At 31.9% G+C, this 230,686-nt stretch carries 196 protein-coding genes and 2 other RNA genes (1 of these 198 only partly in view); 106 read left to right on the top strand and 92 right to left on the bottom strand.

Annotated features, from left to right (window positions below; translation table 11 throughout):
* Nucleotides 1–163 precede the first annotated feature (163 nt).
* Both MUN68_RS06480 and MUN68_RS06475 read right to left on the bottom strand, forming a co-directional pair.
* Nucleotides 164–355: a cold-shock protein gene (locus tag MUN68_RS06480; protein ID WP_249994123.1), complete on the bottom strand. Its 192-nt coding sequence runs from the start codon at nt 353–355 to the stop codon at nt 164–166.
* 189 nt (nt 356–544) lie between these two features.
* A complete protein-coding gene (locus MUN68_RS06475; protein ID WP_249994122.1) occupies nt 545–2,575 on the bottom strand; it encodes a M13 family metallopeptidase in 2,031 nt (676 codons plus the stop codon).
* A gap of 166 nt (nt 2,576–2,741) precedes the next feature.
* On the opposite strand from MUN68_RS06475, the gene MUN68_RS06470 reads away from it, so the two are divergent.
* Complete coding sequence (locus tag MUN68_RS06470; protein WP_249994121.1) at nt 2,742–3,650, top strand: peptidoglycan DD-metalloendopeptidase family protein; 909 nt, start codon at nt 2,742–2,744, stop codon at nt 3,648–3,650.
* Between the two features lie 2 nt (nt 3,651–3,652).
* Here the strand turns inward: MUN68_RS06470 and MUN68_RS06465 are convergent, their stop codons facing one another.
* Nucleotides 3,653–4,270, bottom strand: coding sequence for a peptidase associated/transthyretin-like domain-containing protein (locus MUN68_RS06465; RefSeq protein WP_249994119.1), 618 nt, complete (start codon nt 4,268–4,270; stop codon nt 3,653–3,655).
* 437 nt (nt 4,271–4,707) lie between these two features.
* Here MUN68_RS06465 and MUN68_RS06460 point away from each other — a divergent pair, with 437 nt between their 5' ends.
* From MUN68_RS06460 to MUN68_RS06425, 8 genes are all read left to right on the top strand, one after another.
* Nucleotides 4,708–5,178 (top strand): hypothetical protein, encoded by a 471-nt coding sequence (locus MUN68_RS06460; protein WP_249994117.1) that lies wholly within the window; start codon nt 4,708–4,710, stop codon nt 5,176–5,178.
* A gap of 275 nt (nt 5,179–5,453) precedes the next feature.
* Nucleotides 5,454–6,758: a hypothetical protein gene (locus MUN68_RS06455; RefSeq protein ID WP_249994115.1), complete on the top strand. Its 1,305-nt coding sequence runs from the start codon at nt 5,454–5,456 to the stop codon at nt 6,756–6,758.
* A 51-nt stretch (nt 6,759–6,809) separates the two neighbouring features.
* Complete coding sequence (locus MUN68_RS06450; RefSeq protein ID WP_249994112.1) at nt 6,810–8,273, top strand: T9SS type B sorting domain-containing protein; 1,464 nt, start codon at nt 6,810–6,812, stop codon at nt 8,271–8,273.
* Between the two features lies 1 nt (nt 8,274).
* Nucleotides 8,275–10,896 (top strand): PorP/SprF family type IX secretion system membrane protein, encoded by a 2,622-nt coding sequence (locus tag MUN68_RS06445; RefSeq protein WP_249994110.1) that lies wholly within the window; start codon nt 8,275–8,277, stop codon nt 10,894–10,896.
* A gap of 74 nt (nt 10,897–10,970) precedes the next feature.
* The gene (locus MUN68_RS06440; RefSeq protein WP_249994108.1) at nt 10,971–19,190 is read left to right on the top strand and encodes a T9SS type B sorting domain-containing protein; all 8,220 of its coding nucleotides are present in this window, start codon (nt 10,971–10,973) and stop codon (nt 19,188–19,190) included.
* Nucleotides 19,191–19,221: 31 nt separating this feature from the next.
* Nucleotides 19,222–20,223: a PorP/SprF family type IX secretion system membrane protein gene (locus tag MUN68_RS06435; protein WP_249994105.1), complete on the top strand. Its 1,002-nt coding sequence runs from the start codon at nt 19,222–19,224 to the stop codon at nt 20,221–20,223.
* Nucleotides 20,224–20,346: 123 nt separating this feature from the next.
* Nucleotides 20,347–20,910, top strand: a complete 564-nt coding sequence (locus MUN68_RS06430; protein WP_249994103.1) for a YceI family protein — start codon at nt 20,347–20,349, stop codon at nt 20,908–20,910.
* Between the two features lie 8 nt (nt 20,911–20,918).
* The gene (locus MUN68_RS06425; protein WP_249994101.1) at nt 20,919–21,509 is read left to right on the top strand and encodes a hypothetical protein; all 591 of its coding nucleotides are present in this window, start codon (nt 20,919–20,921) and stop codon (nt 21,507–21,509) included.
* Between the two features lie 94 nt (nt 21,510–21,603).
* On the opposite strand, the gene MUN68_RS06420 is transcribed toward MUN68_RS06425, so the two are convergent.
* From MUN68_RS06420 to MUN68_RS06375, 10 genes are all read right to left on the bottom strand, one after another.
* A complete protein-coding gene (locus MUN68_RS06420) occupies nt 21,604–24,876 on the bottom strand; it encodes a WD40/YVTN/BNR-like repeat-containing protein (protein WP_249994099.1) in 3,273 nt (1,090 codons plus the stop codon).
* A 133-nt stretch (nt 24,877–25,009) separates the two neighbouring features.
* Nucleotides 25,010–27,982: a M16 family metallopeptidase gene (locus MUN68_RS06415; protein WP_249994097.1), complete on the bottom strand. Its 2,973-nt coding sequence runs from the start codon at nt 27,980–27,982 to the stop codon at nt 25,010–25,012.
* A gap of 104 nt (nt 27,983–28,086) precedes the next feature.
* Complete coding sequence (gene sucD / locus MUN68_RS06410) at nt 28,087–28,959, bottom strand: succinate--CoA ligase subunit alpha (protein ID WP_249994095.1); 873 nt, start codon at nt 28,957–28,959, stop codon at nt 28,087–28,089.
* Between the two features lie 82 nt (nt 28,960–29,041).
* Nucleotides 29,042–29,446 (bottom strand): nuclear transport factor 2 family protein, encoded by a 405-nt coding sequence (locus MUN68_RS06405; protein WP_249994094.1) that lies wholly within the window; start codon nt 29,444–29,446, stop codon nt 29,042–29,044.
* Nucleotides 29,443–30,381: a UDP-3-O-(3-hydroxymyristoyl)glucosamine N-acyltransferase gene (locus MUN68_RS06400; RefSeq protein ID WP_249994092.1), complete on the bottom strand. Its 939-nt coding sequence runs from the start codon at nt 30,379–30,381 to the stop codon at nt 29,443–29,445. Before MUN68_RS06400 ends, MUN68_RS06405 begins: the two co-directional genes overlap by 4 nt.
* Entirely contained in the window at nt 30,381–30,947 is a 567-nt protein-coding gene (efp, locus tag MUN68_RS06395) for an elongation factor P (RefSeq protein WP_249994090.1), read from the bottom strand. Before efp ends, MUN68_RS06400 begins: the two co-directional genes overlap by 1 nt.
* A gap of 150 nt (nt 30,948–31,097) precedes the next feature.
* The gene (gene lpxA, locus MUN68_RS06390; protein ID WP_249994088.1) at nt 31,098–31,883 is read right to left on the bottom strand and encodes an acyl-ACP--UDP-N-acetylglucosamine O-acyltransferase; all 786 of its coding nucleotides are present in this window, start codon (nt 31,881–31,883) and stop codon (nt 31,098–31,100) included.
* Between the two features lie 90 nt (nt 31,884–31,973).
* Nucleotides 31,974–33,380 carry a bifunctional UDP-3-O-[3-hydroxymyristoyl] N-acetylglucosamine deacetylase/3-hydroxyacyl-ACP dehydratase gene (locus MUN68_RS06385; protein ID WP_249994086.1) on the bottom strand — a complete coding sequence of 469 codons (1,407 nt, stop codon included), beginning with the start codon at nt 33,378–33,380 and terminating at the stop codon, nt 31,974–31,976.
* Entirely contained in the window at nt 33,367–34,395 is a 1,029-nt protein-coding gene (lpxD, locus tag MUN68_RS06380) for a UDP-3-O-(3-hydroxymyristoyl)glucosamine N-acyltransferase (protein ID WP_249994084.1), read from the bottom strand. Before lpxD ends, MUN68_RS06385 begins: the two co-directional genes overlap by 14 nt.
* Nucleotides 34,396–34,556: 161 nt before the next feature.
* Nucleotides 34,557–35,780, bottom strand: coding sequence for an HD domain-containing protein (locus MUN68_RS06375; RefSeq protein WP_249994082.1), 1,224 nt, complete (start codon nt 35,778–35,780; stop codon nt 34,557–34,559).
* A gap of 35 nt (nt 35,781–35,815) precedes the next feature.
* On the opposite strand from MUN68_RS06375, the gene porX reads away from it, so the two are divergent.
* The 5 genes from porX (at nt 35,816) to MUN68_RS06350 (ending at nt 39,298) form a co-directional block, all read left to right on the top strand.
* Nucleotides 35,816–37,369, top strand: coding sequence for a T9SS response regulator signal transducer PorX (gene porX, locus MUN68_RS06370; RefSeq protein WP_249994080.1), 1,554 nt, complete (start codon nt 35,816–35,818; stop codon nt 37,367–37,369).
* A gap of 131 nt (nt 37,370–37,500) precedes the next feature.
* Nucleotides 37,501–37,950: a tRNA (adenosine(37)-N6)-threonylcarbamoyltransferase complex ATPase subunit type 1 TsaE gene (gene tsaE / locus MUN68_RS06365; protein ID WP_249994078.1), complete on the top strand. Its 450-nt coding sequence runs from the start codon at nt 37,501–37,503 to the stop codon at nt 37,948–37,950.
* A gap of 163 nt (nt 37,951–38,113) precedes the next feature.
* Nucleotides 38,114–38,257 (top strand): hypothetical protein, encoded by a 144-nt coding sequence (locus tag MUN68_RS06360; RefSeq protein WP_249994074.1) that lies wholly within the window; start codon nt 38,114–38,116, stop codon nt 38,255–38,257.
* A gap of 115 nt (nt 38,258–38,372) precedes the next feature.
* Nucleotides 38,373–38,750, top strand: a complete 378-nt coding sequence (locus MUN68_RS06355) for a hypothetical protein (RefSeq protein WP_249994073.1) — start codon at nt 38,373–38,375, stop codon at nt 38,748–38,750.
* Nucleotides 38,751–38,941: 191 nt separating this feature from the next.
* A complete protein-coding gene (locus tag MUN68_RS06350) occupies nt 38,942–39,298 on the top strand; it encodes a hypothetical protein (protein WP_249994072.1) in 357 nt (118 codons plus the stop codon).
* A gap of 2 nt (nt 39,299–39,300) precedes the next feature.
* On the opposite strand, the gene MUN68_RS06345 is transcribed toward MUN68_RS06350, so the two are convergent.
* Entirely contained in the window at nt 39,301–39,609 is a 309-nt protein-coding gene (locus tag MUN68_RS06345; protein WP_249994071.1) for a hypothetical protein, read from the bottom strand.
* Between the two features lie 315 nt (nt 39,610–39,924).
* Nucleotides 39,925–40,524: a hypothetical protein gene (locus MUN68_RS06340; RefSeq protein ID WP_249994070.1), complete on the bottom strand. Its 600-nt coding sequence runs from the start codon at nt 40,522–40,524 to the stop codon at nt 39,925–39,927.
* A 100-nt stretch (nt 40,525–40,624) separates the two neighbouring features.
* Between MUN68_RS06340 and MUN68_RS06335 the strand changes: the two genes are divergently transcribed.
* Nucleotides 40,625–41,824 carry an alanine dehydrogenase gene (locus MUN68_RS06335; protein ID WP_249994068.1) on the top strand — a complete coding sequence of 400 codons (1,200 nt, stop codon included), beginning with the start codon at nt 40,625–40,627 and terminating at the stop codon, nt 41,822–41,824.
* A 27-nt stretch (nt 41,825–41,851) separates the two neighbouring features.
* A complete protein-coding gene (locus tag MUN68_RS06330; protein WP_249994067.1) occupies nt 41,852–42,232 on the top strand; it encodes a hypothetical protein in 381 nt (126 codons plus the stop codon).
* Between the two features lie 78 nt (nt 42,233–42,310).
* On the opposite strand, the gene MUN68_RS06325 is transcribed toward MUN68_RS06330, so the two are convergent.
* Nucleotides 42,311–48,946, bottom strand: a complete 6,636-nt coding sequence (locus MUN68_RS06325; RefSeq protein WP_272792414.1) for a T9SS type A sorting domain-containing protein — start codon at nt 48,944–48,946, stop codon at nt 42,311–42,313.
* A gap of 502 nt (nt 48,947–49,448) precedes the next feature.
* Between MUN68_RS06325 and MUN68_RS06320 the strand changes: the two genes are divergently transcribed.
* From MUN68_RS06320 to MUN68_RS06260, 13 genes are all read left to right on the top strand, one after another.
* Complete coding sequence (locus MUN68_RS06320; protein ID WP_249994062.1) at nt 49,449–49,988, top strand: serine O-acetyltransferase; 540 nt, start codon at nt 49,449–49,451, stop codon at nt 49,986–49,988.
* 34 nt (nt 49,989–50,022) lie between these two features.
* Nucleotides 50,023–51,375, top strand: a complete 1,353-nt coding sequence (gene murJ, locus MUN68_RS06315) for a murein biosynthesis integral membrane protein MurJ (protein WP_249994060.1) — start codon at nt 50,023–50,025, stop codon at nt 51,373–51,375.
* Nucleotides 51,376–51,390: 15 nt separating this feature from the next.
* A complete protein-coding gene (locus tag MUN68_RS06310) occupies nt 51,391–52,521 on the top strand; it encodes an O-antigen ligase family protein (RefSeq protein ID WP_249994058.1) in 1,131 nt (376 codons plus the stop codon).
* A 137-nt stretch (nt 52,522–52,658) separates the two neighbouring features.
* Nucleotides 52,659–53,381, top strand: a complete 723-nt coding sequence (locus MUN68_RS06305) for a hypothetical protein (RefSeq protein WP_249994057.1) — start codon at nt 52,659–52,661, stop codon at nt 53,379–53,381.
* 144 nt (nt 53,382–53,525) lie between these two features.
* Nucleotides 53,526–55,193: a glucosamine inositolphosphorylceramide transferase family protein gene (locus MUN68_RS06300; RefSeq protein WP_249994054.1), complete on the top strand. Its 1,668-nt coding sequence runs from the start codon at nt 53,526–53,528 to the stop codon at nt 55,191–55,193.
* A gap of 17 nt (nt 55,194–55,210) precedes the next feature.
* Nucleotides 55,211–56,278: a glycosyltransferase gene (locus MUN68_RS06295; protein WP_249994052.1), complete on the top strand. Its 1,068-nt coding sequence runs from the start codon at nt 55,211–55,213 to the stop codon at nt 56,276–56,278.
* A 6-nt stretch (nt 56,279–56,284) separates the two neighbouring features.
* On the top strand, nt 56,285–58,135 hold the full coding sequence (asnB, locus tag MUN68_RS06290) for an asparagine synthase (glutamine-hydrolyzing) (protein WP_249994050.1): 1,851 nt from the start codon (nt 56,285–56,287) through the stop codon (nt 58,133–58,135).
* A gap of 18 nt (nt 58,136–58,153) precedes the next feature.
* Nucleotides 58,154–60,052 carry an asparagine synthase (glutamine-hydrolyzing) gene (asnB, locus tag MUN68_RS06285; RefSeq protein ID WP_249994048.1) on the top strand — a complete coding sequence of 633 codons (1,899 nt, stop codon included), beginning with the start codon at nt 58,154–58,156 and terminating at the stop codon, nt 60,050–60,052.
* Between the two features lie 118 nt (nt 60,053–60,170).
* Entirely contained in the window at nt 60,171–61,253 is a 1,083-nt protein-coding gene (locus MUN68_RS06280; protein WP_249994046.1) for a glycosyltransferase, read from the top strand.
* Nucleotides 61,254–61,259: 6 nt separating this feature from the next.
* Nucleotides 61,260–62,312: a glycosyltransferase family 4 protein gene (locus MUN68_RS06275; RefSeq protein ID WP_249994044.1), complete on the top strand. Its 1,053-nt coding sequence runs from the start codon at nt 61,260–61,262 to the stop codon at nt 62,310–62,312.
* Nucleotides 62,312–63,457, top strand: coding sequence for a glycosyltransferase family 4 protein (locus MUN68_RS06270; protein WP_249994042.1), 1,146 nt, complete (start codon nt 62,312–62,314; stop codon nt 63,455–63,457). The genes MUN68_RS06275 and MUN68_RS06270 overlap by 1 nt, the downstream gene beginning before the upstream one ends.
* The gene (locus MUN68_RS06265) at nt 63,457–64,083 is read left to right on the top strand and encodes a sugar transferase (RefSeq protein WP_249994040.1); all 627 of its coding nucleotides are present in this window, start codon (nt 63,457–63,459) and stop codon (nt 64,081–64,083) included. The genes MUN68_RS06270 and MUN68_RS06265 overlap by 1 nt, the downstream gene beginning before the upstream one ends.
* Nucleotides 64,083–65,105 carry an ATP-grasp domain-containing protein gene (locus MUN68_RS06260; RefSeq protein WP_249994038.1) on the top strand — a complete coding sequence of 341 codons (1,023 nt, stop codon included), beginning with the start codon at nt 64,083–64,085 and terminating at the stop codon, nt 65,103–65,105. Before MUN68_RS06265 ends, MUN68_RS06260 begins: the two co-directional genes overlap by 1 nt.
* Here MUN68_RS06260 and MUN68_RS06255 read toward each other — a convergent pair.
* The gene (locus MUN68_RS06255) at nt 65,092–66,420 is read right to left on the bottom strand and encodes a GNAT family N-acetyltransferase (RefSeq protein ID WP_249994036.1); all 1,329 of its coding nucleotides are present in this window, start codon (nt 66,418–66,420) and stop codon (nt 65,092–65,094) included. The genes MUN68_RS06260 and MUN68_RS06255 overlap by 14 nt on opposite strands.
* Before the next feature lie 184 nt (nt 66,421–66,604).
* On the opposite strand from MUN68_RS06255, the gene MUN68_RS06250 reads away from it, so the two are divergent.
* The 6 genes from MUN68_RS06250 (at nt 66,605) to MUN68_RS06225 (ending at nt 75,346) form a co-directional block, all read left to right on the top strand.
* Nucleotides 66,605–68,044: an MBOAT family O-acyltransferase gene (locus MUN68_RS06250; protein WP_249994034.1), complete on the top strand. Its 1,440-nt coding sequence runs from the start codon at nt 66,605–66,607 to the stop codon at nt 68,042–68,044.
* A gap of 4 nt (nt 68,045–68,048) precedes the next feature.
* Nucleotides 68,049–68,972, top strand: coding sequence for a hypothetical protein (locus MUN68_RS06245; protein WP_249994033.1), 924 nt, complete (start codon nt 68,049–68,051; stop codon nt 68,970–68,972).
* Between the two features lie 172 nt (nt 68,973–69,144).
* Entirely contained in the window at nt 69,145–70,269 is a 1,125-nt protein-coding gene (locus MUN68_RS06240) for an aminotransferase class I/II-fold pyridoxal phosphate-dependent enzyme (RefSeq protein ID WP_249994032.1), read from the top strand.
* Nucleotides 70,266–72,158 carry a polysaccharide biosynthesis protein gene (locus MUN68_RS06235; protein ID WP_249994028.1) on the top strand — a complete coding sequence of 631 codons (1,893 nt, stop codon included), beginning with the start codon at nt 70,266–70,268 and terminating at the stop codon, nt 72,156–72,158. The genes MUN68_RS06240 and MUN68_RS06235 overlap by 4 nt, the downstream gene beginning before the upstream one ends.
* Before the next feature lie 23 nt (nt 72,159–72,181).
* Entirely contained in the window at nt 72,182–72,988 is an 807-nt protein-coding gene (locus tag MUN68_RS06230) for a polysaccharide biosynthesis/export family protein (protein ID WP_249994026.1), read from the top strand.
* 9 nt (nt 72,989–72,997) lie between these two features.
* Complete coding sequence (locus MUN68_RS06225; protein WP_249994024.1) at nt 72,998–75,346, top strand: GumC family protein; 2,349 nt, start codon at nt 72,998–73,000, stop codon at nt 75,344–75,346.
* Between the two features lie 38 nt (nt 75,347–75,384).
* Here MUN68_RS06225 and MUN68_RS06220 read toward each other — a convergent pair whose 3' ends face one another.
* Complete coding sequence (locus MUN68_RS06220; RefSeq protein ID WP_249994022.1) at nt 75,385–76,557, bottom strand: proline dehydrogenase family protein; 1,173 nt, start codon at nt 76,555–76,557, stop codon at nt 75,385–75,387.
* Nucleotides 76,558–76,651: 94 nt separating this feature from the next.
* On the opposite strand from MUN68_RS06220, the gene aroB reads away from it, so the two are divergent.
* Both aroB and MUN68_RS06210 read left to right on the top strand, forming a co-directional pair.
* A complete protein-coding gene (aroB, locus tag MUN68_RS06215; protein ID WP_249994020.1) occupies nt 76,652–77,728 on the top strand; it encodes a 3-dehydroquinate synthase in 1,077 nt (358 codons plus the stop codon).
* Nucleotides 77,729–77,763: 35 nt separating this feature from the next.
* A complete protein-coding gene (locus MUN68_RS06210) occupies nt 77,764–78,231 on the top strand; it encodes a nuclear transport factor 2 family protein (RefSeq protein ID WP_249994019.1) in 468 nt (155 codons plus the stop codon).
* 200 nt (nt 78,232–78,431) lie between these two features.
* Here MUN68_RS06210 and MUN68_RS06205 read toward each other — a convergent pair whose 3' ends face one another.
* Genes MUN68_RS06205 through MUN68_RS06175 form a run of 7 tightly spaced genes read right to left on the bottom strand, consistent with a single transcriptional unit; the run spans nt 78,432 to nt 84,207 of the window.
* The gene (locus tag MUN68_RS06205) at nt 78,432–78,980 is read right to left on the bottom strand and encodes a 1-acyl-sn-glycerol-3-phosphate acyltransferase (protein WP_249994017.1); all 549 of its coding nucleotides are present in this window, start codon (nt 78,978–78,980) and stop codon (nt 78,432–78,434) included.
* A gap of 1 nt (nt 78,981) precedes the next feature.
* Nucleotides 78,982–80,064, bottom strand: coding sequence for an iron-containing alcohol dehydrogenase family protein (locus tag MUN68_RS06200; protein ID WP_249994015.1), 1,083 nt, complete (start codon nt 80,062–80,064; stop codon nt 78,982–78,984).
* 47 nt (nt 80,065–80,111) lie between these two features.
* The gene (locus MUN68_RS06195) at nt 80,112–80,732 is read right to left on the bottom strand and encodes a CatA-like O-acetyltransferase (RefSeq protein WP_249994013.1); all 621 of its coding nucleotides are present in this window, start codon (nt 80,730–80,732) and stop codon (nt 80,112–80,114) included.
* A complete protein-coding gene (locus tag MUN68_RS06190; protein ID WP_249994011.1) occupies nt 80,732–81,436 on the bottom strand; it encodes an HAD family hydrolase in 705 nt (234 codons plus the stop codon). The genes MUN68_RS06195 and MUN68_RS06190 overlap by 1 nt, the downstream gene beginning before the upstream one ends.
* Nucleotides 81,433–82,164 (bottom strand): 3-deoxy-manno-octulosonate cytidylyltransferase, encoded by a 732-nt coding sequence (gene kdsB / locus MUN68_RS06185; protein WP_249994009.1) that lies wholly within the window; start codon nt 82,162–82,164, stop codon nt 81,433–81,435. Before kdsB ends, MUN68_RS06190 begins: the two co-directional genes overlap by 4 nt.
* 46 nt (nt 82,165–82,210) lie before the next feature.
* Nucleotides 82,211–82,777, bottom strand: a complete 567-nt coding sequence (locus MUN68_RS06180) for a DUF4126 domain-containing protein (protein WP_249994007.1) — start codon at nt 82,775–82,777, stop codon at nt 82,211–82,213.
* Between the two features lie 2 nt (nt 82,778–82,779).
* Nucleotides 82,780–84,207, bottom strand: coding sequence for an ATP-dependent DNA helicase (locus MUN68_RS06175; RefSeq protein ID WP_249994006.1), 1,428 nt, complete (start codon nt 84,205–84,207; stop codon nt 82,780–82,782).
* Nucleotides 84,208–84,414: 207 nt separating this feature from the next.
* Here MUN68_RS06175 and MUN68_RS06170 point away from each other — a divergent pair, with 207 nt between their 5' ends.
* The 3 genes from MUN68_RS06170 to MUN68_RS06160 are packed head-to-tail and all read left to right on the top strand — an operon-like array spanning nt 84,415 to nt 86,504.
* Nucleotides 84,415–85,152, top strand: coding sequence for a hypothetical protein (locus MUN68_RS06170; protein WP_249994004.1), 738 nt, complete (start codon nt 84,415–84,417; stop codon nt 85,150–85,152).
* A 6-nt stretch (nt 85,153–85,158) separates the two neighbouring features.
* A complete protein-coding gene (locus MUN68_RS06165; protein ID WP_249994002.1) occupies nt 85,159–85,968 on the top strand; it encodes a DUF3822 family protein in 810 nt (269 codons plus the stop codon).
* A complete protein-coding gene (locus MUN68_RS06160; RefSeq protein ID WP_249994001.1) occupies nt 85,968–86,504 on the top strand; it encodes an RsmD family RNA methyltransferase in 537 nt (178 codons plus the stop codon). The genes MUN68_RS06165 and MUN68_RS06160 overlap by 1 nt, the downstream gene beginning before the upstream one ends.
* Before the next feature lie 55 nt (nt 86,505–86,559).
* Here the strand turns inward: MUN68_RS06160 and rnpB are convergent.
* Nucleotides 86,560–86,866: RNase P RNA component class A (rnpB, locus tag MUN68_RS06155), an RNA gene on the bottom strand.
* 80 nt (nt 86,867–86,946) lie between these two features.
* Here rnpB and MUN68_RS06150 point away from each other — a divergent pair.
* The 5 genes from MUN68_RS06150 to MUN68_RS06130 are packed head-to-tail and all read left to right on the top strand — an operon-like array spanning nt 86,947 to nt 91,925.
* Nucleotides 86,947–87,879 carry a hypothetical protein gene (locus MUN68_RS06150; RefSeq protein ID WP_249993999.1) on the top strand — a complete coding sequence of 311 codons (933 nt, stop codon included), beginning with the start codon at nt 86,947–86,949 and terminating at the stop codon, nt 87,877–87,879.
* 17 nt (nt 87,880–87,896) lie between these two features.
* Entirely contained in the window at nt 87,897–89,618 is a 1,722-nt protein-coding gene (gene dnaX, locus MUN68_RS06145) for a DNA polymerase III subunit gamma/tau (RefSeq protein WP_249993997.1), read from the top strand.
* A gap of 20 nt (nt 89,619–89,638) precedes the next feature.
* The gene (locus MUN68_RS06140; RefSeq protein WP_249993995.1) at nt 89,639–90,199 is read left to right on the top strand and encodes a hypothetical protein; all 561 of its coding nucleotides are present in this window, start codon (nt 89,639–89,641) and stop codon (nt 90,197–90,199) included.
* A gap of 1 nt (nt 90,200) precedes the next feature.
* Nucleotides 90,201–90,782, top strand: coding sequence for a tRNA-(ms[2]io[6]A)-hydroxylase (gene miaE, locus MUN68_RS06135; RefSeq protein ID WP_249993993.1), 582 nt, complete (start codon nt 90,201–90,203; stop codon nt 90,780–90,782).
* A gap of 39 nt (nt 90,783–90,821) precedes the next feature.
* Entirely contained in the window at nt 90,822–91,925 is a 1,104-nt protein-coding gene (locus tag MUN68_RS06130) for a T9SS type A sorting domain-containing protein (protein WP_249993991.1), read from the top strand.
* A 50-nt stretch (nt 91,926–91,975) separates the two neighbouring features.
* Here the strand turns inward: MUN68_RS06130 and MUN68_RS06125 are convergent, their stop codons facing one another.
* From MUN68_RS06125 to MUN68_RS06110, 4 genes are all read right to left on the bottom strand, one after another.
* Entirely contained in the window at nt 91,976–92,506 is a 531-nt protein-coding gene (locus MUN68_RS06125; RefSeq protein WP_249993990.1) for a porin family protein, read from the bottom strand.
* A 167-nt stretch (nt 92,507–92,673) separates the two neighbouring features.
* Nucleotides 92,674–93,579, bottom strand: a complete 906-nt coding sequence (locus tag MUN68_RS06120; RefSeq protein ID WP_249993988.1) for a Ppx/GppA phosphatase family protein — start codon at nt 93,577–93,579, stop codon at nt 92,674–92,676.
* A gap of 1 nt (nt 93,580) precedes the next feature.
* Complete coding sequence (ppk1, locus tag MUN68_RS06115) at nt 93,581–95,635, bottom strand: polyphosphate kinase 1 (protein WP_249993986.1); 2,055 nt, start codon at nt 95,633–95,635, stop codon at nt 93,581–93,583.
* On the bottom strand, nt 95,635–96,120 hold the full coding sequence (locus MUN68_RS06110) for a SixA phosphatase family protein (protein WP_249993984.1): 486 nt from the start codon (nt 96,118–96,120) through the stop codon (nt 95,635–95,637). The genes ppk1 and MUN68_RS06110 overlap by 1 nt, the downstream gene beginning before the upstream one ends.
* 324 nt (nt 96,121–96,444) lie before the next feature.
* Between MUN68_RS06110 and MUN68_RS06105 the strand changes: the two genes are divergently transcribed.
* From MUN68_RS06105 to MUN68_RS06090, 4 genes are read left to right on the top strand one after another with little or no spacing between them, the layout of a single operon-like run.
* Nucleotides 96,445–96,948 carry a hypothetical protein gene (locus MUN68_RS06105; RefSeq protein WP_249993982.1) on the top strand — a complete coding sequence of 168 codons (504 nt, stop codon included), beginning with the start codon at nt 96,445–96,447 and terminating at the stop codon, nt 96,946–96,948.
* Nucleotides 96,949–96,992: 44 nt separating this feature from the next.
* Entirely contained in the window at nt 96,993–111,029 is a 14,037-nt protein-coding gene (locus MUN68_RS06100; protein ID WP_272792411.1) for an HYR-like domain-containing protein, read from the top strand.
* A 13-nt stretch (nt 111,030–111,042) separates the two neighbouring features.
* On the top strand, nt 111,043–111,960 hold the full coding sequence (locus MUN68_RS06095; RefSeq protein WP_249995776.1) for a PorP/SprF family type IX secretion system membrane protein: 918 nt from the start codon (nt 111,043–111,045) through the stop codon (nt 111,958–111,960).
* Between the two features lie 10 nt (nt 111,961–111,970).
* Nucleotides 111,971–113,899: an OmpA family protein gene (locus MUN68_RS06090; RefSeq protein ID WP_249995775.1), complete on the top strand. Its 1,929-nt coding sequence runs from the start codon at nt 111,971–111,973 to the stop codon at nt 113,897–113,899.
* Between the two features lie 642 nt (nt 113,900–114,541).
* Here MUN68_RS06090 and MUN68_RS06085 read toward each other — a convergent pair.
* Both MUN68_RS06085 and pdxH read right to left on the bottom strand, forming a co-directional pair.
* Complete coding sequence (locus MUN68_RS06085) at nt 114,542–115,036, bottom strand: CAP domain-containing protein (RefSeq protein ID WP_249995774.1); 495 nt, start codon at nt 115,034–115,036, stop codon at nt 114,542–114,544.
* Between the two features lie 233 nt (nt 115,037–115,269).
* Nucleotides 115,270–115,917 carry a pyridoxamine 5'-phosphate oxidase gene (pdxH, locus tag MUN68_RS06080; RefSeq protein WP_249995773.1) on the bottom strand — a complete coding sequence of 216 codons (648 nt, stop codon included), beginning with the start codon at nt 115,915–115,917 and terminating at the stop codon, nt 115,270–115,272.
* A gap of 81 nt (nt 115,918–115,998) precedes the next feature.
* Here pdxH and MUN68_RS06075 point away from each other — a divergent pair, with 81 nt between their 5' ends.
* A complete protein-coding gene (locus MUN68_RS06075; RefSeq protein ID WP_249995772.1) occupies nt 115,999–116,430 on the top strand; it encodes a hypothetical protein in 432 nt (143 codons plus the stop codon).
* Nucleotides 116,431–116,449: 19 nt separating this feature from the next.
* Here MUN68_RS06075 and MUN68_RS06070 read toward each other — a convergent pair whose 3' ends face one another.
* From MUN68_RS06070 to rpsA, 5 genes are all read right to left on the bottom strand, one after another.
* Complete coding sequence (locus MUN68_RS06070; RefSeq protein WP_249995771.1) at nt 116,450–117,355, bottom strand: ribonuclease Z; 906 nt, start codon at nt 117,353–117,355, stop codon at nt 116,450–116,452.
* 73 nt (nt 117,356–117,428) lie between these two features.
* The gene (locus tag MUN68_RS06065) at nt 117,429–117,761 is read right to left on the bottom strand and encodes a ribonuclease Z (protein ID WP_249995770.1); all 333 of its coding nucleotides are present in this window, start codon (nt 117,759–117,761) and stop codon (nt 117,429–117,431) included.
* Nucleotides 117,762–117,765: 4 nt separating this feature from the next.
* Complete coding sequence (locus MUN68_RS06060) at nt 117,766–118,695, bottom strand: aspartate carbamoyltransferase catalytic subunit (protein WP_249995769.1); 930 nt, start codon at nt 118,693–118,695, stop codon at nt 117,766–117,768.
* A gap of 68 nt (nt 118,696–118,763) precedes the next feature.
* Nucleotides 118,764–119,303: a bifunctional pyr operon transcriptional regulator/uracil phosphoribosyltransferase PyrR gene (gene pyrR / locus MUN68_RS06055; RefSeq protein ID WP_249995768.1), complete on the bottom strand. Its 540-nt coding sequence runs from the start codon at nt 119,301–119,303 to the stop codon at nt 118,764–118,766.
* A gap of 123 nt (nt 119,304–119,426) precedes the next feature.
* On the bottom strand, nt 119,427–121,292 hold the full coding sequence (gene rpsA / locus MUN68_RS06050; protein ID WP_249995767.1) for a 30S ribosomal protein S1: 1,866 nt from the start codon (nt 121,290–121,292) through the stop codon (nt 119,427–119,429).
* A gap of 288 nt (nt 121,293–121,580) precedes the next feature.
* On the opposite strand from rpsA, the gene MUN68_RS06045 reads away from it, so the two are divergent.
* Nucleotides 121,581–121,961 (top strand): LysM peptidoglycan-binding domain-containing protein, encoded by a 381-nt coding sequence (locus MUN68_RS06045; RefSeq protein WP_249995766.1) that lies wholly within the window; start codon nt 121,581–121,583, stop codon nt 121,959–121,961.
* A 72-nt stretch (nt 121,962–122,033) separates the two neighbouring features.
* On the opposite strand, the gene cmk is transcribed toward MUN68_RS06045, so the two are convergent.
* Genes cmk through lon form a run of 4 tightly spaced genes read right to left on the bottom strand, consistent with a single transcriptional unit; the run spans nt 122,034 to nt 127,054 of the window.
* Nucleotides 122,034–122,729, bottom strand: coding sequence for a (d)CMP kinase (cmk, locus tag MUN68_RS06040; RefSeq protein ID WP_249995765.1), 696 nt, complete (start codon nt 122,727–122,729; stop codon nt 122,034–122,036).
* Nucleotides 122,729–123,748, bottom strand: coding sequence for a type IX secretion system protein PorQ (gene porQ / locus MUN68_RS06035; protein ID WP_249995764.1), 1,020 nt, complete (start codon nt 123,746–123,748; stop codon nt 122,729–122,731). Before porQ ends, cmk begins: the two co-directional genes overlap by 1 nt.
* A gap of 50 nt (nt 123,749–123,798) precedes the next feature.
* A complete protein-coding gene (locus MUN68_RS06030) occupies nt 123,799–124,617 on the bottom strand; it encodes a LysM peptidoglycan-binding domain-containing protein (RefSeq protein WP_249995763.1) in 819 nt (272 codons plus the stop codon).
* Complete coding sequence (gene lon / locus MUN68_RS06025) at nt 124,601–127,054, bottom strand: endopeptidase La (protein ID WP_249995762.1); 2,454 nt, start codon at nt 127,052–127,054, stop codon at nt 124,601–124,603. The genes MUN68_RS06030 and lon overlap by 17 nt, the downstream gene beginning before the upstream one ends.
* A 230-nt stretch (nt 127,055–127,284) precedes the next feature.
* Here lon and MUN68_RS06020 point away from each other — a divergent pair, with 230 nt between their 5' ends.
* From MUN68_RS06020 to MUN68_RS06005, 4 genes are all read left to right on the top strand, one after another.
* A complete protein-coding gene (locus MUN68_RS06020; RefSeq protein WP_249995761.1) occupies nt 127,285–127,842 on the top strand; it encodes an RNA polymerase sigma factor in 558 nt (185 codons plus the stop codon).
* A 10-nt stretch (nt 127,843–127,852) separates the two neighbouring features.
* A complete protein-coding gene (locus MUN68_RS06015; RefSeq protein ID WP_249995760.1) occupies nt 127,853–128,413 on the top strand; it encodes a hypothetical protein in 561 nt (186 codons plus the stop codon).
* A 68-nt stretch (nt 128,414–128,481) separates the two neighbouring features.
* Entirely contained in the window at nt 128,482–129,576 is a 1,095-nt protein-coding gene (locus MUN68_RS06010; RefSeq protein ID WP_249995759.1) for a hypothetical protein, read from the top strand.
* 23 nt (nt 129,577–129,599) lie between these two features.
* Nucleotides 129,600–130,316, top strand: a complete 717-nt coding sequence (locus MUN68_RS06005; RefSeq protein WP_249995758.1) for a head GIN domain-containing protein — start codon at nt 129,600–129,602, stop codon at nt 130,314–130,316.
* A gap of 71 nt (nt 130,317–130,387) precedes the next feature.
* On the opposite strand, the gene MUN68_RS06000 is transcribed toward MUN68_RS06005, so the two are convergent.
* The 8 genes from MUN68_RS06000 to MUN68_RS05965 all read right to left on the bottom strand — a co-directional run bounded on the left by MUN68_RS06000 (nt 130,388) and on the right by MUN68_RS05965 (nt 141,837).
* A complete protein-coding gene (locus tag MUN68_RS06000; RefSeq protein ID WP_249995757.1) occupies nt 130,388–131,230 on the bottom strand; it encodes a hypothetical protein in 843 nt (280 codons plus the stop codon).
* A 109-nt stretch (nt 131,231–131,339) separates the two neighbouring features.
* Nucleotides 131,340–132,260 carry a lipocalin family protein gene (locus MUN68_RS05995; RefSeq protein ID WP_249995756.1) on the bottom strand — a complete coding sequence of 307 codons (921 nt, stop codon included), beginning with the start codon at nt 132,258–132,260 and terminating at the stop codon, nt 131,340–131,342.
* A gap of 46 nt (nt 132,261–132,306) precedes the next feature.
* On the bottom strand, nt 132,307–133,656 hold the full coding sequence (locus MUN68_RS05990) for an MFS transporter (protein ID WP_249995755.1): 1,350 nt from the start codon (nt 133,654–133,656) through the stop codon (nt 132,307–132,309).
* Nucleotides 133,657–133,716: 60 nt separating this feature from the next.
* Nucleotides 133,717–134,547, bottom strand: coding sequence for a M48 family metallopeptidase (locus MUN68_RS05985; protein ID WP_249995754.1), 831 nt, complete (start codon nt 134,545–134,547; stop codon nt 133,717–133,719).
* 95 nt (nt 134,548–134,642) lie between these two features.
* Nucleotides 134,643–137,048, bottom strand: a complete 2,406-nt coding sequence (locus MUN68_RS05980; RefSeq protein ID WP_249995753.1) for a glycoside hydrolase family 31 protein — start codon at nt 137,046–137,048, stop codon at nt 134,643–134,645.
* Between the two features lie 173 nt (nt 137,049–137,221).
* Nucleotides 137,222–139,132 (bottom strand): 1,4-alpha-glucan branching protein GlgB, encoded by a 1,911-nt coding sequence (gene glgB / locus MUN68_RS05975; RefSeq protein ID WP_249995752.1) that lies wholly within the window; start codon nt 139,130–139,132, stop codon nt 137,222–137,224.
* A 30-nt stretch (nt 139,133–139,162) separates the two neighbouring features.
* On the bottom strand, nt 139,163–140,428 hold the full coding sequence (locus MUN68_RS05970; RefSeq protein WP_249995751.1) for a glucose-1-phosphate adenylyltransferase: 1,266 nt from the start codon (nt 140,426–140,428) through the stop codon (nt 139,163–139,165).
* Between the two features lie 5 nt (nt 140,429–140,433).
* Nucleotides 140,434–141,837: a glycogen synthase gene (locus MUN68_RS05965; protein ID WP_249995750.1), complete on the bottom strand. Its 1,404-nt coding sequence runs from the start codon at nt 141,835–141,837 to the stop codon at nt 140,434–140,436.
* 153 nt (nt 141,838–141,990) lie between these two features.
* On the opposite strand from MUN68_RS05965, the gene msrB reads away from it, so the two are divergent.
* From msrB to lpdA, 3 genes are all read left to right on the top strand, one after another.
* Nucleotides 141,991–142,467, top strand: a complete 477-nt coding sequence (gene msrB / locus MUN68_RS05960; protein WP_249995749.1) for a peptide-methionine (R)-S-oxide reductase MsrB — start codon at nt 141,991–141,993, stop codon at nt 142,465–142,467.
* A gap of 104 nt (nt 142,468–142,571) precedes the next feature.
* Complete coding sequence (locus tag MUN68_RS05955) at nt 142,572–143,126, top strand: DUF1572 family protein (protein WP_249995783.1); 555 nt, start codon at nt 142,572–142,574, stop codon at nt 143,124–143,126.
* Between the two features lie 142 nt (nt 143,127–143,268).
* Entirely contained in the window at nt 143,269–144,645 is a 1,377-nt protein-coding gene (lpdA, locus tag MUN68_RS05950) for a dihydrolipoyl dehydrogenase (protein ID WP_249995748.1), read from the top strand.
* A 74-nt stretch (nt 144,646–144,719) separates the two neighbouring features.
* On the opposite strand, the gene aroQ is transcribed toward lpdA, so the two are convergent.
* The 4 genes from aroQ to MUN68_RS05930 all read right to left on the bottom strand — a co-directional run bounded on the left by aroQ (nt 144,720) and on the right by MUN68_RS05930 (nt 147,238).
* Entirely contained in the window at nt 144,720–145,136 is a 417-nt protein-coding gene (gene aroQ, locus MUN68_RS05945) for a type II 3-dehydroquinate dehydratase (RefSeq protein WP_249995747.1), read from the bottom strand.
* 74 nt (nt 145,137–145,210) lie between these two features.
* Nucleotides 145,211–145,798, bottom strand: a complete 588-nt coding sequence (locus MUN68_RS05940) for a porin family protein (protein ID WP_249995746.1) — start codon at nt 145,796–145,798, stop codon at nt 145,211–145,213.
* Between the two features lie 129 nt (nt 145,799–145,927).
* Nucleotides 145,928–146,464 (bottom strand): hypothetical protein, encoded by a 537-nt coding sequence (locus MUN68_RS05935; protein WP_249995745.1) that lies wholly within the window; start codon nt 146,462–146,464, stop codon nt 145,928–145,930.
* Nucleotides 146,465–146,692: 228 nt separating this feature from the next.
* Nucleotides 146,693–147,238: a porin family protein gene (locus tag MUN68_RS05930; RefSeq protein ID WP_249995744.1), complete on the bottom strand. Its 546-nt coding sequence runs from the start codon at nt 147,236–147,238 to the stop codon at nt 146,693–146,695.
* A 240-nt stretch (nt 147,239–147,478) separates the two neighbouring features.
* Here MUN68_RS05930 and MUN68_RS05925 point away from each other — a divergent pair, with 240 nt between their 5' ends.
* Both MUN68_RS05925 and MUN68_RS05920 read left to right on the top strand, forming a co-directional pair.
* Nucleotides 147,479–148,387 carry a site-specific tyrosine recombinase gene (locus MUN68_RS05925; protein ID WP_249995743.1) on the top strand — a complete coding sequence of 303 codons (909 nt, stop codon included), beginning with the start codon at nt 147,479–147,481 and terminating at the stop codon, nt 148,385–148,387.
* A 60-nt stretch (nt 148,388–148,447) separates the two neighbouring features.
* Nucleotides 148,448–149,617, top strand: coding sequence for a sensor histidine kinase (locus MUN68_RS05920; protein ID WP_249995742.1), 1,170 nt, complete (start codon nt 148,448–148,450; stop codon nt 149,615–149,617).
* A gap of 99 nt (nt 149,618–149,716) precedes the next feature.
* On the opposite strand, the gene rny is transcribed toward MUN68_RS05920, so the two are convergent.
* From rny to MUN68_RS05900, 4 genes are all read right to left on the bottom strand, one after another.
* Nucleotides 149,717–151,294: a ribonuclease Y gene (rny, locus tag MUN68_RS05915; RefSeq protein ID WP_249995741.1), complete on the bottom strand. Its 1,578-nt coding sequence runs from the start codon at nt 151,292–151,294 to the stop codon at nt 149,717–149,719.
* 91 nt (nt 151,295–151,385) lie between these two features.
* A non-coding RNA gene (gene ssrS, locus MUN68_RS05910) (6S RNA) lies at nt 151,386–151,515 on the bottom strand.
* Between the two features lie 58 nt (nt 151,516–151,573).
* Nucleotides 151,574–151,867, bottom strand: coding sequence for a cell division protein ZapA (locus MUN68_RS05905; RefSeq protein WP_249995740.1), 294 nt, complete (start codon nt 151,865–151,867; stop codon nt 151,574–151,576).
* 14 nt (nt 151,868–151,881) lie between these two features.
* A complete protein-coding gene (locus tag MUN68_RS05900) occupies nt 151,882–152,172 on the bottom strand; it encodes a hypothetical protein (protein WP_249995739.1) in 291 nt (96 codons plus the stop codon).
* A gap of 278 nt (nt 152,173–152,450) precedes the next feature.
* Between MUN68_RS05900 and MUN68_RS05895 the strand changes: the two genes are divergently transcribed.
* Entirely contained in the window at nt 152,451–154,136 is a 1,686-nt protein-coding gene (locus MUN68_RS05895; RefSeq protein ID WP_249995738.1) for a M23 family metallopeptidase, read from the top strand.
* 12 nt (nt 154,137–154,148) lie between these two features.
* Nucleotides 154,149–156,626: a TonB-dependent receptor gene (locus tag MUN68_RS05890; RefSeq protein ID WP_394357633.1), complete on the top strand. Its 2,478-nt coding sequence runs from the start codon at nt 154,149–154,151 to the stop codon at nt 156,624–156,626.
* Here the strand turns inward: MUN68_RS05890 and MUN68_RS05885 are convergent.
* The gene (locus MUN68_RS05885; RefSeq protein ID WP_249995737.1) at nt 156,623–157,786 is read right to left on the bottom strand and encodes a cysteine desulfurase family protein; all 1,164 of its coding nucleotides are present in this window, start codon (nt 157,784–157,786) and stop codon (nt 156,623–156,625) included. The genes MUN68_RS05890 and MUN68_RS05885 overlap by 4 nt on opposite strands.
* 136 nt (nt 157,787–157,922) lie before the next feature.
* Here MUN68_RS05885 and MUN68_RS05880 point away from each other — a divergent pair, with 136 nt between their 5' ends.
* Nucleotides 157,923–158,873: a hypothetical protein gene (locus tag MUN68_RS05880; RefSeq protein ID WP_249995736.1), complete on the top strand. Its 951-nt coding sequence runs from the start codon at nt 157,923–157,925 to the stop codon at nt 158,871–158,873.
* On the opposite strand, the gene MUN68_RS05875 is transcribed toward MUN68_RS05880, so the two are convergent.
* Both MUN68_RS05875 and MUN68_RS05870 read right to left on the bottom strand, forming a co-directional pair.
* Nucleotides 158,870–159,421, bottom strand: a complete 552-nt coding sequence (locus tag MUN68_RS05875; protein WP_249995735.1) for a Smr/MutS family protein — start codon at nt 159,419–159,421, stop codon at nt 158,870–158,872. The genes MUN68_RS05880 and MUN68_RS05875 overlap by 4 nt on opposite strands.
* Nucleotides 159,418–159,630, bottom strand: coding sequence for a hypothetical protein (locus tag MUN68_RS05870; protein WP_249995734.1), 213 nt, complete (start codon nt 159,628–159,630; stop codon nt 159,418–159,420). Before MUN68_RS05870 ends, MUN68_RS05875 begins: the two co-directional genes overlap by 4 nt.
* Nucleotides 159,631–159,770: 140 nt before the next feature.
* Here MUN68_RS05870 and MUN68_RS05865 point away from each other — a divergent pair, with 140 nt between their 5' ends.
* Genes MUN68_RS05865 through MUN68_RS05855 form a run of 3 tightly spaced genes read left to right on the top strand, consistent with a single transcriptional unit; the run spans nt 159,771 to nt 162,338 of the window.
* Nucleotides 159,771–161,645, top strand: a complete 1,875-nt coding sequence (locus MUN68_RS05865; protein WP_249995733.1) for a T9SS type A sorting domain-containing protein — start codon at nt 159,771–159,773, stop codon at nt 161,643–161,645.
* Nucleotides 161,646–161,695: 50 nt separating this feature from the next.
* The gene (locus tag MUN68_RS05860; RefSeq protein WP_249995732.1) at nt 161,696–161,983 is read left to right on the top strand and encodes a DUF2752 domain-containing protein; all 288 of its coding nucleotides are present in this window, start codon (nt 161,696–161,698) and stop codon (nt 161,981–161,983) included.
* A gap of 10 nt (nt 161,984–161,993) precedes the next feature.
* Entirely contained in the window at nt 161,994–162,338 is a 345-nt protein-coding gene (locus MUN68_RS05855; RefSeq protein ID WP_249995731.1) for a CCC motif membrane protein, read from the top strand.
* Between the two features lie 74 nt (nt 162,339–162,412).
* Here MUN68_RS05855 and rocD read toward each other — a convergent pair whose 3' ends face one another.
* The 4 genes from rocD to MUN68_RS05835 all read right to left on the bottom strand — a co-directional run bounded on the left by rocD (nt 162,413) and on the right by MUN68_RS05835 (nt 165,219).
* The gene (gene rocD, locus MUN68_RS05850) at nt 162,413–163,657 is read right to left on the bottom strand and encodes an ornithine--oxo-acid transaminase (RefSeq protein ID WP_249995730.1); all 1,245 of its coding nucleotides are present in this window, start codon (nt 163,655–163,657) and stop codon (nt 162,413–162,415) included.
* Nucleotides 163,658–163,784: 127 nt separating this feature from the next.
* A complete protein-coding gene (locus MUN68_RS05845; RefSeq protein ID WP_249995729.1) occupies nt 163,785–164,171 on the bottom strand; it encodes a DUF6768 family protein in 387 nt (128 codons plus the stop codon).
* Nucleotides 164,161–164,712, bottom strand: a complete 552-nt coding sequence (locus MUN68_RS05840) for an RNA polymerase sigma factor (protein WP_249995728.1) — start codon at nt 164,710–164,712, stop codon at nt 164,161–164,163. The genes MUN68_RS05845 and MUN68_RS05840 overlap by 11 nt, the downstream gene beginning before the upstream one ends.
* A complete protein-coding gene (locus MUN68_RS05835) occupies nt 164,713–165,219 on the bottom strand; it encodes a hypothetical protein (RefSeq protein WP_249995727.1) in 507 nt (168 codons plus the stop codon).
* A 107-nt stretch (nt 165,220–165,326) separates the two neighbouring features.
* Between MUN68_RS05835 and rlmD the strand changes: the two genes are divergently transcribed.
* The 4 genes from rlmD (at nt 165,327) to MUN68_RS05815 (ending at nt 168,636) form a co-directional block, all read left to right on the top strand.
* The gene (rlmD, locus tag MUN68_RS05830) at nt 165,327–166,739 is read left to right on the top strand and encodes a 23S rRNA (uracil(1939)-C(5))-methyltransferase RlmD (protein WP_249995726.1); all 1,413 of its coding nucleotides are present in this window, start codon (nt 165,327–165,329) and stop codon (nt 166,737–166,739) included.
* Nucleotides 166,740–166,757: 18 nt separating this feature from the next.
* Nucleotides 166,758–167,312: a DUF6452 family protein gene (locus MUN68_RS05825; RefSeq protein ID WP_249995725.1), complete on the top strand. Its 555-nt coding sequence runs from the start codon at nt 166,758–166,760 to the stop codon at nt 167,310–167,312.
* Entirely contained in the window at nt 167,278–168,027 is a 750-nt protein-coding gene (locus MUN68_RS05820) for a DUF6048 family protein (protein ID WP_249995724.1), read from the top strand. Before MUN68_RS05825 ends, MUN68_RS05820 begins: the two co-directional genes overlap by 35 nt.
* An 84-nt stretch (nt 168,028–168,111) precedes the next feature.
* The gene (locus MUN68_RS05815) at nt 168,112–168,636 is read left to right on the top strand and encodes a DinB family protein (protein WP_249995723.1); all 525 of its coding nucleotides are present in this window, start codon (nt 168,112–168,114) and stop codon (nt 168,634–168,636) included.
* Here MUN68_RS05815 and MUN68_RS05810 read toward each other — a convergent pair whose 3' ends face one another.
* The 3 genes from MUN68_RS05810 to MUN68_RS05800 form a co-directional block, all read right to left on the bottom strand.
* Entirely contained in the window at nt 168,637–169,386 is a 750-nt protein-coding gene (locus MUN68_RS05810) for a PI-PLC domain-containing protein (RefSeq protein WP_249995722.1), read from the bottom strand.
* A complete protein-coding gene (locus MUN68_RS05805; protein ID WP_249995721.1) occupies nt 169,373–170,443 on the bottom strand; it encodes a sulfatase-like hydrolase/transferase in 1,071 nt (356 codons plus the stop codon). Before MUN68_RS05805 ends, MUN68_RS05810 begins: the two co-directional genes overlap by 14 nt.
* Nucleotides 170,444–171,062: 619 nt before the next feature.
* A complete protein-coding gene (locus MUN68_RS05800; protein ID WP_249995720.1) occupies nt 171,063–172,220 on the bottom strand; it encodes a THUMP domain-containing class I SAM-dependent RNA methyltransferase in 1,158 nt (385 codons plus the stop codon).
* Between the two features lie 88 nt (nt 172,221–172,308).
* Between MUN68_RS05800 and MUN68_RS05795 the strand changes: the two genes are divergently transcribed.
* The 9 genes from MUN68_RS05795 to MUN68_RS05755 all read left to right on the top strand — a co-directional run bounded on the left by MUN68_RS05795 (nt 172,309) and on the right by MUN68_RS05755 (nt 180,600).
* Nucleotides 172,309–173,040: a class I SAM-dependent methyltransferase gene (locus MUN68_RS05795; RefSeq protein WP_249995719.1), complete on the top strand. Its 732-nt coding sequence runs from the start codon at nt 172,309–172,311 to the stop codon at nt 173,038–173,040.
* Nucleotides 173,041–173,070: 30 nt separating this feature from the next.
* Entirely contained in the window at nt 173,071–173,745 is a 675-nt protein-coding gene (locus MUN68_RS05790) for a ZIP family metal transporter (protein WP_249995718.1), read from the top strand.
* 2 nt (nt 173,746–173,747) lie between these two features.
* Nucleotides 173,748–174,176, top strand: a complete 429-nt coding sequence (locus tag MUN68_RS05785; RefSeq protein WP_249995717.1) for a DUF4268 domain-containing protein — start codon at nt 173,748–173,750, stop codon at nt 174,174–174,176.
* A gap of 142 nt (nt 174,177–174,318) precedes the next feature.
* On the top strand, nt 174,319–175,389 hold the full coding sequence (gene gcvT / locus MUN68_RS05780) for a glycine cleavage system aminomethyltransferase GcvT (RefSeq protein WP_249995716.1): 1,071 nt from the start codon (nt 174,319–174,321) through the stop codon (nt 175,387–175,389).
* Nucleotides 175,390–175,413: 24 nt separating this feature from the next.
* Nucleotides 175,414–176,247: a sugar nucleotide-binding protein gene (locus tag MUN68_RS05775; RefSeq protein WP_249995715.1), complete on the top strand. Its 834-nt coding sequence runs from the start codon at nt 175,414–175,416 to the stop codon at nt 176,245–176,247.
* A gap of 116 nt (nt 176,248–176,363) precedes the next feature.
* Nucleotides 176,364–176,654, top strand: a complete 291-nt coding sequence (locus MUN68_RS05770) for a 4a-hydroxytetrahydrobiopterin dehydratase (protein ID WP_249995714.1) — start codon at nt 176,364–176,366, stop codon at nt 176,652–176,654.
* Between the two features lie 35 nt (nt 176,655–176,689).
* Complete coding sequence (locus MUN68_RS05765) at nt 176,690–178,747, top strand: S41 family peptidase (protein WP_249995713.1); 2,058 nt, start codon at nt 176,690–176,692, stop codon at nt 178,745–178,747.
* A gap of 1 nt (nt 178,748) precedes the next feature.
* On the top strand, nt 178,749–179,783 hold the full coding sequence (locus MUN68_RS05760) for an LIC11966 family surface protein (protein ID WP_249995712.1): 1,035 nt from the start codon (nt 178,749–178,751) through the stop codon (nt 179,781–179,783).
* A gap of 70 nt (nt 179,784–179,853) precedes the next feature.
* A complete protein-coding gene (locus MUN68_RS05755) occupies nt 179,854–180,600 on the top strand; it encodes a YebC/PmpR family DNA-binding transcriptional regulator (protein ID WP_249995711.1) in 747 nt (248 codons plus the stop codon).
* 254 nt (nt 180,601–180,854) lie between these two features.
* Here the strand turns inward: MUN68_RS05755 and mazG are convergent, their stop codons facing one another.
* The 4 genes from mazG to ruvX all read right to left on the bottom strand — a co-directional run bounded on the left by mazG (nt 180,855) and on the right by ruvX (nt 183,162).
* Entirely contained in the window at nt 180,855–181,628 is a 774-nt protein-coding gene (gene mazG, locus MUN68_RS05750) for a nucleoside triphosphate pyrophosphohydrolase (protein WP_249995710.1), read from the bottom strand.
* A 9-nt stretch (nt 181,629–181,637) separates the two neighbouring features.
* Nucleotides 181,638–182,066, bottom strand: coding sequence for a DUF5606 family protein (locus MUN68_RS05745; protein WP_249995709.1), 429 nt, complete (start codon nt 182,064–182,066; stop codon nt 181,638–181,640).
* A gap of 26 nt (nt 182,067–182,092) precedes the next feature.
* On the bottom strand, nt 182,093–182,683 hold the full coding sequence (gene def / locus MUN68_RS05740) for a peptide deformylase (RefSeq protein WP_249995708.1): 591 nt from the start codon (nt 182,681–182,683) through the stop codon (nt 182,093–182,095).
* A 65-nt stretch (nt 182,684–182,748) separates the two neighbouring features.
* Nucleotides 182,749–183,162, bottom strand: coding sequence for a Holliday junction resolvase RuvX (gene ruvX, locus MUN68_RS05735; RefSeq protein ID WP_249995707.1), 414 nt, complete (start codon nt 183,160–183,162; stop codon nt 182,749–182,751).
* A gap of 401 nt (nt 183,163–183,563) precedes the next feature.
* Here ruvX and MUN68_RS05730 point away from each other — a divergent pair, with 401 nt between their 5' ends.
* Together MUN68_RS05730 and MUN68_RS05725 are read left to right on the top strand one after the other, a co-directional pair.
* Nucleotides 183,564–184,379 carry a 2,3,4,5-tetrahydropyridine-2,6-dicarboxylate N-succinyltransferase gene (locus tag MUN68_RS05730; protein ID WP_249995706.1) on the top strand — a complete coding sequence of 272 codons (816 nt, stop codon included), beginning with the start codon at nt 183,564–183,566 and terminating at the stop codon, nt 184,377–184,379.
* A gap of 84 nt (nt 184,380–184,463) precedes the next feature.
* Nucleotides 184,464–185,525, top strand: coding sequence for a glycosyltransferase family 9 protein (locus MUN68_RS05725; RefSeq protein ID WP_249995705.1), 1,062 nt, complete (start codon nt 184,464–184,466; stop codon nt 185,523–185,525).
* 8 nt (nt 185,526–185,533) lie between these two features.
* On the opposite strand, the gene MUN68_RS05720 is transcribed toward MUN68_RS05725, so the two are convergent.
* On the bottom strand, nt 185,534–186,361 hold the full coding sequence (locus MUN68_RS05720; RefSeq protein WP_249995781.1) for a glycosyltransferase family 2 protein: 828 nt from the start codon (nt 186,359–186,361) through the stop codon (nt 185,534–185,536).
* 44 nt (nt 186,362–186,405) lie between these two features.
* Here MUN68_RS05720 and MUN68_RS05715 point away from each other — a divergent pair, with 44 nt between their 5' ends.
* Complete coding sequence (locus MUN68_RS05715; RefSeq protein WP_249995704.1) at nt 186,406–187,161, top strand: glycosyltransferase family 2 protein; 756 nt, start codon at nt 186,406–186,408, stop codon at nt 187,159–187,161.
* Here MUN68_RS05715 and MUN68_RS05710 read toward each other — a convergent pair.
* Genes MUN68_RS05710 through MUN68_RS05700 form a run of 3 tightly spaced genes read right to left on the bottom strand, consistent with a single transcriptional unit; the run spans nt 187,158 to nt 189,593 of the window.
* On the bottom strand, nt 187,158–187,931 hold the full coding sequence (locus MUN68_RS05710) for a lipopolysaccharide kinase InaA family protein (protein ID WP_249995703.1): 774 nt from the start codon (nt 187,929–187,931) through the stop codon (nt 187,158–187,160). The two genes, MUN68_RS05715 and MUN68_RS05710, sit on opposite strands and share 4 nt — an antisense overlap.
* On the bottom strand, nt 187,918–188,715 hold the full coding sequence (locus MUN68_RS05705; RefSeq protein ID WP_249995702.1) for a glycosyltransferase family 2 protein: 798 nt from the start codon (nt 188,713–188,715) through the stop codon (nt 187,918–187,920). Before MUN68_RS05705 ends, MUN68_RS05710 begins: the two co-directional genes overlap by 14 nt.
* A 14-nt stretch (nt 188,716–188,729) precedes the next feature.
* Entirely contained in the window at nt 188,730–189,593 is an 864-nt protein-coding gene (locus tag MUN68_RS05700) for a hypothetical protein (RefSeq protein ID WP_249995701.1), read from the bottom strand.
* 71 nt (nt 189,594–189,664) lie between these two features.
* Between MUN68_RS05700 and MUN68_RS05695 the strand changes: the two genes are divergently transcribed.
* The gene (locus tag MUN68_RS05695) at nt 189,665–190,657 is read left to right on the top strand and encodes a glycosyltransferase family 2 protein (protein ID WP_249995700.1); all 993 of its coding nucleotides are present in this window, start codon (nt 189,665–189,667) and stop codon (nt 190,655–190,657) included.
* The gene (locus MUN68_RS05690; protein ID WP_249995699.1) at nt 190,657–191,745 is read left to right on the top strand and encodes a glycosyltransferase family 2 protein; all 1,089 of its coding nucleotides are present in this window, start codon (nt 190,657–190,659) and stop codon (nt 191,743–191,745) included. The genes MUN68_RS05695 and MUN68_RS05690 overlap by 1 nt, the downstream gene beginning before the upstream one ends.
* A gap of 10 nt (nt 191,746–191,755) precedes the next feature.
* On the opposite strand, the gene MUN68_RS05685 is transcribed toward MUN68_RS05690, so the two are convergent.
* Together MUN68_RS05685 and MUN68_RS05680 are read right to left on the bottom strand one after the other, a co-directional pair.
* Nucleotides 191,756–192,466, bottom strand: coding sequence for a sulfotransferase family 2 domain-containing protein (locus MUN68_RS05685; protein ID WP_249995698.1), 711 nt, complete (start codon nt 192,464–192,466; stop codon nt 191,756–191,758).
* Nucleotides 192,467–192,525: 59 nt separating this feature from the next.
* Nucleotides 192,526–193,197 (bottom strand): hypothetical protein, encoded by a 672-nt coding sequence (locus MUN68_RS05680; RefSeq protein ID WP_249995697.1) that lies wholly within the window; start codon nt 193,195–193,197, stop codon nt 192,526–192,528.
* Nucleotides 193,198–193,345: 148 nt separating this feature from the next.
* On the opposite strand from MUN68_RS05680, the gene MUN68_RS05675 reads away from it, so the two are divergent.
* Complete coding sequence (locus MUN68_RS05675) at nt 193,346–194,761, top strand: CCA tRNA nucleotidyltransferase (protein WP_249995696.1); 1,416 nt, start codon at nt 193,346–193,348, stop codon at nt 194,759–194,761.
* A 15-nt stretch (nt 194,762–194,776) separates the two neighbouring features.
* Here MUN68_RS05675 and MUN68_RS05670 read toward each other — a convergent pair whose 3' ends face one another.
* Both MUN68_RS05670 and nadC read right to left on the bottom strand, forming a co-directional pair.
* On the bottom strand, nt 194,777–195,166 hold the full coding sequence (locus MUN68_RS05670) for a VOC family protein (protein ID WP_249995695.1): 390 nt from the start codon (nt 195,164–195,166) through the stop codon (nt 194,777–194,779).
* Between the two features lie 196 nt (nt 195,167–195,362).
* A complete protein-coding gene (gene nadC, locus MUN68_RS05665; protein ID WP_249995694.1) occupies nt 195,363–196,223 on the bottom strand; it encodes a carboxylating nicotinate-nucleotide diphosphorylase in 861 nt (286 codons plus the stop codon).
* 239 nt (nt 196,224–196,462) lie between these two features.
* On the opposite strand from nadC, the gene rlmH reads away from it, so the two are divergent.
* A complete protein-coding gene (rlmH, locus tag MUN68_RS05660; protein ID WP_249995693.1) occupies nt 196,463–196,936 on the top strand; it encodes a 23S rRNA (pseudouridine(1915)-N(3))-methyltransferase RlmH in 474 nt (157 codons plus the stop codon).
* Between the two features lie 2 nt (nt 196,937–196,938).
* On the opposite strand, the gene MUN68_RS05655 is transcribed toward rlmH, so the two are convergent.
* The 3 genes from MUN68_RS05655 to MUN68_RS05645 all read right to left on the bottom strand — a co-directional run bounded on the left by MUN68_RS05655 (nt 196,939) and on the right by MUN68_RS05645 (nt 199,820).
* Nucleotides 196,939–197,538, bottom strand: coding sequence for a hypothetical protein (locus MUN68_RS05655; RefSeq protein ID WP_249995692.1), 600 nt, complete (start codon nt 197,536–197,538; stop codon nt 196,939–196,941).
* A gap of 192 nt (nt 197,539–197,730) precedes the next feature.
* On the bottom strand, nt 197,731–198,030 hold the full coding sequence (gene hpf / locus MUN68_RS05650; RefSeq protein ID WP_249995691.1) for a ribosome hibernation-promoting factor, HPF/YfiA family: 300 nt from the start codon (nt 198,028–198,030) through the stop codon (nt 197,731–197,733).
* A 92-nt stretch (nt 198,031–198,122) separates the two neighbouring features.
* A complete protein-coding gene (locus MUN68_RS05645; RefSeq protein ID WP_249995690.1) occupies nt 198,123–199,820 on the bottom strand; it encodes an AMP-binding protein in 1,698 nt (565 codons plus the stop codon).
* A 168-nt stretch (nt 199,821–199,988) separates the two neighbouring features.
* Between MUN68_RS05645 and MUN68_RS05640 the strand changes: the two genes are divergently transcribed.
* A complete protein-coding gene (locus tag MUN68_RS05640; protein WP_249995689.1) occupies nt 199,989–200,567 on the top strand; it encodes a non-canonical purine NTP diphosphatase in 579 nt (192 codons plus the stop codon).
* Between the two features lie 86 nt (nt 200,568–200,653).
* On the opposite strand, the gene MUN68_RS05635 is transcribed toward MUN68_RS05640, so the two are convergent.
* Nucleotides 200,654–202,078, bottom strand: a complete 1,425-nt coding sequence (locus tag MUN68_RS05635; protein ID WP_249995688.1) for an AAA family ATPase — start codon at nt 202,076–202,078, stop codon at nt 200,654–200,656.
* Between the two features lie 303 nt (nt 202,079–202,381).
* On the opposite strand from MUN68_RS05635, the gene MUN68_RS05630 reads away from it, so the two are divergent.
* Nucleotides 202,382–204,325, top strand: coding sequence for a DEAD/DEAH box helicase (locus tag MUN68_RS05630; RefSeq protein WP_249995687.1), 1,944 nt, complete (start codon nt 202,382–202,384; stop codon nt 204,323–204,325).
* Nucleotides 204,326–204,454: 129 nt separating this feature from the next.
* Nucleotides 204,455–205,237 carry a carboxypeptidase-like regulatory domain-containing protein gene (locus tag MUN68_RS05625; protein WP_249995686.1) on the top strand — a complete coding sequence of 261 codons (783 nt, stop codon included), beginning with the start codon at nt 204,455–204,457 and terminating at the stop codon, nt 205,235–205,237.
* Here MUN68_RS05625 and MUN68_RS05620 read toward each other — a convergent pair.
* Both MUN68_RS05620 and MUN68_RS05615 read right to left on the bottom strand, forming a co-directional pair.
* Nucleotides 205,223–205,858 carry a hypothetical protein gene (locus MUN68_RS05620; RefSeq protein WP_249995685.1) on the bottom strand — a complete coding sequence of 212 codons (636 nt, stop codon included), beginning with the start codon at nt 205,856–205,858 and terminating at the stop codon, nt 205,223–205,225. The two genes, MUN68_RS05625 and MUN68_RS05620, sit on opposite strands and share 15 nt — an antisense overlap.
* Before the next feature lie 106 nt (nt 205,859–205,964).
* A complete protein-coding gene (locus tag MUN68_RS05615; protein ID WP_249995684.1) occupies nt 205,965–206,618 on the bottom strand; it encodes a TrmH family RNA methyltransferase in 654 nt (217 codons plus the stop codon).
* 224 nt (nt 206,619–206,842) lie between these two features.
* On the opposite strand from MUN68_RS05615, the gene MUN68_RS05610 reads away from it, so the two are divergent.
* Entirely contained in the window at nt 206,843–207,532 is a 690-nt protein-coding gene (locus MUN68_RS05610; protein ID WP_249995683.1) for an SIR2 family NAD-dependent protein deacylase, read from the top strand.
* On the opposite strand, the gene MUN68_RS05605 is transcribed toward MUN68_RS05610, so the two are convergent.
* The 7 genes from MUN68_RS05605 to MUN68_RS05575 form a co-directional block, all read right to left on the bottom strand.
* Nucleotides 207,529–208,602: a serine hydrolase domain-containing protein gene (locus tag MUN68_RS05605; protein ID WP_249995682.1), complete on the bottom strand. Its 1,074-nt coding sequence runs from the start codon at nt 208,600–208,602 to the stop codon at nt 207,529–207,531. The genes MUN68_RS05610 and MUN68_RS05605 overlap by 4 nt on opposite strands.
* A 63-nt stretch (nt 208,603–208,665) precedes the next feature.
* Nucleotides 208,666–209,475, bottom strand: coding sequence for a helix-turn-helix domain-containing protein (locus tag MUN68_RS05600; RefSeq protein WP_249995681.1), 810 nt, complete (start codon nt 209,473–209,475; stop codon nt 208,666–208,668).
* Nucleotides 209,476–209,592: 117 nt separating this feature from the next.
* Nucleotides 209,593–209,793, bottom strand: coding sequence for a helix-turn-helix transcriptional regulator (locus MUN68_RS05595; protein ID WP_249995680.1), 201 nt, complete (start codon nt 209,791–209,793; stop codon nt 209,593–209,595).
* A complete protein-coding gene (locus MUN68_RS05590) occupies nt 209,793–210,242 on the bottom strand; it encodes a hypothetical protein (RefSeq protein WP_249995679.1) in 450 nt (149 codons plus the stop codon). The genes MUN68_RS05595 and MUN68_RS05590 overlap by 1 nt, the downstream gene beginning before the upstream one ends.
* A gap of 136 nt (nt 210,243–210,378) precedes the next feature.
* A complete protein-coding gene (locus tag MUN68_RS05585; protein WP_249995678.1) occupies nt 210,379–210,906 on the bottom strand; it encodes a hypothetical protein in 528 nt (175 codons plus the stop codon).
* Between the two features lie 56 nt (nt 210,907–210,962).
* Entirely contained in the window at nt 210,963–211,775 is an 813-nt protein-coding gene (locus MUN68_RS05580) for a peptidylprolyl isomerase (protein ID WP_249995677.1), read from the bottom strand.
* 9 nt (nt 211,776–211,784) lie between these two features.
* Nucleotides 211,785–211,970 carry a pyridoxamine 5'-phosphate oxidase family protein gene (locus tag MUN68_RS05575; RefSeq protein WP_249995676.1) on the bottom strand — a complete coding sequence of 62 codons (186 nt, stop codon included), beginning with the start codon at nt 211,968–211,970 and terminating at the stop codon, nt 211,785–211,787.
* A gap of 153 nt (nt 211,971–212,123) precedes the next feature.
* Between MUN68_RS05575 and MUN68_RS05570 the strand changes: the two genes are divergently transcribed.
* From MUN68_RS05570 to MUN68_RS05495, 16 genes are all read left to right on the top strand, one after another.
* On the top strand, nt 212,124–212,471 hold the full coding sequence (locus tag MUN68_RS05570) for a hypothetical protein (RefSeq protein WP_249995675.1): 348 nt from the start codon (nt 212,124–212,126) through the stop codon (nt 212,469–212,471).
* A 160-nt stretch (nt 212,472–212,631) separates the two neighbouring features.
* Nucleotides 212,632–215,463: an excinuclease ABC subunit UvrA gene (gene uvrA / locus MUN68_RS05565; RefSeq protein WP_249995674.1), complete on the top strand. Its 2,832-nt coding sequence runs from the start codon at nt 212,632–212,634 to the stop codon at nt 215,461–215,463.
* Nucleotides 215,464–215,493: 30 nt separating this feature from the next.
* A complete protein-coding gene (locus tag MUN68_RS05560; RefSeq protein ID WP_249995673.1) occupies nt 215,494–216,180 on the top strand; it encodes an LOG family protein in 687 nt (228 codons plus the stop codon).
* Between the two features lie 27 nt (nt 216,181–216,207).
* Nucleotides 216,208–217,476 (top strand): endonuclease/exonuclease/phosphatase family protein, encoded by a 1,269-nt coding sequence (locus MUN68_RS05555; protein WP_249995672.1) that lies wholly within the window; start codon nt 216,208–216,210, stop codon nt 217,474–217,476.
* Nucleotides 217,473–220,325: a gluzincin family metallopeptidase gene (locus tag MUN68_RS05550; protein ID WP_249995671.1), complete on the top strand. Its 2,853-nt coding sequence runs from the start codon at nt 217,473–217,475 to the stop codon at nt 220,323–220,325. Before MUN68_RS05555 ends, MUN68_RS05550 begins: the two co-directional genes overlap by 4 nt.
* 152 nt (nt 220,326–220,477) lie before the next feature.
* Nucleotides 220,478–222,889: an alpha-ketoacid dehydrogenase subunit alpha/beta gene (locus MUN68_RS05545; RefSeq protein ID WP_249995670.1), complete on the top strand. Its 2,412-nt coding sequence runs from the start codon at nt 220,478–220,480 to the stop codon at nt 222,887–222,889.
* 137 nt (nt 222,890–223,026) lie between these two features.
* Complete coding sequence (ppk2, locus tag MUN68_RS05540) at nt 223,027–223,881, top strand: polyphosphate kinase 2 (RefSeq protein ID WP_249995669.1); 855 nt, start codon at nt 223,027–223,029, stop codon at nt 223,879–223,881.
* A gap of 5 nt (nt 223,882–223,886) precedes the next feature.
* Entirely contained in the window at nt 223,887–224,702 is an 816-nt protein-coding gene (gene ppk2 / locus MUN68_RS05535) for a polyphosphate kinase 2 (protein WP_394357643.1), read from the top strand.
* Nucleotides 224,703–224,791: 89 nt separating this feature from the next.
* Nucleotides 224,792–226,396, top strand: coding sequence for a class I SAM-dependent methyltransferase (locus MUN68_RS05530; protein ID WP_249995667.1), 1,605 nt, complete (start codon nt 224,792–224,794; stop codon nt 226,394–226,396).
* A 4-nt stretch (nt 226,397–226,400) separates the two neighbouring features.
* Entirely contained in the window at nt 226,401–226,664 is a 264-nt protein-coding gene (locus MUN68_RS05525; protein ID WP_249995666.1) for a DUF202 domain-containing protein, read from the top strand.
* Nucleotides 226,661–227,140 (top strand): hypothetical protein, encoded by a 480-nt coding sequence (locus tag MUN68_RS05520; RefSeq protein ID WP_249995665.1) that lies wholly within the window; start codon nt 226,661–226,663, stop codon nt 227,138–227,140. Before MUN68_RS05525 ends, MUN68_RS05520 begins: the two co-directional genes overlap by 4 nt.
* Nucleotides 227,141–227,173: 33 nt before the next feature.
* On the top strand, nt 227,174–227,914 hold the full coding sequence (locus MUN68_RS05515; protein ID WP_317134791.1) for a type ISP restriction/modification enzyme: 741 nt from the start codon (nt 227,174–227,176) through the stop codon (nt 227,912–227,914).
* 6 nt (nt 227,915–227,920) lie between these two features.
* Entirely contained in the window at nt 227,921–228,289 is a 369-nt protein-coding gene (locus MUN68_RS05510) for a DUF2200 domain-containing protein (protein WP_249995664.1), read from the top strand.
* A gap of 44 nt (nt 228,290–228,333) precedes the next feature.
* On the top strand, nt 228,334–229,770 hold the full coding sequence (locus MUN68_RS05505; protein WP_249995663.1) for an MBOAT family O-acyltransferase: 1,437 nt from the start codon (nt 228,334–228,336) through the stop codon (nt 229,768–229,770).
* A 3-nt stretch (nt 229,771–229,773) separates the two neighbouring features.
* Nucleotides 229,774–230,640: a hypothetical protein gene (locus MUN68_RS05500; protein WP_249995662.1), complete on the top strand. Its 867-nt coding sequence runs from the start codon at nt 229,774–229,776 to the stop codon at nt 230,638–230,640.
* 2 nt (nt 230,641–230,642) lie between these two features.
* Nucleotides 230,643–230,686 carry the 5' portion of a VOC family protein gene (locus tag MUN68_RS05495; RefSeq protein WP_249995661.1) on the top strand. The gene runs 307 nt beyond the window's last position, so 44 of the gene's 351 nt are visible here — the first part of the coding sequence; its start codon is at nt 230,643–230,645; its stop codon lies beyond the right edge, outside the window.

Genomic DNA, 230,686 nt, shown 5'->3' with positions numbered 1-230,686 from the left:
AAGTTAAACCAAATATAAAATAAATAATGCTTGCCTAAGACCTAAAAATCTAACTTATCAAATAAAAGATATCATTACAAACCAAGATTAACCTGGATATGTTTATACAAAAAAAGCCCATCAAAATAATTTGATGGGCTTTATAAAACTTGTAGTATATGTATTAGATAACTTTTACGTTTACTGCGTTTAATCCTTTGTTTCCTTCTTGAAGATCGAATTCAACTTGGTCGCCTTCGCGAATTTCGTCAATCAATCCAGAGATGTGTACAAAGTGATCTTTTTCTTGTCCTTCTTCAGTGATGAAACCAAATCCTTTGGCATCGTTGAAAAATTTTACTGTTCCTTTACTCATTGTAATGTAATTTAATTTATAATACTTATTGAATTACAAATATGGTGCCATTTTTTTGATTTACAACATATTAATCCATTTATTATTATAATAATATAAAATAGCATCTCTACAATCAACTGTACAGTAACATATTAATCATGCTGACACTTTTAATGATTAAAGTTTAACTCTTAATGTTCTTAAGAACTACCAAATCTTGATTCGATCTTCTTCTGTTCTATAATTTGCTTCGCCTTCTTTTACATTAAAGGCTTCATAAAATGGAGTAAAATTCATTAATGGTCCATTAACTCTCCATATTGGTGGTGAATGCGGATCAGTAGCCACATAATTACGTAGATATTCATCACGAACTTTTACGCGCCAAATATTTGCGACTGATAGAAAGAAACGTTGGTTGGGCGAATATCCTTCAATTTTAGTAGAGTCTTGTCCTTGCTTAGTCATTTTAAATGCGTCATAAGCAATTGCAATTCCACCATTATCAGCTGTATTTTCTCCTACAGTAAGTGCGCCTTTCAAATGCACACTATCTAATACTGTAAAAGTATTATACTGCTCAACGATTTGCTCAGTCTTAGCTTTAAACTTTGTATAATCTTCTTCTGTCCACCAATTAGTGACATTTCCGTTTTTATCATACTGCGCTCCTTGATCGTCAAAAGCGTGAGTAAACTCATGTCCAATTACCATTCCGATACCACCATAATTTAAAGCATCATCTGCATACAAATCAAAATATGGTGCTTGTAAAATACCTGCAGGAAACACAATTTCATTCAATGACGGATTATAATAAGCGGTCACTGTAGATGGTGTTGTGTGCCATTCGTCTAAATTTGGAGCTTTATTTAATTGTTTAAGTTCATATTTATAAGCATCTTTACGTAAGGCTACTACGTTTTCAAAAAACTGGCCTCTATCAATAATTACATCATAAGTTCGCCATACATCTGGATAGCCTATTTTTTTGTTGATAGCATATAGTTTGTCTTTAGCTTTAACTTTAGTACTATCACTCATCCAGTCCAAATTATCTATGCGTTTTTCTAATACTTTCTGAAAATTATTGACCAAATCTAAAGCACGTTTTTTAGCATCTTCATTAAAATAACGTTTCACATATAATTGTCCTAAGGCAAACCCAATTTGCCCATCAACACGATGCACAATTTGCTTTGCACGAGGCTGTTGTTCAGATTGACCAGATAGAACTTTTGAATATTCAAAAGAAGCATCTTGAAATGGTTTACTCAAAATATTATCATGAGAACCTATTGAATTTGCTTTTAAAAACAATTTCCAATCCTCTAATGACACTGTGGTTAACATCGAGTTTAATGTATTATAATAGTCAGGTTGCGCTACATCAACAGAATCTACTTTCACATCTAGTGTATTTAGCATTGACATCCAATCAATATTAGAGTGATTTTCTTGCAATTGTGAAACTGCCATTTTATGATAATTCTCTTTTATTATTCTACGTTGTACTCGTGTTTTGTGTGATTTAGCCAGCTGTTTTTCAATATTATATACAATCTCAGCTTGCGCTTTCGAATTCTCATCTCCTACCAATTCAAAAATGCTAGCCAAATAGGTTTTATAAGCTTTTTGAATTTGTTGTACTGAAGGATCTTCCACAAAATAATAATCGCGATCTGGCAAGCCTAAGCCAGTTTGAGAAAAGTGTAAAATATTTATAGAACTGTCTTCCTGATCAGGAGAAATGTATGGACTAATTATTGAGTAATCTCCAGATTTAAGTTGTGTTGCAACAAATTCAGTCATTGAAGCTATGTCACCAATTGCATCAATTCTATCTAAAATAGGCTGAATTGGAGTCATTCCGCGTTTATTGATGCTAATAGTATCCATTCCTGAGGCGTAAAAATCGCCAACCTTTTGTTCTATACTACCTTTAGAATGTTCTACTTTTGAAACGTCATCTAAAATATTTTTCAATAATTCCTGCTGAGGAATATTTAAAAAACGATAGGCTCCAACTCCAACTTGGTCATCTGCTATAACTGCTTTATCAAACCAAGATTTGTTAACATGATTAAAAAAATCATCACCAGGTTTTATTGACGGGTCAATACCATCTATTACAATAGGTTTTATGCCTTGAGTTGTTTCAATATTTTCAGTAGTTTTATCGCTTTTACATGAGACTAATACAAGTAATAAGAATGTGAAATAGAGAAGATTTTTCATGATATTTAATATTTTATTTATCAAAGATATGGTTTTATAATCCATAGGTATAATTTTCATTTCATGCTTCATTTATAATCACAATTCATAATGCATTAACAAAAAGTTTCGTTTTAATTTTTTATATTCGGCATTCGAAAAAATTAGCGTTTTTTATTTTTAGTTTATGAAATCACTTTTTAAGTATCTTCTAACTGCAATAGTTTTAAGTGTTTACAGCCAAAAAAATCCTGATCTAAATATTGTAGATCGCTTAGATTTTGAGGTTATAAAAAAAGCAGACTCTACAGATATAACTATTAAATCTGACACCATTACACCAATCGATATTAAGGCTGAGTATTGGAATCACACTGTATACAATCCATTTAAAAATGAATTAGTAATGTTTCCATTACAATTGGAGTTTAAGGATTCTACTTACGCTTCACCAATAGGTAAGAACAAAGTAATCACTTCTCGCTATGGTTGGCGAAGAGGTCGAGCTCATAAGGGCATCGATATCGATTTAATTACAGGTGATAGCTTGTTTGCTATGTTTGATGGTATAGTACGAATGTCTAGATACTCTAGAGGTCATGGAAAAACTGTAGTTATTAGACATTATAATGGTTTAGAAACTGTGTACGCACATTTATCTAAGTATGGTGCTAAAGAAAATGATTCTATAAAAAAAGGACAATATATTGGTAAAGGTGGCGTGTCTGGAAATGCAAGAGGAAGTCATCTGCATCTTGTTATAAACTATAAGGGTATTTCTATAAATCCTGAATATTTATTTGAATTTAATGAAACAAATTCTATAAGAGCAAATGAAATTTGGATTACTCAACAATGGACACGTCCTTATGTACACAACTCAAAACGACAGAGTAAAATAACTCCATTATTGTCTGAAGAGGAAGCCATCACTAGCTTAAAAAAGCAAAAGAAAATTTATGTCGTGAAACGTGGTGATACTCTATCACGCATCTCTAAAAGAAACAACGTTACCATAGCAGCAATTTGTAAAACAAATGCAATTAGCAAAAATTCTGTGATTAAACCTGGTCAGAAATTGGTAATTGAAAAATAGTGTTATTTTGTATTATCTAAATCTGAACTAAGGACAATATTCTTCTGAACAACCTTTATTCCATCTACATTTTTAAGCTTCAAAATTCTTGAAGGATCTCCTTTTTTAGCCATTCTTTTACGACACATTTTTGTTAAAAACGGATCGTCATCAAATAGAAATGACGCAATCTCATACGCATCTTTAGAAGGTTCTTTTACTATTGGGAATAGTTGTTGCATTTGATTGTAACGTCTATCATTACCAGGAATATACGTGTAAAAAGTATAAGTTCCATCAATATCAGTCTTTATCCAACCTCTATTGTGCACATAACGTTTCTCATTTGTATATCTTAAATCGAAATCACCATTTTCATCAGCTTGATCTATATATAGAATAACATCTTTCGCTGGAGTAATACCATCACTTTTATATATAGTTCCTGTGATTTTAAGCTTATTTAATTTTGAATCAAAACCAGGAATCGTATCTGTATTATTCAATTGAAGTTCTGAATAATCATATATAGGACTTCTATTTAAAAAATCTTGAGAATTATCAATAGAGTTTTGAGCACTAATTGAATAGATAGTACTACTAAAAAAAGCAATGCAAAAAAAAGAGAATAGGTATTTCATTGTGAATAAGCATTTTGGGTTACATCAAATTTCAATGATTTATATCCAAATACTTAATAAAATCGAATTAGCGTATAAATAGTACGACAAAACGAAGCGTTATGTAAATTCTAACGATTAAATACATGTGGTTTCATGATTTACATACATCATTTAAAGACCTAAAAAGTGTAAATCACAATCTTATTTTTATTAAAAAATTCGTGCAAAACATCTAAGCAATTTGAAAAAAAGTCAAAAAACTTCTATTTAAAAGATGTAAAACGCCCAAAAGTATTTCATCGTAAAAAAATGCTTTTAATCTAGTAAAAACGCACTTTATCTAAGAAATATGCATTTCATATGTTGAAAAATATTCAAAAAATATTAGAATTAAGTTGTTTTTTTTAATAAAATGTATAAATTTGCTTCACCCAGATTAACTAAAAACTCAAAAAATGAGAACAAAATCTACTTTATTAATCCTAACTTTTTTCCTGATTACAGGTATTGGTTTCGCTCAAAAAAAAGCGGCATCTAAGAAAAAGAATACATCAATGAATATCATTACTGGCAAGGTTAACATTTCAAAATACCATAACCATGATGAATTAGACCGAATGTCAAAAGGAGAACTACTTGGCTTATATACTGAACGTATAAAAGTTATTGTAAATATACTACCAAATATTGCTTTTGCTACCAAGCCTGGTATTACGATGTCAGATTTAGGCATTCCTGACACTAAGGAAAATAAAAAAGCATTGGAGAACAATGTTGACGCTTCAGTTAGTTACTTTGATAGTACTATTGAATTTCAGAAAACAATTTTACCGTATTCTGATACGAGAGATCTTATTGCAGCAATTCTTTTTTATGAAGAAACTCTAAAATCATTACATACTTATAATGATTATAAAACTGACTAAGTATACTAGTATTAAATTAGTTTAAAATTTAACCTCAACGAATATGTTGAGGTTTTTTTATGCAATCTATTTCCTATTTGTAAACTACAAAATTTAAGATCGCTTACAAATAATGAATTACAAACTCACAAATAATATAATATTGTAAGAAAATTCCTTTTAAAATATCAAAATACTGCATTTCGTCGATATTATTTGCATTTCATAAGTATTAATCATATGTTTGGACATATATTTAAGTGCCCACTTATCTAAACTAAATGAATTTAACCACTATGAAAAAAATTACTCAAATTACACTTTTGTTCTTATTAGTGTATAGCAATGTTTTTGCTCAGCAAGAAAAAGGAATAATTGGCTATGATAATTGGCTAAACCCTTGGACTGAGTTTAAACCAAACAAAGTTGATCATGGTACACCTACTCAAATCCTTAGTGGAAATATTACCAGAGACACAAAATTATATAAAGCAGATACCTATTTGCTTTTAGGTGATGTGTTTGTAACTGATAGCACAACATTAACTATAGAACCTGGTACAGTCATTATTGGTGATTTTGAGACTAAAGGCTCTCTTACAATAAGCAATGGATCTAAAATAATTGCTAATGGCACACCTACAGACCCAATTGTATTTACATCTGGAAGAAGTCTTAAAAAACCTGGTGATTGGGGCGGACTTTTTATACTTGGCGACGCACCAACTAATAAATTTGGAAATGAAGATACTTTAAATTTCGGGTTACAATCTGCTTCAGCAAAACATATAAGCTATGGTGGTAATAACACAGATAGTTATTCAGGAATCTTAAAGTATGTAAGAATTGAATTCGCTGGAAAAAGAACAAAACAATATGGTTATTTTAATGGTTTAACCTTAGCTGGTGTTGGGCAACAAACAATTATAGAAAACATCATGATAAGTTATTGTGAAGGGAATTCATTTAATATTTTGGGAGGAGATGTTAACTTAGAGAAGTTAGTATCATACAAATCTAATATCAATGATTACGAATTCAATTATGGTGCACAATGTAATATTTCAAACTCTTTAGCAATTAGATCTCCTTATGCTTCTGGTTCAGAAGTGTCAAGATGCATCAATACAATAGCATATGATAAAAAAGAAGATATTGATTTTTCTAAAAACCAAACTAGTGTTCAAGCTGAAAACTTAACATTGGTAAATATTAGTGATGATCTTGATTACGATATAAAAATTGGCTTAGTTAACGAAGCCATCTACATTGGAGAAGATACATCATTTACAATTGATAACAGTGTGATTTCAGGTTTCAATCCTGCAGTAATCTTAGATAACAAGATTAAAATAAACAGTGAAAGCTTAGAAAAAATCGGATTTACAAGAACTTATTTCAATAATTGTAAAGGTAACATCTATATTAAATATAAAACGAATAATGAGGATTTAGAAAACTGGTATGGAAATAGAGCGTTTAATAATGTATACTCTAAAGGTCCAGATTCTGAAACATTTATTGATTTAAAAAATTCAAAACGTCCAGATTTCAGATTAAGAATTAATAGAATCTTTGCCGCGAATGATGATAATGACTAATAATCATATAATTCACAAAAAGCTTATTGAATAGAAAATTACAGCCCTAAAATGTACACTACTAAAATTGCATATAAACTATATATTGCATTATGCTTTTTTGTCCTTTTTACCCAAGAACAATTAAATGCGCAAATAGTTATAGGAACGCCTAACTTAGGCTTTAGTCAAGCATGTGCAAGTGAATCATTTAATTCATATAGTACAACTTTTGTGTTTTCTCCGACAAGCTCATTAAACGCATCTAATCAGTTTACGATAGAAATGTCTGATGCTGATGGTGATTTTTCAAACCCAACTCTACTTTATACATCAAATCCTGGAAGTGTTACAACTTCGCCTGCAACATTAAATTTCTCTTTACCAGAAACAACATCTGGTGAAAATTTTAAAATAAGAATTAAAAGTAGTGCTCCAGCAGCTACAAGTTCAAACTCAATGGCTTTTGCTGCCTATTATAAAATTCAAGATGCACCATTTACTATAAATAATCTAGTAGAAACTGCAGCGTATTGTTCTGGTGGAAATTATCTTTTAACTATAGATAATCCTGGTTCAGGCTCAAATGATTCTCCTCTTAATTATCCGTCGCTAACATATAATTGGTACAAAGAAACTGGTCCAACAACATCTATTTTTGTTACTGAAGGTACTACATTATCAGTCAATGAAGAAGGCACTTATTTTGTTGAAACAAATTATGGAACTTGTACGTCTAATTCTTTTTCAAATCGCGTTACAGTTACTGAAGTATCTTCAGGCAATGCTAATGCAGAAATTGTATCTAGCTTAGGAAACCCATTCTGTCCTGGTTCTGGTTATACCACTTTAACAACCTTAACAGGAAATAGTTACCAATGGTTTAAAAATGGAGCCGTAATTCCTGAAGCAACAAACCAAATGTATGAAACTAATGAATCTGGAACCTATGCTGTTCAAGTGGATTTAGGAAATTGTTCTGCTACTGGCGCAATTGAACTAGTAAGCGAATTATTTGATGCTACAATTAATGTCACAGAAGACAACATTATTGAAGAAGATGAAAGCCTTTCAGTATACTTAATAACAACAGCTAATTCTCCAGAATTTAAATGGTATTTAAATGACACTATAATTTCTGATGCGACTGTAGATAATTTTGAAGTAACTGAATTTGGTAGCTATAAAGTAATTGTAAGTGAAACTTCGGGTTGTATTGCTTCTAAAGAATTCACATTCGAAGTTAACGAAGCTTTTGACCCTTTTCCAGATGTAGAAAAGATACCAAATGTTGTAAGTCCTAATGGAGATGGATCTAATGACACTTGGATTATTCCAACAAAATATGTCAACGGAACTGACACTAACGTATTAATAATGACCAATAGAGGGAAAATCGTTTTGCAAACCGATAACTATCTCAATAACTGGCCAGAAAATGAATTAAATCTGACTAACATAAACCAAGTGTTTTACTATGTGATCACCACATCAGGCAATGAAACTAAAAAAGGCTCAATAACAGTAGTAAGATAATATGAAAACACATCTTTTGGTTTTAGTATTATGTATCTGTTCTATACAGATGTTCTATTCTCAAGAAGATGATGGAGTGGTCTCACTTAGCCTACCAGTAAGAAATTCTTTAACTTTTAATCGCTTTGTAATCAATCCTACGTTTAGCTTCGTAAGAGAACAACACAAATACATTAGTCTTTATAATAAGAAAGAATGGGTTCAATTTGATGATGCTCCTAACACGTATTTAGCGAGTTATTCAGGACGATTTGGTGAAAATATTGGTGCTGGACTTGGACTTTTTCAACAAAACTATGGCATTCTAACAACTTTTGGTGGCACTGCTAACTTTGCTTATAATGTAAGATTAGCAAGAGAAAGCAATCTTACTTTCGGACTAAATATTGGTGCTTATAAAAGTGGTGTCAATTCAGGAAATATAGTCACAAATGTTGATGACCCTTCACTACAAAATATTCCAGAAAACTTTTTGCTTACTATTAATCCAGGAATAAATTATGGCTTGGCTTTTATAGATATCGGACTTTCAATTAACAATTTAGCTGTTTATAATTTTAATTCATCAGAATTATTACAAGACAATCCAGAACAAGGGATTCAAGCTCATGTAATGTATACAGGCTATGTAAACAGTAGAGGTTTCTTTGATGAAGCTAAATTTTCTGGTCTTTTAAAATCTGAATTAAAAACAGATGAAACTATAATTTCTGCTCAAGCAATGCTTACCGTTCCAAAAGGAATATGGGCTCAAGTTGGTTATAATACTGTCTTTGGAGTTTCTGGTGGAGCTGGTATAAACATCACTCCTCAAATTGCTATTGAATACAATTTTGAAAAAGCTATTGGAGATTTAACTGACTTTGGTCCTTCTCATGACATTACACTTGCCTATAGATTTAAAAATAGAGATAACTACGACTATAGTAGTGGTGATGAAGTTGCTGGATTAATTTCGAAGAAAAAAAGAAAACCAGTAGTTTCAAAAAAAACGAAAGAAAAAGCACAGGCAAACCGAAAATTAGCTGCTGAGAAAAAAGTGCAGCAAGAAGCTGATGCGCAAGCGAAATTACTTGCAGAACAAAAAGCACAACAAGAAGCTGATGCGCAAGCGAAATTACTTGCAGAACAAAAAGCGCAACAAGAAGCTGATGCTCAAGCGAAATTACTAGCAGAACAAAAAGCGCAACAAGAAGCTGATGCTCAAGCGAAATTACTAGCAGAACAAAAAGCACAACAAGAAGCTGATGCGCAAGCGAAATTACTTGCAGAACAAAAAGCACAACAAGAAGCTGATGCGCAAGCGAAATTACTTGCAGAACAAAAAGCGCAACAAGAAGCTGATGCGCAAGCGAAATTACTAGCTGAACAAAAAGCGCAACAAGAAGCTGATGCTCAAGCGAAATTACTTGCAGAACAAAAAGCACAACAAGAAGCTGATGCTCAAGCGAAATTACTAGCAGAACAAAAAGCACAACAGGAAGCTAATGCTCAAGCGAAATTACTTGCAGAACAAAAAGCGCAACAGGAAGCTGATGCTCAAGCGAAATTACTAGCAGAACAAAAAGCGCAACAAGAAGCTGATGCTCAAGCGAAATTACTTGCAGAACAAAAAGCGCAACAAGAAGCTGATGCTCAAGCGAAATTACTTGCAGAACAAAAAGCGCAACAAGAAGCTGATGCTCAAGCGAAATTACTAGCAGAACAAAAAGCGCAACAGGAAGCTAAGGACGCATTAATTACAAATCCAAAAGATGAACTTGGTAAATCGTTGTTATCGATAACACAGCAAACTGAAGATGCAAAAAAATCCCAAAATGACTTATTAAAGCAATTTGATGACATTGTTGGAATTAAAGACAAAGATCTTAAAGATTTAAAAGAAGAAAATGATTTAGGTGAGCAAGGTATTGCTGTTCAACCTAAGCCGTTTAAGAGTATTACTGCAGAAAATAATGCATTAAACACAATCAAATCTAATTTAGATAAAATCATTGAAACTAGAAATAAACAGATTGATGATTTACAAGAATTATATGATGACAACTTTGAAACTGATACCCTATACAACGATGAAGTGTATTTACACTACAGAAAAACTTTAAAACGACTAAAAACAGAACAAACTGAAACAATAGCAATTAAGTCACAATTAGAAGTAAGACTTGAAAACATTAAGGTCGCTACAGAATTTGAGAGAAGACGAAGAATTAAACGTGCAGCATTTGATAATGAAGATGAGCGTTATATACAAGATAGATCAGCATTACAAAACATTAAACAAACAACAGTTTTAAGTAGTACAATACTAAAAGAAGAAGATTTTGATTTTGGAGAAGAACAGAGTAGTAATATTCAAATTCTTAAGAATGTAAAAAATGTTGAAAATGGCTACTACTTAATAATAGCAGTTCACACAGATAAAAAGAAAAGAGATGACTTTGTAACGAAAGTAGTTGCATCTGGAAGAACAAATGTTGACTTCTTCTATGATGTTAACACAAGTGAATATTACATCTATTATGACAAATTTAATAGTATTGAAGAAGCTAATAGAGCAATGAACACTAAAGGAAACAGACCATATAATACAAAAATGTCCCTCGTGAAAATTGAAAATTAAAAAGAATTATTAAGGCCCAATTCTCTTTTTAACACTGCCCTTGTTAGAAATAGGATTAAAAAAAATTAAGTATCATGAAAAGACCTACATTTTCTAGAATCGCCATAATCGTTATGCTATTATGTTTTGGCCTTCAATTACATGCACAGAATTATGAACCTTTTACACCTAGATTCAATCAGGATTTAAAAGGTGATATTGTTCTCATTGGCAACAATATTCTTGGACCAGATAATAATGCGTTCAATAACAACTCAGTATATAATCATCAAGTCGATATGAGATATATTGATATTGATGGAGATGCTTCAACATTTAGTTCTTCTAGTGCTGATTTAGAAATTCCAAATCCGAATTGTTACCGAATAATATATGCTGGTTTATATTGGGGCGCAGTAAACCCAGGAACTGCACCAATTACTGATATAAAATTTCAAGGACCAAGTGGTGGTTATAACGACATTCAAGGAACAATTATTTATGATGCTAACGGAACATCTGTAGATGGTGGAGATAGTTTTTCTTATGCTTGTTTCGCAGATGTAACCAATATAGTTACAAGTTTTGGCTCAGGTGCCGATTTAGGAACATATACAGTTGCAAATGTTTCGTCTGAAGAAGGTGAAACATCTAATTTTAATCCATATAATGGTACTGGTCAATCTGCTGGATGGTCACTTTTTGTAGTATATGAAGATCCGACATTGCCTGGAAAATCAATTACAAGTTTTGATGGCTTTAGTGCTATTAGCGTTGCTGGTGGCAATCCAAATTTAGATATACCTGTGGATGGTTTTAGAACTGTTCCTGCTCCTGCTCCAGTAAGAGCAAATTTTGCTTTCGCAACTTTAGAAGGAGATAGTCCAATATTAGGAGATCGATTACGCCTAAATGGTATTAGTTTATCGACTGCAGATCGACCAGCTTCAAACTTTTTTAATAGTTCGGTGACACAATTGAGTGCACTTCCAGTAAATAACAGAGTTCCAAATAGTACAAACACCTTAGGATTTGATACTGGTGTTATCGCAATTCCAAATCCTGGAAACTCAGTAATTGCTAATGATGCTACCTCAGGAACCATTCGACTAGAAACTAGTGGTGATACATATTTTCCATATTTCTTTGCTTTTGCTGTTGAAATTATAGAACCTAATATTGTCCTTACCAAAATTGTAGAAGATGATGCAGGAAATGATATTGGTGGACAAACTGTAACTCTTGGATCGTCATTAAATTATGTTATAGGTTTTCATAACACAGGAAATGACAATGCTACCAACTTTCAAATAAGAGATATTCTTCCTATAAATATTATTTTTGATTATCCTAGTGACTTGATACTTCCACCTGGAGTAACTGTAGCTAGTTATAATCCTACATCTAGGGAAATTATTTTCGATATCGACAATTCATTAGTTGAAGAAAACGATCCTGTTTATGAAATTCGAATTGAAGCACAAGTTGTGGATAACTGTAATCAACTTGCTGATGCTTGTTCGAATATTATTAATAATCAAGCATTTGCTACATACAATGGATTTTACAATCCTACTTTTCAAATTACTGATGATCCAAGTTTAAGTAGTAATACAGGTTGCTTATTATCACCTCAAGCCACTAATTTTTTGACTGATTTAGACTGTGAATTTATTGAAGACATCGTGTTATGTGGAGATAGTGTTGATTTAACTGCAGCTAATGGTTACGATTCATATTCTTGGTCGACTAGTCCTACTGGCACTCCAGTTATAGGAACAACGCAAACAATTACAGTTACAAGCACAGGCAACTATTATTCATTTAATACAGCTATTGCTCCTTGTCAATCAATTGAACAAGTATTTGAAGTACAGCTTTTTGGTTCAACGACAGAAAACCCTGTTATACCTTATGCAGATGAAGTAGTAACTTGCCCTAATGACGGGAAATTATTGCCTAATATCTTTTTATGTGGCGCAAACGATTCTAGATCTATTGAAACAAACATTTCTGGTGTAGAATCTATAATTTGGGAGCAATTAGATGAAACTAGTTGTGGTGCTGTTTCAAATCCAGATTGTGCCAATGAAAATAACTCTTGTACTTGGGATGAAGTTGGAACTGGTCCAGATTTTTTAGCTAATTCTGCAGGTCAATTCAGATTAACTATCAACTATGAAGGTGGTTGTTTTGTACAATTTTACTTTAATGTATATCAAAATTTACTTGAACCTTCAGTAATAGCAACTGATATTATTTGCACTACTCCTGGAAGCATTACAGTTTATGATGTTCCTTCAGGATATGAGTACAGTTTAGATAATACTAACTTTCAAGCAAGTAATGTGTTTTCAGTTAATACCGCTGGAAACTATACTGTTTATGTAAGACAAATTGGTGTTCCAACCAATCCATGTGTATTTACTGTACTAGATGTACTAATTAGAGATCGCGATTTCACAGTCTCAACAACAATATTGCAACCATTATGCAATGGTGATTTAGGAAGTATCCAATTGGCAGCTAATGATGTGGATCCACAATATTCTTATGCATTGTACCAAGGTGCAACCTTAGTTAATAGTGTTGGTCCAATTTTAGAAAACACATACATTTTTGAAAATTTAAATCCAGGAACCTATACAGCAACAATAGAAACTGAAAATGGTTGCACTTACTCTGAAGATATTACAATTATTGAGCCTCAATTATTAACGGTTACTGCTGCAATTACAATTCCATTAACATGTTCAGAAGGTGAAATCACAATATATCCTGAAGGCGGAACAGCTCCATATTTCTATTTTATAAATGGTGCAACAGATTTTCAAACGGTTCCTCAAATAACAGTTACTACACCTGGAATATATGATATTGTCGTTATAGATGCTAATAACTGTAGTGCTAACACATCAATCACAGTTGATGCTATTCCTGAACCTGTTTTCAGTATTACACCAACAGACATTGCTTGTGCTTCAGCTGTTAATTCAGGTGTCATAACAATCAATGTTACAACAACAAATGGATTTAATATAGAATATAGTATTGATGCAGGAGTGACTTTCTTTAATTCAAATACATTTACTGGACTTGAAGAAGGTGATTATGATGTTGTAATTCAATATTCAACTGGTTCAACAACCTGTGATACAATTCCTCAAACGGTTACAATTGCAGCTGCCGATGCCATTTCTGGAACAGCAGAACTTACAGTAGATTATACTTGTAATTCAAACGGAACTATTACTGTTACTGATATTATTGGTGGTGATGCACCTTATACTTACAGTATTGATGGTGTGAACTTTCAAGCAAGTAATACTTTTACAAATTTAACAGTTGGCACTTATACTATAACGATACAAGATGCCAATTCTTGTACTTCTGTAACTAATGATATTACAATAGACACATTAAATCCTCCTACAGATTTAGATTTTGACAATTCTCCTATAACTTGTCCTACAAATACAACGACAGTTACCATTACGAGTACAACAGGAGGTACAGGAGTTTTAGAATATCAAATCATTGCTCCAACGGCTTACGCAACTCCATATCAAACCTCTAATGTGTTTTCAGGCTTAGAAGCTGGAACTTTCACATTCCAAGTTAACGATGAAAACGATTGTACTTATAGTGAATCGTATACAATAGATCCATTACCTACTTCAACAGTAAATGCGATATTAACTGAAGATTTAAATTGTACTACTTCACCAGATGCTATAATTACAGGAACAATTTCTGGACCTTCGCCATATACGTATGCGGTTTCAATTAATAGTAGTACATATACTTCATTAGGAGCTACTAATGTAACATTTAATTATGCTACTGCTACAGCTGGAACTTATCAATTTGAAATTACAGACGCAAATGGATGTACAGCAGAATCAACACTAATTACGGTAGAACCTATTTCACCTCCAGCAATAAGTTTAGTTGTACAAACACAAGACATATTATGTAATGGAGATACAAATGGCGCAATTGATATTACTATTGATACTTCAGTTGGAACACCTCCTTTTGTCATCAATATTAACAATGATACTACAAGTACGGATTATGGTACACAAACTTCAGGATTACCTGCTGGTGATTATACCATAACCATAACAGATGCAAAATCTTGTACTGCAACCGAAACAATTACAATTAATGAACCTGATGCTATTATATTAGATTATACTACGATTGACATCTCATGTGCTGCTGGAGGCATTTCTCAAGGATCTGTAATTATAAATTCTGTAACTGGAGGAACATCTCCTTATAACTATTTTGTTACAGGTACAAATGGATATTCTAATTCTGAGCTAAACAATACAGGATCTGCATCAGTGAGTTTTGATGTTGTAGATTTTGGGTTATATGAAATTAACATTGTTGATGCTAATGGTTGTTCAATACTAGTTCAAGATGTATTAGTCGCTTCTCCTCCTACTGATTTAGACATTGTTATTACTGCAGCTGTTGATTGCCTTTCTGGTGGTGAAGCTGTAGTAAGTATTGGTTCTTCTTTAAGTAGTTCTGGACCATTTTATTTTGATATTTATCAAGGATTTATTCCACCTCCACCTCCAGCAGGAACATGGATCCCTGAAGATGCCCTTAATAGTGAAACAGCTACATTTACTGGTCTAACTCCTGGTGTTACATATACGTTTATCGTTTATGATGCATCAACAAATTGTACCTATTATGAACCAGCAACAACACCAATACCAACAAATTCAACCTTAACGTTAAATGCTGTAAGCTCCAATAACATTACCTGTACAGGTAGTGATGATGGCAATGTATCTTTTACAATTAACAGTGTTTATGGAATTCCTGTTAATGTTGATTACGAAATATTTGATTCATTAACGCTTGTCACAACAGGTGTCACAGGATCTGGAAGTGTTCCTTCTGGCGGATCATTTACTGAAACCGCTTTAGGACCTCTACCTTTTGGAAATTATTTTGTATCTATTACAGAAACTTCTGGTCCAAACTCTGGATGTGGTGTGGTCACGATTCCATTCAATATTACAGAATCTGCTATACTTTTAGAATTAGCAACCTCTATAGATCAAAATGCAAATTGTAATGCTAATTCTGGTGTGATAAGTGCCGTTGCTCAAAATGGTACAGCGCCTTATTTATACCAAATAACAACGACAACTACTGCTCCACTTGATACAGATCCAGCTTGGGCTTCAGCTAGTGTATTTAATCTGGATTCAGGAAATTATTATGTGCATGTTTTAGATGCATATGGTTGTATTCAAAGCAGTCCTGTTATTGTTTTACCTATGGATTCAACTCCAGTAATTTCTGCAGTTGTTAATAATCTTTGTACTGTAACTGAAGGTGACTTTGAAATAGATGTAACCTTAGACGCAGTAGGTGTTAGTCCATATAGTTTCAGTATAAATGGTGGTGCTTTTCAAACACAAACTGCGCCTTTTACAATTTCAAATTTATTTTCAGGAACACATACTATTGAAATTCAAGATGTAAATGGTTGTGGGAATTTAGTTTCCATAGATATTCCTGCGCCTATCGTAATATCTGCAGAAATCACTTCAATAACTACGTGTAGTAACGATGATGGTGAAATAACTGTAACTGGCTCTAATGGCTCTGGTTCTTATACATACAGTATAAGTCCGAATCCAACTTCAATAAGCTTAACTGGAAACATATTTTCTGGTGTACCTCCTGGACTATTTACAATAACGTTAACTGACGCTATAACATTATGTACAGAAGAAATTACAATATCTTTAGCTGAAGCTATTGCTCCAGTTGTTACTTTAACTCCAACTTCTGTAACATGTTTTGGAGATAATTCTGGTGCTTTTGAAATGAATATCAATGGATATTCGGGAACATATGACTATGAAATTTTTGATAGCTCTGGCACCTCTGTAACTGGAATTACAAATGCAAATACTTCAACAAATCCAATAACCGTTACTGGTATGACAGCTGGAAGTTTCACAGTAGAAATTACTGAAACTGAAAGTCCGTTTTGTATTGTAAGTTCTACTGTAATCATATCATCTCCTACTGAAATATTAACACTAGTAGCTACAGAAACTTCAAATGTAACTTGTGACAATAGTCAAGGAACCATTACTGCAGTTGCAACTGGTGGTTGGGGAACTTATGAATATGAATTAACTGGAGATGCAACAGTTGCCTATTCATCTAATGGAACATTTACAGATTTATCAGCTGGTAATTACATAGTAAACGTTAGAGATACTGGAGGCTGTATTGATTCTGTAAATGTGATTTTAATTGAACCATCTCCGATTGATGCAACATTTACTCCAAGTACAAATACAGTATTGTGTTTTGGAGATCAAAATGCATCTATAACAATAACCAATATTACAGGTGGACAAGGTACTGAATACCTTTATACGCTTAACACCATTTTACCAACAGTTAGTACTTCTGGACCACAAACAACTAACATCTTTAATGATTTAGGTGCTGGAACATATTCTATTTCAATTACAGATAGTCTTGGTTGTGTATTGACATCATCAGATATAGTAATTACTGAACCTACTCCAATTCAAGCAAATTTAGTCACAGCAACAACACAAACCTGTTTAACTGAATCAACATTAACATTAAGTGCTTCAGGAGGAACTGGAATTTATGAATATAGTACTGATAGCTCATTCTCAAGTATAATAGGAACATTTAATTCATCAACAACATTTACTGTTCCTGATGGAACATACCAATATTATGTGAGAGATGTAAATGGTTGTATTACCAATGTCTCTAACGAAATAACAATTGAACCGCTTCTTGACTTAATAATCAATTTAGAATCTACAAATCCTACAATTAACTGTAATGGTGATAATACAGGAAGTGTTTTAGCTACAGCTCAAGGCGGATTAGGAAATTACATCTATACTTTAGAAGATGCAGTAGGAAACGTTATTCCTGCAACACAAGATAGTCCAGGAGTCTTTACAGAATTAATTGCTGGAACTTACATTGTAACTGTAGAAAGTGGTGATTGTGAAACACTATCGTCACCAATTACAATAACAGAGCCTACAGCTCCTTTAGAAGTTGATTTTACAGTAAACAACATTACTTGTAGTGGAAATAATGATGGCGTTTTAGTGATAAATGCAACAGGTGGAACAGGTACAATTCAATATGCTATTTCTCCACAATTGAATCAATTTTTTGAAACTAGTATTTTTGAAAACCTATCTGCTGGCACTTATGATGTTATAGTTCAAGATGCATTAGGTTGTTATATTACTTTCGATTTTACAATTACAAATCCAGAACAAGTAATTCTAAGTATTGTTCCAGATTCATTATTTCAGGAAACCTGTGAAGGCGAAAATAATGGTGAATTTAGTATCGATATTTCTGGAGGAACTCTGCCATACAGTGTAAGTTTAGATGACTATAATGGCACATATACAACAGGAGCTTTAAATCAAACGACATTCGATTTTAATGGATTAGGTGGTGGAGATCATATTGTTTTTGTTCGTGATGCTGAAGGTTGTGAAACGGAATGGAATATTACATTCCCTAATTCTGTAATAATTAATCCAATCGTGGAGATTGAATATTTATGTGAAAACAACACACTTACAAATACAGTTACAGTTTTAATTGATGAAAATGAAACTGACCTTTCTCAATTAGATTATTCGTTAAATGGAGGTTCTTTTCAATTAAGTAATGTCTTTACAAATGTTGCGTCTGGAATTGATCAATATATAGATGTGAGACACACCAATGGTTGCATTGTTACCACAGAGTTGTTCAATATAGAATCTTATCAACCTTTATCGCTTGTGTTAAATGCAGGTGAAGAACCTGGTGAAATTATTGCAAATGCAACTGGTGGAACTGGTATTTACCAATTCTACCTTAATGGACAAGATCAAGGAGATGTTAATGTTTATATCGTGACAGAAGAAGGCAGCTATACTGTAAGAGTTGTAGATAGTGCTGGCTGTGAAGCTATAGCTAATATTAATATTACGGTTTTAGGTCCTTGCATCCCAAATTATTTCACTCCAAATGGAGATGGAACTTCTGATACTTGGTCTCCAGGATGTGTGGAAAATTTTCCAAATCTTACATTCGATATTTTTGATAGATATGGTCGTAAAGTTGCAACTTACAATGTAGGTGAGTATTGGGATGGAAGATATAATGGAACAGAATTACCAACAGGTGATTACTGGTATGTGGTTAACCCAAACAGTCCAATTTTAGATAAACAGTATGTTGGACACTTTACACTTTACAGGTAATGTTACCTAAAGAATTATAAAAATTATAGAAATGAAAAAACTTACACTATATATTCTTTTTTTGGTCGTTACTTCAAGTTATGGGCAAGAATTAAATTTACCTGTTTGGACACAATACTTGGCTGATAACAGTTTTGTTATTTCGCCTACATATGCAGGAATTGGAGATAATTTAAAAATTAGAGCAAACGGATTAACACAATGGGTAGGCATAAAAAATGCACCAGATAATCAATCGGTTTATGCAGATTTTAGAATTGCCAGCCGTTCTGGTGTTGGAATTTCAGCTTACAATGATAGAAACGGAAACACACGCCAAAAGGGAGTGAAATTCTCTTATGCGCATCACCTTATTTTAGATTATACATCAAAACAATTTTTGTCTTTCGGAATCTCATATAACATCAATAGTTTTAGAATTGAAATTGAAGATTTCGACAATGGTGATGGAACACCAATTGTAGATCCAAGTATTACAGATGACAGATCTATTTCTAACAATAATTTTGATGTTGGATTTTTATATCGATATAAAGATTTCTATTTCAGTTTTAATGCGAATAACTTCCTAAACAAAGATCTTGATGACTTTATTGGCCTTGAACCAAGCAAATTATTAAACTATCAAGCGTATACAGGTTATATCTTTTCTCCAAAAAAGAATAATAGTGTAGAATTTGAACCTTCCATTTTTTACCAAATGTTTGATAGTGATAACCGTTCTAGTACTGACGTCAATTTTAAATATAGAAAGTTTAATAGAGATGGAGATTATTATTGGGTTGGTGGTTCTTATCGTTTTCTTAACGATCAATTTATGAAACCTTTAAATGTTGGTCCAATGGCTGGAATTATGAAAAACGGGTTTTATTTTGCTTATGCATATCAAGTGACGATGAATGACCTTTCAGGATTTAATTCAGGTACGCACATGATTACAATAGGTATTGATTTACTTCAAGGTATTAGTGAATGTGCATGTACAAGAGGTACCAGTTATAGAAAGCATAGATATAATGGAACTAATAGATAACTGCTAGTTTTTAATACACAATTTTCAGTTTTTTCACATTCATTGACATTTCTTTTACACTCTTTTGACACTTACCAAAGGGTTCACTTATAGTTTTACTGTTCAATCATAAAAAATGAACATATGAAAACTATTTTTACCACAATTGCACTTTTACTTAGTACTTTTTCAATTCTTAATTCTCAAGAAAAATTAAACATCGATTCTTCAAAAAGCCAACTCAAATGGTTTGGAGAATACACATTTTATTTTGGTGGTCATGAAGGTTATATGAACTTTGAAGAAGGTTATTTTATTAAAACTGATGACGCAATTACTGGAGGAGAATTTATTATAAATATGAACTCTATACTATGTTTAGACATCGAAGATGAAGAAGCTAATGAAGGATTAGTTAATCATTTGAAAGATCCAGATTTTTTTGATGTAGCCAAATTCCCAAAGGCAAGTATGGTAATTACAAATGTTGATTATCATAATTCTAATCACATGAAAATCTATGCTGACCTAACAATCAAAGGCATTACGAAACCGATTTCATTTCAAGCTGAAGTTGATTTTGCTAAGAAACAAATGACTACTAAATTTAAAATTGATAGAATGAAATGGGGAATTAGCTATAATAGCGATATAAAAGATAGTGCCATTTCTGATGCTATTGGTTTTGATGTTAAATTAAGTTTATAACTTTAGTCATGAAAAAAAGTATATTTATTGTCATATTCCTAATTAGTTCGACACTAATTTTCGGACAAGAAGAAAAGGCATTAGGCGTTTTTGAATCTGATACAACCTGGCTAAAAGAGATTATTGAATTTCCAATTGGTTTCGCTCCAGACATCAAATATGAAGGCTATGAAGATCTTCGATTTGCAAAAAAATGGAGAGATAAATCTCATGATGAGTTTTGGTGCTATACGTTTGCTTGGCATATTAAAAATCCTATTAAACAAAATGTAGAAATCTTAGAAACTAACATCAAATTATACTATGATGGCTTGATGGAAGCTGTCAATAAAAAGAAGGGTTATAAAGTTCCTGAAACGACTGTACTATTTATCAAAACTGATAAAAATGATCAAGACATCGATTATATAGGAAAAATACATGTTTACGATTCTTTCAACATTGAAGACATGATTACTTTAAATGTTAAAGTAAAAGTGAATCATTGTGAGAATAAGAAATCCTCAACTGTTGTCTTTCAATTATCACCACAAAATTTTAATCATGATATTTGGAAACGTTTTTATGAGGTTAAACTTAAAGCAAATTTTTGTGATTAATATAATCAGATAGTCTATTAGTAAATACATTTTGAAAAAAAAACAGCCACTAAATATTAGTAGCTGTTTATAAAATCAATTTTAATAATTCTATTTAATCCTTATATCCTCGTCCTGGAGTATAACCTGCTCCAGAAGCAATTAGTTTGGCTTCTAATTGTTTAATGTCAACATTATAAATTGTTTCAACACGTGTCTTAATTGCTCCTATTTCTCTTTTAGCTATTGCAAAACTATTCTTGTGTGTTTCTGTAGGTGCAGATGTTGAGTACTTTTGCTCATAACTAATTGTACCAATTCTATTTGCTGGTGTTTGTGGTTGACTCACATCTAAGCTTCTTTTTACAGGATCACCATATAGAGCAACATTAATAGCTTGAAGCTTATCTTCTATCGCTATTACTGAAGCTGTTAACGTTTCATATGGCTGCTCTGAACGTTTAATGGCCGTTTTTATATAACGTAACTTATTATATGTTTCACTCATAATTGTTTGCGTTGCTGCATAATCAGCTTCTAGTTGAGCGACATTTTTTTGAAAAGCGACTTTAGCTGTTCTGTCTTCTGCAGGCATAATCGTGTTTTTAAGTGCCTTAACATAAAATGTCTTTGGTGCTACTAAAGATAACATCGTACCATTTTCAAACAAATCCATTTGAACAGTATATTTTCCTGGTTCAACAAGTGTTCCTTCATCTACTGCTTCCCAAGGGTTGTAGAATGAAGATGTGCTTAAATCTATTGGGTTTGGGAGCGTGTATCTCAAATTCCAATGAAAACGTTGCACACCTTCTTTTGGTGTTTTAAATTCTTTTTTTACAACAGTTCCAGCATCATTTTTAATTGTAAATAGAAGCTGCGACTCTTCTTGATCACGTTCCGCTTTTAATTGGCTATAATTAGGATAAGGTGTGTCTTTTTTATCTTTAATAAGATTCTTTTCTTTTTCTGAACGTTTGTCTTTTAATGATTTAAAAGTGTCATTATAGTAGTAAGTAAACATCGCTTCAGGCCCTAAGTTTTCAGACGTATAAAAATTATCTCCTTGGAAAGCTTTTCCTGGTAATCCTAGCGGAGAACTTCGCTCCCAACTTAATGCTTCACGAACAGGATATAAAATTGCAGTTTCTGAAGGTTTATTGTTTTTGATAGAACGCAATGCTGAATAATCATCAAGCACATAAAACCCTCTACCAAATGTTCCTAAAACCAAATCGTTTTCACGCTCTTGAATTGCTATATCTCTTACAGCGATTGTTGGCAATCCAGCAGATAATTCTTTCCAACGTTGACCTTGATTTGGTGAGAAAAATGCACCATATTCTGTTCCGCAGAAAATTAAATTTTTATCTATATGATCTTCTTCAATCGAATACACACTTCCTTTTGGCAAATTAGAACTTATGTCTTTCCATGTTACTCCTTTATCTGAAGACTTAAAGATATAAGGTTTAAAGTCTCCATATTTATGATGGTTAAAAGCAACATACATCACATTTATATTATGCTTAGATAAATACACAGAATTTACATACGATTGATTTGGTGCTCCAGGAATATTTGAAATTTTTCGCCAAGAATTTCCGCCATTTTCAGAAATATGGACTAAACCATCATCAGTTCCAACTGCTAATAAATTTTCATCAATTGGAGATTCAGATAACGCTACAACACTTCCATATAAAGACGTTGAACCATTTTTAGCAACAGCATCAATACTAAGCACACGATCATAAACTTTTAGTGTATTTCTATCAATTTGTTGTGATAAGTCATCGCTAATAACTGTCCAACTATTTCCATAATCATCAGAACGGAATACTTTATTCGCTGCAAAATATAAGCGACCAGATTTATGCTTGCTAACAGCCAAAGGCGAATCCCAATTGAAACGATACGCATCCTCTCCTTCACGTTCTGCAGGTTGAATTCCAACAATTTCTCCACTTAATTTATCATAACGCACTAAGTAGCCATATTGCGATTGTGCATAAACAATATTTGGATTTTCAGGATCTATTTGTGATTCGAAACCATCTCCTCCATTGGTGATAAACCAATCAAAATTTGTAATTCCGTGATTAGTTAACACTCTTGAAGGTCCACCAATACTAAAATTATCTTGTGTTCCTCCATAAACATTATAAAACGGATAATCATTATCTACAGCCACTTTATAGAACTGTGTTACAGGGATGTTTTCTTTAAAATCCCAAGTTTTTGCGGCATCAAAGGTTTCGTACATACCACCATCACAACCTACTAACCAGTGCTGATTATTATTAGGATCAATCCACATACAATGATTATCGACGTGTTTAAATACTTCTCCAACACCATTAAATGTTCGTCCACCATCATGACTAACAGACATCCAAGTATCCATAGAGTAAATCGTATTTGGATCTACAGGATCTGCAATTATTTCCTGATAATAATTACCACTAGTGACGTGAGAGCTTCTTTTTTCCCAACTTGCCCCTCGATTTGTAGATGCATAAAATCCACTTTTACCATCGGCAGCTTCTACAATAGCATAAATGATTTCCGGATCAGCAGGAGAAATAGATAATCCTATTCGTCCTAATTCAACAGTTGGTAAACCTGCTTGACTTTTAGTCCACGTTTTTCCTCCATCTGTACTTTTATGTAGTCCAGAACCTGGTCCTCCACCAACATAAGTAAACACATGACGTCTACGTTGTAGCGTTGAAGCATACAACACTTCAGGATTATTTAAATCCATTACGACATCATTAACTCCAGTATGTTCATCTACAGTTAAAACGGCTTTCCAAGTTTCACCTCCATCAGTTGTTTTATACAAACCACGATCTCCACCTTTACTCCATAATGGACCAATAGCTGCAACAAAAACGATATTAGAATCGTCTGGATGCACAATAATTTTTCCAACGTGTTCAGACATTTTTAAACCCATATGCTTCCAAGTTGAACCACCATCTAAAGATTTATAAACACCATCACCAAAAGACACAGAACGCTGATTGTTATTTTCACCCGTTCCTACCCAAATGACGTTGGAATTATTAGGATCTATAGTGATGCATCCAATTGAATAAGAACCTTCGTTATCGAAGATTGGTTCAAAGGTTACACCTGAATTAACTGTTTTCCAGACACCACCAGCAGAAGCTGCTACATAATATTCAAATGGATTATTTGGATTAACAGCAACGTCAGATATACGTCCAGAGGTTAGTGATGGACCAATACTACGCCATTTTAATCCGTCAATTTTAATATCATCTAAAGGTTGTTTGTCTTCTTTTTTTGATTTTTGAGCAACTACAATTTGCAAACAAAATAAGCTACAAAGAAGGAAAATAAAGGTTGATTTTTTCATTTTAAAAATTAGTTATTAATAAGAACCTAAAGATATAAAAGTAATTTGGTTTTAAAGAAAAATGCTTCTGTTAACAAACAAAAAAGGCAACTTCATTTAGAAGTTGCCTTTTATAAAATTAATTTGTATTATATTACATTTTAACCTCTTCAGGTTGATCGTAATTAAATAGATAATCAATATCCATTTCTTGAACTTTACCTAATTTTTTCAAAGCTTCAAAGTCGATATCTTCTTTATTCCCAATGACCATTACGTTATAATTTTCTCCACTAATATTAGCGTTAAAGAAATCGCGTAAATCATCCATAGTCATATCTTTTATCTTAGCATACATCTCTTCTCTGTTGTCATTATCAATACCTAATTTCTTAAGACGTTCATAATTCCAAAACACACTAGATTTAGTGATACGCTGTGCAGCTAACTTTTTAAGCGCAGCTTCTTTTGCAGCCTTAAATTGCTCTTCGGCCTCAGGCATGTTTGTCATAAGCTCCATCATTGCTTCAACAGCTTGAGGCATTTTATTTGCCTGTGTTCCCATATAAGCCATCACATAATTATTATCTTCCTTTTTACTAGCAGTACTATAACTAGAAAAAGCAGAGTATGCTAATGATTTTGATTCTCTAATTTCCTGGAAAACAATTGATGACAATCCACTACCAAAGTAGGTATTAAATAATGTAGAAGCAGCCATATTTTCAGCTTTGAAAGGATCACCTTTTGCTAAGAATAACATTTCAGATTGCACCATATCAAAATCAACAAAATAGACATTTCCTCCAGTTTCTTTTTCAAGATAAGCCATTGCTTCAGGATATGATTTCAAATCTTCAGCCACTTTATGATTAGTATTTAATGCTGCAACAGCTGCATCGATATCTTTTCCGTAGTAAAAAACACGCTGCTCAAAGTTTTTCATTCCTTTTACAATGTCTACTAACTCCTCAGGATTCATAGCATTAAGTTCTTTTGTTTGGAAGATATTTCTCAAACGCGAGGTTTCACCATACTTCCCATAGTTCATTAGACCATTCCAAAGAATATTTCCTTTTTGCGATTTACCATCTACTCTACCTTTAGTGATTGATTCAACATATTTATCATAAGCCTCTTGGTCAGGAACTGCGTTATTCCATAAATGCTCTAACAACTCCAACCCTTTTGGAAGGTTTTCTTTTAAACCATTTAATCCAACATAAGTTGTTTCTGCTCCTGCACTCACATAATATTTAACACCTAATTTGTAGAATTCTTTTTTAAGTTCTTCGGCAGAATATTTATCTGTTCCTAAGTACTCCATATATCCAGCAGCAAGTCCTAACTTTTTATCATTATCACTTCCCATATCAAAAATGATATTCATATCGAATAAATCGTTCAATTCATTATCGATATAAGATACCTTAATACCATTATCCATTTTAGCTTCTTTGATTGCTTTCTTATAATCGACAAATTTTGGTTGTAAAGGTTCAGATTCCAGTTTATTAAAATCTTTCATGTACTGAGAACTTTTATCTCTATTCACGTTAACTGGAGTAATTCCAGGATTAGCTACTTTTACAATTGACGCATCTTCACCTTGACGTTTATAGGTCACCACATAATTATCTTTATAGAATCTGTTTGCGAAATCCATAACCTCTTGCTTGGTCACTTTTTTCAAATCGTCTAAAAATTTAACTTTATTAGTCCAATCTTCGTGATGAATAAATGCGTTATAATACATCGATGCTAATGCAGTACTATTTTCATATTGTTGCGTTTGATTTAATTTTAAATCGTTGACAACAGCATCAATCATCCAATCTTCAAACTCACCTTTCTTTAGCTTTTCTATTTGCTCTAATAATAAATCTTTAACTTCATCAAGTGACTGTCCTTCTTTTGGAGAACCGCTAAATGAATGGTATCCATAATCATTTAAAAACGTAGGAGAACAACCAGCATATTGTACAGCTTGTTTTTGATTCAAATTTAAATCTATTAAACCAGCATTTCCGTTAGCCAAAATCATATCAGCAACAGTCATTAATTTTTCTTCTTCTGTATTAACACCTTTAGATCTAAATGCAATAGATACACTCTCAGCAGTTGGACCAAATACTTCATTTACCACTGGAGATGTAATTGGTTCTTCTTTAGGAAGTGTAGGATGTACAACCTCTTTCTTTTCTAGTTTTCCAAAAGTATCATTCACTTTTTTAATTGTTGTATCAAAATCTAAATCACCAACTAGAACCATTGCCATATTATTTGGCACATAATACTTATTGAAATAGTTATTGATGTCTACCAAAGAAGGATTTTTTAAATGCTCAGCAACACCAATTGTAGATTGTTGTCCGTAAGGATGATTAGGAAAAAGTCCTTTTAACATTGCAGCATAACGCTTTCTACCATCACTATCTTGACCTCTATTGAACTCTTCAAAAACAGCTTCTAATTCTGTATGGAATAAACGCAATACTAATTCTCCAAAACGCTCACTCTCTAAAGCTAACCATTTATCGAGTTCGTTTGCAGGTATTTTATTTTTATAAATTGTCTCTTCAAACCAAGTATGTGCATTCGTACCTGTAGCTCCAAGAGAACTTGTCATTTTATCGTATTCGTTAGCAACGCTGTAATTGGAAGCTTCAAGAGAAACCTCATCAATTTTTTTATAAATCTCTAACTTTTTAGCAGGATCAGCTTCTGCTCTATGCTCTTCATATAAATCTGAAATTTGATCAAGATATTCTTTTTCCTTTTCCCAGTCTATCGTTCCAACTTTACTTGTTCCTTTAAACACCATATGTTCTAGATAGTGTGCTAAACCTGTAGACTCTTTTGGATCATAATTTGAACCAGCTCTTACAGCTATATACGTTTGTATTTTTGGTTCATCACTATTCTTGCTTAAATAGACTTTAAGACCATTGTCTAATGTATATAAACGTAAACCTGTTGGATCGTTCGCTACAGTTTCATAAGAAAAACCACTAGCATCTTTTTGAGATTCGACAGCATAAGCCAAATCTTTGTTACTGTTCTCTGTTTTACAACTGTAAGCAAATGCTACAAATGCAATCAAAGTAACTAATTTGATGTACTTCATTTGATTGTGATAATGTTAGATTAGTTTAAATAAAAAATTCCGTTAGCTAAGTTAAAGCTAACGGAATGATAACGTGATGTTTTTATATATATTTTAACAGTAGGTTAACTAATAACTTCTGCTACTTTTTTTCCAATTTCTGCAGGTGAATCAACAACGTGGATTCCACATTCTCTCATAATTGCTTTTTTAGCTTGAGCTGTATCATCACTACCTCCAACAATTGCTCCAGCATGACCCATTGTACGACCAGCAGGTGCAGTTTCACCAGCAATAAATCCAACTATTGGTTTTTTACTTCCACTATTTTGATACCATTTAGCAGCATCAGCTTCTAATTGACCACCAATCTCACCAATCATGACAACACATTCGGTTTCTGGATCATTAATTAATAATTCAACAGCTTCTTTAGTCGTAGTTCCAATGATAGGGTCACCACCAATACCTATAGCTGTTGTAATTCCTAAACCTTGTTTAACAACTTGATCAGCAGCTTCATAAGTTAAAGTTCCTGACTTAGACACAACACCAACTTTTCCTTTTTTAAAGACGAAGCCTGGCATGATACCTACTTTTGCTTCTCCTGGTGTGATAACACCTGGACAATTAGGACCAATTAAGCGACAATCTCTACCTTTTATGTAGTCTGAAGCCTTAATCATGTCTGCAACTGGAATACCTTCAGTAATAGTAATGATTACTTTAATTCCTGCTTCAGCAGCCTCCATAATTGCATCAGCTGCGAATGCTGGTGGAACAAAAATAATAGTAGTATCAGCTCCTACTTTATCAACAGCTTCTTGTACTGTATTAAAAACAGGTTTATTTAGATGTGTTTGACCTCCTTTTCCTGGAGTAACACCACCAACAACATTGGTTCCATAATCAATCATTTGACCAGCATGAAAAGTACCTTCACTTCCAGTAAAACCTTGAACTATTATTTTTGAATCTTTATTAACTAAAACGCTCATTTGTGTTTGATTTTTTAATTGAATTTTAAATTACTAATTCGTTTAGCAAAAGTAAGTTTTTGATACTGATTTTTAAATTTTTTTAAACTTTTATTTCAGCATAAGAATTTAAACTCTCAGGACTGACATCTGCTAGTTGACTTATTTCAAAACCTGTATGCATTTTACCATCTTTAACTTCCCAAATTGTAATAAAATGTGCTAAAGCATCTTCTTTTTCAGGACGTTCAATAACTGTTGCATATATTGTATATCTGGTCGTTATGATATTTTCATCTTCTAAAAGGTGACTCACTCTAAATTTAAAAGAATGATATGATTTTCTTACGCCTTCTAGCATCTCTTTGATTCCTTGATAATCAAGTTGTGTATAACCTTTACTACTATTCCATTTTAATTCACAATCTTCATGGAAGAAATCCATGATATTGTTATCTTTTGCTAAATCTAACTGATAAAAATTTTTAATTAGGTCTTTTGGACTCATTTTAATTTTTTTAATTCTTCTAAAATTCTTGGAATTTGCTTAATTGAAGCTAATCGTTTTAATTCTTGTCTTGCTTCCAGTATTGGAGTTCCCCAATATGCTTTACCTCCTTCAATAGACTTAGTAACACCAGCTTGCGCTTGAACCACAGCTTTAGCTCCAATGGTAATTCCACTAGCTGTACCAACTTGTCCCCAAATTGTAACTTCATCCTCAATAACGACACAACCAGCTATTCCGGTTTGCGATGCTATCAAACATTTTTTTCCAATAATCGTATCATGACCAACTTGAATTTGGTTATCTAACTTAGAACCATCACCAATTGTTGTATCTCCAGTAACTCCTTTATCAATTGTACAACACGCTCCAATATCTACATGGTCTCCAATAACCACACGTCCACCTGACAATAATTGATCATATCCATCTGGGCGTTTTTTATAGTAAAATCCATTAGCGCCTAGAACAGTTCCTGAATGAATAGTTACATTATTACCAATAATTGTATCGTCATAAATACTAACATTAGCATGTATGATGCAATTATCACCAATTTCCACATTATTACCAACAAACGCATTTGGTTGAATAACAGTATTCACTCCGATTTTTGCTAATGGAGAAATAGTTGCTGTAGTAGGCTGAAATGGTTTAAAGTATTGAGTAAGTTTATTAAAATCTCTAAAAGGATCATCACTAATAAGCAATGCTTTTCCTTCAGGACATTTAACTTGTTTGTTAATTAAGACAATTGTAGCTGCAGATTCTAAAGCCTTGTCGTAGTATTTAGGATGATCTACAAAAACGATATCTCCAGATTCTACGACGTGAATTTCATTCATTCCATTAACAGGAAAATCATCTGCTCCTACATAGTCTGTAGAAATAATAGCTGCAATATCTTTGAGTGAATATGGTTTAGGAAACTTCATTACTCCTTGATACGTTCTTTATACGTTCCTTTCTCAGTTTCTACTTTAATCTTGTCACCTTCGTTAATAAATAAAGGCACATTAACTTCAGCACCTGTTTCTACTGTTGCAGGTTTCGTTGCATTAGTAGCAGTATTTCCTTTAACACCAGGTTCGGTTGCTGTAACTTCTAAAATTACCGTTGCAGGCATATCAACCGAAAGTGGCATATTATCCTCTGTATTAATAAGTATCGTTACTATTTCTCCTTCCTTCATTAAATCTGATCGATCTAATGCAGCTTCTAACAATCGAATTTGAGTATAATCAACTTCATTCATAAAATGATAGAATTCACCATCATTATATAAGTATTGAAATTTATGAGTTTCAACACGAACATCTTCAATTTTATGTCCTGCTGAAAATGTATTATCCAACACTTTTCCAGTAGTAACACTTTTCATTTTTGTTCTTACAAAAGCTGGTCCTTTACCTGGTTTAACGTGAAGAAATTCAATGATTTTATAGATATCATTGTTATATTTTATACACAATCCGTTTCTTATATCTGAAGTACTTGCCATTCTTTTATTGTTTTGTTGTTGATTTGTTAATTATTGAGATGTTTGTTCAAATTTCAAATGATAGTCACAACTCAAAACCAAACTTATCTATTATTTTTTTTATATCTACTTACACATAAGCATTTTACTGCTTTTATATAAAGTTTTAAATTAATTTGATTTAAAATACCCTTTCATGATTCCACGATGAGAATTCTTGATAAATTGAAGAATTTCATCACGTTCAGTTGTGGCTTCCATTTCTGCTTCAATTAAATCTGAAGCTTGGGTATTATTATAATTTTTTTGATAGAGCATTCTATAAATATCTTGAATCTCTCTAATTTTTTCAGTAGAAAAACCACGACGACGCAATCCAACAGAATTAATTCCTACATATGATAATGGTTCACGACCAGCTTTAACAAAAGGAGGAACATCTTTTCTTACCAAAGAACCTCCAGTTACAAATGCGTGATTACCGATAGAACAAAACTGATGAACAGCTGTCATACCTGCTAAGACAACAAAGTCTCCAACATTTATATGACCAGCTAGTGTACTATTATTAGAAAAGATACAATTGTTACCAACGATACAATCATGTGCAACATGGCAATATGCCATAATTAAACAATTATCTCCAATAACAGTTTTCATTCTATCAGTAGTTCCTCTGTTAATGGTTACACATTCTCTAATGGTCACATTGTTACCTATAATCGTTAATGTGTCTTCATCATTATATTTTAAATCCTGAGGAACTGCCGAAATAACCGAACCAGGAAATATATTACAATTTTTCCCAATGCGTGCACCTTCCATAATGGTAACATTACTTCCAATCCATGTACCTTCACCGATAGTAACATTACTATATATAGTTGTAAAAGGCTCGATGACTACATTCTTAGCTATTTTTGCTCCAGGATGTACGTATGCTAAAGGTTGGTTCATTTTTATAATATTATTTTAAATAAAGCTAAAAAAAGGGGTTGCTTTGAGTATTAATTTTTCTTTTTATGATTTAATTACGTTCAGTTTATTTTATTTAACTTTTGAAATTTGTGCCATTAATTCTGCTTCAGCACATAGTTTCCCATTGGCATAAGCGTATCCTTGCATATGACAAATACCTCTTCTTATAGGTGTTATTAAATCACATTTAAATATAAGTGTATCACCAGGAACAACTTTTTGTTTGAATTTAACTTTATCAATTTTCATAAAGAACGTTAGATAATTCTCTGGATCTGGAACTGTACTTAGTACCAAAATACCTCCTGTTTGAGCCATCGCTTCAACAATAAGAACTCCAGGCATTACAGGAGCTCCCGGAAAATGGCCTTTAAAGAATTCTTCGTTCATGGTCACATTCTTCATTCCAATCACGTGAGAATCTGAAAGCTCAAAAACTTTATCAAGCAGCAAAAATGGTTGTCTATGTGGCAACATGTCCATGATTTGAATAATATCCATTAATGGCTCTTGATTCAAATCAATTTGAGGAACATTATTACGACGTTCGTTCTTAATTATTTTAGAAATTTTCTTAGCAAACTGTGTATTTATAAAATGTCCTGGTTTGTTTGCAATAACTTTTCCTTTAATTCTTGTACCAACTAAAGCGAGATCTCCAACGACATCTAATAACTTGTGTCTTGCTGCTTCGTTTGGATGGTGAAGTGTCAGATTATCTAAAATCCCATTAGGTTTAATAGCAATCGAATCTTTTTTGAATGCTATTTTCAGTTTTTCCATAGTTTCAGTAGACAATTCCTTATCTACATAAACAATTGCATTATTAAGATCACCTCCTTTAATTAACCCGTTTTCTAATAAGGTTTCCAGCTCATGTAAGAAACTAAATGTTCTAGAATCTGAAATATTTTTCTTAAAATCTGAAATATGATTTAGAGTTGCATTTTGGGTTCCTAAAACTTTAGTTCCAAAATCGACCATTGCAGTAATTTGGTATTCTTTAGCAGGCATGACAATAATTTCGCTACCTGATTCTTCATCAGAATATGATATAACATCTGATACGACGTATTCTTCTCTAAAGTCATCTTGTTCAGTAATACCAGCTTTTTCAATGGCTTCAACAAAAAACTTTGAAGAACCATCCATAATTGGAGGCTCTGATGCATTAAGCTCAATAATTGCATTATCAATATCTAAACCGACTAATGCTGCTAATACATGTTCTGAAGTTTGAATAGTTACACCATTTTTTTCTAAGCATGTTCCACGTTGCGTATTGGTTACATAATTGGCATCAGCTTCAATAACTGGAGATCCTTCGAGATCAATTCTCTTAAAAGAAAATCCATTATTTGCTGGTGCAGGACAAAACGTAAGCATTACATCTTTACCAGTATGTAATCCAACTCCACTGAGAGAGATTTCTTTTTCTATTGTCCTTTGTTTGACGTCTGTTTTAATTATTGGCATCTACTTTCTTTTCTAAATCATTTATTGTTTTAACAATCTTAGGTAAGTTTTTAAAATACACATAAGATTTATTCCAATCTCCATAATTGAATGATGGTGAACCTTGAAGAACTTCATTGTCCTTTACATGACGTCCAATACCAGATTGAGCTTGAACTTTAACATTATTTCCAATAGTAATATGACCAGCAATTCCTACTTGACCTCCTATTTGGCAATTCTCACCAATTTTTGAAGAACCTGCAATACCAGTTTGTGCAGCAATAACCGTGTTTTTACCTATTTCAACATTATGTGCTATTTGAATTTGGTTATCTAGTTTAACACCTTTTCTTATAATTGTCGAGCCTAATGTTGCTCTATCTATTGTAGTTGCTGCTCCAATATCTACATAATCTTCTATAATCACATTCCCAATTTGAGGAACTTTGCTATACTCTCCATTTTCATCTGGCACAAAACCAAAACCATCTGCTCCAATAATTGCTCCAGAATTAATAACACAATTATTTCCAATAATTGATTCAGAATATATTTTTGCTCCTGAAAAAACAATAGTATCATTACCAATTGTCACATTATCACCTATATAAGTATTCGGGAAAATTTTTACATTATTCCCTATTCGAACGTTATCGCCTAAATACGTAAAGGCTCCAACATAAACATCAGTTCCCAAAGTAGCAGATTCTGATATAAACGATGGTTGTTCTATACCTTGCTTATTAAGTTTAACTTGATTATAGTATTCTAAAAGTTTAGAAAATGATTTATAAGCATCTTCAACTTTTATTAATGTAGTACTAATATCATGTTCAGGCTTAAATGTTTTATTAACAATTGTAATAGAAGCTTTAGTAGAATAAATGTATGATGTGTACTTAGGATTGGCAAGAAAGGTTAAAGAGCCTTTAATACCTTCTTCTATCTTAGAAAGCTTAGAAACTTCAATATCAGGATTACCTTCAATGTCGCCTTCTAAGATTCCAGCTATTTGTTGTGCTGTAAACTTCATTCTCGCAAAAATAGAAAAAATGTATCACATATTTATATTAGAATTTGAGTTGTTTATTATATCGATAGAAAAAGGAATCCTAAAATTGTTATTAACATTAATTTCTGTAGCTATTACAATTCATAAAAAAAGGCTGTTTTAGAATGTTCTAATCAGAAAAATTAAGCCTTTGGATAACAGATATAGTACTTAGTGACAGGCTTCGACAGTGCTTTTATATTAAACTGATCAGAAGCTTTGGCAATATCTACGACCTTTCCAGATTTTTGAAGAATCTTAATGGTTTGTAGTTTAGATTGATACGCCTGATTTGAAATGCTATCGATAAACACAAAATATTGTGCTTCTTCTTCAGTAATATTATACTTTTCAATTAATTCTTGAAGATGATTCTCTAAAAGTTTTGGCTTTATTGGCTTATTTTTTAGTTTGATTTTTAAGAGGTTTCTATTAATTATCATTTCACATAAATGACTGAGTACAAAATCATCATGATATTGCCAATCTTTCATTGCTGCAATAATATCTGTATCATCAAGCTTTGAAAAGGTTTCTAAAGTTTCATCATCAAAGTTTTCTAAAGACACTTCATTGTTTAAAAAATAATGCAATGCGTTACTTGAAGGAAGCACAATTCCTAAATTAGATAGTTCTTTTGCACGTTTTAAAACCCGTGTTAATAATTGCTCAGCAACTAAACCTGTTTTATGAAGATACACTTGCCAATACATAAAACGTCTAGCCACTAGAAATTTTTCAACACTGTAAATTCCTTTTTCTTCAACCACTAACCTATCGTTTTCTACATTAAGCATAGTAATTAAACGTTCACTATTTACATTACCTTCAGCAACTCCAGTATAAAAACTATCGCGTTTTAAATAATCTGCACGATCCATATCTAACTGACTAGAAATTAACTCACATAAAAATGGTCGTTCATAATCACCTTTAAAAATTTTAATCGCAAGCGTTAAACTTCCGTTAAATTCTTTATTGAGTTTTTCCATAAATAACAATGAAATCTCTTCATGAGAAACACCATTTACGATACTATGTTCCATGGCATGAGAAAAAGGCCCATGACCAATGTCGTGTAATAAAATGGCAGAATACAAAGCTTGTTCCTCTTCATTAGAAACCGTAACTCCCTTAAAACGAAGCACATTAATAGCTTTTTGCATTAAATGCATACAACCTATAGCGTGATGAAAACGTGTATGATTAGCACCAGGATACACTAAATATGACAAACCCATTTGAGTAATTCGACGTAGCCTCTGAAAGTATTTATGCTCAATTAAATCGAAAATTTGAGAACTGGGAATTGTAATAAATCCGTAAATTGGGTCGTTAAAGATTTTAAGTTTGTTACTTGCCATCAAACATTAAAGTTTACATTAATATTAAACAAATATACATGAACACTATAAATATTCTTTGGGTTGACGATGAAATCGATCTTTTAAAACCTCATATTCTTTTCCTAGAACAAAAACAATATAACGTCACGACTTGTCAGAGTGGCACTGAAGCTCTTGAAATTATAGATGACACCAATTTTGATATTGTGTTTTTAGATGAAAACATGCCAGGTTTAACAGGGTTAGAAACCCTAAATGAAATTAAAGAAAAGCGTGCAAATCTTCCTGTTGTTATGATTACAAAAAGTGAGGAAGAATATATTATGGAAGAAGCTATTGGTAATAAAATTGCCGATTACCTTATAAAACCTGTAAATCCGAACCAAATTTTATTGAGTTTAAAAAAGAATTTAGATCACTCAAGACTCGTTTCAGAAAAGACAACTTCTAATTATCAGCAAGAGTTTAGAAAAATTGCTATGGATTTGTCTATGGTGAATTCATATGAAGAATGGAGTGATTTATACCAGAAACTGGTGTACTGGGAATTAAGATTAGAAGACATTGAGGATGTTGGTATGACTGAAATTCTAGAATCTCAGAAAAATGAAGCCAATCATCAATTCGGAAAGTTCATCGAAAAGAACTATAAAGATTGGTTTGATCACAAAAATGATGCTCCAACTTTATCTCACACCTTATTTAAAGATAAAGTTGTACCAGAATTAAGTGATAACCAACCAACACTTCTAGTTGTGATTGATAATTTGCGATATGACCAATGGAAAGCTTTCGAGCCAATAGTGAACAATTATTATAAGAAAACTTCTGAAGCTCCTTTTTACAGCATTTTACCAACTGCAACTCAATACGCAAGAAATGCCATTTTCTCAGGATTAATGCCAAGTGATATGGAACGTCTACACCCAAAACTTTGGAAAAATGATACAGATGAAGGAGGGAAAAACCTTTATGAAAATGATTTTTTACAAGGGCAATTAAAACGTTTAGGGCTTCAGAATTTAAAAACTTCTTATCATAAAATCACAAATCTTAAAGCTGGAAAAAAACTAGTAGAAAACTTTAAAAGCCTAAAAGACAATGATCTTTCTGTAATTGTTTACAATTTTGTAGATATGTTATCACACTCTAAAACTGAAATGGACGTTGTTAAAGAATTAGCATCTAATGACAAAGCATATCGTTCATTAACAGTGAGTTGGTTTAAAAACTCCCCATTACTTGAAATGATTCAGCAAGCACAACAACTCGGATTCAAATTAATCTTAACAACAGATCATGGCACGATTAACGTAAAGAACCCTTCAAAAGTTATTGGTGATCGTGATACAAGTTTAAATTTACGTTACAAAACAGGACGAAGTTTAACTTATGAAGATAAGGAAGTTTTAGCAGAACAAGATCCTAAAAGCATTGGTTTACCTAGCATTACGATGAGTAGTTCTTTCATTTTTGCAAAAAGCGATCACTTTTTGGCTTATCCAAATAACTACAATCATTATGTAAGTTATTATAGAAATACCTACCAACATGGAGGTGTTTCTTTAGAAGAAATGATCATCCCTTTTGTGGTGATGAATCCAAAGTAAAAAAATCCACGTAATGCAAATAAATCCGTTGAAATACACTTTTTTCTAGTTTTTTTCAATATTTATACGTATTATTGCCAATATAAATTTACTTAAACCATACTTTGAGTAAAATATTTAGCATATAAACTGTGGAAATAGATTATAACATAACTGAGTTAGAGTCAGTAACGACTAAGCTTTTAGAGCAAATCAATTCTAGAATTGTATTGTTTCATGGCGAAATGGGTGTTGGAAAAACAACACTCATCAAAGCTATGGTTAAATCATTAGGAAGTACTGATGATGTGACGAGTCCAACATTTTCAATAGTTAACGAATATGAGTCTAAAAACGGAAGCATTTTTCATTTTGATATGTATCGCATAGAAGATGAGATGGAAGCCTTAAATTTTGGTTTTGAAGACTATTTCAATAATGACAACAATTGGTTATTTATAGAATGGCCAGAAAAGGTATCAAACTTACTTCCAGAAGATGTATGTGAGATAACCATAAAAGATAATAATAAGATCTCAAGAACCCTCAAATTGAGCCAAAACGAATTATTAACAAAAAAACCTGCTTATGAGCTCTGCTAAATGCAGAAATAAATAACCCACTTTACACCGCATATTTACTGGCAAGTACGGAAAAACCGTAACCATAAGGCGATTAATCGAACTGTTTTTAACACTCGTTTAACTGTTCAAAACTGCTATCTTGAAGTATCTTTGAACTATTAATTAATTAATCCCTTATATTATGAAAACAAAAAAGTATGTATTAGCCATTGCGATTATTGGTGGATTTGCGTTCACAGCACAAGCAACTGATTTAATCAATTTAGATGGACAAGTTAAAACTGAAATTGCAAAAAAAGCTAAAACGATTCCAAGTAACGGGTAAGACCGATACTAAATCTATTTTAGTAGGGAGTATAATCGCCACTTTTATTGGTATTACTCCGTATTTATTTTACTTATATGAAAGTGTCCCTCAAACTCAAGTTTGGGACACTTTCTTGTTTACATACGATAGTAAAAGTTGGGGAGATGCTAATTTTGCAATATGGGTTTTAGTAAATAAACTAATCCCTTTATCTCTTCTTTTCATATGGTTCTTTACTAATCGGCATTGGTGGTACCATGCGCTTTTAGTTCCGATTGCTATGTATGTATTTCAAATTATTGGTATGTTCAATGATAATATTGGATTTATAGATAAATTTGAATTGATTTATTTAGTACCAGTAATGGCAATTGTTATACCATCAATTTATTTGTTAAGAGCAAGAATGTTTAATCAAATTAATGATGCGGATAAAACCATGCAAGAACTCGAAGAAGAGTTTATGATTAAGCCTACCTCTTTTATGGGAAAAATAAAACAGTATTTCTAAAAAAAATAAATTATATAAAAAAAACACAGCTCTAATTTAGCTGTGTTTTTTATTATAATCAATTCAGTTCATTTGATAATAAATATCATAACGTAGAAAAAAAACTACACAAATATAATATATCAGATAAAAAAATTACATTTGTAAAAATTATAGTTTATAATTTACTCTATATTAATCCCTATATAACAATGAGTAAAACAGTACATCGTATTATTGATCTAATTTCAGAATTGAAATTAAGTGCTCGACAATTTGATATTTCTATTGGTACAGCCAATGGTTATATTTTACGAATGCAAAAAAACAACGCTTCTGTAGGAAGTGATGTGATAGAACGTATCGTCAAAGAATATCCTCAAGTCAATCTTGTTTGGCTTATTACAGGTAAAGGCGACATGTTTATTAGTGAACAACAAAAGCCTAAAGTAAGAACCAATCGAGAAATTGAAGCTTATATCGATAATAAATTGAAATCTAAATGGTCTGACGAAAAGAAAGCACTTTTAGATGAGATATTAAAAGAGATTGAAGATTTAAAGAAATAGAATTATATAGTGATTTTATCTCTTAAGGCTATTAATTTTTTTAAATATTCCTTTTTCTGCATACTATTTTTATTATTAAGCAAAACTATTAATTCTTTTTTCACTGATTTATAATTTTTAGAATCAAACTTTGCTATTTTGAGAAGTTGAATGTTTATTTCATTATTTACTGTTTTAGTAAATGGTCTTGAATGTTTATAATAGCCTATTGTTTTTGATATCAATAATATAAAAATTAAATAAGGAATTGAAAATAGTAAAGTAACTGAAAATTCAGGTATATAATCAACGTTAAATTCTAATATTTTCATTAAAGAATATAATTTATAAATTTCAGCTGTCATTGGAATAAACAAAATGTATCTCCAAATATTTTTACAAGTAAAAAACCAAATAGAAAGCATAGATAAAGTGAATATTTTCAAAGAAATAAACCAAACAAAATATTTGGCGCTATTATAATAATCTCCAAAATCTATTGTAAACAGACTATTACTCCAAACCTGAGTTTGAGGAGCTATCTTATGTGCAAAAAAAACAAATGGCAAAAGAATTATAACAAATAATATAATTAAATCTTTTTTAAGGTTTTTGATAATAAAAAAATTATTTAATGTTCGCATATCTCATAATTTATAAAACTGATTTCTAATATCTATAAGCTTTTTCACATATGTTTCTTTATCACTATTAAAATAAGCCTTTTTAGCATTTATAGTTTCTATCTTTAACTTTTCTAGTTCATTATAATTTTCTTTATTTAGATTATAAAAGACATCATCTATCTCTTCATCTAGATTATTGCGAACCTCACTATAAAGTCTATACTTATTAATTTTCAAAGAAAACAAAAGCAGTATTATAATAAGAGGTATTGTAAAAGGTAGACTTATTATAAACTCAATTTCATCGAACATGGTATTATTTGAATTAAATATACTTGCAAGTTTGAATAACTCGATTATGATTATGATTAAAATAACAGGTCTCCACCAGTGTCTACATGTCAAATACCAAGTAATTGAGAAAACCAAAATTAATACTTTCATCTTTGAAAAAAAGATTAAATCTGAAATATCTAAAAACCCAAAACTATCAATCTCAAATCCTAAAAACATAAAAGTTTTCACACCTTCCAAATCTAAATACTTATCTCCAAAATAAAGCAATGTCACCGAAACAATCAAAATCGAAATCAGCACATCCTTTAACTTAAAATCTTTCATATACCTATAAATATAGAAAATTATCTACATCTAATATATAAATTTTTATGTTAACTATTACAATTATTATTTGTAATTTGAATTTTCAATTCAAAGCTAAATGAGTAAATCAAGATCTCCTTTTACCAAAGCACAATTACTTCCACAGGAAGAAACCCTAGAAATCTTAAAACAAAAAGGCAGTTTATTTATTGGTATCCCTAAAGAAACTTACTTTCAAGAAAAACGTGTTTGCCTCACTCCTGATGCAGTTTCTGCATTAGTTGCCAACGGAAATCGCGTTATGATTGAATCTGGAGCTGGAAAAGGCGCTAATTTTAAAGATAAAACCTATAGCGAAGCTGGAGCTGAAGTCACTAAAGATACAGCTAAGGTATTTTCATGCCCTATAATCCTAAAGGTAGAACCTCCTTCTTTAGACGAAATAAAACTCATTAATCCGCAGACCATACTTATTTCTGCATTGCAACTTAAAACACAGCATAAAAAATATTTCGAAGCTTTAGCATCAAAACGCATTACAGCTTTGGCTTTCGAATTTATAAAAGATGAAGATGGAGCCTATCCTGCAGTGCGCTCATTAAGTGAAATTGCTGGTACAGCTTCTATTTTAATTGCTTCAGAACTACTTTCAAACGTTAATGGTGGTAATGGTTTAATGTTTGGCAACATAAGTGGTGTTCCACCTGTTGAAGTCGTTATAATTGGTGCAGGTACAGTTGGTGAATTTGCCGCACGTTCTGCAATTGGCTTAGGCGCAAATGTAAAAGTATTTGACAATTCAATTACAAAATTACGCTGCCTCCAATCTAGTTTAGGACGCACCATTTACACCTCTACATTACAACCTAAGAATTTAATTAAAGCCTTAAAACGTTGTGATGTAGCTATTGGAGCAGTTAGAGGAAAAAATAGATCTCCTGTAATCGTTACTGAGCCTATGGTAGATACCATGAAAAATGGAGCAGTAATTATCGATGTGAGTATTGATATGGGTGGATGTTTTGAAACTAGCGAAGTTACCAACCACGATAAACCAACTTTTGAATATAATGGCGTGACACATTATTGTGTTCCAAATATTCCTGCACGTTATTCAAGATCAGCTTCTGTGTCTATTAGTAATATTTTTACACCTTATTTACTTAAAATTGCTGAAGATGGAGGAATTGAAAATGCCATCCGATTTGATCGTGGTTTAAAAAATGGGTTGTACTTTTACCACGGAATTTTAACTAACAAATCTGTTGCAGATTGGTTTGATCTAGACTGTAGCGATGTTAACTTGTTAATCTTCTAATAAATACAGAACATTTAAGCTTCATTTATGAAATTAATACACCGAATTGGCTACTACTTAGGTGGCTTCTCAATTGGACTTGTTGTACTTGCTTTTTTTTTAAGCGGAAAAAAAACGTCATGCGATTATGGTCCTGATGCAAGAACCATAAAAAATATAATGATAAAAAAGAGAACCTATACTGATGTTGCAAAAGTAGCTATGACTAATTATAGCATAGATACATTGATGATCTCTAATCTTATCAAAACTGGTGACGTTAACTTTTCAAAAAGTGAAACTAAAGCCGAAGGTTGTAAAACTTATCTTATCGAAAACTCTTTTGAAGATAAAGACGTAGAATTACGCATTAAGAATTGTGATTCTACAGCGACTGTTTTAACTCTTAAATTTGTAGAGAGCTATTAATTAATGATAGTTTAAATTAAAAATACCAATAGATACTAAAAAGATCTATTGGTATTTTTGACTAACACAAAATAAAAATTATCTTATCGGGATTTTTTTCACTAGTTCTGTATCATCATAAAGAAGTCGAACAATATAAATACCTCTAGATAATTGAGAGCTATTAATTTCTTTTTCTAAATAATGTATATTCTCTTTAACTCTTATTTGTTCTCTATAAACAATTTTACCTGTAATATCATATATTTCGATTTGATCAACATCTACTCTATCCATTCCTGAAATGTGAAACTTAAGTACATCTGCATTAACATCTTGGTAAATTAAGAAATTAAATTCTTGTTCGGTTTGCGGAATTTCTACAGGACTACAATCATTAACATAAACTGTAACTGTTGCTTCATCTGAAGATAATGCATTATACACTAAAACTGAATATTCTGTATCAATTCCAGGAGTTACATTTATACTTTGAGTTGTTTCTCCTGTACTCCATAAATACTCTTCACCTCCATTGGCAGTAAGTGTTACCGTTTCATTAACACAAGTAAATTGATCTTCTCCTGCATAAGCTATAACCTGTTCTACCACATTTACTGTAATTGATTTATCATCAGAACAATTGTTAATATACCCTCTTACAGAGAACGTTGTTGATAATGTTGGACTAACAGCAATGTTTGGTTGGGTTGCACCATTGTTCCATTCGTAAGTATTTGCTCCACTTGCAGAAAGCGTTATAAACTCGCCTTCAAGAATTGTTACTTCTCCTCCATTCATAATTACAACATCTGGATTAAGATTCACAAAAACTGTTACATCATCTTGAGCTTGATCATCACCTTCAAATACAGTAACAGTAAAGGTTTCTGATGCCCAAGGACTAACAACAATACTTTGAGTTGTTTCTCCTGTATTCCATAAATAAGCATCTCCTTGAGAAGCTGTAAGTGTTGTAGATGTATCTTCACAAATAAACTGATCTAAACCAGCATCAGCAGTAAACACAAATGGCTCTACAGTTACTAAAACCTCATCTGTGGCTTCACAAGCATTTAAAAACCCTGTGACAGAATAAGCTGTTGTTACTAACGGATTAACTTCTATGGTTTGCGTCGTTTCTCCAGTGTTCCATAAATATGTATCTGCACCTGTAGCTGTTAACATTGTACTTTCTCCTTCATCAATAGTAAGATCTATTCCTGCATCAATATTTGGCAAAGGGTTTACTATTACAATAACGTCATCATTACTAGAACAATTATTTTGTATGACTTCTACAGAATAAGAAGTTGTAACATTTGGCGACACATTTATACTTTGTGTAGTTTCACCAGTATTCCATAAATAACTAGTTCCTCCTGAAGCTGTTAATATTACTGTTGAACTTTGACAAATCTCAATATCATTACCTGCATTTGCAACAGGAATAGCATTTACCTCAACAGTTACATCGTCTGAATCTGAATTGGTTCCTAAGGTATTAAAAACCGTTACAGAATAGGTTGATGTTGAATTAGGGCTAACCTCAATACTAGAAGTTGTTGCTCCTGTATTCCATAAATAGGTTGCTCCTCCTGAAGCTGTAAGGGTTGTTGTTTCTCCTATACAAATACTTACATCTGTTCCTGCATTGGCAGTTACACCTTCTGTTTCTATAAATACTGTAACATCATCTGTCGCTTCACAACCAGCATTTGAATATCCTGTTACTGTATATGTCGTTTCTGAAACTGGTGACACTTCAATACTTGCGGTATCGTCTCCTGTGCTCCATAAATACGTTGCAGCACCAGAAGCTGTGAGTGTTATTGTATCTCCTTGATTAATCGATACATTTGATCCTGCATCTATATTTGGTAATCCTAAAACACTTACTGTTACATCATCTGTATCTGAAGCGTTTCCTAAGGTATTAAAAACTGTAACACTATATGTTGACGTATTATTTGGATTTACATCAATACTAGAAGTTGTTGCTCCTGTATTCCATAAATAGGTTGCTCCTCCTGAAGCTGTAAGGGTTGTTGTTTCTCCTATACAAATACTTACATCTGTTCCTGCATTGGCAGTTACACCTTCTGTTTCTATAAATACTGTAAGATCATCTGTCGCTTCACAACCAGCATTTGAATATCCTGTTACTGTATATGTCGTTTCTGAAACTGGTGACACTTCAATACTTGCGGTATCGTCTCCTGTGCTCCATAAATACGTTGCAGCACCAGAAGCTGTGAGTGTTATTGTATCTCCTTGATTAATCGATACATTTGATCCTGCATCTATATTTGGTAATCCTAAAACACTTACTGTCACATCATCTGTATCTGAAGCGTTTCCTAAGGTATTAAAAACTGTAACATTATATGTTGACGTATTATTTGGATTTACATCAATACTAGAAGTTGTTTCACCTGTATTCCATAAATAGGTTGCTCCTCCTGAAGCTGTAAGGGTTGTTGTTTCTCCTATACAAATACTTACATCTGTTCCTGCATTGGCAGTTACACCTTCTGTTTCTATAAATACTGTAACATCATCTGTCGCTTCACAACCAGCATTTGAATATCCTGTTACTGTATATGTCGTTTCTGAAACTGGTGACACTTCAATACTTGCGGTATCGTCTCCTGTGCTCCATAAATACGTTGCAGCACCAGAAGCTGTGAGTGTTATTGTATCTCCTTGATTAATCGATACATTTGATCCTGCATCTATATTTGGTAATCCTAAAACACTTACTGTCACATCATCTGTATCTGAAGCGTTTCCTAAGGTATTAAAAACTGTAACATTATATGTTGACGTATTATTTGGATTTACATCAATACTAGAAGTTGTTTCACCTGTATTCCATAAATAGGTTGCTCCTCCTGAAGCTGTAAGGGTTGTTGTTTCTCCTATACAAATACTTACATCTGTTCCTGCATTGGCAGTTACACCTTCTGTTTCTATAAATACTGTAACATCATCTGTCGCTTCACAACCAGCATTTGAATATCCTGTTACTGTATATGTCGTTTCTGAAACTGGTGACACTTCAATACTTGCGGTATCGTCTCCTGTGCTCCATAAATACGTTGCAGCACCAGAAGCTGTGAGTGTTATTGTATCTCCTTGATTAATCGATACATTTGATCCTGCATCTATATTTGGTAATCCTAAAACACTTACTGTCACATCATCTGTATCTGAAGCGTTTCCTAAGGTATTAAAAACTGTAACATTATATGTTGACGTATTATTTGGATTTACATCAATACTAGAAGTTGTTTCACCTGTATTCCATAAATAGGTTGCTCCTCCTGAAGCTGTAAGGGTTGTTGACTCTCCTTGACAAATACTTACATCAACTCCTGCATTAGCGTTTACGGCTTCTGTTTCTACAATTACAATAACGTCATCAGTGGCTTCACAACCATTTGAGAATCCAGTTACTGAATACGTAATAGTACTTGATGGACTTACGATAATACTTTGTGTTGTTTCTCCAGTGTTCCATACAAACGTATCAGCACCAGTTGCTGTTAATGTTGTACTTTCTCCTTCAGAAATAATGACATCTAAACCTGCATTAATATTTGGCAAAGGATTTACTGTTACGATAACGTCATCATTACTTGAACAATTATTATGTGTCACTTCTACTGAATACGTAGTTGTAGTATTAAGAGTCACATTTATACTTTGAGTCGTTTCACCTGTATTCCATAAATAACTAGTACCTCCTGAAGCTGTTAAAACTACCGAAGTGCCTTGACAGGTTTCAACATCATTTCCTGCATCAGCAATTGGTAATTCGTTTACAGTTACAGTAACATCATCTGTATCTGAAACCGTTCCTGTACTATCAAAAGCAGTAACAGTATATATTGTAGTATTAGATGGACTAACATCAATACTCGCAGTCGTCTCTCCAGTGTTCCAAACATAAGCAGCTCCTCCTGTAGCGATTAATGTAGTTTCTGATCCATTGCAAATCGTTTGATTTTCTCCTGCATTGGCAACTACTTCGCTGCCTATTAGAAAAACCGTTACGGAATCTGTATTTTGGCAGGTATTAGTTGTGCCTGTGACAGTATATGTGGTTTCAATTGTTGGATTTACTATAATGCTTTGAGTTGTTTCGCCTGTATTCCATAAATATGTGTCTGCACCATTTGCAGTTAATGTCGTTGATTCTCCATAATTAATTGTCAAATCAAAACCTGCATCAACTGAAGGTAATGGATTTACCGTTACAATGACTTCATCTATTTCACTTGTACATCCATTTTGGGACACTTCTACTGTATACGTAGTTGTAGTATTAAGAGTCACATTTATACTTTGAGTCGTTTCACCTGTATTCCATAAATAACTAGTACCTCCTGAAGCTGTTAAAACTACCGAAGTGCCTTGACAGGTTTCAACATCATTTCCTGCATCAGCAATTGGTAATTCGTTTACAGTTACAGTAACATCATCTGTATCTGAAACAGTTCCTGTACTATCAAAAGCAGTAACAGTATATATTGTAGTGTTAGATGGACTAACATCAATACTCGCAGTCGTCTCTCCAGTGTTCCAAACATAAGCAGCTCCTCCTGTAGCGATTAATGTAGTTTCTGATCCATTGCAAATCGTTTGATTTTCTCCTGCATTGGCAACTACTTCGCTGCCTATTAGAAAAACCGTTACGGAATCTGTATTTTGGCAGGTATTAGTTGTGCCTGTGACAGTATATGTGGTTTCAATTGTTGGATTTACTATAATGCTTTGAGTTGTTTCGCCTGTATTCCATAAATATGTGTCTGCACCATTTGCAGTTAATGTCGTTGATTCTCCATAATTAATTGTCAAATCAAAACCTGCATCAACTGAAGGTAATGGATTTACCGTTACAATGACTTCATCTATTTCACTTGTACATCCATTTTGGGACACTTCTACTGAATACGTAGTTGTAGTATTTGGGTTTACAGTTATGTTTTGTGTAGTAGCACCAGTATTCCATAAATAACCTGAACCACCATTTGCTGTTAACGTTATAGGAACACCTTGACACGTTTCAACATCATTTCCTGCGTTAGCAACTGGAATAGGATTCACTGTCACTTCCACATCATCTGTATCTGAATTTGATCCTGTAACATCAAAAGCTGTCACAGTATACGTTGTAGTAAAATTTGGATTTACATCAATACTTTCTGTTGTTGCACCAGTACTCCATTGATAACTATCTCCACCACTTGCTGTAAGTGTTGTTGATGCTCCTTCGCAGATGGATACATCATTCCCAGCATCAGCTGTAATTCCGGTTGTACCTTGAACAGCATCAGTTCCATTTAAAAATTCTTCTATATTCGTATAACCATCATTATCAGCATCTTCACTAGATGTACTAGATAAATCACCAAAAGTGTTTGTCTCCCAAAGATCTGCCATTCCATCATTATCAGTATCATAATCAGTAGGTCTTGTGTTATTTGGTAAAGTTGGCAGTGTCCAATTTTTATTATAAGGATTACTACTGATATTATTTTGAACGTTAGATATTTTTAAAGTGTCATAACTATCCAGGTAAGTACCAAAACTACCATCAGCATTTAGAAATTTATTTGCTCCAACATCTGCTAAAACGGCATTATACGCGTCAGCAGCAGATAACACATTAGTATTTGGAAGTAAAGGATGCATCGTAGTTGTAAACATATTTGATGGAACAGCACCTGTATTAACAAATAGTTGCCATAAATCCCGATCATCTAATTGTGGTGTTGTATAATATGTACTATGATAATTATTAGCTGTATAAATTGAAGGAACTGTACCTGTATTTACTTGCACCTGATTAGTCGATCCAGTATGCGTATGCTCTCCTTCTCTTAAATAATTACCGATATAATTAATATCAGGACTATTTATATTCACTGTGCATAATCTTGAATTCCAATTAAACATTACATTATTAATAACATCATATTGTAGATTACCACTAATATTTGGAGTTCTATGAGTTTGGTCGATAAAAAGGTTGTTAGCAAAAGTCATATTACCTTGATCGTAAGGCTCACTATGTCCAGCGATAATTCCTGTAGCATTTTCAGAAAACATACAATTCTGAACTGTGACATTTAATAGATCACCATAATGCCCAGACATCCCAATTGCTTGATCATCATTAAAACTAAACGAACAATGGTCTAATACAAGACCTACAGCACCAGGACTTAGAAAACCGTTATGTTGTGGATTATCAGAAGAACCATCATATCTAGCATTTCTAAATCGAATGTGTCTAAATATTCCATTATTACATGGTTCAGAAGGTCTTCCCCATCCTCCTCCCATTCGAAAGATGTCATTGGTTAAAGTAATTCCTCCTTCAGGAGCTGATTGCCCAGCAACAGTAAAGTTTGAATTCTCTAAAATAAGTTCTATTCTACTATTTAAAACAATGTTTCCACTTACTTCAAAAACAATAATTCTTGGAACAGTCATCATAAGAGCTTCTCTTAAACTACCAGGTCCACTATCATTAAGCGTTGTAACTTTTACCACTATACCTCCTCTTCCGCCTGTGGTGTAAGAACCACCACCTTCAACTGAAGGAAAAGCTAGAGTTTGAGAAAAAGAATTAATACTAAAAAATAAAAATAAGATCGTACATATATACTTTATGCAATACTTCTTACTGCCAATAATTTGGCATAGGGATTTTGGGGTTTTCATTTGCTATTAATATTTGGGGCACTAAATTATTTGGTCAATCTATAAAAAAATTGTTTTATTTAACGTTTAAAGTACTAATTATTCGATAAAATGCAATATTTAGTAAATTTATTCTTACACAATATGAAAATTGATACAAATACTAAGTACAAACTGGGGAAATATATTAGAACAATATAATTACGATGAATGGCGTAAAAAAGACGTTTAAATACCAAACTTTAACACTTGTAGGAATTTTAGGTAAAAACAAAACACATAACATGTTGATAAACAAATAGATACATAAAAATAAAAATAAAAGGAATATTATGATACTCTGAATTTGATGCACATAAATAAAATTATAGAAACAAAAAAAATCATAAAACGTATTTCATACCTTTTAAAAACCATTTCATCAAATCCATTAGTTAAGAGTTGAGTGTGTTTGAAAAATTAATTACATTCGTGTCTTATATATATTTACAACCAGCAATTAAAAGTACAAGAGACAAAATATATGATGAGAAATATAAAAGCTGATTTGTATAGATATGGAAAACAAACCTCAATCCTCTTAGGGTTTAAGGAGCCTGGTTTTAGGTATATGTATTTCCTACGAAAAGCTGCTGTACATAAGAAAAGATCATTTCTAGGACTTTTCTTTCATTTTATTGTTAGAAGACTGAGTCATAAGTATGGTTTTCAAATCCCTGTGTCTACTTCTATTGGAGAAGGTTTCTATATAGGCCATTTTGGCACCATCGTAATCAATGAAAAAGCGACAATAGGTAAGAATTGCAATATCGCACATAATATTACAATTGGACAAGCCAACAGAGGTAAGTTAAAAGGCGTCCCAACTATTGGAGATATGGTTTGGATTGGAACAGGAGCAGTAATCGTTGGCAACATAACGATTGCCAACAATGTTTTAATAGCACCAAATGCTTATGTTAATTTTGATGTTCCTGAAGGTTCTATTGTCTTAGGTAATCCTGCTAAAATAATTAATAGAGATAATCCTACTTTAGGTTATATAAACAATATTTTATCTTAATATCTATTTTGAAACTAACTAATCATATTGACTCTTGAATCCTAAATTCAATCTTAAACAACTTATTAAAAAAGGCCTTAATAATGCCACAATAACAAATGTTATTATAGTTGGAGTTATTACGTTACTAGCAAAAGGCTTAGGTTTCTTCAAAGAGATTGTCATTGCAGATAGTTTTGGTCTATCTGAACTTTTAGATACTTTTTATATAGCCATACTGATACCAGGATTTATGAGTAATGTCTTTTTAGATGGTTTTAAAAGTGTATTTGTTCCTAATTATATTATTGAATTGCGAAGCAATAAAGATATAGGTGCTTTTCAAAGTACTTGTTTTTTAGTAACCCTTGGTGTTGCATTATTATTTGGTCTAATTGCAACATTATTTACTGATGTTTATCTCGAGACTTTTTTTAGTGGTCATACACCAGCATACTACGCTTTAATTAAAACACAGTTTTATTATCTAATTCCGTGTTTGTTATTTTGGGGACTTTCTTCAATGATTAATGGTCTTCTCACCATAGATGATGAATTTACTTTTTCTTCGATGAGTATTATTTTCACTCCAATCGCCATCATTACTTGTGTGTACTTTTTTAAAGAGGAATTAGGGAGCTTAGTCTTGGCTATAGGAACTCTAATTGGAAGTTTTTTAAATTTCTTATTTCTTCTGATAGTCGCATTAAGAAGAAAAATAATTCATCTAAAAAAACCAGATTTTCTATCAAAAAACATAAAAGAAGTCTTTAAACAGTTACCAGCTAAATTATCGGCTAATATCCTAACAGGAGCTAATTCTATAGTAGATCAGTATTTTGGAGCACAACTAATTATTGGTTCGATTGCAGCACTTAATTATGGTGTTAAAATTCCTATGTTTGCTATTGGTATAATCACTCTAGCATTAGGAAACGTGTTACTTCCGTATTTTTCAAAAAAAGTAGCAGAAAACCGAGAACGAGCATTTATTGAACTACAGCGTATTTTAAAGTTTCTGGTTATTGGTAGTGGAAGTATTGCTCTAATACTTGTACTTCTTTCGACACCATTAATAACGCTCATTTTTGAAAGAAATGCTTTTACATCAGACGATACTATTATAGTATCAAAAATTCAACAGTTATATTTATTGCAAATACCAGCTTATATCGTGACAATCATTATGGTAAGGTTTCTTGAATCAATCAATAAAAACAGCTACATGGCTTTTGCTGCTGTTTTTTGTTTAATATTGAACATTGTTTTAAACTTTATATTTAGCAAGACAATGGGTGTTTACGGCCTTGCTTTAGCGACTTCTATTGTTGCAGTAATAAATAGTTTTATATTATATTTTTATATTAGACATTTGAACAAAAATCAAACCAAATTTTTTAATACTTAAAAAGTAAGTAGCAATATGAAATTATTTAAATACGTTATCTTAATACTATTAGTATGTAACATTCCAAGTGTTGTACTATTTAGTTATGGTGCGTCAATGGGTAGTTTATTAAGTTATATTACTACTGCCTTGTTACTCTTCTTTTATCTAATAAATAAGAAACATCAATTTGCGTGGCCTTTTGTAATATTTGCGGTTTCTTATTTTTTAATCTCAGGTGTCGTTGAAGTTCCTGATGAAAAATATTTCTATATTGACTTCATTAAATATGTTATTTTAATTATTTGTGGTGGTGAATTAGCACGCAAAACAAGCATTGTTGAACTATACATTATTCTTCTAATTGCTGCTTTGAGTATTCTTGTTAATGCTGTAGCTTTCCCACTAGACTATGGTCGCTATAGTGGTTTCTTCCTGGATCCAAACTCGGCAGGTTTTGCTTGTCTATTAGGAATAGCTCTATCATTTGCTATTAAAAACAATACCTTAAAATATATTGGTTTGTCGATTTGCACATTTTGTGGTGCGCTTACATTTTCTAGAACGTTCTTCTTATTATGGCTAATCATGCTTCTAATTTCTGTTTTTCAGAATAAGAATAACATTAAGATTTTTGTTGGCGGATTTGCGGCAATACTCCTACTATTAAGTGTAGCCACTAGTTTAAAGCTAAACCCAGAACGACTTTCAATATTAGATAGCTTAGTTGATGACGGACAAGTCAGTCAGTCTATAGACGAAGATTCAAGAACTGAAACTTGGGCTTTATATTATGATAAAATTTACGAATCTCCTTTTGTAGGTAACGGTTATAAATCTTTTATGAGCGACTATATATACGATGTTGGAGTTCATAATAATTACTTAAGAGTTTTTGGTGATGCTGGTTTTTTTCCGTTTTTAGTTTTTCTTGGAACTTATCTTTTTATGTTCTTTAAAAGTCTTCAAAACTTTAAAACCAAACCGTATCAGCTATTATTAGCATTATCCCTATTAACTTTAGGACTTACAAATCATAATTTTGACACACTCTATCATGTTACAATTGTCTCTTTATGGCTGTATTTTAAAATTACCATTACTGATGACCCTGACTCAATTGACAATAATGAAGAAGAGTTAGAACTAAATAGCACTTCAATTTAGGATGGTTTATTTGAACGAAGATTTTTTAATTAATTTTTGTGTTAAGGAAAAAAATTAACACTTAATCGAATTTATTCCTGAAACAACACAATTACTGTTAATTAGCTTACATTTATCGTATTACCAACTTAGAACTTATGAATTTCAAATTTTTTAAACAACATTTCAATATTAAAAGAACCAATAAGATTCTAGCCATATTATTAAGTCTAGATCTTTTTTTAGTGCTATTACACGCTCTTTTAATTTTTCTCGTTTTTATCAGAATAGATTTTGATTGGTCTATCTTACCTTTTATGGTTAATAATGACGATGGTTATCCTGAAATATTTCAGTATCTTAAATTTATTTTCATTATTGGAACACTAGTTTACCTTATTATTAAACGCAAGAGAACTGGATATTTATCATGGCTTTTACTGTTTATTTTAATGCTATTGGATGACGCATTAACATTCCATGAGCGATTTGGAACTTGGGCTTCAGAAAAATTTAATATCTCTCCTATGTTAGGATTAAAGTCTCAAGATATCGGCGAACTAGCTTATGTTGCAATCTTTGGAGGATTATTATTAATACTATTAGTTGTTGGGTATTATAAAGGAGATGAAAAATATAGAAAAACGAATATAAGTCTTGGTGTCATATTTGCCTTATTCCTGTTTTTTGGCGTTGGAGTCGATATGCTACATTCATTTTTTGGAAACAATAGATACTCAGATCTGTTCTTAACACTTCTTGAGGATGGTGGAGAAATGATGGTCCTTAGCTTATTTGTTTGGCATTTCATATTTATAATTATTAGACCAGAAACTCAAGACACCTATCTATATGAGTATTTTTTAAAACGAAAAAACTAAATTAAATTAGTGTTCTCATTTGTAGTTTTAAATATTAATTTATTTTTATCATTCAAACCTAAACAAACTCTGTAATTTCCTGCTTTACATCAATAGTAAATGTTGTTAAAGCCTATATAGCTGTTAGTATTACTAAATGCAATTATGACCAATCAAAAATTAAGAATAGGGTTACTTATAGATGCTTATAGAATACCATTTTGGGTATTTAAAATGATTGAAATTATTCAAGGCTCAAATCATTCTGAAATCATTCTTCTAGTTAAAAAAGAAGACATTTCAACTAAAAAAGAGTCCTTTACTTCTAAGCTTTGGAAAAAGAAAAACGAATTGTTTTATAGATTATATACAAAATTTGAAAAAAAGGCATTTACACCTAATCCAAATGCTTTAGACCTTAAAAATTTAAAAGATATCATCGGTTGCACAGAAATAGTCGTACAAACTGAAACAAATTCAGGTAACGATTCCATATCAGAAAAAGATATTGACGCAATTAAAACACATGATGTTGATGTTTTTATTAAACTTGGCTTCAATAATTTAGAAGGAAACATTTTAAAATCTTCCAAATTTGGTGTTTGGCTTTATCAATATGGAGATTCTAAAACCAAAAAAAACGCACCTCCAGGAGTAATGGAAATGCTCAAAAAACAAAAAGAGACAGCAGTTACATTATTGCAATTATCTCATGAATCAAAATCGTGTATTAAATTATACGAATCGTTTTACGAAACTGACAATTTATACCTTTCTAGAAATAGTGACAACTTGTTTTGGAAATCTAGATTTATGGTTCCCAAAAAATTGGAAGAATTACATCGCTTAGGAGAAGCGAAGTTTTATCAAAAATTAAAACGAATCAATGCAATTTCAATAACATATAATTACAAGAAATATCAAATCCCTTCTAATTGGGACACCCTTAAAGGTATTAGTAATCTTTACTGGTCAGCGTTTAAAGGAGTTATAAAAAGACGTACTTATTTTGAGCAATGGGTTTTACTTTTCAAACTAGAAAACACTGAAACCAGCTCTAAATCTTTCAATACCTTTGAAAGGCTATTACCTCCAAAAGATAGGTTTTGGGCAGATCCTTTTATTATCAAAAAAAATGACACCTATTTTATTTTTATTGAAGAGTTATTATATTCAGAAAATAAAGGTAAAATATCAGTTTTAGAAATGGATAAAAAGGGAAACTACACACAACCAAAAGTCGTCTTAGAAACGCCTTATCACCTCTCCTATCCTTTTTTAATAGAAGACAAAGGTGAATTGTATATGTTGCCAGAAACAAACGAAAACAATACCATTGAGCTTTATAAATGTATAACGTTTCCAGATCAATGGGAACTTGAAAAAGTACTCATCAATAACATAAAAGCTGTTGACAGTACCATTTACAAAAAAGATGGAAAGTTTTGGATGTTTACTAATGTGGAAGAACATTTAGGTATGGGTTCAACACATGAATTACATATATTTTATTCAGACAGCCTTTTAAATGACATATGGATTCCTCATCCTGAAAACCCTGTTGAGCTCAATCATAATAATGCACGTCCAGCAGGAAACATTTTTAATTTTAACGGCAAAATTTTCAGACCTGCTCAAGATTGCTCAGTTCATTATGGCTACGGAATGAAAATCAATGAAATTACAATCCTCAATGAAAACACTTACAAAGAAGAAATTGTTCAATCCATCCATCCAGATTGGAGCAAGGATGTATTATCAACACATACGCTAAACCATTGTGGTAATCTTACATTTATAGATGCCATAATAAGTAGAAAAAAAATAAATTAAAACTGAAAACAAATCAAATGGTTATAATTCACTTATCAAGTACTTTAGGAGGTGGTGGTGCAGAACAAATGGTTCTTCAGTTAGCCAAACAAAGTAATGCCAATATAAAAACAATTGTAATCTCCTTATCTGATACTAATATTGGACTAGAAAGCAGATTCCAAGATCATAATATTGAATACCATTTATTAGGCGTGAATTCTTTTAGAAATTCAACGTTAATCTCTGGTCTCAAAAAACTAAAAAAAATTATAGATGCTGAAGATGAAGTCGTTTTGCACAGTCATATGTACCATGGTTTTTTGTTAGGCTTAATTTATAAATTATGTTACAAAAACATACCTATTGTTTTTACATTACATTCTAGTGCTATAGAGAATTTTGGAAGAAAACTAATGTTACACCTTACAAAACCTTTTAGGAAACAAGATATTGTATTTAGTAATAATGCAAAAATGTGGTATCTAAAAAAGAATAGCGAAGTCATTCCTAATGGTGTTAATTTTGATGAACTTGCACCAGCAAAAAAACGAGTATTTAATTCTAATGACGTCTTTATATTCTTATATTTAGGGCGATTAAACACAGAGAAGAATCCGTTACAGATGGTTTCTGCCGCTCAACAATTATTAAAGCATAACATCAATAATTTTGTTATAAATTTTGTTGGAGGTGGTATCATGCATGACGAATTAGTAGACAGTATAGAAAGCAATAATTTAAGTAAACATTTTAATATTCTGGGATTTCAAAACGACATAAAGCCATTTTTAGCTGAAGCACATTGTTTGGTGCTTCCGTCTTTATGGGAAGGAATGCCTGTAGTACTCATCGAAGCTGCTGCAGCCAAATTACCCATTGTAAGCACACCTGTTGGAAGTATTCCCGATTTTTTAAATGACAGCAATGCTTATGTAACTGAATTAGACACCTTCCATAAATCTATGATAGACGTCTACGAAGATTATGATCTTGCTCTACAAAAATCAGCTAAACTATATACTGAAATTGAATCACAATTTAAGATAGAAAACGTATTCGCTAAACATTTAAGTGTCTATCAAAAAAGCTTAAAAACAAATTAAAAATTTATGTGCGGAATATACGGAACAACTATAAAATACGAAGAACACCAAGTCCAAGACAAACTCAAAAGAACTGCTTTTAGAGGTCCTGACAAAATGGGATGGCAGTTTTATAAAAAAGAGGAAAAGACCATTACATTTGGACACAATAGATTATCTATTATAGATTTAGATCCAAGGTCAGATCAGCCATTTACCTATTATGATCACATTCATATTGTATTTAATGGTGAGATTTATAATTTCAGAATATTAAAAAAAGAGTTGACTGAAAAAGGCTATTCTTTTAATACAACTAGTGATACAGAAGTCTTATGTGCTGCCTATTTAGAATATGGCGAAAAGTGTGTAGATCACCTCAATGGCATGTTTGCATTTGTTATTTATGACGAAAAGAAACAAGAGTTATTTGGTGCAAGAGATCGTTTAGGTCAGAAACCATTTTACTATTATCATAACGGACTCGATTTTGAATTTTCTAGTCAGTTATCGTCTATTCAAATGTTCAATGACAATCTTTCAGTTTCACAAAAATCAATTGGTTATTATCTTGCTTGGGGAAATGTACCTGAGCCTTATTCTATCTTTAACGAAATAAAAAAATTACCAGCTGGTCATCGTTTTACCTATAACATAAAGACTGGAGATTTCAATAATTCTTGTTATTGGGATATTGATTACCAAGGAAAAACAAAGTTTACTGGCACTTATAACGATGCTAAAAATGAATTAAGTGACATTCTTGATGATGCCGTTTCTTCTCGTCTTTTTGCAGATGTTCCAGTTGGTGTATTCTTATCTGGAGGTGTAGACTCTTCATTAGTAGCTGCTGTTGCTTCAAAAAGCTCAAATGCTAAAGTGAAAACATTTTCAGTAAAATTTAATGAAGCAGAATTTGACGAAAGTGCTTACGCACAACAGGTTGCAGATCACCTAAAAACAGACCATAATGTTATAGAATGCAACTATAATGAAGGCATGAGCCTCATTGAAAATTTCAGTCATTTTTATGATGAACCGTTTGCAGATTCTTCGGCAATTCCATCAATGCTACTAGCAAAACATACAAGAGAACAAGTTACAGTTGCGCTTTCAGGAGATGGTGGTGACGAGAGTTTTATTGGCTATCAACGTTACAAATGGGCTACAACTAAAAGCAAGTTGTATGATGTGCCTTACAGCCTAAGAAAGCTGTCTTCATCTGTATTAAAACATGTTCCAAATTACAAATTAAAAGTAGTCGCTGAAGCTCTAAAAACAAAAAATAGAAATACGGCATATTTAAGTGTTATGACAGGCATTAACCTCAATTACATTCAATCTGATGAAGATTTTAGAGATGTTGCTGAGATTAAATACTTAGATCATAATAACAAAAACTTATTGGAACGCGTTTCAGATTTCGACCTAAAAACGTATTTAAATTGGGATATCAATACCAAAGTAGATAGAGCAACAATGGCGTATTCTTTAGAAGCAAGAGCGCCTTTGTTAGATCATAGAATTGTAGATTTCGCTAGAGCACTTCCAACAGATTTTAAGATTCTGAAGGACAATCAAAAACGAATTTTAAAGGATGTATTATATCAATATGTTCCTGAACACATTTTTGATAGACCGAAAGCTGGATTTGCAATCCCTTTTGCAACTTGGTTTAGAGAGGATTTAAAAGATTATGTATTGAGTGAACTGGATGATGAAAGTCTAAAAAACATTCCAAATATTAATATCGAGAATGTAAAATTCATGATTAAACAACATATGGATGGCTCTTGGAACAGATATCCACTAATTTGGAAATTAATTGTATTAAAACAATGGCTAAACAAAGAAGCTAAAGGAATTTCTATAAAATAATTACCATAAAACTAATTTATGTGCGGAATTAACGGCATACTATACAAATCATCAACAGATGAACAAACCATAAGACAGTCGCTCACCAAAATGAATGACCTTATTATTCATAGAGGTCCAGATGAAGATGGAACATATAGTTTCACAGGAGATAATTTTGGTTTGGGAATGGCAATGAGACGTTTATCGATTATAGATTTAAGCTCTGGTCAACAACCTATGTATTCAAATGACAAGTCTATCGTTATAGTATTTAATGGTGAAATATACAATTACAAAACGCTTAGAGCACAATTAATTACTGATGGCATTCAATTACACACCAATAGTGACACTGAAGTTATATTAAAACTCTACGAACAAAAAGGAGTCGAAGCATTTAAATTGTTAGATGGCATGTTCGCGTTTAGTATTTATGATGCCACTATTAATAAAGTATTTATTGCACGTGATTTCTTCGGCGAAAAACCATTGTATTACACTGAAAACAACAATAAAATATGTTGGGCTTCAGAATTAAAATCTTTAGTAAATCAACTAGATTACAAACCCGAAATATCTAAAAAAGGCATCAACCTTTATTTTAAACTCACTTATATTCCTGCACCTTTTACCATTTATGAAGGCGTGAATAAGCTTGAAGCAAACAAGTATATCGTTTATGATACCAATACCTTCGAACATCAAATAGAAACGATTCACAAAGAAAACTCTCAAACAAAATCTAATTTATCATTTAATGATGCTAAAAAAGAAGTGAAACAACGTGTTTTTGACAGTGTAGAATCTCGATCAATTTCTGATGTTCCATTAGGTACTTTTTTATCTGGAGGTGTCGATTCTTCAGTGGTTTCTTTATGTTTATCTGAAATGAAAGATTCTAAGATTGAAACATTTTCAATAGGTTTTGAAAAAGCGTCTTATGATGAATCTGATAAATCAAGAGTTGTCGCTGAGCGCATTGGAAGTAATCATCATGAATTTATAATCAATGAAAATGATTTAAAACATAATGTCAATGACATTTTATTAAACTTTGATGAACCTTTTGCAGATTCGTCTTCACTCCCAACCTTCTTGGTTTCAAATAAGACGAAATCTAATGTTACTGTCGCTTTAACTGGTGATGGTGGAGATGAAGTGTTTGGTGGTTATAACAAATATTACGTTGGCAAACTAAATCAAAAATACACCAATGTTGTTCCTAAAGTGCTTCATAATCAAATTGATAAATTTTCAAATTCATTTTTAAGACGCAAAGATGATAATCGTGGATTTAAATACAAACTCAATAAATTAATCAAAACCATTAGTTATGACGATGATTATTATTGGGGAATTATTTCATTAGGATTTCAAAATGATGAAATTAATCAATTCTTAAATCCAGAGTTTCAAAGTCCAGGAGTTTTTGAGTATTACAAAGCTGCAACACAAATTAGTTCTCCTAAATCACTTAATGATTTTAGAACGATCGATAGACACATGAGTTTAGAAGGTGATATGCTCGTAAAAGTTGACAGAACAAGCATGATGAATTCATTAGAATGTAGAGCTCCTTTTTTAAATAGAGAGCTTTTTGAATTTACGATGACTTTACCAGAAGATTACTTAATCAAAAAATGGAGTAAAAAACACATTTTAAAAGAAGCTTTTAAAGACGATTTTCCTGAAGGATTTTTAGAAAAGTCTAAACAAGGATTTGGAGTCCCTGTTGGAGACTGGCTTCGTGATGGTTTAAGAAAAGAATTAGAAAGCTATATTGATCTTAATTTTCTTAAACAACAAAGTATTTTTAATACGAGTGCAATGATAACCTTAGTGAGTAACCATTTATCTGGAAAACAAGATAATACATTTAAAGTATGGACATATTTTTGTTTTCAAAAGTGGTACACACATACCTATAATAATTAAGGAGTTATGCGTACTAACCATAATTTTGTCCTTTTAGCGACATTGTTTCTTATACTAAAAAATTCTATTTAATATGCATGCTTTAACCCAAATCAACATAAAGAAAACCAACTACTAAATGGAAACTACTAAAACAAAAGTATGTTTTGTTCTTCCTGCTTTAAATGCAGGTGGAGCACAAAGAATCATGTCGTATTTATCTCAAAACATGGATAAAAACAAATTTGATTGCACACTTTTAGTAATAGCTAAAGCTGAATCTACAGATTTTGATGTCTCACATGCCAAAGTTCATTATTTTGATAAAGATCGTTTACTTCTTGTCGCAAGACCTTTATTCCTATATCTTTTAAAACATAAGCCAGATATTGTTATGGGATCTATTGGTCATGTGAATAAACTTCATGCTGCCTATTCATTCTTTTTAAGGAAAACAAAATTCATAGGTAGAGAGGCGAGTATCAATAGCATCATGTCTCAATACAACAGAAGTACTCATATTACTGGTTTTGTTTGGCTATTCAAAAACTATAGAAAAGTTTTAAAACGAATTGTTTGTCAATCTGAACAAATGGCAACATATATGCATGAAGATCATGGCATTCCTAAAAAAAGAATACATCTTATCAATAATCCTTTAACTGTAGAAGCTAAAGTTAAAACACCTTTAAATAATAAGATAAAACAATTAATAACGGTTGGCAGACTTAGTCCAGAAAAAGGTCATGAACGTGTGTTAAATATCTTATCAAAATTAGATACAGATTGGCATTACACCATAATTGGTGAAGGTAATCAGTACGAAAAACTAATGGAGCAAATAAAAGCACTCCATTTTGAAGATAAGATTACTTATATAAAATATACAAGTCACGTCGCACAATATTTAAGTGAAAGTGATATATTTATTCAAGGTTCTTATGTCGAAGGGTTTCCAAACGCTGTCATGGAAAGTTGTGCAGTTGGAACTCCTGTAGTCGCTTTTGAAGCTCCTGGAGGCACTAAAGATATTATTCAAAATGGTATCAATGGATTCATCGCAAAAGATGAAGAAGAATACCTTAATTATCTTAATCAAGCATTATATTCAAAAAAATGGGATCCTAATTCGGTTAGTAAATCTATTACAGATAAATTTGAGAAAAAGATAATCTTAAAGAAATATGAAGACATGTTTTCTGATATTGCTCAATCTAAATAATTTAAGATGACTATCGTACACGTAAATGTTGGTTTAGGAGGTGGTGGTGCAGAACACATGATTCTTGAAATGGCTAAAAAAAGTCAACAAGATCAAATTGAAACCGTTGTTCTTGCCATAACAGACAATGACCAAATTGAATACAAGTTCAAAGAAAGCCAACTAAACTACCATTATTTAGGAATTACATCTCCTAAAGGATTTTTCAATGGTATAAAAAAAATGAAACACATATTATCTAATTATGATGATGTCGTGCTGCATTGCCATATGTTTCATGCGCTTGTTATTGGAATCTACTTTAGATTGTTTGTAAAAAAAGTGCCTATTGTATTTACACTACACAATATTTTAGTTGAAGAAATTTACAGACGATGGTTTCTCTTTTTTACAAAAGCATTTAGAAAAATAGATATCAATTTTAGTGAAGACGCTTCTAAATGGTATTTAAAAAAAATACAAGTGATTGCAAATGGTGTCGACTTTGAAAAATTTAAACTGAATAAAGAGCGAACATTTAATAAAAATGAGACGTTTAAATTTCTCTATTTAGGTCGTATCGAAGAACAAAAAAACCCATTAGTGCTTCCGGATTTAGCAAAAAAACTTTTAGATAAAGGCTTTTCAAATTTTGAAATTCGTGTTGCTGGAAATGGAGACATGAAAGATGAATTAGAAACTCTAATTAATAAGAATAATTTAGAACAACATATCAAAATATTAGGCTTTCAAAAGGATGTAAAACAACAATTATTTGATGCACATTGTATGATTATGCCTTCACTGTGGGAAGGACTTCCAATCTCCTTGATTGAAGCTTCTGCAACCAAACTTCCTATAATAACAACACCAGTGGGCAGCATTCCAAAATTCTTTAAACCATCCAATTGCTTTACGCCTCAAATAGAAACGTTTCATGAAGCAATGATTTCGGCAATTGAAAACTACGATAATGCTAAAACTAAGGCGAATCAATTATTCGAAGACAATAAAAACATGTTCGATATTAACTCAGTTTATAAAAAACATTTAAGTTTATACCAATCTGTAACTAACTAATGCAAAAGCTAATCCGCATAACCACAGTTCCTTCCTCATTAAGAACACTCTTAAGAGGACAGTCACGATTTATGAGCAATCATTTCGAGGTTATCGGAGTTTCTGGTGATGGAGATGCCTTAACTGAAGTCAAACAAAATGAAGGCATTAGAACTCATGTCGTAGAAATGACACGTACTATTACACCTTTTAAAGATTTGAAAGCAGTATTTCAATTGTATAAATTTTTTAAAGCTGAAAAGCCTTTTATCGTACATACACATACACCGAAAGCAGGAACTGTAGGTATGCTAGCTGCTAAATTAGCTGGTGTTCCGCATCGTTTACATACCATTGCAGGTTTGCCTTTACTTGAAGCCACCGGAAACAAACGTAAATTATTAAATGCTGTTGAAAAATTCACTTATCGTTGTGCAACAGGTATTCTTCCGAATTCATTTGGATTAGAACAAATCATATTAGATCATAAGTTTACTAAACCTAGCAAACTTAAGGTCATTGGCAACGGGAGTTCTAACGGAATAAATACCGAACACTATGATGCTGCTTTAGTTTCTGAAAACGTAAAAGCAAATCTAAGAACCGAATTAAACATCTCTAAAGAGGATGTTGTATTTATCTTTATTGGTCGAATTGTTAGAGATAAAGGTATTAATGAATTAGTAGCTGCTTTTAATACGTTATCTATAAAAAACAAAAATTGCAAACTCATATTAGTTGGTCCCAGAGAAAATCATTTAGACCCTTTATTACCTGAAACTGAAGCTTTAATTGAAAGTAATCAACAGATTTTAGGTGTCGGACTTCAAAAAGACATTAGACCTTATGTCGCCATATCAAATGTACTTACGTTTCCTAGTTATCGAGAAGGTTTCCCTAATGTTGTTTTACAAGGCAGTTGTATGGAATTACCTTGCATTGTTGGAAATATAAATGGATGCAATGAAATAATAGAACATAATATCAATGGTTTAATTATTCCAGTAAAGAATGCTAATGCAATTGAAGAAGCCATGCAATTTATGATTAACTTTCCCGAAAAACGTCAAGCCATGATAGCTCATACACGTTCAAGAATCGTTAAACGTTACAAGCAAGAATTTGTTTGGTCTGAAATACTAAAAACCTATCAATCTTTAAGCTAATGAAACCATATAAAAACGTCATAAAACGTCTATTAGATTTTATTGCAGCTAGCATTGGGTTCATCTTATTATTTCCTGTTTTTGCAATAACTTGGTTAGTTTTAATGATTAAAAATAATGGTAGTGCCTTCTTTTTTCAAGAACGTCCAGGAAAAAATGAGCGTATTTTTAAGATTATCAAATTCAAAACAATGAATGATAAAAAAGATGCCAATGGTGAACTACTTCCTCCTGGAGAACGCCTTACTAAAACTGGTATTTTTGTTAGAAAATATTCTTTAGATGAAATTCCACAATTATTAAATGTCATTAAAGGAGACATGAGTTTAATAGGTCCAAGACCACTACTAATTAAATATTTACCGAGATATAACGAGTTTCAAAAACGAAGACATCATATCAAACCTGGAATTACAGGTTGGGCTCAAGTAAATGGAAGAAATGCAATAAGTTGGGAACAAAAGTTTGAATACGATGTTTGGTATGTCGATAATCTTACTTTTACATTAGACATAAAAATTCTATTTTTAACCCTCTATAAAGTCTTTAAAAAAGACGGAATTTACAGTGTAGATAACGACATTGTTCCAGATTTTATGGGTACAGAATCAAACCAAAATAAATAATGAGTTTAAATTTACTATTCACTTGTGCAGGACGACGTAATTATTTGATTAATTACTTTAAAGAAGCCATCAAAGGCCAAGGCAAAATATTTACTGCTGATATGAGCTCCTCTGCTCCTGCTATGGTTGATGCAGATGTAGCTATTGTTGTTCCAAGTATCTATGATGATAATTACATTACAGCACTAAAAAATATTGTAAAAGAGCATGATATCAATGCTATAATTTCTTTAAACGATTTAGAATTGCCAATACTATCGAAACATAAAGATAATTTAGAAACTACAGGTGTTAAAGTTCTTATTTCAAGTGAAAGCGTTATTGACATTGCCTTTGATAAGGTAAAAACGTTCAATTTCCTGTCTGATATTGGCTTAAAAACACCTAAAACCTATACATCTTTACATAAGGTTAAAGACAATATATTTAATGGAATTCTAAAATTTCCTCTCGTTGTGAAGCCTCGTTGGGGAAGTGCATCTATTGGAATTGATTTTCCAGAATCTGAAGAAGAATTAGATTTAGCTTTCAAACTACAGCATATAAAATTGAAAAAATCGATTTTAAATACTGCCAGTGAACAAGATCTTGAAAATGCTATTCTCATTCAAGAAAAAATGAATGGTAAGGAATTTGGTATGGATATCGTAAACGATTTTGAAGGTAATTATTACGGAACTTTCGTGAGAGAGAAAGTTAATATGCGTTCGGGTGAAACTGACAAAGCCGTTTCCATTATTGATAACCGTTTTGATGAGATTGGAGAAAAAATTTCAAAAAACCTAAAGCATATTGGCAGTTTAGATTGCGATGTCTTTATTGCAAACAACGAACTTTATGTCTTGGAGCTAAACCCTAGATTTGGAGGAGGTTACCCGTTTTCACATGAAGCAGGAATTGACACAACAGCAATTTATATTGAATGGCTAAAAGGTAATACAAATGTATCTGAATTCAACAATTATAAAGCTGGGAAATTATTTTCAAAATGTGATAGGATGCTTGAAATTAAAACGAGTTAAACACAACCTGCTGTACCTTTTTTGAACCAGAAATAAGATATGTTTCTGTTGAATTTTCTTTTGACCTAAAGACTTTTACGTTTTGAATTGGTTCTGAAGTTGCAAACGCATAAGAATATATAAAAACGAGAAAGAATTTATAGTCATCACTATAAAAATCTATTAAATCGTAATCGTTTTCATCAAACTCATTAATATTAGACATTTTAAAGTTTGAATGCCGCGTATTCTCTTTACTTTTATTTCCAGAAAACAAAAATTTATATTTTCTATAGATTTCATTGACCTTCTTCTTTCTCAAATAAAGCTTTAAATTATAGAATAACTCTATATATTTTGAAGTCAGTATCGATTTAATTGATTTAGAGTCATATAAAATATGATAATTAAAATCATAAGCTAGATTTCCCCATTTATGCTTATATTCAAAATCTCCTTTTGAAAAATCTGATATGGTAAAACCATTTTCAAAGCACCACTCCAATAGCTTAATTATCGAAGTTTTCCCAATACTAAATTTATAGTAATCAGGATCAAACACAGTAATAGTCTCAAAAAGAACAGTATCTGCATGAAAATTTAAAGTAATTCCTATAGGTTCCTCTTCATTATAAATAACTAAAAGTGATGCTTTTTTTTCTTTCAGCATTTCAAAAACCAACTCCGTATAATAGGCCCATTTATTATGACTTAAATGATGGTAATTAACTTGTTTATCTTCAAAACGCTCATTTAATAAGGTATGAAATTGCTTAAAAAGCTTATCAAATTTATCTCTAGAGACTGCTTCGTTTATAAACTCATAAGTGATATTAAAACAGGTTTCTAATCGTCTTTGGTTAGACCTAAACTCTCTTCTGTTTTTAGAACTGAATTGTGCGTTTATGTATTCATCCTTATCTTTAAATTCTGAAACATCCATCAAGAAACCTTGATACTGAAACATTTTTTTAAGTTTCAATCCTGAAGATTTTGGTGGATTAAATTCTTCAATCCCAAAATACGTTGGCACATCGTAAATTAAGAACGTTTTTCCTTTATAATCTGTTTCATTATAATCTAAACTATAATCGATTCCTTTGGTTAAATTTCTACCTGCATTAACATAAGTTCCAAATTTTGAGTGCTTTATAAATTTCACTCCATTTATAAATTTAAAAGATAATAATGCATTATTGTCATTAAAGTGCTTTGACCAAATGCTTTCGAAAGTTGAAGATGTAAAAGGGTTTTGATTCATAAAAACGAAAAAATACTCGTGCTTATTTTCGGTAAATGTAATATTTTGAATGGTTTTTTTTGTTTTTTTTTTCAAAAAACATTCAAGACATTTTTAGAGCCCTAAATAAGATTTGAATATTAACGTAAAAAATTGTTATTCAGCGTATTTATTAGTTTCATATCATCATATTAAGTAATATTCAAAAATTCATTTGTAAATAAATTTGAATACATTTGAAACGATATTAAATTACTAATGCAACCAAATCAACCAATTCATGTTCTTTAATTCATTAGATTTTGCGATTTTTCTACCAATAGTGTTTACGCTCTATTGGCTTATTAATTCAAAATCTATAAAACTTCAAAATTTTTTAATAGTTGCAGCCAGCTATTTTTTTTATGGGTGTTGGGACTATCGTTTTCTATCACTAATACTTTTTAGTACTATAGTAGATTATACCGTTGGAAGGCTTTTAGCACAAACCAATGATTCTAAAAAAAGAAATTTACTGCTATGGATTAGCATACTAGTTAATCTTGGTTTTTTAGGATTTTTCAAATATTATAATTTTTTCATAGACAATTTTGTTGGTGCCTTCTCATTCTTCGGAAAAGAGATGTCAATAAACTCATTAAATATTGTTTTACCAGTTGGTATTAGCTTTTATACATTTCAAACTCTAAGTTATACTATTGACGTTTACAAAAAGAAATTAGAGCCTACAAAAGATTTTATTGCATTTACAGCTTTTGTTAGCTTTTTCCCGCAACTTGTTGCAGGACCTATTGAAAGAGCTACGCATTTGCTACCTCAATTTTATAAAAAAAGAAAATTTGATTATGCAAATGCTATAAATGGTATGCGCCAAATACTTTGGGGTTTATTTAAAAAAGTAGTCATCGCTGATAACTGCGCAGAATTTGCCAATGTTATATTTAATTCTTACGAAGATCAATCTGGAAGCACATTGGTTTTAGGTGCTTTGTTTTTCACTTTTCAAATTTATGGAGACTTCTCAGGCTATTCAGATATTGCAATAGGTACAGCTCGTTTATTTGGTTTTGACCTAATGAAAAACTTTGCATTCCCGTATTTTTCAAGAGATATAGCTGAATTCTGGAGACGATGGCATATTTCACTATCCACTTGGTTTAGAGACTATTTATATATTCCATTGGGTGGAAGTCGAGGAACTTTAAAATTTAAAATTAGAAATGTATTCATCATATTTTTAGTTAGTGGTTTTTGGCATGGCGCAAACTGGACCTTTATTGTTTGGGGTGGATTAAATGCTCTATATTTTCTTCCTATAATGCTAACAAATAAAAACAGAAGCAATTTAGATATTGTTGCAAAAGGCAAATGGTTTCCAAAACTTAAAGATTTATTAAGCATCTTAATTACATTTACATTAACTGTTTTTGCTTGGATATTTTTTAGATCCAACTCCGTTACAGACGCTTTAGGCTATATATCTAATATATTTGACACGACTCTTTTTAGTATTCCAACATTAAGTCAAGGAGCTCATCATACCTTAATTTTGATCGTCATTTTTACTGCTATTGAATGGATTGGTAGAGAAGGTGAATTTGCTATTTCAAAAATTTATAAATTACCTGTTTACCTTAGATGGTCTTTTTATTTCGCAATACTATTATTAATGTTTGTATTTACAGGTAAAGAACAAGCTTTCATATATTTTCAATTTTAGACTTATGAAAAAATTCATTATAAGATTCATAGTATTCCTAATTGTTGGCTATGCCGTTGGTGAGATTATTGTAAGATCAAATAAGTTGACCTCAGATATTCCACAACGCTATGTAGATGATTATGGAGTTCAAAAATACATTCCAGGACAAACAGGTTATTACAAAGGTGCAAAAGTACCTTGGACAGTTAACAAATTTGGATGGATTGGCGTAAGCCATCTAAATAACAGACCAAAAAGAATGTCAGTTATTGGTGATTCATATATTGAAAACCTTATGAATTCTATTACCTGTAATCAAGGTTATTTATTACAAAATTCAAATAAAAACATAGATTTTTTTGAAGCTGGACGCTCTGGAATTACATTTATTGAAGCTATGGAAATCACTAAGCGTATAGATAGCTTAAATTTTGACAAACACCTAATCTATGTTAGTAATGGTGATTTTGAAGAAAGCTTCTCTGACACGTTTCGCTATGAAGACCGAATGCAATTTGATACTGAAAAAAACACACTTTTACCTGGAAATCTTAAATCTCCAGGTTTAAAAAAAATCCTTTATAACACAAAGTTTTTGTATTATTTATATTCTAGATTCCCACTTTTTGTGAGCAAGCAAAATAAAGGAGAAGTTCAAGAAAAAGCGACTGTCAAAAAAGAAATTTTTAATGCTGAACGTTTTAATAAACTATTTATATATTGTCAAGACAACTATGATTTAGATACTATTGTATTAGTGTTTCATCCTAATACTTCAGATAAAATCATTAATTTCTTTAGCTCAAAAGGAATGAATACCATCATTTTACAAGAAAAAGCTAATAAAACATGGGATTTAAGTGCTGGTGATGGACATTGGTCATGTTATGGTCATGAAGAAGCTTCAAAACAAATAACTCTAGCTTTAAAAGCATTTAACTTCTAATTTTTACTTGTATATCGTAAAAACTTGCTATTTATCGTAATAATTTGGTTAGTAAAACCGTAAAATTGCATCTTTATATCGAATGTTCTTGGTTAAGCTGGAACTTTCAATCCCAAATCCCTCACTTAACTAAAATATTGAATAGTAATTAACTTACTTAACAATTTTGATTATGGAATCTAAAATATGGTTGTCATCACCTCATATGGGTGGTAACGAGCAATCTTATGTAAACAATGCTTTTGACACTAACTGGATAGCTCCTCTTGGGCCTCATGTTGATGGTTTTGAAAACGAAATACAAAATTACCTTAAAGAAGATAGTCTAGTAGCTGCATTAAGTTCTGGTACTGCTGCGCTTCATCTTGCACTTATACTTTTAAATGTTAAACAAGGAGATGAAGTTATTTGTCAGAGTAAAACTTTTTCAGCTTCAGCAAATCCTATTGTATACCAAGGTGCAACTCCTGTTTTTATAGATAGTGAAGAAGACACATGGAATATGTCTCCTGAAGTTTTAGAAACAGCAATTCAAGACCGAATTAAAAAAGGAAAAAAGCCAAAAGCTATTATTGCTGTGCATTTATACGGAATGCCATATAAAGCAACTGAAATTCATTCTATAGCGAACTCATATCATATTCCTGTAATTGAAGATAGTGCAGAAGCATTAGGAAGCACCTATAAAAACATAAAGTGTGGTACGTTTGGAGATATTGCTATTCTTTCATTTAACGGAAACAAAATAATTACGACTTCAGGTGGTGGTGCTTTAGTAACTAAAAATAAAGCTATTAGAGAAAAAGCAATTTTTCTTGCAACACAAGCAAGAGATAATGCCGTTGAGTATTTACACTCTTCAATTGGCTATAATTACAGATTATCAAATGTTTTAGCTGGAATTGGTAGAGGTCAGATGGAAGTTTTAGAAGATCGTGTTTATGCTAGAAGACAAAATTATGACACGTATAAAGCAACTCTTAGTGCTATTGAGGAAATTACATTTTTAGATGAACCTAAAGACTTCTATTCTAATCGATGGTTAAGTTGTATTTTAACACCTTCAGAAACCATAAGAGAAGGCCTTAGATTAAAACTGTTAGAAAACAATATAGAGTCAAGACCACTTTGGAAACCAATGCATCAGCAACCCGTTTTCAAATCTTGTCCAAGCTATTTAAATGGTGTTTCAGATGACTTATTTAAAAAAGGCTTATGTTTGCCTAGTGGGTCAAATTTAACTGAAAGTGAATTAGATAGAGTGATTACTGCAATAAAAACGTATTTTAGAGCATGATAAAACGTCAACTTCATAACATATCTCAAAAATATGCCTCAAGATGGTTGGTAATGCTATTCGACCTTATTGTGGTAGCGTTAACGTTTGTTATTGCCTATATCATTCGTTTTAATTTCAAAATAGATTTTGATGTTCTTGTCATGTTTAAACAAATACCTTTTGTTTTTCTTGCGGCATTTATAAGTTTCTTACTTGTTGGCTCATACAAAGGCGTTGTTCGATTTACTGGATTTAAAGATGTCGTGAATATTATCATTGGAGTAAATATTTTAGCAACCATACTTATTATTACTACCTTTTTTAGTAGAAAATTGCACTACCAAAGTCTTTTTAATATTTCTGGATCTGTAATTTATATTCACTTAATGTTAAATATCCTATTCTTAATAGGGTTCAAACTCTTTATAAAATCTATGTATAATCATTTAATGCAAGATTTTAAAAACAAAAAAAGAGTAATGATTTATGGAGCTGGAAATTCTGGCATGCTTACCTATGATGCCATAACTAATGATCCAAAAAACAGTCATCAAATCGTTGCGTTTATAGATGACAATGATAGTAAAGTTGGTAAAAAAATAAACACATTGTATGTTTATAATTTAGATAGAATTACTACAGACCTTATAGAAAAATTAGGTGTTGAAGAAGTTGTTATTTCTATACAAAATATAGAACCTTCAAGGCTTTTAGAAATATCAAGCATCCTTTTTGAATTGGGTTTAAAAGTTAAAATTGTTCCACCAGTCCAAACTTGGATTGATGGTGATTTAAGTGTTGGTCAAATAAAAGATGTGAATATTGAAGATCTTTTAGGAAGAGAACCCATCACAATTATTAATCCTGCTCTAGTTCATGAATATGAAAATCAAATTATTTTTATTACAGGAGCAGCAGGTTCTATTGGAAGTGAAATTGCTAGAAAGGCAACTAATTATGCATACAAAAAATTAATACTTATCGATACTGCAGAATCAGCATTATATGAACTTCAACAAGAATTCATAAGAGATGGTATTAAAAATTTTATTGCAATTGTTGCTGATGTTCGTGACAAAAAACGAATGGAAAGCCTCTTTCATATTTATCGTCCAAAAATTGTATTTCATGCTGCAGCTTATAAGCATGTTCCTCTTATGGAGAACAATCCATATGAAGCCGTTAGCGTGAATATTGGTGGCACAAGAAATATGGCTAATTTAGCTGTTAAACATGGTGTTAATAAATTTGTACTCATTTCGACTGATAAAGCCGTAAACCCAACCAATGTCATGGGAGCAACAAAGCGTATTGCTGAGCTTTATGCGACTTGCTTACAAGGCAAAGGGCAAACCAAGTTTATCACTACGCGTTTTGGTAACGTTTTAGGTTCCAACGGATCTGTCATACCATTGTTTAAAAAACAAATTGATGCTGGTGGTCCTTTGACTGTGACACATGAAGATATTACAAGGTATTTTATGACCATCTCTGAAGCTTGTCAATTAGTTCTAGAAGCAGCAACAATGGGTAATGGTGGTGAGATTTTTGTTTTTGACATGGGAGAATCTGTTAAGATTCATGACCTTGCAAAAAATATGATTATCTTATCTGGTCTTCGCTATCCTGAAGATATTGACATTAAAATAACGGGATTACGTCCAGGTGAAAAAATATATGAAGAACTTTTAGCAGATGGTGAAAAGACTAGACCAACGTATCATGAAAAAATTATGATTGCTAAAACAATTGCAATTGATGCCGATGATGTTTCAGAGAAAATAGCAAATTTATGCATGGTGAATGCAAAGGTTCAAAATCTAGAGGTTGTATCACTAATAAAGCATATCTTGCCAGAATACATTTCTAATAATTCAAAATTTGAAGTTTTAGATTCGAAAAAATAATGAATGCTCCTAAACAAAAAACAATGAATAAAAAGCTCAACCTAAATCATTCAATTAAACTTTTATCAATCTTTGTTCTCATCATCGCATCATCTTGTGCTTCGAGAAAAGATATTGTTTATTTTCAAGATGAACCATTAAATGAAGATAGTCAATTAGAGAATATGTCTGAATTATCATATAAAACTAATGATATACTTACAATTGATGTATCTTCTATTGAGCCAGCAGCAGTCATGCCATTTAACTTATCACCTGTATCTTATGCAAATACTAATAATAGTAGCAGCTTAAATGCAAATGGTAATCTTTTAAGGCAAACCTATTTGGTAGATCCTAATGGTAATATCGAATTCCCTGTTCTTGGAACTTTAAGTGTTGGTGGACTTACAAGAACTCAGGCTACCGAAATGCTTAAAGAAAAATTGAGAGAATATGTTAAAGACGCCATTGTAAATATTAGACTAATTAACTTTACTGTTACTGTTTTAGGTGAAGTAAATAGACCAGGAACGTATACCATACAAGATGAACGAATTTCATTATCGGAAGCTTTAGGATTGGCTGGAGATTTAACCATTTACGGAAAAAGAGATAATGTGTTTTTAATTCGTGAAGTAGATGGCAAAAAGAAATATGCAAAACTTGATTTAACGTCGATTAACGTTGTGAATTCTCCTGTATATTATTTAACTCAAAATGATGTGATATATGTAGAACCAAATAAAGCACAAGTTCGTCAATCGACATACAACCAAAATACTTCCGTTATTATTTCTGCAGTAGCAACTTTAGCAACTATAACTGCAATACTTATCAATTCTAATTAAGCAAACTTTATGAATACCAATAAAACAAACAGTTTACAAAATGAACTGAAAGATAAAGTAGATTTATTTGTTTCAAAATGGAAGTTGTTACTATTTTGTTTACTCCTTGCATTAGGAATTGCTTACACCTATTTAAGATATGCTAATTATAAATATCAAGCTACTGCAACCATAAAAATAAATGATGAAAACCAGAAGAAGCAACTTCCTGAACTTTCAGCTTTGCAAGATTATGGTATGTTTTCAAATGACTTTACAAATATTAATGATGAAGTTTCTATCATAGAATCTAGATATTTAATTAATCAGGTTGTTGAAGACCTTAAATTAAACATTCAATACTATGTTAAAGGTAAGATTAAAGAACAAGAGATTTACAAAAATCCTCCTGTAATACTAAGCTTTTTTGAAAGCGATTCTTTAATTAACACTATAGATACTACGCTATATCTTAAAGTGAAATCACCAACAAAATTTATGCTTTCTAATGAGGAAGGCAATGATTTTTTTGATATGGAAAGCGCAAATGCTAAAGAATATTCTTTTGGTGATCGTATTAATTCTGGTTTTGGAGACTTTGTTATTACACCAAATGTTGGTAAAAATGAAGTTGAGCCTGGAACGAGTATGAAAATTGCAATGCACAACACCAATCTTATAGTTGAAAAATATAAAGGCAAACTAAAAGTAACATCTACCAAAGGATCTAATATTATTTCTTTAAGTCTTAAGGAAGGCATTAAAGATAAAGCAGCGCTTATATTAGACAAACTAGTAGAAAAATATAATGATGATGTCATTGAGGATAAAAACAAGATTGTTAAGGCAACTTCAGATTTTATAAGCAATAGACTTAATATTGTTTCTAATGAACTTGAACAAGTAGATTTTACTGCTGAAACCTTACAGAAAAATAATAGGTTAACAGCATTGGCTTCTCAAGCAGATATATTTTTGCAAAGTGAAACGGCAAATGATGCAAGAATAATTAGTACAACAAATCAAATTCAATTAATTGATTATATGAAAGATCAATTAACAAATGGTAGCTCTGAAACTGATCTATTACCTGCCGATGTTGGTATTACTGATAATTCTTCAATGCAGATTATTAAAAATCATAACGAATTAGTACTGCAACGTGATCGTATTTTAAAAAGTTCTACAGAAAAAAATCCAACAGTTGTTAATCTTAACAATCAGATCAATTCTTTAAAACAAAATTTAAGTCAAAGTTTAGATAACGTAAAATCTACCAACTCAATTACTTTAAAAAGTTTAAACAAAGAAGATGCTAGAATAAGTGCCCAAATATATTCTGCTCCTGGAAAAGCAAGACAGTTTAGAGATGTTAAACGTCAACAAGACATTAAAGAATCTCTATACCTATATTTATTACAAAAAAGAGAGGAAACTGCAATTTCTCAAGGCATGTCTTCACCTAATGCAAAAATAGTTGACAAGGCTTATGTGACCATTTTACCTGTTACTCCTAAAAAGTCTATTGTGTATTTGGCAGCTGTCTTAATTGGACTCATTTTACCTGCAACTTTTATTTATGCTAGAGATTTTATAGACACTACAATTAATGACAAAGATGAATTAGCAAAAGTTTTAAGTATTCCATTTTTAGGAGATATTCCAAAATCTGAAAAGAAAAAACTTATGGTTCAAAAAGTTGATTATTCCCCTAAAGCTGAAGCATTCAGAATTATTAGGTCGAATATTAATTTTATGCTTCAGAGAAATGAAGCTTGTAAAACGCTATTTATTACATCTACAAAAGCTCAAGAAGGTAAATCGCACACAACCACTAATTTAGCAAAATCCTTTTCTTTTTCTGAAAAGAAAGTATTATTAATAGAGACAGATATTAGAGTGCCAAGAGTCAATGATTATCTAAGCATTAAAGCTGATAAAGGTCTAACTGATTTTATTTCAGATAAATCTTTAAACATAACAGATGTTACAGTAAAGATTGAAGGCAATGCGTTTTTAGATGTTATACCATCTGGAACTATTCCACCAAATCCTGCAGAACTGCTTATGAGTGATCGTGTCAACGAACTTTTTAATATTGCCAAACAAAACTATGATTACATACTTGTAGATACAGCTGCAGTTGGCTTGGTTACAGATACCTTACTAATTAGTGATCATGCAGACATGTTTATATATGTCGTAAGTGCCAATAATATTGATAAACGTGAATTACAGCATGTGGCTCAAACGCTTTATGACGATAAACGTTTACCAAATATGGCTTTACTTTTAAATGGAACTGTTAAGAAGAAAGGTTATGGTTATGGCTACGGAAATAATCCACAACGAAAAAAGAAGAAATTCGGAATTATATAATAAAAAAAGCCACAATGTTTAATTTGTGGCTTTTTTTATTATAATTTCCTGCGTGCCTTTTCTAATTTTAATAAATTGAGCTCTCTGCTTGTTTGCCCAGCAACAGATGTATTTTCTTCAGCACGTCTAATCAAATAAGGCATCACATCTTTTACTGGTCCAAAAGGAACATATTTAGCGACATTATAGCCTTGTTCAGCCAAATTAAAACTAAGATGATCACTCATACCATAAAGCTGTCCAAACCAAACGTTATTGTCTTTTTTGTCAATCCCAAGTTGAGACATTAAATCCATTGCCAAATAACAACTTTGCTCATTATGCGTCCCAATAAATAATGAAATTGAATTAAGGTTATTCAAAATATATGTCATGCACGAATTGAAATTATCGTCTGTAGCTTTTTTAGTCTCACAAATTGGTGATGGATACCCTTTATCTTCAGCTCGATCTCTTTCTTTTTCCATATAAGCTCCTCTTACGATTTTAAAACCAACTGTAAAGTTTTGTGTTTTGGCGCGTTCATGAATGCCTTTTAAATAATCAAATCGATCCCAACGATAGGTCTGTAATGTATTATAAACAATAGGCTTGTTTTGATTATATTTTCGCATCATGGTTTCACAAAGATCATCTGCTGCATCTTGCATCCAACTTTCTTCTCCATCAATTAAAACCTCTACATCTTTTTCTTTTGCTAAACGACAAACAGCATCAAAACGAGCTACAATCCTACTCCATTCTTTTTGTTCTACTGTTGTAAATTCTTTGCCTTCTCCTTTCTTCTGATACAAATAAAAGCGACCAAAACCTGTAGGTTTAAATACAACAATTGGCATCGCTTCTTTCTCATCGGCAAACTTGATAATTTTTAAAATCTTATCTCTAGCTTCATCAAACGTAGCCTCTTCTTCTTTTCCTTCAACAGAATAATCTAAAACAGAACTCACGCCTTTTGTAAACATCTTGTCAATAACAGGCAAACAATCTTCTTCACTTACACCACCACAAAAATGATCAAACACAGTTGAACGTATCAAACCTTCTACAGGCAAATTTGCTTTTAAAGCAAAATTAGTTGCTGCAGTTCCAATTCTAACTAATGGTTGATGAGAAATCATCTTAAACAAAAAATAAGCGCGTTCTAATTGCGCATCATTTTTGAGAGCAAAAGCAACTTCTGTATTATCAAAAAGCGTATTTGTATTCATCTAAAAAAAATATATCTCAAAAATAATTATTTGGTAGCTATAAATTTACTAAAAACCGCTAATTTTCCACTTTCTTATTAAGACATTAATGGCTATGAAATCCATAGAAACAAAAACGTATAAAGTTCATTTTAACTCCACAGGTTACGAGGCTCTTAATCGTTATATAGACGACCATAACTTTTCAAAGGTTTTTATTCTCGTAGATTCTAATACGCATGAACATTGCTTACAAGCATTCATGTCGCAACTGCAATCAAGCACAACTATTGAAATTATTGAAATAGATGCTGGAGAGCAATTCAAAACAATCGACACTTGTGTAGGTGTATGGAACGCTCTTTCTGAACTAAACGCAGATAGAAAAAGTATACTTTTAAATCTTGGAGGTGGTGTTGTTACAGATCTGGGTGGATTTGTTGCAAGTACATTTAAAAGAGGAATTAAGTACGTCAACATTCCAACCTCTTTACTTGCAATGGTAGATGCTTCTGTTGGTGGAAAAACTGGTGTCGATCTTGGTGTTGTAAAAAATCAAATTGGAGTTATTAATTCTGGAGACATGGTTTTAATTGACACTTCATATTTAGATACGCTTCCACAAAATCAACTAAAATCTGGGTTGGCAGAAATGCTTAAACACGGACTTATAAAAGACAATCGTTATTTTGAAACCTTAACAGATTTATCGAAATTAACACTTAATGATCTAGATGAGTTGATTTATGAATCTGTTGAAATTAAGAAAAATATCGTCACAGAAGATCCAAATGAAGAAGGCATTAGAAAACATCTAAATTTTGGACACACACTTGGTCATGCCATAGAATCTTACTTTTTAGAATCTGTAAATAAGGTTCAATTATTACATGGTGAAGCCATTATAATAGGTATGATTTTAGAATGTTATTTATCTGCTGAATTATTAAATTTTCCATCAGATGATTTAGATCGTATTACTAAAGCATTCAACACGATTTATAAGCCTGTTAATTTTAATGACGAAGATTATGCTCCCATTATAGAGCTTTTAAAATACGATAAGAAAAATGAAAATGGCAATATTAATTTTGTTTTATTAGAAGCTATCGGACAGCCAAAAATTGATTGTTTGGTATCAAATGAACTTATAAAAGAAGCTTTTCAATTCTATAATAATTCAATATCATAATTAATTATGAATCTAATCACTTAACTTTAAATATTATGAAAGATGTCATTGAAACATTTTACAAAGCATTCAACAATCTTGATGCAGAAACTATGGTATCTTGCTATCATGACGACATCATATTTGAAGATCCAGCATTTGGAGTTTTAAAAGGAAAGCGTGCAAAAAATATGTGGAGAATGCTGTGTAAATCACAAAAAAACAAAGATTTCGTAGTTAAGTTTTCTAACATAAAAGCGACTAATCATGAAGGTTCAGCATCTTGGGAAGCTTTTTATACTTTCAGCAAAACAGGAAGAAAAGTCCATAATATCATTGAAGCAAGTTTTGAATTTAAAGATGGAAAAATCATTAAACATACAGACACATTCAATTTGCATAAATGGTCTAAACAAGCACTTGGTTTAAAAGGGTTTATTTTAGGAAAAACGATGTATTTCAGTAATAAGTTAAAAGCTCAGACTAATAGACTTTTAGACACATTTGAAAAGAAACAAAGCTAACTCAAACTAATGAGCTAGCTTATGTTTTTATCCATTACTGTTTCTTTTTAGGGACGATTACGTTTACTTTATGTTTCAGTAAGATTGTCTGTTTAGTATTTCAAACTCTATGCCATTCTACGATAAGTCATTGATTTTTAGACAAACTAACAATATATTTATTAGGAAGACTGAAGATGAATATATCTCAATTGTATAAACTAAGAGTACTCTAGTTTTTTTCCTATTACACCTTTAAAAAAGGCTTTCATAAATTTAAAATCGGCTTCAAAATCATTTGTAGGATAAAAAGGCTCAGAAATCGTATTTGTTTTATTTTTAAAATCTAACGTAAACATAATGATTGGCACATTTGCTTCTTTTGCAATATAATAGAATCCCGTTTTCCATTCCTTTACTTTTTTCCTGGTTCCTTCTGGAGCTAATGTAAGTCTAAACTCGTCTTTATCTTCAAATAATTTAGCAATCGCTTGTACTTTATTTTGACCAGAAGTTCGATCTAAAGGCGCTCCTCCAACCCATCTAAAATAATATCCAAAAGGCCATTTAAACAATTCTTTTTTTCCAACAAAATTAGTTTTAACACCAGTAATTTTTCTCAGTAATAAACCTATGTAGAAATCATGCCAACTGGTATGTGGCACAGCAATAATGACTACTTTCTTAAGAACATTACTTGAAAAGTTTGTGTTTCCAGTGATTTTCCAACCGAGAAGTTTAAAATAGATAAATTTAGCAAGCCAGCGCATATTACATCTTTTGATATAATCCTTTGAGCTTATCTCTTGTAATAATTTGCTTCCAGTTTTTTCCTACAGCATTTATCCAAAGTGGTTCTAAACTTAAAGCAACATCAATCATAATATCAAATTCTTCATCACTCAAATTATCACATAAACCTTGAGGTAATTTAATGTTATGCTTTTGTTTCATTTGCTTAAACAGCTTTACACCATCTGGATAAAACTCCTCTAAATGATCAAAAACAATACAATTTCCAATACCATGCTTTGTACCTAATAAATAAGATAATCCGTAACTCATAGCATGAGCAACACCAACTTGAGAATAGGCTATACTCATTCCGCCATGCCAAGATGCCATCATGAGTTTATCTTGGGACTCTTCTTCTGTTAAATTGTCTTCAACAAAAATTTCGAGACATAATTGATAAGCTTTCTCTCCATAACTCTGACTAAATGCATTGAGATATGTTCCGTTTAAAGATTCAATACAATGGATATAGCAATCCATTCCTGTATAAAACCATTGATTTTTTGGTACATCTTTAGCTAATTCTGGATCTAATATCACTTGATCAAAAGGCGTATAGTCTGAATTAATACCCAATTTTTTATCTGGACCTGTAAGCACTGTTGTTCTAGAAACTTCTGCTCCTGTTCCAGAAATGGTAGGAACTCCAACATGATAAATTGCAGGCATTTTCACTAAATCCCATCCTTGATAATTTTTTGCTTCACCTTCATTAGTTAAAAGAATAGCGACTGCTTTGGCAAGGTCTAAAATTGTACCACCTCCAATTCCGATGATACCAGATGGACGATCTTTATGGCTTAATATAATTTGTTCTACTAACTCATCAACCTGAGATGTTTTAGGTTCTTCTTCAGCAGATATATAAAGTAATTGGTCATTGTATGCAATCGGAATTCGAGACGTAAGCCAAGAATTGCCTTTAAACACATCATCAACCAAAAAAATAAATGGTGCCTTTATGTTTTTCCTTTTAGGTGAAATTATATCGCCTAATTGGTTAAAACTGCCTCGTCCAAATACTACTCTGGACACCATTGGATAATTTTTATAATTCATTTATTCGTCTTCGTATAACAAAAATAAAAACATAGTTGGATTTATCTTTACTTATTTAAATAATGTTGGAATTTTTCAGAAAATAACCCAACATGATATCCATCAATTAACGCATGGTTTACATTAACAGACACATTTAACGTAATACGTTCATCCTGTTGATGTTCAATCTTGCTAAATGCTAGTTTAGGTACTGATTCTAACACTCCAGAAACTGGCTCTTTATGTCCTGTAAAATTTAACCATGGTAATGCCGAACAATGAATGCATGCTTGGTCATTTCTCAATGGATATAAATCATTAGAGTTTTCAATTCTGGATTTTTCTACATTAATATTTTTTAAAAATTGATTTAAATTATTATCAAACTCTATATATGTAAAACCAAATGTCTTATTGGCTCTCATTAACGTTGCTGAAGCATTAATCGTATCATATTGAATCACTTCAGTATCTACAATTCTCAATTTAAACTCGTCAATTGCATTAATAGCTTTCATACAGTCATGCAAATACTTTCCGAAGAAAGAAATATTATTAGTCTTAGCCATATGATAAGCTTTTGTCACATCAAATGGAATTGTTACTGCAAAATACGGATCTTTAAGAGCTTTAAAATGCTCATAATGCTGTTTACGATTCCATGTATTTATATTTATAATGTGCATTAATTCAAAAGTGTTTTTAAATCTAATAGACTATGCACTGTTTTATAGGCTTTATTTTTCTTTTCATCGTCATTTACCTGTTCATGTAACCATGTGGTATGAAAAGGAATATGAATTGCTTTTGATTTTAAACTTACTAAAGGCAAAATATCTGACTTTAATGAATTGCCAATCATTAAAAATTCAGAAGGTTTAATATCCAAATGATTTAACAGTTTTGAATAATTAACCTCCTGCTTATCACTTAGCACTTCTATATGATGAAAATAATCTGTTAAACCCGATTTTTCTAATTTTCGTTCTTGATCTAGCAAATCGCCTTTTGTCACTAAAATCAGCCTAAATTTATAAGACAGAGTCTTTAATGTTTCTTCAACTCCATCAAGTAATTCAACAGGTTTATTCAACATATCTTTTCCAATATTCAAAATAGCATTAATTGTTGAATTGGAAACATCATTATTTGATAATTCTAATGCCATTTCTACCATTGACAATACAAAACCTTTGACGCCATAACCATAAAGCGGAAGATTTTTCATTTCCATTTTAAATAGCTCTTGGTCTATTTTATTTGCAGTTTCATATTTTGCCATAAGTTTTGCGAATGCTAATTCTGCATCTCTAAAATACGTTTCATTAACCCAAAGCGTATCATCTGCATCAAACCCTATTACTTTTATGTCTTTATAGTCGTTATTCAATTATTCCAAAGTTTTTTTGCACGTTCTAAATCTTCAGGAGTATCTATTTCAACACCTTCAATAGTGGTTTCAACCATTTTAATTCGCTTCCCATATTCTAAATATCGAATACATTCAATCTTTTCTGTTGCTTCAATAAAACGCATTGGTAATTTATAAAAATCAAGCAATGCTTGTTTTCTAAAAGCATAAATTCCTTTATGTTTAAAATAACGTGCTCCAGCGTCTTTATCTCTAGGATAAGGAATTGGATTTCTAGAAAAATAGAGCGCAAAATTATTTTGGTCTACGATCACTTTAACAGTATTAGGATTATTAATTTCATCCCAATCATGAATTTCAACCATTAAAGAGGCTAAATCAATCTCTTTTTTATGATCATTTTTAAACGCATTAAGCACTTTCTCAAGACTTTCACGCTCAGTAAAAGGCTCATCACCTTGTACATTAACAACAATATCGACATCAAGATTTGCAACAGCTTCAGCAATTCTATCACTACCAGATTGATGCTCTTTTTTGCTCATTATCGCCTTTCCTCCATTTGAAATAATTTCATTAAGAATGATTTCACTGTCGGTAACGACATAAACATCATCAAATAATTGTGTCGCAACTGTAGCTTCATAAGTTCTAACAATAACACTTTTTCCTGCCAAATTCTGCATGAGTTTGCCTGGGAATCGTGATGCACTATAACGTGCAGGAATCATTGAAATTATTTTCATGGAATGTTAAAAAGATTTCACTCAAAAATAAAACTTTTAAAGTAATTTAAGGCTGACTTGGTCTAATCTTTTTATAAAGCCTAAAAATGACATATAAAATGATAATTACAAAGATAAAAGCAATAACTGGAATGAAAATTGAAAAGGCAGACATCACAACAGAAGTCCCAGTTTCAATAGTAGAAACCAGAGGATTTGCAATTCCACCAGTTGTGCTTGTAGAAGCTAATCTAATAGTACCTGAGCTTCCTGCTACTGCAGCAGCTGTTCCGCCTCCTGCAATAATAGCCAAAGCCCAAGTTATAACAGGACTTAAGTCGGCAACTGTAGATACCATAACCGCTGTTCCTGCAATTGCTGCTAAAGGAATGGCTATAGCATCTAATACGTTATCAATGTATGGAATATAATACGCAAATATTTCAACCAAAGTTGCAACACCAAGTGTAACTACTGCTGTTAAACTACCTATCCACATCCAAGATTCATTGAGTTCCCAAACATTAAAATAAGAAGCCAAACTCAAAGCAAACAATGGTACAAAAACTCTAAAACCAACAGAAGCTGAAAGTCCAATACCCAAAAATATACTAATTATTGTTTCAGTTGTCATATCTATATCTCTTCAAAAAAATCATCTTTAAAATTAATAAGATACAATTTTTCTTTTGCTCTTGTTACGGCTGTATACAACCACCTTAAATAATCTTTATCAATTCCATTTGGTAAATAAGGTTGCTCAACAAAAATGGTATCCCATTGACCACCTTGAGATTTATGACACGTAATGGCATAAGAGAATTTTACTTGCAGTGCATTAAAATGTTTATTCCCTTTTATTTTAAGGAATTTCTTATATTTTGAGGTTTCATCTTCATAATCTTTTTGAACTTCTTGATACAATCTATTGCTTTCTTCGTAAGGTAATGAAGGGGTTTCTGCTTCAATGGTGTCTAATAATAAAACCGTTTCAAAAGGTCGCATTTTTGGATAATCTACCATTTGCACTTTGACTTCCGCAAAACGAAATCCGTATAAATCAGTAATTGAAAAAATTTCCAAGACCTGAATAATATCTCCATTAGCAATAAAACCAGCTTCGGTTGTAGGTTTGATCCAGAAGTAATTGTTTTTAACCACCATTAAAAAATCACCTACAGTTAATTCATTTTCGTTAAAAAGAATTCTGTTTCGAATTTGTTGATTGTATTGATTGGCACGTTTATTACTTCTAACAATAATTGCCGTTTCTTCATGACCCTTTTGACTATAAGCATCATTTATAGCATCCATAATTTCATGACCATCTATTAAACGAATAATATCTTTAAATCCGTTGACATTAAATGTAAAGGATTCATAAAATTCATTATCAAGAACTTCTCGAAGTCGAGTTGCATTTTCTAAAATTCCGGAATTTTGTTCTTGTCTTACCACTTCATCCAATTCAATGCTTGTGACATTTTTGTTGTAATTCATGCTGAGTATGTGAGAATTTAGTGCAGGACTTAACTCTGATTTTACAGGAGGCAACTGGGCCTTATCACCAATCAACAAGAGTTTGCATTTATGACCAGAATACACATATTGCATTAAATCATCAAGCAAAGAGCCATTTTCAAAAAGTTTTGAATCTGCAGGTATATCAGGAATCATTGATGCTTCATCTACAATAAAAATTGTGTTTCTATGTTTATTAGGTTGCAAAATAAATTTAACACCTCCTCCTTTATCTTTCTTCGGGAAATATATTTTTTTATGAATTGTAAAGGCTTCTTTTTTTGAGTAATTAGAAATCACTTTTGCTGCACGACCCGTTGGAGCCATTAAAACGGCACATCGTTTAGTTTCCCATAAATTAGAAACTAATGTTCCTATGATACTTGTTTTACCTGTTCCTGCAAACCCTTTAAGAAGGTATAAACTATTAGGTACATCACTATATACAAATTGAGATAATTGCTCTAAAACAATTAATTGTTTCGTAGTTGGCTCAAAAGGGAACTTTTGTTTTAGTAGTTTATAAAAATCAGATGTTGTCATGCAAATTATAGTAGATCTCGTTTTGTATGCAAGATAAAACTAAAAATGAGCTGACCTAAAATGGTTTTTAAATTTTAATTTATATTGAACATTTTTTATATCTTACGCTTTTAATTCTTTTTTGTTTTTAAGGTTTTTACGAACAAAAAAAAATTGTAGATTTGCGTAATACCTCATGCTAAAAAATAACTAATAAATTAAATAACTATGTTAACAGCAATTCTTACAGTTGTAGGTTTAATAATTCTTACGGTTGGTATCGTATGGTTAATCGATAAATTTGTACCAAAAAAATTAAAACCAATTCTTAACATATTACTTTGGTTACTCATTGTGTTTTTGGGTTATTTAACTTTTGATTCTGTTTATGGCGAAATTAAATTCAACAAACTAAAAAAGGAGCGTTATGTGGTAGTTATTGAAAGTTTAAAAGATATTAGAGATGCTCAATTAGCACATAGAACTGTTACTGGAAAGTTTACTGATAATTTTGATGGACTTGTAAAATTTATAGATACTGCAAAATTTACAATAACGCAACGAAGAGATTCTACTGTTCTTGATATTGAAAAAACGAAACGTTTTGGTGGTGTTGAAACTTTTTCTGATATCGTAATAATTGATACTTTAGGTTTTGTACCTGTTAAAGATTCTTTATTTGGCGTAGATACCAGATACAAAACAATGATGAATGTTCCTGGAGCAAAAGATGGTGCAAAATTTAAACTTCAAGCTGGAGTATTAGCAGAAGAAAACATTGGTGTTTTTGAAGCTTCTGTAGATAAAGAAGTTATTCTTTTTGATCAAGATAAAAACCTAATAGCAAAAGAAAAACAAGTTGTAGCTGTAGATGGAGTTAATGGAGAAACCTTAAAAGTTGGTTCTATGGACGAAGTTTATACGAAAGGTAATTGGCCAAAAAGTTATAACACCAAAAAAGAATAATTAGGTTTGAAACCAAATACAATTAAAGACTTGTCCATTCAAATTCGTTTGAGTGGACTTTCTTTTTGCATTCTAAATCGTACAACAAATACAATTGAGAGGCTTCAACATATTCAACTTGAGAAAAAGGCAACACCTTTTGAATTACTAAATCAGTTAAAAACGATTATTGAATCTAATGCCGATTTTAATCAGGTCTTTGATTCTGTATTATGTATTTATCAAAATGAGCTTTCTACTCTCGTTCCAAATTCATTATTTAATGACAATCATTTAGCAGATTATTTAAAATTTAATGCTAAGATTTTAAAGACTGATTTTATTGATTATGATACGATTTCTTTAAACAATAGTGTTAATGTTTATGTCCCATTAGTTAATGTAAACAATTACCTTTTTGATACATTTGGCAGTTTTATTTATAAGCATGCTTCAACAATTTTAATTAGTTCAGTCTTACAACATGCTTCAAAGCACAAAGATATTGAGCTTTATGTGAATGTTGGAAATCTTCATTTTGAAATGTTAGCAGCGAAAGACAATGATCTCAAGTTCTATAACACTTTTGATTACATCACTAAAGAAGATTTCATATACTATATTCTTTTTTCAATAGAACAACTTCAACTCAATCCAGAAACTGTGAAAATTCACTTATCTGGTCAAATAGATAAAGACGATGATCTATTCAAAATAGTTTATAAATATGTTCGTTTTGTAGATTTTTTAGAGCCAATACACAGTTATCAATTTAGTACTAAAAAACAGCCGAAAGGAAAACATACTAATTTTATTCTCTTAAATAGTTTTAATTAATGCGAATTATCTCAGGCCAATATAAAGGGAGACGAATAACAGCTCCAAAAAAGCTACCTGTACGACCGACTACAGATATGGCAAAGGAATCATTATTTAATATTTTAAATAATCAGTTTTACTTTGATGATATTTCAGTTTTAGATTTGTTTGCTGGTACTGGAAATATTAGTTATGAATTTGCTTCTCGTGGAACAGAACAAATAACTGCTGTAGATGAGAATTATGGATGTATCAAGTTTATCAATTCTACTTCCGAAGATTTTGAAATGCCAATCACAACTATTAAAAGTGATGTATATAAATATCTAGAAAGAGCTAATCAAAAATTTACAATCATTTTTGCAGATCCACCTTATGACTTTCCTGTTGAAGAATTTTCTAAAATTCCGCAGTTAGTATTTCAAAATGAATTATTAGAAGATGAAGGTTTATTAATTGTTGAACACTCTAAACATACCAATTTATCACATTTAGAGCACTATTCGCACTCAAAGAGTTATGGCGGAAACATGTTTAGTTTCTTTAATAAATAATACGTCTAAAAATTAAAGCAATAAAAAAAACCTTCTTAAAATTAAGAAGGTTTTGTATTTAAGTAAATCTATAAGCCGAATCTTGTACTCTATAAAGAGCCCTTATCATTTATCTGCGTTTACTGTTACCAGCAAACTTTAGCTGCCTACCCTCTAGCATCGCGCGTGTACGCTCAAGCACTAGTTTACATGGCATTGCACCTCATAGAGTTTACCTGGTTTCACTACAGCATGACCTGTACATACTTTCTGTTGCACTTTTCCTCACCTCGCGATGGATGGCTGTTAGCCACTATGATTGCACTATGGTGTTCGGACTTTCCTCCATTCGTAAAACGAACAGCGATAAGGCGATTTACTAGTCAGCAAAGTTAGCAATTAATTAGCTTGTGAAACGTATATAAAAACTGTATTTTTGTTTGCCAAATTTTTTATAAAAAACATGAGAAAAATAACTTTAGTACTTGCTTTCATATTTTTATTTTCTTCTTCAATTTTCGCTCAAATGGGAATGAAAAAAATGATAGAAGACGTAAAAAAATTACAAGAAAGAACGCTACTTGTTGTTCTTGAAGATGTCGAAGATAATAAAGAGGCATTCAATTCTAACTTTGAAACAGTAATTGATCGCGAATGGAGTTTTAATACTAATATTCAATATGTAACTAAATCTGAATTTAAAGAGTTAAAAAAAGATAAGAAAAATAGAAATAATTTTGGATATATCTCATATGCTGCAAAAGGAAAAGACGGCATTTATCCTCCACAATCTTTACTAGTAGGATTGCTTGAAAATACAAGCGTAATATTATTTCAGTACATTGATCATGACGGCAAATTAAGTTTAGGTGATTTAATCTTCAGTACAGCCAAAGCAAATTTATATATGACTGGACTAGTTGATTATAAGAAAATGAGTATGAAGGAAATGAAAAAGAAAATGAAAGAGAGCTCAGGTTTGACTGAAGTATTGAAATCAAAAACTCTTTTAATTGATGAAAAAGACCTAACAAAAGATGCAAGAAAGGATCTTGAATCAAATTATAAACTTGCTTATAAAATTGTTAATCGTTCTGAAATAGATAAAGCAATAGTAGATAAGGACAAGGAAGTCGTTTATTTAAGATTTCAATATATCATCAATCCAACATCTAAGAAAAAGACTGGCAATGTTACTGGAAGTAGTGGTTTAACGGCAAGTGTTTCTTTTAAAAGCTTAAATATAATATCAATAAGCAAAGGAATTTATGATGCAAAAGATGGCATGATGATAGTTGATTTGAATCCACCAAAAGGAGGTATTCAAATAAAAGTTAAATCTGAACGTCAAAAAATAACAAAAAAAGATATTAAAAACTTACTTAAAATTAAGTAATATTCAACTTTATTTCAATGGAACATTTCATCGTATCGGCTCGAAAGTATAGACCACAAACGTTTAAGGACGTTGTTGGTCAGCAAGCGATTACCAATACGTTATTGAATGCCATTGAAAACAATCACTTAGCTCAAGCATTATTATTTACAGGTCCTCGTGGTGTTGGTAAAACAACATGCGCTCGTATTCTTGCTAAAATGATTAACAGCGATGGCACAGAAACTGAAGATGAAGATTTTGCCTTTAATATTTTCGAACTCGATGCAGCTTCTAATAATTCTGTAGACGACATAAGAAGCTTAACAGATCAAGTTCGTATTCCTCCTCAAGTTGGTAAATACAAAGTGTATATTATTGATGAGGTTCACATGTTATCTCAAGCCGCTTTTAATGCCTTTTTAAAAACATTAGAAGAACCTCCAAAGCATTGTATTTTTATTCTTGCCACTACTGAAAAACATAAAATTATACCAACCATATTATCGCGTTGTCAAATTTTTGATTTTAAACGTATTACAGTAACCGATGCCAAAGAGTATTTAAAATATATCGCCAACGAACAAGGTATAACTGCTGAAGATGATGCGCTTCATATTATTGCGCAAAAAGCTGATGGAGCCATGCGTGATGCACTTTCTATTTTTGATCGTGTGGTAAGTTTTTCAGGTAAAAACTTGACAAGACAAGCCGTTACAGAGAACTTAAATGTTCTCGATTATGAAACCTATTTTAAAAGTACCGACTTAATTCTGGAAAATAAAATTCCAGAGTTACTGATTCAGTTTAATGAAACATTGTCGAAAGGTTTTGATGGTCATCATTATATTTCAGGCTTAGCCTCTCACTTTAGAGATTTATTAGTCTGTCAAAATGAACAAACCTTAGAACTTTTAGAAGTTGGAGACGACACCAAACTCAAATACCAAGAGCAATCAAGAAAATCTAGTCATGCATTTCTTATAAAAGGTATAGAACTCGCTAATGATTGTGATCTCAAATATAAAAGTAGCCGAAATCAACGCTTACTCGTTGAACTCTGTATCATGCAATTAGCCTCTATCACTTTTGATGGAGAAAAAAAAAATAGCAAACATTACATAATACCAGCATCTTACTTTAAAGCTAAAGGCATTACTCCTATTCCTGTAGTTATTCCTAAAGAACATAAGTCAATTGAAAATTCTACTGACAGTGATCTCAAAGTAGAAAAATCTCAAGACGCAGATTCTTCCTACTCCAATACACCTTTACCGAAAATTGAATTAAAGAAAGATACAAGAACTTCAGGTCTATCGTTAAAAAGTATAAAAGCAAAAAAGGAACATCTCATCAGACAAATGGAAGTTGTAATTGATGAAGATGATTTACCAAAAGAAGACGTTACAGAAGCTGCATTTTTAAAAACATGGAATTCTTACATTAAAATTCTACATAAAAAAGGAGAAAAAATCATGGCTTCAATTCTGGAGATGGATTCTCCAAAACTCGTCAACACCAACATTGAAATCACGTTTCCTAACGAAACACTAAAAGTAGAATTAGAAAGAGCTCAGTACCCTTTAATGGAATATTTACGTAAGACACTAAGAAATTACGACTTAAAACTAGATATTCATGTTAATGAAGAAGCTTCGAAAAAATATGTCTTCACTGATCAAGATAAATATGAAAAGTTAAAAGAAAAGAATCCAAATATTGAATTACTCAGAAATACGTTTGGTTTAGATATTCACTAATTTTTAGTTAATTTTAGATTATGAAAAAATCAGCATTAATAATATTACTTATAGCTATTGGTTTCTTTAGCTGTGACAGACGAGGCAGTGCTAGAGAACATCTTCAGAATTCAATTTCAGAGTTTAATAAAAAACATACCGATTTAGATCTCATAACGTATTATCCTGAATCTTATACAGAAGTTCAAACAGATTCTATTATTTCAAATACATTTAGAGTTAGCATAAAGAATTATTCTAGAATGGATGCACAAATACTTATGAGTTCTGAAACAACTGATAAAAAAACAAAAATTAAATACCATCGAATTTTTGAATCTGAAATCAATATCGCTTTAGTGTCTAAAAATATACTGAGTACAACTATTAATGCTGAAGACTTTAAAAACACATTGCAATCTGAATTTTGGAATAATGCAACCCTTGAACATGTTTGGGTAAATCAAGAAACTTCAAATACTAATGAAGTTAATTTGGGAATTTCATTTCTAAATCCAAAAAATAAAGCCTACAAATTGTATGAGCTTGTTGTAACTGCTGATGGCAAACAAGATTTAAATTTAATAGAAGAACACAGTTAATATGCTAGGTTTAAAACTACCAACTGATCCTCGTTGGGTAAATATTGTTGAGAAAAATATTGAAGATATTTTAACAGATCATGCCTATTGCGAACAAAAAGCGACAAGCACTGCAATTTCTTTAATTGTTAGTTTTCCTGAATATACCGAATTGGTACAGGAAATGGTTGCGCTTGTAAAGGAAGAAATCAGCCATTTTAAAATGGTTCATGATCGGATTTTAGCTAAGGGTTGGACTTTAGGCAGAGACCGAAAAGACGAGTATGTACTTCAGTTATTGAAATTTTTCCCAAAAGGCGGAAGCAGAACCACACAATTAGTTCATCGTTTATTATATGCCGCTTTAATTGAAGCTCGAAGTTGTGAACGTTTCAGATTGCTGTCTGAAGCATTAGAAGATAAAGACCTTGCAGAATTCTACAGAAAATTAATGGTCAGTGAAGCTAATCATTACACCATGTTTTTAGGATTTGCTAGACAATATGGAGACCGAAAAGAGGTTGACAAAAAATGGGAACAACTTCTTGAATATGAGGCAGATATTATGAAAAATTTAGGCAAACAGCAAACCATTCATGGATAATTTTCACTATATTTATATATAGAAAATTATCTACTCACTATGAAACACATCTACTTAATTGCTTTATTGTTTACTACTTCAATCTCATTTGCACAAAATGATTTACTAGGCGTATGGTTTTTAAACCAAATTGAAGTCGATGATGTGATTCACCCAAATTACTATAATAATACAAGTCAATTTGAATTAGAATTTGTTGAGTCTTCAGAAAACGAAGGTGAATTCGATTTTTTTGGATCAGGACCTTGTGATTCATTTGGAGGTATCTCAACAGCAAGTCAAAGTACTATAACCTTTAGCGGACTTAATTTCACATTATTAGGACCTTGTTCTAATGCTCCAGAAATGCTTTTTGAAACTATTTATTTTTCAATATTTGAAAATCAAAGTGTTCCGTTTGATTTTCAATATGTAATTACTGGTGAAAATGATGATCAAATTTTAACAATTACAAATCCTGTAACTGGAGATGAAGCTGTCTATGGTAGAATTCCAAATTTAGAAGAACTCACTCAAACATGGTATCTGTCTAGGATAGAAATTCCTGGAAATCCAACAATTGAAATTCCAGTAACTGAAAGTCCATCATTAACAATTACTAACGATATAAATCCACTTACTTTTAAAACAATGGCTTTTGGTGATGGAGATTGCAATGCTTTTATGAGCGATTATGAAGTTACTTTAAATAATGGTAATGCTATTCAATTGCTTGACTTCTCACCTACACTAGCTTTTTGTACTTCAGATTATGAAGACGAATATTTTAGTATCGTTGGTGAGATTTCAAATAATTTCTCTGAATTCGAAATTACAAATAACGGAATGACTTTAACTATGACAGACTTATTAGGTGCTAGATTAGTATTTGGTGATGAGCCACTTTCTATTTTAGAAAATGAAAAAAGTGCATTGCATATATCTTTAATAAAGAACCCTGTTGCTTCCGAAATTAACTTATCGATTAGTCAGTCTGTTAACAAATTAAATTATCAAATTTATTCCATAGAAGGAAAACTTATAAAGGAAGCGCATCTTAATTCAGATTCCATAAATGTAGAAACATTGAATTCTGGATTATATTTTATTCGATTTTCAAATAATGAACAACAGGTTCAGACCATAAAATTTATTAAACAATAAAAAAAGCCTCAATAAATACTGAGGCTTTTCATTTATATAAATAATCTGTTTTAAATTTTTATACCAAACCCGAATTGAAACGTTGTGTTTTGTGCTTCAACATCTGTTAGGTCTTTATCTAAGATGTTACTAAGTCCGTAATGTACACGAGCATCAATAAATAATTCATCGGTAATCATGTATTCTAAACCACCAACTCCAGAGAATGTTAATGTTGAAAATCCGTCTTGATCAGCCCAAGTCTTTAAACTAAGCATTGGTCCTGCACCAAAAGTAAATTTATTCCCAATAGCGAAACGAGCCATAATTGGAAGTTGAATATAATCAGCTTTTAACGTTTCATGTTTACCACCTTCAGCAGAATACTGTAATTCGGCTAAAATTGAAAAATTATCGCTAATACCATAATCAACAAAACCTCCAAAAGCAAAACCATTTCTGTGTTGATTATCAAAAGTTGCATCAGGATCAAAATCTAAGTTTGAGATGTTAAAAGCTCCTCTAACACCATAACTAGTGCCTTGAGCAAATGATAGTGTAGTAATACTAACAAATAATAAAGTAAGGATAAGTGATTTCATTTTTATAATATTTTATTTTAAATTAACTCAACTACTATAATTGAGCATTTTCAAAATGTTGTTATATAAAACAGCATAGATTTGAGACTGCTAATATATAATGAAAATTGAAATTAAGAAATAAATAACGGATATCTCGTAAAAAAAGAGGTCAAACAACTTAATTTTTAAAGGTTTATGCTTGAAACTGTTCCATAATACACACTTTTGATGATACCATCTGAAAGTCCGATTTTTGGCACATAGATGTCTTTTGCTCCACTCCACTTCATTGCAGAAAGGTAAATTCTTGTTGCAGGAATAATAACATCTGCTCTATCTTGGTTAAGTTCTAATTCGGTAATTCGTTCTTCATAAGAATAGGTTTGAAGTTTATTATAATAAGATGTTAAGTAAAAATAAGTCAACGGTTTACCCATCGTTTTTCCTGAAATTTTAAATATTTTATTAATGTTTCCACCAGAACCAATTAAATCCAAAGCATCATAACCTTTCGTGTTTTTTTTAATCCATTCTTCTAATTCAAACCAAGTCTCTTTTTTAACAATATCATTTAAAAGTCTTACAGTACCAATTTTAAATGATCTAGAAGCAACCGTATTTCCGTGATGAATTACTGAAAATTCTGTACTTCCTCCACCAACATCAACATATAAATACGTTTTATCTTCTTTAATATAAGAATGTAAATCTGTTGCAGCAATAATAGCAGCTTCCTCTTCTCCGTTTATGATATCTATATTTATTTTAGCCGTTTTAGAAATAAGCTTTACCATTTCTTTACCATTATCTGCTTCTCGCATTGCTGATGTAGCGCAAGCTTTGTACTTAACAATTTTATGGGATTTCATTAATAATTTAAAAGCCACCATAGTATCAAGCATACGCTGTTTATTCTCTTCGGAAATTTCCCCATTCAAAAACACGTCAGCACCTAGACGAATAGGCACACGAACTAAGGACGTTTTTTTGAACTTAGTAGGCCTATCTTTTTGTTCAATAATACTTGATATTAAAAGTCTAACAGCATTAGATCCTATATCAATAGCTGCGTATTTTTTAATGCTTAACATATTAGGAATTCAGTTTTTCTTTAAAATAATTATAAAGTGCAAATTGGGTTCTTACTTTAGGAAGGTCATTTTGCCTATACTCATTAGTTTGGAATTCATTAATTATTCTTGCCTTTACATTATCCTTCCAACAAATATCAAAAATGTTTAGCAATTCTTCTTTAATATCATCTTGATAAATAGGGCAACTGACTTCTACTCTATTTTCAATATTTCTAGTCATCCAGTCTGCTGAAGAAATATACACTTTGTTATCGTTATCATTACAGAATAGATATAATCTGGTATGCTCTAAAAATTTATCAATAATACTTATAACTTCAATGTTCTCGCTCATTCCTTTCACTCCAGGAATCAAACAACATATACCTCTCACAATCATTTGAATTTTTACACCAGCTCTACTGGCTTCATACAACTTATCAATCATACTATAACTAGAAATACTATTCAGCTTGAGTTTTATAAATGCTGGTTTTCCTTGTTTTACGTTTTCAATTTCAGTGTCAATTAAGGCAAATAGTTTTGATTTTGTATAATGAGGAGATGTAATAATATGTTTATACCTATAGATCAAATAATTAGTTTGAAAAAAATTAAACACTTTATTAACGTCCTTTAATATTTTTGAATTTGATGTGAATAACGTGAAATCAGTATAAACTTTAGCAGTAGATTCATTAAAATTTCCAGTACTAATAAATCCGTATCGTTTTAATTTATTATGCTCTTCACGTTCAATAACACACATTTTACTATGTACTTTTAAACCCACTACACCAAAAAGGAGATTGACACCTTCAGCTTGCATTTGTTCTGCGTAATCAATATTTGCTTGTTCGTCAAATCTCGCACGTAATTCAATGACTACTGTTACTTTTTTTCCATTTTTAGCAGCGTTTATCAATGAACTAGCAACATGAGAAATTTGAGCAAGTCTATATATTGTGATTTTTATGGTTTTAACTTGAGGATCTAAAGCAGCTTCTCTTAAAAATTTCACGACATAAGAAAAAGTTTGATATGGTGTATGAAGTAAATAATCTTTTTCTGATATGGAAGTAAAAATACTATTTTGAAGGCTTAACCCTTTTATTTGCAAAGGCTGAATTTTATCATATAAGAGATCTGTTCTTCTCAAACTTGGAAAATCCATATAATCTCTTCTATTGTGATAACGACCTCCTGGAATCACACTATCCTTAGAATCGATACCCATTTTAGACATTAAGTACTCTAAGGTCTCTTCATCAATTGTCTTATCATAAACAAACCTTACTGGCTCTCCAATCTGTCTATCTTTTACACTATCTGAAAGTTTTTCAATAAAACTCTTACTTAAATCACTATCAAAATCAAGTTCACCATCTCTAGTGATTTTTATCATATTAGCCGAAATAGACTTGTAATTAAAGATATTGAAGATATCATTTAAGCAGTAACGTAATAAATCGTCTAATATAATGATGTAATTACCTTCTCCTTTTTTAGGTAAAACAACAAATCGATCGATCGCTTTTGGTATTTCTATTAATGCAAATTGCTTTTCACCATTATCTAAAACCATTTTCACTGCCAAATATGCAGCACTATCTTTCAATAAAGGCAGTTCCAGCAGGTCGTTTAAAATAATCGTTACTAAAGCTGGACTAACATTTTGTATGTAATAATCTTTTATAAACTTATGATGAAATTCATCAATTTGTGTTTCATTTATAATAAAGATATTTTCTTTATCGAGTTTACTCTGAATTTTACTTAGAATTTCTAAGCTATAACTTTGTTGCTTAATAACAATTTTAGTAATAATTTCTAAAAGTTCACCAGCTTTTACACCTCCTAATTCACTTTTACCTCCTTTACCAGCTTCATCAATTCGCTTAACTGTTGCATACCTTACTTTAAAAAACTCATCAAGGTTATTTGAAAATATTCCTAAAAATCTTAACCTTTCAATTAGAGGTACGCTTTCATCTTCTGCTTCTTGTAATACGCGTTCATTAAATTGAAGCCAACTTAATTCACGATTTATATAGCTATTTTTTTCTTTTACCATTATTTTAAATCCCTTGGGAAAATTGTAAGTTTTGTAATACCGTTTTTAACGTTTTGCCACGTATTGACATCAAAGTTTAGAACAACTAAACCACTTGTAGGAAGGTTGTCTATAAATTGGTCTCCAAATATATTGCAAATAGATGTGAATGCATGATTATGACCAAAAATCATAACTTTTTCATAACTATCATCAATTTGGGTTATAAAATCTATAACATTTTGCCCCTCAAAATCATATAATTCGTCTTTAACATGTATGATTTTATCATCAAAATCTAAGTTTTTAATGAAAATATCACAAGTAGTTAAGGCTCTTTTTGCCGGACTTGAAAAAATAATATCAGGTATAAAAGCAACGTTTTTAAACGATTTAGAAACTAAGGCTGCATCATTAAAACCCCTTTTATTTAGTGGTCTTTCAGCATCACTAACATCATGTTTCCATGAAGATTTTGCATGCCTAATTAGTAGTAATTGTCTCATAATTATTCGATGAAGTGTAATATTTTATCGATAAAATGTTGCATAATTCCGTTTTAACGATTATTTTCGTCCTTTCAACATTTAAATTTGTTAACCTATTTGGTTATCATTTCATTTGTTCACATTAAATATAATGTTTATGACCCCAAATCAAAAATATATTAATAAATCCATTTATGTGGTATTTCTTACCGCAGTTCTTCCCTCAAAATATATTGGATATCTAATTAAGTATCATCATAATACTTGATTAAAACTCTTATATGTAATAGTATTATTAAACATCGCTAAGCGAATACAAAATTTGAATTAAATTTTATAATTATGAAATTAATAGCAACTTTAATTATAGCATGCTTTGCTATGACATTATCTGCGTCAAGTAAAAATGATTGTAGCGCCCAACTAATTGTTGAAAAAAACAGAAACTCTAAATCTGCTGACGAAGATGGTGCTCAATTCATATTGGTTCTCACAAATACTTCTCAAGAAACTAAGACGTTCAATTTGTCGGCTAAAAATCTTTCAGAACCATGCAACAACAATAATTCACAATATAATAGAGGTACTAGTTCTGAAAGTGCACCATTAGATGTTTCATTTCAGAATAATGGTATAAATAGAAACAACGCAAATACCGCTTCTAAATTTAATATAACATTGAATAGTGGTGAATCATACAAATTTATTGTAAACGCAGAGGCTCCAAAGGGAACGCCTTTAAATACATGGAGTTGTATTGAAGTAGAAGCTAAGTCTACAGATTGTAAATCAATCTCTGAGACTCAAACATTAAGTGTTTACGTAGCTGACCCTTCTGAGGGATAATATTTGTAAGTAAGATTTAAAAACAGGTTTTAAAGAAAAAATCGATGAAAAATAAATTACAATTTCAAAAAAGAAATGTTAAGAATGTAGCTAAACTTTTGTTTGCTTTTTCATTTCTATTTTCTATTAATATTCTATCTGGTCAACAAGTAATTGTTAATAAGGATATCGTAGAAAACGTAGATGTTTGCACACAATTTGATGTGACTTTAGAGATCATAGGTAAACCACCAAAAAGTCCGCAAGAAGTTGTATTAATTATTGATAGATCTGGAAGTATGGATGATGGTCCTGTGCCAGAACCAATAGATTACGCTCAAGATGCTGCTATCGCTTTTGTTAATAATTTCTTTTTACCCGCAAACAATCCGACTGGCTTAAACAAAGTTGCATTAGTAACTTTTAGCTCTTCTGCAAGTGTTGATATAGGTCTAACTTTAAGTGCTGGTAAGCAAGATGTTATTGATGAAATTAATGGGATTTCTACTAGTGGATGGACAAATACTCAAGGAGCTCTTATCGCTGCTGACAACCTTTTAACAAATACGGGTACTTTTGATTGTGCAACTTCAAGAAGTATTATACTGCTATCTGATGGTGTAGCAACATACAGAAATGGTAGTAATAACTCATGTAGCTCTACTACATCTGGAACTATATGCCAAACATCAGCAATAACTGCTGGAAATAATGCACAAACCACTTACGTTAGTGGCGAAGAATTTGAACAGAGTATTTTTACTATAGGATTAGTAGGAGCTATTAGTGGTACTGAACAAACAATAGCCTTAAATACTCTTAATAGCATACAAAATGCTGGTGCTTTTTCGACTGAAAACAATGCAGATTTAAATAGCATTTATGATGCAATTTTAGGTCAATTAGTACCTGCTGCAACCCAATTACCTGGTCAAGCACTCGTTTCTGACACTGTTGCTAATGGTTTTTCAATTGTGCCAGGAAGTGTTGTTGCAAGTAAAGGAACAACGTCGTATACTGATCCATTGTTATTATGGTATGTTGACGATCTATTTGAAGAAACTATAACATTAAACTATACAATTACTCCAGACAATTCAACAGTATGTGGCCCTCAATCATCCGGAAACACAATTATTAATTATGAAGATGCCATGTGTGAAATCGAATCTTTGGTGTTTAATAATCCAAGTTTTTGTGTGCCTTGTCCAGAAATAACACCTAGTATCTCTAGAGTTGGATGTACAAATTCGATTAATTATTCAGCTACACTTGAACAAAATGGTTGTGTCTCTACTGAGGATTCATTTGTATGGAATTTTTATTTAGATGGAAATCTTATTGGTTCATCTATAAATCTTTTAGGAGTTTATTCTTATCCAGGAACACCAGATACATTTGAAGGTGTATTTACTGCTGATTTAACATATTCTGGCACATTTGGAGCAACTTGTTCTATGCCAAGTATTGATGCTCAAGCTGAAATTATTATTCCTGATGTTATTGAAGCAACAGTTTCTACAACAGATATACTTTGTTATGATGGTGCAACTGGAGCTATAGATGTGACTATTACAGGTGGTACTCCTCCTTATACATTTTTATGGGATAATGGAGAAGTCACGGAAGATCTATCAGGAATTACTGCTGGAACATATTCGGTTACAATTACTGATTCATCTGGATGTAATATCATTATTAATGATAGTGAAATTACTCAACCAACTGAATTAACTGTTAGTGTAACATCGACATCTAACGCAGATTGCTCGGGAAATAATTCTGGTGAATTAACTGTTGAAGCTTCTGGTGGTATTCCTCCTTATATGTATTCAATTGATGGTGGAAATAACTACCAAGCATCTGGAACTTTTTCAAACCTTACTCAAGGAACTTATACGATTAATGTTATTGATGATAATGATTGTCCCGTAACTACAAACAATATTATTATTAATGATGATGATTCTGAAAACCCTGAAATTACTGCTCCTGAAGATTATACCATAGAAGGTTGTGATGTTTCTGCTATTACTGGTTTATCATATAATGAAACTTCTACTACTATTACATTAGCTCAATTAGAAAATGCTATAGATGGAAATGGAACTGCTTCAGATATAGATGGTACTATTGCCTCTATTACTTATTCTGACACAAGTTCTGGAACTTGTACTATTCTAGTAACTAGAACTTTTATTGTTACTGATGCATGTGGAAATTCTGCCTCAGATACACAAACTATAACTATTAAAGATACAACAGCTCCAGATCTAATTATTCCACCTAATAAAAATAGAGAATGTACTGAGGATACCAATCCTCCTAATACTGGAACTGCTACAGCTACTGATGATTGTGGAACTGCTACTGTAACATTTACAGATAGTTCTGATGGTGCTTGCGGTAACACTGAAACTATTACTAGAACTTGGACTGCAACTGATGCTTGTGGTAATTCTGTTTCGGAAACCCAAACAATTACTGTTGTAGATACAACTCCTCCAACTATAACAATACCTGCTAATTCAACTGTAGAATGTACTGATAGTACTAACCCTTCTGCTACTGGTAATGCTACTGCTACTGATACTTGTGGTACTGCTACTATTTCTTTTACTGATAGTAGTGTTACTAATTGTGGTAATACGGAAACTATTACTAGAACTTGGACTGCAACTGATGAATGTGGAAACTCTGTTTCTGATACTCAAACAATTACTGTTGAAGATAATATTGCGCCAAATTTATCGGCTTGTACTATTGATAATACTGTTTTAGAATGTTCTGATACTGAAAACGAAACACTTGCTGATGCTTGGGATACAGCCAATATTGCAGCACTTGAATCTTGTGCTACTGACACTTGTGATACAGACTTTACTGGTCAAGTGACTTCTGATTACGATTTTGATAACTTAAATACAACTTGTGGTCCTTGTGGAACTATCAATGTAATTTATACAATTACTGATGACTGTGGAAACTCTTCTACGCTTTCTGCAACTCTTACTTTTGATGATGGAACTATTCCTGATTTATCAAACTGCTCAGTAACCGATGAAGCTATAGAATGTTCTGGTACTGATAATGAAACTCTAGCTAACGATTGGAATGCTACTAACATTACTGCGCTTGAAAATTGTGCTGATGATCTTGGTGTGACTGTAACTTCAAATTATGATTTTAATAATTTAAGTTCTACGTGTGGTCAAGGTGGTACAATTGCGGTTGTCTATACAATTACTGATGATTGTGGAAATGCTACAACGCTTAATGCGACGCTTACGCTTGAAGATACTTCGGCTCCTGATTTAACTAATTGTTCGGTTACTGATGCTGCGATTGAATGTTCTGGTACTGATAACCAGACTTTAGCTAACGATTGGAATGCGGCTAACATTACTGCACTTGAAGCTTGTGTGGCTGATACGTGTGATACAGATTTCTCTGGTCAGATAACTTCTGATTATAACTTTAATAATTTAAGTTCTACTTGTGGTCAAGGTGGTACAATTGCGGTTGTTTATACAATCACTGATGATTGTGGAAATGCTACAACACTTAATGCAACACTTACGCTTGAAGATACTTCGGCTCCTGATTTAACTAATTGTTCGGTTACTGATGCTGCGATTGAATGTTCTGGTACTGATAATGAAACTCTAGCTAACAATTGGAATGCGGCTAACATTACTGCGCTTGAATCTTGTGTAGCTGATACTTGTGATACAGACTTTACAGGTCAGATTACTTCTAATTATAACTTTAATAATTTAAGTTCTACTTGTGGTCAAGGTGGTACAATTGCGGTTGTTTATACAATTACTGATGATTGTGGAAACGCAACAACGCTTAATGCAACACTTACGCTTGAAGATACTTCGGCTCCTGATTTAACTAATTGTTCGGTTACTGATGCTGCGATTGAATGTTCTGGTACTGATAATGAAACTCTAGCTAACGATTGGAATGCTGCTAACATTACTGCGCTTGAAGCTTGTGTGGCTGATACGTGTGATACAGATTTCTCTGGTCAGATTACTTCTGATTATAACTTTAATAATTTAAGTTCTACGTGTGGTCAAGGTGGTACAATTGCTGTTGTCTATACAATCACTGATGATTGTGGAAATGCTACAACACTTAATGCGACACTTACCCTTGAAGATACTTCTGCTCCTGATTTAACTAATTGTTCGGTTACTGATGCTGCGATTGAATGTTCTGGTACTGATAATGAAACTCTAGCTAACGATTGGAATGCTGCTAACATTACTGCGCTTGAAGCTTGTGTGGCTGATACTTGTGATACAGACTTTACAGGTCAGATAACTTCTGATTATAACTTTAATAATCTAAGTTCTACGTGTGGTCAAGGTGGTACAATTGCGGTTGTTTATACAATCACTGATGATTGTGGAAACGCAACAACGCTTAATGCAACACTTACCCTTGAAGATACTTCGGCTCCTGATTTAACTAATTGTTCGGTTACTGATGCTGCGATTGAATGTTCTGGTACTGATAATGAAACTCTAGCGAACGATTGGAATGCTGCTAACATTACTGCGCTTGAAGCTTGTGTAGCTGATACTTGTGATACAGACTTTACAGGTCAGATAACTTCTGATTATAACTTTAATAATTTAAGTTCTACGTGTGGTCAAGGTGGTACAATTGCGGTTGTTTATACAATCACTGATGATTGTGGAAACGCAACAACGCTTAATGCAACACTTACCCTTGAAGATACTTCGGCTCCTGATTTAACAAACTGTTCGGTTACTGATACTGCGATTGAATGTTCTGGTACTGATAATGAAACTCTAGCGAACGATTGGAATGCTGCTAACATTACTGCGCTTGAATCTTGTGTGGCTGATACGTGTGATACAGACTTCTCTGGTCAGATTACTTCTGATTATGATTTTAATAATTTAAGCTCTACTTGTGGTCAAGGTGGTACAATTGCGGTTGTTTATACAATCACTGATGATTGTGGAAATGCTACAACACTTAATGCGACACTTACCCTTGAAGACACTTCGGCTCCTGATTTAACAAACTGTTCGGTTACTGATGCTGCGATTGAATGTTCTGGTACTGATAATGAAACTCTAGCTAACGATTGGAATACTGCTAACATTACTGCGCTTGAAGCTTGCGTAGCTGACACGTGTGATACAGATTTCTCTGGTCAGATAACTTCTGATTATGACTTTAATAATTTAAGTTCTACGTGTGGTCAAGGTGGTACAATTGCTGTTGTTTATACAATTACTGATGATTGTGGAAATGCTACAACACTTAATGCAACACTTACTCTTCAAGACACTTCTGCTCCTGATTTAACTAATTGTTCGGTTACTGATGCTGCGATTGAATGTTCTGGTACTGATAATGAAACTCTAGCTAACGATTGGAATGCTGCTAACATTACTGCACTTGAATCTTGTGTGGCTGATACGTGTGATACAGATTTCTCTGGTCAGATAACTTCTGATTATAACTTTAATAATTTAAGTTCTACGTGTGGTCAAGGTGGTACAATTGCTGTTGTTTATACAATCACTGATGATTGTGGAAATGCTACAACACTTAATGCGACACTTACGCTTGAAGATACTTCGGCTCCTGATTTAACGAATTGTTCTGTTACTGATGCTGCTATTGAATGTTCTGGTACTGATAATGAAACTCTAGCGAACGATTGGAATACTGCTAACATTACTGCGCTTGAATCTTGCGTAGCTGACACATGTGATACAGATTTCTCTGGTCAGATAACTTCTGATTATAACTTTAATAATTTAAGTTCTACTTGTGGTCAAGGTGGTACAATTGCTGTTGTTTATACAATCACTGATGATTGTGGAAATGCTACAACGCTTAATGCAACACTTACCCTTGAAGACACTTCTGCTCCTGATTTAACAAACTGTTCTGTTGAAAACACAGTATTAGAATGTTCTGATACAGAAAACGAAACACTTGCTGATGCTTGGGATGCTGCAAATATTGCTGCACTTGAAACGTGTGTGGCTGATACGTGTGATACAGACTTTACAGGTCAGATTACTTCTGATTACGATTTTGATAACTTAAATACAACTTGTGGTCCTTGTGGTACTATAAATGTTATTTATACAATTACTGATGATTGTGGGAATGCTACAACACTTAATGCAACACTTACTTTTGATGATGGAACTATTCCTGATTTATCAAACTGTTCTGTTACTGATGCTGCTATTGAATGTTCTGGTACTGATAATGAAACTCTAGCTAACGATTGGAATGCAACTAACATTACTGCGCTTGAAAATTGTGCTGATGATCTTGGTGTGACTGTAACTTCTGATTATGTATTTACTAACCTAGTTACCACTTGTGGTCAAGGTGGTACAATTGCTGTTGTTTATACAATTACTGATGATTGTGGAAACGCAACAACTCTTAATGCAACGCTTACTCTTGAAGACACCTCTGCTCCTGATTTAACTAATTGTTCGGTTACTGATGCTGCGATTGAATGTTCTGGTACTGATAATGAAACTCTAGCTAACGATTGGAATGCTGCTAACATTACAGCGCTTGAAGCTTGTGTGGCTGACACGTGTGATACAGATTTCTCTGGTCAGATAACTTCTGATTATAACTTTAATAATTTAAGCTCTACTTGTGGTCAAAATGGTACAATTGCGGTTGTCTATACAATTACTGATGATTGTGGAAATGATACAACGCTTAATGCAACGCTTACTCTTGAAGACACCTCTGCTCCTGATTTAACTAATTGTTCGGTTACTGATGTTGCGATTGAATGTTCTGGTACTGATAATGAGAATTTAGCGAACGATTGGAATGCTGCTAATATTACTGCGCTTGAAGCTTGTGTGGCTGATACTTGTGATACAGATTTCTCTGGTCAGATAACTTCTGATTATAACTTTAATAATTTAAGTTCTACTTGTGGTCAAAATGGTACAATTGCTGTTGTTTATACAATCACTGATGATTGTGGAAACGCAACAACTCTTAATGCAACACTTACCCTTGAAGATACTTCGGCTCCTGATTTAACGAATTGTTCGGTTACTGATGCTGCGATTGAATGTTCTGGTACTGATAACCAGACTTTAGCTAACGATTGGAATGCTGATAACATTACTGCTCTTGAAGCTTGTGTGGCTGATACGTGTGATACAGATTTCTCTGGTCAGATAACTTCTGATTATAACTTTAATAATTTAAGTTCTACTTGTGGTCAAGGTGGTACAATTGCGGTTGTTTATACAATCACTGATGATTGTGGAAACGCAACAACGCTTAATGCAACACTTACGCTTGAAGATACTTCGGCTCCTGATTTAACTAATTGTTCGGTTACTGATGCTGCTATTGAATGTTCTGGTACTGATAACCAGACTTTAGCTAACGATTGGAATGTTGCTAACATTACTGCGCTTGAATCTTGTGTAGCTGACACGTGTGATACAGATTTCTCTGGTCAGATTACTTCTGATTATGACTTTAATAATTTAAGTTCTACGTGTGGTCAAGGTGGTACAATTGCGGTTGTTTATACAATTACTGATGATTGTGGAAACGCAACAACTCTTAATGCAACACTTACGCTTGAAGATACTTCGGCTCCTGATTTAACGAACTGTTCGGTTACTAATGCTGCGATTGAATGTTCTGGTACTGATAACCAGACTTTAGCTAACGATTGGAATACTGCTAACATTACTGCACTTGAAGCTTGTGTAGCTGATACTTGTGATACAGATTTCTCTGGTCAGATTACTTCTAATTATAACTTTAATAATTTAAGTTCTACTTGTGGTCAAGGTGGTACAATTGCGGTTGTTTATACAATTACTGATGATTGTGGAAACGCAACAACTCTTAATGCAACACTTACGCTTGAAGATACTTCGGCTCCTGATTTAACGAATTGTTCGGTTACTGATGCTGCGATTGAATGTTCTGGTACTGATAACCAGACTTTAGCTAACGATTGGAATGCTGCTAACATTACTGCTCTTGAATCTTGTGTGGCTGATACGTGTGATACAGATTTCTCTGGTCAGATCACTTCTGATTATGACTTTAATAATTTAAGTTCTACTTGTGGTCAAGGTGGTACAATTGCTGTTGTTTATACAATTACTGATGATTGTGGAAATGCTACAACTCTTAATGCAACACTTACGCTTGAAGATACTTCGGCTCCTGATTTAACTAATTGTTCGGTTACTGATGCTGCGATTGAATGTTCTGGTACTGATAATGAAACTCTAGCTAACGATTGGAATACTGCTAACATTACTGCGCTTGAAGCTTGCGTAGCTGACACGTGTGATACAGATTTCTCTGGTCAGATTACTTCTGATTATAACTTTAATAATTTAAGTTCTACTTGTGGTCAAGGTGGTACAATTGCTGTTGTTTATACAATTACTGATGATTGTGGAAATGCTACAACACTTAATGCAACACTTACTCTTGAAGATACTTCGGCTCCTGATTTAACTAATTGTTCTGTTGAAAATACTGTGTTAGAATGTTCTGATACAGAAAATGAAACTTTAGCTGATGCTTGGAATACTGCTAATATTGCTGCACTTGAAACTTGTGTGGCTGATACGTGTGATACAGACTTTACTGGTCAGGTAACTTCTGATTATGACTTCAACAACTTAAATACAACTTGTGGTCCTTGTGGTACTATCAATGTAACTTATACAATCACTGATGATTGTGGCAATAGTTCTTCTAGAACTGTAACATTGACTTTTGATGATGGAACTATTCCTGATTTATCTAACTGCTCTGTTACTGATGCCGCTATTGAATGTTCTGGTACAGATAATCAAACTCTAGCTAACGATTGGAATGCTACTAACATTACTGCGCTTGAAAATTGTGCTGATGATCTTGGTGTGACTGTAACTTCAAATTATGATTTTAACAATCTAAGTTCTACTTGTGGTCAAGGTGGTACAATTGCGGTTGTCTATACAATTACTGATGATTGTGGAAACGCAACAACTTTAAATGCGACACTTACTCTTGAAGACACTTCGGCTCCTGATTTAACTAATTGTTCGGTTACTGATGCTGCGATTGAATGTTCTGGTACTGATAACCAGACTTTAGCTAACGATTGGAATGCTGCTAACATTACTGCGCTTGAATCTTGTGTGGCTGATACGTGTGATACAGATTTCTCTGGTCAGATAACTTCTGATTATAACTTTAATAATTTAAGTTCTACGTGTGGTCAAGGTGGTACAATTGCTGTTGTTTATACAATCACTGATGATTGTGGAAATGCTACAACACTTAATGCGACACTTACTCTTGAAGATACTTCGGCTCCTGATTTAACTAATTGTTCGGTTACTGATGCTGCGATTGAATGTTCTGGTACTGATAACCAGACTTTAGCTAACGATTGGAATACTGCTAACATTACTGCGCTTGAAGCTTGTGTGGCTGATACGTGTGATACAGACTTTACAGGTCAGATTACTTCTGATTATGACTTTAATAATTTAAGTTCTACTTGTGGTCTAGGTGGTACAATTGCTGTTGTTTATACAATCACTGATGATTGTGGAAATGCTACAACATTAAGTGCGACGCTTACGCTTGAAGATACTTCGGCTCCTGATTTAACTAATTGTTCTGTTACTGATGCTGCGATTGAATGTTCTGGTACTGATAATGAAACTCTAGCGAACGATTGGAATACTGCTAACATTACTGCACTTGAAGCTTGTGTAGCTGACACATGTGATACAGATTTCTCTGGTCAGATTACTTCTGATTATAACTTTAATAATTTAAGTTCTACGTGTGGTCAAGGTGGTACAATTGCTGTTGTTTATACAATCACTGATGATTGTGGAAATGCTACAACGCTTAATGCAACACTTACCCTTGAAGACACTTCTGCTCCTGATATAACAAACTGTTCTGTTGAAAACACAGTATTAGAATGTTCTGATACAGAAAACGAAACACTTGCTGATGCTTGGGATGCTGCAAATATTGCTGCACTTGAAACTTGTGTGGCTGATACGTGTGATACAGACTTTATTGGTCAAGTGACTTCTGATTACGATTTTGATAACTTAAATACAACTTGTGGTCCTTGTGGTACTATAAATGTTATTTATACAATTACTGATGATTGTGGGAATGCTACAACACTTAATGCGACACTTACGTTTGATGATGGAACTATTCCTGATTTATCGAACTGTTCTGTAACTGATGAAGCTATTGAATGTGGTGGAGATAATAATGAAACTTTAGCTAACGATTGGAATGCTAATAACATTACTGCTCTTGAAACTTGTGCTGATGACCTAGCTGTTACTGTAACTTCTGATTATGCATTTGCTAACCTAGTTGCCACTTGTGGTCAAACTGGTACTATCGCTGTAGTTTATACAATTACAGATGATTGTGGAAACGCAACAACATTAAATGCTACACTTACTATTGAAGACACAACACCTCCAACATTTACGGTTCCTAATGATGTTACCATTGAATGTGATCAAGATTCTAACGATCTAAATATTACTGGTGATGTAACTGATGAAACTGATGCATGTTCTGGTAGTATTGAAGCGACTTTCACTGATGCGGTTGCTGATGGGAATTGTGCGAACGAATCTATCATTACAAGAACTTGGACGCTTGTTGATGAGTGTGACAATACAACTACTTTTGATCAAACGATTACTGTTGAAGATAACACTGCTCCTACGTTCTCTGTTCCTGAAAGTATTACTGTGGAATGTGATGTAGATGTCAATGACTTAACATTAACTGGTGACGTTACTGATGAAGCTGATAATTGTTCTACTGATTTAGAAGCGACTTTCACTGATGCGGTTGCTGATGGTAACTGTGCGAACGAATCTATTATTACAAGAACTTGGACGCTTGTTGATGAGTGTGAGAATACAACTACTTTTGATCAAACGATTACTGTTGAAGATAACACTGCTCCTACGTTCTCTGTTCCTGAAAGTATTACTGTGGAATGTGATGTAGATGTCAATGACTTAACATTAACTGGCGACGTTACTGATGAAGCTGATAATTGTTCTACTGATTTAGAAGCGACTTTTACTGATGCGGTTGCTGATGGTAACTGTGCGAACGAATCTATCATTACAAGAACTTGGACGCTTGTTGATGAATGTGACAATACAACTACTTTTGATCAAACGATTACTATTGAAGATAACACTGCTCCTACGTTCACCGTTCCTGAAAGTATTACTGTGGAATGTGATGTAGATGTCAATGACTTAACATTAACTGGCGACGTTACTGATGAAGCTGATAATTGTTCTACTGATTTAGAAGCGACTTTTACTGATGCGGTTGCTGATGGAAATTGCGCTAATGAATCTATTATTACCAGAACTTGGACGCTTGTTGATGAATGTGACAATACGACAACATTTGATCAAACGATTACTGTTGAAGATAACACTGCTCCTACGTTCACCGTTCCTGAAAGTATTACTGTGGAATGTGATGTAGATGTCAATGACTTAACATTAACTGGCGACGTTACTGATGAAGCTGATAATTGTTCTACTGATTTAGAAGCGACTTTTACTGATGCGGTTGCTGATGGAAATTGCGCTAATGAATCTATCATTACCAGAACTTGGACGCTTGTTGATGAATGTGACAATACGACAACATTTGATCAAACGATTACTGTTGAAGATAACACTGCTCCTACGTTCACCGTTCCTGAAAGTATTACTGTGGAATGTGATGTAGATGTCAATGACTTAACATTAACTGGTGACGTTACTGATGAAGCTGATAATTGTTCTACTGATTTAGAAGCGACTTTTACTGATGCGGTTGCTGATGGAAATTGCGCTAATGAATCTATCATTACAAGAACTTGGACGCTTGTTGATGAGTGTGACAATACAACTACTTTTGATCAAACGATTACTGTTGAAGATAACACTGCTCCTACGTTCACCGTTCCTGAAAGTATTACTGTGGAATGTGATGTAGATGTCAATGACTTAACATTAACTGGCGACGTTACTGATGAAGCTGATAATTGTTCTACTGATTTAGAAGCGACTTTTACTGATGCGGTTGCTGATGGTAACTGTGCAAACGAATCTATCATTACAAGAACTTGGACGCTTGTTGATGAATGTGACAATACGACAACATTTGATCAAACGATTACTGTTGAAGATAACACTGCTCCTACGTTCTCTGTTCCTGAAAGTATTACTGTGGAATGTGATGTAGATGTCAATGACTTAACATTAACTGGCGACGTTACTGATGAAGCTGATAATTGTTCTACTGATTTAGAAGCGACTTTTACTGATGCGGTTGCTGATGGAAATTGCGCTAATGAATCTATTATTACAAGAACTTGGACACTTGTTGATGAGTGTGAGAATACGACAACATTTGATCAAACGATTACTGTTGAAGATAACACTGCTCCTACGTTCACTGTTCCTACAGATATTAATGTTGAATGTGATGTAGATGTCAATGACTTAACATTAACTGGTGACGTTACTGATGAAGCTGATAATTGTTCTACTGATTTAGAAGCGACTTTTACTGATGCGGTTGCTGATGGTAACTGTGCGAACGAATCTATCATTACAAGAACTTGGACACTTGTTGATGAGTGTGAGAATACGACAACATTTGATCAAACGATTACTGTTGAAGATAACACTGCTCCTACGTTCACCGTTCCTGAAAGTATTACTGTGGAATGTGATGTAGATGTCAATGACTTAACATTAACTGGCGACGTTACTGATGAAGCTGATAATTGTTCTACAGATTTAGAAGCGACTTTTACTGATGCGGTTGCTGATGGAAATTGCGCTAATGAATCTATTATTACCAGAACTTGGACACTTGTTGATGAGTGCGAGAATACGACAACATTTGATCAAACGATTACTGTTGAAGATAACACTGCTCCTACGTTCACTGTTCCTACAGATATTAATGTTGAATGTGATGTAGATGTTGATGACTTAAGCTTAACTGGTGATGTTACAGATGAATCTGATAACTGTTCTACTGGACTAGAAGCAACTTATACAGATACAATTGTTGCTGGCACGTGTCCAAGTGAATTTGTTATCACAAGAACATGGTCTGTTTCAGATGAGTGTGAGAATACAACTTCATTTGATCAAATTATTACTGTTCAAGATACGACTGCGCCTGCTTTAGTTTCTGATTTAGAAGAAATATTTGTAGTCTGTAATGATATTCCTGAAGTACCAGAATTAGTATTTGAAGATGCTTGTTCTACAAATATGACTGTAACTTTTACAGAGAATTCAACTTCTGATGGAACAGTAGAAGATTATATTATCATAAGAGAATGGCTTGTAGAAGATGAATGTGGAAATCAAGCATTATATACACAACAAATTAATGTTGGTGTACAAAATGAAGTTATTGCAGTAAATCCTGGAGCGCTTTGTATCTTAGAAGATTTTAATTTTGATCTTTTCAGTACTTTATCTGGAAACTATGATACAGATGGTGTGTGGACAGTCACTCTAGGAGATGCAACTTTAGATGGTAGCTTATTTAACCCTTCTGATTTATTAGATATTAATGATGAATACACTGATGCTGATTTAGGTGATTATATATTCACTTATACAGTTGGAGGTCTTTGTCCAAGTGAAACTGAAGTAACAATAACGATTGATGATGAATGTCGTGTTTTACCTTGTGGTGAAGAAGACCTAATCATATCTAAAGCTGTCACAGTAAACAACGATGGTATTAACGAATTCTTTACCGTTGAAGGTGTTGAAGATTGTGGCTTTGTTATAGAGTTAATGATATTCAATCGTTGGGGAGCAAAAATTTATGATAATTCTAATTATAAAAATAATTGGAATGGAGCCTCATCAAATGGTTCAATAGGAAATTCTGGATCTGTCCCAACTGGAACATACTATTACATAATAACCTTAAAAAATAGCGGATTAAGACCTATTACAGGTCCAATCTATGTATCAACAAACTAAATCTTAACCTGAAATGAAATTAGTAAAGTTTAACATTATAGCATTTATACTATTCAGTAGCTGGATGAGTGTTGCACAGCAACTACCACAGTTTACACAGTATATGTACAATACTATCGCTATTAACCCAGCTTATGCAGGAAGTAGAGAAACATTAAGTGTTGTAGGTTTGCACAGAAGTCAATGGGTTGGCCTTGAAGGAGGACCGACAACTCAAACCCTTTCTGTACATACTCCATTAAGAAATGAAAACGTTGGATTAGGTCTTTCATTTATAAATGATGAATTAGGTTTTCAAAACTTTTCATATTTATATGGTGACTTCTCATACACAATACGTGTTACTGAAAGCAGTGAATTAGCTTTTGGAATAAAAGCAGGATTTACTAGTTTTAGTCTAGATCCAGCCTTTCAACAATCTCAATCTAATGACCCTGTAATTTTTGGCTTTGAAGATCGTTGGAAACCAAATATAGGTACTGGAGTATATTGGCATAGTAACAAATGGTATGTTGGACTTTCGGCACCAAGAATCTTAAATACAGATTATACTGGAGATGAAGAATTTGAATCTCTAGAAAGAATCAGTTACTATATTACTGGTGGATATGTATTTGATTTAGGTGAAAACACAAAATTTAAACCTGCAACATTACTTAAAGCAACTAATGGTGCACCATTATCTTTTGATTTAACTGCTAACTTTTTATTCTATGAAAAGTTTTGGGTTGGTGGATCATACAGAATAAATGAATTAGCACAAGCTATTGGTGGCATTGCAGATTTTCAAGTGTCAAAACAATTGAGAATTGGTTATGCCTATGAATATCCATTATCAGAGTTAAGTGCCTATACAAGTGGAACGCATGAAGTGTTACTTATGTTCGAAATATTTAAAAGCAAACGTATTAAATCGCCTAGATACTTCTAAAAATTTAATCATGATGAAAACAAAAACATTAATCTTACTTTTTGTGCTTAGTAGCACATTCATGATCGCTCAAGAAAAGCTAGCCGATAAATTCTTTGGTAATTATAGTTACGAAAAAGCAACTGAATTATACAAAGAAGTGCTAAAAGATGGCGATACTAGTATACATGTATTGACACGTTTAGGTGATTGTTATTACAACAATTCTAAATCTGAAGATGCAGCCTTATGGTATGGAAAAGCATTACAGAAATATGATCGTGATGTAAATCCTGAATATATCTACAAATACATTCAGTCATTAAGGAGTTTAGGCAATTATTCTGAAGCCAATGAGTGGATGAAAAAATTTACTGAAATCCAAAATAATGATACCAGAATAAAAGGTTATGATCCAGAAAACATTAGTAAGTTTAATGAACTTGCTAAAACTGAAAAAGATCGTGTTGTAAAGTTGGTTAATTTACCTTTCAACTCAAAATATTCAGATTTTGGCTCATTCATTCAAAATGGACAATTATACTTTGCGTCTTCTAGAAATACGGATGAGAAAAAACTTTATAGTTGGAATCAAGAACCTTTTTTAGATATCTATAAGGTTTCAGTTGAAAAGAAAGGCGATACAATTGCTTATGGAAGTGCTGATTTTATCAATGCTGAAAAAATCAACACAGATTACCATGAGGCTTCTATCGCTATTACTAATGATGGTAAAACCATGTATTTCACCAGAGATAATGTTAGTAAAAAGAACAAAGCTAAATACGATAAAGAAGGAACTACGCATTTAAAATTATACAAGGCAACACTTGTAGGTGAAATCTGGACAGATATTGAAGAACTTCCTTTTAATGATGACGTATTCTCTACTGGACATCCTTCTTTAAGTCCTGACAACAATATCTTATATTTTGTATCAGATCGTGAAGGCGGATTAGGTCAAACAGATATTTATCAAGTAGAAATAAAAAAAGGAAATACATATTCTGAACCTAAAAACCTTGGAGAAAAAGTAAATACTGAAGGACGTGAAATGTTCCCTTTTGTAAGTCAAGACAGTACCTTTTACTTTTCATCTGATGGGCATTTAAACTTAGGTTTTCTAGATATTTTTAAATCTAATGTTATAAAAGATGAAGAAGCACAACCTGAAAATCTTGGTGCTCCATATAATAGTGGTCATGATGATTTTGCATTCTTTTTAAATCCTTCTGAAGAGGAAAACGATAAAACAGGCTATTTCTCATCAAATAGACCAGATGGTCAAGGAAGTGATGACATCTACAGTTTTGATGCTAGTATTTGCTTACAAACCATTAAAGGAATTACTAGAGATTTAAATACAAACGATATTATTGTTGGAGCTACTGTTAAGCTAATTAACGAAGTTGGTAAAGTCCTTGAAGAAGTAGAAACTAATGAAAATGGAGAATATGAATTTACCGTAGACTGTAATAAAAAATATACAGTTATTGGTAGTAAAGAAGATTACAAAGATGATCTTAAAGAAGTAACTACTGATAATGAAAACAATAAAGAAACTGAAGCAGATCTTTATTTAGAGCCATTAATTAATGACAATCAAATTGTTATTAATCCAATTTTCTTTGATTTTGACAAATCTAATATTAGAACAGATGCTCAATACGAGCTTGAAAACATCGTAGATGTTATGCGTGCGCATCCAACAATGGTAATTAAAATTGAAGCACATACAGATAGTCGTGGACGTGATGCTTATAACATGAAATTATCTGATAGAAGGGCAAAATCTACAAGAGAATATATTATCTCTAGAGGAATTGCTCAAGAACGAATTGAAAGTGCAATTGGATATGGTGAAAGTCAATTACTTAACAAATGTGCTAATCGCGTAAAATGCACGGAAGAAGAACACCAATTAAACAGACGTTCATACTTCTATATATTAAAGGAATAAAATATTTTCCTCTATTATAAATAGAAAAAGCAGATTCATTTAGGATCTGCTTTTTTGTATTGTAGAAACGTCTTTAATTCTCAAAATTAGTATACATCACTTCACTTCTATCATCGCGTACTAAAACTAAACCTGTAAATGCAATTATATACCTACATCAATTAATCTTTAAATCCAATACTATAAACGATCACAAAACTTGAAAATCTTTTATTACACTAACAAAACAGATGCATACATCACTTGTATTTAATCTTAAACCAATATATATCCTTTTTAAAGTTATATTAATTGATCTTAAACTTTCCTTTATTGCTTAATAGTCGTAGAAACCTTCCTATAATTTTTATACTTAAGAATAACATCAATAAGCTCAGTTAATTTTGAACAAAACACTAATAGACTTTTATCAGATTGCAATTCAACCAGCTCAAATAACGCTATACTCTATTTCAAAATATCTTTCATAATTGATTGATTGATTGATTGATTGATTGATTGATTGTTCCTAAACAAATTGAAAGAAAATATTAAAGATATCCTAGACTAAATTTGACTACATATATGTATAAAAAAAACCACAGTAAAAGTACTGTGGTTTTAAAACAATTATTTGCTATTAATCGAATTTATGAAAAAATATTATTTTTTAATGAATATGTTTGTAAAATACCATTTACCTTCATTATTCTTTTCTGCAGAAACATCGAAGTCTGTAAAATCACCTTCAATGTTAGCTCTGTGACCTTCACTATTAAGCCAAGCGTTAACTACTGACTCAGCAGAACTAAATGCATATGCTACATTTTCAGATACTTTAGTTGCAGATGTATTTTGAATTAAACTGTTTTTACGTTGAAAAAAGTTATCGTGAGATACATTATCAACTTCAACCATATAATCTGTATGAGTATATGCAACAGCTTTTATTGTATTATGATTATGCAATGCAGGCAATCCATTATTGATTCTATGAGCATTGATTAATTCTAAAATTTCAATCTCAATAACTTTTGCAGCTGGTACGTTAGCTAGTTCAATATTATCAATTGTTTCCTCTGGAAATTCTTCAGTTGAACAAGAAAACGATAACAAAGCGATCAATGCCATTAAAGGCAACATTTTAATAGATTTCATAAGTAGGTCTTTTATGATTTGTATAATAATAGATTTGGGGTCTAATATTATTTTTAAAAATATAATTACTTAAACGGGGCATTTAAATAATTATGTATTACATCATAAATATATGTATTATCGTTAATTTAAACGTAAATATATGCACATTATCGATAAAATGCATAAAAATTAAGAATAATCTTACAAAATAATTCAGTTAATAGATTTTTTTGGAATAAAAATGAAGAGGTTTATGGAGATAAACGATCTTGAATCCAATCAAAACTTGCGTTTAATTGATAACGAATTCTATCGTGTAATCGGTTTGGTCGTCCTTGCCAAAATTCAATTTCTACTGGCTTAACCATATAGCCTCCCCAAAATTGAGGTCGAGGAATATCTTTACCTTCAAATTGTTTTTCTAATGAATCTAAGCGATTTTCTAATACTTCTCTACCAGTAATCGTTTCACTTTGATTAGAAACTAAAGCGCCTAACTGACTTCCTCTAGGTCTAGATTCAAAATAACCATCACTTAAATTATCTAAGATTTTTTCAGCCTTGCCTTTAATAATGACTTGACGTTCTGCTTCTGGCCAAAAGAATGACAAACAAACATTTGCGTTATTTGCTATTGCTTTTCCTTTTTCACTCTCATAGTTTGTATAAAATATGAATCCTTCAAACGTGAATTTTTTAAGAAGGACTACTCTACTTTTAGGAAATCCATCAAGTCCTATAGTACTAATGGTCATTGCATTTGTTTCGCCAATATTGAAATTTGTATCAACTTCATAAAACCATTTTTGGAAAACTTCTAAAGGATTATCACTAAGATTTTCTTCAAGTAATTCTTGCTTTTCGTATGATTTTCTGTAATCGCCTAAGTCTGTATTCATTAGATTGTTTTATGACAAGTTTATTGAGATTTTCTTTTTTAACATCAATATTTCTTATAAATTTAACAATAATCCCTTGTAATGACCTTTGAAAACAGTAAATATTCTAAACTTTTAGAGTTTAGAAAACTAGAATTCCATTTCGGAAACGTATACATCACTAAGCAATTTATATTATCAGAATTAAATGAAGGTATTCATGTTGATTATGCTATGGTGAGTAAATTGATTGGTAAATTTTCAGAAGAGATTAGTAATGATATTAAAATAGGATATATTGCAAATCGAATAAACTCCTATTCTTTTGAACCTCAATTATGGTTAGATTTTAATAATGATTACGACTTTTTAGTCGCTAGTGCTGTGGTAACTTATAGTGATTTTGGCTATCTCAATTCAAGTCTAGAAAAGCATTTTTTTAAGAAAAGTTTGAAACGCTGTCAGAATTTAGATGAGGCTATCGAATGGATGATGGAATTTGATGAGTTACAAACTGAAATTAAATCAAAATAGATATTGAATTTTTGCGATTTTAAAATTCAAATGTTATTCCGTCTTTTGCAAGTTTTACATTTTCAAAAATTTCTGAAGCTTCCTCTTTAAACAAATTTAAATCGTCATATCTCGTAGAATAATGACCTAAGATTAAAGTTTTAGCTTTAGCTTGTTTTGCTATACTTGCAGCTTGTTTTGCAGTACTATGCTTTGTAGGTGCTGCCAATTTTTCATTTTTTTCTAAAAAGGTAGACTCATGATACAATACATCTACATCTTTAATAATTGGTAGCATAGCTTCATTGTAAGCGGTATCACTACAAAACGCATAACTCTTAGGTTTGTTTGGTGGTTTTGTAACAGATTCGTTTTTTACTAAATTTCCATTATTGTCTTCAACATCAAAGCCTTGTTTCAGTTTTCTATAGTATGCAACATCTACACCTGTGTTTAAAACAGCATTCATATCTAGTTTACGCTCACCTTCTTTTTCTTTGAACAAAAATCCGTTAGTATAAATACGATGGTCTAATGGAATAGTATATACTTCCACTTTATCGTCTTCAAAAATTAATTCAGAGGAATCTGATGTTAATTCATGAAAAATAAGTTTATAATTGGTCCAAGAATCTGATAATTTCATTTGCAATGTAATCACTTCTTTCAATCCTTTTGGAGCATAAACATGTAAATCAGCCTCACGAGTTAATAACTTAAACGTAGAAATTAGTCCAACCAATCCAAAGCAATGATCACCATGTAAGTGTGAAATAAAGATGTGTTTAATTCTCACAAATTTAACTTTATTTCTTCTTAATTCAACTTGTGTGCCTTCACCACAATCAATTAAAAACGTATGATTTTTAATCTCCAATACTTGAGATGTAGGATTGGTATTTGTTCGTGGTGTAGCGCTATGACAACCGAGTATTGTTAATTTCATTAAATGTTTGTTATTAAGTTGTTGAGTCGTCGTTACTAATTAACGACAAACAACTCAACGACTAAACCTTTTTTCAGAATCCTAAATCACGTTCAATATCTTCCATTTCAATAATATCATAAGCTTCCTGTAGTGTTGGGACAACTACAATTTCATCTGGAGTATCATCAAGATTTGCGTTATTAGTAACTATAACAAATGAATGTTTAGCTTTTCGGTGTGTATTAGATAATTGAAGAAACTCAACAATATCAGATAGCGTCACTTTATTTAAAGTGGTAAGATTAATAATAATATTATTGTTTTTAAAGCGCTGGTAAAGCACATCAATTTTTTTTACTAATTCTATTATTGAAGCTTTTTCCTGAGTAATTATAGTTGTATTTCCGTTTTTGTCAAAAATCATAATGTTAGTGTTTTATTTTAGAAGCCAATAGGTAAATTACTGCCATTCTAATAGCCACTCCATTTTGAACTTGATCTAAAATAATAGCTTGTTTAGAATCTGCAACATCACTTGTAATCTCAACTCCTCGATTTATTGGGCCTGGATGCATTATTGTGATCTCTTTATCTAAAGAATCCAATAATGTTTTAGTCACTCCATATTGCTGTGTGTACTCTCTTGTAGATGGAAAATAACTAATATCCATACGCTCATTTTGCACACGCAACATATTTGCAACATCACACCAATTAAGTGCTTTCTGCAAATTAGTTTCAACTTTAACTCCTAAACCTTTTATATATTTTGGAAGCAAGGTTTTTGGTCCGCAAACCATAACATTAGCACCTAGTAATTGTAAGGCATAAATGTTAGACAATGCTACTCTACTATGCAAAATATCACCAACAATAACCACATTTTTCCCTCTAACCTCACCAAAACGTTCTCGTATGGAATATGTGTCTAATAATGCTTGTGTTGGATGTTCATGTGCTCCATCGCCTGCATTTATAATACTTGCATCTACATGTTGGGATAGAAACACTCCAGCTCCAGGATTTGGATGACGCATTACTACCATATCTACTTTCATAGATAAAATATTATTTACGGTATCAATTAAGGTTTCTCCTTTTTTTACTGAAGATTGTGACGCTGAAAAATTAATCACATCTGCTGAAAGTCGTTTTTCGGCTAATTCAAAAGATAATTTTGTTCGAGTAGAATTTTCAAAAAATAAGTTGGCAATGGTAATATCTCTTAGCGAAGGTACTTTTTTAATCGGTCTGTTAATCACTTCTTTAAAGTGATCTGTTGTTTCAAAGATTAATTGCATATCTTTTTTGTTAAGATATTTAATTCCTAATAAGTGATTGACACTTAATTCGCTCATTTTTATGTTTTAATTTATAGTCTAAAAGGTCTCGACTGCGCTCGACCTGACATTATTTATAATCATCTTTAACTATTCACTAAATAAACCGAGTCTTCACCTTCATTTTCAACCCAATTAACTTTTACTTTTTCATCATTGATAGCATCAACTTGTCGACCACTATAATTTGGTTGAATTGGTAAATGTCTACTAAATCGTCTATCAATTAATGTAAGTAATTCAATTTCATTTGGTCGTCCAAAAGATTGAATTGCAGTTAATGCTGCTCTTATACTTCGTCCAGTGTACAAAACATCATCAATAAAGACGATATTTTTATCTTCAACTAAAAAGTTGATTTCGGTTGTATTCGCTTCTAGTATTTTTTCACCTCTTCGGAAGTCATCTCTAAAAAATGTAATGTCTAGATGGCCTAATTCAATATTTTTAATCTTATAATCGTTTTTGAGCATAGTTGCTAATCGACTAGCGAGATACTTTCCTCTAGGTTGCAATCCGATTAGAACGGTATTAGAAAAATCGTTATGATTTTCAATAAGTTGACAAGCCAATCGATGAAGAATGATGTTTACCTCTTTAGCATTAAGTAACACTTTTTGACCCATATTGTATCCAAACGTATTTGGTTAACAAAGTTACAGCAAAATTTTAAAAATTGAAACATATATCTGACAAACAAAAAAGCCTTTCATTTCTGAAAGGCTTTTTATATTTAAAAATTCAAGGAATTATTTTTTCCCGTCCATTTTATCTTTAAGAGCTTGTAAAGCATCATTAGCATCACCTAAAGTTGGTTTAGCTTCTGCTGCTTGAGCTACTGCTTTTTTAGCAGCCGCTTTTACATTAGCAATTTCTTCTTCTTTAAAGATAGCAGTATGAGATGCAACTACACGTTTAAATTCTTTATTGAATTCAATAATTTTAAACTCAGCTGTTTCACCTTTTGCTACTTTTTTACCATCTTCTTTTTCTAAGTGACGAGAAGGAACAAAAGCAACGATATCTTCGTTAAAATCAATTGTAGCTCCTTTATCTACGATTTCAGTAAGTGCAGCAGTATGAACTGTACCTAAAGCAAATTCAGTTTCGTATTTATCCCAAGGGTTATCAGTAGTTTGTTTATGACCTAAAGATAATTTACGTCCTTCAACATCTAATTCTAATACGACAACTTCTAAGTTATCTCCTACGTTACAGAATTCACTTGGATGCTTGATTTTCTTAGTCCAAGATAAATCTGAGATATAAATCAATCCGTCGATACCTTCTTCTAATTCAACAAAAACACCAAAGTTCGTAAAGTTACGTACGATACCTGTGTGTTTAGAACCTACAGGATATTTGCTTGTAATATCTGTCCATGGATCTGGTGTTAATTGCTTAATACCTAGAGACATTTTACGATCTTCTCTATCAAGAGTTAAGATTTGAGCTTCTATTTCATCACCAACAGATACGAAATCTTGAGCAGAACGTAAATGCGTTGACCAAGACATTTCACTTACGTGAACTAATCCTTCTACACCTTCTTCTACTTCAACAAATGCGCCATAATCAGCAATAACAACTACTTTACCTTTTACTTTATCACCAATTTTAACAGTATCACCTAGAGCTTCCCAAGGATGTTTGCTTAATTGTTTAAGACCTAATTGGATTCTAGACTTATCTTCATCGAAGTCTAAGATTACCACATTAAGTTTTTGATCTAATTCAACGATTTCATTTGGATGATTAATTCTTGACCAAGAAAGATCTGTAATGTGAATTAATCCGTCAACGCCACCAAGATCGATAAATACACCATAAGATGTGATGTTCTTAACAGTACCTTCAAGTACTTGACCTTTTTCTAATTGACCAATGATTTCTTTTTTCTGTTCTTCAATATCAGCTTCAATTAAAGCTTTATGAGATACCACTATGTTTTTGAATTCGTGGTTGATTTTCACAACTTTAAATTCCATAGTTTTATTTACATATTGATCGTAATCTCTAATTGGCTTCACATCAATTTGAGAACCTGGTAAGAATGCTTCAATACCAAATACGTCAACGATCATACCTCCTTTAGTTCTGCATTTTACAAAACCGTTTACGATTTCACCTGTATCATGTGCATTATTTACACGATCCCAAGCCTTGATTACTCTTGCTTTTCTGTGCGATAATACTAATTGACCTGTTGCGTCTTCACGAACATCAATTAATACTTCTACTTTGTCACCAACTTTAAGATCTGGATTGTAACGGAACTCATTAAGAGAAATTACACCTTCAGATTTTGCATTGATATCAATGATAGCATCTCTATCAGAAATATGAATTACTTCACCTTCTACAACTTCATCATTAAGTGTATCAACGAAATTTTCTGCTACTAGTTTTTCAAATTCTACTAATTGCTCATCGTCAACTTGGTCAATTCCTTCTTCGTAGTTGTGCCAGTTAAAATCTTTTAAGAATTTTTCAGGGTTTGCTTGTGACTCAGATACTATTTCTTTTGGAGTCTCAACTGTTTTTGTTTCTGTAGTTTCAACAGTTGCTGCTTCAGTAGTTTCTACCTCAGCTTTTTGTGTTTCTTTTTCAGACATGTGCTGAATATTAATTTGTATTCTGTACGTTTAGAAAGATTTAAGCGAATAACACACAGAAGCGTTATTGTTTGCTATAGTTTGTCCTTTTGTCTTTCTTTGATTTCGCTAAAAGGAGTGCAAAAATACAGTATCTCTTTTAATAAAACAAACAAAATTAGCACTAAGCGTTTTAATATTGTTTGATTTTTTTAAAATGCTAAAAAAAGCCACTTAACTTATTGATTTTTTGGCATATAAATTGATATCTTTACAATAAGTATTAACACTAAATTAAAACAAATTATTATGGTAAAAGCAAAATACCAAAGCGTATTAGACTTAGGCGAAGAACTTAACATCCAAGATGGCAATGTAAGTGAAGAAAATGGCGTTTTGAAAGTAAATGGCACTGCACAAACACAATATGAGAAAAACTTATTATGGGATAATATTAAAGCTGTTGGTGGCGAAAATCCAACAGATATTATAGCAGACATCAAAGTAGCCGATTCATCTGTATATCACAGACATACTGTAACAAGTGGTGAAACCTTAGGAAAAATTGCAAAACACTATTTTGGTGATGCAATGAAATACAAAGAAATTTTCGCTGCAAATTCTGATATTCTTAAGAATCCAGATGTAATTTATCCAGACCAAGAATTAATCATTCCAAATTTATCTTAGGAATTAGAGTAAGATTAATAAAAAAGCGACTTGTATGGTCGCTTTTTTATTTTTAAACTATATGTTCTTTAACTAATTACTTTCAGAAATTTTGTCTTTAGCCAAGTTGTATATCAATTCAAATTGTTCATCCAAATTAAGGTTTGAATTATCAACTTCTATAGCATCTTCAGCCTTCATTAAAGGAGAATCTTCTCTTGTAGAATCTATATGATCTCTTGATTGTACATTTTTTAACACGTCGTCAAATTTAACATCATCTCCACGTTCAATCAATTCATCATAACGACGTTGTGCTCTTTGTTCAGCAGACGCAGTCATAAATAATTTCAATTTGGCTTCTGGAAATACTACTGTTCCAATATCACGACCATCCATGACAACACCTTTATCTTTTCCTAAGTTTTGTTGCTGAAAAACCAATTGTTCTCTTACTTCAGATACTGTTGCTACTTGACTTACAAATTGAGAAACTTCGAGCGTTCTGATCGTTTTCTCTACATTTTGTCCGTTTAGATACACTTCAGCAAAACCTAATTCCTCATTAAATTTAAAACTAATCTTAATATCTTTAAGTTGTGCTATGAGTTGCTGCTTATCAAAACAATCTTTTTTAATTAAATCATTTTGCATAGCATACAATGTCACTGCACGATACATAGCACCAGAATCTACATAAATATATCCTAAAGCTTTTGCTAAACGTTTAGCGACTGTACTTTTTCCTGTAGAAGAAAATCCGTCTATTGCTATGGTTATTTTATTCATTATTTTAAATCAATTTGTAATCCGAAGAAACTCGTGTTTGAAGCACTTGTATATCTAGCATGCGTATAACTAATTCGCATTTTATTCAATTTTATTCCAACACCAAAAGATAATCCCGAAAAATTTCGCTGTTCTTCTAAACGTAATTCTTCAGCTCTTCTAAAATTATAACCTAAACGAATATTAAATCCTCCTTCAGGAAATAATTCCGCTCCAAGTACTGTATGGCGCATTACTTCATTCAAAAAACCAATTTCCTCTTGAGTTTGATTACCATCTAAATCGGTTGTTGCTCTAGCAGGATTTGCAAAAGACAATGGCCATCTTTGCAAATTTTCAAAAGTTAAATGCCAACGTAATGGTACATTTTCAAGTGTTTGTGATAGGCCTAATGAAACTTCTAAAGGTAATTTTTCATTTAAACCAGCATAAGTCACAATTTGAGTACCAACATTTCTAATGCTTAATGCAGCGTGAAAATCTAATTTCTCATTAATATACATGGCACCAAAATCGGCAGCAACACCTATAGAATTATAGATTTCTAATTTAGATGTTATCACTTTCAGATTAGCACCTACGTAAAAATCGCTATACGGAATTTGAAAAGCATAACCTGCAGATAGTGCTGCTTCATTACCTGTAAAGGTTCCTGTTGACACACCATTTTGATCATAACCATCAAATTCACCATAATTGATATATGTCATACCAATATGCAATGTTTGCACATGTCTATCCCAAGTATACGCATAAGCAGCTGTTCCATAGCCAATGCCTCCCAAATAACTAGAATAATTTACAGCCAATTGATTGTCCATTTCTGCATTAATACTTGCTGGATTAAACAAACCACTTGTAACATCGTAATCGTAGTTTGTAATTACCTTACCTCCAAGAGCTGCTTGACGAGGAGAAGACACTAAATTTAAAAATTGAAATGTAGACTCGCCTCCTACTTGAGCAAAAAATGTAGAGGTCGCAAAAAGACAAATAAAAGTGGTAATTTTCTTCAGCATATAAGTTTGCAAAGTAAATAATTCTATCTTAAAACGACTAGTTGTCCTTTTTATTTTTTTGAAAGTGTTGAATTCTGATTTACGTGAAGTTTTTGTCCAATCTTAATAAGATTACTTGAGAGTCCGTTTATACCTTTTAAATCATCAACTGTTATATTATTTTGTTTAGCAATATTATATAACGTATCTCCTTTTGAAACGATCCAAACGTCGTTAGATTCCGTTTCTAAAGGTTCAAAGTTTCTAACCCTTAAAGTCTCTCCTTCTTTTATAAGTGTCGTTTCTAAATTGTTTGCAATTTTAAGTTGGCCTAAACTAGTTTCATATCGTTTTGATAATTGATATAGCGTTTCACCTTTCTTAACCATATGAAAATCATGAGTGTTGGTCTTAATTGTTTCTTTTGATTTATCTACAGATGGTTTTGAAACAAATGAATTATCAGTTAATAATTCGGTTGTTATTTTATAATCATTAGTTTCTGAAGGATTATCACTTAGCTCAGATATTTTAGTTTCAGTACTAATAGTCGAGTTGCCTTCACCAGCATCTACTATCATGACATTGGTTGAATCTGTTAATACCACTTTTTTAGAAGCTAAAGCATCACCAGACATATCTTTAATTAAATTTGTTTTTATTTCTGTTCGATTATCAAGAACAGAATCTTTAATCTTTCGAGCAATTCTAGAGGTAGCAATCTCACCATTGGTAAATGTAATTTCTCCAGTTACCAAATTTAGTCTTGCTGGCTTACCATCTAAAAGGACATCCTTATAATTATTTGTTTCAGTATCTTGCGCAAAAGCTCCAAAATTAGAAGCTGCAAAAACTAAAACCATAGCTATTAATCTAAAGTTTTTTAGCATTCTTTACTTTTTGATTGGTTAATGCTAATTCCAATACATCACTCATTTCTTTGACATAATGAAATTTTAATCCTTTCAAATATAAGGGATTTATTTCTTCTATATCTCTTTTATTATCTTCACAAAGTAAAATTTCTTTGATTCTAGCACGCTTAGCTGCTAAAATCTTTTCTTTAATTCCACCAACTGGTAATACTTTTCCTCGTAAAGTAATTTCTCCAGTCATGGCTAAACTATTTTTCACTTTTCGTTGAGTAAATAAGGAAACTAAAGACGTTAGCATCGTAACACCAGCACTAGGTCCATCTTTTGGAGTTGCACCTTCAGGCACATGAATGTGTACATTATATTCCTTGAAAATATCTGGATTAATACCAAATTCATCTGCGTTTGCTTTAATGTATTCCATAGCAATAGTAGCCGATTCTTTCATTACTTTGCCTAAATTTCCTGTAATGGTAAGGTTTCCTTTACCTTTTGACAGGATAGATTCAATAAATAAAATATCGCCTCCAACACGAGTCCAAGCCAAACCAGTAACAACACCTGCAACATTATTATTTTCATATTTATCACGTTCAAGTTTAGGCGATCCTAATACGTCAATCACATCTTGATTAGTTACTTTAAGATTATAGTCTTCTTCCATAGCAATATTTTTGGCAGCATGACGTACCATTTTTGCTATTTGCTTTTCTAAACCACGTACTCCAGATTCTCTTGTATATCCTTCAACTACTTTTTCTAACTGTGGCTTAGCAATCTTTAAATGTTTATCTGTTAAACCATGTTCTTTTAATTGCTTTGGGAGCAAATGACGTTTTCCAATCTCTACTTTTTCTTCAATTGTATAACCAGACACATTTATAATTTCCATTCGGTCTAGTAATGCAGGCTGAATGGTATTCAAGCTATTAGAAGTTGCAATAAACATCACTTTAGATAAATCGAATCCCATTTCAAGGAAATTATCATGAAACTCACTATTTTGTTCAGGATCTAAAACCTCTAGTAAAGCTGAAGAAGGATCACCTTGATGTGAATTTGTAAGCTTATCTATTTCATCTAAAACAAACACAGGGTTAGATGTTCCTGCCTTTTTCAAACTCTGAATAATTCGTCCTGGCATTGCTCCAATATACGTTTTACGATGTCCTCGAATTTCAGCTTCATCACGAAGACCACCTAAAGACATACGAACATACTCTCTACCTAAAGCCTCTGCAATTGATTTTCCTAAAGATGTTTTACCAACACCAGGAGGTCCATATAAACAAAGAATTGGCGATTTCATATCGTTACGCAATTTTAAAACGGCTAGATATTCAATGATTCGTTTTTTAACATCGTCTAAACCATAATGATCACGATCTAAAATTTTCATTGCACGTTTTAAATCAAATTTATCCTTACTAAACTCATCCCAAGGCAAGTCTAAGAATAAATCTAAGTAATTTCGTTGGATAGAATACTCAGCAACTTGTGGATTCATGCGTTGCATTTTTGACAATTCCTTATCAAAATGTTCTGCAACTTTATCATTCCATTTTTTTTGTTTTGCACGTTGACGCATTTCTTCAATTTCTTCACCAGAAGAGACACCACCTCCAAGTTCTTCTTGAATGGTTTTCATCTGTTGATGCAAGAAATACTCACGTTGTTGTTGGTTCATGTCGTTTTGAACCTTAGACTGAATATCATTTTTAAGCTCTAATTTCTGAAGTTCAACATTCATGAACTTTAAAGTTGCAAGAGCACGTTGTTTTAAATCATTAATCTCTAACAATTCTTGTTTCTGCTTTACAGAAAGGTTCATATTAGAAGACACAAAATTCACCAAAAACGAACTACTTTCTATGTTTTTTATAGCAAAAGAAGCTTCTGTTGGGATATTTGGACTGTCTTTTATGATTTGTAGCGATAATTCTTTAATAGATTCTATAATTGCAGAAAACTCCTCATTATCAATAGCAGGTTTCGCTTCAGGAACATCTTTAACAGTTGCTGTTAAATAAGGGTCTTCTGAAATTACATCCTGAATTTCAAAGCGTTTTTTACCTTGAATGATAATCGTTGTATTCCCATCAGGCATTTTAAGCACTTTCAAAATACGAGCAACAGTTCCTTTTTGGAACACATCTTTACCAGATGGATCTTCAATAGTTTCATCTTTTTGAGAGACTACACCAATAACCTTGCTTCCTTTATTAGCATCATTAATTAGCTTTATAGATTTATCTCTACCTGCTGTAATAGGAATTACAACACCAGGAAACAAAACCGTATTACGCAATGGTAATATTGGTAACGACTCTGGAAGGATTTCATTATTTATTTCTGCTTCATCTTCAGGTGTCATTAATGGAATTAATTCTGAATTTTCATCAAAATCCTGAAATGACAAACTGTCAAGCTTTAAAAATTTAGACTTCGCCATACTATTTTTTTAGTCATTCTGTCATTAAAATAACAGAACTTATCGATTTATAATTATTTGAATAATTACATTTAACTCTACATATCAACAGTTTACGATGTTAAAGTAATTATATACCTTTATCTAATTTCAATAGTTATGCCATTACACTACATAAGAATAAAAACTTTTTTCATTAAAAGTGTAACAATTCATTTCCTCTTTCATCTTTATAATAAAGCATTTGTTTTTTGACACTAACCAACCAAAATATAGAGCAGTTATTACAGCTGTGTAAATCTGGAGACCAACATGCGCAAATGGAAGTCTATAACAGGTATTACAAAGCGATGTATAACACGGCATTCCGAATTGTAAAAGACAGTTTTGAAGCTGAAGACATCATGCAAGATTCATTTTTAACAGCATTCACAAAGTTAGATACACTTAAAGAGATAAAAACATTTGGATCGTGGTTAAAACGCATCGTAATAAATAATAGTATTTATCATTATAAAAAGAATAATAAATATGAAGATGTGCCTTTAGATGATGTGCTTTACAAAGTTGAAGATCATTCTGGAATCGTTGAAAACAATGGGTTTACAAGTTTAAAAGCGAATCAAGTTTTAGAAACAATGAAAACATTAAAAGACAACTACAGAATGGGATTGACACTACACTTGATTGAAGGTTATGATTATGAGGAAATTTGTGACATCATGGATATAACGTATGCCAATTGTAGAACATTAATATCACGAGCCAAAGACAGCTTAAGAAATAAATTAACGCCTTTGGCCTATTAATACTAAGACTATGGAAAAAGATCAAATAGACACCCTTTTCGGAAGACTTGAAAAAGAGTTTGATATTAATTCGCCAAACTCTGGTCATCAGAATCGATTTTTAGACAAACTAAAGCAACAACATACTATTGCTGATAATCACTCTCATAAAACGAGTTACTGGAAACCCTTCTTAGCCGTTGCAGCATCAATAGTATTATGTTTTAGCATTTTCACATTTATGCAACAAACAGAACCAGATATTAAAGATTTGGCAAGTGTATCGCCAGAATTATCTAAAACTCAAGATTTCTTTACGTTAGCAATTGAAAATGAATTAGCAACTCTAGAAACGGAACGTTCACCTATTACTGAAGAATTAATAAATGATGCATTAAAACAACTTCGTGTATTAGAAGGTAATTATGAAAAACTAAAAAAAGACCTTACAGAATCTGGTGACGATAAACGTGTCGTTTACGCTATGATTTCAAACTTTCAAAACAGAATTGACGTCTTAGAACAAGTTTTAAAAACCATTGAAGAGGTAAAACTATTTAAGGACAATGAATCAAAACAGAATACTTTATAATATTAAAATCAACAAAAAACGTTCAGAAGCAGTTAAATGCTAATACTGGAATACTAAAAACAACCCTTATGAAAACACAACTACTATACAAATTACTGTTTGCTTTTATACTGATACCAACTTTAACATTTGGAGGCAATTCAAATAAATGGTCAGGTGAACATACCAAAGAAAAAACGATAAAAAAAGAGTTTCAAGTTTCTAGTAATGCTACACTAAAAGTAAACAATAGTTATGGTAATATTGACATTATCACTTATGAAGGCTCAACCATTAGTATTGAAGTACACATTAAAACCAATGGTAACGATTTAGAAAAAGTACAAGAAAAAATTGATGATATTGATATAGAATTTAATGCATCGTCAACATCAGTCATGGCTAAAACATTGTTTAGTAAGAACAAATCTAAATCTTGGTGGAATTGGGGCAAAAATAACAATGTAAATATGTCTATAAATTACATCATCAAATTACCAATAACTAATAATGTGGACTTGAATAATGATTATGGAAGTATCACACTTGATAAATTAGAAGGTCGTGCAGAAATTAATTGTGATTACGGAAAAATCACAACCAAAGAATTGATGGCAGATCATAATGATATTAATTTTGATTACACCAACAACGCCTACTTTGAATACATAAAAAGTGGCAGTATTAATGCCGATTACAGTGGTTATACAGTTGGAAAAGCTAAATCATTAGACGTAAATGCAGATTATACAAAATCGGAAATTGAGTTAGCAGAAAACATCTCATACAACTGTGATTATGGATCATTAAAAATAAATAATGCAAATAATGTGAATGGTAATGGAGATTATTTAACCCTTAGACTAGGAACAATTTATAAAAACATAGATATTAAAGCGGACTATGGTTCAATAAAAATAGGAAAAATGGCTGCAAATGCAGGTAATGTTGAAATAGAATCAGATTACTGCGGCATTACAATTGGTTACGATTCTGGTTATGCTTTTGATTTTGATATCGATTTAGAATATGCCTCATTAAGAGATGCTGATGGCTTTGAATTCACAAAAAAACGTATTGAATCATCAGACAAATACTATCAAGGTTACTACAGAAATTCAAACAGCGGAAATATGATTAGAATCAAATCTGAATATGGAAGCGTAACATTCAAAAAACAATAATAATCAATTAAAAACATTTTAAAATGAAAAAATCAATCTTACTCACAGCGTTTTTATTTTGCATCACATTTAGTTATGCAGGCGGTAGAAAAATAAATGGAAACGGAACAATGACAACAATAACTAGAACGACATCAGACTATGATGGCATAGCATGTGCTGGATCATTTGATTATATTTTAGTTGCTGGTACTGAAGGAAAAATCACCATGGAAGGCGAAGAAAACTTATTACAATATATTATAACAGAAGTAAGAGACAACAAACTTGTCATAAAAACAGAAAATCATATCAATCTTAGATCTAGTAATAATAAGTCCATTAAAATAACAATTCCGTTTAAAGACATTAATAAAGTATCACTTGCTGGTTCTGGAGATTTATGGAATGAAGATCTAATAACATCTACAAATTTAGACGTTGCTTTATCTGGTTCTGGTGATGTTATCTTAAACATTAAAGCGACAAACACTGAAGCAAAAGTAGCTGGTTCTGGAGACTTAACATTGAAAGGAAGCACAAACAAACTTGAAGCAAAAGTAGCTGGTTCTGGCGATTTTCATGGATTTGATTTGCAATCTAATCATACTGTAGTTGCTGTTGCAGGATCTGGTGATGCTGAAGTTGTTAGTAATGAAAGTTTAAAAGCTAGAGTTGCAGGTTCTGGTGATATTGAATACAGAGGTCATCCAAAAACTGAAGATACCAAAGTTGCTGGTTCAGGAAGTATTAGCAACTAGAAAAGTACATACTATAAAAAAAGCCACAAGCTTCAATTTGAAGTTTGTGGCTTTTTTTTATTCACTAAAACTTAATATGCGACACTAATAACTCCAGATGTTAAATTCAAATCTGCTCCATTAGCATTGGTTACAACACCACTGAAACTACCGATAATATTTCCTGGTGTGTTTGTTGTTATTGTTGATGTAAAATCATCAAACCCTTGATTTGAAGGATAATATACTGAATTTATATTAATAGAAAATGTATCATTAATAATATCAACACCAGTTTCACCAAGAGTTATTTCAAAATAAATAATGTGATATGTTGGAGAACCTGTTTCTGCAGCGACTTGTAGAACATCTCCATTTTCAGAAACATGAATGGCATCAAACACTAAAGGCATAGTTCCTGCATTTACACTAAAAACACCTTCAGCTGTTTCTTCTTGAATACAGTTTCCTAATTCAATTAAAATTGATTGCACTTCACTATCTGGTCCACAAAGTTCAATGTAAGTTAGCAAGGCTTCTCTATATATGATACATAATTCTGTATAATTCCCTATAGTAGCTTCATTAAAAGCTAACTCAGCTATTTCAACAGCTTCTAGAGCAGAAGCACAATCTTCAATTTGGGTATTTATCAAACAATCTCCCAAGCTATCAATTATTGCTTGTAAACTTCCATCTGGATCTCCACAAAACTGTATTTGATTTTGCAATGCTGTTTTATACGCCATACATAACAGTTCATAGGTTTCATCTGTAGCTTGAGTAAAGGCTAAAGCAGCATCAATGACATTTTGAGAAGACACATTACATGATGATGTTTCTTCAGTAACAAACTCACCTTCTAATGGTTCATTATCACAAGTAAAGGCACTTAATAATATAAAAAATGACAATAGGAGTGATAACTTTTTCATGGTATACATCAATTTTGTGAATTTAAAGTTACAACTTTATCTTTTAATTGTAAATCAAAAAAGCCACTCTATTTATGAGTGGCTTTTATTTTTAAATTTTAAACTTTAATTATTGTTTAGTATATATAAAAGTTAAATCCTGTATCGTCGTTGCTGTGAAATCTGAACTAAATGCGACAAAACCTTCAGGCACAAAAACAGATAATTGATCTCCATTTATTGTAGCATCATAAACTGTAGTACCATCATCAACGGTAATTATATTTCCGTTTTGTGTCCAAGTACTGTTTGTGTTTTCATTTTCAAATTCACATTCAATAACATAATCATATTCATTAGTAGTTCCTACTTCAATTTCGAAAATAAAAGAAGCATATGATGTACTCATTGCAACAGCAGTATTATCTGCATTAAATACAATTGTTTCATTTTCATAACAATTCATTTCATCTAAGAAATTGACACTTTCTGTTCCATCATTATTTAAATCAATTGGTTCTTCACCAATCCATGCAGTCAAAAGCCATGTTCCTACTATGTCTTCGTTGGTTTGATTATTAGTACAATCTCCTAATTCATCAATGATTAATTGAAGACTTCCATCAGAATCTCCACAGATTGCAATTTCGTTTTCTAAAGCTACTCGATAATCATTACATAAAGTAGTATCAGATGTATCTTCATTATATGCTGTTTCAGCAACAGAAGTTAATGTCATTGCAATATCACATGGATCAGGATTAGTATCTCCGCAAAAACCTAAACTTTCAATTTGAGTTTGTAAAATTCCATCTGGATCTCCACAAAATTGTATTTGAGCCTCTAATGCATTTCTATAAGTAGTACATAATTGAGAATAATTCTCTGCAGTAACACTTAAAAAAGCTATGGCTGCATTTTGAGTATTTTGAGTAGCAAGTTCGCAAGATGCATTGTTTTCTGTTAAAAAGTCTCCATCTAAAGGTTCATCTTCACAAGTAAAAGCTGTTAGCAAAATGAACATAGAAAACAGGAAAGATATTTTTTTCATAACAATTGAAATATGAATTAATTTAATTTTAGCAAACATACTAATTTTAATTTGGTTTAAGATTTTCTTTTGGAACTCTAAAGAGCAGAAAAATTCCAACTAGAAAAAAGATAAATAAAAACAAAATCGCATTACGCATACTTCCAGTTATTTGATCTATTGTTGCAAAAATTACCATTCCTATTACGATTCCTATTTTTTCGGCGACATCGAAAAAACTAAAATACGAAGTTGTATCTTCTGTATTTGGTAAAAATTTGGAATACGTTGATCGTGCCAAGGCTTGAATTCCACCCATTACCAATCCTACTAATGATGCAGCAATATAAAATTGAAAAGGTGTTTGCATAAAATAGGCATACACACATAATGCCATCCAAATAAAATTGACTACAATAAGTGTTTGTATGTTTCCAAACTTTGAAGATGCGAATGAGGTTAAATAAGCTCCAATTATAGCCACCAATTGAATTACTAAAATACTAACTATCAAACCTAAAGTTTTAGCATCCTCATCTGCCCAAGAAATCTCTTCTTCGCCAAAATAAACGGCCACTAACATAATGGTTTGTACAGCCATACTGAATACAAAAAACGCCACTAAATAGCGTTTCAGTCTTAAATTTTGCTTTAACTGAAGCCAAACTAATTTCAGTTCTTTAATTCCATTAAATATTACAGCTCTAGTAACTTTATGACCTTGAGAAGCTCCTTTAGGAAGTACATAAAATGTATATTGACTAAAAAGAATCCACCACAAACCTACCATTACGAAAGAATATCGCATACCTACTTGTGCAGCAGTTTCAATAATCTCACCATTTTCAGATATAGTATCAGAAATAAAAAAAACGTCTGGATACATGACCATTGCGAGATTAATCACTAATAAAATCACACTTCCAATATAACCCATACTAAACCCTTTAGCACTGATACTATCTTGTTGCTCTGGAAATGCTATATCTGGTAAATATGAATTATAGAATACCAAACTTCCCCAATACCCAATTAATCCCATGAAATAAAATAACAAACTCAAATGAATGTTTTCAATATTAAACCAGTACAATCCAATACAACCAAATCCACCAACATAACAGAAGAACTTCATGAAGTTCTTTTTGTTTCCAACATAATCGGCAATTCCAGACAAAACTGGAGATGTAAAAGCAACTACTAAAAAGGTAAAAGCTGTAACATAAGTTATTAAAGCAGTACTTTTAAAAAGCATTCCAAAAGCTTCAACTGTTTTTTCTGATTGAGAAATAAATAAAGCTGAATAAAATATTGGAAAAATTGAAGATGCAATCGTTAATGTATAAACCGAATTTGCCCAGTCGTAAAATGCCCAAGCGTTTAGCAGTTTTTTACTGCCTTTTTGTAAATGTTCCATAAAAAAAGCTGCTTTTAAGTAAGCAGCTTCTAAAGTAAGATATTTTTTATGAACTAAATATTAAAATTCACCTAATGGTCTAAAAGAAGTAACTCCAAACTTTTTAGCTTCAGCTTTAGATTTAGGAGCCCAACCTTGCAAGTTTGAAATACGTGTATCGTTAGATGGATGCGTACTTAAAAACTCTGGTGGTCCTTCTCCTCCACTATTCGCTTTCATACGTTTCCATAATTCGGCAGCTTCATCAGGATTGTAACCAGCAATAGCCATTAAAGTTAATCCGAACTCATCAGATTGTGATTCATGGCTTCTACTAAAAGGTAACATTCCTAATACATTAGACCCTACACCATAAGATTGGTTAAATATACCTCTAGTTTGTTCATCCTTAATAGCTATGTTTCCAGCTACAGCAAGTCCTTGTTGAATGTAAGCGGCACTCATACGTTGTTGTCCATGATTTGCAAGTGCATGAGCAACTTCATGACCCATAATAGCTGCAACACCTGTTTCGTTTTGTGCAATAGGTAAAATTCCCGTATAGAATACAATCTTTCCTCCTGGCATACACCATGCATTTACAGTATTATCGTTTACTAAGTTGTATTCCCATTTATAATCTTTTAAATACCCTTCATGACCATTTGCATTTAACCAACGCTCTGCAGCAACTGCAATTCGTTGTCCGACACGTTGAATCATTTCAGAATCTGATGTGCCATTTACGACTTTATTTTCAGATAAAAACTGATCATATTGAGCAAATGCAGAAGGAAATATTTCATTATTTGAGACAAATGCCAATGTTTTTTTTCCAGTTAGAGGATTTGTAGCACAAGACAAGAACATTATTAACGTTCCAACTGCTACGATGCTATTTTTATATTTCATTGCTAATGGTTTTTAGTATAAAGTTAAATTTACAAAATTCATTCCATAATGTTTGACACAATTAGAGATTAAAATGTCACATTTAATCTTATACTTTATACACCTATAATATGAAGTTCAGAAAAATCTTTATCAATAACGATATTTGAATACTCATCTAAAATTAATCGTTTAATATCAATAATTTCATTATCTAGTTGTATTTCTTTGACTTCAAAAGGCAATCCGTAAATCTTTAAATTAAAGGTTTTGTACTTAGTGGTATACTTACCTTCTTTGTGTTGTTGAATGATTAATTCATTTTCTTTTCCTTTTAACTTAAAGGTTCTTAAACTATAACGTCCTTTAGTATAATCATATCCATCATTGGCATCATCATAAAGGGTAGACACTTCTTTTCCTTTTTTATAATACACATCTAAGGTTACTTCATCAATATCAAGTTCATCAACATACTGCTGAATGGGGTATTTAGGAATAATTGCACCTTCTTTTATAAAAATAGGCATGCTTTCAATATTTGCATCAACCCATAACTCTTTTCCGCCTTTAATCAATTCGTTGGTCCAGTAGTTATACCAATTTCCGCGTGGAACATACATTCGTCTTCCTCTTGCATTTTGTTCAATAATAGGACAAACTAAAATGTTTTCACCATAAATAAATTCATCTGTTCTATAATGTGTTTGAACATCCTCTTGATCATAAAGCACTAAGGATTTCAATATTGGTCTCCCTTGATCAATGTGATGCCAAAATGCTGTGTATAAATAAGGTAGTAATTGATAGCGCAATTCTATAAATTTCCTAACAATATCTGTTACATCTTCATCAAAAGCCCAAGGTTCTTGATCTCCATGATCACCAGAAGAGTGCACTCGACAAAAAGGATGAAATACACCTAATTGAATCCAGCGTGTAAACAATTCACCTTGAGGCTGTTCAGCAAAACCACCAATATCACTACCTGCAAAACTAAATCCAGACATAGCCATACGTTGCGCTTGTACATTTGCAATCCATAAATGTTCCCAAGTTGCCACATTATCACCTGTCCATGTTGACGTATAACGCTGTGTTCCAGAATAAGCAGATCGAGTAATCACAAATGGACGCTTAGGATATGCATATTTTTTAAGACCTTGATAAGTAGCTCTAGCCATTTGCATGCCATATATATTATGTGCTTTTCTATGACTACAAAAGTTACCATCGTAATTATGTCTTACATCATCAGGAAAAGTTTTGTTAGGAACCTCCATAACAGCTGGCTCATTCATATCATTCCAAACACCTTTAATTCCAATATCTTCAATTAGTTCTTTAAACAAACCTGACCACCAATCTCTCACTTTCGGGTTTGTAAAATCAGGAAAATAACATTCTCCAGGCCAAACTTTACCCTTCATATAAGGACCATCAGCTCGTTTACAGAAATAGTCTTTTTCTAAAGCTTCTTTAAAAACAGAATACTCTTTATCTATTTTAATACCTGGATCAATAATAGCAACCGTTTTAAATCCATCGTCAGCTAATTCTTTAACCATTCGTTTTGGATCTGGAAAGTATTCTTTATTCCAAGTAAAACATCGAAAGCCTTCCATATAATCGATATCTAAATAAATTGCATCACATGGAATTTTTAACTTTCTGAATGTCGATGTAATTTCTTTAACCTTACTTTCTGGATAATAACTCCATTTACATTGGTGGTATCCTAGAGCCCAAAGTGGTGGCAATTGATGTGGTTTTCCGGTAAGATCTGTATAGCTTTCAATAACATCTTGCATTTGCGGACCATAAATAAAATAGTAATTCATTTCACCACCATCAGCCCAAAAACTAGTTACATTTCTTCTTTCGTGAGAAAAATCAAAATAACTTCTGAATGTATTATCAAAGAAAATACCATAAGCCTTTTTGTTATGCAATCCTGTGTAAAAAGGAATGGCTTTATAAATAGGATCTGTATCTTTTCCATATGCGTAAGAATCGGTCACCCAATTTTGGTAACGTTTCCCTTTTAAATTTAAATGATTTGGTTTGTCTCCTAAGCCATAATAACTTTCTCCATCGTTAGAAATTTTACTCATCTTAACAATGTTACCACCATATTCATAACTTTCTTCCCAATGAAAACCAACTTCATCTTGATTGATTAATTCATTGTCTTTTGCGTCATAAAGTGAAACTCTTAAATCTTCTTTTGCAATATGGCAAATAAGTTTTGACGTTGTTATTTTATAAAATTCATCATCTTCATCAATAGTTAGATGGTTATATCCTGTACTTGCATATTTAGTTATTGCATATGAAAAATCATTTCCAAATGTCCCAGTTGTAGAATACCTAAAACGCAAAACACTGTCTCTTAGGACAGTTAATTGTAAAACAACATCATTATCTGTAGAAAAATATAAAGTATCAACATCTTTCTTGAAATTAATTATCTTAGAAGGAAATAAATTCCCTTTTTGTTCTAATTCAGTATTTATAATCATAGTGCAGTTTTTGAAGTAAACTAAGCGTAAAAAAACGGAAAAATCAGGTAGTAAAAAAGAATGCTATATGGTAATTATAACTAATTATTAACTATAACGATTTCGAGTTTATATTTTGACAATACAAGAATAAAACATGATTAATATTAATAATTTGACAATACACTATTTAACTATACAGTATATTTAAAAATTGCTACACTTAAAGGTGGAATTATGACTTCAACTGAATGCGCTCTAAAATGCCAAGGTATCATTTTTGTAATCATCAATTTATTACTATAGTTACCTGTACCAAAATAGTCTTTTTGGTCACTGTTGAAAATTTGTTTTAGTTTTCCAGCCTTAGGCAAACCTAGTTTGTAATTATTCTTCGGCATAGGTGTCATATTACATACAACTATAACCGTGTCTTTTTTGTTATTACCATGTCTCATGTAGGCAAACATAGAGTTCTCAGCATCATTATAATCTATCCATTCAAATCCTTCTTGTTCAAATTGCTTTTCGTGAAAAGCAGGTTCTGTTTTATAAAGCTTATTTAAGTCTTTTATTAACTTCTGAACTCCTTTATGCGGTTTGTATTGTAGTAAATGCCAATCTAAACTTTTTTGAAAATCCCATTCTTCACTTTGCCCAAATTCTGCACCTTGAAATAATAATTTTGTTCCTGGATGCGTAAACATATAGCTATAGAGTATTCGTAAATTAGCGAATTTTTGCCACTCATCACCAGGCATTCTATTTAGTATCGATTTTTTACCATACACGACTTCGTCGTGACTTAAGGGCAACATGAAGTTTTCGGTAAACGCATATGTCATACTAAATGTTAAATCATCTTGATGATGCTTTCTGTAAATCGGTTCTTTAGCAAAGTATTGTAATGTATCGTGCATCCAACCCATCATCCATTTCATACCAAATCCTAATCCACCTAAAAACACAGGTTTAGAAACACCTGGAAATGAAGTAGATTCTTCAGCTATAGCTTGCACATCTGGAAACGTACCATAAATAGCTTCATTTAATTCTTTCATAAAAGCAATTGCTTCTAGATTTTCTCTTCCACCATATTGGTTAGGTTCCCATTCTCCTTCTTCTCTTGAATAATCTAAAAACAGCATAGATGCTACAGCATCTACTCGCAATCCGTCTGCATGATATTGATCTAGCCAAAATAATGCGTTGCTTATTAAAAAAGATTTGACTTCATTGCGACCATAGTTAAAGATTAAACTTTTCCAATCTTGATGATAGCCTTTGCGTTTGTCTGGATGTTCATATAAACACGACCCATCAAAAAAGCCTAAACCATGTGCATCTTCTGGGAAATGTGAAGGCACCCAATCTAATAAAATCCCAATATCATTTTGATGTAGTTTATCTACTAAAAGTTTAAATTCTTCTGGATAGCCAAAACGAGATGTTGGTGCAAAATAACCAGTTACCTGATAACCCCAACTTGGATCGTAAGGAAATTCCATAATAGGCATAAGCTCTACGTGAGTAAAGTTCATTTCTTTTACATAATCAACTAATTGATCTGCCAGCTCAACATAAGAAAGGAAACGGTTTTCTTCTATTTGTTTTTTCCAGGACCCTAAATGTACTTCATAAACAGAAAATGGTGCATTTAGTGCATTTTTCTTTTTTCTAGATTTCATCCATTTGGTATCTTTCCAACTGTATGCATCTTCCCAGACAATAGAAGCTGTTTTGGGATTGTGCTCATAACGCCTTGCATATGGATCTGCCTTTTCTGTTTTTATACCATTATTATGGCTTTCAATTTTATACTTATAAGCTGAGCCTTTACCAATGTTAGGTATGAAGCCTTCCCAAATACCGCTTTCATCCCATCTTACATTTAATTTATGTGCACCTTCTTTCCAAAAATTAAAATCACCTATCACAGAAACTTGTTTTGCACTTGGAGCCCAAACAGCAAAATAAGTACCTTCCACTCCATTTAGAGTCGTTAAATGAGACCCGAATTTTTCGTAGAGTTTATAATGCTTTCCAGATTTAAATAAATTGATATCAAAATCTGTAAATAAGCTATGTGCTTTTACTTTAGACATATAATATTTTTAGTTGAAGAATACATGAGATTATTTAATGATAGTCCCTTTATCGATGGTAGCTCCTTTTTTAATGACAACAATTCCGTCTTTTATTAAATAACTTTCGGTCTCTGTATCTTTTAAATGTTTACCACCTTCAATTTTAACATCATCTCCAATTCTACAATTTTTATCTACAATACAATTGTTAATGTAGCATCTATCTCCTATTCCTAAAAGATTTTCAATTTTATTTTTCTCAATATTTTTTAATGATTCGTATGAATCATTTCCCATCATATAGGTATTTAATACTGTTGAATTTTCACCAATTCTAGACCGAATACCAATAACACTTTTTTCAATTTTAGCAGCATGAATTATACAACCATCAGCAATTACCGTTTTGTTTAATAAGGTTCCTGAAATTTTTGATGTAGGCAAAATTCTTGCTCTAGTATACACTCGATTATCATCATACAAATTAAATTTAGGAATATCTTCTGTTAGGCCTAAATTGGCTTCAAAAAAGGATTCAATTGTACCAATATCAGTCCAATACCCTTCATATTGATAACTTAGTGTTTTATGTTTATGTATGGATTGAGGAATAATTTCTTTACCAAAATCTATAGTATCAGGATTATTCATTAACTCTATTAATAAGTCTCTATTAAAGATATAAATACCCATTGAAGCTAGATAGTTTCTACCCTCTTTTTTCATATCGTCACTAACTTCTGAAGTCCAATCTGGTAATAATTCTGAATCCGGTTTTTCAATAAAAGACGTAATTACATTTTCATCATCTGTTTTTAATAATCCAAAACCTGTTGCATCTTTTGCACTTACAGGATATGTGGCAATAGAAATTTCAGCATTACTCTTTTTATGCTTTTCTATCATATCCTCTAAATCCATATTATACAATTGATCTCCAGATAGTATTAAAGCATATTTAAAATCATTCTGCAAAAAGTGATGCATGCTCTGTCGAACAGCATCGGCAGTTCCTTGGAACCATTTATCACTATGCATGGTTTGTTCAGCAGCTAAAACATCAACAAAAGCACTACTAAAAAAACTAAAATGATAGGTGTTTTTAATATGCTGATTTAAAGACGCAGAATTAAACTGTGTTAACACATACATTCTTTTGATGCTAGAATTAATACAATTAGAAATTGGTATATCTACCAATCTATATTTACCTGCAATTGGCACGGCTGGTTTAGATCGATCTGCTGTAAGAGGATATAATCTTGATCCTTGGCCTCCACCAAGTATAATTGATAACACTTCATTATTAATCATATGCTTTAGTTTATTGATTTATATAAGTTTATATATGCGTTTGCAGAGACTTCCCAAGAATGGTCAATACTCATAATACGTTTTCTATTCTTTTTGAATGCTAGTTTATTGTTATAAAAATTTGAAGCCTTTTTTATTGCTGTAACAATATCATCTATTGTAACAGAGTCATGGCAAATTCCGAAACCATTATCTTCAATATCTATGATCGTATCTTTTAAACCACCAATGCTTCTTACTACAGGAACAGTTCCATAACGTAAAGAATACATTTGATTTAAACCACAAGGTTCTACACGAGATGGCATTAATAAGAAATCTGCACCTGCATAAATGATGTGCGATAGTTTTTCATCGTAACCAATAAATGTATTATATGATCCTTCATATTTAGCTTTTAATGCTAATAATTTTGCTTCTGTGTCTTTAAAACCGGAACCCAAAAGAAGAATGGATACGTCATTCGTTTCTAAAACTTTAGAAAACACTTCTGGTAAAAGTTCAGCTCCTTTTTCTCCTACAAGTCGTCCTATAAATGCAAATAGAGGCTTGCTTTCATCTAAATTAAACTCAGAGCAAAGCCATTTTTTATTGGATTTTTTTCCTTTTTCAACTGTCGATATTTTATAGTTTTCTACAATATAATTGTCGGTTTCAGGATTCCAAACACCAGAATCGATTCCGTTTAATATACCAATTGCTTTAGCACTTTCTTGAGATAATAAACTCTCTAATCCATTAGCTTCACTTTTCAATTCTTCCATATAACTTGGAGAGACTGTAGTGATTCGCCAAGCACATTTAATTGCTGATGCTAACGGATTTATAACGCCATTCCAATCTAGCAAACCTATCTTTTCTATATTAAACTCTGGTATTTTAAATAGATGATCATAAGTCATCCAACCTTGATATTGCGCATTATGAATTGTAGTTATTATTGGAATTTTATTTAAGGTTTCATATTTATAACATTCTTGTGTCATAAACGGAATTAATCCTGTATGATGGTCATGACAATGAATAAATTCAGGCTTATCACTTAACGTTAGTATCCAATCTAATGTTGCTATTTGGAATGCCAAAAAGCGATCTGTATCATCGGCAGAATACACATAATCTTTAAATAATAATCCTTTAATATCAATAAAATATACTTCAAAATCTAAAACGGATTTGGCAAGTTTTAAAACACTATAAGTAATCTCATCATTTCCTAAAGAAATTTGCGACTCATAAACTGAATTAAATTCATGCTTTCTAGTAAATGCATTGTCATATAAAGGCATGACAACATTACTAGTAGCTCCTAATTGGTTCTGGTATTTTGGTAATGCACCAACCACATCAGCTAAACCTCCAACTTTAGCTATGGGATAACATTCTGCGCTAACATGCATTATTTTCATTTCAAAATTTTTATTTCAACATTTAAATTTACTATTTTTAAATTATAAACCATAAGGATTTACGCATAGTTAAAGGAATAATGTTTCGAAATCGATTTCGTAATGAATCTAATTTTTTTTCGACTTAAATTGTCAAATCAATTACTTTTAAATATGAAAAAGATAATATTAGTTTTAACAGTAACTTTATTCTTTAGTTGTAATAGTTCTGCTCAAAAACCTGATTCTACAGAAACATTTGAAATTACAAAAACAGATGCCGAATGGAAAAAACAACTCACAGAACAAGAATATCATGTATTAAGACAAGCTGGTACAGAGCGTCCATTTTCAAGTGAGTTGAATAAAGAATATCGTGAAGGGATTTTTCATTGTTCAGCTTGTAATACACCATTATTTAAAAGTGAAAACAAATTTGATTCAGGTACAGGATGGCCAAGTTTTGATCGAGAAATTAAAGGCAATGTAGCGTATTCAACTGATAGCAATTTAGGATATACAAGAACCGAAGAGCATTGCGCAACTTGTGGTGGGCATTTAGGGCATGTTTTTAACGATGGCCCAAGAAATACGACTGGAAAACGTCATTGTATTAATGGTGTTTCATTAAAATTTGAGCCGAAAAAATAAAAGATAATTACATTCCATTTATAGCGATATAAAATCTAACTATGATAAATCATAGTAATAAAGGTTTTGTATCGCTATTTTTATTTAATAAAAAATCAAGTATTATGGTCAACTCCTATTTAACAAGCGTAATCAAACAGTTTGAGTATTACAAATCACTTGGTGACAAAACTATCAATCAATTATCAATTGGAGAACTTAAACAAGAATTTGCAGAAGATTCAAACTCAATTTCAATTATTGTAAAACATATAATCGGAAATATGTTAAGCAGATGGACCAATTTTATAATTGAAGATGGAGAAAAAGAATGGAGGCATCGCGATAGTGAATTTGAAGATACTTTTGAAAATAAAGAAGAACTCTTAAACTACTGGAACAAAGGCTGGAATTGTTTATTTGAAGCTATTAAACCTTTAACTCATGAAGATTTAGAACGAATCATCTACATCCGAAATCAAGGTCATACAGTAACGGAAGCCATAAATCGACAATTAGCACACTACTCCTATCACGTTGGGCAACTTGTCTTTTTAGGCAAACTATTAAAAAGAAACAACTGGGTTTCTTTATCCATACCCAAAGGAAAATCTAAAACTTACAATCAGGAAAAATTTAGTAAAGAAAAAGGTCGCAGGCATTTTACTGATGATTTATAAGCAATAGTCTAACCGCAAAATGTAAATACCAAATCGAATTAAAATTAATTTAATTTAAGTTTTAGAATTTGTGTTTTAGATATTGGAATTTTAACATTTGGTTTTGTAACTTCGTAATCTTAAAATTTAGACAAAAAATACGATGAGTAAATACGATATAATTGTACTTGGAAGTGGTCCTGGAGGATACGTTGCAGCTATTAGAGCTTCTCAATTAGGTTTTAAAACTGCTGTTATTGAAAAAGAAAGTCTTGGTGGCATATGCTTAAATTGGGGTTGTATTCCTACTAAAGCATTATTAAAATCTGCCCAAGTTTTTGAATATTTAAAACATGCTGAAGATTATGGTCTGTCTGTAAAAGATTATGATAAAGATTTTGGTGCTGTTGTAAAACGTAGTCGTGGTGTTGCAGAAGGCATGAGTAATGGCGTTAAATTTTTAATGAAAAAAAATAAAATTGATGTTATTGAAGGTTTCGGTAAGTTAAAAGCCGGAAAAAAAGTGGATGTTGAAGGAAAAGAATATTCTGCTGATCATATTATTATCGCTACAGGAGCTCGTTCTCGCGAATTACCTAGCTTACCTCAAGATGGCAAGAAAGTAATTGGTTATAGAGAAGCAATGTCGTTACCTAAACAACCTAAATCATTGATTGTGGTTGGTTCTGGTGCAATTGGTGTTGAGTTTGCATATTTCTACAACTCCATAGGAACCGAAGTCACAATTGTTGAATACTTAGATAAAATTGTACCTGTTGAAGATGATGATGTTTCTAAACAATTAGAGCGTAGCTTTAAGAAAAGTGGCATTAAAATTATGACGTCTTCTGAAGTTACTAAAGTTGATACTTCAGGAACTGGCGTAAAAGCAACTGTTAAAACCAAAAAAGGAGAAGAAATATTAGAAGCTGATATCGTTTTATCTGCTGTTGGTATAAAATCAAATATTGAAAATATAGGGTTAGAAGATGTAGGTATTGCTGTTGATAGAGATAAAATTTTAGTTAACGATTACCACCAAACTAATATTCCAGGATACTATGCTATTGGAGATATCACTCCTGGACAAGCATTAGCTCATGTTGCATCTGCTGAAGCAATCTTATGTGTAGAAAAAATTGCTGGTCAACACGTAGAAGCTTTAGATTACGGTAATGTACCAGGCTGTACGTATTGTACTCCAGAAATTGCATCTGTTGGTTTAACTGAAAAGCAAGCAAAAGACAAAGGCATAGACATAAAAGTTGGTAAATTTCCGTTTTCTGCTTCTGGAAAAGCAAGTGCAGGTGGTCATAAAGAAGGTTTTGTAAAAGTGATTTTCGATGCTAAATATGGTGAATGGTTAGGTTGCCATATGATTGGCGCAGGCGTTACTGATATGATTGCTGAAGCTGTTTTAGGTAGAAAATTAGAAACAACAGGACATGAAGTGTTGAAAGCCATACATCCTCATCCAACGATGAGTGAAGCTGTTATGGAAGCTGTTGCTGATGCGTATGATGAAGTGATTCATCTATAAACAAATAATAAGATTCATAAAAAAAGTTCCAGCAATCCTGGAACTTTTTTAGTTCTATAAAACCTTAAAAACATCTATAAAAAACTTTGAATTGCTAATTCATAACTTTGCAAACCAAACCCCAAAATAACGCCTTGAGCATTTGTAGAGATGTAAGATTGATGTCTAAACTCTTCTCTTGAGAATGTATTAGATATATGAACTTCAATTACTGGTGTTTCAATTGCTTTAACAGCATCTCCTATACCTATTGATGTATGCGTATAAGCTGCTGCATTGAGAATAATACCATCATAACTAAAACCAACGTCCTGAATTTTATCGATCAACTCTCCTTCAATATTAGATTGATAATGTTCTAATTTAACATTGGGATATTTATCAGTTATAGACTCAAAAAATTCTGTGAACGATAAATCGCCATAAATATTCGTTTCTCGCTTTCCTAATAAGTTTAAATTAGGTCCATTAATAATAATTAACTTCTTCATAAAGTAAAGATATTAAAATTTAGACATAAAAAAACCGAAGTTAAATATCTTCGGCTTTATAATATTAGTGAATTTTAAAATGTAAAAACACCTCCTATATTAAGGTTTGAACCTGCATTAAGTCTAGTAAAATTATCACTTTCTTCAAGAATATTTGTCACTCCAAAAAAGCCTTGAGAATCAAATAAAAGACTAAAAGATTCAGAAATCTCTAATTTATATCCTATTCCATAAGAAATTCCTAGTTGAAAAGACTTATAAAAATCTTTAACATCATCTCCATCTATATCTGCTTTCATTAAAAAGCCTGGTGTGACTCCAAAGTTTAAATTCCATTTTCTAGTACTCCCAAAATGCCAATTCACATTTACTGGAATATTTAAGTAATCTAATTTTAAATCAGATTTTGGAACACTTGCTCCCATAGCATCATAAGTTAATCCAGAGCGCAAACTCCATCGATCGTTAAAATAATAATCTCCTTTCACACCAAAACTTAACGAAGCTCTTGAATCTAATTGTTCAACTTCATCTCCATTTAAAAAAAATGAAGAATAGCCTAAATAAGGAATTATCTCAATTACTCCTTTGTCTCTTTCTTGAGCGCTAACATTTGATAAACTAAATACTGCAACAGCAATAAATAACATTATATTTCTCATAATTTATTTTTTTTTAAATTGGCAGTAAATCTATGATATGAAAATTTTGTGTACAAGAAAAATCTTATAAATTTCAGGCATAAAAAAAGGGCAACAAAATGTTACCCTTTTCATTAAAGTTTTATAAGATTAATCTTCAAAATGAGGATTTCCTAATTGCTCATATGAAACAATTGTACAACCTCCTCCAATACTTTGACTTGCACCATAAACAACATTATTGTCATTTAAATAGGTCACTGTAAATCCAACAGATGTATCACCTCTTACATATACAGCAGTTTTATTTGGATTAGTCCACTCCCATTCTTGAAGATAAAATGGTTCACCATCTATACTATTTTTTTGATGCATTGTTCCGTCAGGGTAAAATGCATAATATCCTAAATCAGTTACAGAATAATCTTCACTATCTTGACCACAACCAGAAAAATTAAAATCACTAACGGCATGACTCCACCATTTTTGAGACCCTTCATTTCTACCTAGCGTACTAAATCCTGTTAAGGTTTCATTTCTTAAGTTTTTAGCTACAATTTCACCAGATGGAATACCATCTAAACCGTTATCTCCTCCTCCATCGTCATCTTTAGAACACGATGAAAAAGCTGTTACAGCAATTAACATTAATAATAATACACTTCTTTTTGGTTGATACATTTTCATAATTAGGCTTTTGTTAAATTTAATATTTATACTCTTTTATTAAACATAGACTCCAAATGTAGAAGCTTTTGTTTTCTAATTTGAAACCAATATAGAAAATAAAACAAAGAAACCAAAGTACTAACGATGAAACATACAAAAAAAGCCTTCATTAACATAAACCGTAATTAATAAACAAAAAAGAGAGGCTAATAGCCTCTCTTTTTTTATTTATTTGAAGTGAAAATATTATCCACCAAATTTATAACCAACACCTAAGCTGATTGTATTAACTTTCCAGCTAAAATCACCGTCACCAGTAAAATGATCATTTAATTGAAAACCATAACGCGCTTGTACGAAAATGTTTTCATTAATATCATAACCAACACCAGCAGCTAATTGTAAATTCATTGAAGTAGAATCACCATCTGTAGACTTGTCAAAAGCATCAAAAGCATCTCCACCTGCAAAACCAATTTGAGGTCCTAATTGTACATTAAATTCATCAGAAACAGCATACTTAGCAATTGCATTTACACTAATCATAGAAAAGTCACCAGCCATTGCATAAGTTACTTCAGGTTGTACACTAAACTGATCAGAAATTCCAATATTAGCAAAACCTCCAATATGGAAACCAGTTTCAGAATCACTTACTGAACCAATACCTCCTATATCAACAGTCAATGATTGAATTGATAATCCTGCTAAAGCACCAAAAGTAGTTTCTTGAGCATTAACATTTGTTAAACTAAATACTGCAGCAGCAGCAAATAACATTAATTTTTTCATAATTTATAAGTTTTTAAAATTGATTAGTACAAACTAAATACTTTTTTTTGAAATAATAAACAATATTTATGGACTTATTAACAATTTTGTAAACACGCAAAATTAAACAACTGATAAACAGCTTATTAAAAACAGGATTATTAACAAAATATATTAAAAATACGACAAATGACGTAGAAAAACAGCCTCAAAACCCTTATTTTTACAATTAAACAACCTATATAATAGAGAAAAAACGCTATGAAATGGCAAAATGCTATAAAAGATTACAAACATTACCTTAAAATTGAGCGAGGTTTGTCCAATAACTCTATCGAAAGTTATGTTCGTGATGTACAAAAACTTATACTGTATTTAGAACAAAACAGTATAAGCATATCACCAATTATGATCGAAAAAAATGTTATTCAACCTTTTATTTATGATGCTTCTAAAAGCATTAATGCAAGATCTCAATCCCGATTAATTTCTGGCTTACGAAGTTTCTTTTCCTATTTAATTTTTGAAGATTATAGAAAAACCAATCCCTTAGACCATATTGAATCACCAAAAACAGGAAGAAAACTTCCTGACACCCTTAGCATTAAAGAAATTGATACTCTCATTGGAGCAATAGATTTATCTAAAAGTTACAATACAATATATATAGGTGAACGAAATAGAGCTATTTTAGAGACACTGTATAGTTGTGGCCTTCGTGTTAGTGAACTTATTAATTTAAAAATTTCAGACCTCTTCTTTAATGAAGGGTTTATTAAAGTAACTGGAAAAGGAGATAAACAACGTTTTGTTCCGATAGGCTTAAATACGCAAAATTATATCAATATCTGGAAACAAGAACGAACAAAAATTAATATAAACCAAGAATATATGGATACCTTGTTTTTAAATCATCGAGGTGCTCAATTAACAAGAGCAATGATTTTTACTATTATTAAGGAACTAGCCAAAGCTATTAATCTTAATAAAACAATATCACCACATACATTTAGACATTCATTCGCTACACATTTACTAGAAAACGGAGCCGATTTACGAGCGATTCAACTTATGTTAGGTCATGAAAGTATTACAACAACAGAAATATATATGCATGTAGATCGTTCTCATCTCAAAGACATTTTATTAAAACATCATCCTAGGAAGTAATTTATAGTGAGAATATTGTGACATATTAGTATTTTTAGTGTCTTAATTAAAAAGCCTTCTATGAAAAGATTAGTCAAAAAACTATCTTCAGTAAAAACAAAAAAAAATCATACACCTATTGATCATCTTGAAAATTTAGATGAGCTAAAATGGAAATTTGCATTAGAGAATTCTAATGTTGGACTATGGGATTGGAATGCTTCTACAAACGAAGTCTTTTATTCAAAAGAAACAAAGCAGTTAATTGGTTATCAAGATTCAGAAATAAAAAACGCTCAAATACAATGGGACAAACGTGTTCATCCAGATGATAGAGAAGCGTATTTTAAAGATTATATTGCGCATATAAATGGTACTTTAGACCATTATAAAAATGAACATCGCATTCTATGTAAAGACGGAACTTATAAATGGGTATTAGATCGTGGTAAAGTGGTTCTTAGAGATAAAAACAATAAGCCCATTAGAATTATTGGCACAGTTGCAGATATAACTCAAAGAAAAAAGAGTGAGGAATTACTAAATAATAACTTAGGACTTATTACCCATCAAAATAAACGACTTCACAATTTCACACATATCGTTTCTCATAATCTTAAAACACATATTGGAAATTTTAAAAATATATTAGAATTTTATGATGAATCAACTACAGAAAACGAAAAAGAAGAATTAGTTGGTCATTTGAAAACCATCTCTGAAGCCTTAACAAATACAATAGTCGATTTAAATGACATTATTAATATAAAGTCCAAATCTAGCATTGAACAAATCAATCAAAAAATAAATATCTTTTCTTGTGCAAATAAGATTATAAAAAGCCTAGAATTAGAAAGCCAACAAAAAGAGATTAGCATTCATAATGCCATTAGAGAAATTGACCACATAAAAACGAATACGTCCTATTTTGAAAGCATCCTTCACAATCTAATTTCAAATGGCATAAAATATAGTCATCCAGATCGAAAATCTAAAATCATTCTTCAAACCATACATACAAGTGATGCCATTAAAATACTAATTTCTGATAATGGTATCGGAATTGATCTTGATAAATATAAAAATCAATTGTTTGAGATGTACCAAACATTTCACGGAACCAATAGAGAAGATTCTAGAGGTATTGGCTTATATATTACTAAAACACAAGTTGAAGCTCTAGATGGAAAAATAGAATTGAGCAGTAAACTAGATGAAGGCTCGACGTTTACTTTAACTTTTAAAAAATAAATAAACATTCTTAGTTTCATTCTGAATGACAAAAAGCACTCTAAAATTTAGAGTGCTTTTTTATTTATAAATAATAAATACGATACAGTTTTGAGCTTCTTACTTCGCTATGTTAACAGCTCTAGTTTCTCGAATTACTGTCACTTTTACCTGTCCAGGATAGGTCATATCCGTTTGTATTTTTTGTGAAATCTCAAACGATAAGTTAGCTGCTTGTTCATCGGTAACTTTTTCACTTTCTACCATCACACGTAATTCACGTCCTGCTTGAATAGCATATGCTTTATTAACGCCATTAAATCCAAAAGCAACATCTTCTAAATCTTTTAAACGTTGAATATAAGAATCTAATACTTGACGTCTTGCTCCTGGTCTTGCTCCAGAAATAGCATCACAGACTTGAACAATTGGAGATAACAATGTTGTCATCTCTATTTCGTCGTGGTGAGCTCCAATAGCGTTACAAACTTCTGATTTTTCGCCATGTTTCTCAGCCCATTGCATCCCTAAAATAGCATGAGGTGTTTCCATATCTGCTTCAGAAGATGGCACTTTACCAATATCATGTAGCAATCCTGCACGTTTAGCTAACTTAGGATTCAATCCTAATTCAGCAGCCATCACTCCACATAATTTAGCAACTTCACGTGAATGCTGTAATAGATTTTGGCCATAAGACGAACGATATTTCATTCGACCAACAAGTTTTATAAGTTCAGGATGTAAGCCATGAATTCCTAAATCGATTACAGTACGCTTTCCGACTTCAATAATCTCTTGTTCGATCTGCTTTTCTGTCTTTTTAACAATCTCTTCAATACGAGCTGGATGAATTCTTCCGTCGGTAACTAATTTATGTAATGATAAACGAGCAATCTCTCTTCTCACGGAATCAAAACAAGATAAAATTATCGCTTCTGGTGTATCATCAACAATGATCTCTACTCCAGTTGCAGCTTCAATCGCTCTAATATTACGACCTTCTCTACCAATAATTCGACCTTTAACATCATCAGATTCAATATTAAATACAGACACACAATTATCAATTGCTTCTTCTGTTCCAATACGTTGAATAGAATTAATTATTATTTTTTTAGCTTCTTGCTGCGCAGTTAGTTTGGCTTCTTCAAGTGTATCTTGAAGATAACTCATCGCATCTGTTTTTGCTTCAGCTTTTAAAGATTCTACTAATTGAGATTTTGCATCTTCAGCAGATAAACTAGAAATCACTTCTAGTTGTTTAATCTGGCTCTTATGCGCTTTTTCAACTTCCTCCTTTTTCTTTTCTAAAAATTCAAGTCTGAAGTTATAATCTTTCACTTTATCGTCTAGACTTTGATTTGTCTTTTTAGCTTTAGCCAATTCACTTGACGTTTGAGATTCCTTATCTCTAGTTCTTTTTTCAGCTTCAGCCATTTTTTTATCTCGAGAAAGGATTACTTTTTCATGTTCAGACTTAAGTTCAATAAACTTTTCTTTTGCCTGAAGCATTTTATCCTTTTTGATAGATTCTCCATCATGTTTAGCTTGCTTTAAAAGCGAATTAGCTTCGTTTTTCGCATCTTTTATAAGCTTTGATGCATTACTCTTTTCAAGAGATTTTGCAATAATATATCCTAGTATTAGTCCTAATACTACGCCTCCAACAATCATTAAAATTGTATTCGTTTCCATGTTTTAGTTAGTTTAAATTGTTTTTGATATGATCAAAATTCTCAATTATTTTTGAGATAAAAAAAGCCTACATCAGTTTCAGATTTTGTATAAACTCCTTAAAAACAAGTTTAGGGCTAACAAACTGATCAAAAATCTGCCCAAAACATTGAAATAAGTTCAATGATAGCAGCTCGATTTTACAGTTTAAACTCACCCTTTTTAAAGAATTAACGTTGAGTTTATCAAAAATAAAATAACTAATGTAGGCAGTAACCTAATATTATATTTAAAAGAACGCTAAGCACTTACGTGTTCATGCAAAAGTTGATTTAAAGCATTTAATTTTGCTTCAACTTCTTCACTTACTTCGGCTTTATCTATTGTTTTCTGTTCTACTTGAGACGCAAACTGTAAAGCACACATTGCTAATACATCTTGCTTATCACGAACAGAATAATTTTGTTCAAACTGGCTTATCATGGCTTCGATTTTCTTAGCAGCCTTTCGTAGTCCTTCCTCTTGACTTGGCGCAATAGTTAAAGGATATACTCGGTTTGCTATAGATAGCTTTATTTTAAGCTGTTCTGCCATTACATCTTGTTACATTATTCAGATAATTGCGCTATACAATGATCAATATCTCTAATTAACGTATTTATTTTAAGCTTAGTTTCTCTGTTATTATCGTCACTGCCCAATAATGAATTTGCCATTTTGAGTGCTTCATATTTATCAGCCCAAGAACTAATTTCTTCCTGATGACTAATATTTTTTTGCTGCTGAATTGCTAGCTCTTCCGAGATTTTAGCATTGGTTTGCTTTAAAACTTCTAGTTTGTGCAAAACCTTGCTTATTTTATTCTCTATCGAGTCAACAACATCTTCAATTTTACTCATTTACAAAATTCAATACTGATGTAACAAAGTTAACATACCAAATGAAAAATAACAATAGTTTTATAATTAATTTTTAATTTATATCAAAACATCAGATATACAGTAGCTTAACGTATAATTTATATTTTATTAATAGTTGCTTTTTGAAGCCTAACTTTACTATTTTTGATTTTACTGATTACACAAACTAATTCAAAAACAATATATAGATTATTTTCTATATTAAAAATAATTCAATATTTTTGCGTTATAGAAATCTGACATTGTACTTAACTAGCATGAAATATATTTATATAATCTTATTCTTCTCTCAATTTGGGTTTTGCCAAACGCCATATCCTCAAGATTATTTTAGAAATCCGTTAGATGTTACTTTAGTATTATCAGGAACTTTTGCAGAATTACGCTCCAATCACTTTCATTCTGGTTTGGATATAAAAACACAGCAACGTACAGGTTTAGATGTTTACGCAGCAGCTGAAGGCTATGTGAGTCGGATTAAAATTTCTCACTTCGGCTACGGAAAAGCGTTGTACATCACACATCCTAATGGTTATGTAACCGTTTATGCGCATTTAGAAAAATTCAGTCCAACAATAGAAAGCTATATTAAGGAGAAACAATATGAAAAGGAATCTTATGAGATTGAAGTATTTCCTAATCCTGAAGAATTGCCAATTCAGTCAGATGAGATAGTTGCTTTTTCTGGAAATTCAGGAGGATCTGGTGGTCCTCACTTACATTTTGAGATTAGAGATAATGCTGAACGACCAATCAACCCAATGCTTTTTGGAATTGATATTACTGATACAAAACGTCCAGTTATCACAGCTATTTATGCCTACCCTAAAAACAGAAAATCTCATGTAAATGAAGTAAAAAAAAGAATAGAATTACGACTCATTCCTAATAAAAATGGGGATTATAGTGTAGAACCTATTGAAGCTTATGGAGATATTGGTTTTGGCGTTGTTAGTTACGATCAGCAAGATTTAGCACATAATAAAAATGGAGTAAGCAATATTCAAACATTTTTTAATGGAAATAAGAATTTTGAAATGGATTTTAAGCGCTTCAGCTTTGATGAAACCAAACACCTTAACCGTTATATTGATTTTGAAATTTATAAAACGAAAAAATCTCGTATTCAAAAATTATTTGTACAATCTGGAAACACGTTAAGCATGCTGCATGATGTTTCTGATGATGGATACATTAAAGTTGAAGACAGCACATCTTCCGTTTATAAAATAAGAATTCAAGATTTTAAAGGCAATGAGTCTTGGGTGAATATTCCAATTAAAGGGATAAAAGCAAAAGAAAAGTTAGAAAATTACGAATTAAAACCTGCGTATTATGTTCAGGCTAATGAATCTCTTAGACTAGAAGATAAAAACATATCTGTCTACTTTGCTGAAAACACATTTTATGACAATTTCCATATCGATTTCGCCGTTAGTAGTGATACCTTAACATTACATAAGGATGTTATTCCGCTTATGAAAAATTGTACGATTAGCTATAATATTGAAAACTATTCTGAAGAAGATAAAAGCAAATTGTTTATTGCAAAACTTTATGGTTATTATAAACGTCCATATTATGTTAGAACAAGTCGACAAGGTAATTATTTAACCGCAAGAACGAAATCTTTAGGCACTTTCACTTTAGTAACAGATACAATAAGCCCAACAATTAAGCCTGTAAATTTTCAAGATGGCAAATGGATCAGTAAGTCTGAATTCATTAAAATTAGAATTGATGACAACCTTTCAGGCATTGGTAATTATAGAGGAACCATTAACGGAAAATGGATTTTAATGGAATATGATTATAAAAAAGACACACTAACTTATAATTTTGATGATAGTGTGGTTTCTGATACTGAAAATAATTTGAAAGTAATTGTTATAGATAATATTGGAAATAGTTCTACATTTGAAGCAACGTTTTTTAGAAAATAAAAAAGAAGCCTTTTGAAAATAAACAGTCTACTCCTATTACTCTTATTAAGTTTACCGCTTTTAGGTATTTCACAAAACGCAACGGTTAAAGGTGTTGTACTTGATGATATGCAACAACCCATTTATGATGTAAACATAAAAGCTGGAAGCTCAGGAACCACGACCAATGAAAACGGATTTTATGAGCTTAAAATTCCTGCGAACACTGACGTTACAATAATTTTTACACATTTATCTCACAAAAGAGTTGAAGCGACTTTTAACTTAAAAAATGGAGAGGAAATAGAATTCAATCCTGTTATGAAAATCGAGATTGAACAGATTACAACTGTTGTCATAAATCACAACACAAAGCACTCTGTTGAAGGTGTTGTTTCTATTGCTCCTGCTGTATTAAGAACGATTAAAGGCGCACAACCTGGTGTTGAAAACATCTTAAAAACCTTACCAGGTGTCAATATCTCAAATGAATTAAGTACGCAGTATTCAGTTCGTGGAGGTAACTTTGATGAAAATCTAGTTTATGTTAATGAAATTGAAGTCTATCGTCCATTTTTAATCCGTTCAGGGCAGCAAGAAGGATTGAGCTTTGTAAATACAGATTTGGTACAAAATGTTGATTTTTCAGCTGGTGGTTTTCAAGCGAAATATGGAGACAAACTATCTTCTGTTTTAGATATTACATATCGTACACCACTAAAATTTGGTATACGTGCAGAAGCGAGCCTTTTAGGCGGAAGTATTGCTGCAGAAGCTGTAAGCAAAGATTCTAAGTTTTCTGGAATTATAGGTTTGCGTTATAGAGACAATAGTTTATTGATAAATTCTTTAGAAACAGAATCTAATGTTATTCCTGTTTTTGCTGATGCACAAACGTATTTAACTTATAAATTTTCAGATAAATTTCATTTAAATTTCCTCGGAAACATATCGCTTAATAAATACAATTTCAAACCTCAGAATAGACAAACAAACTTTGGTACTTTAGACCAACCAATTGCTTTGTTAGTATTTTATGAAGGACAAGAAAAAGATCAATATCTAACAACTTTCGGAGCTTTTAAAGCCAATTATTTTCCAACTGAAGATTTAACGCTAAAATTGATTGCTTCTGCATATCACACTACTGAAGAAGAATACTTTGATATTTTAGCGCAATATCGATTAGGTGAAGTCAATAGCAATATTGGAGATGAAAATTTAGGTGAAGTTGAGTTTAGCGAAGGCATAGGTTCTCAACTCACACATGCTCGAAATGATTTAGATGCATTAATCTTTAATGTGGAGCACAAAGGGGATTACAAATTAGATGAAGAGAGCACTCTTGAATGGTCTGTAAAGTATACACACGAAGACATTAGAGATCGTTTAGTTGAATGGGAAGTTATTGACAGTGCTGGTTTTTCGGTTCGACCTCCTATTTACGACATACCAAATAACCAACCTTATGAGCCTTTTGAAGGTCCATTAGTAGCGTTTCAGAATGTAAGAGCAACAAACGAAGTACAAATTGACCGATTACAAGCTTATGCACAATGGAGCAAACGCTCAATGCTTGGAGCACATGAAGTGTTTTATAATGCTGGTGTTAGAATTCATAATTGGACAGTTAATAGTAAAGTTCCAAATCAAGATGGCGTAACAAGCTCTACACAAACCGTTTTTAGTCCGAGAGCACAATTTGCAATCAAACCAGATTGGGAAAAAGATATGCTATTTAGACTTGCAGGTGGAATGTATTACCAACCTCCTTTCTACAGAGAATTAAGAGATGCTTCAGGAACTGTACAACCAGATGTAAAAGCACAAAAATCTATTCATATTGTTTTGGGTAATGAATACAGTTTCGAAATGTGGGAACGCCCTTTTAAATTAGTAACTGAAGCGTATTATAAGAATTTAACTGATGTAAATCCGTATACCTTAGAGAATGTTAGAATACGTTATAGTGCTACCAATAATGCTACTGCATATTCATATGGACTTGACATGCGTCTAAACGGTGAATTTATTCCTGGCACTGAAAGTTGGTTTAGTTTCGGATATCTTAAAACAGAAGAAAACATTGATGATAAAGGCTATATAGCAAGACCAACCGATCAACGCTTAAAATTTGGAGCTTTATTTCAAGATTATATGAAAGCACTTCCAGATTTAAAAATGTATTTGAATCTTGTCTACAATACTGGAGTTCCTGGAGGATCACCTAGTTATGCAAATCCATATCAGTTTCAAAATCGTTTACCAGCCTATAAACGTGCAGATGTAGGTATTTCTTACCTATTGGTAGATTCAAATAAAGAGTATACAACAAAATGGAAACAACGTTTTAAAGAACTCTCTATTGGTTTTGAAATTTTCAATATTTTCAATGCTCAAAATTCAATTACAAATACTTGGGTTCGTGATGTTTATAGTAAACGTCAGTTTGCAGTTCCTAACTTCTTAACACCTCGTGTTTTTAATGTGCGTTTGAGTACTAGGTTCTAAACAAATTCTTTCAAAACTTCAATAACATAATCAACATCAGCTCTGGTATTAAATATACTAAAAGAAAAACGAACTGAAGGTCGCATTAAATGTTCGTCGTTTAAAATCTGACTTAATACATGAGAGTTTTGTGAACTTCCGCTTTGACAGGCACTTCCTTTAGAACAAGCAATCCCTTTTAAATCTAACTGAAACTGAAGTAATGATGCTTTTTCAGCAGCAATTGGCAGACAAACATTAATAAGTGTGTATGTGCTATTCTCTAAATCGGTACAGCTTCCGTTAAATGCCACTTCAGGAAAAACGTCTTGGAGTTTTTTAATAAAATAGGTTTTAATATCTAAAATAGAACTACGCTCTGTTTCTAGGTTTTTATAAGACAATTTTAAAGCTTCATCTAAACCGACAATGTTATGAATAGCTTCAGTTCCAGCACGATAACCTCGCTCCTGTTCGCCACCAAAAATGGAACCTTTTATCCCAGAATTCTTTCTAATAAAAGCGAAACCAACACCTTTTGGTCCATGAAATTTATGCGCACTTGCAGCAATAAAATCTACTGGAATGTTTTCTAAATCAATTTGATAATGTCCAACAGACTGCACAGTATCACTATGAAATAGAGCCTTATTACGTTTACATAAATCAGCGACCTTTGTTATATCTAATTTATTTCCAATCTCATTATTAATGTGCATTAAACTCACTAATTGTTTAGACTTAGAATTTAATAATTGTTTAGACTTAGAATTTAATAATTGCTCAAAATGAGCATAATCAATATGACCATCAGGTTTTATATTGACATACTTTACATTAATTCCAAATTCTTTTTCAAGAACTTCTACAGTATGCAAAATGGCATGATGCTCTATTTTGGATGTAATAATTTCTTGAACACCAAGATCTCTTACTGCACTTCTTAATATTAAATTATCAGCTTCAGTACCACCAGAAGTGAACACAATTTCAGAAGCAGATACCTTAAAATGTGATGCTATAGATTTTCTACAAGTTTCGATTATAGACTTAGACTGCCTTCCGTAACTATGTGTAGATGAAGGGTTTCCGAAACTAATTTTCATAATTTCAGTCATGCGAAAAATCACCTCATCGCGCATTTGAGTCGTAGCCGCATTATCTAAATAAACTGTATCCATATTTTAGTAAAACAATAGTGCAAAGATGCAATAATCTTCCTGTAAATAAAACTGATAATCACCAATCAAAATTATTTGTTAATCGTATCGTTATAAATTTACAAATCTCTATTTTTGTTTCTTAATGAATTACAGCATGCGAAAATTTCTATATATATTTTGTTTTGGTTTTTTATTTACTACATGCGACGATGGAGATATCATATTAGTATCCTTAGATTTTGATGATGAATTCGAGCAGTGTGGTGAATTAGTGTTTTATAAAATCAATGAGAACACTTCTGAAACTTTATCCATCCTATTTGAAGACTTAACTTTAGAAGAAATTTTAGATGTTGATGACAACTTTGAATACGAAACCACTCTGCCTTTAGGTGGTACTAACGTTTTTAACTATAGGTCTTACGGAAGAACGCCAAATAACAATTTCTTCTGCAATGACATACCTCCTTCTAATCTTCAAATTGAGAGTGATGAAGTTAGTATTGGTGGCGAAGTTAATATTAAAACTGTTTTAGTAGAAGATGATAATGATGGTATCCCTTCATATCTTGAAGATGAAAACTTAGATGGCGATAATGATCCTGCAACAAATCCAACAGATACAGATGGTGACGAAATTCCAGATTATCTAGATGAAGATGATGATGGTGACAATGTGTTAACTATCGATGAAATTGACACAGAAAACCTTGATGGTGATAACGACCCTACAACAAACCCTAAGAATACAGATGCAAATAGCACAATGAATCCAGATATGATACCAGATTATCTTGATACAGATGATGATGGCGATGGTGTTTTAACACGTGATGAAGAAAACTTTATTATCAATAACGACCCTATGGATGACAAAACTGACGAAAACTTCCCATTACTTAGTGATTATTTAAATGACCAAATTGCCACAACAGTTCCTGCAACAGCTTTTAGATCACATGAAATTAGAATGTTGTACACAATAACAGTTACTATTTACAATATCAATTTACCTTCAATTACACAACAGACATTTAATTTTGGAACCTTAAATGATACTAATGTTACTGTTGATAGTAGACCTGGAAGTCCGGTATTTAATTAAGAATTTGTATTCTGAAAGATATAGACTTCAGTTGCACCATTACCATATTTTTGTAAGTCAGCATCATAGTGCTTAATATTCTCATAGCGTCTGAAAAGCGTTTCTAGCTCCATTTTAAGCACACCTTCTCCTACACCATGGATAAATACCATTTTCTGAATGCGTTTTCGCATCGCAAATTCTAATTGTCGTTTTGCAGTATCTAACTGCAATGTGAGCATGTCGTAATTTGTCATTCGTCTATTTGAATCGGTCAACTTATGGATATGCAAATCGACTTCCATAGTAGGTAAATTACGCTCCTTTGGCTTCGTTTTTATGGATTTCTTATTAGAATGCTGTTCTTTTTGTTTGATAATATCTTGCATACTAGCATTTGAAAAGACATCACTTGAAAAAGATTTCTTTTTGATCAGTTCATTAGATCTAAATTCTAAAACAAAACCATCCGATGTTTCAACACCAACATTATCATGTATTACAGTAACAACTTTACCTGAGATATCATCATCTAATACTGTAACCTCATCTCCAATTTGAAAACTCATGACTTAGTTTTATTTTGAATGTTTTCATCTTGTTGATTAGTTTCTTGATCTTTTTTACTGGGAATATTTCTAGAAACTCTATAAATACCCAACATTAAAACCATGATTCCTCCAATTAAGACGTATTGATTTTGTTGCTCTCCAGCTTGAGCGTAAATGGCTATAATTGCGCCAGTTAATATTAAAATATAACTTATTACTCTTGACATTTTGATTTTTTAGCGTTATAAACTACAATTTATCGAAATTACACTATTATCACTAAAAGTCAGATAGTTATTATAAAAAAAATTGGTACATTTATGCATTACTTTAAAATCTAAGTCATTACAAACCAATTTAATTCATAATGAAAAACTTCTACTCCATCATAATCACAGTTTTTATTTCGAATTTTACTTTTGCACAAGTAGATCTCTATGTCGATAACGATAGCTTTATTTACGCAAAAGATGTCGTTGTTTTTGTAAATGATGATATCCGACTTGAAACACCTACTTCTAACTTTTATTTGCGAGGAGACGCTCAATTATTACAAAATACAAACATAAAAAATTCAGACGCTGGTGAACTTTCTGTTTATCAAAAACAAACAAAAGGCATCTATGAATATAATTATTGGTGTAGTCCTGTTGGTGTAGGCGTAGATGGAGCTACTGGTTCAAATGTTGCTTTTAACGGAACAAACATACATGACCCAGATGATGATACTGATTTGGCAAATGTAATTTCTACAGCATATAGTTTTACCTCAGCGTATAATGGCACTGTAACTGAACTTTCAAATTACTGGATGTGGTCTTTAGAATCTGCTGGTGGCTATAACGGTTGGAATCAAATTTTTAATTCTGGAAATGTAAATCCTGGTTATGGATTTACAACAAAAGGAAGTCCGAATACAAACAATACATTAGACTTTAGAGGTCGTCCTAATAATGGTGATATTACTTTTAATTGTTTATTTAATGGAACTGATGCAGATTCTAATTCAGGATTAGATGAACAAGTAAATACTTTAACAGGTAATCCTTACCCTTCTGCATTAGACCTCAAATTGATATTTGCAAATGTTCCAAATAACGCAGCTAGATTAGATGGCAATATTTATTTTTGGGAACAAAAAAACACAGGCTCTCATTTTTTACAAACTTATGAAGGTGGATATGCCGTTTATGCTCCAGGACCTTTAGGAGATTTAAACGATCATGGCACATACACAAGAGTGACTTTTGGAAGCTATGATGGTGATGGAGGAGATAATGGTGCTACTTCTGGTTTAAGTCCAAATTACCAACCTAACTTTGCTAGACGCTTTGCTTCTATAGGTCAAGGTTTTGTTGTAACCAGTGTTGATAATGCTGGTGTTGCTGCAGGAGGCGTTATCACACTTAATAATTCTATGAGAGTGTATTTACCTGAAGATTCAACCGTATCTGGTACTGGTTCTATCTTTGCTAGACAAAATTCTCAAGGAGAAGAAGTTATTGCGATGTCTCATAACGGATTAGATTATATGGATATAATAAACCATCCAACTATAGTTCCTGAAATAAGAATTCACACAAAGGTTAATGATTTATATTATAAAGAAAGTGTAATTGCCTTTAGGGACAATACAGATTTAAGCTATAATAAATTTTGTGATGGTAAAAACATTTCTCAATTAAGTGATGATGTATATTTTTTAATCGAAGACCATAAACTAGTTATTAAATCTTTGGCATATGAGCAAGATGCAAGAATTCCAATAGTATTTAAGGCTTCTACACAAGCCTCTACATTTAGTATTACAATAAACGAACTTACAGATGTTGATGATTCAATACAAGTCTATATCTATGATAATGTAGCAAACACATATACAGATATCAAAAATGGAAGTTTTAATATTTCTTTAGCGGAAGGCATATATGACAGTCGTTTTGAAGTTACTTTTAATAATGAAAACACACTAAGTAATGAAGAAATTACAATTTCAGATTTCATAATATTTCAAGATAACAACAATTCTCTATTAACGATTAAGAACCCAAATAGTTTACATATTAATAATGTATCCCTTTTTGATGTTTCAGGGAAACAGGTTCTCAATGCTATAGATTTAGATAACAAAGACATGTATCACTTTTCTACAACTAATTTTAGTGATGGAGTTTATGTAACTGTTATTGGTTTAAATAATAATGAAACACTTTCCAAAAAATTGATAATAAAAAACAAGTAAGCGTTTTCGTTTTCATAATTTTATTATTTTTGAATACCAATTGAAAACTTATGTCTTCTCCAGAAGAGTACATGCTACCTTGTTTAAATAAGAAACTCTTCGGCTTAGACTGTATGGGTTGTGGGATGCAACGTTCTGTAGCACTCATATTTCAAGGCGATTTAATTGCTGCCTTTTACATGTATCCTGCGATATATAGTTTAATTGCTTTAATTGGCTTCATTATATTAAATAACTTTAGAAATTTTAAACATGCTTATAAAATTATTGTTATTTTGGCAGTGCTAAATGCCATAATAATACTTGGTAATTTTATATACAAAACCTTTTTCAACTAAAACATATCACATGGAAAACAATCAAACTCAAGAACAATTACAAAATTCAACATTAATTTTAGTACTAGGTATTCTATCTATAGTAACCTGTTGTTGCTATGGTATTGTAGGATTAATACTAGGTATTGTTACAATAGTACTAGCAAAAAAAGCGACTAAAATTTATGCTGAAAATCCTGATTTATATACTGGTTTTAAAAATGTAAAGACTGGAAAGATCTTAGCCATTATAGGATTAATTTTAAGTGTTTTATACTTATTATTCACATTATGGGCAGTAATGACGTTTGGTTGGGAGGCTTTGCAAGACCAAGAATTAATGCAAGAAAGAATGAGAGAAATGTTTGATCAATAAAAATTGATCAACTTCTAAATAAAAAAAACCTCAATACATAATATTGAGGTTTTTTTTATAGCATATATAAAGCTCTAAATTTCAAATTCTTTTAAAGTCTTTGTAATAATAGAAACACAATCTAGTAATTGCTCTTTATTCATTACTAATGGTGGAGCAAAACGGATAATATTTCCATGTGTAGGTTTTGCTAGCAAACCATTATCACGCAATGCCAAACAGATATTCCAAGCAGTATCACTCTCTTCATCATCATTAATTAAAATAGCATTTAATAAGCCTTTACCTCTTACTTGATTTACAATAGAGCTTGTTTCTATGAACTTATTCAATTCACTTCGGAATAATTCTCCCAATTGAAAAGCATTTTCAGCTAAATCTTCATCTTTTACAACTTCAAGAGCAGCAATAGCAACTGCTGCTGCAATTGGATTACCTCCAAATGTACTTCCATGATTACCAGGCCTTATTACATTCATAATTGGATCATTGGCTAATACAGCACTTACAGGATAAGCGCCTCCTGATAATGCTTTACCTAGAATTAAAATATCTGGCTTTACATTTTCATGATCTACAGCTAATAACTTACCTGTTCTTGCTATTCCAGTTTGCACTTCGTCAGCGATAAACAATACGTTATGTTTTTCACACAAAGCCCTAGCTTGAGTTAAATAACCTTCGCTTGGAACATATACACCAGCTTCCCCTTGAATTGGTTCTACTAAAAATCCAGCTACATTAGAATTTTTCTCTAAAGCAGTTTCTAAAGCTTTAAGGTTATCGTATTCAATTTTTATAAATCCGTCTGTATATGGTCCGAAGTTTTTTCTAGCAACAGGATCATTACTAAACGAAATGATTGTTGTTGTTCTTCCGTGGAAATTATTCTCACAAACGATGATTTCTGCTTTATTTTCATCAATTCCTTTTACTTCATAAGCCCATTTACGGCAAATTTTTAAAGCGGTTTCAACAGCTTCTGCACCTGTATTCATTGGTAATAACTTATCAAAGTTGAAATACTCTGAAGCAAATTTCTCATATTTTCCAAGCACATCATTATAAAATGCTCTTGAGGTCAAACTCAAGGTTTGCGCTTGAGCTGTCATTGCATTGACAATTTTCGGATGACAATGCCCTTGGTTTACTGCAGAATAAGCAGATAGAAAATCGTAATATTTCTTACCTTCTACATCCCAAACATACACACCTTCTCCTCTACTCAGTACTACTGGTAATGGATGGTAATTGTGTGCACCATACTTGTTTTCTAAATCGATCGCTTGTTGCGAAGTTAATTGGTCTAAAACAGCCATTTTAAAAATAATTTAATAAATGAATAAAATATCCATTCCTTATCTACCTTTATCCTTTCGAAGAGTCCGAAAATTCAGCGTGGGAAAGAAATCATCCCTAAGAGTTGCAAATTAATACTTTAAAATCTTATTCCGAAATTTTTCCAGATAATGATGACACTTGCAATTCTAAACGCTTCATTTCTCTTAGTATCGCATTTTTATCCATTTGCATCCAAGCAAATATCTTAAGCATACTCACACCAATTAGAAATACGAGACTTCCAATTCCCCATTTTATAAGTTCTTTCGTTTCAGTTGTATCAAAGAAGTTGACTACACTATAGATAAATAACCCAAAGAATATTATGGTCATGATATTCATAAGAATATTAATCCACCTGTTCTTACCAGTGAACAAACCTCCTATCATTCCTAGAACATCTTGTTCTTCTAATTTGTCATAGAATTTAGCTTCTTCTTGTGTTAATGTGTCTTTAATTAATTGATCGATATCTTCCTTATTAGTTTTCATAATTTTTGTTTTTAAGTATTAATTTAAGTTTCTCTCTAGCATGAAACAATCTTGATTTTGTAGTTCCTATAGATATGTTTAAAAGCGTACTGATTTCTTTTAATGAATACGATTCAGTGTAAAATAATCTTAAAACTATTTGTTGCTGTTTTGGTAAATGCTTGATCGCTTTTAAAAGCATGTCTTTGAGTTCTGTGTTTTCTTTATCGTCTTCAACAAAAGACACTTGCAACATTTTGAATTCGGTTTCTTGAATGCGTTTTCGACTCAATTCTCTCAAAACATCTAGTGATTTAGAATACACAATTCGTAAAGCCCAACTTTTAAAACTTGAAGGTTTTTGTAGCGTATGGAGTTTATCCATAATAGTTTGCCAACTGTCTTGCGCTATATCCTTAGATAAATCAGCATCTTTAACGATCCAAAAGGCCTTAGTACAAAATATCAGATGCCAACGCTTCACCAATTCTGCTATTGCACTTTGATCTCCAGCTTGATATGCTGTTACGAGTTTTGCATCTATATGACTATCTTTTTTCAACTATGCCTGTTTTGCTTGAAACGACTTGCGTTTGTAAAAACCTCTTAAATAGTTGACCCAAAAATTGTATTTCGGTACTTTTTTTTCTTCGGAAAAGTAATTCTCTACAGTATCAAAAGCCTCTTCAATTAAAGCATCATGCAACCAACGAATTATAAACACCCATAAAAAGGTCGCTTTGAAATTTGTTTTCATTTTTATGATGTGATTAATTTCCGAAGTATGATCAGAAATGGTTATAATATTTAATTCATGTGTTCCATTAAACCCTTCTGGTTTTGTAAATTTGAATTTAATGTGTTTTCCAGCTTCAAAAGCAATAATTGTATAGCGAATTCGACCATGACCTCCTTGACTTCCTAAGCTCAAACCATCTTTAAAGCGCATCGCAGGCCAATTATTAGAAGGCCAAATCTTATCATTTTTAGTAGCTAAGGTTTTAAATAACTCAGACACCTTTTTTATAGGCTGATTAAGTTTTCGTTTATGACTGTTAATAACTCTCATACTCTAAGGACGCTGAACTTATAAAAAGGTTCATTTTATTTTGAAGTTTTTTAAAGATAATCCTATTTACTTACATTTTTATTTATGGCTATTGTTATTTTTGCTCTATGGCTAGACGTAAAAGTAAAAGACAAATTTTTGAGCACATTGAAGTGGTTGATGCTGGAGCAAAAGGAAAAACCGTTGCTAAAGCTCCTGATGGACGAGTAGTATTTCTACCAAATGCTGTACCTGGAGATGTTGTAGATGTACAAACCTTCAAGAAACGTAAATCGTATTATGAAGGCAAAGCCATAAAATTCCACACCTTATCTGATAAACGTACAGAACCTAAATGCGAACATTTTGGTGTTTGTGGTGGCTGTAAATGGCAACACATGGATTACAAGTTTCAATTAGAGTTCAAACAAAAAGAAGTGACTAACAACCTTGTTAGAATTGGTCATTTAGAATTACCTATAATCACTCCTATTTTAGGATCAACTGAACACTATTTTTATAGAAACAAAATGGAATTCTCGTTTAGTGATTCTAGATGGTTGACTCAAGAAGAGGTCGATTCTGATAAAGATTTAGGAGATAGAAATGCTTTAGGATTTCACATTCCAGGAATGTGGGACAAAATCCTTGACATCAACAAATGTTGGCTTCAAGCAGATCCTTCAAATGCGATTAGAAATGCTGTTCGTGACTTTTCTATTGAAAACGGATTAGCGTTTTTTAATACAAGACAACAAACTGGTCTTCTTCGTACAATGATGGTTAGAACATCATCTACAGGTGATTTGATGATTGTCATTCAGTTTTTTAAAGACGATGAAAAAAAACGCATTCTGCTTTTAGATTATATTGCTGAAACTTTTCCGCAGATTACGTCTTTGCAATACATCATTAATGGTAAAGCTAACGACACTATTTATGACCAAGATGTAATTTGCTACAAAGGCAACGATCATATTTTTGAAGAAATGGAAGGCTTACGTTTTAAAATAAATGCCAAATCATTTTATCAAACCAATTCTGATCAGGCTTACGAGTTATATAAAATTACTCGTGATTTTGCAGGATTAAAAGGTGACGAACTTGTTTATGATTTATATACAGGTACAGGAACCATTGCTCAGTTTGTTGCAAAACAAGCAAAATTTGTTGTTGGTGTTGAAGCTGTTCCAGATGCCATTAAAGCTGCAAAAGAAAATGCACAATTAAATGCCATTGATAACGTTGACTTTTATGTTGGCGATATGAAAAATGTATTCAATACAGAATTCATAAATAAAAATGGTCAGCCAGACGTTATTATTACAGATCCTCCTCGTGATGGCATGCATAAAGATGTTGTACAGCAGATTTTAAATATTGCTCCAGAGAAAGTAGTATATGTAAGTTGCAATAGCGCTACTCAAGCAAGAGATTTAGCATTAATGAAAGATATTTATAAAATAACGAAAACACAGGCTGTAGATATGTTTCCTCAAACGCATCATGTTGAAAATGTTGTACTTTTGGAAAAACACTAATACATAAATCAAATAATCTTGAAATTAAACATCATAAAAAAAATTAGTCTAGCAGTTATATTACTCCTTACTGTATGCACTTGTGAGCGTGATGATATTTGTCCAGAAGATGTACCAACAACACCTCGATTGTTATTGAAGTTTTTTGACATTTCTAATCAGGAGACTACTAAAAATGTTCCTAAGTTATTTATTCAAGGTATCGATAATGATGAGCCGCTTTCTGATTATATAGGAGGCACTACTAGTGTAAGCGCAGTAGAATTACCACTTAAAACGAATGAAAACTCAACCCAATTTCGTTTTATTAAAAACTACGCCATAAATGATAATGGAACTCCTGATGATGAAGATGATGATTTTGAAACCGGTAACGTAGATATCATTACAATAAATTATATTACTGAAACAGTTTATGTTTCTCGTGCTTGTGGTTATAAAACAATTTTTAAAGCAGTTAATATATTACTTGATGAAGATGACACGAACAGATGGATTGTTCTTGCACAAGCCTTAAATGATAATCAATCAATTGAAGATGAAACAACGACACATTTTAATTTTTTCCATTAGTAGTTGCCTCTTTCTCTTCTGTAGTATTTTAAATGCTCAAGAATCAATTGATGGAGAAACGACTACTGACACCCTAATTTATAAACAAAAATATGGATTACGTCTAGGTGTCGATTTAGGTAGATTAATTAGAACTGTTATCGATGACGACTATACAGGTTTTGAAATTTCTGGAGATTATAGATTGACAAAAAAACTATATTTAGCTGGTGAATTAGGAAATGAAAAACGCTCCATATCAACAGATTTCTTAAGTGTGACTGCAAATGGTAGTTATTTTAAAGCTGGTATTGATTATAATTCTTTTCAAAATTGGCTTGACATGCAAAATATGATTTATTTTGGTTTTCGTGCTGGAGCTAGTTCTTTTACTCAAAACTTAGATAATTATACAATATATAATACCAATCAATATTGGCCTACTCAATTGTCTTCTGAAGAAGCAAGAGAAATTGATGGACTAACAGCTATTTGGGCAGAAATTATTATAGGAATTAAAGCAGAATTGTTTAGCAATTTATTTTTAGGTCTCAATGTTCAAATTAAAAGTTTAATCAATGAAGATGTACCTGATGATTTTGAAAACTTATACATACCAGGTTTTAATAGAACTTACGATAGTGGACGCTTTGGTATCGGCTTTGGATATAATTTATCTTACCTAATACCTATAATCAAAAAGGATAAAAAAGTGGTGGTCGACAAGGAAGAATAGAATTTCTTTCTTATTTACAAATAACACATATCATACAAAATCCATAAATATTTTATATCTTTTCCATAAGTAAAAGGAAGCTCTATGGATAAAGACGCTATTGCAGAACTGATAGAAGAAAAAAACAACGCATTAGTCCGTTGGATTTCAGAACAAGAAGATGACAAATGGACAACTGGTCCTAAAGGTAAATGGACAACAGGCCAACACGCCTTACATCTGCTTCAAAGTATCAAGCCCTTAAATAGTGCATTGAGCATGCCTAAATTTGTATTGCGATATAAATTTGGAAAAACCAATAGAGGCCTTAGAGATTACCAAACCGTTATTAATCGGTATCAAGAACGCTTAAAAGATGTGAAAGGAAAAACATATGGACCATCAAAAAACATGGAAATTCCAGCTTTAACAGAAAAGCAATATTTGTTGGATCGTTTACAGGTCGAAAGCAAAAAACTTCAGTATAAAACAAGAAAAATATCCGACAAAAATTTAGATTCATTAATACTTCCACATCCACTAATGGGTAAAATGCCTATTCGGGAAATTATCATGTGGACAGCTCATCATATTGAACATCATACCAAAACGCTTAAAGCAAACTATTAATTACCTATTGCCTTCTGAAGCATTGTACCTCACTAAAACGACGCTTACTGTCTGATCATCAAGCATTCGTCTTATTTTAAAAAAATCTGAATGAAACCTTGGCGTTAAAACCCAAATATATTTTGTTTTATTTGGAAAAAATTCTGTCATAAAATCATAACCATGATAACTTGAAGATATCCCAATTTCAGGTTGATTTTTTAAAATAGAACTAATTTTACTAGCCTCATTTTTTGCGGCATCACCTTTCAAATTTTCAATTTTATAATCGAGGTAATAACTTGTCATAAATCCATATTGTGAGAATTTAAACAATGCCTCAGGATATCTGGTTTCGACAAGAATTTTTTCTTTAGGATACTTATAATTTTCAACTAAATTAGTGAGTCTTGAATAAATATCTTCTGCTGTTTCATGATTCAAGTTTTTTATATCCAACCACAAATAAGGCTTTTCAGTAATTATAATCTTAGACAAATAGGTTTGAAAGTTTAATCCTATAGACTTTACAGGAGGATGATTAACATCTAATTTATTTGTAACAGAATCAAAAACTAAATCTAATTCAACACCTTTAAAATAGTCTACCGCAGACTCTAGTTTTTCTGTACTATTCACACGATGAGCCCATATTTTGTCATAATGCCCTATAAATTGAATTCGGTATGGATTTAGTTTATAAACCACTAATAGCAGCAAAACACCAAGCACAATTTTGACGAGTTTCTTTCTATTGTCACCTATTATCATAATCTATATTTTTCTTAATCCATCGTGTTTTTTTAGTGAAGTTAGGATTAAAAATACTCTTCCTTTCATCGAAACCTTTAAATTGAATTTGGCTTATTTCAGAGAAACTATAAATAAAATCTTCTAATATATAAGGCCTTTGCACAATTGCTCTATTGTTATAGTTTCCAATTTTATTTTTATAAAGATCAGAAAACCAGACTATAAATGGCACTTCATACATTGGTCGTGTGGCATGATATTCATTATGACCAAGAAAATCCTTAGTGTCATATACTTCATCTCCATGATCAGATAAGTAAGTCACATAACTTATGGTTTGTTTTGCTTTTACTTTTTCAATTATAGATCTCACAATATGATCGTTATATCGTGTTGCATTATCATAGGCGTTTACAATTTTAATGACCTTTTCATTCTTGAATTTTGAATTTATATTTTCATCATTAAAATAATCAAATGATTTAGTATACCGCTTATCATATGGAATATGAGTTCCTATAAGATGCACAAAAATCACTCTTTTTTTATGTTCATCATTTAAAATTACATCCAATTCTGGCAATAAACTGTTGTCCAAAATCTGGTAATTATAATCCTCAGTATTCGTATATACTCTTTTATCTGAAGCTCTCGCAATTGTTGCCGCAACACTTTCATGAATACCGATTGGTCGTTGGCTAGAAATCCAATATGTCGTAAAACCTGCTTGATTGGCAAGCTGAATTATTGAAGCATTGTCATTTTTGTTAGGTGTTTTATAATCTGAAAATGTCAATATTTTTTCTAAAGCCAAAACGGTATGCACATTAGGTGCAATAACACTATCAAATACAAAAAGCTCATCTTTAATTTCTGAAAGTCTAGGATTAGTTTCTCTTTCATAACCATACAATTGCATATGCCAAGATGATGTAGACTCACCAATTACAACGACATAGGTTTGAGGTTCTTCAATTGAAGATATAACTTTTAAATGTTCACTTGTTTTCTGAGCCAATTCCGTTTCAAACTGTTTTTTCACAATTTGGTATTCTTTATATGAAGATAAACTCATCAACAAAAAGTTTTCTTTATTGAATTTTATACAAATTCCAATACTCGAAACTAGTATCAAAACACATAAAGCAACATTCGTTTTAAAAGAAGTTATCGAGTCAAATAATTTATAACACTTGGTCTTAAACACTTTAGAAAACGCTAAAACAACACATGGTAACAAAGCGATTACTAAAAGAATGATGGTATAAACATCAAAATAATTATTTAAAAAACTTAAGGCTTCTGAAGAATGTGTTTCTAAAATTACAAACCAAGCAGAAGAGGATAATTTAACACTGTAATGATGATGAAAACTAAGTTTTACGAAAACTAAAAAAGACAACAAAAACATAAAAAACAGTCGCAACCATTTCATTCTATTTTTCGCAAGAATTAAAATGCTAAATAAAATAATTGAAAGTAATCCAAACCCAATAATCTCCTTAAGGTAATTTTTAAAAAAAGGAATTTCAAAAAACCCAACAATACTAAGGCATATCCAAGGGTAAAAGAATACCAATAAAAAAGGTAAATACTTCTTGTAAGATTTTTGAAAAAAGCCTTTTAGCACAAAATTTAATTTATAGTATTCTCAAAGTTACTATTATCTCTAAGATAAAAAAGGCAAATGCCAACTAGTTCATATACTTCCCTTTCTTACTTCCTTCGTACATTACATATTTTACTAAACGTGCTTCTAGCTTTGCATTAACCAAATGGATTTTTCGTGAAGGACGTAAACCTACATGTTTTAAAGCATCTAAATTTGATGTAATAAACCATGCATCAGTTCCTGGATAGCCTTGTTTTAAGGTGTCTCCAATATCTTGATAAAAGCTTTCCATATCAATATCTAATCGTTCACCATAAGGCGGATTAAACACCATGTGTAATTTGTCGTCTCCAGATTTTCGAGTCTTAAAGAAATCTTCATGTTGTATATGAACAAAATCTTCTAATTTTGCGTTTTCAATATTTGCTTGAGCCTTTGAAACAGCACTTGGTGACTTATCATAACCAATAATCTTATGATGAAAATCTCTAGTTTTATTAAGTAATGATTCTTCAATTTTTTCAAATAAATCAACATCCCAATCTGCCCAACGTTCAAAAGCAAACTCTTTACGCATCAAGTTTGGTGGAATATTACATGCAATCATAGCGGCTTCAGCTAAAATAGTTCCACTACCACACATTGGATCCATAAAATCTGATTGTCCATCCCAACCTGAAAGCATCACTAAACCAGCTGCAAGAACTTCATTTATTGGCGCAATATTAGTAGCCGTTTTATAACCTCTTTTATGTAATGAATCTCCAGATGAATCTAAAGAGATATTACAGGTATTTCTATCGATGTGCACATTAATTTTAACGTCAGGAAATTTCAAATCTACATTTGGTCGTTGTCCATCGGTGTCTCTAAATTTATCAACAATAGCATCTTTTGTTTTTTGAGCAATATATAATGAATGTGTAAATACTTGAGAATTAACAGTGGCATCAACCGCTAAAGTACCTGTAGGCTTTAGATAATTTCCCCAAGACATTTTGTAGATATTATCGTAAAGATCTTGTTCATTTCGTACCTTAAAAGTATGAATAGGTTTTAGAATTTTTATGGCAGTACGCAATGCCAAATTTGCTTTGTACATAAAGCCTTTATCGCCTTCAAAACTAACATTACGAACCCCTTTTTTTACATGAATCGCTCCCAATTGAATAAGTTCACGTTCTAATAAATCTTCAAAACCAAACAATGTTTTGGCTACCATTTTATAATTATTCTCCATACGATACGACTAATAGATAGCAAAAATAAAGTATTTTTGTGGCTTAATAGAAGAATTAAAAGGATTCCCATGACAATGGGAAGTAAACATGGCAGAAGACACACAACAATGGTACGCATCTTGGTTTGACTCACCATTTTATCATATTCTTTATAAGGATAGAGATCATAGTGAAGCACAATTGTTTATGGACAACCTAACGGAATATTTAAACGTTCCTGAGCATGGTAAAATTCTGGATCTTGCCTGCGGAAAAGGCCGTCACTCCATGTATCTAAATTCTTTAGGTTATGATGTAACTGGTGTAGATTTATCTAAAAATAGTATTGATTACGCTAAACAATTTGAAAATGACACCTTGCATTTTGATGTGCATGATATGTGTAAACCTTACGGTAAAACATTTGATGCCGTTTTTAATCTCTTTACTAGTTTTGGATATTTTGAAAATGAAGATGACAACCTTAAGACAATAAAAGCAATAAAAGCTAATTTAAACGACTATGGTTTTGGAGTCATTGACTTCATGAATACTGATTTTGTTATCGATAATTTAGTTGCCGAAAATGTAAAAACTGTTGAAGGCATTGACTTCCACCAAAAACGACATGTTGAAGATGGTTATATCATTAAAACCATAACCTTTAATGCAAATGGTGAAGATTATGAATTTCAAGAACATGTAAGGGCGTTGACTTTAAATGACTTTAAAATCTTGTTTGAAAAAGCTGGAGTTTATTTATTAGATGTTTTTGGAGATTATAAGCTAAATGCATTTCACAAAAACACATCTGAACGTTTAGTAATGATTTTTAAATAGTCCATAATTTTATTTGAGTAGTATTAAAAAATGAATACATATTTATTACCCATTCTTGCAGTTGTTATTGGTGTGATTTTGGCACTAATCAACAAAAAACAAAACACCATAAACACGAAACTTTTACTTTCTTTTAGTGGTGCTTTTTTATTGGCATTAACACTTTTTGATTTATTACCTGAAGTTTATGAACACTTAGAGGCAAAAGTTACAGGCCTATATATTATGAGCGGCATTCTACTTCAAATTATTTTGGAATTTTTCTCTAAAGGTGCTGAACATGGCCATGTACATATTCATAAAAACGAAACTGTATTTCCGTGGTTATTATTTATTAGTTTGTGCATTCATAGTTTCTTAGAAGGTTTTCCTATTCATGAACATAATGATATGGTATATGGCGTATTAATTCATAAAATTCCGATTGCAGCTTTAATAACAGCGTTTTTATTGCAATCCAATTACAGTAAATTACATATTATATTTTTCTTATTAGTATTTACAGTAATGACACCATTAGGAACTTTAATTTCTAACACATCAGAATTGGCTATAGACCATATTTATACTATCAATGCTATTGTAATTGGAATCTTTTTTCATATTTCTACAACTATTTTATTTGAATCTAGTGAAGGTCATAAATTCAACTTATCTAAACTCATTGCTATTATTTTAGGTGTTGGAATTGCTTATTTTATTTAACTATGTTCTCTAAAGAAGAATCAAGACAATTAAGAGAGTTATTTTGGACCAGCTTCGGAAAATCCTTTCCAAGGAAGTGGATTTTATATGACACAAAGATCAAAGGCTTTTCATTTAAATTTCACTTTGACACAAAATCTGCACTAGTCGCATTAGATCTTGAAGATGATTTAGAACACCGAATCAATTCTTGGGAAAAACTTCAGTCTTTAAAATCCATTTTATTAGACGATTACTTACCTGAAGCCATTTTTGAGGAAGAATATTACTTAGTCAACGGAAAGGAAATCTCTAGAATCTACGTACCTCTCGAACAAAAAGTATCCATTCATAATAAAAACTCATGGCAAGAAGTGATGGCGTTTTTCAATACAAACATGGCTAAATTTGAGAATTTCTTTACCGATTTTGAAGACCTCTTAAAGGATTAAATTAGTGCTTTCAAAACTCGCTATTCAAATTAACAAACATTAAGAATTTCATTCGAATTCGTATTAAAATAACACAGATAATTTTGATACATTTGTGATGAAAATTCAAAGGTAAAATTTAGCCTTTTAAAATCTATATGTCATGAAAAATACAGCTTTAACTGAAACTCACGAAGCATTAGGCGCAAAAATGGTTCCTTTTGCTGGTTATAATATGCCAGTACAGTATGATGGTGTCAATATTGAACATGAAGCCGTAAGAACTGGAGTTGGTGTTTTTGATGTGTCTCACATGGGAGAATTTTTAATCGAAGGTCCAAATGCTCTTGCTTTAATTCAAAAAACATGTAGCAATGATGCATCAAAATTAACTATTGGAAAAGCACAATACAGCTATTTACCTAATGATACTGGTGGAATTGTTGACGATTTAATCATCTATAGAATCAAAGAAGAAACCTATTTATTAGTTGTGAATGCTAGTAATATTGAAAAAGATTGGAACTGGATTTCATCTAAAAATGATGTAGGCGCAGAGATGAAAGATCTAAGTGAAAATTATTCGCTATTAGCGATTCAAGGCCCAAAAGCGGTTGAAGCTATGCAAACACTTTCTAGTCATGATCTTTCTGAAATAAAATTTTACAACTTTGTGGTTGGTGATTTTGCAGGTATAGATCATGTGATTATTTCTGCAACGGGTTATACTGGAAGTGGCGGATTTGAGATCTACTGTAAAAACACTGAAGTCAAACAAGTTTGGGATAAAGTTGTTGAAGCTGGTGCAAAACCCATTGGTCTTGCTGCTCGTGATACGTTGCGTTTAGAAATGGGTTATTGCCTTTACGGAAATGATATTGATGATACCACCTCTCCTATAGAAGCTGGTTTAGGTTGGGTTACGAAGTTCACCAAAACATTCACAAATTCTGAAGCTTTAGAAGATGAAAAACGTCGTGGCGCAGAACGCAAATTAGTTGCTTTTGAATTAGACGACAGAGGCATTCCTCGTCATGGTTATGATATTGTTGATTCAAGCGGAAAAACAATAGGAGTCGTAACTTCCGGAACCATGTCACCTAGTTTAAACAAAGGCATCGGATTAGGTTATGTACCTGCAGTTTTTGCAGATGTGAATAGTAAAATAAACATTCAGATTCGTAAAAAAACAATTCCAGCTACTGTTGTAAAACTTCCATTTTATAAAGCATAGTTTTAGCTATTGTTGTAAGGATTCATGAAAGGGAACGAAAGCAAACATCGCATATTAATTCTTGGTGCAAGTGGCTTTATAGGTAATGCAATTTATAAGGAATTATGCTCCTATTTTAAAACTTTTGGCACCTATAGAGTTCCACATAAAATCTTTACAAGCAACAATCATTTTTTGCAATATAATGTTGAACAAGATGATGTCTATGAAGTTTTAGAAGCAACTAAACCTTCGATTATTATTTCTGCGTTACGAGGAGATTTTCAAGCGCAAACTATTGCTCATCAACACATATCTGAATATGTATTAGAACATGATTGCAAAATCATTTTTCTATCTTCAGCTAATGTATTTGATGCTTACAGCAAGTATCCAAGTTACGAGCTAGACAAAACCTTTAGTGGTAGTATTTATGGGCATTTTAAAATAAAAATTGAAAACATGCTGCTACGCCTTCCAAAGAAAAAATCAGCAATTGTAAGACTTCCGATGGTTTTAGGAGTTCAATCACCAAGACTAAAAGAACTGAAACAGCATTTAGCAGATAAAACTGCTATTGAAATTTTCCCAAACCTTATCATGAATGTAACAACCGATACCAAGGTTACCCAACAAATTCATTATATGATTAATCGAAATAAATCTGGCGTTTTTCATTTAGGAAGTACAGATTTAGTACATCATGATGAATATATTAAAGATATTGTTAATCAGATAACAACAAAAAATGGTGTGCAATATAAACACGTTTATACAACCAATGAAGATCGTTATTTAGCTGTGCTTCCAAAATTCAACAAACTCCCTAAACATCTTCAAGTTACGAGTCTTGAAGTACTTCAAGAGCTTAATAAATAATTAAAAACTACCTTTTAAAGTTTATTTTGTCTGTTTATCTCATTTTGTATTATGAAAAGGTATAAGTTCTTACTTTACGATAAAATTTCTTACTTTTAATAGAAACAAATAAATCCATGAGTTTACTGTCAGATGACATTATTGAAAAAAAGCTATTGCGTTTTCCAGATTGGGAATATCATAAAAATGCTATTCATGCCGAATTTGAATTTGATAATTTCAAAGATTGCTTTAGTGCCATGAGTAGAATTGCCTTTGAATGTGAAGCGCAAAACCATCATCCTAACTGGAGCAATGTGTATAACGTTTTAAAAATATCTTTATCAACACATAGCGTCAATGGTGTTACAGATAAAGATTTTAAATTAGCAGACGCCATTGAAGCTATTGTTGAAGTTCAAGACTAATCTAAAACCAAATTTTAAACCTACTAAATCCCTCTATGCTTAAACAACTCACTTTACTTTCTTTATTATGCTGTTTTTTAAGTGTACAATCTCAGGATCAACCCGAATTTTGTGAACAATTACAAGCGATAAAAGCTTTAGTTAAAAAAGAACATTTCAAACCAAAACCAATCGACGACAGTCTTTCTGTTGGTGTTTACAAACTGTTTTTAGCGCAATTAGATGACAAAAAAAGATTCTTTATTCAAAAAGATATTGATGTATTTGAAAAAGATCGTTTACAATTAGATGATTATATTGCCAATAACGATTGTGCATTTATTGATGAATACAGTGAAATTCTTGTCAAACGCATTGAAAATGCAAAACAAATCATACATGGTTTTTCTAAATCTAAATTTGATTATTCTGGTAAAGACACCTTGCGTTTTGCTCCAGATGCTGCTTATACATATCTTGATGATAATACAGAAACAATTAACTATTGGAGCAAACGTATTCGATATAACATCTTATTTGAACTTATTGAACAAGATTCTATAATCGAAAACCTTTCAGCAAACTTTAAAAAGGAAGAGAAAGAGATTAAACCTAAAATTATACAAAAAGAATTATGCAAACTTGAAGAATTGCAAAACAAAAATGGCGGACTTTCACAATTTGTAAAAGAAGCCTTTTTGAATGCTTATGTGGCTTTTCATGATCCAAATTCTACATTTTTCAATGCAACTGACAAAACAACCTATGTTAATTCGCTTTCAAACGACCAGCTGTCTTTCGGAATTATAACAAACAAAAATGACAAAGGCAATATTGTAATTGCACACATCACTCCTGGAAGTCCTGCATTTATTAATGGTGATTTCGAAACGAATGATATTATAAAATCTTTACAAGCAAACGATATCATTTTAGAAACCTATTGTGTTTCAAATGATGACATAGTTGCTTTTATAAATGATGAAAATAATACAACCATCACATTTAAAATTAAGAAACAAAATGGAACTCTTAAAGACATCGAACTCACAAAAACTAAAACCAAAATTGAAGATAATACAGTAACTGGTTACCTGTTAAAAGATAAAGCGAATATAGGATACATCAGTATCAATAATTTTTATTCAGATTTTGAATCTCCAAACGGATTAGGTGTCGCAAATGATGTTGCCAAAGAACTTTACAAACTCCAAAAGGAAAATATTGATGCGCTTATTCTAGATTTAAGATTTAATGGTGGAGGCTCAATGAAAGAAGCAGCAGATTTGTCTGGCATGTTTATAAATAGAGGTCCATTATCCATTTTAAAATATGGAAATGGTGATACATTTACGATTAAAGATACAAATAGAGGTTCGTTATTTATGAAACCTATCGTTATTCTTATTAATAATTTTAGTGCATCAGCTTCAGAGTTTTTTGCAGCAGCAATGCAGGATTATAATAGAGCAATTGTTGTAGGTTCAACTTCACATGGTAAAGCTTCTGCGCAAGTCATTCTGCCATTAGACGAAGATTCACAATTAGGGTTTTCAAAACTTACTGTCGAAAAATTTTATCGCATTACAGGACAAAGCCATCAGTCTGTTGGTGTTATTCCAGACATACAACTACCCAACTTATATGACAATTTTAAAACTGAAGAACGCTTTTCTTCATTTGCACTAGATAATGATTCTATTGAGCCTACTCTAAAATATATTAAACTTAAAGCACTACCTTTGAAAGCTTTAGAAACAAAAAATCGAATTAGAGTTGGGAGTAATTTAGCCTTTGACGCTGTAAAATCTCTTAATACGCTTATTATAGACAATTATTTTGAATTAAAAACGGAATATCCTCTCACGTTACAAAACGTATATAAAAACATGAATGCATACCATTCGCAGTGGGAATTATTTAGTGATTCTATTAACAACAATACATCTACTTTAGTAGTAAGTAATACAAGTTCAACAATTGAGGTTCTTAGTTATAATAATGAACAAAAAGAAGTCAACGAAGCCTTTTTAAAGACGATTCAAAATGACATCTATATATCTGAAGCACATTATATATTGCTAGACCTTTTAAACTTAAACATAACCGATTAACATGAAACGCATCACATTAACTCTTAGCTTATTTTGCATTCTGACTTCAACTTTTGTAACTGCACAAAGTTTTGACAATGCCTCAGAATATTTAGATTTTGTAGCTGAAGAACAACAAGCTATTACAAAAAATATGTGGAAATACACTAAAGCAGTTGCTCATAGTAATAGCGACAGAAGTATTGAAGGCAAGCGCAAAAATTTGCTAAAAACAATAGACAAAGCAATCGCAAAAATTGAAAAGGCAGATGGTTTTGATGGTGATGAATACAAGAACCAAGTGTTAAAGCACATGCAACTAAACAAAAGTCTCTTAAATCACGATTATGCTGCTATTGTTGATATGAAAGAAGTCGCAGATCAATCTTACGATGCTATGGAAGCATATATCGTTGCTCAAGAATTGGCTGATAAAAAAATGGAAGAATCGCAACAAGAATACGAAACCAACTTTTATGCCTTTGCTGAAAAACATGAGATTCAAATTATTGAAAGTGAAAATGATCTTGGGAGAAAAATGAAAATCTCAAATGAAGTTTTTGAACATTATAATGATATGTATTTGGTTTATTTCAAAGTATATATTAATGAAGTATATCTATGGGAAGCTGTTGAGTCTAATGATGTAGGCGCTATTCAACAAAATTCAAATGCATTAAATGCTGCAGCAAAAGAAGGCCTAATAGCCTTAAAAGAACAGTCTCAATATAAAAATGATGATTCTATAATTAACGCTACAAAAAAAGCATTTGAATTCTTTATTGATGAAACTGAAAATAAAATTCCTCAATTGACCGATTTTTTAATTCTAAATGAAGACTTCGAGAAGATAAAAAACAGTTTAGAACAAACACCTGAACGTGAACGCACCAAAGAACAAATTGATGCCTATAATAAGAAAGTAAAAGATATCAATAAAGCGGTTAAGAATTATAATAAGGTAAATACAGAATTAAATAATGATCGCCAAAACACGATTAACCAAATTAATAATACCAACGCAAATTTTTTAGCAAATCACATTCCAAATGACTAATGTTTGTTGGCATTTCAATTAAATTTCAATAATTTTGAATTCAACAAAAAACTTTTAAAATAGAACGATAATGGGAAGAGCTTTTGAATTTCGTAAAGCAAGAAAAATGAAACGTTGGTCAGCAATGAGCAAGGCTTTTACTCGCATAGGTAAAGACATTGTAATGGCTGTAAAAGAAGGTGGTCCTGATCCAGATTCAAACTCTAGATTAAGAGCCGTCATTCAGAATGCGAAAGCGGTTAACATGCCAAAAGATAATGTTGAACGTGCTATTAAGAAAGCCAGTGAGAAAGATCAAGGTGATTATAAAGAAGTTTTATTTGAAGGTTACGCACAACATGGAATTGCAGTACTTATTGAAACTGCCACAGATAATAATACGCGTACTGTAGCTAATGTACGTTCTTACTTTAACAAATGTGATGGTAGCTTAGGAACTTCAGGTTCTGTCGTTTTTATGTTTGACCATACCTGTAATTTTAAAATTAAAGGCGAAGAATTAGATTTAGAAGAATTAGAATTAGAGCTTATCGATTTTGGTGTTGAAGAAATTTTTGAAGACACAGATGAAGATGAAGAAGGAAATGAGCAAACGAGCGTTATGATTTATGCGCCATTTGAAAGTTTTGGAAACATACAATCGTATCTTGAAACGAATTCAATTGAAATTATTTCTTCAGGATTTGAACGTATTCCACAAGTGACAAAAACCATTACTCCAGAACAAGCAGAAGACGTTGAAAAACTTCTAGAAAAATTGGAAGAAGATGATGATGTGCAAAACGTGTATCATACGATGGAGGAATCTACAGATTAGTTGTTAGTACTAATAAAGTATCATTATTAGTATATTGTCATTTCGAGCACATTCGAAAACTTTATAAAAAATAAAATCCTGTCTGCAAAAACAGACAGGATTTTATACCTAACTAAACTAAATTTTAATCTTAATTTATCCGCTTAACTATACAATTAAGATTGCCTACCTATGATAGAGAAACTTATACTAAGTTTCCAATCTAATTTATATACGAATGATTTTGTGTGTTTGGATGTCGAGAATTGAAAAAATTATATTTTTTTCGCTTCTTCCCAGTATATATCCATTTCTGCTAGCGTCATATCAGATAATGGCTTATCTAATTCTTTAGATTTCTGTTCTAAATATTGAAACCTCTTGATGAATTTTTTATTAGTACGCTCTAAAGCACTTTCTGGATCGATCTTTAAAAATCGTGCGTAATTTATCATTGAGAACAATACGTCACCAAATTCGCTTTCTATCTGATTTTGATTGCCAGCATTGATTTCAACTTGTAATTCGCCGAGCTCCTCTTCTACTTTTTCAAAGACTTGATTAGGTTCTTCCCAATCAAATCCTACACCTGCAACTTTATCTTGAATTCTATTGGCTTTTACCATGGCTGGTAAACTTTTTGGCACACCTTCAAGTACACTTTTCTTGCCTTCTTTCAGCTTAAGCTGCTCCCAATTTCTTTTAACATCGTCTTCATTTTCAACAACAACATCTCCATAGATATGAGGATGACGATCAATTAACTTGTCGCAAATGCTATTACAAACATCTGCAATATCAAAAGCATTAGATTCGCTACCAATTTTTGAGTAGAATACAATGTGAAGTAAGACGTCTCCTAATTCTTTTTTAACTTCATCTAAGTCATCATCTAAAATAGCATCTCCTAACTCATAAACCTCTTCAATAGTTAAATGACGAAGCGTTTGCATGGTTTGCTTTTTATCCCAAGGACATTGTTCACGTAACTCATCCATAATAATGAGTAAACGCTCAAAAGCTTTTAATTGCAATGTTTTATCAGACATGTTTAATCCTTATTCTTCCTCTTCAGAAGCAATAACTTCTTTGTCTTCTTCTAAAGCATCTAACATATCATGCTTTTGAAGTAAGTTATACCATTGAATGATTTTTTTGATATCACTAGCGTATACACGATCTTCATCATAATCGGGTAATACTTCAAAGAAATACTCCTCTAAAGTATCTTTAGAATCTTTATGGCTAATCGATGTTTGATTACCGCTTTCTTTTTCCATTACCTTTTTAAGAACCTCTCTTAATGGCAACTCTTCAGTTAATGTATACACTGCAATTTCACTAAGAATGCTCACGTTACTATGAATATTAACATTCACCTTTCTTTGGTCAATTAAAGATTCTGCAACAAAGCCATTTCTTGTTTGTGCGATAATTTTATATAATCCTGGTTTTCCTGAAATGGAAAGTATTTTATCTAAACTCATAATTTATATGCTATGATTTTTTTGTGTTATCGTTTCTTTTTTAAAGCAGGGAAACGCATTCTATAATCTACATTTATTTTTCCTTTTGAAATGTTTGATAATTTTCCTTTTATCAAACGTTTTTTTAATGATGATAATTTATCTGTAAATAAAATACCATCAATATGATCGTATTCATGCTGAATCACTCTCGCAATCAAACCGTCAAATTCTTCAGTATGCGTTTCAAAATTTTCATCTTGATACTGAATTTTTATTTTTGGTTGTCTAAAAACATCTTCGCGAACATCAGGAATACTTAAGCAGCCTTCATTAAAAGCCCACTCATCTCCTTCTTCTTCAATGATTTCAGCATTTATAAATGTACGTTTGAATTTTTTCAAAGTCTCCTGCTCTTCTTCAGTAAATTCTTCATCTTCAGCAAAAGGAGATGTGTCAACTAAAAATAAGCGAATAGGCAATCCTATTTGTGGCGCAGCTAACCCTACACCAAAAGCACCATACATCGTCTCTTTCATATTCTCTAAAAGCGCATCTAGTTTTGGATAATCCTTAGTAATTGATTCTGCTTTTTTTCTTAAAACTGGGTCGCCATAAGCAACAATTGGTAATATCATCTAATCTAATTTTTCGATTGCAAAAATACAATTCTTATTCTGATTTTATAACTTTTAATATTTAATTAAGATTGATTATACAAGTAACTTTGAAGAATTATTGTTGCACTAATCTCATCTACTAAAGCTTTGTTTTTGCGTTGCTTTTTATTAAGTCCGCTATCAATCATAGTTTGAAATGCTATTTTAGAAGTAAAGCGCTCATCTATTCTTTTAATAGGAATATCTGGGCATGCTTTTTTTAATTTTTCTAAAAACTTAGAAATATGCACTTCACTTTCAGACGATTCAAAATTCATTTGCTTTGGTTCTCCAACAATAAATAATTCAACTGATTCTTCAGAAATATAGGCCTTTAAAAACCCAATTAATTCTTTGGTATCAACTGTAGTCAAACCAGAAGCAATAATCTGTAACTCATCTGTTACAGCAACACCTGTTCGTTTTGTACCATAATCTATTGCTAGTAATCTTGCCATATTGCAAAAGTAATTCTTATAAAGCAAAAAAACGCTTCTTTGTAGGTCAAAGAAGCGTTTCAAAATAATCAACCATTAATAATCATCCATAAACTTGTTTACCCTCTACCTTAAACAGTTCATGTTATACTATTATGACACACCTTTTTTCAATTGGTCACATATCAGGAATTAATAAAACAAAAACACCTTCCTAGGGAAAGAAAGGTGTTTTAAAAAATTAGCTATTAATTATTAAAGAACTCAAGTGTTTGTATTAGGGACAACACTCAAGATATAATAATCACAACTATAAGACACACTATTTTTTAATTGGTCACATATTTTTTTATTTTTTCTGAATTAGAAATTATGAGACCAATTTTATAGACTTATCTTTGTAAAAACCGACTTAAATTAAGATGAAAGAATTACAACAACATATAGAAGAAGCATGGAATGATCGCTCACTTTTAACTAATGATTCCACTATTAAAAGTATACGATCTGTAATCGATCTTTTAGACGAAGGAACTTTACGAGTTGCAGAACCAATTGAAACGGGTTGGCAAGTTAATGAATGGGTAAAAAAAGCTGTTGTTTTATATTTTCCAATTCAAAAAATGGAAACTCTTGAAGCTGGTATTTTTGAGTATCATGATAAAATTCCATTAAAACGAGATTATAAAAAGAAAGGAATTCGTGTGGTACCAAATGCAGTAGCTAGACATGGAGCATATATTTCTCCTGGTACTATTTTAATGCCTAGTTATGTAAATATTGGTGCTTATGTAGATGAAGGAACAATGGTTGATACTTGGGCAACAGTTGGCAGTTGTGCTCAAATTGGGAAGAATGTACATTTATCTGGAGGAGTTGGAATTGGAGGTGTTTTAGAACCGTTGCAAGCTGCACCAGTTATTATAGAAGATGGCGCATTTATTGGTTCTCGTTGTATTGTTGTTGAAGGTGTTCGTATTGAAAAAGAAGCAGTTTTAGGAGCTAACGTCGTTTTGACCATGAGTACAAAAATTATTGATGTTACTGGAGATGAGCCTGTTGAAATGAAAGGTGTCGTTCCTGAACGTTCTGTTGTAATTCCTGGAAGTTATACTAAAACGTTTCCTGCTGGAAATTACAATGTGCCTTGTGCACTAATTATTGGTAAACGTAAAGAAAGTACCAATAAAAAAACGTCTCTTAATGATGCGTTACGAGAATATGACGTTGCAGTATAACTATTTTAAAATCACCGAAATCATTCAAATTGATTTTGAGATTGAGTAAATTAATAATAAAATAACGCTTAGCGTTTTAGAGTTTTGAAAATTTTAATAATACAACAAAAAATGATTGGTGATGTGCTCACCACAAGCATTTTGTTTGAAGCTTTAAAAGCCGAACATCCAAATGCTGAACTTCATTATGTGATAAACTCACATACATTTCCTGTTGTAGAACATAACCCGTTTATCGATAAGTTTTTGTTTGTAACTCCAGAAATAGAAGACAGTCGAGTAACATTTTTAAACTTTCTAAAAGGCATCAAAAAAGAAAAATATGATGTCGTTATTGATGTATACTCTAAATTATCAAGTAATTTAATGACGAAATTTTCTGGTGCAGCAATTAAAATTTCAAAATATAAATGGTATACAAAATATTACTATACACATACCTATAAAGAAGCATCTGTAGCTAAAACTAATGCTGGATTAGCTATTGAAAACAGGTTGCAACTCTTAGCACCTTTAGTTAAACAAGTTCCAAAACCTATTCATCCGAAAATTCATCTTACTGCTCAAGAAATTGAACGCTCTAAAACGTTTCTTTTAGATTCAAATATAGATTTATCAAAACCCATTTACATGATTAGTGTTTTGGGAAGTGGTGATAATAAAACCTATCCTCTACCTCACATGGCAAAAGTGATTGATTTTATTGTTGAACACACTAATGGGCAAATTTTATTTAATTATATCCCGAAACAGGTAGACGAAGCAAAAACGGTTTATAATTTTTGTACATCAGAAACGCGACAACACATCTTTTTTGATGTCTTCGGAAAAGGATTGCGAGAATTTTTAGCCATAACGCATCATTGCACAGCTATGATTGGAAATGAAGGTGGAGCAGTTAATATGGCAAAAGCTTTAAGTATTCCAACATTTACTATTTTCTCGCCTTGGATTATTAAAGAAGCATGGAATATGTTTGAAGATGGAACACAAAATGTTTCCGTTCACCTGAAAGATTTCAATCCAGACATTGTAAATAATTCTACATCTAAAGAATTGAAAGACAATTACAAATCGTATTATGCAATGATAAAACCGTCATTGTTTTTTGAGGATTTAAACACATTTCTAAAACTCAATAGGTAAAAATACCCTTAAGATTTTTGTTTGTCAATACCATAATCTGTTTTTGTGATTTTTTCAGATTTTGTAGTCGCTCTAATGGCTTTGTTTTTTTCAATCATTTCAGGTTTTACATATCCTCTAGCATGATCTAAATGCAAACAAATCGCACTATATCTAATCTGTTTTGCCTTCAACCCTGCATTAAATAAACGCTCACCAAGTTCTCTATCTTCGCCTCCATATTGCATACGTTCGTCATAACCATTTGCAGCAATTATATCACTTTTGTAACCAGAAGCGTTATGACCATTCCAAGTTGCTGTTGTTGGCGTTAACGTATTGAGCAAACTTTCTTTTACACCTGTAGACGTGATTTTATTATTCTTAAACGTAGATTTGAGTCCGTGTTGTTTTAACCATTTAATATCAAAACAATGTTGTGCTTTAATATCAACTTCAGTTATAATCTCACTGATATCCATTGGCAATTTAAAATAACCTCCAGACAAAAAATAACCAGCTTCTCTTCTACTAGCATGCACATTCAAAAAATCTGCTCTAGCAATACAATCGCCATCTGTATACACTAAATAATTTCCATTACTAGCAACAGTAGCCTTATTTAAAATGATTGTTTTTTGAAATCCATTGTCTTCATGCCAAATGTGTTGAATGGGATAACTAACTTCTAAAGCCATTGTATCTATTAGTGATTTCGTTTCTTCAGTAGATCCATCATCAGCAATTACAACTTCAAAATTTTTGAAGGTTTGCACGTCAAAACTCCACAATACTTTTTGCAACCACTTTGGGTTGTTATATGTACTAATAATTACTGAAATATCAATAGCTTTCATTGCATCAAAAATAGTTATTTTTGACAAATTAAGATGAAAGTCGAATGATTAAACTCTCAGGTGTTATTATTACGTTTAATGAAGAGAAAAACATTGAAAGGTGTTTGCAATCTCTTACCAATGTCGTTGACGAAATTATTGTAGTTGATTCATTTTCTACAGATAGCACTAAACACATTTGCCTAAACTATAATGTCACTTTTATAGAGCAAAAATTTCTTGGTTATATTGAACAGAAAAATTTTGCGCTAGAACAAGCTTCAAACGATTATATTGTATCTCTTGATGGTGATGAAGCTTTATCTGAAACGCTTCAAAACTCAATTGCAAACCTAAAATCTAATTGGCAAATTGATGGATATTACTGCAATCGTTTTAATAATTTTTGCGGACAATGGATAAAGCATTCTGATTGGTATCCAAATAAGAAATTACGTGTTTTTGACAGACGTGTTGCTGAGTGGAAAGGCATTAATCCTCATGATGAAATTGTATTAAAAAACAATCGGAAATCAGGTCAATTAAAAGGTGATATTTTACATTGGACTTATCAGAGTTATAAAGAGTTTAATGAAAAAACAGAATATTTTTCTACCATTGCAGCACAAGCTTATTATGATAAAGGAAAAAAAGCGCCTTTCTATAAAATTTTATGGAATCCTTTTTGGGCTTTTTTTAAAGCTTACTTCTTAAGATTTGGCTTTTTAGATGGCAAAAATGGATTTGTGATTAGTGCGCAAACGGGAAACATTACATATTTAAAATATGCGAAACTCAGGAAATTATATAAAAACAATTAGTTTTCAGTCTTTTTCCAAAACTTGAGTTTGTTTTTGAGTCTTCTTTTTTTATGATATCTATTTTGAAAAGCTTCCGTATCTGACCACATTAAATCAACTATTTTATTATAATCTTCACCTGAACATTTAGCATATTCGTCACTCATAATTTCGATCATAAATTTATGAATTGTAAGTTTAGAAAAGTTCTTAATGCGAGTTTCAAAATCTAATTCCTTAAACTCCATTCGATTTAAATCCACTAAATAAAATTCATAGGCATCACCAACTTTTTTTATTAAAGTATTTCCTGGAGAATGGTCTAAAAAGTGAACATTCTTTTTGTGCAAATTATAAGTAAATCTTGTAAATGCTCTTAAAATATTTTCATGATCAGGATAATCAAAATCCGTAGTTAACTCTCGATATGTTAAATCACAATCTTGTTGTTCACTTATGTAGTAACTTTTGTTGAATAATAATCCTGTTTTGTACTCATAATAAGCCAAAGGTTGTGGTGTTCCGATATCTAAGCTTTTAAGCCAATTTCCATATTCAAATGAACGTTGCGCTTTGCTTTTTCTAAAAAACCGATAAGCAATTTGATTGATAAAATTAGGAATGCGAAATGATTTGACGTTGATAGATGTTCCGTTTAAATCAAATAATTTTAGTGAATTACGATCTTGATTTCCGAAGGGCTCTCCTTTTGATTCAAAATTTGAAATGATATCATCAAAAAATGCTTCGTGAGCTTTATAATCTTTATGTATGGTTTTAGTTCTTTTCACTTAAATATTTATCTACACCATTTTTACACCAAACAGTTTTATTTGCAATGGTTTGTAATTCGATATCATTATTAATTTCAAGTCTGCTTTTAGATTTCTCGTTATGATAAATATGAAAAACAATCCCTCGATATCTAATTCGCCTACCTTGAAGTCCAAAATTATGAAATCTTAAAGCCAATTCAGAGTCTTCTCTTCCCCAACCTTTAAAGTCTTCGTTATACCCATTAACAGCAATAAAATCTGATTTAAAATACGATGTATTACAACCTCTGTATTTTTTCGAAAATTGATCACTAGCACTATAAAACCGACTTAAAAGAGGGATATGTAATGCTCGTGTACGTTTTTTTATTCCTTTAGAAAAGGCATGAAATCGAATTTGTTTTTCTTCAAATAAAGCATCCAAATAATCTTCTTGAATATTTACTCTACTTCCAAACAAATAAGTGTTTTTTTGAGCATAATGCAGATGGTCTTCTACATAATTTTTATGCAAAATACAATCACCATCAGCTTGAATAATATAGTCTCCTTTAGCTTGTGCAATCGCTTTATTTAAAATAACAGATTTCCTGAAACCATCATCTTCATGCCAAACATGCTTTAAAGGAATCTCAAATTTAGATTTAAATTGTTCTATTATCAACTTAGTTTCATGAGATGAGCCATCATCTGCAACTATAATTTCGTCAGGAAATTGGGTTTGACAAAGTGTACTTAACAACACAAGCTCTAAAGCTTGAGGCCAGTTATATGTTGAAATGATTAAAGTTGCTTTCATACAATTGTCAAATGCTAAGTCTTAAATAAAAATTTAAACCATTGCCCAAAATTCTTTTTCAGCAAAAACGTACGTGTTGGAGCAAAATTGTTCGTTGAAAATGTCTTTATTATTTCAGGAATCGTCTTTCCTTTTGTAAAATTCAAAGATTTCCATTTATGCGGTTCCAAATAAAATAAATCTGTTAAGGATTTGTAATTGCTTGCATTAGCCGATTTCCATTTATCCATGAAATGAGGATTCAATTCATTTTTGTGTCCCCAATTTTGAAACTTGAATTCCAACTCACTTTCATCTCTTGACAATGTCTCATGTAACATTAAATGTTTCGTATATATAATACGTTTACGCGTATTTCTACCAGTACGATAATTTGGAAAATTAGTCGCTGTTAAACATTTGGTTGGCTCATCAATATATAAACAACCATCATCAACAAACTTATATATATTCACTAAAAATGTAGAAAACTGAATGGGATTCTTTTCTGGATTCTTTAAAAACGAATCGTGTTGCCTTAATGTCTTTATAAAAGATTTAAAATCTAAAAAATACTCATCAGCATCTAACTGAATTAGCCAGTTTCCTACTCCCATTTGTTCTGCTAACAATTTTCGTTCTCTAACTTCGCATTCCATTGTAGACAATTCAGGAACGTAAAAATTGTCTTTATAGATCACAATTTTTCCTTGGTTATCAATAGATTTTATCCATTCAAAAAAAGAATCATCAATTGTAAATGTAGCGCCATTCCAGGTGGTTCTATTTTCATCTATCGCTAAAAAAATGGTGTCAGCATCGTCATAAACCCTAGGAATTGCATTTTTCAGCAAATTAAAGTCATAAGATACTAAGAAGCCTACTTGTATTTTACTCACAAAAATAATTTTTACAAATATAATGTTAAGCTTTATAAATACTTACTTTTGCTATTGAAAAACATAAACCAATGAATCTATTAACTGTAATTATGCCTGTTTATAATGGCGAAATGTACTTAGAAGAAGCAATAGACAGTATTCTTAACCAGACATTTACAGATTTTAAACTCTTGGTTTTAAATGATAATTCTACAGATAGTACGCCTTCTATATTAGAAGCGTATCAAAAAAAAGATAATCGCGTTGAAGTTATTAATAAGACTAAAAACGAAGGTCCAGCCAATTTAAGGAACGAAGGTATAGAAAGCGCTCAAACGGAATTCATAGCGCTTATGGATGCCGATGACATTTCGCTTCCTACGCGATTTGAAAAACAATTAGACGTTTTCAAAAACAACGCTAACATTGGTGTTTGTGGTACTTGGTTTACCTTTTTTGGCGATAAACAAAAATTAATTAAACACGCAGTAGATGCTGAAGCATTGAAGGTTCAATTTTTAAGTAGTTGTGGTATTGGCAATCCAACAGTAATGTTTAGAACATCTGCTATTAAGGATTTTAGATTTGAGCATCAATATGTACCTGCAGAAGATTACGGACTTTGGAGTGAAGTGATTCAAATTACCGATTTTTATAATATTCCAGAATCGTTACTTAACTATAGATGGCATCCAAATAATATTAGTCAGACGAAAGAAAAAAACCTTCAAAAGGCTAATGTATTAATAAAGAAAAAACAATTACTTCATTTTGGAATTGATGAAAGCAAAGGAACTTTAGATGATTATTTCAATGCTGTTTCCTTAAATCGAAATCTTAGTCCAGAACAAATTACTTCAGCAATAGAAGCTTCAAAAGCTTTAAAAGCTAGAAATAATGAAACAAATTATTATAATCACTCCATTTTTGAATCTCATATAGATAAAGTAATTATTCGTACCATTAGAAATGCAAGTTCTTACAATAAAACATTCTATAACTATGTGAAAAATGAGTCAGGATATTTTAATCAAATACCATTTATAGATAAAATGGTATTTTTATTTAAAAGTCTATTTTAATGACCTTAGAACTCAAAAAAATGAATGCTCCACTTGTAAGTATTGTAGTGCCTTGCTATAATGTAGAAAAATTTATCACTAAAGGTTTAGAAAGTGTTTTCAAGCAAACTTATAAGCATTGGGAATGCATTATTATTAATGATGGCAGTACTGACAATACAGAAAGTGAAATCGAAAAATGGACTAAACAAGACCAACGATTTACTTTAATTACTCAACAAAACAAAGGACTTTCAGGAGCAAGAAATACTGGATTAAAAAACGTTAATGGAGACTGTATTTTATTCTTCGATCCTGATGATTTATTAGATGAGAATTGTTTAAAAAGCCTCACAGACTTATATCAGCCAGAAATAGATGTGGTTATGGGCAAAAGTGCTGAAGTTTACAATCAAACAACAAGCATTTTAAAAACTTTAGAGCATTATACCATAACTGACAAAACTTTAAGCGACATTAACTTTATTGAGCTTTCAATAGAAACGCCTTTTAGCGTTGTTGCTTGGAATAAACTATACAATTCTGAATTTATTTTTTCTAATAATTTAACTTTTGAAGATGGTATTGTACACGAAGATGAACTATGGTTTTTCCAAACCATGTATTTAGCCAAAACTATTATTTTTAATTCAGAAGTTACCTATTACTATAATATTGGAAATCAAAGTTCGATCACAAAAAATTATAGTTTATATAATCTTAAATCCTATTTAACGGTTATTGAAAAGATATTTTCTAATTTTTATACGCCTGAAAAGAATCAAGACAGTAAAATCATTACTGGAACTTATATTCTAAAGTTTCAAATCACTGTGGTCTCGGCATTTTTTAGATTTGCAAAAAAGAACAAAAACATAACGTTTAAATCTGAAGCTGAAGATTTAATAAAAAAGCATCTTACAGATTTTAATGTAACCGATTATAAAAATAAAAACGCGAAAGAATTAAAACAATATAAACTCTTCGAAGATTACGGAAAAATCAACCCAGAAACCGCATTTAAACTCATAAGAAATATCGATAAAAACACAATTTTAAAACGCATCGAAAGTATTTATTTAAAATACACTTTTAAGGATAAATTATAAATCAATCCTTTTATTTTGCATCATTATACAATTGTAAATCTTCTGAGAATCGTTTCTTAAAAGACTTGTTATTTTTTAGTGCTTCTAAAATGTCTTTAGGAATTGTCTTGTTATTTGTATTGAGTTTGGTGGCAGCAGCATCTTTCTTGTTATAGTTCTCAAGTAGAACGATTTCGACATTACTTAAGGTTTCCTTAACGCCTTTCTGCAAACAAAATGATTGACTTCTGAAATGTCTATCAGATAAATGGTCAGGTAGTTTTATAACTTTATTTAGAAACTTCTCGAAAGTGACTCCACTATGAATTCCAAAAAAGGAGGTTAAACCAGAAGGATCTTGATACATAATATTTTTTCCTTTTTCAACATCTAAAAAACAAGAATACACACGTTCATAAGGGTTTCTTATAACCAAACAAGCGGTTTTGTTTTTACTGAAATTTCGGTATTTTTTAAAACTATAAAAATGCTTTCTTAGCACCTTTCCATTGGTTTCAAACTCAGGATCAATCTGATGAATTTCTGGAAACTTACTGCTAAAACTCGGATTATATCTTCGTATTAAATCTTGCTTAATTGTAGAACAACCTGACTTAGATATTATTGGATAAAAAACATTTTCATCTATGACATAATACACTTCCATTGGGTCGATAAGTCTTGTACCTATCATACCCTTTATAAATCTATTAAGTTTTAAATTCCCTATTTTAATCGCCATACAGTTATTTTACGCGAAGATACAAACCTCAGCAATTAAGTACTCAAAATATTCTTAATTCAACTTGTAAAAGTTCTATTAGATAATTTTTCATACTGAGTTTCTGTTAGCAAATTCATGTTATTTAAACGTTCAATACAATCATAATCCTTTTTTAAATATCTAACCAAATTGTTTATCGCTAAGTTAGATAAGTGAGTGCTTTTTTTGTTTTTCTTTAAATGGCTCGTCAAATTGATATCAAAATGGCGTTTTATGTCTTCACTTAATGTCTCTGTTGCAAGAACAGCTATAATATGTTCTTTTTTACATTTCTTCAACACATCACCTAAATAAAAATCTATATCTTCTTTAATGTGATGGATATAAAACTCCTCTTTTTTAAAATCTAAAACGAGTTCATCATTTTCATTGTATATGCTTTCAGCCAAAGTATTCACATTCTCATAAGTCTCTAGAAATGCTTTTTCACCTTCAAATCTATCTTTTTGAACTCCATCTTCAACAACAAGTTTATATCTCCAATTAAACGCAGAAACGAATCTAGAAATCGGATTTCTAATGATGATATAATATTTCTTTTTAGATCTGAATTTTACTTCAGCCACATGCTTTTCAATGAATTTAATCTCTTTCCTTTTCAACTCTTCGATTACAGAAGAACCTCCACATTTACCTATGTGAATAAAAACAGTGTCTATTGTATTAGATTTCTTATTAAAAAAATTCATTAAGTGAGTTCAATTATACGTTAGCAAGATTACTATACTTTTGCACTAAATTTACCAAAATAAAACAAACTGAAAGTAATTTTTTTTAAAATACACTAAATCGTAAATTTGTCCTTTGAAATATTCAGTTTTCTATCGAAATATATTTATGAACTACAAAGACGCCTTACATAATCCCATTTTTAAAATCATATCTAATTCTGCAAAAGAGCTGAATCTAGATTCCTATGTTATTGGTGGTTTTGTTCGTGATCATATTTTAAAACGAGGCTCACATAAAGATATTGATATTGTTGCTATTGGAAGTGGGATTTCACTAGCGAAACAAGTCTCAAAAAACTTAGCAAACAAACCAAAAGTTCAGGTTTTTAAAACCTACGGAACAGCAATGCTTCCGTTTGAAGATATGGATATTGAATTTGTAGGTGCTCGAAAAGAGAGTTATCATGAAAATAGTAGAAATCCTGTTGTAGAAAACGGAACTCTTGAAGATGATCAAAATCGAAGAGATTTCACGATAAACGCTTTGGCTTTAGATTTAAGCAATGCTAATTTTGGTACATTATTAGATCCATTTAATGGCATTGATGATTTACAAAATAAAATCATTCGTACACCTTTAGATCCAGATATTACCTATAGTGACGATCCATTACGAATGATGAGAGCCATCCGATTCGCAACGCAACTCGGATTTATTATCGAAGCCAAATCTCTAGAAGCCATTTCACGAAATAAGCATCGTATTAAAATCATTACTAAAGAACGAATTGTTGTAGAACTGAATAAAATTCTTGAAAGTGACCTGCCTTCTGTTGGCTTTTTATTACTTGAAAAAACGGGACTTTTAGATTATATACTACCTGAAATCACTGCTTTAAAAGGTATTGACGAAATTGAAGGTCAGAAGCACAAAGACAACTTTTATCACACCCTAGAAGTCGTCGATAATATTGCAAAACACACAGATAATGTTTGGTTACGTTGGGCAGCACTACTCCATGATATTGGAAAAGCACCAACTAAAAAGTTTAGCAAAAAAGTAGGCTGGACCTTCCATGCACATGAATTTGAAGGTGCTAAAATGGTATATCATTTATTCAAAAGATTAAAAATGCCTTTGAATGAAAAAATGAAGTTTGTTCAAAAAATGGTATTTATGAGTTCAAGACCAATTGTTTTGGCTCAAGATATTGTAACAGATTCTGCAGTGAGACGTTTGGTTTTTGATGCTGGTGATTATGTCGAAGATTTAATGACGCTTTGCGAAGCTGATATCACTACTAAGAATCCAAAGAAATTTAGTAAATATCACCATAATTTTAAAGTAGTTCGTGATAAAATTGTTGAAGTTGAAGCACGAGATCAAGTACGAAATTTTCAACCACCAATCTCAGGTGAGGATATTATGAAAGCCTTTAACATTAAGCCTTCTCGTGAAATCGGACAAATTAAAGAAACGATAAAAGAAGCCATTTTAGAAGGAGATATTCCTAACGAATATGAAGCTGCATACCAATTGATGCTGAAAGAAGGCAAACGTTTGGGATTAGCTATTAGTTAACTTTTACTCAGTTTTTCACACTACGTTATTGACTTCAATCCAATATCCATTTGGATCTTGAAAATAAACCTGTTGAATGCCATCTTTTCGAATATAATCTTTGTTTGGTGTGTCTCGCCAATCTGAATAATCGATTTTTAATGTCACCAAATGCTTTACAAATGAATTAAAGTCGGTTGTAGACAAAGCAAAATGAACAGCCTTGTTTGTTTTTATGTCAGAATTTGGTTTAGGAATCAAATGAAGTTGTTTGTTTTCGCCTAAGGCTAACCATCTAGTTTTAGAATTTGAAGCTGTATTCTTAATTTCATTAAATTGAAAAACGCTCTGATAAAACTCAACAGATTCGTCTACATTTTTTACGGAAAGTGCAATGTGATCGAAAGTAAATAAAGATGTTTTCATTTATAATCTAATTTGCAATGATTACTAACAGTCCAATAAAACATAAACTTAATATATAATTATAGGCACTATCTTCATTGAATAATTCTATGAATGATATTGTTTTATGCAGAAATATCCATCTTATAAACGCTCCAGGCATTACCATAAAAATTTCTTAAAAAAACTCAACCCTAAAAGGTGTTTGTCATTAAAATCACTCAACTGCTTTTAAACTCAAATCTTTATTATAAACCGAGTGCGTTAGTGCTCCAGATGAAATATAATCGACACCACATTCAGCATATTTTCTAAGGGTTTTTTCATTGATTCCTCCAGAAGACTCCGTTAGACATTGATCTCCAATTAATTGTACAGCAGTTCGTGTGTCTTCATAATTAAAGTTATCAATCAAAATACGATACACACCTCCTACGCTTAGGATTTCTTTGATTTCTTCAAGATTTCTTGCTTCAACAATAATCTTTAAATCACGATTGGTATCATTTAAATAGTGCTTTGTTTTATTTATTGCATTTGTAATTCCTCCAGAAAAATCAATATGATTATCCTTAAGCATAATCATATCATATAAAGCAAACCTGTGGTTCTCTCCTCCTCCAATTTTAACAGCCCATTTTTCAAGAGCTCTTATACCTGGAGTCGTTTTTCTAGTGTCTAAAATTTTAGTTCCTGTACCCTCTAATAAATCAACAAACTGTTTTGTTTTTGTAGCTATAGCACTCATACGTTGCATGGCGTTTAGTACTAAACGTTCGGCTTTTAAAATGGATTGCGAAGCACCTTCCACATAAAATACAATGTCTCCATATGTAACTGGACTTCCATCTTCTATCAACGTTTCAACAACCATATCTTTATCGACATATGAAAACACTTCTTTAGCAAATTCGACACCTGCAATAATGCCTTCATCTTTTACAAGAAGTTTGGCTTTACCCATTGCAGAATATGGAATACAAGCTAAAGAACTGTGATCACCATCACCTACATCTTCTCTGATAGCATTAGTAATAATGATGTCTATTTCTTTATCGAATTGTTCTTTTGAAATCATATCCTTCTATTTAATGTAAAAATAGTAATTGCAACTTAAAAAAGTAAAAAAACAAATTCCAAATTACAAAAGATAAGGTATTGTAATTTTATAAAATCGTTAAATTTGAATATTAAATTGACAGACTCTGTCTCCTCGAGCATTACTTGAAATTAAAATATTTTTAAATTGAAAGTACTGTGCGCAGCTCATGAGAGGATAATTAACAAGGTATCGACTGCGCTCGACCAGACAACATCATGACAATTAAACTTCTTGCCATTGGCAAAACAGATAACAAACAACTACAAGCGCTGATTGAAGACTATCAAAAACGTTTGGGTTTTTATGTGAAATTTGAATTTGAGATTATTCCAGATCTTAAAAAAGCCAAAAATCTTAGTGAAAGCCAACAAAAACAAAAGGAAGGCGAACTCATTTTAAATAAATTGAATCCAACTGATGTTTTGATTTTATTAGATGAAAATGGAAAACAACTAGATTCTGTTGCCTTTTCAAACTATTTACAAAAGCACATGAATTCTGGAATTAAACGATTGGTTTTTGTGATTGGTGGACCTTATGGATTCTCACCTGATGTCTATCAAAAATCAAATGGAAAACTATCCTTTTCCAAAATGACGTTTTCACATCAAATGATTCGCTTGTTTGTAATTGAGCAATTGTATCGTGGTTTTACGATTTTACGCAATGAACCTTATCATCATAAATAACACTAAAACTTAACTTTTATCTGCTTTTTATAAGCTTGATATCCTACAAGCTTATAATGTGCTTCTACAATTGTTTTATCGGAATTTAAAAAGTACATTTCTTTAAAGATTCCATTAGGAATATTTTTTTCTTTCTCCCACTTCTTATAAGCTTCACCTATAACGAGTATTGGTAAATGGAAACTTGTATTAGGTTGAACAAAATATTCAACGTCTAATTTTTGTTCATGAACATCAATTGATTTAAAAACATATCTACTAATTGGTGTCTGATCCAGTATTGTATCAGATAAAACTTTAAAATAGTCCTTTTTATTGGCTTTGTAATTCCGTTTGTAGTTATGTTTAGGACGTTCTAGTAAAATAGTTTCAGCTTTATAAAAGTCCTTTTTATTCAGTTTGGTAAATAATCTTATGGAGTTATGTTTATAAAAATTTATAGTATAAGTTTTTTTATCAATACTGCGAATTATGGCCCAGTACTCATTATCTTTTGAATTCGTTAAATAAAACACCGATTGATCTTCCTTACCACTTAACAAAGATTTGTATTCAATGATATAATCAAACTCATACACTTTAGAACTCTTGAAGTTTGACAAGAAACATATAGAACAAAAAATTAATATATAAGTCGTGTACTTCATAGTCGTTTACTCTAAACTAAAACTTTTAATATAGGCTTTGTTATTCATTGGTCGACCTAAAACGTCTTCATCTGCTAAATATATAAAAAAAGCCTCATAAAATCATTTAGAATTTCATGAGGCTTTTTAGCATAAAAATTTATAGAGTTAATGCGTTTTATAAACTTCTTTACGCTTTTTAAGTTGTTTTTCTAAATCACTAATGGTCTCTCTAACTGCGACTTCATATTTTGCTTCATCAGAAGTAGCAAATAGTCGTGGTCCAGGCAAACTTAATTCTATATCACAAATTTTACCTTTGGAGTGACTGTTTTCATCATGTTTAAAACGGACTGTTGCTCCTATTAAAAACTCATATCTGTTAGATAATTTACTGAGTTTTTCTTCTGTAAATGCATTCAATGTTTCACTAATATCAACATTGACATATCTAAAATTTATAGTCATATTCAATCTTATTTTTAGGTTAATTTCAATACTTAAATTTAAAAAAAATAAATCAAGTTTTAAGTAATAAAAGTCATAAAGAATTGATAAAATTATTCAAAGATCACATTTTCTGAAGTGTTGAACCAATTCGGATAAAACTCCTGGTGAATTTTCTCAATGCTATTTCGTTTCACTTTCATGCTAGGCGTTGTCAGTCCGTTTGAGACATTCCAATCTTCTTTCATAACAACTACCTTTTCGAGTCGTTCGTGTTTTTCAAGCGATGGATTAATTTTAGTTACGCTTGTTAATAAAGATTTCGATACATTTTGTTTAGACTTTGCTTTTCCAAGTTCAGACAAAGTAACCAACGCTATAGGTTGCGGAATTCCAGTACCTACAATACAGATTTGTTCAATATCTGTGTTTTCTGTCATTAATAATTCTATATGAGAAGGTGAAATGTATTTCCCTTTATCGGTTTTAAATTGGTCTTTTACACGACCAACAATACTTAAAAATCCGTCGTGATCAAATTCTCCCATATCACCAGTTTTTAAATAGCCCTCATTATCTATGACTTCCGCTGTTAATTCTGGAGCTTTAAAATAACCTTTCATCAAGCACTTATTCTTAATGCAAATCTCACCTTCTGGAGACAATTTGACTTTTACATTATCAAATGTTTTGCCTACAGTTCCAATTTTATTGGCTCCAGGTTTATTGAAATGCGACACACAGCAATCTTCAGTCATGCCATAACCTTGATAAATAGTTATGCCTAGTTTTAAATACCATTCGACAATTTCTGAAGCAATTGGTGCAGCAGCTGAAGCTATAAAAATCGTTTCACTTAAACCCAGTTTTTGTTTTAGTTTCTTTTTTATAATGTTGTTAATAATTGGCATTTTTAATAAGACATTAAGTTTTTTCTGTGGAATAGATTCTAAGATTTTCTCTCTAAATTTTGTCCAAATTCTAGGCACAGCAAAAAACAGATTCGGTTGAACGGCTTCTAAATCTTTAGCAAATGTTTCTAGAGAATCTACAAATGTGATTGTACCACCTAAAACAATTCCTCCATTAATTAACAAACGTTCTGCGACATGAGCTAAAGGCAGATATGAAAATAATTTCACTTTAGTATCTAAAGAAAACTCACGAACAAGTGTCGAAGACGATTCCATAAAATTACTTCCTGTATGCATTACACCTTTTGGATTTCCAGTAGTTCCAGAAGTATAAATAATAGTGTGCAAGGCTTCTGGTTCTGGTTTATGAACATCTATTAATTGTTCTGTATTATTAATAATATCTTCCCATAAAACACCTTCACTTTCACCAAATAAGCCAACACTAATTTTTGGAATATCGGGAATACCTTCCTTTTGAGATGCAAAATCATCTAGCTTACCAATTATTATTGCTTTAGATTCACTATGCGTCAAAATTTGATTCATAGACGAACTGTTTAGCGTTGGATAAATAGGAATTGACACATAACCAGCCATCATAATTGCCAAGTCTGACATGATCCAATGCGCACAATTTTTAGAAAGTAACGCGATATGACTTCGTTCTGGCAAGTTCAATGACTTTAAATACGCTGCCATTTTCCGTGCTTCTTCGCCAGCTTCCTTAAACGTAAATGACGTTTTCTGATTATTAATTGGTTGATTTAAAAAGACTTGATTTGGAGACTCAGCTTCCCAATACAGAAAAGCATCTAAAGGTGAGTTGAATGCATTCATTTTTCTTAATTGAATTATTAAAATTACAGTATCTATGTTACCGTTTAAATTCCACATAGAAATTAAGCATTTTATATGACTTTTATTCTGTTTTAATGACCAAACCAAGGTTTTTATGTCCGAAGACAGCAATCTATTTATCTAACACTATTGGGAACCCTCAATTTTGATGTTTTATATCAATCAAAAGCGTTGTACTTTTGGGTTTCAAAAGAATAAAAGCTGATGCAACTCGTTTTCGCCACAAACAATCTTAATAAACTCAAAGAAGTACAATCTTTAATCCCTGAACATATTAAATTACTAAGTTTAAAAGATATTGGTTGTTTTGAAGATGTACCTGAGACACAATTGACAATTGAAGGCAATGCCATTCAAAAAGCAGAATACATTAAAGAACATTATGGTTACGATTGCTTTGCAGATGATACAGGTTTAGAGGTTGAATCCTTAAATATGGAACCAGGAGTTTATAGTGCACGTTATGCTGGTGAGCAACGTGATGCTGATGACAATATGAATTTGTTATTAAAAAATCTTGAAGAAAAAACCAATCGAAATGCTCAGTTTAAAACTGTAATTGCGCTTCATCTTGAAGGCGAATTAGAAACGTTTACAGGTATTTGTAAAGGTAAAATCACAGAAACCAAACATGGAGTAAAAGGGTTTGGTTATGATCCTATTTTTAAAGCTGAAGGTTATGATAAAACCTTTGCTGAAATATCTCTTGAAGAAAAAAACAGTATTGGTCATCGTGGGAAAGCTGTTAAACAATTAGTTCAATTTCTATCGCAATTGCGTTAACGATGGAACGACCTGTTTGAAATCCTTTTTGTTTTTTTTGCAAAAAGATTGAGTAGTGAGAGCGTGTTAAAACGCCCAAATACTTACTACTCAAATAAAATTGAAATGGTATAATCATTATCTATCAATTCCAATTTATGTACATTCTCAACAACTCCATAAGATGTAATAAAAGTGAGATGCACCATTTTTTTAGTTTTAGTTACGGCTTTTAAACCTTCCTTTTTTGTTCTTATATTTTGTGCATATCCTTTATTAATAATAAACTCGCTTGAATAAAACTTCATTTCGCAAATATTGATGATGTCATCTTTTCGATCAATTAACATATCTATTTGAAATCCTTGAGCAAAATTAGAGTCGCTTCTGTGCAAGTAGCTATTTACTGATGATTGCACTCCTGAAATTTGCAATGCACTTTTAATTTTATCGACATGTTTGATACATAGATTTTCGAAAGCGTAACCACACCAAATTTTATAGGCTTGACTTTCACTAATTCGAGACCAGTTTGTAGATTTACTTTGCCCTTCCATAAATGTAAGATAGAATAAAGAATATTCGTCGGTTAAACGGTAAATCATATCTTTCTTTTTATTTTCTAAAGGTTCAAAAGTCGAAATAAAACCAGAGGTTTCTAATTCATTTAAAATATTAGAAAACCAGCCACCTTCAGACATTTTTGTCCGTTTTAAAATCTCTTGTCGGTTAAGTCCACTAGCTTTACTCGCTAAAGCTTTAATAATTTCTATATGTCGTTTTGCATTATCAAAAAGTGCTGGATATAAATTATCAAATTCTGATTTAAGAATTCCATCTTTAGCAAAACATAAATCCTGAATATTTTGCGGTACACTTTTTCCTTTAGAGATATGATTTAAATAATGAGGTATTCCACCAATTGAAAGGTACATTTGTATCGTTTGATAATCAGTAAACCGGACTGATTTTTCTTCTAAGAATGCCTTAGTTTCGTTTAGCGTAAAAGGCATTAATGTGATTAGTTTAGTAATTCTATTATGCAATCCTCCTTTTGCATTTACTAGATGTTTTAGCATCCATGACGCAGCAGAACCACATACAACTACAATAATTTTTTGTTGAGAAGCCCAATTATTCCACCAATGCCCTAAAGCTTCCATAAAATCAGATTTTCTACTAACAATCCATGGCAACTCATCAAAAAACACTACAGGTTTCACTCTTCCTTTATGATTTTCTAACTCTTTGGTTAACATATTGAAAGCCTCTAACCAGCTTTCAGGTTTACTATAAATATCACCTTGATTAAAATATTTACTCATCTGAAACGTAAAGTTTAATAACTGCTTTTTAGTACTGGCATTTTTTAAACCTGTCATTTCAAATACTTTATTATTTTTATAAACCTGACGTATTAAAAATGTTTTCCCAACACGTCGTCGTCCTATGACTGCTAATAGATGTGCATTCTTATCGTTTTGATAAGATTTCATAACCTGTTGCTCTTCTTTTCTTCCTATGATTTTCATGAAATTTTTATTTAAAAAAATAAGAATTTCCGCGAAACATACTTTTATTACTCGCGGAATCGTTATAAATATAACACTTTCCGCGTGATATAACCATATTATTCGCGGAAATTATATGAAATTCTAAGACTATAAAAGGTGCATTCAAAATAATAGTCTATATTTGCACCTTGAAAAATCCCAAAGAATTGGGATGTTAAATTCCTCAGAGTGAGGATGTGTTACCTAGAAGTTTAAGTGTTTAGTATGTCGATTCGCTTCTTTTGTAACACCAAAGGACATAATCGAATACAAAACAAAAGAATGAGCACATTCAAAGAACTCGGTCTAAATGAAGACCTTATTGCAGCTATTGATGATTTAGGATTTAAAAATCCTAGTGATGTACAAGCAAAAGCAATCCCAATTTTATTAGAAGAAGATACCGATTTAGTTGCCTTAGCGCAAACAGGAACAGGTAAAACTGCTGCATTTGGATTTCCAATGCTTCAAAAAATTAATGTAGACAGTCGCACGACTCAAGGATTGATACTCTCTCCTACTCGTGAACTATGTTTACAAATTACAAACGAGCTTAAACTATATGGAAAATACTGTAAAGGTTTAAATGTAGTTGCTATTTATGGAGGAGCAAGTATCCAAGACCAAGCAAGAGCTGTAAAACGTGGCGCACAAATTATTGTGGCTACTCCTGGTCGTATGAAAGATATGATTAGTAGAAGAATGGTTGACATTTCTAAAATTGAATATTCAGTTTTAGATGAAGCTGATGAAATGTTAAACATGGGATTCTATGAGGATATCACTGATATTCTATCTCATACACCAGATGATAAAAATACATGGTTATTTTCTGCAACGATGCCAAAAGAAGTGTCTAACATTGCTAGAAAATTCATGGATAGTCCTATTGAAATTACGGTAGGAAACAAAAATGAAAGTACAAGCCAAGTATCTCACGAATACTATTTAGTAAACGCAAGAGATCGTTACCAAGCTTTAAAACGTTTGTCTGATGCAAATCCAGATATCTTTTCTGTAATTTTCTGTCGTACAAAACGTGATACTCAAAAAGTTGCTGAGAACTTAATCGAAGATGGTTATAGTGCAGGAGCTTTACATGGAGATTTAAGTCAGAACCAACGTGATATGGTTATGAAATCTTTCAGAAATAAACAAATACAAATGCTTGTAGCTACAGATGTTGCTGCTCGTGGTATTGATGTTGATGATATTACTCACGTTATAAATTATCAATTACCTGACGAAGCTGAAATTTACACACACCGTTCTGGACGTACAGGACGTGCTGGTAAAACAGGTATCTCTATGGTGATAGTTTCTAAAAGTGAAGTCCGTAAGATTAAAAGTATCGAACGTATCATCAAGAAAGAATTTGAGAAAAAGGAAATTCCTGATGGAATGGAAATTTGCGAAGTACAATTAATGTCGCTTGCAAACAAAATACACAACACTGAAGTTAATGACGAGATTGACAAACATTTAACAAGTATTAACGAATTATTCGAAGATACAGATAAAGATGAATTGATTAAAAAATTCTTTTCTGTTGAATTTACGCGCTTCTATAATTATTACCAAAAATCTAAAAAACTGAATGTTCCTAGCTCTTCTAGAGATTCTGAAGGCGATAGTGGTGGTCGTGGTTATGGCGGAAGTAAAAATGAATCACGCTACTTTATTAATGTAGGACGTAAAGACGGTTACGATTGGATGAAACTGAAAGATTTCTTAAAAGAAGTTTTAGAGTTAGGTCGCGATGATGTCTTTAAAGTAGATGTAAAAGACAGTTTTTCATTCTTTAATACTGAAAAAGAAATACAAGAGAAAGTATTAGCCTTTTTTACAGATTTCAAACATGACGGAAGATTCGTTAATGTTGAAGTTAGTGAAGACAGAGGTGGTGGCGGAAGAGGTCGTGGTCGTTCTGGTGGTGGACGCTCTTCTGGAGGAAGACGCTCTGGTGGTGGAGACCGAAGACGAAACGATGACAGACGTTCATCTGGAAGACGTAGCGATTCTGGTTCTGGTAACAGAAGTGATAGACGCTCATCTGAAGGCTCAGGAAGGCGTAGTGACTCAAGAGATCGAGGCGATAGACGTTCTAGTGAAAGTTCGGGAAACAGAAGTGATAGACGAAGTTCAGGTGGAGATTCAAGATCTTCAAGACGTTCAGAAAGCAGTTCTGGATCTGACAGACCAAGACGTTCAAGACGTAGAGATTAAATATAAAAACCTCGTAACAATTATGTTGCGAGGTTTTTTTAAACCTTCTTGTTAATATTAAGTCAAAATATTAGGCATTAGTTTAGTTATTTACTTTTGTTTACTACTTTTATATCGTAATTTTAATACATGAGACACCTACAAGCACTTGCTTTTCTTTTTTTTACAACAGTTATATGTGTTGCTCAAGATGTAACGTCTGTAAAAGGAACTATCATTGATGTATCAACAGATCTTCCAATAGATCGTGTGAATATTGTAAACTTAAATCAAGTTATTGGTACATCATCTGATGATGAAGGTGTATTTGAAATTAGAGCTAATGTTAATGATACACTTCACTTTTCATATTTAGGTTATAAATCTATAAAAGTAAGAGTCACAAACGATTGGCTTAAATTTGGCAATACAAAAATCGGTTTAACCGAATTGGCCTTAGCCCTTGAAGAAGTTGTTGTCAATCAATTAAAACTGACAGGTTATTTAGCTGTCGATATTAAGCAAGTACCTATTAAATCTAATTATAGATACAGTATTTCTGGACTATCAAACAAAGGTTATGAAGCAGGAAGTAAGAGACCTAATGCTGTAAACAAGGTTTTAGGTGCTATTTTTAATCCTGCAGATTTCTTACATAATATGTTTGGAAAAAAACCAAACGAATTACGTAAGCTCAAAAAAATGAAGCAAGACGATGAGATTAGAAATAACTTGGCATCACGTTTTGATAGAGAAATGCTTTTAGTCTTGTTACAAGTTGATAAATATGATTTAGACGAAATTATAAATCAGTGTAATTATTCTAAAGACTTTATTGAAACTGCGAATGATCTTCAAGTTCTAGATGCCATTAGTGAATGCTACGAAGAATACAAAGTATTAAGCAGAAGTAAAAAATCAGGTCGATTTTAAATCATTGTATTCTTGAAACTTCTTACAGGTTCTTGCAAAAAACACTAACCAAGTTACTATTCCAATAAATTTAGTACCATCTTCTGCTAACTTAGTAATGTATGGAGATACATCACGTATACAATTATCTATTAACATAGAAATTCCAAACCATCCCAAGGCAAATATAAACAGGATAAAATCTGTAGTAAGAATTAGTTTATAATATCGATACAAATAAACAAGCATCATTATTCCATAACATAAAAACACAACTTTTTGATGAATTCCTAAAGAAGGAAATAACGTTTCGTGAAACATGAACGCATCATCTAAACCTAAAAGCATCGTAATATAAACCGAAGCCTTTATAAACTTTTGATGTTCTTTATTAGCAATAAATTGAACGCTATACATGCATATTGCTGCAGCAGCAGACCACAACAAAATTCCTACTTGAGATAAAAAACCTGCATAAATAGGAAGCTCTCCAATCACTGCTAAATCATTTGTTAAAATTTCTAATGGCACATCTTTATGAAAATGAATCCCTAATAAAGTCCCTAACAATATTAGACCAACAACAAAAATTAATAGAAACGAATAAAGCAGTGTTTTTAATTGATTGATTAAAACACTCATTTTTATATAATAACTAATTAAAAACGAATCTATTCATCTAAAATTAATCAGCAAATTATATCGTCTTAAGTGTCAGAATATTAGATTAGTGACATTAAATAAACAATTATATTTGATAAAACCGTTCAATAATCTCTTCATTACTTTTAATTGTTTTCTTACACCAATCTAATCGTTTTTCTTGCTGCTCTACTTCTGTAAGTTGCCAGTTGATATTAGATTGTTTCAGTTTTGTAGTTACATGTTGTAAGATGATAGCAGCTGAAACTGAAATATTCAAACTTTCGGTAAATCCAACCATAGGTATTTTCAAAAAACAATCTGCTTCATCAATAACGTCTTGAGATAAACCTTCTGTTTCTCTTCCGAAGAAAAAACAAGATTTTTTTGTGATATCAAAATCATGAAGCATCGCATCTTTCTCATGAGGAGTTGTTGCTACAATTTGGTAACCTTTCTGCTTTAAATCTAAAATCGTTTCCTTTACAGAATTATATCGATTTAAATCAACCCACTTCTGTGCTCCCATTGCAATTTCGCGATCAATACTTTTGCTATTAATCTCTTCTACAATATTAACTTCTTGAATACCAAAGACATCGCAACTTCGTATTACAGCGCTTGTATTATGCAATTGATACACATCTTCTGTAGCCACAGTAAAATGCTTGGTACGTTGAGATAACACGTTTGCAAAACGTTCTTTACGATGTTCTGTGAGATACGTTTCTAAATGTTCTAGAAGATCTAAATCAATCATACGCTAAGGTACGAATGTCATTTCAAGGAACAAAGATACGTTACAATCTTTTAATTAAAGATAGATTTATATAAGTTGAGACAGCAAACGCAAAAGACCTAACTTACTATGACATAAAATTGTTATTTTTAGTTTATGAAACGAGCATATTCAAAATTTTATCACTTGATAGAATGATTAATAGCAAATAGCAGGTGTCAATAAAAAACAATTAACATAAACACATGAAGAAACACATTGTGGTATTAACTGGTGCTGGAATGAGTGCTGAAAGCGGACTAAAAACGTTTAGAGATGCCAACGGATTATGGGAAGGTCATAATGTAATGGAAGTTGCTACTCCTGAAGGCTTTCAAAAAAATCCAGAATTAGTTTTAGAATTTTATAATCAACGTCGTAAACAGCTATTAGAAGTCAAACCAAATTCTGCGCATTTCGATTTAGTTGATTTAGAAACTGATTATAAAGTTACAATCATTACTCAAAATGTAGACGACCTTCACGAACGTGCTGGAAGCAATGATGTTGTCCATTTGCATGGTGAATTATTAAAAGTGCGAAGCACAAGAAATGAAACCGACATCCAATCTTGGACCAAAAATCTTGTATTAGGTGATTTATGCGTGAAAGGCTATCAATTACGTCCACATATTGTTTGGTTTGGTGAAGCAGTTCCTATGATTGAAAAAGCAATGGAAATCTGTGCAACTGCTGATGTTTTAGTCATTATTGGCACCTCTATGCAAGTCTATCCTGCTGCTAGTTTGATGCATTATGTTCCAGAAAATACACCAACTTATTTTATTGATCCTCATCCTGCAATGGATAGCAAAACTGCTTTGAAAGTGATTCCAGACACTGCGACTTCAGGCATGAAAACATTAATCGACTTACTTAAAACCCGCGAATTTTAATTAGCCTCTGTTGTTGGAATAATATAAGTATTCATGATCTCATCTGTATAATTGTGAGCATTACGATTGTTATAATTTGTAGCAGTAATTACAACCGTAAGATTAAGCTCTGGGCAGGCTAAAACTTTGTTTCCTCCATTACCAGCCATGTAAAACGATTTATACATTTTTGTTTTTCCGAAGCTTTTTAGCCACATAAAATACCCATAATCTGTGTCATCATATGCTTTAACTTTTGGCATCGTTGCTTTTTCTATCCAAGATTCAGAAATAATTTGTTTACCATTCCATTTTCCTTTGTTGACACACATTTGAATCAGTTTTAAAAAATCTCTACTTCTATATTCGCTTCCTCCTGCTGTATTCAAAATACCTTTAGGCGTATAATTTAAGGTGTAATCTGTAATATCAAGAGGTTCAAATAAATGCTTTTTGGTAAACTCCACTAAATCTCCATTTATAGCATTCTGAAGAATTTCAGCTACTGCAGCAGCTTTAGCAGAAGCGTAAGCAAAAACTCTTCCGTAAGGTGCATCCTCAGGCTTTGGTCCAAAAGGATATGAACGTACAGGCAAATCGACTAAAAACTGAGTCCAATCTTCAATAAAATACATACGTTCTTCATGTCCTCGAGAATGCCAATTACTATCATCACATTCTAAAACAGAAGTCATCGTTAGTAAATCTTCAATGGTAATGATCTCTTTGCGTTTATCAGGATTTTTAACTGGTAAAGTATGTTTCAAATAAGTAAATATGTTATCTTTTTCAGAGGCTACAAATCCTTTGTCTATAGCTATTCCTGTAAGTAATGTTGCCATCGTTTTAGTTGCAGAACGTGTGTTATGCTTTGAGTCAACAGTATTATCGTTGTAGTATTTTTCAAATAAAACTTGACCATTTTGAGCGACTAATATACTCGTAATTTGTTCGTACTTACCAGATTTAACGATGCTGTCCATCTCATTAAGTAATAGCAATGACTTACTATTAGCCTTTGAAAAATCGAGTTGAGCGCTAAGTTGTGTTGAGAAACATAAGCAAAGTAAAAGAAGGCATTTAAATTTCATGTTTTGATTTTTATGTTAATAGTCCAAATATAAAACTCGATTTATTTAAAAAATAGAATGAAATTAACATGCATTAATTTTCCTCCTATATTGCTTTGGAGTCATTCCTATATAAAGTTTAAATAATCTGATAAAATGACTTTGGTCTGAAAATCCGCTGAGATAGGTTATTTCGGTTAAGGACAATTTTGAATTCATCATATAACCTATAGCTGTCTTCACTTTATGTTGTCTAATGTAATCGCCTAAGGTTGTTTTTAAATGTTTTGGAACTGCTCTAGAAATGTGAGTGGGATGAACTCCTAGTTGTTTTGAAAGTGCATCTAAACTTAGGTTTTGATTCACTTGATGCAATATATCCTTTAGTTTTTGAATCCATAAGGGTTCGTCTAAGGTTTTTATAATATGTATCGAATCTATGCCTTCGCAAAGTTGTAATAATAACAATTCAACAGAAACCTGAGAATAATCGTCATCACATTTAAACTCGAAATAGAGTTTTGCTAATATATGGTGAAGTTTAGGATTTTCAATTAACTGACTTCCTTCCCATAAATTTAAATCTAACTGCTTCTCTTTAAACCATTGTCGCTCAAACTCAATATGAAAACCTTTAGCATGATCAGAATGTTTTGAATTAAAATGTGGCTCATCCCAATTATAAAAAAACAGACTTCCTGAAGAACAGGCTGTTTGCTTTTTCTTATTAATATCAAACAAACTCCCTTGTAGTACATACATTAAATAAGGGTTTTCGTGGTAATGCCAATCTGTTTCTTCCTGTAAATAATTGTATTCTGAAAGCATAACTCCATCATAATTATGCTCAGATTTCATGATGCCATAATATTCACCTTTAGATAATATCTTCATAATTGACTTTAAAAATTTAAAACCTATATACTAAAGATATAAAAACGATACAATTGTTACACTTTTAAAATAGCTGTGACCACATTGAGAATTAATGAAACGATTAGAAGTATTAATTTAATCATTGTCAGAGAGTTTAAAAAAATCATTAACTGGTTTACTAAACACCATTGAAAGTTTTAAAGCTAAAACCGTTGAAGGCACATATCTATTAGCTTCAATAGAATTTATCGTTTGACGTGATACACCTATTTTTTTGGCTAAATCATCTTGAGTTAAACTCAAAATAGCGCGTTCTACTTTTATTGTGTTTTTCATTATCGCATACGTTTTAAAGTATGAAAACATAAGAGCTGAACCATAAGAATAAATAACAATAATTGGAAATCGCCAATGTCATGAAATTCTTCACCTTCTGGTTTCATTGCATTAGAAACACCATATTCAACAAATGGCATAACTAAAGCATAAATAACACCTGCTACAAATGCATAGGTATAAGATTGCATTCTTAATTTTACGACCATCTCATCTTCTACTTTATCTCTAGCAATAGACATAAATAGCATACCTATTAAAAGTACTTTTTTAAATACTTCTTTAAGAACTTCTTGATCTCCTTCCATTGCAAATGCTCTAACAAACATCATTACAATTGCCAAGCCTGCTATTAGCATTCCTATCTTATAAAAATAATGAGGCAATCTAAAATTAATTAGTCTTTCTAAACCTTTTCTCTCACATTCAATAAAACTACTCTTTTCCATAATTGACAAATATACTTTATATTAAGTAAAATTATTTTTACTATATGACAAATATACTTTACATTTTGAAATTGTACAAATAAAAATCACTATTTACTAAAAACAGTGATTTTAAAATTATTAAAAACGTCTAAGTTTACGAACTCTTCTGCCCAACAAACTGCTGCGTTTTCAGTTTAAAAAGCACATTAAAAGTGGTTAAACTTCCGTAGCTCCTCGTAATGTATTGCTGAAGATCTATTTTTTCTTGTTCATCAAGATTCTTACTGGAGTTAATTTTTTGTTCCATCACTCGAAGTCGGTCTCTAACCATCGTTATCTTATGGAAAAAACCATCAATAGGAATCTCTTTGCTTTGCAAACTTGTATCTCCAGGTTCTAGAATTAATTTTCCACCTTTCCATTTATCAGCTATTGAAATGACTTCTGTGACATCGCTCCATTTTTTCAGAATCTGAACTAAACTACTTTCAACATCAAAAAAGCTAACCGTATCTACTTCATCTTCGGCAGCTTCAATAACTTCAAATTCACTATCAAGCTCGATAGTTTCTAATCCGTTTTCAATAAACGTCACCCAATAATGTTTTGATGTGACATTAGTAACGACACCTTTGCCATATTCTGAATGATTAATTCTTGATCCTATTCCTAATAATTTCATGTGTATTTTCTTTTGATTTATGATTAACTAAAATATAAATTTATATGATAAATTCATTATCTAATTCTTACAGATTTAATGATAACATTTTTAACAGGTCGATCCCATTTGTCGGTTTTCACCTTAGCCATGGAATCAATAATGTCTAGACCCTCAATTACTTGTCCGAAAACGGTATAATTCTGATCTAAATGAGGTGTTCCTCCTATCGTTTTATAAACTTCACGTTGTGTTTGCGGAATGCGATATGTTTTAAAATCCGTGAAGTATTTTACCATATTATTAATACTATCATTTAAAATCATGAACTGATTTTCATCATCTTCTGCCTTTTTAAAAGCAGTCCAAAGCGCTTCATTTTCTGGCTGGTTTAAAAAATAATGCCTTGCCAGCATTTTATTAATACGCGAATCAGCAACTTCTAATAGACTATCATTATAGACTTTACCTTGAACAATAAAAAACTGCATCGCACTCGACACTCTTCCAAGAGATTCAACTCTTGCAGTTGATAAAGCTCCTTTTTTATGAAATAAGTCTGGTTTAAATTCCGCATTAACCGAATACTCTAAATCACCTTCACCTAAAAAGTCACCAAGTTTTGCATTTTTACTGTCTGGATCTCCTCCTTGAATCATAAAGGTTTCTATCACACGATGAAACAGTAAACTATCATAAGCCTTATCATTAACTAGTTTGATAAAATTGTCACGATGTAAAGGCGTTTCATTATGAAGCTCAATCACCATTGTGCCATAATTGGTTGTCATTTCTACAATAGTTTTATCTTGATCATACTTAGAACTATAACTTAGTAAGAATAAGCATACTAGTATTGTAATTGCAATTCTAATATTTGTTTTCATCATTAATTTGATTCAATTCTGTTTGATATTAAGAACCGTTTGAGGTGATGCAATTATGGCTATAATTATAGCATCAGGCTCATAATAATCAAAAATTTCTTTTGGCGAAACATTAGGTATATTATCTATAGAAGCTGTATCCAGACAGCTTAAATTACTTTTATCGATATAATTTTTGATGTTTTTTATAAGAAACATGTTTAGGATTTGCAAACAATTTAATAAAAGAAAATGAACAAAAAGTAATTCCTAAGGAGATTGTGAATAAACAGTTAAATCTTTTAAAAAAAATTGTTCAGAAAGTTAATAATCAATATTTTAGTGAAATTCTCAATTTAAATATCTTTTATTATGAAAAAACTAGTACTCACACTATTATTTTTAGGGGTTTGTTTTTATTCTAACGCGCAAGATCAACCCAAAATTGGTGACGAATTAATAATAAATGAGCCTTATGCTCAAAATTTTAATTACATAAACTTTCCAAAACCAAATATATTAATCAAACGTGGTAAATTAGGAAATTACTCAAGTGTATATGACAATATCGTTATTGTAGACAAAGTGATTACTAAAGAAAATGGTAAAACGTATGTGATTCTTAAGAAAAAAGATGGAAGTCAATTTTTCGGATTTTTAGCAAAAGTAAAAGCGAATTACATTGCGTCAATTAAAGCTAAAGAATTAAGTATTTTATAGTTCAAAACAATCATGAAATTAAAACACTTTCAATTCTAAATGTTTTATTCCAAAAACGAAACAAGTCTAATTGTTACAAGTCTAATCTTCAATTAAATTAACAACTAAAAATTGTACCTTTGCAACTTTGTGAGCAGAACTCGCATTTTCAGGTTAATTTATGAGCAAATTCCACGAAACCATAGAGGTTAAAGGTGCCAGAGTGCATAACTTAAAAAATATAGATGTTTCCATTCCACGTGAACAATTAGTTGTTATAACAGGTTTGTCTGGAAGCGGCAAATCATCTTTAGCATTCGATACAATTTATGCTGAAGGTCAGCGTCGATATATTGAAACATTTTCTGCATATGCAAGACAATTTTTAGGAGGCTTAGAACGTCCTGATGTTGATAAAATTGATGGCTTATCTCCTGTTATTGCAATCGAACAAAAAACAACAAGTAAATCTCCTCGATCTACTGTTGGGACGATTACAGAAATTTATGATTTTCTACGTTTGCTTTACGCTCGAGCTAGTGATGCTTACAGTTATAATACTGGAGAAAAAATGGTGAGTTACAATGATGAACAAATCAAGGACCTCATCAAAGCGAGTTATAAAGGCAAACGCATTAACATCCTCTCTCCTATTATTCGCTCTAGAAAAGGCCATTATCGAGAACTGTTTGAACAAATTGCAAAACAAGGGTTTGTTAAAGTAAGAACTGATGGTGACGTTCGTGATTTAGTGAAAGGCATGAAGCTTGATCGATACAAAATGCATGACATTGAAATTGTCATTGACCGACTGAAAATTGATGATACTGCTGATAATGACAAGCGTCTTTCTGAAACCATAAATACTGCAATGTATCATGGTGAAGATGTATTGATGGTTCTCGATCATGACACCAATGAAACGCGTTATTTTAGTCGAAATCTTATGTGCCCTTCATCTGGAGTTTCCTATCCTAATCCTGAACCTAATAATTTTTCTTTCAACTCACCAAAAGGTGCTTGTCAGACATGTAATGGGATTGGAACTTTATATCAGGTCAACGAAAATAAAATTGTTCCAGATGAAAATTTGTCTATTAATGCTGGTGCTCTAGCGCCTCATGGTCCGCAAAAAAGCAGTTGGATTTTTAAGCAATTCGAAACCATAGCACAGCGTTTTAGTTTTAGTCTAAATGATACTTTTAAAACGATTCCTGATGAAGCCAAACAAATGATTATGCATGGTGGAAACGATAAGTTTTCAGTTGAAAGTAAAAGCTTAGGTGTAACTCGTGATTATAAAATAGAATTTGAAGGTGTTGCTAACTTTATTGAAAGTCAGTATAAAAATGCAGAAACAACATCGCTTAAACGTTGGGCAAAAGAATACATGGACAAAGTCTCTTGTCCAACTTGTGAAGGCTCAAGGCTTAGAAAAGAATCGCTGTATTTTAAGGTCAACGGGCTTAACATCGGAGAACTTGCTGATAAAGATATTGTAGATTTTGCTGCATGGTTTGAAGATTTAGAAAACAACCTTAGTGAAAAACAATTCAAAATTGCTGAAGAAATTATAAAAGAAATTAAAGCAAGATCGAAATTTTTATTAGATGTTGGTTTAGATTATTTATCACTTAATAGAAGTTCAAAATCACTATCAGGTGGAGAAGCACAACGCATTAGATTAGCAACTCAAATCGGTTCACAATTGGTAGGTGTACTTTATATTTTAGATGAACCAAGTATTGGTTTGCACCAACGTGATAACGAAAAATTAATCAATTCCTTAGTCGCGCTTCGAGATATTGGCAATTCTGTAATTGTTGTAGAACATGATAAAGACATGATAGAACGTGCAGATTATGTCATAGATATTGGTCCGAAAGCAGGGAAATTTGGTGGAGAAATTATCAGTATTGGTACTCCTGAAGAATTACTAACTCACAAAACTTTAACCGCAGATTATCTCAATGGTCAAAAAGAAATTCCTGTTCCGAAAAAACGACGAAAAGGGAATGGTAAAAAAATTGAACTTAAAGGTTGTACAGGAAACAATTTAAAAAACGTTTCGATAAGCCTTCCTTTAGGAAAAATGATTGGTATAACTGGTGTTTCAGGAAGTGGAAAATCAACACTCATTAATGAAACACTTTATCCAATAATGAATGCCTATTACTTTAATGGCGTCAAAATACCAATGCCTTACAAAAGCATTAAAGGATTAGAGCATATTGATAAAGTGATTGACATTAACCAATCTCCAATTGGAAGAACGCCAAGAAGTAATCCAGCAACGTACACAGGTACATTTAGCGAAATACGAAGTTTGTTTGCTAAAATTCCTGAAGCTTTAATTAGAGGTTATAAACCAGGTCGCTTTAGTTTTAATGTTAAAGGTGGTCGATGTGAAACCTGTCAAGGTGGTGGTTTACGTGTAATTGAAATGAATTTCCTTCCAGACGTTTATGTCGAATGTGAAACCTGTCAAGGCAAACGATTTAATAGAGAAACTCTTGAAATTCGCTATAAAGGGAAATCAATTAGTGATGTTCTCAATATGACCATGAACGAGGCTGTCGACTTCTTTGAACACATACCAAAGATTCATAAAAAACTAAAAACAATCGTCGATGTTGGCTTAGGCTATATCACGCTTGGCCAACAAAGCACAACGCTTTCTGGTGGTGAAGCACAGCGAATTAAATTGGCTACAGAACTTAGCAAACGTGACACAGGAAATACCTTCTATATTTTAGATGAGCCAACTACTGGCTTGCATTTTGAAGATATTAGAGTCTTAATGTTAGTCCTGAACAAATTGGTAGATAAAGGAAATACGGTTTTAATCATTGAACACAACTTAGATGTGATTAAAATGGCAGATCATATAATTGATATTGGTTATGAAGGTGGACAAGGCGGTGGAAACATCGTTGCAAAAGGAACTCCTGAAGAGATAATTAAAGATAAAAAGAGTTACACTGCTAAATTCTTGAAAAAAGAATTAAATTAGCCAGTTGACTTAAAATTAATAAGAATATAAATGAAGAAAGAACAAAACACTAAAGGTTGGAATGAAATTAAGACCAACGATTCTTGGGCAATTTTTAAAATTATGGGTGAATTCGTAAACGGTTACGAAAAACTCAGTAAAATTGGACCTTGCGTTTCCATTTTTGGATCTGCAAGAACAAAACCAGATCATAAATATTATAAACTCACAGAAGAAGTAGCTACCAAAATTGTAGACCATGGTTATGGTGTCATTACAGGTGGTGGACCTGGAATTATGGAAGCTGGTAATAAAGGCGCACATATTGCAGGAGGAACTTCTGTAGGATTAAATATTGAATTGCCATTTGAACAACATGATAATCCGTATATCGATTCTGATAAAAGTTTGGATTTTGATTACTTCTTTGTTAGAAAAGTAATGTTTGTAAAATACTCTCAAGGTTTTGTAGTGATGCCTGGAGGCTTTGGAACCTTAGACGAACTTTTTGAAGCCATGACTTTAATACAAACCAATAAAATTGAAAAATTCCCTATCATCTTGGTTGGAACCGATTTTTGGGGAGGTTTAATGGATTGGGTAAAATCTACCTTACTCGAAGAAAAAAATATCAGTCCAAAAGATTTAGATTTAATCCACGTTGTAGATACTGCTGATGAAGTTATTGGCATTTTGGACGGTTTCTATAAAGACTATGGTTTAAGTCCAAATTTCTAGAACAAACATTCACTTTTTAATAGTGCTATGAAAAAGAAACTATGTTTGTTTGTATTGATTTGCATCTTTGCATTTAAAGGATTGCACGCACAAGAGAATTTTAAAATAATGTTTTACAATGTTTTAAATTTTCCTTTAGAAGATGCAGTACCTAATCGCTTACAATATTTAGAAGCCATTTTAGATGACTACAGACCTGATATATTTATGGTTTGTGAGTTAAATAATATAAATGGTGCACAAACCATATTGAATTCCCTTCAATTTTTAAATCCAAATATTGAAAGCGCCATATTTGAATTAAATACGTCTGACGACAACATTAGTGATCAAAATGATCTTCAGAATTTAATTTATTATGATAGTTCTAAATTCATCCTTGAAAGCCAAACTATTGTCACAAGTATTTACAGAGATTTTAATCATTATCGAATGAAAATCAATTCATTAGAATCTGATACAAATCCAGTATTTATTGATTTTATTGTTTGTCATTTAAAAGCATCTAGTGGCACTGAAAATCAAGCACTTCGTCTTCAAATGGTTGAAGATTTAGTGGCCTACTTAGATGCATTACCTTCGGACAGCAATGTAGTTCTGGCTGGAGATTTCAATGTATACACGCATTCCGAACCTGCATTTCAAGAACTCATAGATACTGATAATAACAATAATATCGACTTTATAGATCCTGCAGATCAAATTGGAAGCTGGCATAATAACACTAGTTACATTGAGGTTATGACACAATCTACAAGAACACAAACAGGTTTTGGTGGTGCTACTGGAGGTTTTGATGATCGATTCGATTTTATTTTGACGTCGGAAAACATGCAAACAAATCCTGAAATTAAATTTGTAGAAAATTCATATAAGGTTTTTGGAAATAACGCAAACGTACAATGTTACAATCAAGCAATCAATTCATCAGATTGTAGTGGAGCAGATTATTCGTCCTTCATAAGAAATGCTTTGCATAATTTTAGTGACCACCTTCCCGTTACATTAGAGTTACAAACGAATCAAACATTATCATTAGAAGAATTTACAACTCTATCTGCAATGCAATTTGTTGGTTCTAATGTCATCAACAACACTTTAATGCTTAAACTAAATCCTTTAGCTCAATTAAAAACGGTAACTATTAACAATAGTTTAGGACAAGTAATTAAAACTATAACTGTTAAAAATTCGTTATATATTGAAGAAAGCATGTCATCTATGTCAAATGGTATATATTACATAACATCGCAAGAATTACAAAATAAACCATTAAAATTCATCGTAGCACATTGAAATTAAAACTGTTCATTTTTGTTGCATTTAGTTTGCTCTTATTTAAAATAGGTTTTGGTCAAAATTCTATTGATCTAAAAGCCGATTTTGATGTGGAAAATAAAACCATTCACATACAACAGAAAATCATATATCATAACACTAGTGACGATGCGTTAAAAGTGATTTACTTAAACGATTGGAATAATGCCTACTCAACAAAAAAAACACCATTAGCCAAACGATTTGAAGAAGAATATAGTCTTAAATTTCATCTTGCAAAAAATGATCAACGTGGTTATACAACAATTACCACTTTAAAAAATAATGCTGACAAAGACCTAATTTTTAGCCAGCTTGATGAGCATCCAGATATTGTAAAAATAGACTTAGATGCACCACTTTTACCTAATCAAAAATATGAACTTAATTTAAACTACAGTTTAGTTCTTCCAGATGAAACCTTTACTGGTCATGGCATTAGTAAAAACAAAGAGTTTAATTTAAAATACTGGTATCTCACACCTGCAGTTTACAATGGAAAGTGGCAAATTTATAGCAACAAAAATCTTGACGACCTCTATACACCAAAAGCGCATCTAAATTTTGAAATTAAACTGCCATTAGGATATACTTTTGTTTCTGAATTAAATACTATTGACATTCAACAAACTAAAGACAATCAAACCATAATTTTAGAAGGCCAAGACAGGGTTAACACAACATTTATATTAGTTAAATTCTCTAACTTTAAATTTGTTCAAACCGATGATTTTAATATCATTTCTGACATTAGTAGTAAAAACATTACTCCAAATCAAAAAGCACTAATAACAGATAAAATAACACGTTTTATTACTCAAAACCTTGGAGAATATCCACATCAACGTTTATTAATTACTAAAAGCGATTACAAAAAAGATCCGCTTTATGGTTTAAACCTTTTACCTGATTTTATTAGACCTTTTCCTGATAGTTTTCAGTACGAATTAAAATTGCTAAAAACAGCTCTTAAAAATTATTTAGACAACACACTTTTAGTCAATCCTAGAACAGATTATTGGATAAAAGAAGGCATTCAGATTTACTATTTAATGAAGTATATCGAAACCTATTATCCTGACACCAAAATGATTGGTACTCTAGCAAATATTTGGGGAATTAGATCCTTTCATGCTGCAGATTTAAAATATAACGATCAGTTTGTAATGTTTTACATGCAAATGGCAAGAACTAATATTGATCAAGCACTAACAACTTCTAAAGATTCTCTTTTAAAATTCAATTCTAATATTGCAAACAAATATAAAGCTGGTGTTGGCTTACGGTATTTAGATGATTTTGTAAATGGAAACACTATTGAATCAACACTAAGTCAGTACTTAACTGATAATAAAACTGAAATTACATCATCTAAAAACTTCGAAAACCTACTTAAGAAAAATACAGATAAAGATGTCGATTGGTTTTTTACAGATTATGTCAATTCTAGAAAAAAGATTGATTTCAAAATCAAAAAGGTTGAAGCTACTGAAGATTCTATAACGCTAACCATTTTAAACAAAAGAGATCATAAAGCACCTGTTTCGTTATTTACGCTAGATAATGATTCAATTCTTTCTAAAACCTGGATAGAAAACATAAACGAAAAGAAAACAATTACAATCCCTAATGATGGAAACAATAAGTTTGCTTTAAATTATGACAATACCATTCCTGAGTTTAATCTTAGAGATAATTATAAATCGTTAAACAGTAATTTTTTAAATAATAAGCCTCTTCAATTTAGACTCATTCAAGATGTTGAAGATCCATATTACAATCAAATCTTTATGATGCCCTTATTAGAATTTAAAAACATCTATGATGGAGTAACATTTGGCGGGAAATTTTACAACAAAACATTACTCAGAAAACGACTTAATTATAAAATATCTCCACAATACGCTACCAATTCAAAAATAATTACTGGTAGAGCATCTGCTCAATATACTCAGAACATAGAAAACAGTAATCTATATGGTATTAATTATGGATTTGGCGCAAGTTATGCTTCTTTTGCTGAAGAGGCTTTTGTTACTCGTATTACACCAAGTATTTCCATGAATTTCAGAAATGATTCTGATTTTAGATCTGATGAATTTAAAAGTTTGAATTTTAGATTCCTTTCCATTAGTAGAGATGTTAATGATCCTACAATTTTTGAAGTTGATAATGATATTGTAGATGTACCAGATTATAATGTTTTTAATGTAAGATATGTTACTGGAAAACCTGGTATTATCAATTTTGAAAAATGGTTTTACGATTTTCAGCTTGCCGAACGCTTTGGTAAAATAGCTGTCAACTACGAATACAGAAAACTCTCCCAAAGTAATCGACAATTTAATATTCGCTTTTTTGCAGGCACATTTTTATACAACAAAACCGATCCAACATCAGATTATTTTAGTTTTGCGTTAGATAGACCAACAGATTATCTTTTCGATTATAACTACTTAGGTCGATCTGAATCTTCTGGTATTTTTAGTCAGCAAATTATTATTGCAGATGGTGGATTTAAATCCATGTTAGAAACACCTTTTGCAAACCGATGGATGACAACTATTAATGCAAGTACCACGATTTGGAGATATGTTGAAGCGTATGGCGATATAGGTTTAATAAAAAACAGAAGCCATAATCCAAACTTTGCTTATGATTCTGGTATTAGATTAAACTTAATCACCGACTATTTCGAAGTTTATTTTCCTATTTATTCTAATTTAGGCTGGGAAGTTGGACAACCAAACTACGAAGAACGTATTCGGATTTTATTCACCTTAGATCCAGGGAAACTTTTAGGACTATTTAGGCGACGATGGTTTTAGAAAATTCTTAACCAAAATCTAATTCATTAAACAATTTTAAGAATTTCATAAAAAACATGTCGTTTTTATGATAATTCAATAAATTTATAACAGTTAGCATGGTTGTAAACCATAGAAACTTTAGCTAAATTTGTAACATATATTAAATGGCTATGCAAACCGACTCTAATACAAAAACCGATTTAACTTTTGAAGACTTCAAATCTCAAGTTCTAAACGACTATAAAATTGCTGTAACTAGTAGAGAATGTAGTTTGTTAGGTCGACGTGAAGTATTAACTGGCAAGGCTAAATTTGGCATTTTCGGTGATGGTAAAGAAATCCCTCAACTTGCTTGGGCTAAAGTCTTTAAAAATGGAGATTTTAGATCTGGATACTACAGAGATCAAACGTTTATGATGGCTATTGGTCAATTAACTATTGAGCAATTTTTTGCTGGCTTGTATGGTACTTCAGATATCAAATCTGAACCCATGTCTGCAGGTCGTCAAATGGGAGGACATTATGGTACACACAGTTTAGATGAGAATGGCAATTGGAAAAACCTAACGGAACAAAAAAACTCAAGTGCAGACATCTCTCCTACTGCTGGTCAGATGCCTCGCCTTTTAGGATTGGCACAAGCTTCCAAAATATATAGAAATGTTGAGAGCATTGATACCACTAAGTTTTCTAAAAAAGGAAATGAAATTGCTTGGGGAACTATTGGTAATGCAAGTACAAGTGAAGGTTTATTTTTTGAGACCATAAATGCTGCTGGTGTTTTACAAGTTCCAATGGTTATTAATATTTGGGATGATGAATATGGAATTTCTGTTCATGCCAAATACCAAACGACTAAAGAAGATATCTCAGAAATCTTAAAAGGATTTCAAAGAGATGAAGATCATAAAGGTTACGAACTGCTTAAAGTTAACGGTTGGGATTATCCTGCGTTAATAGAAACCTACCAAAAAGCAGAATACATTGCACGTACTGAGCATGTTCCGGTTATGTTACATGTTGTAGAATTGACACAACCTCAAGGTCATTCAACGTCTGGTTCTCATGAACGTTATAAAAGTAGAGAACGTTTAGATTGGGAAGAAGAGTTTGATTGCATTGTACAAATGCGAAAGTGGATGATTAGCAATAATATCGCAACTCAAGATGAACTTGATGTTTTAAATAAAACCATTAAAAAAAACGTTCGTGAAGGCAAAAAGGCAGCTTGGAACACTTATTTGAATCCAATTAAAGACGAACAACAGGAAGCTATACGTTTACTTTCTGAGCTTTCTGAATCTAGTAGTAATAAAGTATTTATCAATAAAATTGTAGAACAGCTCAAAAGCATTGACGAACCTGTTAGAAAAGATATCGCTTCTGCAGTTAGAAAAGGCTTACGATATGTGATTTCTGAAGATGCTATCGAAAAAGATAATATTCAAGCTTGGATTAGTTCTTATATGACATCCAACCAACCTAAATACAGCTCGCATTTACACAGTACTTCAAAACATGCTGCGACTAACATCAAAGAAGTATTACCAACTTACGATAACAATGCTGAACAAGTAGATGGCAGACTCGTATTAAGAGATAATTTTGATGCAATTTTTGGCAACTATCCTCAAGCTTTAGTGTTTGGTGAAGATGCTGGAAATATTGGAGATGTCAATCAAGGATTAGAAGGACTTCAAGAAAAATATGGCGAACTTAGAGTTTCTGATGCTGGAATACGTGAAGCGACTATTCTCGGACAAGGGATTGGTATGGCAATGCGTGGCTTAAGACCAATTGCCGAAATACAATATTTAGATTACATTTTGTATGCATTACAAATCATGAGTGATGATTTGGCCACACTTCAATATAGAACGCAAGGCAAACAAAAAGCACCATTAATTGTAAGAACTCGTGGTCATAGACTTGAAGGCATTTGGCATTCTGGCTCTCAACTAGGAGGTATTATTAACCTTATCAGAGGCATTCATGTTTTGGTGCCTAGAAATATGACAAAAGCAGCAGGATTTTACAATACTCTTTTAGAAAGTGATGAGCCTGCACTTATTATTGAATGCTTAAATGGATACCGTTTAAAAGAAACAATGCCAAATAATATTGGTCAGTTTAAAACACCAATTGGTGTTGTAGAAACTATAAAAGAAGGTTCAGATATTACATTGGTATCTTATGGTTCTACACTAAGAATTGTTGAGCAAGTCGCAAAAGAATTGATAGAAGTTGGTGTTGATGCTGAAGTCATTGATATTCAGTCTTTACTTCCTTTAGATATCAACCATGATATTGTAAAAAGTGTAGCTAAAACCAATCGACTTATGGTCATCGATGAAGATGTTCCTGGTGGTGCATCTGCTTATATTTTAAATGAAATTATAAATACACAAAGCGCATTTCAACATCTCGATGGTCAGCCTAAAACATTAACTGCACAGCCTCATCGTCCAGCTTATGGCACTGATGGAGACTATTTTTCGAAACCTTCTGCGGAAGATATTTTCGAAGCCATTTACGATGTCATGCATGAAGCAAATCCAAATGATTATCCTAAATTAAGATAATTTATATCATATAGAATATCAAAACCTTTCATATTATTGAAAGGTTTTTTTAATAATACTCTTTCCTAAATGACATTAGTCATAAAATAATTATTTAGGTTTTCATAAATTTATTTTTTAAAACAAAATTTTAATTTATGCTCACAGAAGACCTTCTAAATTCTTTTAAAACCAAATCAGATTTAATTACATACTTAAACGCTCAAAAAACTGACAATCCTAATTATGCGTCAGCTTTAGAAAAGCACAAATACGAACAGGAATTACTTCCTCTTCAAGCTGAATTAGTAGATTTCCAGCGTTGGGTTCAAAAAGAAAACAAGAAAATTGCCATAATTTTTGAAGGTAGAGATGCATCTGGTAAAGGTGGTACAATAAAAAGGTTCAAAGAACACCTCAATCCAAGAGCAATGCGAATTGTAGCCTTAAACAAACCCACAGAAGTTGAAAAAAATCAGTGGTATTTCAACAGATATATTAAAGAATTACCAAACGCAGGTGAAATTGTGTTTTTTGATAGAAGCTGGTACAACCGAGCTGTTGTAGAACCTGTAATGGGATTTTGCACCAAACAACAATATAACCAGTTTATGATTCAGGTTCCTGAATTTGAAAACATGCTATACGAATCTGGCACAACCATTATTAAATTTTGGTTTTCGGTATCTAAAGACGAACAACAACGTCGCTTTGAAAAACGATTAAAAAATCCACTAAAAAAATGGAAATTTAGTCCAGTTGACGAAAAAGGTCAAGAACTTTGGGATGATTTTACGGTTTACAAAAATCAAATGTTTTCTCGTACTCATAACTCCTTCTCTCCTTGGGTTGTTATCAAATCTAACGACAAGAAACAAGCACGACTAGAAAGTATTAAATATGTACTAAGCTTATTCGATTATGACAATAAAGGCAATAGCTGTAAAAGCATATTACCAGATCCAAACATCGTTCAACGTTATTTCAGAAACACAGTTCAACTAGACCAATAGACCTAATTATGATGACAGAAAAAGATTTAAACATACTAAATTCAAAAAAAGGAATTGAAGCACTATTACGTCAAAACCGTTTAGACACAGATAAAGCCATTCAAAATGTGAAGTATGAAAAACGCCTTGAAAAGCTTCAAGAAGAAATGCTGATTCTTCAACAATGGGTTGCTAAAAACAATAAGAAAGTAGTCCTCCTTTTTGAAGGTCGTGATGCTGCTGGAAAAGGAGGAGCAATCAGACGCATTATTCAACACTTACCTCCTCGTGCAATTCGTGTTGTAGCATTACCAAAACCGAATGAAACTGAAATTGGTCAATGGTATTTTCAACGGTATATTAACCGCTTACCAAATAATGGTGAAATCGTGTTTTTTGATAGAAGTTGGTACAACAGAGCTGTTGTTGAACCCGTTAATGAGTTTTGCACTAAAAAGGAATATGACATCTTTATGGGACAAGTCAATGAATTTGAAAAAATGATTCAAGATTCTGGAATTTATTTACTCAAACTCTATTTCTCAATCACAAAAAAAGAACAAGAACGTCGTTTTAAAGACATAATTAGTTCAACAATTAAAAAGTGGAAATATAGTGATGTAGATAAAAGAGCGTTGTCACTTTGGGATGAATACACACGATATAAAGAAACCATGTTCGAGAAAACTCAAAAGCATGCTCCTTGGAAAGTCATTAAAGCCAATAGAAAAACAAGTGCCAGAATTACGGCTTTTGAATATATCCTAAAACAAATTCCATACGAAGTAAAAGATATAGAAACGATAAGACATAAAACGTTGCGCTCAATTTTGAATGAATAAATTAAAAACCGTCATTAAATACATTTTTTATTATAAAAATCCATCGCGCTTGTGATGGATTTTTTATATTTATGAAAAACAGACCAACTATGCTTTCAAAACAAGACAAACAGAAATTAAGAGGCTCCATTTTTAGACATCTTGATGGTATTGCAACTGCAACTTCTGCTTTTACACTTCACAAAAAAGGAGTTTTAGCCTATTTATTAGAACATAAACAAGTGTCATTAGAGGCTTTAACATCAGAGTTTAAAGCTAATGAAGGTTACCTCAATGTTGCCTTACGAATTTTATCGTCTCAAGGTTGGTTGATACAGCATTTGGACAATAAAACCAATTCAATTTCTTATGAAACTAATGACTTAAGTGTACATGCGTTTGAATTAGTTCCGCATTATGAAGATGCTGTGAATCTGTTAAAATACACCGTTAAATTATCAAACGAACCCATAGGAATTGATGCTTTTAATATCTTAGATAAAGTCTTTACAGCCTTCGAGGCAAAATATGGCATGAACGTTTCTGATGAGACTTCTGTTGAATATCAAATCTTAAAGCATATTGAAGGTGCCATCATTGCGCCTATTATTGTGCGATTAGGAATGAATGGTTTATTCCATAAATATTTCATGGAAGCGTCTTTTACTGCGGAAGAATATCACAAAAACCCGGAAAGTTTTAAAAAGATATTGGACTTCTTTTCGCATTTAGGATGGTTCAATAAAAAGAAAAACACCTATCAATTTACTAATGAAGGTTTATTTTTTGCCAAACGTGCAAGTGCCTATGGTGTAACTGTTTCCTATATTCCAACTTTTATTCATTTAGAGGATTTGATCTTCGGAAATGCAAGTGTTTTAAAAACCAATTCACCTGATGAAACTGAAAAACACGTCCATCGCGAAATGAATGTTTGGGGAAGTGGTGGTGCACATTCTACTTATTTTAAGGTGATCGATCAGGTCATTATTAAATTATTCAACAAACCCATTGATGATCAGCCAAAAGGTATTTTGGATATGGGCTGCGGAAATGGCGCTTTTATTCAGCATATTTTTGATGTGATTGAATACCAAACCGAACGTGGAAAAATGCTCGACGAACATCCTTTATTATTAGTTGGAGCTGATTTTAATCAAGCTGCACTAAAAGTAACCAGAGCTAATTTGATAAAAGCTGACATTTGGGCCAAAGTAATTTGGGGAGATATTGGACGACCTGATGTACTGGCTAAAGATCTAAAGGACGATTACAATATTGAACTCAAAGATTTACTAAACGTTAGAACTTTTTTAGATCATAACCGCATTTGGGAAGCTCCAAAAACAGAAACAAATAGAGTTAGTCATTCGTCTGGTGCTTATGCGAGTCTTGGCAAACGATTAAGCAATAATTTGGTAGAAGATTCTCTGTTAGAACATTTAACAAAATGGAAACCTTATGTAGAGCGTTTCGGATTGCTCATGATAGAATTACATACAGTTAGTCCGAAATTAGTAGCGCAAAACATCGGAAAAACTGCTGCAACCGCTTACGATGCAACACATGGTTACAGCGACCAATACATTTTAGAAGTAGATGTGTTTAATAAAGTGGCTCAAGAAGCTGGCTTGCATCCAGATCCAAATTATTTTTCAAGATTTCCTGATAGCGATTTAGCAACGGTAAGTGTCAACCTTTTAAAAGGGAATTAAAGTCATGAGTGAACCAAATACATTAGTCACTAGAGATTGGTTGGCTATTGAACGTACAAAATTAGCCAACGAACGCACTTTTTTGGCTTACTTTAGAACATTTGTTGTATTTCTTGGCACAGGACTTACGGTTCTTAAAATTGAATTCTTTTCAGATTTAAAACCCTTCGGAATTGCCTTATTAGTCATGTCACCAATCATTCTTATTATTGGTATCATCAGACTTCTTAGAGTGAAACAAACCATTAGAAAACATTATAAAATTTGAAAGCAGTTTCTGTAGTTACCATCAAAAAAGAGTTGCAACATCGTTCTACTGATGAGCTGATGCAACTGTGTTTACGTCTCTCAAAATTTAAGAAAGAAAACAAAGAGCTTCTCACCTATTTACTGTTTGAAGCGCATGACGAATCTGGCTATATCGAAACTGTAAAAGCAGAAGTGGACGCACAGTTTGAACTCATCAATACCAACAGTTATTTTTACATTAAAAAGAGTGTTCGAAAGATTTTACGAAACATCAAAAAGTTTGCTCGTTATTCTTTAAAAAAAGAGACTGAAGCCGAACTACTACTCTACTTCTGTATGCAACTAAAAGACTTTAAACCAAACATTAGAAACAATGTCACATTAGTTAACATCTATAACAGGCAACTCACTTTGGCAGAAAAATTAGTTTCAGCCATGCACGAAGATTTGCAATACGATTTTGGTTTAGAAATTGAAGCATTAGGCTATTTGTAAATGAAATTGAAACTTTAAATTATATTGAATTAAATGTATCGCAAGCCCAACCTCAACGAAACCATTGTAAACGATATTGCAAAAGCATTAGGTTTAACCTTTGTGCCAGAACAAACCACAGCAGGCAATGTGTGTTTTGCCAATAACACAGAACTTAGAGCCGATTATAAAACGAGTTTTGCTCCTATAGATCTTTTAGATTACATCTATGCGGTTTTACATTCGCCAACCTACAGAGAAACATATAAAGAATTTTTAAAAATAGATTTTCCCAGAGTGCCTTATCCAAAAGACCAAAACACCTTTTGGGAATTGGTAAAATTGGGAGGTGAACTACGCCAAATTCACCTGTTAGAACAGCTTAAAACAGATCATAATTTGGCAACTTACCCAGAAGTTGGAGATAATGTGGTGACACGTAAAATGAGTAAGAATAGCATTGGTTTTGAAGCCTTTATCGAAACTTCGACTAAAGCCTCAACTCGAACTGATGAACATGATCACGTCGAAAACGGTCTTTCAGAACAAAGTGAAACATCTCACCATAATACATTTGGCAAAGTTTGGATAAACGACATACAATATTTCGATAACGTACCACAAGTAGCTTGGGAATTTTACATTGGTGGTTACCAACCAGCACAAAAATGGCTCAAAGACCGAAAAGATAGTACCTTGACTTTTGAAGACATCTTGCATTATCAAAACATCATCGTTGCTCTTTCAGAAACACACCGAATTATGAACGCTATTGACAACATAACCATTGAATAAAAACCTATGAAAGATACAAGCCATCACGATGAGCGAGTTGCAAACATGACATTTGCATCTGTATATCCTCATTATCTTGCCAGAATTGAAAGAAATGGCAGAACCAAAGCAGAGTTACATCAAGTCATTACTTGGTTAACGGGTTTTGATGAAAAAAAATTAAATGAGATTATTGAAAGCAAAACGACCTTTGAACAATTTTTTCAAAGCGCTACATTACACCCAAATGTAGACCTCATTAAAGGTGTTGTTTGTGGTTATCGAATAGAAGAGATTACAAATACCATAACCAGACAAGTGCGATATATGGATAAACTTGTTGATGAATTAGCAAAAGGTCGTAAAATAGATAAAATCATGCGTGTTCGTAAATAAGTCACCTAAATAGTAATTGCATAAATAAATAGATAAACATATAAATGCTTTTTAATTCATTAGACTTTGCGGTTTTTTTACCGATAGTGTTTTTTTTATATTGGTTTGTTGCTCACAAAAACCTGAAGCTACAGAATGTATTAATTGTTGTAGCTAGTTATGTCTTTTATGCATGGTGGGACTGGCGATTTTTGTCCTTAATCATTTTCAGTACGCTTGTTGATTATTCTGTTGGAAGGGCATTAAAAAATGAAGCCAATCTTACCAAAAGAAAAATGTTACTATGGACAAGCATCATCGTGAATTTAGGGTTTTTAGGCTTTTTTAAATATTATAATTTCTTTCTCGACAACTTTATCACCGCCTTTTCATTTTTTGGAACTGAACTACATGCCAATTCATTAAACATCATTTTACCTGTTGGAATTAGCTTTTATACGTTTCAAACTTTGAGTTACACCATTGATGTTTATAAACGGAAACTGCAACCAACCGAAGATCTTATTGCATTTACAGCATTTGTGAGTTTCTTTCCTCAGTTAGTTGCTGGACCAATTGAGCGCGCAACCCATTTATTACCTCAGTTTTTCGTGAAACGCCATTTTGAGTATTCAAAAGCTGTTGATGGATTAAAACAAATACTTTGGGGTTTATTTAAAAAGATTGTCATTGCAGATAATTGTGCGCATTTTGCAAATATTATTTTCAATAATTCTTCGGAATATTCTGGAAGCACCTTAGTTTTAGGAGCTTTGTTTTTTACGTTTCAAATTTATGGTGATTTTTCAGGATACTCAGATATAGCCATTGGAACATCGCGTTTGTTTGGTTTTGACTTAAAACAAAATTTTGCCACACCTTACTTTTCAAGGGATATTGCTGAATTTTGGCGACGTTGGCACATGTCGCTTTCTACTTGGTTTAGAGATTATTTATACATTCCATTAGGTGGTAGCAAAGGCAATACTTGGAATCGGATTAGAAATGTATTTATCATTTTTATCGTTAGTGGTTTTTGGCATGGAGCCAATTGGACATTTATTGTTTGGGGAACTTTAAATGCCCTTTATTTTCTTCCGCTATTACTCACAAAAAACAATAGAAAACATATCGATATTGTTGCAAATGGAAAGCTCTTACCTTCGTTTAAAGAGATTTGTTCCATGGCATTAACATTTGGAATGACCGTTTTTGCTTGGATATTTTTTAGGGCTGAAAGCATGAGTCACGCAATAAATTACATCTCATCAATAGCTTCAAAATCGCTTTTTTCAATACCTGAAATTAGACCAACCAATATAATGCTTATCATAGTTCTATTTTGTATCACTGAATGGATTGGTAGAACAGAACAGTATGCTATTGCTCATTTAGGGCAAAAATGGAAATGGCCTTTGAGGTATGCGTTTTATTACATTATTATATTTGCTATATTTTGGTTTGGCAATAGAGAACAAGAATTTATATATTTTCAGTTCTAGTTTATGAAAAGATTTTTAATTAAAACACTAATTTTTATCTGCTTTGGAGGCTTTGCTTTTCTACTAAGTTTTGTACTTCTGAAGCAAAACTTAAAAGACACCATCAAAAGCAGCGATGTCATTATTTTAGGAGATAGCCACACGGTTAGTCTAAATTTAAATAACGCATTTAATTATTCGCTATCTGGTGCACCTTATATATTGCATTATAATTTTGCTAAAACCTTTGAAGAACAAATCAAAAATAAAACAGTCATCATTTCTTTTGGATTCCATAATTTGTCGAAATCTTATGAAAACCGATTTAATAGAACCTCAATAAAAGAAGGTTGGATTCCATTGATTAATGACGAACTTAACGGCTATAATCTTTTAGGAACATCTTACAACTATGATTGGATACGTAAAAAAGAAGCATCAGATATTGTTTCGAAAAAAAAATTATTGAATCTTAACAAATTAAGCAATAAAGAATTACGAATAAATACAGCGTCTATTGGCAAAGACACATTACTATTCAATAAAACCTTAGAAAAACATTATAGCCAAGATTACAAGGCATCAGATGAAATTCAGCTTAAGTACATAACATTGCTTATTGCAGAACTCAAAAAAAATAATTGTACCATAATTCTGATCAACACACCTGTAACCAGGTATTATTACAAACATGTTCCAGAGAAAGTGAAAAAAAAGCATTCTGAGTTATTACAAACATTTGATGTGACCAATTTTGATTTGAATGTTCTTTTAAATCATCAAATTGATGCCTCTTGCTTTAAAGATGCTGACCATTTAAATACAAAAGGAGATCAAATCATTGAAGCCTATTTAAATAACAAACTAGCTGATCATAAAACCTCAAAGTAATCATGACAAAAAACATCCACATTAACTACATCGAGTTTAAAACTAA

The sequence above is a fragment of the Psychroserpens ponticola genome (genome assembly GCF_023556315.2).
Taxonomy (GTDB): domain Bacteria; phylum Bacteroidota; class Bacteroidia; order Flavobacteriales; family Flavobacteriaceae; genus Psychroserpens; species Psychroserpens ponticola.
This window is presented reverse-complemented; position numbering and strand designations above follow the sequence as displayed.

Bases quoted from the DNA above. Each gene is read 5' to 3' on its own strand.
- MUN68_RS06480 (WP_249994123.1), bottom strand. From the start codon at position 355: ATGAGTAAAGGAACAGTAAAATTTTTCAACGATGCCAAAGGATTTGGT.
- MUN68_RS06475 (WP_249994122.1), bottom strand. From the start codon at position 2,575: ATGAAAAATCTTCTCTATTTCACATTCTTATTACTTGTATTAGTCTCA.
- MUN68_RS06470 (WP_249994121.1), top strand. From the start codon at position 2,742: ATGAAATCACTTTTTAAGTATCTTCTAACTGCAATAGTTTTAAGTGTT.
- MUN68_RS06465 (WP_249994119.1), bottom strand. From the start codon at position 4,270: ATGAAATACCTATTCTCTTTTTTTTGCATTGCTTTTTTTAGTAGTACT.
- MUN68_RS06460 (WP_249994117.1), top strand. From the start codon at position 4,708: ATGAGAACAAAATCTACTTTATTAATCCTAACTTTTTTCCTGATTACA.
- MUN68_RS06455 (WP_249994115.1), top strand. From the start codon at position 5,454: ATGAAAAAAATTACTCAAATTACACTTTTGTTCTTATTAGTGTATAGC.
- MUN68_RS06450 (WP_249994112.1), top strand. From the start codon at position 6,810: ATGTACACTACTAAAATTGCATATAAACTATATATTGCATTATGCTTT.
- MUN68_RS06445 (WP_249994110.1), top strand. From the start codon at position 8,275: ATGAAAACACATCTTTTGGTTTTAGTATTATGTATCTGTTCTATACAG.
- MUN68_RS06440 (WP_249994108.1), top strand. From the start codon at position 10,971: ATGAAAAGACCTACATTTTCTAGAATCGCCATAATCGTTATGCTATTA.
- MUN68_RS06435 (WP_249994105.1), top strand. From the start codon at position 19,222: ATGAAAAAACTTACACTATATATTCTTTTTTTGGTCGTTACTTCAAGT.
- MUN68_RS06430 (WP_249994103.1), top strand. From the start codon at position 20,347: ATGAAAACTATTTTTACCACAATTGCACTTTTACTTAGTACTTTTTCA.
- MUN68_RS06425 (WP_249994101.1), top strand. From the start codon at position 20,919: ATGAAAAAAAGTATATTTATTGTCATATTCCTAATTAGTTCGACACTA.
- MUN68_RS06420 (WP_249994099.1), bottom strand. From the start codon at position 24,876: ATGAAAAAATCAACCTTTATTTTCCTTCTTTGTAGCTTATTTTGTTTG.
- MUN68_RS06415 (WP_249994097.1), bottom strand. From the start codon at position 27,982: ATGAAGTACATCAAATTAGTTACTTTGATTGCATTTGTAGCATTTGCT.
- sucD (WP_249994095.1), bottom strand. From the start codon at position 28,959: ATGAGCGTTTTAGTTAATAAAGATTCAAAAATAATAGTTCAAGGTTTT.
- MUN68_RS06405 (WP_249994094.1), bottom strand. From the start codon at position 29,446: ATGAGTCCAAAAGACCTAATTAAAAATTTTTATCAGTTAGATTTAGCA.
- MUN68_RS06400 (WP_249994092.1), bottom strand. From the start codon at position 30,381: ATGAAGTTTCCTAAACCATATTCACTCAAAGATATTGCAGCTATTATT.
- efp (WP_249994090.1), bottom strand. From the start codon at position 30,947: ATGGCAAGTACTTCAGATATAAGAAACGGATTGTGTATAAAATATAAC.
- lpxA (WP_249994088.1), bottom strand. From the start codon at position 31,883: ATGAACCAACCTTTAGCATACGTACATCCTGGAGCAAAAATAGCTAAG.
- MUN68_RS06385 (WP_249994086.1), bottom strand. From the start codon at position 33,380: ATGCCAATAATTAAAACAGACGTCAAACAAAGGACAATAGAAAAAGAA.
- lpxD (WP_249994084.1), bottom strand. From the start codon at position 34,395: ATGAAGTTTACAGCACAACAAATAGCTGGAATCTTAGAAGGCGACATT.
- porX (WP_249994080.1), top strand. From the start codon at position 35,816: ATGAACACTATAAATATTCTTTGGGTTGACGATGAAATCGATCTTTTA.
- MUN68_RS06360 (WP_249994074.1), top strand. From the start codon at position 38,114: ATGAAAACAAAAAAGTATGTATTAGCCATTGCGATTATTGGTGGATTT.
- MUN68_RS06350 (WP_249994072.1), top strand. From the start codon at position 38,942: ATGAGTAAAACAGTACATCGTATTATTGATCTAATTTCAGAATTGAAA.
- MUN68_RS06345 (WP_249994071.1), bottom strand. From the start codon at position 39,609: ATGAAAATATTAGAATTTAACGTTGATTATATACCTGAATTTTCAGTT.
- MUN68_RS06340 (WP_249994070.1), bottom strand. From the start codon at position 40,524: ATGAAAGATTTTAAGTTAAAGGATGTGCTGATTTCGATTTTGATTGTT.
- MUN68_RS06335 (WP_249994068.1), top strand. From the start codon at position 40,625: ATGAGTAAATCAAGATCTCCTTTTACCAAAGCACAATTACTTCCACAG.
- MUN68_RS06330 (WP_249994067.1), top strand. From the start codon at position 41,852: ATGAAATTAATACACCGAATTGGCTACTACTTAGGTGGCTTCTCAATT.
- MUN68_RS06325 (WP_272792414.1), bottom strand. From the start codon at position 48,946: ATGAAAACCCCAAAATCCCTATGCCAAATTATTGGCAGTAAGAAGTAT.
- MUN68_RS06320 (WP_249994062.1), top strand. From the start codon at position 49,449: ATGATGAGAAATATAAAAGCTGATTTGTATAGATATGGAAAACAAACC.
- MUN68_RS06310 (WP_249994058.1), top strand. From the start codon at position 51,391: ATGAAATTATTTAAATACGTTATCTTAATACTATTAGTATGTAACATT.
- MUN68_RS06305 (WP_249994057.1), top strand. From the start codon at position 52,659: ATGAATTTCAAATTTTTTAAACAACATTTCAATATTAAAAGAACCAAT.
- MUN68_RS06300 (WP_249994054.1), top strand. From the start codon at position 53,526: ATGACCAATCAAAAATTAAGAATAGGGTTACTTATAGATGCTTATAGA.
- MUN68_RS06295 (WP_249994052.1), top strand. From the start codon at position 55,211: ATGGTTATAATTCACTTATCAAGTACTTTAGGAGGTGGTGGTGCAGAA.
- asnB (WP_249994050.1), top strand. From the start codon at position 56,285: ATGTGCGGAATATACGGAACAACTATAAAATACGAAGAACACCAAGTC.
- asnB (WP_249994048.1), top strand. From the start codon at position 58,154: ATGTGCGGAATTAACGGCATACTATACAAATCATCAACAGATGAACAA.
- MUN68_RS06280 (WP_249994046.1), top strand. From the start codon at position 60,171: ATGGAAACTACTAAAACAAAAGTATGTTTTGTTCTTCCTGCTTTAAAT.
- MUN68_RS06275 (WP_249994044.1), top strand. From the start codon at position 61,260: ATGACTATCGTACACGTAAATGTTGGTTTAGGAGGTGGTGGTGCAGAA.
- MUN68_RS06270 (WP_249994042.1), top strand. From the start codon at position 62,312: ATGCAAAAGCTAATCCGCATAACCACAGTTCCTTCCTCATTAAGAACA.
- MUN68_RS06265 (WP_249994040.1), top strand. From the start codon at position 63,457: ATGAAACCATATAAAAACGTCATAAAACGTCTATTAGATTTTATTGCA.
- MUN68_RS06260 (WP_249994038.1), top strand. From the start codon at position 64,083: ATGAGTTTAAATTTACTATTCACTTGTGCAGGACGACGTAATTATTTG.
- MUN68_RS06250 (WP_249994034.1), top strand. From the start codon at position 66,605: ATGTTCTTTAATTCATTAGATTTTGCGATTTTTCTACCAATAGTGTTT.
- MUN68_RS06245 (WP_249994033.1), top strand. From the start codon at position 68,049: ATGAAAAAATTCATTATAAGATTCATAGTATTCCTAATTGTTGGCTAT.
- MUN68_RS06240 (WP_249994032.1), top strand. From the start codon at position 69,145: ATGGAATCTAAAATATGGTTGTCATCACCTCATATGGGTGGTAACGAG.
- MUN68_RS06235 (WP_249994028.1), top strand. From the start codon at position 70,266: ATGATAAAACGTCAACTTCATAACATATCTCAAAAATATGCCTCAAGA.
- MUN68_RS06230 (WP_249994026.1), top strand. From the start codon at position 72,182: ATGAATAAAAAGCTCAACCTAAATCATTCAATTAAACTTTTATCAATC.
- MUN68_RS06225 (WP_249994024.1), top strand. From the start codon at position 72,998: ATGAATACCAATAAAACAAACAGTTTACAAAATGAACTGAAAGATAAA.
- MUN68_RS06220 (WP_249994022.1), bottom strand. From the start codon at position 76,557: ATGAATACAAATACGCTTTTTGATAATACAGAAGTTGCTTTTGCTCTC.
- aroB (WP_249994020.1), top strand. From the start codon at position 76,652: ATGAAATCCATAGAAACAAAAACGTATAAAGTTCATTTTAACTCCACA.
- MUN68_RS06210 (WP_249994019.1), top strand. From the start codon at position 77,764: ATGAAAGATGTCATTGAAACATTTTACAAAGCATTCAACAATCTTGAT.
- MUN68_RS06205 (WP_249994017.1), bottom strand. From the start codon at position 78,980: ATGCGCTGGCTTGCTAAATTTATCTATTTTAAACTTCTCGGTTGGAAA.
- MUN68_RS06200 (WP_249994015.1), bottom strand. From the start codon at position 80,064: ATGAATTATAAAAATTATCCAATGGTGTCCAGAGTAGTATTTGGACGA.
- MUN68_RS06195 (WP_249994013.1), bottom strand. From the start codon at position 80,732: ATGCACATTATAAATATAAATACATGGAATCGTAAACAGCATTATGAG.
- kdsB (WP_249994009.1), bottom strand. From the start codon at position 82,164: ATGAAAATAATTTCAATGATTCCTGCACGTTATAGTGCATCACGATTC.
- MUN68_RS06180 (WP_249994007.1), bottom strand. From the start codon at position 82,777: ATGACAACTGAAACAATAATTAGTATATTTTTGGGTATTGGACTTTCA.
- MUN68_RS06175 (WP_249994006.1), bottom strand. From the start codon at position 84,207: ATGACAACATCTGATTTTTATAAACTACTAAAACAAAAGTTCCCTTTT.
- MUN68_RS06170 (WP_249994004.1), top strand. From the start codon at position 84,415: ATGTTAACAGCAATTCTTACAGTTGTAGGTTTAATAATTCTTACGGTT.
- MUN68_RS06160 (WP_249994001.1), top strand. From the start codon at position 85,968: ATGCGAATTATCTCAGGCCAATATAAAGGGAGACGAATAACAGCTCCA.
- MUN68_RS06150 (WP_249993999.1), top strand. From the start codon at position 86,947: ATGAGAAAAATAACTTTAGTACTTGCTTTCATATTTTTATTTTCTTCT.
- dnaX (WP_249993997.1), top strand. From the start codon at position 87,897: ATGGAACATTTCATCGTATCGGCTCGAAAGTATAGACCACAAACGTTT.
- MUN68_RS06140 (WP_249993995.1), top strand. From the start codon at position 89,639: ATGAAAAAATCAGCATTAATAATATTACTTATAGCTATTGGTTTCTTT.
- miaE (WP_249993993.1), top strand. From the start codon at position 90,201: ATGCTAGGTTTAAAACTACCAACTGATCCTCGTTGGGTAAATATTGTT.
- MUN68_RS06130 (WP_249993991.1), top strand. From the start codon at position 90,822: ATGAAACACATCTACTTAATTGCTTTATTGTTTACTACTTCAATCTCA.
- MUN68_RS06125 (WP_249993990.1), bottom strand. From the start codon at position 92,506: ATGAAATCACTTATCCTTACTTTATTATTTGTTAGTATTACTACACTA.
- MUN68_RS06120 (WP_249993988.1), bottom strand. From the start codon at position 93,579: ATGTTAAGCATTAAAAAATACGCAGCTATTGATATAGGATCTAATGCT.
- ppk1 (WP_249993986.1), bottom strand. From the start codon at position 95,635: ATGGTAAAAGAAAAAAATAGCTATATAAATCGTGAATTAAGTTGGCTT.
- MUN68_RS06110 (WP_249993984.1), bottom strand. From the start codon at position 96,120: ATGAGACAATTACTACTAATTAGGCATGCAAAATCTTCATGGAAACAT.
- MUN68_RS06105 (WP_249993982.1), top strand. From the start codon at position 96,445: ATGAAATTAATAGCAACTTTAATTATAGCATGCTTTGCTATGACATTA.
- MUN68_RS06100 (WP_272792411.1), top strand. From the start codon at position 96,993: ATGAAAAATAAATTACAATTTCAAAAAAGAAATGTTAAGAATGTAGCT.
- MUN68_RS06095 (WP_249995776.1), top strand. From the start codon at position 111,043: ATGAAATTAGTAAAGTTTAACATTATAGCATTTATACTATTCAGTAGC.
- MUN68_RS06090 (WP_249995775.1), top strand. From the start codon at position 111,971: ATGATGAAAACAAAAACATTAATCTTACTTTTTGTGCTTAGTAGCACA.
- MUN68_RS06085 (WP_249995774.1), bottom strand. From the start codon at position 115,036: ATGAAATCTATTAAAATGTTGCCTTTAATGGCATTGATCGCTTTGTTA.
- pdxH (WP_249995773.1), bottom strand. From the start codon at position 115,917: ATGAATACAGACTTAGGCGATTACAGAAAATCATACGAAAAGCAAGAA.
- MUN68_RS06075 (WP_249995772.1), top strand. From the start codon at position 115,999: ATGACCTTTGAAAACAGTAAATATTCTAAACTTTTAGAGTTTAGAAAA.
- MUN68_RS06070 (WP_249995771.1), bottom strand. From the start codon at position 117,355: ATGAAATTAACAATACTCGGTTGTCATAGCGCTACACCACGAACAAAT.
- MUN68_RS06065 (WP_249995770.1), bottom strand. From the start codon at position 117,761: ATGATTTTTGACAAAAACGGAAATACAACTATAATTACTCAGGAAAAA.
- MUN68_RS06060 (WP_249995769.1), bottom strand. From the start codon at position 118,695: ATGAGCGAATTAAGTGTCAATCACTTATTAGGAATTAAATATCTTAAC.
- pyrR (WP_249995768.1), bottom strand. From the start codon at position 119,303: ATGGGTCAAAAAGTGTTACTTAATGCTAAAGAGGTAAACATCATTCTT.
- rpsA (WP_249995767.1), bottom strand. From the start codon at position 121,292: ATGTCTGAAAAAGAAACACAAAAAGCTGAGGTAGAAACTACTGAAGCA.
- MUN68_RS06045 (WP_249995766.1), top strand. From the start codon at position 121,581: ATGGTAAAAGCAAAATACCAAAGCGTATTAGACTTAGGCGAAGAACTT.
- cmk (WP_249995765.1), bottom strand. From the start codon at position 122,729: ATGAATAAAATAACCATAGCAATAGACGGATTTTCTTCTACAGGAAAA.
- porQ (WP_249995764.1), bottom strand. From the start codon at position 123,748: ATGCTGAAGAAAATTACCACTTTTATTTGTCTTTTTGCGACCTCTACA.
- MUN68_RS06030 (WP_249995763.1), bottom strand. From the start codon at position 124,617: ATGCTAAAAAACTTTAGATTAATAGCTATGGTTTTAGTTTTTGCAGCT.
- lon (WP_249995762.1), bottom strand. From the start codon at position 127,054: ATGGCGAAGTCTAAATTTTTAAAGCTTGACAGTTTGTCATTTCAGGAT.
- MUN68_RS06015 (WP_249995760.1), top strand. From the start codon at position 127,853: ATGGAAAAAGATCAAATAGACACCCTTTTCGGAAGACTTGAAAAAGAG.
- MUN68_RS06010 (WP_249995759.1), top strand. From the start codon at position 128,482: ATGAAAACACAACTACTATACAAATTACTGTTTGCTTTTATACTGATA.
- MUN68_RS06005 (WP_249995758.1), top strand. From the start codon at position 129,600: ATGAAAAAATCAATCTTACTCACAGCGTTTTTATTTTGCATCACATTT.
- MUN68_RS06000 (WP_249995757.1), bottom strand. From the start codon at position 131,230: ATGAAAAAGTTATCACTCCTATTGTCATTTTTTATATTATTAAGTGCC.
- MUN68_RS05995 (WP_249995756.1), bottom strand. From the start codon at position 132,260: ATGAAAAAAATATCTTTCCTGTTTTCTATGTTCATTTTGCTAACAGCT.
- MUN68_RS05990 (WP_249995755.1), bottom strand. From the start codon at position 133,656: ATGGAACATTTACAAAAAGGCAGTAAAAAACTGCTAAACGCTTGGGCA.
- MUN68_RS05985 (WP_249995754.1), bottom strand. From the start codon at position 134,547: ATGAAATATAAAAATAGCATCGTAGCAGTTGGAACGTTAATAATGTTC.
- MUN68_RS05980 (WP_249995753.1), bottom strand. From the start codon at position 137,048: ATGATTATAAATACTGAATTAGAACAAAAAGGGAATTTATTTCCTTCT.
- glgB (WP_249995752.1), bottom strand. From the start codon at position 139,132: ATGTCTAAAGTAAAAGCACATAGCTTATTTACAGATTTTGATATCAAT.
- MUN68_RS05970 (WP_249995751.1), bottom strand. From the start codon at position 140,428: ATGATTAATAATGAAGTGTTATCAATTATACTTGGTGGAGGCCAAGGA.
- MUN68_RS05965 (WP_249995750.1), bottom strand. From the start codon at position 141,837: ATGAAAATAATGCATGTTAGCGCAGAATGTTATCCCATAGCTAAAGTT.
- msrB (WP_249995749.1), top strand. From the start codon at position 141,991: ATGAAAAAGATAATATTAGTTTTAACAGTAACTTTATTCTTTAGTTGT.
- MUN68_RS05955 (WP_249995783.1), top strand. From the start codon at position 142,572: ATGGTCAACTCCTATTTAACAAGCGTAATCAAACAGTTTGAGTATTAC.
- lpdA (WP_249995748.1), top strand. From the start codon at position 143,269: ATGAGTAAATACGATATAATTGTACTTGGAAGTGGTCCTGGAGGATAC.
- aroQ (WP_249995747.1), bottom strand. From the start codon at position 145,136: ATGAAGAAGTTAATTATTATTAATGGACCTAATTTAAACTTATTAGGA.
- MUN68_RS05940 (WP_249995746.1), bottom strand. From the start codon at position 145,798: ATGAGAAATATAATGTTATTTATTGCTGTTGCAGTATTTAGTTTATCA.
- MUN68_RS05935 (WP_249995745.1), bottom strand. From the start codon at position 146,464: ATGAAAATGTATCAACCAAAAAGAAGTGTATTATTATTAATGTTAATT.
- MUN68_RS05930 (WP_249995744.1), bottom strand. From the start codon at position 147,238: ATGAAAAAATTAATGTTATTTGCTGCTGCTGCAGTATTTAGTTTAACA.
- MUN68_RS05925 (WP_249995743.1), top strand. From the start codon at position 147,479: ATGAAATGGCAAAATGCTATAAAAGATTACAAACATTACCTTAAAATT.
- MUN68_RS05920 (WP_249995742.1), top strand. From the start codon at position 148,448: ATGAAAAGATTAGTCAAAAAACTATCTTCAGTAAAAACAAAAAAAAAT.
- rny (WP_249995741.1), bottom strand. From the start codon at position 151,294: ATGGAAACGAATACAATTTTAATGATTGTTGGAGGCGTAGTATTAGGA.
- MUN68_RS05905 (WP_249995740.1), bottom strand. From the start codon at position 151,867: ATGGCAGAACAGCTTAAAATAAAGCTATCTATAGCAAACCGAGTATAT.
- MUN68_RS05900 (WP_249995739.1), bottom strand. From the start codon at position 152,172: ATGAGTAAAATTGAAGATGTTGTTGACTCGATAGAGAATAAAATAAGC.
- MUN68_RS05895 (WP_249995738.1), top strand. From the start codon at position 152,451: ATGAAATATATTTATATAATCTTATTCTTCTCTCAATTTGGGTTTTGC.
- MUN68_RS05885 (WP_249995737.1), bottom strand. From the start codon at position 157,786: ATGGATACAGTTTATTTAGATAATGCGGCTACGACTCAAATGCGCGAT.
- MUN68_RS05880 (WP_249995736.1), top strand. From the start codon at position 157,923: ATGCGAAAATTTCTATATATATTTTGTTTTGGTTTTTTATTTACTACA.
- MUN68_RS05875 (WP_249995735.1), bottom strand. From the start codon at position 159,421: ATGAGTTTTCAAATTGGAGATGAGGTTACAGTATTAGATGATGATATC.
- MUN68_RS05870 (WP_249995734.1), bottom strand. From the start codon at position 159,630: ATGTCAAGAGTAATAAGTTATATTTTAATATTAACTGGCGCAATTATA.
- MUN68_RS05865 (WP_249995733.1), top strand. From the start codon at position 159,771: ATGAAAAACTTCTACTCCATCATAATCACAGTTTTTATTTCGAATTTT.
- MUN68_RS05860 (WP_249995732.1), top strand. From the start codon at position 161,696: ATGTCTTCTCCAGAAGAGTACATGCTACCTTGTTTAAATAAGAAACTC.
- MUN68_RS05855 (WP_249995731.1), top strand. From the start codon at position 161,994: ATGGAAAACAATCAAACTCAAGAACAATTACAAAATTCAACATTAATT.
- rocD (WP_249995730.1), bottom strand. From the start codon at position 163,657: ATGGCTGTTTTAGACCAATTAACTTCGCAACAAGCGATCGATTTAGAA.
- MUN68_RS05845 (WP_249995729.1), bottom strand. From the start codon at position 164,171: ATGAAAACTAATAAGGAAGATATCGATCAATTAATTAAAGACACATTA.
- MUN68_RS05835 (WP_249995727.1), bottom strand. From the start codon at position 165,219: ATGAGAGTTATTAACAGTCATAAACGAAAACTTAATCAGCCTATAAAA.
- rlmD (WP_249995726.1), top strand. From the start codon at position 165,327: ATGGCTAGACGTAAAAGTAAAAGACAAATTTTTGAGCACATTGAAGTG.
- MUN68_RS05820 (WP_249995724.1), top strand. From the start codon at position 167,278: ATGAAACAACGACACATTTTAATTTTTTCCATTAGTAGTTGCCTCTTT.
- MUN68_RS05815 (WP_249995723.1), top strand. From the start codon at position 168,112: ATGGATAAAGACGCTATTGCAGAACTGATAGAAGAAAAAAACAACGCA.
- MUN68_RS05810 (WP_249995722.1), bottom strand. From the start codon at position 169,386: ATGATAATAGGTGACAATAGAAAGAAACTCGTCAAAATTGTGCTTGGT.
- MUN68_RS05805 (WP_249995721.1), bottom strand. From the start codon at position 170,443: ATGAGTTTATCTTCATATAAAGAATACCAAATTGTGAAAAAACAGTTT.
- MUN68_RS05800 (WP_249995720.1), bottom strand. From the start codon at position 172,220: ATGGAGAATAATTATAAAATGGTAGCCAAAACATTGTTTGGTTTTGAA.
- MUN68_RS05795 (WP_249995719.1), top strand. From the start codon at position 172,309: ATGGCAGAAGACACACAACAATGGTACGCATCTTGGTTTGACTCACCA.
- MUN68_RS05790 (WP_249995718.1), top strand. From the start codon at position 173,071: ATGAATACATATTTATTACCCATTCTTGCAGTTGTTATTGGTGTGATT.
- MUN68_RS05785 (WP_249995717.1), top strand. From the start codon at position 173,748: ATGTTCTCTAAAGAAGAATCAAGACAATTAAGAGAGTTATTTTGGACC.
- gcvT (WP_249995716.1), top strand. From the start codon at position 174,319: ATGAAAAATACAGCTTTAACTGAAACTCACGAAGCATTAGGCGCAAAA.
- MUN68_RS05775 (WP_249995715.1), top strand. From the start codon at position 175,414: ATGAAAGGGAACGAAAGCAAACATCGCATATTAATTCTTGGTGCAAGT.
- MUN68_RS05770 (WP_249995714.1), top strand. From the start codon at position 176,364: ATGAGTTTACTGTCAGATGACATTATTGAAAAAAAGCTATTGCGTTTT.
- MUN68_RS05765 (WP_249995713.1), top strand. From the start codon at position 176,690: ATGCTTAAACAACTCACTTTACTTTCTTTATTATGCTGTTTTTTAAGT.
- MUN68_RS05760 (WP_249995712.1), top strand. From the start codon at position 178,749: ATGAAACGCATCACATTAACTCTTAGCTTATTTTGCATTCTGACTTCA.
- MUN68_RS05755 (WP_249995711.1), top strand. From the start codon at position 179,854: ATGGGAAGAGCTTTTGAATTTCGTAAAGCAAGAAAAATGAAACGTTGG.
- mazG (WP_249995710.1), bottom strand. From the start codon at position 181,628: ATGTCTGATAAAACATTGCAATTAAAAGCTTTTGAGCGTTTACTCATT.
- MUN68_RS05745 (WP_249995709.1), bottom strand. From the start codon at position 182,066: ATGAGTTTAGATAAAATACTTTCCATTTCAGGAAAACCAGGATTATAT.
- def (WP_249995708.1), bottom strand. From the start codon at position 182,683: ATGATATTACCAATTGTTGCTTATGGCGACCCAGTTTTAAGAAAAAAA.
- ruvX (WP_249995707.1), bottom strand. From the start codon at position 183,162: ATGGCAAGATTACTAGCAATAGATTATGGTACAAAACGAACAGGTGTT.
- MUN68_RS05730 (WP_249995706.1), top strand. From the start codon at position 183,564: ATGAAAGAATTACAACAACATATAGAAGAAGCATGGAATGATCGCTCA.
- MUN68_RS05720 (WP_249995781.1), bottom strand. From the start codon at position 186,361: ATGAAAGCTATTGATATTTCAGTAATTATTAGTACATATAACAACCCA.
- MUN68_RS05715 (WP_249995704.1), top strand. From the start codon at position 186,406: ATGATTAAACTCTCAGGTGTTATTATTACGTTTAATGAAGAGAAAAAC.
- MUN68_RS05705 (WP_249995702.1), bottom strand. From the start codon at position 188,715: ATGAAAGCAACTTTAATCATTTCAACATATAACTGGCCTCAAGCTTTA.
- MUN68_RS05695 (WP_249995700.1), top strand. From the start codon at position 189,665: ATGAATCTATTAACTGTAATTATGCCTGTTTATAATGGCGAAATGTAC.
- MUN68_RS05690 (WP_249995699.1), top strand. From the start codon at position 190,657: ATGACCTTAGAACTCAAAAAAATGAATGCTCCACTTGTAAGTATTGTA.
- MUN68_RS05685 (WP_249995698.1), bottom strand. From the start codon at position 192,466: ATGGCGATTAAAATAGGGAATTTAAAACTTAATAGATTTATAAAGGGT.
- MUN68_RS05680 (WP_249995697.1), bottom strand. From the start codon at position 193,197: ATGAATTTTTTTAATAAGAAATCTAATACAATAGACACTGTTTTTATT.
- MUN68_RS05675 (WP_249995696.1), top strand. From the start codon at position 193,346: ATGAACTACAAAGACGCCTTACATAATCCCATTTTTAAAATCATATCT.
- MUN68_RS05670 (WP_249995695.1), bottom strand. From the start codon at position 195,166: ATGAAAACATCTTTATTTACTTTCGATCACATTGCACTTTCCGTAAAA.
- nadC (WP_249995694.1), bottom strand. From the start codon at position 196,223: ATGATTTCAAAAGAACAATTCGATAAAGAAATAGACATCATTATTACT.
- rlmH (WP_249995693.1), top strand. From the start codon at position 196,463: ATGACAATTAAACTTCTTGCCATTGGCAAAACAGATAACAAACAACTA.
- hpf (WP_249995691.1), bottom strand. From the start codon at position 198,030: ATGACTATAAATTTTAGATATGTCAATGTTGATATTAGTGAAACATTG.
- MUN68_RS05645 (WP_249995690.1), bottom strand. From the start codon at position 199,820: ATGTGGAATTTAAACGGTAACATAGATACTGTAATTTTAATAATTCAA.
- MUN68_RS05640 (WP_249995689.1), top strand. From the start codon at position 199,989: ATGCAACTCGTTTTCGCCACAAACAATCTTAATAAACTCAAAGAAGTA.
- MUN68_RS05635 (WP_249995688.1), bottom strand. From the start codon at position 202,078: ATGAAAATCATAGGAAGAAAAGAAGAGCAACAGGTTATGAAATCTTAT.
- MUN68_RS05630 (WP_249995687.1), top strand. From the start codon at position 202,382: ATGAGCACATTCAAAGAACTCGGTCTAAATGAAGACCTTATTGCAGCT.
- MUN68_RS05625 (WP_249995686.1), top strand. From the start codon at position 204,455: ATGAGACACCTACAAGCACTTGCTTTTCTTTTTTTTACAACAGTTATA.
- MUN68_RS05620 (WP_249995685.1), bottom strand. From the start codon at position 205,858: ATGAGTGTTTTAATCAATCAATTAAAAACACTGCTTTATTCGTTTCTA.
- MUN68_RS05615 (WP_249995684.1), bottom strand. From the start codon at position 206,618: ATGATTGATTTAGATCTTCTAGAACATTTAGAAACGTATCTCACAGAA.
- MUN68_RS05610 (WP_249995683.1), top strand. From the start codon at position 206,843: ATGAAGAAACACATTGTGGTATTAACTGGTGCTGGAATGAGTGCTGAA.
- MUN68_RS05605 (WP_249995682.1), bottom strand. From the start codon at position 208,602: ATGAAATTTAAATGCCTTCTTTTACTTTGCTTATGTTTCTCAACACAA.
- MUN68_RS05600 (WP_249995681.1), bottom strand. From the start codon at position 209,475: ATGAAGATATTATCTAAAGGTGAATATTATGGCATCATGAAATCTGAG.
- MUN68_RS05595 (WP_249995680.1), bottom strand. From the start codon at position 209,793: ATGAAAAACACAATAAAAGTAGAACGCGCTATTTTGAGTTTAACTCAA.
- MUN68_RS05590 (WP_249995679.1), bottom strand. From the start codon at position 210,242: ATGGAAAAGAGTAGTTTTATTGAATGTGAGAGAAAAGGTTTAGAAAGA.
- MUN68_RS05585 (WP_249995678.1), bottom strand. From the start codon at position 210,906: ATGAAATTATTAGGAATAGGATCAAGAATTAATCATTCAGAATATGGC.
- MUN68_RS05580 (WP_249995677.1), bottom strand. From the start codon at position 211,775: ATGATGAAAACAAATATTAGAATTGCAATTACAATACTAGTATGCTTA.
- MUN68_RS05575 (WP_249995676.1), bottom strand. From the start codon at position 211,970: ATGTTTCTTATAAAAAACATCAAAAATTATATCGATAAAAGTAATTTA.
- MUN68_RS05570 (WP_249995675.1), top strand. From the start codon at position 212,124: ATGAAAAAACTAGTACTCACACTATTATTTTTAGGGGTTTGTTTTTAT.
- uvrA (WP_249995674.1), top strand. From the start codon at position 212,632: ATGAGCAAATTCCACGAAACCATAGAGGTTAAAGGTGCCAGAGTGCAT.
- MUN68_RS05560 (WP_249995673.1), top strand. From the start codon at position 215,494: ATGAAGAAAGAACAAAACACTAAAGGTTGGAATGAAATTAAGACCAAC.
- MUN68_RS05555 (WP_249995672.1), top strand. From the start codon at position 216,208: ATGAAAAAGAAACTATGTTTGTTTGTATTGATTTGCATCTTTGCATTT.
- MUN68_RS05545 (WP_249995670.1), top strand. From the start codon at position 220,478: ATGCAAACCGACTCTAATACAAAAACCGATTTAACTTTTGAAGACTTC.
- ppk2 (WP_249995669.1), top strand. From the start codon at position 223,027: ATGCTCACAGAAGACCTTCTAAATTCTTTTAAAACCAAATCAGATTTA.
- MUN68_RS05530 (WP_249995667.1), top strand. From the start codon at position 224,792: ATGCTTTCAAAACAAGACAAACAGAAATTAAGAGGCTCCATTTTTAGA.
- MUN68_RS05525 (WP_249995666.1), top strand. From the start codon at position 226,401: ATGAGTGAACCAAATACATTAGTCACTAGAGATTGGTTGGCTATTGAA.
- MUN68_RS05515 (WP_317134791.1), top strand. From the start codon at position 227,174: ATGTATCGCAAGCCCAACCTCAACGAAACCATTGTAAACGATATTGCA.
- MUN68_RS05510 (WP_249995664.1), top strand. From the start codon at position 227,921: ATGAAAGATACAAGCCATCACGATGAGCGAGTTGCAAACATGACATTT.
- MUN68_RS05505 (WP_249995663.1), top strand. From the start codon at position 228,334: ATGCTTTTTAATTCATTAGACTTTGCGGTTTTTTTACCGATAGTGTTT.
- MUN68_RS05500 (WP_249995662.1), top strand. From the start codon at position 229,774: ATGAAAAGATTTTTAATTAAAACACTAATTTTTATCTGCTTTGGAGGC.